The sequence below is a fragment of the Streptomyces rishiriensis genome, from assembly GCF_003112535.1.
GTDB classification, from domain to species: domain Bacteria; phylum Actinomycetota; class Actinomycetes; order Streptomycetales; family Streptomycetaceae; genus Streptomyces; species Streptomyces rishiriensis.
In genome coordinates this window covers 326,846-547,348 of the sequence record NZ_BEWA01000005.1, presented here as the reverse complement: position 1 = coordinate 547,348, position 220,503 = coordinate 326,846, and the positions used below count along the sequence as shown (strand labels likewise).

The following is a 220,503-nucleotide window of genomic DNA, read 5'->3' as shown; positions in this document are numbered from 1 at the left end:
GCCGCGTCCCGCAGCACCAGCGCGATCACCGCGGTGATCGCCAGCCCCACGACCGGGTCGGCGAGTCGCCAGCCCAGCGCCGAGCCGCCCGCGCCCACCAGTACCGCCAGCGAGGTGAACCCGTCGGTGCGCGCGTGCAGTCCGTCCGCGACCAGCGCGGCCGAACCGATCGAACGGCCCACCCGGATCCGGTGGCGCGCGACCCATTCGTTGCCCGCGAAGCCCACCAGCGCGGCCACGGCGACGGCGCCGACGTGATCGACGGGCCGCGGATTCAGCAGCCGCTCGACCGCCGCCCACCCGGCGAAGAGCGCGGACGCGGCGATCGTCAGCACGATCGCCATGCCCGCGAGGTCCTCGGCCCGTCCGAAGCCGTAGGTGAAGCGACGGGTGGCCGCTCGGCGGCCCAGCACGAAGGCGATCCCGAGCGGTACGGCCGTCAGCGCGTCGGCCGCGTTGTGCACCGTGTCGCCGAGCAGCGCGACCGACCCCGACAGCACGACCACCACCGCCTGCGCGACGGCCGTCCCGCCCAGCACCGCCAGTGACACCCACAGCGCGCGCATGCCCCGGGCCGACGACTCCAGGGCCGGATCCAGCTTGTCGGCGCTCTCGTGGGAGTGCGGGGTGAGGGCATGGGAGAGGCGGTGACGGAGGCGCCCCGGGACGGGGGAGAGGGGGAGGGGGGAACGTGGGTGTGGGTGCGGGTGTGGGTGCGGGTGCTCGGTCCGGGCGGGGGAGTGGGATTGAGCCGGGGTGCAGCCGTGGCCGTCGGCGTCGGTGTCGGCGTGGGTGTCGGCGTGGGTGTCGGCGTGGACGTGGGGGTGACCGTGCGGCTGTCCTTGGTGGCGCCCGCGCGCGTGGTCGTGTCCGTGGTCGTGGTGGTGGTCGTGCCGGTCGCTCACGTCGGTCCCCTTCCGGTGCGGCCAGGTGGACGCGGCCGCGCCCACTCGGCCATTATGTGCGTATGAGCGCACGCATGCACCTGTCACCTGCACACCATGCGCATCCGCGCACCCCCGGCGAGGAGCAGTTCGCCCTCGCCGCCGAGCTGCTCGCCCTGCTCGGCGACCGCACCCGGCTCACCCTGCTGCACGCTCTCGCCTCCGGCGAGGCCGACGTGACGACCCTGACGGAACGCTGCGGCGCGGCCCGTCCGGCGGTGAGTCAGCATCTGGCGAGGCTGCGGCTGGCCGGGCTCGTGAACACCCGCAAGGAGGGCCGCCGGGTGATCTACTCGCTCTCCGACGGCCATCTGCGCCGCCTGGTCGACGAGGCGCTGAGCGTGGCGGACCACCGGCTCGGGGACCAGCCGGTGCACGACTGAGCCGGTCGCGTCGGCGTCAGTAGCGCTCCGAGGCGCCGAGGTACTGTTCCGCGAAGGCGGCAGCGGCGGCGGGGGACGTGAACAGGCGGCGCAGTCGCGCGAACGTCGTGCCCGCGCGGAAGGGGTCCCCCGACGCGGCCCCGTGGAAGACCTCGGACAGCCACTGCGAGAACTCCTGGTAGTCCCACGCCCGGCGCAGACAGGCCTCCGAGTAGCCGTCCAGGCCGGTCCCGTCGTCGCCGTCCAGGTAGGCGACCAGGGCGTCGCCCAGCAGGAACGCGTCGTGCAGGGCGAGGTTCATGCCCTTCGCCGCGATGGGCGCCACGAGGTGGGCCGAGTCGCCGGCCAGGAAGAGCCGCCCGTACGTCATCGGCTCGACCACGTAGTCGTGCATGTCGAGCACGCGCTTCTCGGTCAGCGGGCCCTCGGTGAGCGCCGGCGCGTCCGCCCCCTCCAGGCGCTGGTGCAGCTCGGACCAGACGCGGTCGGGGGACCAGTTCTCCGGGTCGTCGCCGGGCGGGCACTGCAGGTAGTAGCGGGTCACCCCGGGGCTGCGCGCCATGTGCCCGGCGAAGCCGTTCGGATGGACGCCGAACAGCACGCAGTCGGAGGACGGCGGCGCCTCGGCGAGCAGCGCCAGCCAGCCTATGCCGTAGTCGTGCCGGGCGATCCGTGCGTGCGCGGTCGGCAGCGCGGCCCGGGCCGCCCCGCGCGGGCCGTCCGCGCCGACGACGAAGTCGCAGGTCAGCGACCGGAGTTCACCGGTGTCGGGGCAGGTGTACGTCACGGACGGCCGAGCGGTGTCGAGGTCGTGCAGGGCGACGTCGCGCACCGAGAAGCGGGCGTCGCCGCCGCGCACGTCGACGTACTCGTGGGCGAGGTCCGCCACCAGCAACGGCTGCGGATACACCCAGTGGTGACGGCCGGTCAGGTCGGTGTAGGGGAAGCGGTAGCGTTCGCCGCCGAAGCGGAACTCGCACGACGAGTGCCGCTGGGCGCGCTTGGACAGGTTGTCCGCCAGACCGCGGCGCTGCAGTGAGCGCACGGCCCCCTCCTCGATGACGCCGGCCCGCGGCCGCCGCTCGATGAACTCACGGCTCTCCGCCTCCAGTACGACACAGTCGACGGACGCGGCCCGCAGGATGTTGCCGACGGTGAGGCCCGCCGGGCCCGCGCCCACGACGACGACCGGAACATGGCGGGGGGAAGGGGAGTCGGTGGTCACCCGCACATTATGGGCAGCCGGTACGGCCCGTACGTCGCGGCCGGCGGGCCGGCGCCCCGCCCTCGGCGGGGGCGCGGCGCTTCCCCGGCCCCCGTAGCGGGTCGCCGGGGAACAGGGGCGTCAGGGCAGGCGGGGGATCTCGATCGCCGGGCAGCGGTCCATGACCATCTCCACGCCTGCGGCCCGGGTGCGGTCGTAGGCCGCCTCGTCGACGACGCCGAGCTGGAACCACACCGCCCGCGCGCCCTTGGCCACGGCCTCGTCGGCGACGGCTCCCGCGAGCTCGCTGTTGACGAAGACGTCGACGACGTCCACTGCGAAGGGGATGTCCGCGAGGGAGGCGTACCCCTGCTCGCCGTGCACGGTCTCCGCCTTCGGATGGACGGGCACGACCCGCTTGCCGAAGCGCCGGAGCACCTCGGCGACGCCGTAGGCCGCACGGCCGCGGTTCGTCGACAGGCCCACCACGGCCCAGGTGTCACCCGCTCCGGTGAGGATCTTGCGGATCGTCGCCTCGTCGCCGTACACCGGCGGCCTCCTTAACGGTCAGAAACAATCAGAAACGGTCGGACGGTGTTCTCGTGTCGTGCAGGATCCGACCAAAGGGTCAACAGCTTGTCGCGGATCCTGATTCCGGGCCTCGCCTTTCCGGCCCTGCCTGCGAACCCGCCGCCGTCCGCCTAGGCTCGGCACGTGCTGCGCATCATCGACGCCCGAACCGGCGAACCCGCCCTCGCCGCCCCCGTCCGGCGGGGGCTGACCCGTGTCGAGGCGCATGCCTCGGGGTACGGGGCCGCGTCGCTCAGGGTGCTGCTCGTCGCCGACCTCCTCGTGCGCGCGCTGGAACTGGGCGGCACGCCAGCCTGGCTCCTGCTCACCGGCGACCGCGACCAGGCGGAGCTGCGGGCCGGCGCCACCGCCCTCGGCATGCACCCTTTCGAGGACGGCCGGGACCTCGGGGCCGGCGTGGGCGAGGCGCAGGTCCTGCACGTGGCGGGCCAGGACGTCCCGAGTCCTGAAGGCGGGGTGCGGATCGCCGTCGCGCCGGCCGAGGGCGCCCTGCCCGGGGCGCAGACGCGGGGCGCCGTGCCGGACGCCGACCCGGCCGTTCTGCGTCTCGCCCTGCTGTCCGCGCCCCGTACGGAGCCCCTCCGGCTCGACGCGACGGCACTGGCCGAGGCCCACGACCGCCTTGCGCGCTGGCGGCGGGCCGTCGCCGACTGGGCGCGGCAGCCCTCGCGACCGGTTCCCGAAGAACTGCGCGGGCGGCTGCGCACCGCCTGGGAGGACGATCTCGACGTGCCCGAGGTGCTGCGCGTGCTGCGGTGGGTGGCCGACGCCGGCCCCGAACTCCCCGCGGGCGCCCGCTTCGAGACGTACGCCTACGCCGACCGTCTGCTCGGCCTGGAACTCACCCGCGACCTCGGAGCCCCGGCGTGACCGCGCCCGACGCCGGGGGACCGGGCGTCGGAGCGGCAGGCGCCGGTGCGCCGCGCCGGCTGGTCGTGCTGCGGCACGCCAAGTCGGCCTGGCCGCACGGCGTCCCCGACCACGACAGGCCGCTCGCCCCGCGCGGCCTCAGGGACGCGCCGGCGGCGGGCCGCGCCCTCGCCGAGGCCGGCTGCCGGCCGGATCTCGCCCTGTGCTCCACCGCCGTCCGTGCCCGTCGTACCTGGGAGCTGGCGTGCGCCGAGTGGGACGCGCCGCCCCCGGTGCGCTTCGACCCGCGGCTCTACGGGGCGGACGTGCCCGAGCTTGTGGAGGTCGTCCGCGAGACGCCCGACGGGGTCGGCGCCCTGCTGCTGGTCGGGCACAACCCCGGTCTGGAGGAACTCGTCCTCGCCCTGGCCGGGGAGGGCCTCGGCGACGCCCTCGACCGGGTGCGGCTGAAGTTCCCGACATCGGCGATCGCCGTCCTGACCTGGCACGGGCCCGGCTGGCGGGCGCTGGCGCCCGGCGCGGCCGTGCTCACCTCGGCGACCGTGCCGAGGGGAGGCTAGGGCCTGCCGTTCGGATCACCCCGCAGACGCGGGGGCCGGCACGCGCATCTGCGGCGTTGTCGTCGGTTGCCGGCATCGACAGACCCCGCAGATGCCCTGCGACCTGATCCGAACGACAGGCCCTCTAGCCGACGTGCACGCGCGGTCGCCGGTCGGGGTCCGGCTCCGCGCGGCGCAGCACCTCGCGGGTGACGGGGGCGACCTCGCCGTCGCCGAAGACGAGGAAGCGGATCAGATGGCTCACCGGATTGCCCTCGGTCCAGCTGAAGTACGCGTGCGGGACCCGGCCCGTGCGGTCGCGCAGCGCCAGCAGCACCGCGGCGATGCTGTTGGGGACCGTGGGACCGGACACCCGCAGCCGGCGCACCCCGTGCTTCTCGTCGCCGCGCACGTCGATGTCCGCGGTGAAGTCGGAGGAGTCCCGTACGAACACCTCCAGGAACAGCGGCCGGCCCGCACCGGGGATCGGCGTGTGCGCGCGCTGCTCCCCCTCCTTGGCGCGGTACGCGCGCGTGCTGTGTTCCTGCGGTTCGTTCGCGATGAGCTGTACGGGCCCGTGCCGCGCGGCCTCGTCCGCGAACCGGGCCGCGGTCTCGTCCAGCGTCACCTCGGCCGCGCGCAGCTCGAAGGCCCGGCCCACCCGTGACCCGAACGACGTGACCAGGATGGCGAAGATGAAGATCGCCGCGATCTTGATGCCGTCGGGCCGTTCGATGACGTTCGTGACGAGGGTGTACGCGAAGACCGCCGTGATCGCGCCGAAGCCGAGCGTGGCCCGCAACCGGCCGTGGCGGTGCACCGCCACGGTGGAAGCGAACGCCGCCGACAGCATCAGCACCAGCACGCCCGTCGCGTAGGCGCCGCTCTGGTCGTCGACGTTCGCGTTGAACCACAGGGTGATGAAGACGGCGGCCGCCATGAACACCATGACCAGCGGCCGTACCGCGCGCGTCCATTCGGGGGCCATGCCGTAACGGGGGAGGTAGCGCGGGACGAGGTTGAGCAGCCCGGCTAGGGCCGAGGCGCCCGCGAACCACAGGATGGCGATCGTGGAGACGTCGTAGACGGTGCCGAAGGCCTCGCCCAGGTGCTCGTGCGCGAGGTAGGCGAGCGCCCGCCCGTTCGCGGGCCCGCCGCTCTTGAAGTCCTGCTGCGGGATGAGGATCGTCGTCGCGAGACTGGACAGCAGCAGAAAGCAGCTCATGATCAGCGCGGCCGTGGTGAGCAGCTTGCGGGTGTCGCGCACCCGTCCCGCGGGCTTCTCGTAGGTGTCCGTCGGATCGCCCTTGACCTGGGGCATCACCGCCACCCCGGTCTCGAAGCCGGACATCCCGAGCGCCAGCTTCGGGAAGACCAGCAGGGCCACCCCGATCATGATCCACGGGGAGGAGTGCTCGGCGCTCGCGGCGTCGGTCCAGTCGGCGATCCGCACCGGGTGGGTGAGGATCTCCCAGGCGGAGACGCCCAGCACCACCACGTTGAGCGCGAGATAGACCGCCACCAGCGGCACCGCGATGCCGATGGCCTCCCGGAAGCCCTTGAGGAACACCGCGCCCAGCGCGCCGACCAGCACCAGGGTGATCCACTCGTTGCCGTCGGACATCCAGTGCGGCGCGAACGGGTTCTCCACGACGTGCGCGGCGGCGTCCGCGGAGGACAGGGTGATCGTGATCATGAAGTCGGTGGCCGCGAAGCCCAGCAGCACCAGCACCAGGATCTTCCCCGACCACCAGGGCAGCAGCCGCTCCAGCATGGCGATGGAGCCCTCGCCGTGCGGGCTCTCGTGCGCCACCCGGCGGTACACCGGCAGCGCGCCGAGCAGCGTCAGCGCGATCAGCACCAGCGTCGCGAGCGGGGAGAGCAGCCCGGCGGCGAGGGCGGCGATGCCGGGCTGGTAGCCGAGCGTGGAGAAGTAGTCGACTCCGGTGAGGCACATCACCCGCCACCAGCGATGACCCTCCTGCTCCGCGCGCGGGGTGGCGTGCGGGCCCGGATGGCGGGCCGTCTGCTCGCTCAGTCCCTCCAGGAGCCAGGCGCGCCACCGGGCGGACGTCGAACCCGCGCCGGTCTCCTCTGCCCGCGTGCCGGTCATGCTGCGTGCTCCCTGCGGTCGGTCGGGGCCATGGTCATGGTCACCACCGTTGGATACCCCGCACGTCGTGGCCCGCACCCGGGCCGTGGGCGAGTCGGCCGTCCGATCACCGCATAGGCTGACCGGATGCAGGACGAGTACCGCACCGTCGCCCGCGCGGGCGTGCACGAGACCGAGGTCAACCGGTCCCGCTTCCTGTGCGCCCTCGCCCCGGCGGCCACCGAGCGGGAGGCGCAGGACTTCCTCGCCTCCGTCCGCAAGGAGCACGCCGACGCCACCCACAACTGCTGGGCGTACGTCATCGGCGCGGACGCCGCCGTGCAGAAGGCGAGCGACGACGGCGAGCCGGGCGGCACCGCGGGCGTCCCGATGCTCCAGATGCTGCTGCGCCGCGACATGCGATACGTCGTCGCCGTCGTCACCCGCTACTACGGCGGCGTCAAGCTCGGCGCGGGGGGCCTGATCCGGGCGTACGGCGGCGCGGTCGGCGAGGCGATCGACTCCCTCGGCGTCCTCACCCGCCGCCGCTTCCGGCTGGCCACGGTGACCGTCGACCACCAGCGGGCCGGCAAGGTGCACAACGACCTGCTCGCGACCGGACGCCAGGTGCGCGACGTCCGCTACGGCGAGGCGGTCGCCATCGAGATCGGTCTGCCGGACGCCGAGGTGGACGCCTTCCGTGCCTGGCTGGCGGACGCGACGGCGGGGACGGCCGGCTTCGCACTGGGCGACGAGGCGTACGGGGACGTGTGAGCGGCCCGGGTGGGACGGGTGAGCCGCAGGCCGCGGACGTGTGAGGTACGACGCGTTGGGCGAACGCCTGAGGGGAAATGTCCGTAAAGCTCCTTTATTTCGGCTGTCATGACGGTGCGATACGGGAGTAACCGCCCTTGCTGTCGGACCCGGCCGTTAGTCTCGGGGATCATGAGGCTCCTGCACACTTCCGACTGGCATCTGGGCCGGGCGTTCCACCGGGTGAACATGCTCGGCGCCCAGGCCGAGTTCATCGGTCACCTCGTCGCGACCGTGCGTGAGCGCGCGGTCGACGCGGTGGTCGTGTCGGGGGACGTGTACGACCGCGCGGTGCCGCCGCTCGCCGCGGTCGAGCTCTTCGACGACGCCCTGCACCGGCTGGCCGACCTCGGCGTGCCCACGGTGATGATCTCCGGCAACCACGACTCGGCCCGCCGGCTCGGCGTGGGCGCCGGCCTCATCGGGCGCGCGGGCATCCACCTGCGGACGGATCCGGCGGCGGCCGGCACTCCGGTCATCCTGCGGGACGGCTTCGGCGAGGTCGCCTTCTACGGCCTGCCCTATCTCGAACCCGCCCTGGTGAAGGACGAGTTCGGCGTGGACAAGGCCGCCCACGAGGCCGTGCTCGCCGCCGCGATGGACCGGGTCCGCGCCGACCTCGCCGCACGCGCGCGGGGAACGCGCTCCGTCGTCCTCGCCCATGCCTTCGTCACCGGCGGCGAGCCCAGCGACAGCGAACGCGACATCACCGTGGGCGGGGTCGCCTCCGTGCCGGCCGGAGTCTTCGCCGGCGTCGACTACACGGCGCTCGGTCATCTCCACGGCTGCCAGACCATCACCGAGCGGGTGCGCTACTCGGGCTCCCCGCTGCCCTACTCGTTCTCCGAGAGCGGGCACCGCAAGACCATGTGGCTGGTCGATCTCGGAGCGGGCGGGGAGATCGCCGCCGAGCGCGTCGACTGCCCGGTGCCCCGCCCGCTCGCCCGCATCCGGGGAACGCTGGGGGAACTGCTCGCCGACCCCGCGCTCGTCCGCCACGAGCAGGCGTGGGTCGAGGCCACGCTCACCGACGCCGTCCGCCCCGCCGACCCCATGGCCCGGCTCGCCGAGCGCTTCCCGCACACCCTGAGCCTCGTCTTCGCTCCCGAGCGCGCGCCCGACGACCCCGACGTGTCCTACGCCCGCCGCCTCGCCGACCGCAGCGACCAGGAGATCGCCGAGGACTTCGTGGCGCATGTGCGCGGAGCGGCGCCCGACGCCCGCGAGCGGGGCGTGCTGCGCGACGCCTTCGACGCGGTCCGCGCGGACGACATGGTGGGGGAGGTGGCGCGGTGAGGCTGCACCGGCTCGACCTGACGGCCTTCGGCCCCTTCGGCGGCGCCCAGAGCGTCGACTTCGACGAACTCTCCGCCGCCGGCCTCTTCCTGCTGCACGGGCCGACGGGCGCGGGCAAGACCTCGGTCCTGGACGCCGTGTGCTACGCCCTCTACGGCTCCGTGCCGGGCGCCCGCCAGAGCGGCCAGGGCGCGACCCTGCGCAGCGACCACGCCGCTCCCGGCACGCGCACCGAGGTCACCCTCGAACTCACCGTCGCGGGACGCCGGTTGGAGATCACCCGGCAGCCGCCCTGGGAGCGGCCCAAGAAGGGGAAGAGGCCAGGCACCACGGTCGACAAGGCCCAGAGCCTGCTGCGCGAGTACGACACGACCGCGGGCGCCTGGAAGGACCTCAGCCGCTCCCACCAGGAGATCGGCGAGGAGATCACCCAGCTGCTCGGCATGAGCCGCGAGCAGTTCTGCCAGGTCGTGCTGCTGCCCCAGGGCGACTTCGCCCGCTTCCTGCGCGCCGACGCCGAGGCGCGGGGCCGGCTGCTGGGCCGCCTCTTCGACACCCGGCGGTTCGCCGAGGTCGAGAAGCGCCTCGCCGAACGCCGGCGCGTCACCGAGGCACGCGTGCGCGAGGGCGACTCCGCGCTGCTCGCCGACGCGCACCGGATGCAGCAGGCGGCCGGGGACGCCATGGAGCTGCCCGAGCTCGCCCCGGGGGAGCCCGGCCTGGCCGAGGCGGTGCTGGGCGCGGCCGCCGTCGCCCGCAGCACCGCGCGCGAGCTGCTGACGACCGCGCACTGCGGCCGTCTCGCCGCCGAGTCCGCGCAGGCCGCGGCCGAGCGGGCGCTGGCCGAGGTCCGTGAACGCGACCGGCTGCAGCGGCGGTTCGCCGAGGCGCGGGAGCGGGCCGCGGCGCTGCAGGAGCGGGCCGGCGCCCACCGGGAGGCGCAGGCGCGCATGGAGCGGGCGCGCAAGGCGGAGGCGGTGGCGCCGGCGCTGGAGCTGCGCGAGGCCGCCGAGGCCGAGCACGAGGGGGCGGCCGCCCGCGCGGCCCGCGCGCGTGCCTTGCTCCCGGAGCGGTTCGCCGACTCCGGGGCCGCCGGGCTCGCCGCCGCCGCACGCCGGGCCGCCGAGGAGCTGGGCGGTCTGGAGTCCGCCCGCCGGGGCGAGCGACGGCTGGCCGACCTCGCCGTCGAGCGGGCCGACCTGGACCGGCGCGAACGCGACGACGAGGACATCCTGACCGAGGCCGAGGCCTGGCTCGCGGGCTGGGACGCCGTCCGCACCGAACTGCGGGCCCGTGTCGAAGGCGCCCAGGAGGCAGCCACCCGCGCCGAGCAGCTCGACGGCCGGCGTGAGCCCGCACAGCGCCGTCTGGAGGCCGCCCGGCGGCGCGACGCGCTGACCGACGACCTGGAGGCCGCCCGGCGCACCGCCCTCGCCGCGCGCGAACGCACGCAGTCGGCCCGCGAGCACTGGCTCGACGTCAGGGAACAGCGCCTGAACGGCATCGCCGCCGAACTGGCCGCCACCCTCGCCGAGGGCGAACCCTGCACGGTCTGCGGCGCCACCGAGCACCCCGCGCCCGCCCGCAAGGTCGCCGGGCACGTCGACCGCGAGGCCGAGGAGCAGGCGCTCGTCGCCTACCAGCACGCCGAGGAACGTCAGGCCGGGGAGGAGCGCGCCCACGGTCTCCTGAGGGAGGCGCTCGCCGCCGCCACGGCCGAGGCGGGCGACGCCCCGACGGACCGCCTGGCCGCCGAGGCGCTGGAGGCGGAGCAGACCTACGCCCAGGCCCGCCGGGAGGCCTCGGCGCTGCACCCCGCGCGCGAGGAACTGCGCCAGGCCGAGCAGGAGCACGAGCGCCGGACGCAAGCGCAGCGTGAGGCCGCCGTCAGGGTCGCCGCCCGGGTGGGCCACCGCGAGCGCCTGGAGCGCGAACGGCTCACCCTGGAGGAGGAGTTGACGCACGCCCGGGGAACGGCGGACAGCGTCTCCGCGCGGGCCGCCCAGCTGGAGCGCCGGGCGGCGCTGCTCACCGAGGCGGCCGAGACCGCCCGCGCCGCCGAGGAGAGCGCCGAGCGCCTCAAGGCCGCCGACGGGCGCCTGGACGAAGCCGCGTTCCGGGCCGGCTTCGACACCCCCCAGGCCGCAGCCGACGCCCTCCTCGACGACACCGCCCACCGCGAGCTGCAACGACGCCTGGACGCCTGGCAGTCGGAGGAGGCCGCCGTACGGGCCGCCCTCGCCGAACCCGACACCGTGGCCGCGGCCGGGCAGCCTCCCGCGGACCTCGCGACCGCCGAACGCGCCGCCGCCGAGGCGGCCGAACGGCTGCGCGCGGCCGCCTCCGCGCAGGACGCGGCGGGCCGCCGCTGCGCCCAACTCGACGAGCTCTCCGCGCGCGCGGAGAGCGGTGTTCGCCGGCTCGCCCCGCTGCGCGAGGAGTACGACCGGGTGGCCCGCCTGGCCGGCCTCACCGCGGGCACCTCCGCCGACAACGAGCGCAAGATGCGCCTGGAGGCGTACGTCCTGGCCGCCCGCCTCGAACAGGTGGCCGCCGCCGCGACCGCCCGGCTGCAACGCATGTCGTCCGGGCGTTACACGCTGGTCCACTCCGACGACCGCGCCGGCCGCGGCCGCAGCGGGCTCGGGCTGCACGTCGTCGACGCCTGGACCGGCCGCGAGCGGGACACGGCCACGCTCTCGGGGGGCGAGACCTTCTTCGCCTCGCTCGCGCTGGCCCTCGGCCTCGCCGACGTCGTCACCGACGAGGCCGGCGGCGTCCGGCTCGACACCCTCTTCATCGACGAGGGGTTCGGCAGCCTCGACGACCAGACGCTCGACGAGGTCCTCGACGTCCTGGACTCCCTGCGCGAACGTGACCGCAGCGTCGGCATCGTCAGCCATGTGGGCGACCTGCGGCGCCGCATCCACGCCCAGCTGGAGGTCGTCAAGGGCCGGTCGGGGTCCACGGTGCGGCTGCGCGGCTACCGGCCGAGCGGGCGGCGGGGGAGCGGCGAGGAGTAGACCACGCTGGTGGTGACCGATCCGAGCGCGCCGATCTTTCCTGACACCTCCTCCAGGTGGCGCATCGACCGGGCCGTGACCTTGATCACGAAGCAGTCGTCGCCCGTCACATGGTGCGCCTCCAGGATCTCGGGCGTGACGGCCACCAGGTCGTGGAACGGCTTGTAGTTCCCGTTGGGATAGCGCAGCCGCACGAACGCCAGGATCGGCAGCCCCAGCCGCTCGGGGTCCACGACGGCCGCGTACCCCTGGATGACGCCCGCCTCCTCCAGCCGTCGCACCCGCTCGGTGACGGCGCTCGCCGACATCGCCACGGCACGCGCAAGATCGGCGAAACTGGCCCGCCCCTCGCGTTGGAGGACCTCGAGAATGCGCCAGTCGGTGGCGTCCGGGGAATACACGGTCATCCCCGATGAGTAGCAGGGAAATCCCCGGTCCGGCAAGGCTCACGCCGTGGAACGCCCCTTCAGGCGGATCGTCGTCGGCCGTAGATTTCTGGTCGTCGACCACCATCAGGGAGAGGCCCCGCGATGACCGCCGCCCACAGCGTGACCGAAGTGAACCCCGTCCTGCGCGTCGCCCCCGCGTCCCCCGCCCGGGCCGCGGCCCACTTCCGGGCGAGCCTCGCCTTTCACGCCGACGTCTCCGACGTGGCCGCGGCCCTGGCGGCCGGCGGCGACCCCGGTTTCGTCGTCCTGGACTCGCGCTCCACCGAGGCGTGGGACCAAGGGCACGTCCCGGGCGCCGTGCACCTGCCCACCGCGCTCATCCCCGAGCAGGCGGCACAGCTCCTCGACAAGGGCGTCCCGGTGGTGACGTACTGCTGGGGCCCGGGCTGCAACGGGGCCACCCGGGCCGCCCTCGCGCTCGCCGAACTGGGCTACCGGGTCAAGGAGATGCTCGGCGGCTTCGAGTACTGGGCGCGGGAGGGCTTCGCCTACGAGACCTGGCAGGGCCGTGAGCGGCGCGACGCCGACCCGCTCACGGCCCCCGCTGACGCGGCCGACTGCGGCTGCTGACCGCGGGCCCGCCGCGGGCCGGGCCGCTCCGTCAGTCCCGCACCACCGCCGGGGTGTGCCGCAGGAAGCGGCGGTCCGCCGTTCCGAACTCGCCCTCGGGGCGTGCCGCGTGCAGGACGACGTCCAGCGCGGTGTCCGCGTCGCACGCGTAATGACCGCTCGCCCAGGCCGCGTTGGCCTCCACGACGGCCCACCCGGCTTCCTCGATCAGCCCGACGTCCACGACGACCGCGCTCGGCAGTCCCGTCCCGGCCAGCCGCTCGGCGAAGGCGAGCACCTCGGAGCGCCGCGCGTCCCGCTCCAGCGGGACGACGTCCAGGTCGCCCCCGGTCGCGTAACGGCTGCCGGTGCGCACCTCGCCGTCCCGCACGAACAGCCGGTACTCGGCGGCGAACGTCACGATGTCGCTGACCAGCACCGGTTCCGTGCCGTCGACCGCGTCCGACCCGGGCAGCCCGCTGCCGTCCCGGTACACCCGGGCCGGGAAGCTCTTGTCGTTCGGCGGCTTCACGAACGCGGGCCGGCGCAGCGCACGGGCCTGCGCGATCGTGGTGAACTCGACCTTGCGCAGGGTGAGTTCGTACGGCAGCCGGGCCAGCCAGTCCTGCGGCGCCTCCAGCAGGCCGAGGCCCAGCTCCCGCGCGACGGCGTCCGCGAACAGGGGCCCGGAGTAGAGCGAGGCGGCCGGGGCCGCGCGCCACTGCGGTGGCACCCGCCAGTCGCGCAGCGTCTCCACGCGCGCCCCGCGCCGCCGCGCCGCGCCCGCGAGGGCGTGGCCCGTCGCGGTGACGCGCGGGGAGAGGAACAGGGTTCGCAAGGTGCTCATGGGAGGAGCGTGGCGCACGGACGGCCCGCGGGACAGCGGATTTCCGCCGCCCAGCGGGCCGGACCGCAGCCGGTCAGAGCCGGGCGAGTTCGTCCACCAGGTCGTCGAGGCCCAGCGAACCCTGCGAAAGGGCCGCCATGTGCCAGGACTTGAGGTCGAAGGCGTCGCCATGGCGCTCGCGGGCCTTCTCCCGGCCCAGCAGCCAGGCCCGTTCGCCGAGCTTGTAGCCGATCGCCTGACCGGGGATGGACAGATAGCGGGTCAGCTCGCTCTCGACGAAGTCCGCCGGACGGCTGCTGTGCCCGCCGAAGAACTCCTGGGCCAGCTCCGGGGTCCAGCGCTCACCCGGGTGGAACGGCGAGCCGGCCGGGATCTCCAGCTCCAGGTGCATGCCGATGTCGACGATGACCCGCACCGCGCGCATCATCTGCGCGTCCAGGTAGCCCAGCCGCTGCTCGGCGTCCGTGAGGAAGCCGAGCTCGTCCATCAGGCGCTCCGCGTACAGCGCCCAGCCCTCGGCGTTGGCGCTGACGATGCCGACGGTGGCCTGGTAGCGGGAGAGGTCACCGGCGACGTGCGCCCACTGCGCCAGCTGGAGGTGGTGGCCGGGGACGCCCTCGTGGTACCAGGTGGAGACGAGGTCGTACACGGGGAAGCGGGTCTCGCCCATCGTCGGCAGCCAGGTGCGGCCCGGCCGGGAGAAGTCCTCCGAGGGACCCGTGTAGTAGGGGGCGGCCGCACTGCCCGCCGGGGCGATCTTCGACTCCACCTTCCGTACCCGCTCGGCGAGTTCGAAGTGGGTGCCGTCGAGCGACTCGATCGCCCGGTCCATCAGGCCCTGCAGCCAGTCCCGGACCTCGTCGACGCCCTCGATGTGCCGGCCGTGCTCGTCGAGGTGCGCCAGCGCCACCCAGGGCGTCCGGGCTCCCGGCAGGATCTTCTCGGCCTCCTTCTCCATCTCGCCGAGCAGCCGGTGGTACTCCGCCCAGCCGTACGCGTACGCCTCGTCCAGGTCGAGGTCGGTGCCGTTGTAGAAGCGCGCCCAGCGGGCGTACCGCTCCCGGCCCACGGTGTCCGGCGCGCCCCCGGCGGTCGGCGCGTACACGTCGCGCAGCCAGTCCCGCAGCTCCACGATTGCCGCGGTGGCGGCCCGCGCCGCCTCGTCGAGTTCCGATCGACGTGCGTCGGGGCCCGGCGCCACGAAGCCCTCGAACCAGGGGCGGCCCTCGTCGTCCGGGTCCGACCACTGGGTGAGCTGCTCGACGAACGTGGCGGTCGGCCGCGGCGCCGCGTACAGCTTGCGCTCCAGGCCGAGCGCCAGGGACTCCCGGTAACCCGCGAGCGCCGCGGGCACCGCGCGCAGCCGTTCGGCGATCGCCGCCCAGTCCTCGTCGGTCTGCGTGGGCGTCACCGTGAACACCTCGCGCACGTGGTGCGCCGGCGTGGACATGTTGCCGACGGCGCGCAGCCCCTCGTCGGCCTCGTGCACCGCGAGTTCCGCGGTCAGGCGCTCCCGCAGCAGGCGGGCGCACCGGCGCTCGATGTCACTGTCCGCGCCGGGCCTGCGCTCCGCCTCGTCGAGATCCGTCAGGGTGTCCCGCGCGAGCCGCGCGAGCGCCTCCTGCCCCCTGGGCGAGTAGTCGGGCAGACGGCTGGAACTCTCCTGCACGCCGAGGTAGGTGCCGGTCACCGGGTCGAGGGCGATGAGGTCGTCGACATACGCGTCGGCGACCTCGCGGGGCAGCGGGTTGCTGGTCTGTGACATGCGCCCCATCCTCGTACGGGCCGGCGGCGCACGTCACGGCGTTTGTCCTGAAGCCGTCGGCGGCGCACCTCACGGCGTCGGTCCGGGGGCCGTGGACGGCAGCAGCGGACCGCAGTCCCACTGCTGGAATATCAGCCGGGTCTCGACACGGGCCACCTCCCGCCGCGACGTGAACTCGTCGAGGACGAGCCGCTGCAGATCGGCCATGTCCGCGACGGCGACATGGACCAGATAGTCGTCGGGCCCGGTGAGATGGAAGACCGTCAGAGCCTCCGGCAGCGCCCGGATCCGCTCCACGAACGGCCCCACCAGCTCCCGGCGATGCGGCCTGACCTGCACGGACAGCAGCGCCTGCAGACCGCGCCCCAGCTTGGCCGGATCGAGCCGCAGCTGATGCCCGAGGATCACCCCGCTGCGGCGCAGCCGCGTCACCCGGTCCAGGCACGTCGAGGGCGCGACCCCGACCTGCGCGGCGAGGTCGCGGTAGGTGGTCCGGGCGTCGTTCTGCAGCAGCCGCAGCAACTGGAGATCGACCGGGTCCAGTACGACGGATTCGGCCATCGGCCGAACGTAGCACGGCGCTCGTGCCACAGAGCCCGTGCGATGTTCACCCTGCGGTCCATGGACTCATCCGCTGCGAGCACGCACGCGTACGACGGCGTACGCACGTCTGGAGCGCCCCGCGCACTGGCCACCGAGGCCGTGCACGCGGGCCGGGACGATCTGGCCCGCCAGGGCCTGCACGCCCCGCCGATCGACCTGTCCACCACCTACCCCTCGTACGACAGCCGCGCCGAGGCGGCCCGCATCGACGCGTTCGCCGCGACCGGCGCGGAGCCGGACGGACCGCCCGTCTACGGCCGGCTGGGCAATCCGACGGTGGCCCGGTTCGAGACGGCGCTGGCCCGTCTGGAAGGCGCCGAGAGCGCGGTCGCGTTCGCCAGCGGCATGGCGGCGCTCACCGCGGTGCTGCTGGCGCGCGCCTCGACGGGGCTGCGGCACGTGGTCGCCGTGCGTCCCCTCTACGGCTGCAGCGACCATCTGCTGACCGCGGGACTGCTCGGTTCGGAGGTCACCTGGACCGATCCCGCCGGGATCGCGGACGCGCTGCGCCCGGACACCGGGCTGGTCATGGTCGAGACGCCGGCCAACCCGACGCTCGCCGAGGTCGACCTGCGGGCCGTCGCGCACGCCTGCGGCTCGGTCCCGCTGCTCGCCGACAACACCTTCGCCACGCCCGTGCTGCAACGCCCCGTCGAGCAGGGCGCGCGGCTCGTCCTGCACAGCGCCACCAAGTACCTCGGCGGCCACGGGGACGTGCTGGGCGGCGTGGTCGCCTGCGACGAGGAGTTCGCCGGGGTGCTGCGGCAGATACGTTTCGCCACCGGCGGCGTGCTTCATCCGCTGGCCGGCTACCTGCTGCTGCGCGGCCTGTCGACGCTGCCGGTGCGGGTGCGCGCCGCCTCCGCGACGGCCGCCGAACTGGCCCGTCGGCTGACCGCGGACCCCCGGGTCGCGCGGGTCCACTATCCGCGCATCGGCGGCGCGATGATCGCCTTCGAGGTGCACGGCGATCCGCACGAGGTGATCGCGGGCGTCCGCCTGATCACCCCGGCCGTCAGCCTCGGCAGCGTCGACTCGCTCATCCAGCACCCGGCGTCCATCAGCCACCGCATCGTGGACGCGGGGGAACGCAGGGGCGCGGGGGTGAGCGACCGGCTGCTGCGGCTGTCGGTCGGGCTCGAGGACGTCGAGGACCTGTGGCGGGACCTGCGAGAGGCGCTCGGCACGGCGACCGACGCGAACGCGGGCGCGGGTGCCGCCGAGCCCGTTTCCGCGGCGACGATTCCCTCGCCGGTGCGCGGAACCGCCTCCGTCTGACCGCGGGGAGCGGGTGTCGGAAGGGCGGAGGAGCGCGGGGACGGGGGGCGGAGGTAGCCAGGAGGGAGGGCCCGGCGATGTCGCATCGCCGGGCCCTCCTGGCCTCCGCCGGTCACCGTGCCCGCCACCGTCGTCTCAGCTGTCTCAGCTGTCTCAGCTAGCTCAGCTGTCTCGGCCGGCTCAGCCGGTTCGTTCGCTCAGTCGCGCGTGACGCGTTCGTCGTGGCGCCCGGACACCGGCTGCGCCCCGGCGGGCTCCAGGCGGGCGGTGATGACCAGGGTGCCCTCCTCGATCTGGTAGTCGAGCGGGAGGCCGAGGCCGCGCATGGCGGCGACCATGCCGGTGTTGGAGGCCTGCGTCACGGCGTACACGCTCTCGCACCTCGCCTCGACGGCCATCGCCACCAGCCGGCCGAGCAGCTCGGCGCCGATCCCGCGCCGCTGCCACTGGTCCTCGACCAGCAACGCGACCTCGGTCTCGTCGCCGTCCCAGAGCAGATGGCCGAGGCCGACGATGCGGCCGGACGCCGTCTGCACGGCGAGGGTCCGGCCGAAGCGCGGGCTGAGCAGGTGGTTGAGGTAGCGGTCCGCGTCGCGGACCGGCCCGTGGTAGCGCATCCCGAGCGTGCGCGCCGAGCACCGGTCGTGCATCGCCTTCGCCGCTTCCAGATCGCCGGTGTCGGCCCGGCGCACGGTGATGTCGCCGCCCTCGGGCAGCGTCAGCATGTCCTGTCCGCGCGGGATGCGCGGTCCGAGCCGGGCGTCGAGCTCCACCAGCGCCCGCGCGCGGGCGAACTCGGTCGGTGTGAAGGGCAGATGGGGCCGCTCCACGGTGATCACTCCGCCTTCCGGCGCCCGCAGCCGCATCACGGTGTCCTCCAGCGCGCCCTCCACGGGCACGCTCTGCGGCCCACGGCCCCTGACGTCGGACGCGGCGGGCAGTGAACGGATCGTGCACCGGCCGAGCAACTGCCGTAGGGTCAGGGGGAGTTCGGCCGCGTCCAGCGCGGTGCGGGTGGCCAGGCCGAGGACCCGGGTGGGCGCGTCCACCAGATCGTGGGCGTCGGCGCGCTCGATCCAGGTGCCGTTGCCGCCCGCGAGGGAGACGGCCCGGCTGATCTCGCCGGCCGCGAGGGCGCCCGGGGCCCGCAGCAGGAACTCGTCCACCGTGTCCTCGCCCAGCGGATGCGTCTGCAGGCTCAGGATGTCCACCCGGTGAGCGGCGAGCGCGGCGCAGAGCGCGGCCAGTGATCCGGGGGCGTCCTTCACCGTCGTCCGCATCCGCCACAGGGCGCTGCCTTCGTCCGCCCCCGAGGGCAGCTCCGACGGCCCGGCCTGCGGCTCCTCGGAGGGCGGCCGGGCGTCGGTATCCCCGGCGGGCGGCGCGTGACCGTGGCGCCGTGCCCACCAGGTGTGGAACCCGGCCGTGGCGACCAGCAGGGCCGCGGAGACGCCGAGCAGCACCGGGCCGTCGGGTCCGTGCCCCACCAGGTTCGCCACGCCGTCGGCCACCGCGACGGCCGTGAACAGCGCGGCGAGCTCCACCACGTCCCGCCGCCAGTGGTGCACCGGACGGCCGTTCTTCGCGCGCGTCACGTCAGGGATGTCTCGAGTCATGCAGCCACTGTGGAGGAACCGTGTTGCGTGATCACGAACGGCTTGTGACTGATGGGTAAAGGCTACGAATGCCCGCTTTGTTAATCCTTCTACGACGTTACCCGCCCGGCGGCACGACAGCGCCGCGCACCGGGGATTGACGCCGGTGCGCGGCGCTGTGCCGAGGGTACGGGACGCCGGACTACTGCCCGACCCGTCCCGGCTGGAGCACCTTGGTGAACAGCACGGTCCCGTCCTGCTCACGCAGCCGCACCGTCAACTCGCCACTGTCGCCGTCGATGTCGACCTCGCCGAAGAACTGGTAGCCGCCGGCGGGCGACACGTTCGCCGCGGTCGGCGCCTTCACGAACACCCGCTCCGGACCGAAGGTGCCGTCCAGCGCGCTGGCCGGGAAGGCGCCCGCGTTGAGCGGACCGGAGACGAACTCCCAGAACGGCTCGAAGTCGGTGAACGCGGCCCGTGAGGGCTGGTAGTGCTGCGCCGAGGTGTGGTGGACGTCCGCCGTCAGCCACACGGTGCCGGTGATCCGCCGGTGCTTGACGTACCGCAGCAGTTCGGCGATCTGCAGCTCACGGCCCAGCGGGACGCCCGGGTCGCCCTGCGCGACGGCCTCGAAGTTCGGCCTGCCCTCGGTGGCGTCCGGCACGACCAGCCCGAGCGGCATGTCGGCGGCGATCACCTTCCACACCGCGCGCGAACGCGACAGCTCCCGCTTCAGCCACTCCAACTGCTCGGCGCCCAGGATGCCCTGCGGATCCGTCCGCTGGTCGTCCGGCGAGTTGGCGTTGCGGTACGTGCGCATGTCCAGCACGAACACGTCCAGCAGCGGGCCGTGGCGCACGACCCGGTGGACGCGGCCCTCCTTGGCGCCCGGACGCAGGGTGGAGATCGGGAAGTACTCGCTGAACGCCCGCCGGGCGCGCCCCGCGAGCACGTCGACGCTCTTCTCCGTGTAACGGGCGTCGGAGTCGGCGATCACCTCGCCCGGGTACCAGTTGTTGCGGACCTCGTGGTCGTCCCACTGGATGACGGACGGCACCTGGGCGTTGAACCTGCGCAGGTTGTCGTCGAGCAGGTTGTAGCGGAAGTTGCCGCGGAACTCCGCGAGGGTCTCGGCGACCTTCGCCTTCTCCTCGGTGACGACGTTGCGCCACAGGCTGCCGTCGGGCAGCGCCTGGGTCGCCGTGATCGGGCCGTCGGCGTAGATGTTGTCGCCGCTGCAGAGGAAGAAGTCGGGGTCGAGCTTCGCCATCGCGTCGTAGATGCGGTAGCCGCCCAACTCGGGGTTGATGCCCCAGCCCTGGCCGGCGAGGTCCCCGGACCACAGGAAGCGCACCCCGCGCCGGCGTCCGAGGGGCGTGGTGCGGAAGGTCCCGGCCACCGGCTCGCCGGTGCGGTGCGGGTCGTCCGGGTCGGCGAGCAGCACCCGGTAGTGGATCTGCTCACCGGCCGGCAGGCCGTGCAGACGGGTCGTGCCGGTGAAGTCCGTGCCGGCGCCGAGCAGCGGTCCCTGCCAACGGCGGGCGCCGCGGAAGGACTCGGTGGCCGAGGTCTCGACGATCATCCGGGCCGGGCGGTCGGAGCGCACCCACACCAGTCCGGAGTCGCAGGTCACGTCCCCGGCCTGGACGCCCCATCCCGCCTTGGGACGCCCGGACAGTGCGAAGGCGGGGGCCGCGCCGAGGGCGGCGGGCAGGGTCAGGGCCGCGGACGCGGCGAGCGAGCCGCGCAGGACGCCGCGGCGCCCGGGGAACGGACGGTGGGACATGGAAGGGCCTCCAGGGGCGGGAACCGGCCGGTGTGCACAGCCACAACTACTGGTGCGCCGCAGCGGGCGCGGAAACCACAGGTGAACAACCGCCGCGCGTCCGCCCGAGTGCGCGGCCGTCACACTCCGGCGGCCTCCCTCATCAGCCGTACGCCGTCCCGGATGCGCGCGGGCGACAGCTGCGCGTAGCCGAGCACGAGACGTGGTGTCCCCTCTTCGCCCTCCTCTCGTCCGGCACGCGCGTGTGCGTACGCGGCCAGCGCGCGCACGTCGACGCCGGCCGCGGCCACCCGCTCCAGAAAGCGCCGCTGCGGCCCGTACCGGAGCGGGAGTTCGGCGATGACGTGGAGCCCGGCGGCGATCCCCGACACCCGCGCACCGGGGAAGTGCTCCCGCAGGGCCGCCACGAGGGCGTCACGCCGCTCGCGGTAGGCGCGCTGGCAGCGGCGCAGCTGGCGGTCGTAGTCGCCGCGCTCCACGAACCGGGCGAACAGCGCCTGGTCGAGGACGGCATGGCCGAGGTCGCTCGTCCGCTTGCGCTCGACGACCTCCTCGGCCAGCGCCTCGGGGACGAGCAGCCAGCCGAGCCGCAGCCCCGGCGCGAGGGACTTGCTGACCGACCCGGCGTAGGCCACGCGTTCCGGGTCCAGGCCCTGGAGCGCGCCCACGGGAGCGCGGTCGTAGCGGAAGTCGCCGTCGTAGTCGTCCTCGATCACGAAGCCGTCCACGGACCGCGCCCAGTCCAGCAGTTCGGCGCGCCGTCGCGCGGAGTACGCGATGCCGGTGGGGAACTGGTGGGCCGGCGTGGTCGTCACGGCCCGTACGCCGGACGACCGCAGCGCCGCAAGGTCGGTCCCCTCGTCGTCCAGGGGCAGCGGGACGGCCGTGACGCCGGCCGCCGCGTAGAGGGCGCCGTGCTGGGGGCTCCCGGGGTCCTCGACGCCCACGGCGTCCGTCCCGCGCGCGTGCAGCGCGAGAGCGAGCAGCGCCGTCGCCTGGGCCACGCCGGAGACGATCACGAGGCGCTCCGGGTCCGGCGACCACGCCCCGGCGGCGGGCGAGGAGGTCGGCGAGCGCGGTGCGTAAACGGGGCAGCCCGCGCGGATCGGGGTAGCCGAGCTCGTGGTGGGGCAGCTCGGCGAGCACCCCCCGCTGCGCCGCCGCCCAGGCCGCGCGCGGGAACAGCGAGAGGTCCGGCGTCCCCGGCACGAAGTCGGCCCGGGCGCCCGGCGGGCGGGGAGCGAGGTCGCGCGCGGGTGGCCGGGCCGCCCGCGCGGCGCCGCCCACCCAGGTCCCGGCGCCACGGCCGCTGCGCAGATAGCCCTCGGCCGTCAGCTGCTCGTACGCCTCCGTCACCAGCCCGCGCGACACCCCCAGATCGGCGGCCAGGTCCCGGCTCGACGGCAGCCGGGCGCCCCGCGCGAGCCGCCCCGAGCGCACCGCGTCGCGCAGCGCGGCCTGCAGCGCGCGGCCCCGCGCGCGCGGCGGAGCGGCGGCCGCCGGCAGCAGCACCTCCCAGGCCGCCGAGGCGGACGGCCGCTCAGGATCGGTCCCCGATGACGTCATGGAAGTGGACCTTAAACCGGGCTGCCGCCGCTCCTGGCGTCGCTGTCATGAACCCCACCGTCCTGCGCGGATCCCTGCTCTGCGCGTTCGCCTGCGTCCTCGTCGGCGGATCCTTCACCGCCAACAGCGTCCTCGGCTCCTACCCGTACGCCGGCGGCCAGGCCCTGCGCTACGGCCTGGCCTGTCTGCTGCTCGTCCCCCTGGCGGGGACCGGCGCCAAAGCCCGGCTGCGCGCGCTGACCTGGCGCCGGTGGGCGCGTCTGGCGCTGCTCGCGGCGGTCGGGATGGTCGGCTTCAACCTGGCCGTACTGGCCGCCGAGCGCTCCGCGGAACCCGCCGTCCCCGGCGTCCTCGTGGGCTGCGCGCCCGTCGTGGTGGCGGTCGTGGTCCCGCTCGTCGAGGGACGGCGGCCCCGGCGCGCGGTGCTGTACGGAGCCTCGCTGGTCGCCGTCGGGGCGTTCACCGTGCAGGGGTGGGGCCGGGCGGACGGCGCGGGCGTCGCCTGGTCGGTCTGTGCGCTGGCCGGGGAGGTCGGCTTCGCCGTGCTGGCCGTGCCCGTCCTGCCGCCGCTCGGCCCGCGGCTGCTCTCCGCCACGGTGTGCGGCCTCGCCGCCGCCGAGTCCGCGGCGATCGGCCTGCTGTCGGCCGGCGGCGGGTGGCTGCGCCGGCCCGACGGCGCGGAGGCCGCCGCGCTGCTGTGGCAGGCGGCGGTCGTCACCGTCGTCGGCTTCGTGTCCTGGTACATGGGCATGCAGCGGATCGGCGCGGAGCGGGCCACGCTCTTCTCCGGCCTCATTCCCGTCGCGGCCGCCTGCACCGCGCCGCTCGTGGGAACGGGCTCCTACGGTCCCGCCCAGGCCGCCGGCAGCGCCCTCGTCGGGGCCGGGGTCGCCCTGGGAGCGGGGGCGCTGAACCGTGCCGCGGCCTCAGCGGCTGCCGTCGAGGATCACGCGGGCGACGAGCGCGGGGTCGTCGTTCATCGGGCAGTGGCCGCAGCCGGGGAGCCGCACCAGGCGCGCGGCCGGGATGATCTGCTTGACGCGGACGCCCTGGCGGCGCACCAGCAGCCAGTCGCGGGTGCCCCAGCCGACGGTGACCGGCAGGCCGGGCAGGTCGTCGGTGAACTGGACCGTGATGCCGGCCTTCAGGGTCTGGTCGAACCCGGTGGCCTGGGCCAGGGCCAGCGTCTCGGCGACCACGGCCTCGGGTGAACGGCGGGCCGGGCGGGCGTAGATGGTGCTGGTCAGGGCGGTGCGGCCGGCCGCCGTGCTCGCCAGCTTCTCGACCAGGGGCAGCGGCAGCCGGCGGGAGATACCCCGCATGGTGGTGAGAACGCCGAAGGCGTAGCGCCGCTCCGCCTCGGACCAGAACCCGGCCGGGGACAGCGCGGTGACGGTCCGCACCAGCTTCTCGCGCCCGAGCTCCAGGGCGAGCAGGCCGCCCAGGGAGTTGCCCGCCACGTGAGGGCGGTCCAGCTCCATGGCCTCGCAGAAGGACCCGAACACGGCGGCCGTCGAGGGCAGGTCGTAGGCGAGGCCGTCCGGCAGGGCGGGGGACGCGCCGAAGCCCGGCAGGTCCACCGCGATCACGTCGCGTTCGGCGGCCAGGATGTCCACCACCGGGTCCCAGGCCTGCCGGTGGTGGCCGATGCCGTGCAGCAGGAGCAGCGGCTCGCCCTCGCCCGCGCGCCGGTAGGACACGGTGACCGGCAGCGGGCCGCTGGGGGAGGGGACCGTGAAGGAGACGGTGGCGGACATGGGAGCTCCTCGTCTGAACTGGCCGGTGGACGCCGTAGACAGCTTGTCAGCAATTACTACCGGCGGGTAGCCCCCGGCCGAGTGAACTCCCGGCCCGCCCGCGCCCTGCCCTCCCGCCGTGTCCGTCCGGCTCAACGAGCCCTGCGCAGCTCCAGGTTGAAATCGGCATGACCGAAACGGCGCATGAGGTCGAGCCACAGAGGCAGCCACATCTCCACGCTCCGCGCCGCCCTGATCCCGCCCAGATCGATCACCCGGTCGGCGGGCCAGCCGAACTCCCCGAGCAGCGCCGTGACCCGGCTCTTGGCGTCCTCGTCGTCCCCGCACACGAAGACCTGGTGCTCGCCCGGCACCCGCGCGGGGTCCACCATCACCTGGGAGTTGACGGTGTTGAGGGACTTCACCACGCGCGCCCGCGGAAACGCCCGCTGGATCTGCTCGCCCACGCTGTCCGACTCCACCGGCGACAACCGCGCCTCGCCGTCCTCGAAGGCCAGCGGGTTGGAGACGTCCAGCACGATCTTGCCGTCGAGGTGGGCCGCCCCGGCCGCCTGGAGCGCCGCCACGGACGCCCGCCCGGTCACGGCGTTCACGATCACCTCGGAGGCCGCCGCCGCCTCCGCGAACGTCCCCGTGCTCGCCCCGGCCCCCGCCCGTCGCGCCCATTCCAGAGCCGCCGGATTGTCCTTCGTGCGCGAACCGAGGACCACCGAGTGCCCCAGGCGCACCAGCTCGCCGCCCAGCGTGCGCCCGACCTCGCCCGTACCCAGCACCCCGTACCGCACAGCCGACCTCCCGTGTCCTCGGACCGGTCGGAGCGCCGGACCTGGCGCCACCGTAATTCGCGCGGGGCGGCTCGGGCCGCCTTGACGGCGGGAGCGTTGCCGGAGTGTCACGGGAGCACCCCCGCGCCACCATCCCGTAAACGCTTTCCCCCAGGAGCCCCTTGGGGCCGACAGGGTTCGAGGATTGGTCTTGACCAAGGGTGGGGGGCGTCCTATGGTCGCAGATAAGTGCAACAACCTTTAATAAACAAGGGCGCGAAAAAACACTGCCGACCACGGCGATTGCGGAGGACAGGGTGGGGACCACGCAACTGGAATCGGTACCGGAACCGAAGTACTGGCATCTGAGGACGGTGCTCAGCGAAGCGCTCGACTCCGAGTTCACCGTGGGGGAGATCCTGCCCAACGAGCGCGAGCTGGCCGCCCGCTTCGGCGTGGCCCGCGCGACGCTGCGCCAGGCGCTGGAGCAGCTCGAACTGGAAGGCAGGCTGCAGCGCCGCCGCGGTGTCGGCACCACCGTGGCGCCGCCGCGGATGGGCGTGGCCGTCGGCACCGAGCAGCAGCTGTGGCCCGGCACGGGAGACGACGCCTGGCAGCCCGTCGACAGCACCCTCGCCCCTGCGCCCGCGGCCGTCGCCACCGCCCTGGAGACCGCGCGCGACCAGGCCGTGCACATCGTGCGCCGCTCACGCGTCTCGGACGGTCAGCCCGTCGCCGCGGAACTGCTCTACGTCCCCCTGACGTCGGTGCCCGAGGCGACCGGTGTCGACGCTCCCTCCGACGCGGCACGCGCGCGTGCGGTGCTCGGCGCGCTGGAGCGCCTCGAACTGCAGGGGCAGGACCGCGCGGTGGAGCTCGGCTCGGCCCGCGCGGACGACGCCAGGGAACTCGACCGGCTCCCCGGAGCGCCCGTCCTCGTGGTCACCACCCGCTTCTTCGCCGAGGGCCGCACGGCGGCGCTCTCCGTCGCGACCTACCGCGCGGACACCTGCCGGCTGACGTTCGGCGCGTCGGGCGGCGTGGAGATACACCACGGCCCGCAGCGGCGGGCCTCCTGAACGCACCGCCCGTGCCCGGTCGCGACGGGCGGGCTCCCTGAACGGCGCCCCCGCCGCCGGCGGACGTCCCGCACCGCGCCCCGGAACTCCTCCGGGGCGCGACGCGTTCCCCCGGTGACCGTGCTCACCGCCGCGCCGTGACCGTGCCCTCCACCGCGAACAGCTCCTCCTCCACATGGTCGAGGGCCAGCCGCAGCGCCCCCGTCGCCACCGCCGCCTCACCGAGCAGCGACAGGGCCACCCTCGGCGGCCGCAGACAGTAGCGCGCCAACTCGTCCCGCAACGGCTCCAGCACACCGTCCAGGCCCGCCGCCCAGCCGCCGACCACGACCAGCTCCGGGTCGAGGGCCAGCACCAGCGCGGCCACATCGTGGACGAGCCGCTGGATGAACCGGTCCACCGCGGCCCGGGCCCGCTGGTTGCCCTTCCGGGCCTGTGCGAACACCTCCGCGACCGCCTGCTCGTCCAGCGGATGCAGCGGCTCGTCCGTGGTCGACAGCAGCGTCTCCGGAGTCACCTCACGCCCCAGCAGGTGCAGGGCGCCGATCTCCCCGGCCGCCCCGCCGTACCCCCGGTGCAGGCGACCGCCGATCAGCGAGCCCGCGCCCGGACTCAGCCCGGCCAGCACGAAGACGACGTCGTCGGACTCGGTGGCGGCGCCCTTCCAGTGCTCGGCCACGGCCGCCGCGTTGGCGTCGTTCTCCACCAGGACCGGGCACTTGAAGGAGCGGCTCAGCCGCTCGCCCAGCCGCAGTCCCGTCCACTCCGGCAGCGCGGTGCCCAGCCGCACCGTGCCGTCCGCCTCGACGATCCCCGGCGTGCCGACCCCCACCGCCCGCAGCGAACTGCGCGGGACGCCGGCCCGGCGCAGCAGCTCCGCCACCGCGCCCCGCAGTCGCTCCAGCCGCTCGTCCGCCGGCGCCGACTCGTCCACCTCCCTGGACTGTGCGCCCAGCACCCGCCCGTCCAGGTCGGCCAGCAGCGCGGCCACCCGGTGCGAGCCGATCTCCAGGCCCAGCAGATGCCCGGCCTCGGCCCGGAACCTGAACCGCCGCGCGGGCCGCCCCTGCCGTCGGGCGACGCTCTCGTCGGCCGCCTTCTCGACGACGAGCCCCGCTCCGATGAGGTCCTCGACGACTCCCTCCACGGTCGGCCGGGACAGGCCCGTCACGCGGGTGATCTCCGTGAGCGTCGCGCAGTCCGCCGCACGCAGCGCGTGCAGCACGACCGCGGAATTGATCCTTCGCAGCAGCGAGGGATCCCCGCCCGTCAACCGCCCCAAGGTGCGTCCTTCCAGCTCGAGCCCGTGTTGGGGCGGATCGTACTCGGCGGGGAGGACCCGGGCGAGTGCCCGCTTCGTACCGAACCCGTCACGCACCGCTCAACCCGGGGCCACGAATCCCGCCTCGTACGCCGTGATCACCGCCTGGGTGCGGTCCCGCGCCCCCAGCTTCGCCAGCACCGCGCTCACATGCGATTTCACGGTCTCCGCGCCCACGAAGAGCCGGGCGGCGATCTCCGCGTTGGACAGCCCCCGCGCCATCAGCCGCAGCACCTCCGCCTCCCGGCCGGTCAGCCGGGCCCGCTCCAGCGCGTCCCGCGCCGCCCGGCTCGCGGCGCCGTCCCCGCCGCCGTGCTCGGCGGCCAGTCGCCGCACCGAGGCGGGGAAGAGCAGCGAATCGCCCTCGGCGACCAGGCGCACCGCGTGCACGATCTCGGCGGGCCGGGCCCGCTTCAGCAGGAATCCGTCCGCGCCCGCACGCAGCGCCTCGTACACGTACTCGTCGTTCTCGAAGGTCGTCACGACCAGGATCTTCGGCGGGCGGTCCACCGTGCGCAGCACCGCGCGGGTGGCCTCGATGCCGTCCATCAAAGGCATGCGCACGTCCATGGCGACGACGTCGGGCCGCAACCGCCGCACCAGCGGGATCACCGCCGCCCCGTCCGCCGCCTCTCCGACCACCTCGATGTCGGACTGCGCTTCGAGAACCGCCCGCAGGCCCGCGCGGACCAGGGGTTCGTCGTCGACGAGGAGCACGGTCACCGGCATCCGCCCAGCGTAGATCAATTCAGCGGCAACTCTGCGTGTACCTGCCAGTCGCCTGCGTCCGGCCCGGTCGAGGCCCGTCCGCCAAGCAGGGCCGCACGCTCCCGTATCCCCCGCAGCCCGCTGCCCCGCCCGGGGCCGGGCACACGACCGGAGAGAAGCCGGTTGCGCACCTCCAGGCTGAGGACGTCGTCGTGGACCCCGACGCGCACCCGGACCGGAACGGCTCCCGCGTGCCGCAGCACGTTCGTCAGCGACTCCTGGAGGATGCGGTAACCCTCGCGTGACACCGGCCCCGGCACGTTCTCCAGAGGGCCCGTCACCTCGGCGTCGATCTCCGCGCCCGACGCGCGCGCCGACTGCAGCAGCCGGCCGGCCTCCGCGAGCGTCGGCCGGCTGCCCGACGGCCGCTCGGCCTCCCGCAGCACGCCGAGCACCCGCTCCAGGTCCTCCAGGGCGGCCCGGCCGGTCTCTTCGATCGCCCCGAGCGCCCGGTCGGTGAAGACCGGGTCGCCCGCCGCCCGGGCCGCCCCCGCCTGCACCACCGCCACGGTGAGCGCGTGACCGATCGAGTCATGCAGCTCCCGGGCGATCCGGTTGCGCTCCAGGAGCTGCTCGGTGCGCGCCTCCAGGGCGGCGAGCCGCTCCGCGGCCGACGGGCCCAGGAGCCGCCGCGCGACGGCGGTCGTCAACTCGCCCAGCGCGACGACCAGTACGCCCAGGACGAGCACGGGAAGCGGCGCCAGGAGGGCTGACCACCAGTGCGCCCCCACCTGGGGGAGGCCCGGGATGCCGGAGCCCACACCGCCGCGTGCGCTCCGGACCAGCTCGACCGTGGCGATCGGCAGCCAGACGCACCCGAACATGGTCACCGCACCGAGTGCCATGCGCGCTTCCAGCCACAGCACCGTGCGGAGCCGGTCCCGCCAGGTCGCCGACGCGACCACGGAGAATCCCGGCTCCTGCTCGTCGGGCGTGAGCAGCAGCTGCGCCTGGACTCCCTCGCCCCTGCGCACCGCCGGGACGAGCCCGACCGGGATCAGCGCGAGGGCGGGCACCCACGGACGCCGGGGGTCGATGAACATCCAGACGCTCACGACCAGCATCGGCACCCACAGGTGCAGCAGTCGTGTGTACGTCTTCCCCCGCAGCAGCGGGCTCAGCAGGCGCCCCATGCGGACATGGTGGCAGGAGCCACCGACAACGGGCCTCCCCCGGGCGGGGGAGAGGAACTCCCCGCGCGGGGGAGGCCCGCGCCCCGGGCCGACGGCCAGGGTGGTCGCCATGACCAGCATCGACGTCCACGAACTCACCAAGGAGTACGGCCCCCGGCGGGCCGTGGACCGGATCACCTTCCAGGTCCTGCCCGGCCGCGTCACCGGATTCCTCGGCCCCAACGGCGCGGGCAAGTCCACCACCTTGCGTCTCCTCCTCGGCCTCGACCGGCCGACCTCCGGCGCCGCCACCCTGGCCGGCCGCCCCTACGTCACCCTCACCGACCCGCTCCGCCACGTCGGCGCCCTCCTCGACGCGCAGGCCGCGCACGGCTCCCGGACGGGACGCGACCACCTGCTCGCCCTCGCCGCGAGCAACCGCCTGCCCGTCCGGCGGGTCGACCAGGTGCTGGAGGAGGCCGGACTGGCCCCGGCCGCGCGACGCCGGGTGAGGACGTACTCCCTCGGCATGCGCCAGCGGCTCGGCATCGCCGCCGCCCTGCTCGGCGACCCCGCCGTCGTCCTGCTCGACGAACCGGCCAACGGCCTCGACCCCGAAGGCATCGTCTGGATCCGGGGGTTGCTGCGCCGGCTCGCCGGGGAGGGCCGCACCGTGCTGGTCTCCAGCCACCTGATGAACGAGACCGCGTCGTTCGCGGACCACCTCGTCGTCCTCGGCCGGGGCCGCCTGCTGGCCGACACGGCGCTGCGCGACTTCATCGACGCGCGGGTGCACCCGGGCGTGCGCATCCGCACGACGGACCCGACCGCCCTGAAGAACGTCCTCGCCCGGCACGGCCACGACCCGGTGCACCATCCCGACGGGCACTGGACCGTGCGCCACACGCGCGTGGACGACATCGGTCCGCTCGTCTCCGCCGCGGGTGTCCCGCTGCTCGAACTCTCCGCGCAGGAAGGCACGCTCGAGCAGGCCTACCTCGCGCTCACCGCCGCCGACGCCGAGTTCGCGTCCCGACCGCACGAGGAGGTCTGACCATGGGTCCCCTGACGTTCGCGCCCGCACTTCACGCCGAGTGGATCAAGATCCGCACGCTGCGCTCACAGATCGGCGCCCTGGCAGCCGTACCGCTCGCCACGGTCGCGTTCTCCGCACTGGCGGGACTCGGAAACGGCGACGACGACGCCCTGTTCTCCGCGTTCTTCGGCGTGACCTTCGGGCAGATCGCGGCGATCGCCTTCGGCACGACGGCCGTCTCCGCCGAGTTCCAGACGGGCGCTCTGCGCCTGTCGCTGGCCGCGGTGCCCCGCCGGGGCCGCTGGTTCGCCGCCAAGCTGACGGCGATCGGCCTGCCGGTGTTCGCCGTCGGCCTGGTCACCGGGCTGACGGCCCTGACGGCGGGAGCGGCGACGTCAGGGCCGCACGCGCACCGGGCGCCCCCGGCGGAGTGGCTGCGCGGGACGACCGGCTGCGCCGTCTATCTGACGCTGATGGCTCTGCTGGCCGCCGGCCTCACCGCGGTCCTGCGCAGCGGGGTGGGGGCCCTGAGCATCCTCGTGCCCTTCCTCCTGCTCGTCTCCTTCGTCGTCGGCGACGTGAACGGCGGCGCTGCCGGCCTCCTGCCCGACCGGGCAGGCCAAGTCGTCCTGCACAGCACGTGGGACGGCGTTCCGGGGCCGTGGACCGGGCTCGCGGTGACCGCCCTGTGGACGGCCGCCGCGGTAGCCGCGGGGGCCTGGCGGGTGCGGGTCCGGGACGCCTGACCGGGGCGCCGCGCTGACGGGCCGCCAATTGTCAGTGGCGGCCGCTTTACTGGATCTCATGGACATCGCGCACGGTCTGGCCACCGTCGACCTGCTGAGCGTCCGCGAACTCCCCGCGGAGGGGTACCTCGTGGCGGAACTGCAGACCAGCGGCGACTTCCACGGCGAGGGCCGCGGCGCGTGGGAGGAGACGGAGGAGCAGTACGAGGCCGACCGGGACGGGCTCTCGGAGCGGCTGACCGGCCGCTGGGGGCTGCCGCACCTCGTCAGTCTGGCGAGCACGCTGGAGCGCTCCATGGCCGGAGAGGACATACCCGAACCCTGGGCCTCGCTCAGCGGTCACGTTCCGGACCTGCACCTGTGGCAACTGCCCGGCACGCCGCGCTGGATAGCCCTCGGCGTCTCCCAGTGGGACGCGGAACTGCCCTTCCAGCTCCTGCTGGTGGTGACGGAGACCGACCCGCCCTGAGGGCCGTCAGTCCTCCTCCGCCGCCGTCCGCAGCCGGGCGAACTCCTGCGCCATCGTCGCCGTGGTCCAGTGCGCGTTCAGGCCGCTCGGGTTCGGCAGCACCCACACGCGGGTGTCCCCGACGAGCCGCTCCTGCGGCCCCACCGCGGCCTTGCGGTCGTCGAACGCGGCCCGGTAGGCGGTCACGCCCACCACCGCCAGCCACCGCGGCCCGAGCGCCCCCACCTTCGCCGCCAGCAGCCGGCCGCCCTCGCGGTACTCCTCGGTGCTCAGCTCGTCCGCCCGGGCTGTCGCCCGCGCCACCACGTTGGTGATGCCGAGCCCGTAGGACAGCAGCTCCCGCTGCTCGGCCGGCTTCATCAGCCTCGGCGTGAAGCCGGACAGGTGCAGCACGGGCCAGAAGCGGTTGCCGGGGCGGGCGAAGTGATGGCCGGTGGCCGCCGTCATCAGACCCGGGTTGATGCCGCAGAACAACACGCGCAGGCCACCCGCGACGACGTCCGGCACGAGACGGTCGCGGGCGGCCTCGAGCTCCGCCTGGGTGAAGCGCGTCAGAGGATGGCTCCCGGGGTGTAACCGGCGGCCTCGGGCCGCTGCTTGACGATCTCCTCGACCCGGCCGACCACCATGGCGACCTGCGCGGACGCGGCGCCCGTGAAGGACAGCTTGTCGGCCATCAGCGCGTCGAGCTGCGCCCGGTCGAGCGGCAGGCGCTGGTCCGCCGCCAGCTTGTCCAGCAGCTCGTTGCGCTCGGCGCCCTGCTCGCGCATCGCCAGCGCCGAGGCCACGGCGTTCTCCTTGATGGCCTCGTGCGCGACCTCACGGCCGACGCCCGCGCGCACCGCGCCCATCAGCACCTTGGTGGTGGCGAGGAACGGCAGGTAGCGGTCGAGCTCGCGGGCCACGACGGCCGGGAAGGCGCCGAACTCGTCGAGCACCGTCAGGAACGTCTCCAGCAGACCGTCCAGCGCGAAGAACGCGTCCGGCAGCGCGACCCGGCGCACCACCGAGCAGGACACGTCGCCCTCGTTCCACTGGTCGCCCGCCAGCTCGCCGGTCATCGACGCGTAGCCGCGCAGGATGACCATCAGGCCGTTGACGCGCTCGCAGGAGCGGGTGTTCATCTTGTGCGGCATGGCGGACGAGCCGACCTGGCCGGGCTTGAAGCCCTCGGTCACCAGCTCGTGCCCGGCCATCAGCCGGATCGTCTTCGCCAGCGAGGAGGGGGCCGCCGCGAGCTGCACCAGCGCCGTCACGACCTCGTAGTCCAGCGAGCGCGGGTAGACCTGCCCGACCGACGTGAACGCCTGGGAGAAGCCCAGGTGACCGGCGATCCGGTCCTCCAGCTCGGCGAGCTTCGCGGCGTCCCCGCCCAGCAGGTCCAGCATGTCCTGGGCGGTGCCCACCGGACCCTTGATGCCGCGCAGCGGGTACCGGCCGAGCAGTTCCTCGACCCGGCCGTAGGCGACGAGGAGCTCGTCGGCGGCGGTCGCGAACCGCTTGCCCAGGGTGGTGGCCTGCGCGGCCACGTTGTGCGAGCGGCCGGCCATGACCAGCTCGCCGTACTCGCCGGCCAGCTTGCCCAGGCGTGCCAGCACGGCGACCGTGCGGTCGCGGACCAGCTCCAGGGACAGGCGGATCTGCAACTGCTCGACGTTCTCCGTCAGGTCGCGGGACGTCATGCCCTTGTGGACCTGCTCGTGCCCGGCGAGGTCGTTGAACTCCTCGATGCGGGCCTTGACGTCGTGCCGGGTGACCTTCTCGCGCTCGGCGATCGAGGTCAGGTCCACGGTGTCGAGGACGCGCTCGTAGTCGGCGATCGCCGCGTCCGGCACCTCGATCCCGAGGTCCTTCTGAGCCCGCAGCACGGCGAGCCAGAGCTGACGCTCCAGCTTCACCTTGTGCTCGGGCGACCAGAGCGTGGCGAGCTCGGTGGAGGCGTAGCGTCCGGCGAGGACGTTGGGGATGCGGGGCTTGGCGGCAGCGGAAGTCACGTGGACGGATTCTACTGGCGATTCGTGCAGGTCGGCGCACGGTCTCGTTCGGTGGAACCTACGAGACCGGGGTCACGCGCCTCGGCCGTCGGCGCCCCGCGGCCCCCGGCCGGGCCGCGCGGAGCCCGTCATACCGTGGGTCCCTCGTACGGCAGCAGGTCGGGCCGCTTGGGCGGCAGGCCGTCCCCGGAGGAGCGGCCCGTGAGGCGGCGGGCGATCCACGGCAGCAGGTGCTGCCGGGCGAACCGCGCGTCGGCGACCCGGCGGGCGGTCCACCCCGGGGGCGGCGTCGCCGCCATCGGCGCGTGCCACTCCAGGTCCTCGGGGTCGTGCCCGAGGGTCTGCCAGACGGCCTCGGCGACCCTGCGGTGGCCCTCCGCCGTCAGGTGCAGCCGGTCGACGTCCCACATTCGCGGGTCGCTCAGCGACGGGGCGTCGTACAGGTCGACGACGAGTGCGCCATGCCGCGCGGCCAGCTCCTCGACGCACACGAAGAGCTCTTCCATACGCGGCCGAAACCGCTCCAGGACGGGACCCCGCCGCCCCGGGCTGCGCATGAGCACCAGCTGCTTGCAGGACGGCGCCAGCTGCTCCACGGCCTCCGTGAGCAGGCCCTTGACCCGGCCCATGTCGCACTTGGGCCGCAGTGTGTCGTTGAGGCCGCCGACCAGGGTGATGACGTCCGCGCCCATGGCGGCCGCCACCGGCACCTGCTCCTCGACGATCTGTCCGATCAGCTTGCCGCGCACGGCCAGGTTGGCGTACCGGAAGCCGGGGGCGCGGGCGGCCATCCGGGCGGCGAGGAGGTCCGCCCAGCCCCGGTAGGTGCCGTCGGGCAGCAGGTCGGACATGCCCTCGGTGAAGGAGTCGCCGACGGCGACCAGGCTGGTGTGAGTGGGGTTCGTCTGCATGGCGGAACAGATGGTAGCCCGAGTCGCATACCCGGCGGTCGGTCGCCTCCGCCTTCCGGCGGCCGGCCACCGCACCCGCGCGCGGGCGTCAGGCCCGCTGCCCGAACAGCTCCCGCAGCACGTCCTCCATGGTCACCAGGCCGGCCAGCCGCCCGTCGGAGCCCAGCACGGCCGCCAGATGCGTCCGGCTGCCGCGCATGGCGGTCAGGACGTCGTCCAGCGGCGTCGCCTCCCGCACGCGCGCGATGGGCCGCATGTCCCGCAGCCGGAACGGCGCGTCCCGGGGCGAGGCGTCCAGCGCGTCCTTCACATGCAGATAGCCGACGATCCGCCGGCCCTCGTCCACCACCGGGAACCGGGAGAACCCGGATTCGGCGGCCAGCCGCTCCAGCCCCTCCGGAGTGATGCCCACGCGCGCCTGGACGACCCGTTCCAGCGGCAGGACGACGTCCCGCACCGGGCGGCGGCCCAGCTCCAGCGCGTCGTGCAGCCGCTCCTGGGCACGGTCGTCGATCAGCCCGGCCTCGCCCGCGTCCCTGACGATCTGCGCCAGCTCCGCGTCCGAGAAGGTCGCCGTGACCTCGTCCTTCGTCTCGATCCGCATCAGCTTCAGCAGCGCGTTCGCGAAGGCGTTGATCGCGAAGATCACCGGTCGCAGCCCCCGGGCGACGGCGACCAGCGGCGGGCCCAGCAACAGCGCGCTGCGCACCGGCTCGGCGAGCGTGATGTTCTTCGGGACCATCTCGCCGAGCAGCATGTGCAGATAGGTGGCGAGGACGAGCGCGATCACGAAGGACACCGCGTGGCCGGCGCTCTCGGGCACCCCCACCGCGTGGAACACCGGCTCCAGCAGGTGCGCGATGGCGGGTTCGGCCACCACGCCGAGGAGCAGCGTGCACAGGGTGATGCCGAGCTGTGCGGCCGCCAGCAGGGCCGACACGTGCTGCAGTCCCCACAGCACGCTCCTGGCGCGCCGGTCGCCCTGCTCGGCGTACGGCTCGATCTGGGAGCGGCGTACGGAGATCAGCGCGAACTCGGCGCCGACGAAGAACGCGTTGACGACGAGGGTCGCCAGGGCGATGAGCAACTGGACGGCGATCACGTGTCCGCCCCTTCCGCGGGGGTGTCGGCGAGGGGTGCGTGCAGCAGCACCCGGGCGGCCCGGCGGCCGGAGGCGTCGACGACGTCCAGGCGCCAGCCGGTGACCTCCAGGGTGTCGCCGACGGCCGGTATCCGGCCCAGCTCGGCGGCGACCAGACCGGCCAGCGTCTCGTAGGGGCCCTCCGGGGCCCGCAGGCCGACGCGGGCGAGCTGGTCGATGCGGGCGGAGCCGTCGGCCGAGTACAGGACGCGGCCGTCGTCGTCCGAGCCCGCGGGGGCGAGGTCGGGCGTCTCGTGCGGGTCGTGTTCGTCGTGGACCTCGCCGACGACCTCCTCGACGATGTCCTCCAGCGTCGCCACGCCCGCCGTCCCGCCGTACTCGTCGATGACCACGGCCATCGTCCGCTTGCCGGACAACCGGTCCAGCAGCCGGTCCACGGTGAGCGACTCGGGCACCAGGAGGGGTTCGCGCATGATCTCCGAGACCGGCACGCGCGGGCGCCGCGCGGCCGGGATCGCCAGCGCGTCCTTGATGTGCGCGATGCCGACCACCGCGTCGAGGCTGCCGCGGTACACCGGGAAGCGGGAAAGCCCCGTGGCCCGGGTGGCGTTGGCGACGTCCTCGCAGGTCGCCGACGCTTCCAGCGCGATGACCTGCACGCGCGGGGTCATCACGTTCTCCGCCGTGAGGTCGGCCAGGTTCAGGGTGCGCACGAAGAGCTCTGCGGTGTCCGCCTCCAGGGCTCCCTCCCTGGCGGAGTGCCGGGCCAGGGCCGCGAGTTCCTGGGGGCCGCGCGCGGCGGCCAGTTCCTCGGTGGGCTCCACGCCGAAGAGGCGCACGATCCGGTTCGCGGTCTCGTTGAGATGGCTGATGAAGGGCCGGAAGGCGGCGCTGAACCAGCGCTGGGCGTTGCCCACGCCCTTGGCGACCGAAAGCGGGGACGAGATCGCCCAGTTCTTGGGCACGAGTTCGCCGACGACCATCAGGAACACGGTCGACAGGGCCGTGCCCAGCACCAGCGCCACCGAGCTCGCGGCGGTGCTCGACAGGCCGAGCGACTCCAGCGGCCCGGAGATCAGCTTGGCGATCGACGGCTCGGACAGCATGCCGACCACCAGGTTGGTGACCGTGATGCCCAGTTGCGCGCCCGAGAGCTGGAAGGTGAGGTTGCGGACGGCCTTCAGCGCCCCGGCCGCGCCGCGCTCGCCGCGCTCCACGGCCCGTTCGAGTTCGCTGCGCTCGACGGTGGTCAGGGAGAACTCGGCGGCCACGAAGGCGCCGCACGCGAGCGACAGCAGGATCGCCACCAGGAGCAGCAGCACTTCGGTCATCGGGTCACCTCCGTCCCAGGATCGGGCAGGGCGGGCGGCAGCGCGCGATGTCGCGTACAGGTACGCGTGCGGGTACGGGGAGGCTCGCCCATGGGCGGACGCTCACACCTTTCATGACGTCGTCGGGGGCCGCGCGGTGGTCCACACAGCCCCCCAAGGGTAAAGGATCGGCAAAGGGGATCTGGTGGGCCCCCGATCAGTCGGCGAGCGGCTTCACCCAGCGCCGCCACTTCTCCTCGGGCGCGTACCCCGCCGCGCGCCAGGCATGATGCGCCGTCTCGTTGCGGGTGAGCACCATCGCGTCCCCGCGACGGCCGCCCAGCCGCACGAACCGCTCCTCCGCGGCCGCCAGCAGCGCCGAGCCGACGCCCCGGCGGCGCCGCCGCGGGTGCACCGCCAGCCGGTACAGATGGCACCGCCACCCGTCGAACCCGGCGATCACCGTGCCGACCAGCTCACCGCCCTGCTCGGCCAGGATCAGCGCCTGCGGGTCGCGGGCGACCAGCCGCTCCACCCCGCTGCGGTCGTCGCTGATGCTCGTGCCCTCGGCGGCCGTCTTCCAGAAGGCCAGCACGGTGTCCAGGTCCTCGGGTGTCGCGGCCCGTATCCGCAGATCAGACATGCGCCGATCCCATCACGGGCGGGCCGCCCGGACACGGAATTCCGCCATCCGGACAGCCCCCGGCCACGGGCGGGGCTCCTCCTCAGTCGTGCGCGATCGCGGCCAGCACGTTCAGCCGGGACGCGCGCAGCGCGGGCAGCAGCGCCGCGACGACGCCGACGACCGCCGACCCCACCACGACCGCCACGATGGTTCCCCACGGGACGGCCAGGGCCTTCATGCCCTGCAACGCCAGCACCTGCTGGATGCACACGCCCCACACCAGGCCGAGCGCCAGCCCCAGCACCGCGCCGAACACGGCGATCACCACCGACTCCAGGCGGATCATCCGGCGCAACTGCCGCCGGCCCAGCCCGATGGCGCGCAGCAGCCCGATCTCCCGGGTCCGCTCCACCACCGACAGGGCCAGCGTGTTGACGACGCCGAGCACCGCGATGACGATCGCCAGCCCGAGCAGCGCGTACACCAGGTAGAGCAGCACGGCGATCTGGTCGTGGACGAGCTTCTTGTAGTCGGCCTGGTCACGGACCTGCACCTGCGGGTACGCGTCGAGGGTCCTCTCCAGCCGCGGACGCAGCCCGCCTACATCGGCGCCGGAGCGCGCGTTGACGTAGAGCGCGGTGTCCTGCCCGCCGGGCACGTACTTCTCGACGGTGGCGATCCCGAAGAACAGCCCGCCCTGGGTGCCGAACCCGTCGGCCGCGTCCTGGTCGGTGAGCGCGCCCACCTTCAGCGACGCCGTCCGGTCGCCGGGGAACTCCACCGGGAGCACGCTGCCGAGCCGCACCCCGTGGTCGCGGGCGAAGTTCACGTCCATGCCCATGGCGCCGTCGGCCAGGGCGGCCGCGGTGCCGCCCTCGGCGTAGGTGACGTGCGCGACGTCGTCGACCCGGTCGTCGTAGCCGGTGGCGGTCGTCTCCACACGCCTGCCGTCCGGCAGCCGCACCGCGATCGGCGCGAACCGCTGCCGTACGACCAGGCCGACGCCCTCGGTGTGCCGCACCGCGTCGGTGACCTCCGCGGAGAACGGGGTGAAGTTGGCGTTCTGGACGACGTAGTCGGCGCCCAGGGTCTTGTCGATCTGCTGGTCGAACGACTTGGACATGGAGGCGCTCGCCACCGACATCCCGCCCACCAGGGCGAGGCCCACCATCAGCGCGGCCGCCGTGGCGCCCGTCCGGCGCGGGTTGCGCAGGGCGTTGCGCTGGCTCATCCGGCCGACGGACCCGAACAGCGCGGGGAAGGCGCCGCCCAGGACCCTGATCACCGGCCGCACCAGGAGCGGTCCCGCGATGACGGTGGCGATCAGGGTGAGCACCACGCCCAGGCCCAGCAGGGACGCCGCCGACGCCGTCCTCGAGGAGGTCGCGCAGCCGACGAGCGCCGCCGTGCCGAGCGCCCCGACGACCGCGCCCACCACGGCGCGCACCTTCAGCGGCCGGCCCACTCCCGCGACGTCGGCGTCGGCGAGGGCCGCCATCGGCGACACGGTCGCCGCGCGCCGGGCGGGCAGGTACGCCGCCACGAAGGTGACGCCGACGCCGACGACGTACGACGACACCGGGGTCGGCCAGCCGACGACCATCTCCGTGGCCTTCAGGTTCATGCCGAAGGCGGTCATCAGCTTGATCAGCCCGACCGCGAGGCCGATGCCGGCGGCCAGCCCCAGCGTGGAGCCGACCAGGCCCAGCAGCACCGCCTCGGTGAGCACCGAGCGGCGCACCTGGCGGCGGTCGGCGCCCAGCGCGCGCAGCAGACCCAGCTCCCGGGTGCGCTGCGCGATCAGCATCGAGAACGTGTTGACGATCAGGAACACGCCGACGAGGACCGCGATACCGGCGAAGCCGAGCATCACGTACTTGATGACGTCGAGGAAGCTGCCCAGCGCCTCCGCCGACGACTTCGCCTGCTCGTCGGCCGTCTTCACCTCGTAGGGTCCCGCGCCGACCGCGGCGGCGACGCGCTTCTTGAGCACCGCGTCGTCCACCCCCGGGGCCGCGTCGACGGAGATGCTCGTGGCCTTGTCCGCCGCGCCCAGAAGCTTCGCGGCGGCCGTCTCGGGGGCCAGGTAGACCAGGGCCGCGCCGGGGTTGGTGGTGGTGAAGGTGGCGATGCCGACGACCTCGACCCTGAACGAGCCCGGCTGGGCCATCACGGTGAGCGTGTCGCCGATCGCCACGTGCTTGCGGTCGGCGGTGCCCGCGTCCAGCATGGCCTGGCCCGCGCCCCGCGGGGCGTGCCCCGAGGTCAGCTTCACCGGGCTGCGGTGGGTGACGAACCAGTCCGTGGCGATGGTCGGCGCGCCCGTGGTCGGTCCCACGGACTTGTTCCGGGCGTCGACGACCGTGATGTTCTGCACGCTCACGTCCGCGTGGGCGGAGGCGACTCCGGGCACGCCGGCCAGCCGTTTCGCGAGCGAGGCCGGCACGGTCTGCACCGCGCCGGTCGGCACGGAGGACGTCAGGTCCTCCTTCGGCTGCACCGTGACGTCCGCGGACGTCGACGCGAAGAGCCGGTCGAAGGTGCGGGTCACCGTGTCGGAGAAGATCAGGCTGCCCGCGACGAACGCCACCGACAGGACGACGGCCAGCGCGGACAGCAGCAGCCGTCCCTTGTGCGCGAGGAAGCTCCTGAGCGTGGCCTTCAGCACCGGATCACTTCTCCCCGGAGCCGGCGCCGACGGTGCTGGGCCCGCCGTCCCCGCCCTCGCCGGCGAACTGCGCGCGGATCACGTCGAACCGTTTCATCCGCTCGAGGACCGCCTCGGCCGTGGGCCGCTGCATCTCGTCCACGATCCGCCCGTCGGCGAGGAAGAGCACGAGGTCGGAGTGGGCCGCGGCGCCCGGGTCGTGGGTGACCATGACGACGGTCTGGCCCAGGGTGTCGACGGCCTCGCGCAGGAAGGAGAGGACCTCCAGCCCGGCCCGCGAGTCCAGGTTGCCGGTCGGTTCGTCGGCGAAGATCAGCTCGGGGCGGGAGGCGAGCGCGCGGGCGCAGGCCACGCGCTGCTGCTGACCGCCCGACAGCTGCGAGGGCCGGTGCTTCAGCCGGTCCCGCAGGCCCAGCGTGTCGATGACCTGGTCCAGCCACTTCTGGTCGGGCTTCTGGCCCGCGATGTCCATCGGCAGGGTGATGTTCTCCGCCGCGTTCAGCGTCGGGATCAGGTTGAAGGACTGGAACATGAACCCGATCCGGTCCCGTCGCAGCCGGGTCAGCTCCCGGTCCTTCAGACCCGTGATCTCGGTGTCGCCCAGCCACACCTGACCGGCCGAGACGGTGTCCAGCCCCGCCAGGCAGTGCATCAGCGTGGACTTCCCGGACCCGGACGGCCCCATGACCGCGGTGAAGCGGCCGCGCGCGATGTCCACGTCGACGGCGTCCAGCGCGAGCACCGTGGTCTCGCCGGAGCCGTACGCCTTGGTCAGAGCACGGGCGCGGGCCGCGATCCCGTCGGCCGCGGCCAGGCCGGGGACGTGCTCCGCAGCAGGTGTGGACAAGGCTGCCTCCTCGCTCGGTGGACGTGCCGACTACGAAACGACGACTGTGCCTGGCCGAGCGTAGTGTGACCCGGCGCACAGCCGGAATCCCTTTTCGACCACCGGCCGCCCTTGCCGCTGCTAGCACATCGGCGCTAGCTTCGAGGTATGGCGAAGACCCAGCTGAACGTACGCGTGGACGAGGGCACGGCCCAGGTCGCCCGCGAGCGCGCCACGGCTCGCGGCATGAGCGTCAACCGCTACATAGAAGAGCTGGTCAGACAGGACGCCGGGGAGATCGGCCACACGTTCGTCGAGGCCGCCAGCGACTTCATGAAGCAGTACGAGACACTCTTCGCCGAGGAGTTCGGCGCGGAACGCGAGGGCGAGACACGCGAGGCCGCCACGCGCGAAGGTCGCCGCTGATCCCTTGAGCGATCTCCGTATCGACCTCGCCTGGCTCCTCATGCTCGCCGAACAGAAGACGCCGGGCGACCCCCAGGTCACCGACTGGGGCGCGCTGGTCGCGGCCGTGGCACGCCATCAGGCCGAGATATTCGACGTCCCCGTCTACGACGACGCGCACGCGCGCGCCGCCGCCCTGCTGCAACTCCTCATCCATGTACCGGCGTTGGAGCGCTCCAACGCCCTGTTCGCGTGCGCGGTCGCCTACGCCTACCTCGTGGCCAGCGGGCTGAAGGTCGCGACGTCGCCCGAACAGGTCCGCGACCTCGCCCGCTTGGTCAAGAGCGGAGAGGCGTCGGTGACCGAGATCGCGGGCGAGCTGCGCCGATGGAGCCTGTAGCTCCCTCTCCCGTTCGCCTCCCGCCTCACCCCGGCTCCGGAGGGCGCCAGGCGGCGCCCGTCACGCAGTAGGAGAACGGCAGCCGCGGACCGCGCTCCGGCAGCGTCGTGCGGCGGTACGGGCCCAGTTCGAACCCGGCGTCGCGCAGCGCGCCGACGGTGTCACGGGTGAGCCGGCAGCCGCCGGCCAGGTGCGGCCACACCGTGCGGTCCAGTGCCCGTTGGGCGAAAAGCATCGTCGGACCGCCGCCGGGCCCGTGCTCGAGGAACCGCACCTCGCCGCCGGGCCGCAGCACCCGCCGCAGCTCGGCCAGGGCGCGCCCCACGTCCCGCACGCTGCACAGCACCAACGAGAGCACCGCCGCGTCGAACGCCTCGCTCTTGACCGGCAGCGCCTCCGCGACCCCCGGCACCACGTCCACGGGCACCTCGGCCCGCAGCGCGGCCTCCAGCGCCCACCGGCGCAACCGCCGCTCGGGTTCGATCGCCACGACCTCGCAGACGGCGGCCGGATAGTGCGCGAAGTTCAGCCCGCTGCCCGCGCCGATCTCGACGACCCGGCCGGACAGCCCGGCGAGCAGCCGGTCGCGCACGCCGGCGAGGCCCGCCCGGGTCTCCGCGGCCGCGCCCAGCCGGGCGTAGCAACGGGAGAACAACGGATGGCGGACGACGTCGCCGCGCGCCCTGCCGGATCCGGATCCGCGTCCCGGACCGAGGCCGGAGCCGGAGCCGGAGCCGAAACCGGAGCCGGAGCCGGAGCCGGAGCCGGAGTCGGAGCCGGAGCTGGAGTCGTGGGGTCGTGACGGCATGGCGACCTCCGGGGCGGGGCGGCGAAGGGCCTACCGGGATTCTCCCCCGTACGGGCCCGTCGCACCCCCCCGGTGCGAGCGGCCGTGCCGGTGCGCCGCTCGCACCGGGGGATGCGCCTCACCGGATGAAGTCGCGCACCTTCTCGTACACGCCGTGGTCGTTGTTCATGGCGTCGTGCGAGATGCACCCGACGCCGACATTGGTCGCTCCGCTCAGCAGCGCCGAGGAGTCCGGATCGATCGCCGCGTCGCAGTTCGACCAGTACGCCGCGTAGTTCACGCTGCCCGGCGTCTCGTCACCGGAGTTGAGCGCCGTGAGGAACGAGCTGCCGGTCACCATCTGGGCGCAGGAGGTGTACAGCCAGCTGCACAACGAGGCCACCGAGGTGCCGTGGTTGGTGCCCGCGACGGAGACGAAGTCGTCCACGAACGCCGTCCCGCCGAGGTTCTTGAGGTAGTAGCGGGAGCTCAGCGCCCCCATCGAGTGCACGACGAGGTCGACCTTGCTCGCGCCGGTCCGTGCCAGCACCTTCTTGATCTCGGTGTTCAGCTGGGCGGCGGTGGTGGCGTTGGACTGGGTCCAGGTGTACGTCCACGCGTCCAGCTCGGCGGCCGTGTAGCCGTCGGCCTCGAAGTCGGCGACCCAGTCGTCCCAGCTGCTGGAGTCGCTGCTGAGACCGTGGACGAAGACGATCGGGTCGTGGGCCGCCGCGTGGGCTGTGGGGGCGGAGAACGACAGTGACAGAAGGAGCGAAGAGGCCGCGGCCGTGAGGACCGCGGCGATGCGACGCTTGTGGCGCTGCATGGTGCCTCCTGAAACGGGTGGGGTTGCCAGGAGTGTCCGTGGGGGTCTACGCGCGCCGCATCGGTGAAGTCGCCGGTCTTTACGGTTCAAGTAACTCGCCAGTAACGTCAGTTGGGTGGTGACCCCGGTGAACCCCCCACCTCTCGGCGGCACTTCGTCACCGGCGCTCGCGGGCGCCGGTCCGCGCCCGGTCGCCGCGCTGCCCGAAGGCGTCCGGGTCCGTGTGCTGCGCCTGGTGCACGGCGACCCGCGGGCCGCCGTCGAAGCGGCGGGCCGGCTGACCGAGCGGCAGGCGGCCGGCCTCGACCCGCTGCCGGCCGAACCCGTCGACCTCGCCCCCGAGCGGCTGGCCGCCCACCGCCGGGAGGTGCGGGCGCTGCCCGACGACACCCGCCTGGTGCTGCTGCTGGCCGCGGCCGACCAGTACCCGGTGGCCACCCACGCCTTCCTGCGGGCCGTCGCGGCCGTGCGCCTCGACACCCGCCCGCTGGAGGCCGCCGAGGCGGCGGGCGTCGCGTACGCCACGGCCGGCGGGGTCGGCTTCCGTGACGCCTGGACCCGGATCGCCGCCTACGAGACGGCCTCCCCGGCCGACCGGCGTGACGTCCACCGGCTGCTCGCCCGCGTCCTGCACGGGCCGGCCGAGGCGCCCCGGCGCGCCTGGCACCGGGGCGCGGGCGCGCTCGGCCCGAGCGGTCGGCTCGCCGCGGAACTGGCGGCGGGCGCCGCCCGGGCCCGGTCCGCCGGTGACCCGGCGCTCGCCTGCGCCCTCGCCGAACGCGCCGCCGCGCTCTGCACCGACCCCCGCGAACGGCCCCGTCTGCTCGCCCGCGCGGCGCACGATGCCTGGCTCGCCGGCGAGAGCGACCGGGCCCGCACCCTGGCCGCCCGCACGGACGCCGACGCCGTCACCGGCGTCCTCGCCCTGCGCACGGGCCACGCGGGGGAGGCCTTCGACGCCCTGCTGGCCGGAGCCTCCCGAGCCGCCGGCCCCCGCCCCGCACCGGCCGCCCCCCACCCGGCCCTCGCCGCCCCGACGGTGAACGAGCCCCAGCCCGCGCCGCGCACAGAGGACGCGGCGAGTGGCCCGGAAGGGGCAGAGAGCGCGGAGAGCCTGGCGAGCGGGGGCGTCGGGGCCGCCGGGTCGGGGGTGGCGGATGGCGGGGGCGTCGTCGGCGGGACGACCGCTTTCGACGGGGCGCGGGGAGCGGCCGGCCCCCGGGACGGGCGAGCGGGCTCGGGCGGCCGGGTGGAGCCGGGAGTTCGGGCGTCCGGGCCGCGGGTCCCGGCGCGGATCGTCGAGGACGGCGGGAGGCGAGCCGACGGCGGTGGTCCCGCCGTCCGGGCCGCCGTCGCTCCGGGCGAGTCCGCCGTACATCTCCTGGCGCGGGCCGCCGAGGCCGCCGTCTACACGGGTGATCTGCGTCGATGCCGCGAAGCGGTGCTGGCGGCGCGGGAGTCGGGCATCGACCCGCCCGGTGTGCTGGGCGGGCTCGCGGCGGCCGTCGACGGGCGGTACGAGGACGCGCGCGACCTGCTGGAGGCGACCGCCGGCCGGTGCGGGCCGGGCGGCGATCCCACTCTGCTCGTCCACGCGGGCATCGCCGCCCTGATGCTCGGCGACCACACCCGGGCCGCCACCGCCGCCGTCCGGGCGGCGGCCGCCGCCCGCGCCCGGGGCGTCACCGTCCACGTGTCCCAGGCCATGGAGTTCCGTGCCTACGCCGACTTCTGGACCGGCCGCCCGCACGCCGCCGAGGCCGCCGCGCTGGACGCCCTGCGTCAGGCGTACGCCACCGGACAGGACAACGGCGCCTGTCATCTGCAGGCGGCTCTCGCGATGTTCGCCGCCCTCACCGGCGACGCCGAGCTGTGCCGGGAGCGGGCCGCGGCCGCCCGCTCGTACGCCCTCGCGCACGGTCTGGGCCTGCCCGCCGGGCTGGCGCAGTGGGCCCTCGCCTTCCTCGACCTCGCCAACGGCCGCTACGACGCCACCGCCGCCCGGCTGCGTGCCCTCGCCGCCTCCGGCCCCGGCCACGGTCACCGGGCCGTCCGCCACCTCGCCACCCCGCACTACGTGGAGGCGGCCGCCCGCACCGGCGACACCCGCGTCGCGCGCGCCGCGCACGCCGACTACGACCGCTGGGCCCGCGCCGTGGGCAGCCCCGACGACCTGGCCCTCAGCGCCAGGTGCCGGGCCCTGCTCACCCCCGGCGCGGACGCCCTCCCGCACTACGCCACGGCCCTCGACCTGCACGCGGACGGCGACCGCGCCTTCGAACGCGCCCGCACGGAACTGCTGTTCGGCAGCGCGCTTCGCAGACTGCGTCGCCGCACGGAGGCGCGCGACCGGCTGCACAGCGCCCTGCAGGCGTTCGAGTCCTTCCACGCCCCGCACTGCGCGGAGGGCGCCCGCGCCGAACTGCGCGCCCTGGGCGCCCCTGCCGCCTCGACGCGCGCGGGCGCCCGCGAGACCCACCTGACCGCGCAGCAACTGCTCATCGCCCGCATGGCCGCCGACGGCGCCACCAACCGCGAGATCGCCGCCCGGCTGGCCCTCAGCCCACGCACCATCGACCATCATCTGCGCGGCGTCTTCACCCGGCTGGGCATCCGGTCCCGCATCGACCTGGTGCGCCTGCTGGCGGACTCGGACGACGGCTAGGAGCCTCGCAAGGCCGACCCCGCGGGGGGGAAACCCGGGGAAACCCCGGCTCCGCACCAGGCCGACGATCTGACGAAGCGGGGCCCGTCGCGACGGGCCCCGCTCGCCGTCGTTCGCGTGGGTGCGGCGACCGACGCGCCGAGTTCACGCGACAGGCCGTCCCCGCGGCAGGACGCCGACGTTCAGACCGGCTTTCAGACCGCCGGACCTGAGGGCGGACGCGGCCCTTCGCGCGCCTTCCTCCGGACCGGCCGGGCGGCGCCCGTGCGTCCTTCTAGGACGCCGAGCCCGTCCGCTTCCGGAAGGCCTCCGCCTCCCACGTCCCGTCCAGCCGCGGCGCCAGCCAACCGCGCGCCGCGCCGCGGAAGTCGGCGGGAGCCAGCGCGCCGGACCCCGCGGGCAGCGCCCCCAGCAGCGGGGCGCCGGCCACCTCCGGCAGGTCCGTGACGTTGCAACGAGTCGCCAGATCAGGGGCGTCGGGCCAGCTGCCGATGACCACCCCCAGCAACTCCAGCTCCCGGGAACGTAGTTCACGGGCCGTCAGTTCCGTCGTGTTCAGCGTGCCCAGGCCGGCCGAGGCCACGACCAGCACCGGAGCCCGCAGCGACTGCGCCGCGTCGGCCAGCGTGCCGCCCGCCTCGTCGAACCGCACGAGCAGCCCGCCCGCTCCCTCGACGAGCACCAGGTCGTGCTCCGCGGCCAGCTTCTGCGCCGCCTCCGCCACGTCCTGCGGCCGCACCGGCGGCAGTCCCGCCCGCCGCGCCGCCGTGCCCGGCGCCAACGGCTCGGGGTAGCGGGCGATTTCGGCCGTGGTGAGCGGTCCCACGAGCCGCGCGACCTCGTCGGCGTCCCCGCGCTCGTCGGGCCGTACACCGGTCTGGGCGGCCTTCAGCACGGCCACCGACCGGCCCGCCGCCAGCGCGCAGGCGGCGACCGCGGCGGTCGTGACGGTCTTTCCGACCTCCGTGCCCGTCCCCGTGATCACCAGGATCGGCATGTTCATCCCTCCCGCGCCGCGGCGCACACCGCGCGCGCGATCCGTGCCACGTCCACGTCACCGGTGACGTACGGGGGCATCGTGTAGATCAGGTCGCGGAACGGCCGCAGCCAGACGCCCTCGCGCACGGCGGCGTCCGTGGCGGCCTTCATGTCCACGGCGTGATCGAGCTGGACGACGCCGACGGCGCCGAGGACCCGTACGTCGCTCACCCCCGCGAGCTCCCGCGCCGGCGCGAGCCCGTCGCGCAGCCCGGTCTCGATCCGCTTGACCTCCGCGAGCCAGTCCTGGCCGAGCAGCAGCTCGATCGAGGCGCAGGCGACGGCCGCGGCCAGCGGATTTCCCATGAACGTCGGCCCGTGCGCCAGCACCGGCACCTCGCCCCGCGAGATCCCCTCGGCCACCCGGGAGGTGCACAGGGCCGCAGCCATCGTCAGATAGCCGCCGGTCAGGGCCTTGCCGACACACATCACGTCCGGCGTCACGGCGGCGTGCCCCGCCGCGAACAGCGCGCCCGTGCGGCCGAAGCCGGTGGCGATCTCGTCGAACACCAGCAGCACGCCGTGCGCGTCGCACGCCTCGCGCAGGACCCGCAGATACCCGGGGGAGTGGAAGCGCATCCCGCCCGCGCCCTGCACGACCGGCTCCACGACGACCGCGGCCAGTTCGTCGGCGTGCCGCTCGATCGCCGCGCGCAGGGTCTCGGCGTACGCCTCGCCGTACTCGGCCGGCGGCGCGTCGACGAAGACCTGCCGGGGGAGCAGGCCGGTCCACAGGTCGTGCATCCCCCCGTCGGGGTCGCACACGGACATCGGCTGCCAGGTGTCGCCGTGATAGCCGCCGCGCCAGGTCAGCAGCCGCTGCTTGCCCGGCCGGCCCAGCGAACGCCAGTACTGCAGGCACATCTTCACCGCGACCTCGACCGACACCGAGCCCGAGTCGGCGAGGAAGACGTGCTCCAGACCGTCGGGCGACATGTCGACAAGGAGTTTCGCCAGCCGCACGGCGGGCTCATGGGTGAGCCCGCCGAACATCACATGACTCATCCGCCCCAGCTGCTCGCGCACGGCCTCGTTGAGCACCGGGTGGTTGTAGCCGTGGATCGCCGACCACCAGGACGCCATGCCGTCGACCAGTTCGCCGGAGCCGTCCGCCATCCGCAGCCGGACCCCGCTCGCCGACTCGACGACGAGCGGATCGACCCGACCGGGCATCGGACCGTACGGGTGCCACACATGCCGCCGGTCGAGGTCCAGCAGCTCGGGCACGCCGAGCGGCGACCGCTCAGGCATTGGGCGCGAGATCGGTGCCGGCGCCTCGGCGGCGCACGGCGACCAGATCGGTACGAGCCTCGCCCGCCGCCGACGCGGCGAGAGGCGCGGCGGAGGCAGCCGCGGCGGCCGGAGCCGAGCCGCAGACGCCGCCGCCCTCGTGCGAGCCGCACCCGGAGCCCTCGTGCGCGCCGCACCCGGCGGACTCCTGCGCGCCGCAGCCGCCGTCGTGGGATCCGCAGCCCGCGCCCGCCGTCGCCGCCCGGTGCTCGGGCAGCGTGACCTGCTCCGCTCCCTCCACCTCGAACCCGGCGTCCGCGATCATCTCCAGGTCGGCCCTGCCGGCCTGGCCTTCGGTGGTGAGGTAGTCGCCGAGGAAGATCGAGTTGGCCAGGTTCAGGGCGAGCGGCTGCATGGTGCGCAGGTGCACCTCGCGGCCGCCCGCGATGCGCACCTCGACGTCCGGGCACACGAACCGGACCATGGCCAGGATCCGCAGACAGCGCTGCGGGGTGAGGTTCCACTCCTTGGCCAGCGGGGTGCCCTCCACCGGGATGAGGAAGTTGACCGGGACCGAGTCCGGGTCCAGCTCCCGCAGCGAGTAGACGACGTCCACGAGGTCCTCGTCCGACTCGCCCATGCCGGCGATCAGACCCGAGCAGGCCGACAGGCCGGCCGCGTGGGCCTTGGTGACCGTGTCCACCCGGTCGGCGTAGGTGTGGGTGGTCGTGATGTCCCCGTACGTCGACTCGGACGTGTTGAGGTTGTGGTTGTAGGCGTCGGCGCCCGCCTCGCGCAGCCGCTCGGCCTGGCCGTCGGAGAGCAGACCCAGACAGGCGCACACCTCGACGCCCTCGTTCTGCTCCTTGATGGCCTTGATGGTGCCGGCCACCCGGTCGACGTCGCGGTCGGTCGGGCCGCGTCCGGACGCCACCAGGCAGACGCGCTTGGCGCCGCCCGCGAGGCCGGCCGCCGCGGCCTTGGAGGCCTCGTCGGGCTTGAGCCAGGTGTACTTCAGGATCCCGGCGGTGGAGCCGAGCCGCTGCGAACAGTAGGAGCAGTCCTCGGGGCACAGGCCCGACTTCAGGTTGACCAGGTAGTTGAGCTTCACGCGACGCCCGAACCAGTGGCGGCGCACCTTCCCGGCCGCGGCCACCACGTCCAGCACGTCGTCGTCGGAGGTGGCCAGGACGGCCAGAGCTTCCTCGCGGGTCGGCAGCTCGCGCCGAAGCCCCTTGTCCACCAGCGTGTTCAGCAGGTCCATGAGAGCCGATCCTGTCCTACGGACCCGCTCCGGGCCAAGGTAGGGATCGCACAACACACCCGGTTCGACGTGTGGGTATTGCCACACCGAAGTCGGCGATCGCTGCCGCTAGTGTCTGTCCGCTACCTACAAAAGCCCCGGAGGACCCATGGCGTTCGGCTGGATCGACGAACAGGCGGAGCTGCGCCGCCGGGCCGGACTCGTGCGGACCCTGCGGGCCCGCCCGGCCGACTCGCCGCTCGTGGACCTCGCGAGCAACGACTACCTGGGTCTGGCCCGTCATCCCGAGGTCGTGGCGGGCGCCGCGGCGGCGGCCCGGACCTGGGGCGGCGGCGCCACCGGCTCCCGGCTCGTCACCGGCACCACCGAGCTGCACGCCGAACTGGAGCGGGAGCTCGCGGAGCACTGCGGCTTCGAGGCGGCCCTCGTCTTCTCCTCCGGGTACGCGGCCAACCTCGCCGCGGTGACCGCGCTGGCGCCGCACGGCTCGCTGATCGTCTCCGACGCGGGCAACCACGCCTCGCTCATCGACGGCTGCCGGCTGGCCCGCGGCGCCGTCCAGGTCGTCGCGCACGCCGACCCGGAGGCCGTCCGCAAGGCCCTCGGCACCCACGACGGGCCGGCCGTGGCCGTCTCCGACACGGTCTTCTCGGTCGACGGCGACGCCGCCCCGCTGGCCGCTCTGGCGGCCGCCTGCCGCGAGCACGGCGCGGGACTGGTGGTGGACGACGCCCATGGGCTCGGCGTGCTCGGGGACGGCGGACAGGGCGCGCCGTTCGCGGCGGGTCTGGCGGGCGCGGACGACGTGGTCGTCACGGTCACGCTGTCCAAGTCCCTCGGCAGCCAGGGAGGCGCCGTGCTGGGGCCCGCGCGGGTGATCGAGCACCTGGTGAACGCGGCCCGCACGTTCATCTTCGACACGGGCCTGGCCCCGGCCGCGGCGGGCGCGGCGCTGGCCGCCCTGCGACTGCTGCGGCGGGAGCCGGAGCGCGCCGGGCGTGCACGTGCGGTGGCGGGCGAGCTGTACGCACGCCTGACGGCCGCGGGTCTGGAGGCGGTACGCCCCGACGCCGCGGTCGTCTCCGTGCGTGCGCCGTCCCCGGAGCAGGCCCTGCGGTGGGCGGCGGACTGCCGGTCGGCAGGTCTGGCCGTCGGGTGCTTCCGTCCTCCCTCCGTGCCCGACGGCATCTCACGCATCAGGCTGACCGCCCGGGCGGACCTCTCCGGGGCGGAGCTGGAACACGCTGTCCGGGTGATCGGCGAGACACGGCCATGAGCCGGCGTGACACGGCCGTGGGTCGGCGTGACACGGCCGTGGGTCGCCGCCGACGGGTGGCCGACTACGTTGTCGCGTTCAGCGCAAAGCAGTCGTGAAGCCCGTCCAGCTCTCGGGGGAGAAGAGCAGGGCGGGTCCGGCCGGGTCCTTGGAGTCGCGTACGGCGAGCAGCCCGGCCCAGGGGCCGCTGGCCGGCCGGGCCGTCTCCACGCAGTTGTTGGCTCCCGTGCTGTAGCTGCTGCGCAGCCACCGCACCTTCGGGAGGAGGTCGGAATCGGTACTGGAAGGTACGTTCCGCGGAACTGCGGACATGGTGCCTCCTTACGCGCCGTCGGCTATCGCGGCGATGTAATCAGATGAGTCCTCGGGCGAAAGGGCGTGCGTCCCAAGGGCGTTGAAGGCCTCGGTGTAGGCCTGGAGGTCTTCTTTCCGTTCGAGATAGAGGCTACTCGTCAAGTGGTCGAGAACGACCACATCCAGATCAGAAGTGCGCGAAAATGAGAAGATAACGAAAGGGCCGGTTACCCCGATATGCGCTCCGGCCGAGAACGGCAGAACCTGCAACCGCACCTGGGGCAGCCGGGCGGCCTCCACGAGCCGGCCGAGCTGGCGGGCCATCACCTCTGGGCCGCCGACCTCCCGCCGCAGCACCGCCTCGTCCAGCACCGCGTCGAGCTCCAGCGGCGGCTGCGCCCGCAGCACGTCCTGTCGGGCCATCCGCACCTCCACCAGGGTGTCGAGCTGCTCCTCCTCGGCCCCCTCCACGGCCGCGCTGGTCACCGCACGCGCGTACTCGGGCGTCTGCAGCAGACCCGGCACCACGCTCGTCTCCAGCGTGCGCATCGCGCTCGCCTGCGCCTCCAGGCTGATGAAGTCCCGGTACGCGGGCGGCAGCACCCCGCGGTAGGCGTGCCACCAGTGGTCCCGGCCACCGCCGTCGCCCGCGCCCGCGAGGGCCAGCATCAGATCCCGCAGGCGCTGATCGGTCACGCCGTAGACGTCGAGGAGTAACCGCACATCGGCCGGTTTTGATCCGCTGATGCCGGTCTCGATGCGGCTCACCTTGGACTGGTGCCAGCCCACGAGGCGGGCAGCCTCACCACTGGTGAGGCCGGCCTGGGCGCGTAGGGTGCGCAGTTCCGCGCCCAGTTTCCGGCGGCGCACTGCGGGTCCGTGCTGCACAGGCTCCTCCTTACTCCTCACGGGCCGACCGAATACGCCCTGCCGTCGCAGAGTTCACCGCATCGGGCGACAGATATATGCATATCTTGATGGATCGCCACCCGTGACCGACGCGGTAATGGCAGTCTGGCGACGAGCACCAGTCCGGGACCGTACTCGAACCACACGCACCGTGTCGGACTCCGGTCCCGTGGGAAAGGGACGACGTCGCCATGGCAGATCACCTGGAAGCATCCGTCACTCTGCCGAGCGATCCCGCCTCGGTCTCCACGGCCCGCGGATTCGTCGTCGACACCCTCGCCGAATGGGGTCTGCCGGCGGACACGGAGGCGGCCGACACCGTCCGGCTGATCGTCTCGGAACTCGCCACCAACGCCGTACAGCACACCTTCGGGCAGTCACCCACCTTCACGGTGGGTCTCGTCCTCGACCGTGACGAACACCTGCGCATCGGTGTCACCGACAGTCATCCGCGCTTCCCCAAACGACTGCCGGCCGCCGTCCAGCAGGACAACGGCCGAGGCATGGTGATCATTCGCTGGCTGACCGCGGAGTGCGGCGGCAAGCTCGCAGTGCGGCCCACCCGGGAGGGCGGCAAGACGGTCACCGTCGAGCTGCCGTGGGCCGTTCCGGCGGCGGAGCCGGTGGCCGGAGCGCTGGCGGCCCCGGCGGAGGGCGAGATCCCGGGGCGATGACGGCGCGTGAGGACGTCGTGCGCCGCCCCGGGAGGCTCGGTGGACCGGCGGCTCAGCGCACCCGGCCGTACCAGACGCTCTTGGTCCAGATCTTCTGCAGCTTCACCACGTCGCCGGTCTTCGGCGAGTGCCAGATCTTGCCCGCACCCGCGTAGATCCCGACGTGGTACACGTTCGACCCCGAGTGGAAGAAGACCAGGTCGCCCGCCTTGCGGCTGGACGCCGAGACGTGCTTGGTCTTGTTGTACTGCTGGGCCGCCGTACGCGGCAGGCTCTTGCCGGCCTTCTTGTACGAGTACAGCGTGAGCCCCGAGCAGTCGAACCTCTTCGGCCCGGTGGCCCCGTACCGGTACGGGGCGCCCTTCTTGGAGGCCGCGATCTGGAGCGCCTTCGCCGCCGGTGTGGCGGCCGCGGCGTCGGAGGCGAGCCCCGGGACCACGATCGAGCCGCCCACGGCGGCGATGGCGAACGCCGAGGCCGTACCGGCTCGGGCCATGAGCGACGGGACACGATTGAGCGCAGTCATGCGCAACCCTTCGTCAGCCGCCTGTGAAGGATGACCTGTCGGATTCGGGCTGGCGAAGTTGCCCGGCCGCGGATGCGGCTTCACCCCAAGGGCTGCTCGGCCCGACGGCTCCTCGCGGAGCCGACCGTGCCGGCGACCCGTCGTGCTTGGGTCCTCCACTCCTGCCGATGCACTTCTGTCGACCGGTCATCCGAGCGGCGGCAGGACTCGGCGTCCGCCCGGACCGCCCCGCCTCTTGTGGCGGGGGCTTGTCGTCAGTCAGGGATCTTGGCTCACCGATGTCCGAAAATCCCAATGGAACCGGGGATTTGTGGGGTTACTCACCACTCACCCGTTCGGGTGAACACTCTGATGGGTGATCAGGTGTCGGGCCGCCTCAGAGCCTCCCACCAGCCACGACGCCCCCCGTTCCGCTCGCTGAGCGTCCTTTTGCGCAACTTTTCGGTGTCCGGGGGAACGGTAGACGCTCTGCCGAACGGGGGTACGCCTTCTGGGCCGTTTCGTCTCCGGTCCGGTCGTCACGCACACACCACGAGCCGTCCGGACCGGAGGTGCCTCGGAGTCAACTCTCGGCGAGCGGGGGCAGCGTGACGCGCGCCGTGCGGCGCTCCCCGTCCAGGACGCGCAGCGCCCGCGCGAGCGTCGGCGCGTGCAGTTCGCTCTCGCCCCGCTGGTGCATCAGCGTCAGCGCGTCGCGCAGCGCCGTCGCCTTGGCCACCAGCGCCTGCGCGGCGCGCAGTCCGCGATAGGTGTCGCCGTGGTGGGCGGGGTTGATGCGGCCGAGCAGATCCACGACGTCCAGGTAACCGTCGATCAACTCGGCCTCGGCGCGTGTCAGGGCGGGCAGCGGAGGCAGCTCGGGCACCATCGGCGGCTCACCCCCGGCCCTGGGAGCCGGCGGACGCCTTGCGGCTGGGGACGATCCCGTCCACCAGGCCGTATCCCACGGCCTCCTGGGCGGTCAGGAACAGATCCCGCTCGATGTCCGCGGCGACCTGCTCCGGCGCCCGTCCGGTGTGCCGCACGAGCATCCCCTCCAGAGCGGCCCGGGTGCGCGCCAGCTCCTCGGCCTGGACGGCGAGGTCGCTCGCCTGTCCCTCGACGGGCCCGGGCAGCGCCGGCTGGCGGACGGTCATCCGCGCCCCCGGCAGGGCGAACCGCTTGCCCGGCGCGCCCGCCGCCAGCAGCACCGCGGCGGTCGAGTCCGCCCGGCCCAGGCAGGTCGTGGAGACGTCGCAGGTGACGAAGCGGATCGTGTCGTAGAGGGCCGTCATCGCGCTGAACGAGCCGCCGGGGGAGTTGATGTACAGCGCGATGTCCCGGTCCGGGTCCTTGTGCTCCAGGTACATGAACTGCGCTGTCACGTCGTTGGCCGAGACGTCGTCGATCGGCGTCCCCAGGAAGACGATCCGTTCCTCCAGCAGCTTCGCGTACGGATCCAGCGTCCGGGGACCGGCGCTCGTGCGTTCGGTGAACTCGGGCAGGACGTGACGAGCGGACGGTCGGGCGGACGGTCGGTGCATGGTGCCCCTCCTTGTGCGTCTGGCGCATCTGTAAAAAATGTACAGGACGTACGTGACGTTAGAATGGAGGTATGGCCTACGAGATTCCGGTGACGCAAGCCAGGGCTGAACTCGCCGACCTGATCAACCGCGTGGTGTACGGCGGAGAGCGCGTGGTCGTGACCCGGCACGGCAAACCCCTCGTCGCCCTCGTCTCCGCCGCCGACCTGGAGCGACTCGACGAACTCGACCAGCCGGCGGAGCAGCCGGTGATCAGTTCGGTCACCGCCGTGCGCGAGGTCGCCTCCGCTCCCCGCGAACAGCACCGGTTCGGCGTCACGGCGGAGTACCGGGGACCGGGCCCGTCATGACCGAGCCCTCCTGACCGCGCCCCGGCCCGCCGTATACCGGGGGACGGACGATCACAGCTTGGTTAACTTGCTCGAAATGCGGTCCCACTAGCCTGCCGATCCACGCCACCAGGGGCTTTCTCCCCGTGGCCGCGGCAACCGGGCCCCGCACGGTCCGGAGCGAGGATGAGGTGGGACGTGCAACTGACCCCGCACGAGCAGGAGAGGCTGCTGATCCACGTGGCGGCCGACGTCGCCGGGAAACGGCGTGACCGCGGTCTGAGGCTCAACCACCCCGAGGCGGTGGCCCTGATCACGTCGCACATCCTGGAGGGCGCGCGCGACGGCCGCACCGTCGCCGAGCTCATGTCCTCCGGTCGCAAGCTGCTGACCCGCGACGACGTCATGGAGGGCATCCCCGAGATGATCCACGACGTCCAGGTCGAGGCCACGTTCCCGGACGGCACCAAGCTCGTCACCGTCCACGACCCGATCGTCTGACGGGGGAGGCCGCCGTGATTCCCGGAGAGATCCTCTTCGCCGAGGACGCGATCGTCTACAACGAGGGCCGGGAGGTCACCCGGCTCACCGTCCTCAACGCCGCCGACCGGCCGGTCCAGGTCGGCTCCCACTACCACTTCGCCGAGGCCAACCCCGGTCTGGAGTTCGACCGTGCGGCCGCCCGCGGCAAGCGGCTGAACGTCGCCGCCGGCACCGCCGTGCGCTTCGAGCCCGGGATCCCCGTCGACGTCGAACTCGTCGCCCTCGGCGGGGCCCGTGTCGTGCCCGGGCTGCGCGGGGAGACCGGAGGCGCACTCGATGCCTGAGATCTCACGTCCCGCCTACGCCGACCTGTTCGGCCCCACGACCGGCGACCGCATCCGGCTCGCCGACACCGACCTGCTGATCGAGATCGAGGAGGACCGCTGCGGCGGCCCCGGGCTCGCCGGCGAGGAGGCGGTGTTCGGCGGCGGCAAGGTCGTCCGCGAGTCGATGGGCCAGTCCCGCGCCACGCGCGCGGAGGGCACGCCCGACACCGTCGTCACGGGAGCGGTCGTCGTCGACCACTGGGGAGTGGTGAAGGCCGACGTCGGCATCCGCGACGGGCGGATCACCGGCATCGGCAAGGCCGGCAACCCCGACACGATGGACGGGGTCCACCCGGACCTGGTGATCGGTCCGGAGACCGAGATCATCGCCGGCAACGGACGGATCCTGACGGCCGGCGCGGTCGACGCGCACGTCCACTTCATCTGCCCCCAGATCGCCGACGAGGCGCTGTCCTCCGGCGTCACCACCCTGGTCGGCGGCGGCACCGGACCCGCCGAGGGTTCGAAGGCGACCACCGTGACCCCCGGTCCGTGGCACCTCGCCCGGATGCTGGAGGCGATGGAGCAGTACCCGCTGAACATCGGCTTCCTCGGCAAGGGCAACACCGTCTCGCAGGACGCCATGCTGTCCCAGATCCGGGGCGGGGCGCTGGGCCTGAAGCTGCACGAGGACTGGGGCTCGACCCCGGCCGTCATCGACGCCTCGCTGACCGTCGCCGACCGGACCGGCATCCAGGTGGCCATCCACACGGACACCCTCAACGAGGCCGGGTTCGTGGGCGACACGCTCGCCGCGATCGCCGGACGCGGCATCCACGCCTACCACACGGAGGGCGCCGGGGGCGGGCACGCGCCCGACATCATGACCGTCGTCTCCGAGTCGTACGTGCTGCCCAGCTCGACGAATCCGACGCGCCCCTACACGGTGAACACCGCCGAGGAACACCTCGACATGCTGATGGTGTGTCATCACCTCAACCCGGCGGTCCCCGAGGACCTGGCGTTCGCCGAGTCCCGGATCCGGCCCTCCACGATCGGGGCCGAGGACGTCCTGCACGACCTCGGGGCCATCTCGATCATCTCCTCCGACGCCCAGGCCATGGGCCGGGTCGGCGAGGTGATACTGCGGACCTGGCAGACGGCGCACGTGATGAAGCGCCGCAGGGGCGCGCTGCCGGGCGACGGCCGCGCCGACAACCACCGCGTTCGGCGCTATGTCGCCAAGTACACGATCAACCCGGCGCTCGCCCAGGGCCTGGCCCGCGAGATCGGCTCCGTCGAGAGCGGCAAGCTCGCCGACCTGGTGCTGTGGGAGCCGGCGTTCTTCGGCGTCAAGCCGCAGCTGGTCCTCAAGGGCGGCCAGATCGCCTACGCGCAGATGGGCGACGCCAACGCCTCCATCCCGACCCCGCAGCCGATCCTGCCGCGTCCGATGTTCGGCGCGATCGGCCGGGCCCCGGCGTCGAACTCGTTCAACTTCGTGGCGCCTCTGGCGATCGAGGACGGCCTGCCGGAACGGCTGCAGCTCGGCAAGAAGTTCGTCGCCATCGACTCCACGCGCGGGGTGACCAAGGCGGACATGCGGGAGAACGACGCCCGCCCGCGCGTCCGGGTCGACCCCGACAGCTTCGCCGTGCACATCGACGGCGAGCTCGTCGAGGCGACTCCGGCCGCCGAACTTCCCATGGCCCAGCGTTACTTCCTGTTCTGACCTCCCGGCCTCGCGAGGACATCGACGTGACAAGGACAGCACTTCTCGTCCTGGCCGACGGCCGCTTCCCCGCCGGAGGGCACGCGCACTCCGGCGGGGCGGAGGCGGCGGTGAAGGCCGGCCGGATCACCGGCGCACAGAGCCTGGAGGCCTTCTGCCGCGGGCGGTTGCACACGGCGGGACTGGTCGCCGCGGCGCTGGCAGCCGCGGCGGCCGGCGGCGTGGACCCGGCCGGGCTCGACGCGGCGGCCGACGCCCGCACGCCGTCCCCCGCCCTGCGGGCCACGGCCCGCAGACTGGGCCGGCAGCTGATGCGGGCCGCCCGAGCCACCTGGCCGAGCGACGAACTGGACGCCGTGGCACGGCAGTTCCCCAAGGGCGCGCATCAGCCGGTGGTGCTGGGGCTGACGGCGCGCGCGGCCGGTCTCGGACCGGCGGACGCGGCGTACTGCGCGGTGTACGAGAGCGTGAGCGGACCGGCCACCGCCGTGGTGCGGTTGCTGAGCCTCGATCCCTTCGAGGCGACGGCGGTGCTGGCCCGGCTGGCGCCGGAACTGGACCGGGTCGCCGACCGGGCGGTGACGTCCGCGTCGGCGGTGCCGGCCGAGGGCCTCGACGTGCTGCCCGCCGCGTCCGCGCCGCTGCTGGAGATCGGGGCGGAGGTGCATGCGGCGTGGCCGGTACGGCTGTTCGCCTCGTGACTCTCCCCCCCACCCCCGCAAAAAGCCCCGTTCCCACCCCGGGCTTCGCCCCACCCCGGCCGACTAGGAGCCGTTGTGCATCTTGACCACTTCCCGCACGGTCCCGCCGCCGTCGGCGCCGACGCCCGTCGCCCCGACGGCTCGCGCCGCGCCCTGCGCATCGGACTCGGCGGGCCCGTCGGCTCCGGCAAGACGGCCACCGTCGCCGCCCTCTGCCGGGCCCTGCGCGACCGGCTGTCCCTGGCCGTCGTCACCAACGACATCTACACCCGCGAGGACGCCGAGTTCCTGCTCCGGGAAGCCGTGCTGCCGCCCGAGCGGATCACGGCCGTGGAGACGGGCGCCTGCCCGCACACCGCCATCCGCGACGACATCTCCGCCAACCTCGAAGCCGTGGAGGACCTGGAGGACGAGGTCGGGCCGCTGGACCTGATCCTCGTCGAGTCCGGCGGGGACAACCTCACCGCGACCTTCTCCAAGGGTCTCGTGGACGCGCAGATCTTCGTCATCGACGTCGCCGGCGGGGACGACATCCCGCGCAAGGGCGGCCCCGGCGTCACCACCGCCGACCTGCTGGTCGTCAACAAGACCGACCTCGCACCCCATGTGGGCTCCGACCTCGCCCGGATGGCGGCCGACGCGAAGGCCCAGCGGGCCGAACTGCCGGTCGTCTTCCAGTCGTTGAGGAGCGAGCACGGTGTCGCCGACGTCGCCGCCTGGGTGCGGGCGCGGCTCGCCGCCTGGACCGCCTGACATGGGCGGTGTGCACGCCACCGCCCGGATCGAAGCGCGCGCGGACGGGCGCGGGGGGACCGCGCTGCCCGTCCTTGCGAGCGACGGGCCGCTCGCCCTGCGGCGCACCCGGGGGACCGCCGCCGAGGCGCGCGTCGTCCTCGTCGGGGCGATGAGCGGCCCCCTCGGCGGTGACCGCTTCGCCGTCGAGGCCGACGTGGGCGGGGGCGCCCGGCTGCGGGTGGGGTCGGCCGCCGCGACCATCGCGCTCCCCGGACAGACGAAGGACGACGCCCGCTACGAGGTGCGCCTCACCGTCGCCGACGACGGTGAACTTGACTGGCTGCCCGAGCCGTTGATCTCGGCGAAGGGCAGCGACCTGTCCGTCGTCACCCGCGTCGACCTCGGCGCCGGGGCCCGGCTCGTGCTGCGTGAGGAGCAGGTGCTCGGACGGGTGGGGGAGGAGCCCGGCCTGCTCCGCAGCAGACTGGTCGCGCGGATCGCCGGCCGGGTCGTCCTGGACCAGGAACTGGCCTGCGGGCCCGGCGCGCCCGGCGGCTGGGACGGCCCCGCCGTGCTCGCCGGGCAGCGCGCGATCGGCCAACTGGTCCTGGCGCGGCCGGAGTTCGCGGAGCGGCCGGCGGAGGCCAGGATCCTCGCGGAACACGCCTGTGTCATGCCGCTGGCCGGGCCCGCGGCCCTGGTCACCGCCGTCGCGCCCGACGGACTGCGGCTGCGGCGCGTGCTGGACGAGGCGCTCGCCGAGCTGGACATCCGGTGAGCGGTACTTCTCTTTCCGGTTATCGGATTGGCAAAGAAGGTCAACGACACCTTTTCTCAGGCGCCCCACAGCCGCAAGGATCCTCCTGCCGCCATAAACCAGGGGAGTTTGCACTTGAAGGACATACGACCGAACAAGCGCATCGCAGCGCTGGGCTCGGCGGGCGCACTCGTCACCGCGACCCTGATCGCCGGTGCCGTCGCGGCGCCCACGGCCGGCGCGGCCAGCGGCCGTCCGGGCCAGGACCGCGAGGCCCGGGGCGCCGCCGTCGCCGCCGAGCGCGCCGCCAAGGCCGGCATCGACTGGCAGGCCTGCCCGGCTGACTGGGGCCTGGAGAAGCCGATCCAGTGCGGCTGGGTCACCGTCCCGCTGGACTACGCGAGGCCGAACGGCAAGAAGATCAAGCTGGCCGTCGACCGCATCGGCAACACGGGCACGGCCAAGGAGCGCCAGGGCGCGCTCGTGTACAACCCCGGCGGCCCCGGCGGCTCCGGGATGCGCTTCCCGCGCCGCGTCACCACCAAGGCGCCCGTGTGGGCCAACGTGGCCAAGGCCTACGACTTCGTGGGCTTCGACCCGCGCGGCGTCGGCCACTCGGCGCCCATCTCCTGCATCGACCCGCAGGAGTTCGTCAAGGCGCCCAAAGCCGACCCGGTCCCGGGCAGCGAGGCCGACAAGCTCGCCCAGATCAAGCTCGCCCGCGAGTACGCCGACGGCTGCTACGAGCGCAGCGGCGAGATGCTGCCGTACATGACCACGCCGAACACCGTGCGCGACCTGGACGTCATCAGGGCCGCCCTCGGCGAGAAGAAGCTCAACTACCTGGGCGTCTCCTACGGCACCTACATCGGCGCCGTCTACGGCACCCTCTTCCCGGGCCACGTGCGCCGGATGGTCGTCGACAGCGTCGTCAACCCGTCCCGCGAGAAGATCTGGTACGAGGCCAACCTCGACCAGGACGTGGCCTTCGAGGGCCGCTGGAAGGACTGGGAGGACTGGGTCGCCAAGAACGACGCCACCTTCCACCTCGGCGCGACCCGCGCCGCCGTCCAGAGCAAGTGGCTCCAGCTGCGCGCCACGGCGAAGAAGACCCCCATCGGCGGCCTGGTCGGTCCGGCGGAGCTGATCTCCTTCTTCCAGAGCGCCCCGTACTACGACTCCTCGTGGGTCCCGGTCGCCACCGTCTTCGGCAAGTACTTCGCGGGAGACACCCAGGCGCTGGTCGACGCGGCCGCGCCGGACATGACCGACACGGCCGGCAACATCACCTCGGAGAACGGCAACGCCGTCTACACGGCCGTGGAGTGCACCGACGCCAAGTGGCCCACCAGCTGGCGGAAGTGGAACGACGACAACACCCGGCTCAACAAGGACTACCCGTTCATGACCTGGGCCAACGCGTGGATGAACCTCCCGTGCGCCTACTGGCCGGTCAAGCAGCAGACCCCGGTGAACGTCACCACCCACAAGGGCCTGCCGCCGGTCATGATCGTGCAGTCCACCAATGACGCCGCCACCCCGTACGACGGCGCCGTCAGCCTGCACCAGCGCTTCAAGGGTTCGCGCCTGATCACCGAGAAGGACGCGGGCTCCCACGGCGTGACCGGGCTGGTCAACGCCTGCATCAACCCCCGGGTGGACGCCTACCTCCTCACCGGGAAGCTGGACCGGGCGGACGTGACCTGCACGCCGCACGCCACGCCCACGCCGTAAGCACCCCCGGCAGGCAGTGAGGGGCGGCCGGATCGATCCGGCCGCCCCTCTGGCGTCACCGCCCGCTCCATATGACGTCTCGTCAATCCTGGGGCGTGCGACGGAACCTGCGGGACTTCTCCGCCTTCTCGGCCTTGCGGGCCTTCGCCTCGGCCTGCTCCGCCTTGGCGACCCCGGCGTACTGGTCCACGTACTCCTGCTCCGACAACCGCAGGATCGCGTACATGATCTCGTCGGTGATCGCCCGCAGCACCGCCTTCTCGTCCTCCATGCCGAGGTAGCGGGAGAATTCGAGCGGCTCGCCGAAGCGGATCGCCACCGGGTGCAGGGTCGGGATCTTCCTGCCGGGCGGCTGCGCCTCGAAGGTGCCGATCATCGCGCAGGGGATCACCGGGGCGCGGGACTTCAGGGCCATCACCGCGACGCCGACCTTGCCCTTGTAGAGGCGGCCGTCGTGCGAGCGGGTGCCCTCCGGGTAGATGCCGAGCAACTCGTCCTTGGCGAGCACCCCCAGACCCTCGCGGATCGCCGCCTGGCCGGCCTCCTTGCCGGAGCGGTCCACCGGGATCTGGCCGGCGCTGCGGAAGAAGGCCGCGGTCAGCCGACCCTTGAGGCCCGGACCCGTGAAGTACTCGGCCTTGGCGAGGAAGGTGATGCGGCGCCCGAGGATCGCCGGCATCAGGAAATGGTCCGAGAACGACAGGTGGTTGCCCGCGATGATGGCCGCGCCCGAGTCCGGCACATGCTCCAGGCCCTCTATCCGCGGCCGGAAGAGCAGTTTCAGCAGCGGCCCCAACACCACGTATTTCAGAAGGTAGTAGAACAAAGGGAGTCGCTCCTCGTGTCCGGCGGATCGGCTCGCCGCCGTGTTCCAGCAGGTCAACCGGCATGGCGTGGGGTGTCAGTGTAGGGGCAGGCGGCGACCGCCGGAACCGTGCCGATCCGGCCCCGTCGGGCTCCTCCCGTCACAGCCGCACGACGACCAGAGCGGTGTCGTCGGTGGCGCCGCCGGTCGGCAGGAGCTCCCACAGGACCGCGTCGGCAAGGGCCTCGGGGTCGGCGGCGCGATGCCGGGCCAGGGCGTCGGCGAGGCGCTTCAGGCCGGTGTCGATGTCCTCGTGCCGCCGTTCCACCAGTCCGTCGGTGTACAGGACGAGGGTGGCGCCGTCGTCGTACGCGGTGCTCGCCTCGGTCCGCGGGACCGGGTCGGGGAGGGCGTCGAGCGGCGGGTCGGTGGCCCGGTCGAGGAACTCCACCCGGCCGTCGGCGTGGACGAGCACCGGCGGCGGGTGCCCGGCGCTGCTGTAGGCGACGGTGTGACGGTCGAAGTCGATGAACGTGGTGACCGCGGTGGCCGACTCGGCGCCGTCCACGACGTGCGCGTACCGGCCGAGGACGTTCAGGGCCTCGGCCGGGCCCTCCGCCACCCGGGAGGCGGCGCTGAGCGCGCTGCGCAGCTGGCCCATCACCCCGGCGGCCTCCAGGCCGTGTCCGACGACGTCGCCGACGGACACCCCCATGCGGTGGCCGCCGACCAGGTCGACCAGGTCGTACCAGTCCCCGCACACGTTGAGCGCGCCCACCGCCGGCCGGTAGCGCACGGCCGCCCGGTGGTGACCGACCTGACGGCGGGCCGGCAGCATCGCCTCCTGCAGGGCGAGCGCGACCTCGCGCTCACGGGCGTGCGCCAGCCGCAACCGCTCGTTGAGCTCCTGCAGCTCACGGGCCCGGGTGTACAGCTCGGCCTCCAGGACCCGTCCCCGGCTGCCGGCCCCCGCCCTGCTCCCGTGCCCGTCCGTCGCGCGTCCGCCGCGCGCCCGGATCAGCTCGGTGACGTCCTCGACGCGGTGCACCAGCAGCACCACCGACCCGTCCGGGCCGTGCACCGGCGCGTTGACCGGGCTCCAGTAGCGCTCGTCCCACTCGCCGGGACGCTCGGCCGACTCCACGTCGTAGCGCTGCAGCGCCATGGCGTCCCGCTCGCCGGTGGCCAGCACCCGGCGCAGCGAGGCCTCCAGGTTGCGCATGCCGCTCGCGCCGGCGTCGTGGGGGTTGTCGGGGAAGACCTCGAAGAGGTGCCGGCCGACCATCTGCTCGCGGTTGCGGCCCGTCGCCCGCAGGAACTCGGCGTTGACGTCCGCGTACACCAGCTCGGGCGTCAGCAGGGCAACCATGCCGGGCAGGGCCTGGAACACCGCCGCGTAGTCGATCGCCGTGTCGTTCATGGCTCGCGCCCCATCCGCCGGTTTCGCGTAATTTTCTCACGCGTTGCGGTGTATCGGCTCGCCGTTCACCTGCCGGGGGCATGCGCCGGGATCACGGCCGAGTTCACGCGCCGGGATCCGTGAGCGACTGCTCGGCCCAGATGACCTTGCCCTCGGGGACGAACCGGGTGCCCCACCGCCGGCTCAGCTGGGAGACCAGCAGCAGGCCCCGGCCGCCCTCGTCGGTGGCGCGCGGATGGCGCAGGTGGGGTGAGGTGGCGCCGCCGTCGAAGACCTCGCAGATCAGGGTGCGCTCACGGATCAGCCGCAGCCGGATCGGCCCGGTCGCGTACCGGATGGCGTTGGTGACCAGCTCGCTGACGACCAGCTCGGTGGTGAACGACAGCTCCGGGAGCCCCCACTCGGCCAGCCGGCGGCTCGCGGTCTTGCGGGCCTCGGCGACCGCCGCCGGCTCGGCGGGCAGCTCCCAGTCGGCGACCCGGTCCGCGCTCAGCCGGCGGGTGCGGGCCATGAGCAGGGCGACGTCGTCGTGCGGGCGGGCCGGCACGAGGGCGTCGATCACGGTCCGGCAGCGCAGGTCGAGGGCGCCCGCGGACCGCTCCAGCGCCCGCCGCAGCCGCTCCCGGTCGCTGTCCGGCGTCCACTCGTCGCCGCGGGCCAGCAGCCCGTCCGTGTGCAGCGCCAGGGTGCTGCCCTCCGGCAGGATCACCTCGGTCGACTCGAACGGCGGCCCGCCCGCGCCGAGCGGCGGCCCCTGGGGCAGCTCGACGAACGTGACGGCGCCGTCGGGCCCGACGACGGCCGGGGCGGGATGTCCCGCCGCGGCCATCACGCACCGCCCGTCGACGGGGTCGTAGACGGCGTACACGCACGCGGTCCCCGCCGCCTGGGCGCCCTCGGTCCCAGGCCGGCCCTCGGCCGTCACGTCCTCCTCGAGGTCCATGCGGGCGACCTGGTCGTCGAGGTGGGCGAGGATCTCCTCGGGCCGCAGATCCAGGGCGGCGAGGGTGCGTACGGCGGTGCGCACCCGGCCCATCGCCGCGGCGGCGTCGATGCCGTGTCCGGGCACCTCGCCGACCACCAGGGCGACCCGGGCCCCGGACAGCGGGATCAGGTCGTACCAGTCGCCGCCGAGGCCGGTCAGCTCGTCGGCCGGCCGGTAGCAGGCGGACACCTCGACCGCGTCCTGCTCCGGCAGCCGGCGCGGGAGCAGGTTGCGCTGGAGCACCAGGGCCGCGTCCCGCTCGCGCGTGTAGCGGCGCGCGTTGTCCACGCACACGGCCGCCCGCGAGACGAGGTCCTCGGCCAGGGCCACGTCGTCCTCGTCGAACGGCTCACGCCGGCCGTCCCGCAGGAAGGTGGAGACGCCCAGGATCGTGCCGCGGGCCCGGACCGGCACGATCAGGGCGCTGAGCCGTTCGGACCCGGCGGGCAAGGCGGGCAGCCACTCCTCGACGGCCCGGTCCAGCCGGTCGGCCCGCCAGGGCCGCCCGCCGACCAGACAGCGCACCGGGGGCGCGTCACCCCCATAGACGACCAAGGGCGGCCCGCCCCGCTCCTCGTCCCCGCCCCGCTCCTGTTCCCCGCCGGTGTCCCGGTCTCCGTCCCGGCGCCCGTCCCCGTGGCCGCCCCCGCCGGCCCCGGGGTCGCCGGCCGTCCGGTGGCCTGCCCTGCGCAGCCGGACGTGGCCGCGCGCCTCGTCCGCCGTCAGACCGGGCGTGGGCTCGGCGCCCCGCAGCACCCGCTCCGGCAGGTCGACGGCGACGACGTCGGCGAACCCCGGCACGGCCACGTCGGCGAGCTCCTGCGCGGTCCGGGCGATGTCCAGACTGCTGCCGATGCGCCGTCCGGCGCCGTCGAGCATCGCGAGCCGCCGCCGGGCGCGATGACGGTCGGTGATGTCGACGACCGTGTAGTAGACGCCCACCGGACGGCCGTGGTCGTCGTCCAGCCGGGTGAAGGACAGCATGTGCGCGGTCTCCCGGTGCGGTGCGGCCCGGACATGCCCCAGGAGCTCGTAGCCGACGACCGGCTCCCCGCTCTCCAGCACCCGTCGCATCTGCGCCTCGACGGCCTCGGAGTCCAGGCCGGGCTGGACGTCGGCCATCCGCAGCCCCAGCCGTTGCTCCGGCGGACCGCCGCCGAACCTGGCGAGGGCCGCGTTGGACCACACGTAACGCAGGTCGGTGTCCACGATCGCCATGCCGATCGGTGCGCCGCCGACCATCTGCTCCAGGACCGAGCGGCTCATGTTCCAGCCGGGCGCGTCGTCCATCTCGTTCAGCATCACCAGCCAGCGCGCCCGGCCGCCGGGCTCGTGCGCCGAGGTGATCCGGGCCATGACCGGGACCGGCCGGCCGTCCCTGCGGCGGGCGGACAGCAGCCCGGCCCATCCGTCCTCCCGGCGGCACCGCTCCAGGATGCCGGGGACCCGCCGGGCGTCGCCGTGCGCGAGCAGACCGGACATGTCCTTGCCCACCGCCTCGGCGGCCCGGTAGCCCAGCAGGCGCTCGGCGTCCCTGGTCCAGCTGGTGACCACTCCCCGCGTGTCCAGGAGCAGGGGGGCGGTGTCCGCCACGTCGAACCGCCGACGGGCAACGTCGTCCTCATCGTGTGTGCCCACGGTCGACCTCTCTGTCGCTGTGAGTGGTCTACCACCTCCTGACTCAATCCTCACCCTGCCCGCACGGCAGCGGCCGGGCCACCCGGGCGCCGGCCGCGCCACGCGGTCCCTCAGACCCGCTGCGTCAGCACCCTCTCCAACGAGGCCAGCGCCGACGTCAGTTCGTCGGCGGTGATCGTCAGCGGCGGCGCCAGCCGGATGGTCGAGCCGTGGGTGTCCTTGACCAGCACGCCCTCGCGCAGGAGGCGCTCGCTCACCTCGCGGCCCGTGCCGAGCGCCGGGTCGACGTCGACGCCCGCCCACAGTCCCCTGGCCCGGAAGCCGACGACGCCCTTGCCGACCAGAGCGGACAGCCCGTCCCGCAGGACGACGCCCAGCTCGGCCGCCCGGCGCTGGAACTCGCCCGTCTCCAGCAGCTCCACCACCGCCGTGCCGACGGCAGCGGCCAGCGGGTTGCCGCCGAAGGTCGAGCCGTGCTCCCCGGGCCGCAGCACCGACAGCACCTCCCGCCGCGCCACCACCGCCGACACCGGCACGATGCCGCCGCCCAGCGCCTTGCCGAGCAGCAGCACGTCGGGCGTCACCCCCTCGTGCTCCACGGCCAGCGTCCGGCCGGTGCGTCCGAGGCCGGACTGGATCTCGTCCGCCACGAAGAGGCAGTTCGTCCGCCTGGTCAGCTCCCGCACCCCGGCCAGGTAACCGTCGTCGGGCACGACCACGCCCGCCTCGCCCTGGATGGGCTCGATCAGCACCGCCGCCGTCGTCTCGTCGACCGCCGCCTCCAGCGCGGCCAGGTCGTTGTACGGGACGACGCGGAAACCCGGCGTGAACGGTCCGAAGCCCGCCCGCGCCGTCTCGTCCGTGGAGAAGCTCACGATGGTCGTGGTGCGGCCGTGGAAGTTGTCCGCGGCGACCACGATCGTCGCGGCGTCGGCGGGCACGCCCTTCACCTCGTACGCCCACTTGCGCACCACCTTGACGGCGCTCTCGACCGCCTCCGCGCCCGTGTTCATCGGCAGGACCATGTCCAGGCCGGTCAGCTTCGCCAGCCGCTCGGCGAACCCGGCCAGGCGGTCGTTGTGGAAGGCGCGGGAGGTGAGCGTGAGCCGGTCCAGCTGACGGTGGGCCGCCTCGATCAGCGCCGGATGGCGGTGGCCGAAGTTGAGGGCCGAGTAACCGGCCAGCATGTCGAGGTAGCGGCGGCCCTCGACGTCCTCCACCCACGCGCCCTCGGCGCTCGCGACGACCACGGGCAGCGGATGGTAGTTGTGCGCGAGCACGGGCTCCTCGGCGCGGATCAGATCGCCGGAGGAACGGGCGGGGACGACGGGTGCGGTCATGAACGGATCTCCTGGGTGCAGCACTTGATGCCGCCGCCGGCCTTCCGGAACTCCGAGAGGTCGACGGGGACGGGGACATAGCCGCGCTCGCCGAGCCGCGCGGCGAGGGCTTCGGCCTGCGGCGCGATGAAGACATGGCGACCGTCGGAGACCGAGTTCAGACCGAACGCCATGGCGTCGTCGCGGGTGGCGAGCACCGCGTCCGGATACAGCCGGGCGAGCACCGCCCGGCTGCCGGGGGAGAACGCCTGCGGGTAGTAGGCGATGTTTCCGTCGTGTCCGTCGTCCAGGACGAACAGGGCGGTGTCCAGGTGGTAGAAGTGCGGGTCCACCAGGGTCAGGCTGATCACCGGATGGCCGAAGAACTCCTGCACCTCCCGGTGCGCCTCACGGGTCGTGCGGAACCCGGTGCCGGCCAGCATGTGGCGGCCGGTCCACACCAGGTCGCCCTCGCCCTCGCAGACCGACTCGGGCCGGTGGACGTCGTAGCCCGCCGTCCGGAACCAGCTGTCGTAGTGGTCGGACTCGGGCCGCCGCTCGGGCGCGTGGAAGAGGGAGCCGAAGACCCGGCCCGCCACCACGACCGCCGAGTTGGCGGCGAAGACCATGTCGGGCAGACCGGGGGCCGGCTCCACGGTGTCCACGGCGTGGCCGTGCGCCCGGTAGGCGCGGATCAGCGTCTGCCACTGCTCCTGGGCGAGATCGACGTCGACGGGGCTGTCGGGATGCATCCAGGGATTGATCGCGTACTGGACGGCGAAGTGCCGCGGTTCGCAGACGAGGAAGCGCCGGGGGCGCCGCACACGGCTTTCGGACACAGAGGGATTCCTCCGTTTCCCTGCGGGTGTCGACTGAGGGTTGACACCACGGTAGGAACTGACAGGCACGCACGACAAGGAACGAGCATTGCGTGTCCGTGCAGTAATGCTGCGTGATGATCCCGCTGCGCGCAGGCTTGCTGCGTGCGCGCAGGTTTATTCGGGAGCGGGCTGGGTCGCGCCCGCCTCCGGGCTGTCCGGCAGCAGGTGGGACAGCACCATCACACTGATCGTCTTGCGGATGAACGGCTCGGCCCGGATCCGTTCCAGCACGTTCTCGAAGTGCTCCACGTCCCGCGCCCGCACGTGCAGCAGCGCGTCCGCCCCGCCCGTCACCGTCATCGCCGCGGTGATCTCCGGGTGGTTGCGCACCACCTCCGCCAGACGCCGGGGCGGAGCCGCGCCCTCGCAGTACACCTCCACGTACGCCTCGGTGCGCCAGCCCAGCGCCGACGGCTCCACGGTGGCCGTGAACCCCGTGATCACCCCGGTGTCCCGCAGCCGGTCCACCCGGCGCTTGACGGCCGTCGAGGACAGGCCGATCGCCGTGCCGATCTCGGCGAAGCTCGTCCTGGCGTTCGCCATCAGAGCGGTGATGATCTTCCGGTCGAGCTCGTCGAACGAGGCGGGCGCGCTGTTCATGCGGGCACTGTAGGACAGCACACGCGCCTGCACCCCCGTACGTGTCCCGCCGTGCGGATCGCCCCTACACTCCACCCTCATGCTGCGCGCCCTCGCCGTCGACGACGAACGCCCCTCGCTGGAAGAGCTGCTCTACCTGCTCACCGCGGATCCCCGCATCGGCAGCGTGGAAGGCGCCGGCGACGCGACCGAGGCGCTGCGCCGCATCAACCGGGCCCTCGAGTCCGGACCGCACGGCCCCGAGGCCATCGACGTCGTCTTCCTCGACATCCAGATGCCCGGCCTCGACGGTCTCGACCTCGCCCGCCTCCTCACCGGCTTCGCCCGGCCGCCCCTGGTCGTGTTCGTCACCGCCCACGAGGACTTCGCCGTCCAGGCCTTCGACCTCAAGGCCGTCGACTACGTCCTCAAGCCGGTGCGCACGGAACGCCTCGCCGAGGCGGTCCGTCGCGTCGTCGAACGCCGAGCCGCCCCACTGCGCGGCGCCGCCCCGCCCATCCCCGTGCACGAGCCCGACCCCGACCACGTCCCCGTCGAACTCGGCGGCGTCACCCGCTTCGTCGCCGTCGACGACATCACCCACGTCGAGGCCCGGGGCGACTACGCCCGCCTGCACACCGGCCGCGGCAGCCACCTCGTACGGATCCCGCTGTCCACCCTGGAGGAGCGCTGGCGGGCCCGCGGCTTCGTCCGCATCCACCGCCGCCACCTCGTCGCCCTGCGCCACATAGGCGAACTGCGCCTGGACGCGGGCACGGTGAGCGTCCTGGTCGGCGGCGAGGAACTCCAGGTCAGCCGTCGTCATGCCCGCGAACTGCGCGACCTGCTGATGAGGAGGCCCTAGCCGTGCCCAGCCAGGACCCGGCGGAACGACGCGTCGTCGTCACCGGTCCCGTCCGCCGCACCCTCCCGCACGCGCGGCTGCGCTCACGCGGCCGGTACCCCCACGCCTCCGGCTCCTACCGCCCACGCACCGAGATCGACGAGCAGACCACCCTCGGCCACACCTACGTCCGCTCCCTCATGCGCTCCCAACTGCGCGCCGCCCTCGCGGTGTTCGCCGTCCTCACGCTCCTCATGGGCCCGCTGCCCCTGCTGTTCGCGGCGATGCCCGACGCCCACCGCCTGGAATGGGCGGTCCTCGGCTTCTGCCTCTACGCCCCCCTCGTCCTGCTCGCCCGCTGGTACGTGCGCCGCGCCGAGCGCAACGAGCGGGACTTCGTGCGGCTGGTCGAGGACCGGTGAACCCGACGTTCGCCGTCCCGGCCGTCGCCCTCGTCGTGGTCGCGACCGTGCTCGTCGGCGCGTTCGGCCTGCGCATCTCCCGCACCACCTCCGACTTCTACGTCGCCTCCCGCACCGTCGGCCCCCGCCTCAACGCGGCCGCCATCAGCGGCGAGTACCTCTCCGCCGCCTCCTTCCTCGGCATCGCCGGCCTCGTCCTGGTCCAGGGGCCGGACATGCTCTGGTACCCGGTCGGCTACACCGCCGGGTATCTGGTGCTGCTGCTGTTCGTCGCCGCCCCGCTGCGCCGCTCGGGCGCCTACACCCTCCCGGACTTCGCCGAGGCCCGTCTCGCCTCACAGGCGGTCAGACGGCTCGCGGGCGCCTTCGTCGTCGGCGTGGGCTGGCTCTACCTCATCCCCCAGCTCCAGGGCGCGGGGCTGACGCTGACCGTGCTGACGGGCGCCCCCGACTCGCTCGGCGGTCTCATCGTCGCCGTCGTCGTGACGGCGACCGTCGCCGCGGGCGGCATGCGCAGCATCACCTTCGTGCAGGCCTTCCAGTACTGGCTCAAGCTCACCGCGCTCCTCGTCCCCGCCCTGTTCCTGGCGCTCGCCTGGCAGGGCGACGGCGCTCCCCGCGACGCCTTCGAGGAACCGCCCGCCTTCCGCGACCAGCGGGTCGTCCGGGTCGACGCCACTGTCGACCTCGTACTGGAACGCCCGCTGACCGTCACGGTGGACGGCGCGGTCGACGGCCTCCGGCACGAGGGCGCCGTCCTGCGGCTGGCCGCCGGCTCCCACCACGTCGAGCGGGGCGCCCGCCTCACCTTCGCCCGCGGCGCGGCGGTCCCCACCGCCGAGCGCGGCGGCAACGGCGGCATGTCGACCTCCCTGGCCGCGGGCCGCGAGGAACGCCCGCTGTACGCCACCTACGGGCTGATCCTCGCCACGTTCCTCGGCACCATGGGCCTGCCGCACGTGGTCGTCCGCTTCTACACCAGCCCGCACGGGGTGGCCGCGCGCCGCACGACGGTCGCCGTCCTCGCGCTGATCGGCGCCTTCTATCTCCTGCCGCCCCTCTACGGCGCACTCGGCCGCCTCTACACCCCCGAGCTCGCCCTCAGCGGCGACGCCGACGCCGCCGTCCTGCTGCTGCCCGACCGGGTGATCGGCGGCCTCGGCGGCGACCTGCTGGGCGCGCTGGTCGCCGGGGGCGCGTTCGCCGCGTTCCTGTCCACGGCGTCCGGGCTGACGATGGCGGTGGCCGGCGTCCTCACCCAGGACGTGCTGCCGAGCCGGGGCGTACGGCACTTCCGCCTGGGCACCGGGCTCGCCATGGCCGCGCCCCTCGCGGCGAGCTTCCTGGTCGGCGGCCTGCCGGTGGCCGACGCGGTCGGACTGGCCTTCGCGGTGTCGGCGTCCTCCTTCTGCCCGCTGCTGGTCCTCGGCATCTGGTGGCGGCGGCTGACCCCGCCCGGCGCGGCCGCCGGGATGCTGGTGGGCGGCGGGTCGGCCTTCGTCGCCGTCGCGGCGACCATGGCGGGTCTGCCCGGCACGGGCGCCGTGCACGCCCTGCTCGCCTGGCCCGCGCTGTGGTCCGTGCCGCTCGGCTTCCTCACGATGATCCTGGTGTCCCTGGCCACCCCCGGGCGCGTCCCGGCCGGCACGGCGGCGATCCTGGCCCGCTTCCACCTGCCGGAGGAGCTGCGCACGGAAGAGCTGCGGACCGCGGAGGCGAGGGCGTGAGCGGCTTCCTCGCGGGCGTGTGCATCGCGATCCTGCCGTTCCTCGCCGCCGGCTTCTGGCTGGGCCGCCGTATGGCCCGCCCGCAGAGCCTGGGCGGCCTGGGCACCCCCGTCGAGCACGCCACCTTCCAGACCCTGCACACCGCCTCCCTCGCCACGCCCCCGCTGCGGGCCGGCCTCACGGAGGAGACGGCCCGCAGATCCGCCCGGAGGCTGCGCACCCTGCTCGGCACGGACGCCCTGTGCCTGACCGACCACAAGGAGGTGCTGGCCTGGGACGGAGTGGGCTCGCATCACCGCGCCGAGATCATGGAGCGACTGCCCGGTCCTCTGGAGAGCGGCCGGGGCGAGGCCTTCCGCCTCACCTGCGAGCACGCCGACTGTCCCGTCCGCTGGGCCGTCGTCGCCCCGCTCACCGTCGACGACCGGGTGCACGGCGCCCTCGTCGCGTGCGCGCCCCGCGAGTCCGCCGTCCTGGTCAGGGCGGCGGGGGAGGTGGCCCGCTGGGTGAGCGTGCAGCTGGAGCTGGCCGACCTCGACCGGTCCCGCACCAGACTCATCGAGGCCGAGATCAAGGCCCTGCGCGCCCAGATCTCCCCGCACTTCGTGTTCAACTCGCTCGCCGTGATCGCCTCGTTCGTGCGCACCGACCCCGAGCGCGCCCGTGAACTGCTCCTGGAGTTCGCCGACTTCACCCGCTACTCGTTCCGCCGGCACGGCGACTTCACCACTCTCGCCGACGAGCTGCACGCCATCGACCACTACCTGGCCCTGGTCCGGGCCCGCTTCGGCGACCGCCTCGCCGTCACCCTCCAGATAGCCCCCGAGGTCCTGCCGGTGGCCCTGCCCTTCCTCTGCCTGCAGCCGCTCGTGGAGAACGCGGTCAAACACGGGCTGGAGGGCAAGGCCGGCACATGCCATATCCGGATCACCGCGCAGGACGCGGGCGCCGAGGCCCTCGTCGTCATCGAGGACGACGGCGCGGGCATGGACCCGGTCGCGCTGCGCCGCATCCTGGCCGGCGAGGTCAGCCCGTCCGGCGGCATCGGCCTGTCCAACGTGGACGACCGGCTGCGCCAGGTCTACGGCGACGACCACGGCCTCGTGATCGAGACCGCGATCGGGGCGGGCATGAAGATCACCGCCCGGCTGCCGAAGTACCAGCCGGGCGTGCACTCGGCGGGACGGCTCGATCCCGGCTGATCAGCCGGTCCGCATCAGGATCAGGGCGAGCGTGATCAGGCCCAGCACGACCCAGCCGAACCACAGCCAGCCGTTGCTGCCGAGCGCCACCGTGTAGGCGGTCACCATGACCAGACCGCCGACGGTGAGCACCCCCATGGTCTTCGTGGAACTGTCCGTGGTACCGGCCATCGCGACACCCTCCTCGGGGCCGCCCTGCGCAGGGCGCGTCCCCCTCCATGGTGCCCCGGGTTCAGCGCCCGCGTGCGTCGAGTGACGCAAGATAGGCGTTGTACGCCTCCAGCTCCTGGTCCCCGTCGCGGTCGGCGGCCCGGTCCTTGCGCTTGGCCTGCCGCTGTTCGGAGCCGTACCACTGGAACAGCAGCGCGATCAGCACCAGTACGGACGGGACCTCGCTGAACGCCCAGGCGATGCCGCCCGCCGCGTTCTGGTCGGTCAGCGCGTCGATGCCGAGGGAGGCGGGCGGGTTCTTGAACGTCTCCACCATGGGCTGCGAGGCCATCATCAGCGCGATGCCGAAGAACGCGTGGAACGGCATGCCCGCGAACAGTTCCAGCATCCGCATCAGGTAGCCCGGCCGGTTCGGCCCCGGATCCACGCCGATGATCGGCCAGAAGAACACTACGCCGACGGCCAGGAAGTGCACCATCATCGCGAGATGCCCCGTCTTGGACCCCATCAGGAAGTCGAACAGGGGCGTGAAGTACAGCGCGTAGAGACTCGCGATGAACAGCGGGATGGTGAACGCGGGATGGGTGACGATCCGCATGTACCGGCTGTGGAGGAACATCAGCAGCAGCTCGCGCGGCCCCGTGCGGCCCCGGCCGGCCGCCGGCAGCGCGCGCAGCGCGAGCGTCATGGGCGCGCCGAGCAGGATCAGGATCGGCGACAGCATGCTGATCACCATGTGCTGCACCATGTGCACGCTGAACATGACCATGCCGTAGTCGTTCAGCCCGGTGCACATCACCAGCGCGACCGTCAGCACGCCGACGACGAACGACACCGTCCGCCCGGCCGACCACGTGTCGCCGCGCCGCCGCAGCCGCAGCACGCCCCAGGCGTACAGGCCGAGTCCCACCGCACAGGCGACGAGGAAGAACGGGTCCGCCGACCACTGAAGACCGCGTCCCAGCGTGAACGGCGGCAGATCCATGGTCATGCCGTGCCCGCCGTGATCCATTGCGCCGGCTCCTGATTCGTGGGGGGTTGTACGTTTCCTGCCGCCCACAAGAGTAGAGAAGTCCCCCGCGGCCTCGGGCACCGGGGGCCGCCGGGGCTTCCCGTTCGGCACGGCCCGCGCCCCTTTCCCAGCCGGGTTCACCCGGGCGGTCCCGACTCGCGGGGGTGAACCGCGGGGACCATGTCCCATGTCTGTCATCTTCTTCGACATCGGGGCGACCCTGGCGGATCCCCAGCCGGAACCCGGTGGCTCGCTCTCGCTGCGGCCCCGCCCGCGGGTCCTCGCCGTGCTCGATGCCCTGAGCGAGGTACGCGAGGGCATCATCTCCCACCCCGGGTCGGCCGAGGCCGCCGTCGCACGGGCGCTGGCGGAGGCGATTCCCGGCCGCTTCACGGACGTGGCCCTGGTGCACTGGGGAGTGAAGGACAGCCGCGCGATCTTCGACCGGGCGGTCGCCGGCTGCGGGGGGAGCGGCCGACGACTGCGTCTTCGTCGGCGAGGACGCCCAGGAGCGCGGCTTCGCACAGGAGGCGGGGATGCGTACCGCGGCCCACCCGGTGTTCGCCCTCGCGGCGACGGAGAACCGTCCCGTGCTCCGGGCCCGGATCGCGTTGCGCATCGGCCAGGACCTGCGGTCGTTGACCGCGGCCATGGACCGGACCGAGGCCGTGGCCGCCGAGGTCGTCACCGAGCGGCTCGTGCTCGCCATGGTGACCGAGCGGGGCGTCGAAACGCTGGAGAGCGCCGGATTCACGGTGGACGTGCGGGGGCCGACGGAGGATCTGGTGCGCGAGGGCGGGGAGCAGGACGACGCCGAGCGCTGGGCGACCGAGAAATTCGTCAGCGACCTGCTGGCGCGCGGCGAGGCGGTCTACGAGGGCGAGAAGCCGACCCCCCCGGACGACCCATGTGATCGAGCGCACGGACGACGGACGGCTCTCCGTCCGTCGTCTGCGCTTTCTGTACGGATTCCGTACTGACCGCTGACGTCCGGGATCACTGACCTCCCGGGTCACCGGCTGTTCAGTCGAAGCACCGCCGGACCAGGGCGAGGCCCTCGCCGGTCGCGCTCGGCGCGATCTCGTGGGTCCAGAGCCGGGAGGCGCTGTCGTCGACGAACGCCGTGGCGGAGCGGTGTCCTTCGGGCACATGGACCCGGCCGCGCCGGAACAGGGGGGGTGGGAGGTCACGAAGGCAACTCTCTTCACAGGAGTTCCTCGTGCTCAGTTCCTCGCGTTCAGTACGAGGCCCCAGGAGCCGGGCGTCAACGCGAACAGCGGCGGGCGGGTACGCCCGAGGTGGCCCGCGCCCAGTGAGCACGGGCCACCGAGGGGGCGACGGGCCGACGGCCGGCCGGGTGACGGTGAGCGCGTCGGACGACTACAGCACGCACTCCGCTTCCGCGTACCGCTCCTCCGGAACGGTCTTCAGCGTCTCGACCGCCTCGGCGAGGGGAACCATCACGATGTCCGTGCCGCGCAGGGCCGTCATCCGGCCGAACTCGCCCCGGTGCACGGCCTCCACCGCGTGCCAGCCGAACCGGGTGGCCAGCACCCGGTCGTAGGCGGTCGGCGTGCCGCCGCGCTGCACATGGCCCAGGATGACCGGCCGGGCCTCCTTGCCGAGCCGGGACTCCAGCTCGATGGAGAGCTGGCGGGCGATCCCGGCGAACCGCTCGTGCCCGTAGACGTCCTTGGCGCCCTCGTCGAAGGCCATGCCGCCGGGCGCGGGCTTCGCGCCCTCCGCCGCGACGACGATCGCGAACCGCTTGCCCGCCTCGAACCGCGCGCCGACCCGGCGGGCCAGCTCCTCGATGTCGAAGGGCCGCTCCGGCACGACGATGGCGTGCGCGCCCGCCGCCATGCCGGAGTGCAGCGCTATCCAGCCGGTGTGGCGCCCCATGACCTCGACGACCAGCACCCGCTGGTGCGACTCGGCGGTCGTCTTCAGCCGGTCGAGGGCCTCGGTCGCCACACCGACGGCCGTGTCGAAGCCGAAGGTGACGTCGGTGACGGCGATGTCGTTGTCGATGGTCTTGGGCACCCCCACGATGGGCAGCCCGCTGTCGGACATCAGCCGGGCGGCCTTGAGGGTGCCCTCACCGCCGATCGGGATGATCGCGTCGAGGCCGAGCTCCTCGACATGGCTCCGGGCGCGCTCCACCCCGTCCCGCAGATGCGAGGGCTGGACGCGGGAGGAGCCGAGGATCGTGCCGCCGCGGGCGAGGATGCCGTTCACCGCGTCGAGGTCGAGCTTGAGGTAGTCGCACTCCAGGAGGCCCTTCCAGCCGTCCCGGAAGCCGATGACCTCGTCGCCGTGGTCGGCGACGGCGCGGTGCACGACGGACCGGATGACGGCGTTCAGGCCGGGGCAGTCGCCGCCGGACGTGAGGACACCAATGCGCATAGCCCGAAACAACCTTCTTCACGAGGGCCGGTCCGGACCACGCTGTCCGGCTCGAATCCCCGCCACCCTAGCGTCAGGAGGGGGCGGGGCCGAAGCACGCGTCCGCCTGCTGGACGTGCCTGCTCACCTGTGCGGACGCAGCGTCATACGGGCTGTTGACGGCGTCCTGAAGATCCGGTGAACATACAGGTCACGCAGGCTGCTGGGCGGCCGCGATGCGCTCGCCGCGGAGCGCCTCGTACCAGTGGTCGTCGATCGGCGGCAGCGCGTTGACGTCGAGCGCCAGCTTCAGCAGCAGGTCGGCGATCAGCGGGTTGCGCGCCAGCACCGGGCCGTGCATGTACGTGCCGAACACGGTGTCGTTGTACGCGCCCTCGGTGCCGTCGCCGGTGCCGTTGCCCTTGCCGAGCGAGACGCGGGCGAGGGGGCGGGCGGTCGGGCCGAGGTGGGTGATGCCCTGGTGGTTCTCGAACCCGGTCAGCGGGGGCAGACCGAGCCGCGGGTCGATGTCCCCGAGGACGTCGCCGACGCAGCGCTCGCCCTCGCCGCGCGTCGTCGTCACGTCGAGCAGGCCGAGACCCGGCTCGCGCTGGCCGAGGTCGTTGACGAACTCGTGGCCCAGGATCTGGTAGCCGGCGCAGACCGCGAACACGATCGCGCCGTTGTTCACCGCCTGGTACAGGTGCCCGTCACGGCGCAGCCGTTCCGCCGCGAGCCGCTGCGGCCGGTCCTCGCCGCCGCCGATGAGGTAGATGTCGCCGGAGGTGGGGATCGGCTGGTCGCTGCGCACGTCGAGCCGGGCCACGTCCAGCCCGCGCTGCCGGGCGCGCCGTTCGACGACGAGGGCGTTGCCCTGGTCGCCGTAGGTGCTCAGCAGGTCCGGGTAGATCCACACCAGCCGCAGTTGGTTGTCGCTCATGGGAATGGGATCGTCCTTAGGGTCAGTTGCCGACGCGGCGGCGGAGGTCCTGGAACGCCGTGTAGTTCGCGATGACCTCGATCCGGCCCGGCGGCGCCTGCTGCACGGCCTGGTCGAGGTTCTCGCACACCTGGAAGTGCTGGTTGGCGACCTCCAGGCGCACGGCCAGGTCCAGCTTGCGGTCGCCGACGACGAAGATCGGGTGGCCGGTCAGCCGGGTGTAGTCGACGTCCCACAGCCAGGAGGTGTCGGTGCCGTCGGCGCCGCGCGCGTTCACCGAGAGGATCACCGGCGTGGGCGGCGGATCGATCAGGCTGAACGTCTCGAGCCAGCCCGCGGGGTTCTTCGCCAGCAGCAGTCTGAGGTCGCGGCCCTGGAACTGGACGACGTCGTAGCGGCCGGCGACGGCCTGCACCGCGTACATCCGCTCCAGCGCCACCTGCGGCGGCACCCCGAAGACGGCGGCCACGGCGGCGGAGGAGGCGGCGTTGGCCTTGTTGGCGCGGCCCGGCAGCTGCAGGTGGATGGGCCAGGCGGACCCGTGCGGGTCGAGGACGTGGTCGCCGCTGAGCGCCCAGCTCGGCGTCGGCCGCCGGAAGCCGCACTCGCCGCAGAACCAGTCGTCCCCGGGGCGCTGCATGACGCCGCCGCAGGACGGGCACGACCAGGCGTCGTCCTTCCACATCTGCCCGGCGGCGACCCAGACGACGTTGGGGGAGGAGGAGGCCGCCCACACCACCAGCGGGTCGTCGGCGTTGGCGACGACGACCGCCTTGGAACCGGCGAGCCCCTCGCGCCAGTTCTCCGCGAGCATGCGGGTCTCGGCGGCGCGGTCCAGCTGGTCGCGGGAGAGGTTGAGCAGCGCGATGCACTTGGGGGCGGTGTCCCGGGCCACGCCCGCGAGGTACTTCTCGTCGACCTCGATGACGCCGTAGCGGGCCTCGGAGCCGCCCGCGAGGGCGGAGGTGATGCCGGCCGGCATGTTGGCGCCGAGCGCGTTGGACACGACCGGCCCGGCGGCCCGCAGCGCCTCGGCGATCAGCCGGGTGGTGGTGGTCTTGCCGTTGGTCGCCGAGACGAGGACGACGTCCAGGTTCTGGGCGAGCCGGGCGAGGAGGTCGGGGTCGAGCTTGAGCGCCACCCGGCCGCCGATCACCGAACCGCTGCCGCGCCCCGCCGCGCGCGACGCCGCCGCGACCGCCTTGCCGGCGGTCACGGCGATCTTGGCCCGCGGCGTGAGCGGGTCCGAGTTGCCTGCCATCAGTTCTCGATCCTCCTTGCGTACGCGCCGCGCCTCTGCCGTACGGCAACGTGGTAGGTGGTCAGCCTATCGAGATCCCCCCGCACTCCCGAATCCCGGGACCGCCTCCCGCCCGTGGACGGCATGCGCGTGTCACGAAGGACCGTACCCTTGCCGGCATGCGACACCGCTCCATCCCGGGCGCCCACGGGCGCGTCCGGCCCCTCACCCTGCTCGGCGACCCCGTGCTGCACGCCCGTTGCGAGGACGTCACCGACTTCGGCCCCGAACTCGCCCGACTCGTCGAGGACATGTTCGCGACGATGTACGCGGCCCGGGGGGTCGGGCTGGCGGCCAACCAGGTCGGCGAGCCCCTGCGGGTGTTCGTCTACGACTGCCCGGACGACGACGACGTCCGCCACCTGGGCCATGTGGTGAACCCGAGGCTGGTCGGGACGGACGGCATCGTGCTGCGTGGCCCGGAGGGCTGTCTGTCCCTGCCGGGCCTGGAGGCGGGGACGGAGCGTTACGACGAGGCGGTGGTCGAGGGCTTCACGACGGAGGGGCAGCCGGTCACCGTGCGCGGCACCGGATTCTTCGCGCGGTGCCTGCAGCACGAGGCCGACCACCTCGACGGCCGGGTCTACGCGGACCGGGTGACGGGCCTGCGCGGGCGCAGACTGGCCCGTCAGGTGCGCAGGGCCGCCTGGAGCGGTTCTCGTTGAGTCCGCGCGCGGCGCGGGGCGCCGGCCCCTCAGAAGCCGGGACCGCCGACCTTGTCGCCGGCCGCCGCGAGGCGACCCCACAGCAGGTCGGCCAGGCTGCGCACCAGCTCCGCCCGGGAACAGGGCCGTTCGCCCAGCCACCAGTCGCCCGCCGCGTGCATCATCCCGACGATCCCGTGGCCCCAGACCCGCGCGAGCTGCTGGCTCCCGGGCCCGAGGTCCAGCCGGTCCTCGATGACCTGGGCGAGCTCCTCGCCCATCCGGCGCAGCAGAGGAGCCGAGTGTTTGCCGACGTCGAACCCCTGCTCGCCGGCCGACCCGTCGGACGGGTGCATCAGGAACCGGTACACCTGCGGCCGGGCCTCGATGGCGGCCAGGTAGGTGTCGAGGGTCGCCTCGACCCGCTCCCGCCGTTCCGCCGGCGCGTCCAGCGCGGCGCGCAGGGAGTCGAGCAGCGCGTCGGTGTGCCGCTTGGCGAGGGCGGCGTAGAGGCCTCCCTTGTCGCCGAAGTGGCGGTAGAGGATGGGCTTGGTGATGCCGGCCTCCGCCGCGATGGCGTTCATCGACGCCTGTGGGCCGTCGCGCAGCACCACCCGGTCGGCGGCCTCCAGCAGTTCGCGCCGTCGGCGGTCGGCGGACCGCTGTTGCTCGGTCCGCTGCGTGGTGTCCATGTGCTCTCCCCACCCGTGCTTGTTCGGTGACGCCTGGGCAAACTAACACCTGACAGCACCCTGACATCGAACGGACCGCAGGGCTCCGGCCCGTCAGCAGGAGTTGACTTTTCCTACCGACCGGTAACAGACTCTGGTGTTACCGCTAGTAACATACGTTCCGCCGCTGGAGGGGACATGGCCGAGTTCACCATGGAGCTCAACGACGAACAGAAGGAGGTCCGGGACTGGCTGCACGGCTTCGCCGCCGACGTCATCCGCCCCGCGGCCGCCGAATGGGACGAGCGTGAGGAGACTCCCTGGCCGGTCATCCAGGAGGCGGCGAAGGTCGGCATCTACTCCCTCGACTTCTACGCGCAGCAGTACTTCGACCCCACCGGTCTCGGCATCCCGATGGCCATGGAGGAGCTCTTCTGGGGCGACGCGGGCATCGCCCTGTCCATTGTGGGCACCGGGCTGGCCGCCGTGGGCGTTCTCGCCAACGGGACCGAGGAGCAGATCGGCACCTGGATCCCGCAGATGTACGGCGACGCGAGCGACGTCAAGGTGGCGGCCTTCTGCTCCTCCGAGCCCGACGCCGGCTCCGACGTCGCCTCCCTGCGCACCCGTGCCGTCTACGACGAGGCCAAGGACGAGTGGGTGCTCAACGGCACCAAGACCTGGGCGACCAACGGCGGCATCGCCAACGTCCACGTCGTCGTCGCGGCGGTGGACACCGAGCTGGGCTCCAAGGGGCACGCCTCCTTCATCGTCCCGCCGGGCACGCCGGGCCTGGCCCAGGGCCAGAAGTTCAAGAAGCACGGCATCCGCGCCTCGCACACCGCCGAGGTCATCCTCGACAACGTGCGCGTCCCCGGTTCGTGCCTCCTCGGCGGCAAGGAGAAGCTGGACGAGCGCCTGGCGCGGGCGCGGGAGCGGGCGAAGTCGGGCGGCGAGCGCGTGAAGAACGCGGCGATGGCCACGTTCGAGGCGTCCCGCCCCGCCGTCGGCGCGATGGCCGTCGGCACGGCCCGCGCCGCCTACGAGGTGGCCCTCGACTACGCCAAGACCCGTGAGCAGTTCGGCCGCCCGATCATCGACAACCAGGGCGTCGCCTTCCAGCTCGCGGACATGCGCACGCAGATCGACGCCGCTCGGCTGCTGGTCTGGCGCGCCTCGTGGATGGCGGTCAACGGCAAGCCCTTCACGGCGGCCGAGGGCTCGATGTCGAAGCTGTACGCCAGCGAGACCGCCAAGAAGGTCACCGCGCAGGCGATCCAGATCCTCGGCGGCAACGGCTACACCCGCGAGTACCCGGTGGAGCGCATGCACCGCGACGCCGCGATCTACACCATCTTCGAGGGCACCAGCGAGATCCAGCGCCTGGTGATCGCCCGGACGCTGTCCGGGATGCCCATCCGGTAGCACCATCTCTCCAGTAGGACGCGCGTAGATCATCGCCATGAAAGCGGCCCTCCTGCCAGCGCAGGAGGGCCGCTTTCGTGTGTCGAGTTGGAGATCAAATCGAGTTTGGGAGACGCTTGGGAGATCGTTTGCGCCTGGGCGCTTCGAACGGGGGATAGGGACCGAACTCGCGACGGTCGACGACGACCCTCAGCGACTCCTCCCACAGCCGTTGCAGATGGGCGGCGATCGCCAGCTCCATCGACAACGTCACGTGCGAGTACGTGCCCTCGACGCCCGGGAGCTCATGCCCCATCCGCGCCTCGACAGCAACCTTAGGGTGATTCCCCTCGTCCAGCCAGACCTTCTGCGAGTGCCGCAGGCCGTGCGGAGTCAGGCCCTCGACGCCCAGCACGGGCCGGATGCCGGTGCGCGCCCTGGCTCCCCGGACGACACCGCGAGGCGCTCGCCCCGCGACGATCGGCTTCCACGTCTCCGCATACCAGTCCCCGCCGCGCAGCAGCCGGCCGCCCTTCGGCGCCGTGAACACCCACTCGCTGCCCGGCCGGGAGTCGAGCAGCTGCTGAAGGAGGACTGCAAGGAAGGGGGGCAGGATCAACCCGCGGCCGGAGTCGTACTTGTTGTCGATCTCCGTGAAGACGCCGCCCACGTACTGGCTCTGTTGCACCGAGTGCAGCCGCGCTCCGCGTTCGGTGTCCTTCAGCGTCAACTGGTCGCGGTGCACGCCGGCCAGCTCGCCGATGCGCAGCCCCGTGTAGGCGGAGGTGAGGACGATGGCGTACTCGTTCAGGCCCCGCATCTCCAGGGCGTTGCGGGCGATGAGCAACACCTGTCGCGGCGTCGCGATGGCCTTCTCGTCCTTCGGCTTCGGCTTGTACTTCCCGCGGCGGCCCGACTTGCGCGCGCTCACCGGGTTGTCGCCGCGCAGTTTCTCGGCGACCGCGTCGTCCATCATCGTGCGGAAGGTGGACATGACGGCGTCCGCGTAGTTCTTCGAGAGGGTGCCGCGCAGCTTCTTCTCCCAGGCGGCGATCGCTGTGGGGGACAGCTCTCCGATCGCCACGCCTCCCCACTGGGGGAGGATCTGGTTCTTCAGCCTGAGCCGGTATTCCTTCTCGGTGAGCGGCGCCACCTCGATCGAAGGGAGCCAGGTCTCAGCCCACGCCCCGACCGTGGTCCGGCCGTCGCGCGGATTGATGAACTGCTTGCGGCGCACGTCGACTTCGAGTCCGTGGGCGTACTGCTCGGCCGCCCGCTCGGTGTAGAAGGGCTGGCCGTTGTCGTCCCTGGAGACTGAGCCCCACTTACCGTCGGGGAGCTTGTACCGGCCTCGGTACCGCCACTTGCGCGCTCGCTTGTCGTAGCCGCGCTTCTCTCCGTGGGCCATGGATCACCTCGGGGTTCAGCCGGTGACCGCGCGGAGGGCGGTGCGGACCATCGGTCCGTCGAGCCGTTTCCAGCAGGTGATCGTTCTGTTGAAGATCTCCTGCAGCGCGAGTGCACCGTCTTCTTTGAGCAGGGACTCGTCGACGTAGACGTTGAAGTCTCCATCGTCGCAGTCCTCGACCCAGACCTGGACGCCACACGGCATCCCCGAGACTGACTCAACCCGCACAGGCATAGGTCCCCCAAGACCACTACGGGCGGCCCTCCATTGTGGTCCCGACATGAGATCACACTTGCGGACGAAGGGGGGAGGGGACGAACGCATTCAGTGGGGAAGTAGTTACGAACCGTTCGCTGCGTGCGCCGGATCCTCGGTGTCGTCGTCAGGCTGCCGGTGCAGCTTGCGCTCCGCCTTGCGCCAGGCGAGGAGGGCTTCCTGAATCTCCTCGGGCGTCGCGTCCGGTCGGCCATGGACGACGACCGTCATGCGGGCCCCGCCCGTCCCGGGCAGCTGGATGACCTGAGAGTCGATCAGGGGATCGTCGCTCTCCAGCTCGTCGACGACGCGCAGGGGAAGTTTGCTGCGCAGCCTGTCCGTGGCGGCCGGGCCGGCTGACCCGCCTCCGGGGACGGCGGCGGGGATCGGCTCGCCTCCGTCGAGGATGGCGCGCGCCGATCCTGCGCCCCAGCCGAGGTATGGCTCAATCTTGGCCACGGTCTGCGGCATGCGGCTGCGCGGTTTGCCGCTTTCGAGGTTCTGGACGCTGCCTTCGCTGACGCCGGCCAGCTCTGCGAGCTTGCCCTGTGAGAGGCCGCGCGCCTCACGTGCAGCCCTGGCAGTGGCGGCGAGCTTCGCCCACTCCAGGTTGGTCCGGTCCTCTGTCATGGCGGCCATCATGCCGCACGGTTTGGCAACACGCACCCAGGGGCTCCCCTAATTGACCAGGATTGATCGGTCTTTGGGGAGCTTTTTTGTTGCCTCGTTAGCGCCTCGTTGCGCTTGCGCCCCGTGAGTGCGCCGCCGCACGCCGTACACCACTGGCCAGAGATCACGGGTGCGGTCCCAGGGGTACACCCAAGGAATCCGGAATAACACCGAAGGAACCCGGACCAAGGCTCTTGCCATTGGCGCTCCGTTGGGTCTACGTTGTGTCTCGTGAGACCGAACGGAGCCGCAATGAAGGCCATCCGAGAGGCTCGGGGGATCAGCCTTCAGCAGCTCGCCAAGGCCATCGGCAGAGACCCCGGATACCTCTCCCGAGTCGAAAACGGCCAACAGGGAGCAGGCGACGGAACCCTCCACCTCTACGCCAAACAACTCGACGTCCCTCTGGACGCCATAACCCACAAGGAGGCCCCACGTGCCCAGGAATGACCTGGATCCCCCCACCGAGGTGACCCTCACGCTTCGGCTGGCGGAACTGACCGCAGCTCTTGAGCGCCTCGCCACCGCCCCCACCGCGGCTGAGCTGGAGCTGAAGTGCTTCACCCCCGAGGAAGCCGCCGCGATCCTCGGCAAGACCACGAACTGGGTTGTCGAAGCGATCCAGTACGGACGCGTCCCGCACACCTACGTCGGCAAGTCGCCGCGCATGACGGCCGCTCACATCCGCTGGGTGCAGGCCCAGGGAGAGCGCGTTCCCAACCGGTACGCCAAGCCCGTCGCCGCCTAGAGCGGCCAAGACCCCAACCGCCGGTTCGCACGCCGGCAGCCGGGGCCCCGCGGCCAAGCCGCGCGATCCACCCCTCACGAACCGTTGAAACGAAAGGGGCTTCACGTGAAGCCAGTATCCACGAAGCCGCAGCGGGCGACCGGACCGGTCGTCTGGGTTCTCTCTACCGGCGAAGACCACGAGGGCGGCACCGTCCTCGGCGTCTACGCCAGCAAGGAGGCCGCGAAGGGCCCGTTCTCCGAGGCCGCCCGCAGCATCCCGTTCGACCTGGATGCGGCATGGCAGGACGAGGATGGCGCGGTCCACGCCCACGGCGGCTGCGACTGGGTGTCCCTTGAGCCGCACATGGTCACCAGCCAGCTTGCCGTCGAGGCGGGGGGCTCTCGGTGAAGGCCTTCCAGTCCCCCGCACCACCCATCACGGCGGCCGACACCCCGCTGCCGGTCCTGGAGGCGGAGCTCGCCGCGGTCGCGTTCGAGCGGGCCGCCGCCCGTACCGCGTCCCCGTCGGAGCAGATCGCCTACCACCTCGACGCCTGGCTCGTCACCCACCCGGACGCCTGCGCCACGAGCGCGGACTACCCCGAATGGGCCGCCCAGTTCGCCGCCATCAAAGCCGCCCACAGCTCGACCCCGCAGGAGACCCGGTGACCGACTACCAGGAGATGGACCCGTTCTGGGTCGAGTCCCGCGCGAAGTTCCTCGCGACGAAGAGCACGAGCGCCGACCCGTCTGCGTGCGGCACCTGCCGTAGCAACGTCGCCGCTGGTGAGCCGGTCGAGCACGACGAGTGCGCCCAGCGGGCCACGCTCCTGCACGCCCCAGACCACCCGCACTACGAGATCCTCGCGGGCTTCTCCCTGGAGGAGAACGAGAAGCTTCCGGCCCGGTTCCACGTCCCGGTATTCGACGACTGCGGTGTGCCGAACGCGTGGCTGTGCGCGGTCTGCCAGGAGGAGGGGCAGGTCGTCGGCTGGCCCTGCGCCACGGCCGTCAAGTACGGCACGAAGGTGTTCACGCCGCTGCACGAGGCGGAGACGGCGCAGGAGAAGCAGGCCGCCGAGCTGGCCGCATACCGGGCCCTCGACCTCGGAGACCCTGACGGCCGCGTCTCCGCATCCTGCGACAACCCCGAGCACCCCACCTGGCTTCGCGCCCCGGACGACAACCGTGGCTGCCCCTGGTGCCGTACCGCCGAGCTGGAGAACGCCCTGACGGCCACCGGCCGGTCGCTGTCGAGCTTCATCTTCGACTCCGACGATCCCGGCGCTGACGCCTTGGGTGCCCAGTGGCTCTACCACCAGGCGATGCCGCAGGCGGACGACCCGTTCGCTCAGCCCCGCGCCTTCCGCTCCAGCGTCTTCTCCGAGGCGTCGAAGGCGGCCGAGGCGCTGGACACGCTCGGCCCCGAATTGGCTGGGCGCCCATCGGCGTATTGCGAGGGGTACTCGGACGGCGTGCGGGCCGCGGCCGAACGTCTGGAGATGCTCGCCGACCAGGCGGCCGAGGGATCCGAGGTGGCGGCATGAGCAGCTACCGAGCCAAGGTCGAAGCGGACAAGAAGGCCGGCCGGCAGGAGGCCGACACCTTCAACGCCCGCTACCCGATCGGCACTCCGGTCGTCGCGTATCCCGGCATCCGCCCGGAGCACCCGGTGGCGGTTGCCTACCGCAAGCGCGTCGAGGAAGGGCGCACCTTCGGTGACGCCGACCCGTGCACGCGGCTGGAGACCGTCACTCGCACCCCGGCCTGGATCCTCGGTCACGGCGACCCGGTCGTCTCGGTCGAGGGCTACGCGGGCGGCATCTGCCTCAGCCACGTGGACATCGCCCCCCGCACGAACACGCCTGACCGGACGAGCGTCAACGACGAGGGCCGCACGGTCACCACGATCAAGCTCAAGCGGTGCTGCAACGGCTGCGGCCAGTACCTCGGCGACGCCGACAACCGCGACGTCGACGCCCACGGCAACCTCACCGACGTCCGCCACGAGTGCCCCAACTGCCGCGACCTCGCCGAGCGGGAGGCCGCCTCGTGACCACGTTCCTCGACGGCACGGTCATCGACCTGGACCGCGTCCAGACCGCCGCCGACCGCACCGAATGGCTGTGGACCTGCGAGATCGGCGAGTCCGGCCAGCCCCTCATGCAGCGCCTCGACCAGCCCGGCCAGCCCGGAGAGACCCTGCCGCTCGACTACCTGACCCGCTGGCACGGCCCCCTCACCCCCCGCCCCCAGGCCACCACCGCCGCCCTCTACCGGCAGGTGCTCATCGGGGAGGCGGCGTGATGGCCGGCTTCTGGATCCGCATCAACCCGCAGGGCTGCGTCGACGGCTCCGTCCACGAGGAGTACGTGGGCCCGCTCGCCGAGGACGCCCACAAGGAGTTCACGCCCCGGGTGGCCGACCGACGGCGTGAGGCCGCGCAGGGATGGCGGCACGAACTCGTCGGCCGCGACGAGTGGGACCGCCGCGCCAAGCCGTGCCTGCTCAACCAGTGCAGCCACCGGAGCTACAGCGGCCGCCCGGTCGAAGACGTGCAGCTGCGCGAGGCTCCCCGGTGACCGCCCCGCCCGCGCGCCTGTCGCCGACCGCCGGGCTCCTCAACGCCCTCGCCCGCCTCTACATCCGCCGCGCCCGCCCCGTCATCGCCGCCCACCAACGCGCCCTCGACGAGGCCTGCAACCTCAACCACCGGCTCCGCACTGCCCGCGACTTCGCCGACACCGAAGCCGCCGGCTACATCGACCGCACCGGACTGGAGACGTAGATGACCCTCGGCGAACTGCTGCCCGTCCGGCTCGGCCACTTCGCCCGGACCCCGCGCACCCGGCACCGCGCCATCGACGAGGTCGACCGGCAGAAGGGCCTTCGAGCCGGCGCCGACATCCTCATCATGGGCCTCCGCGTCCAGCTCGACGACGCGGAAGCCGTCCGCGCCTGGACCGCCGCCCAGCTCGCCGAGGCGGAGGAGCTCGTCGTCAAGCTGCAGGCCGACGTGGACGACCTCACGGCCGAACGCGACTGCCTCGACGAGGAAGTCGCCGCTCTCAAGGCACGGTTCGCCGCCCAGCTGGCCGCCGAGGCCAACGCCCACCGCATCGCCGTCCCCTGCGGCTACCGCGACACCAGTGCGCTCGAGGACCAGGCCACCAGGCCGATCGACGTCAAGACGCTGTGGGACGCCCTCGGCATCCAGCCCGTCACCGACCCGGGCCGCATCCACTGACCCGCCCGGCCGGCGGATGACCGCAGGCCGTCGACCGGGCGCACAACTTCACAGACCGCCGCGTCGAGCGCCACCCCCAATGCTCCGCGGCACCCCAGGGCAGCCGCCCCACCTCCCCCCGGGGCGGCTGCCCGCCAATCACCACACCCAGAGACGGGGCCCCATGTACCTCACCCGCACCATCGGCCGCTGGCAGATCGAGTACGAGCAGCGCGCCGTCCACCTCACCCGACAACCCAAGCCCGACCCCAACTGCCGCGCCTGCCGCGGGAACGGCGGCCACGGATACGTCACCCCCGGCGGCGACGGCGACTGGATCGACTGCCACTGCCTCGACCAGCTCCGCACCTGGAGCCTCCGCCTCTGGCCCCGCCGCAACGACCACGCAGAGAGGTACCCGTTCTGATGAGCCCCCTCGCCTGCCGCCAGTGCGGCGACACCGACGGACCGTTCACCCGGGACGGCCGCTGCGAGGACTGCGAGAGCGGCGCCGCCGGATGGGTCGACGGGCTCTCCGCCGACGACTACCACGCCGACCGCACCTCGATCTCTTCCTCCGGCCTGCGCGCCCTCCTGCCGCCCGGCTGTCCCGCCCAGTTCCATTACGACCGCGACAACCCGCCCGCCCCCACCAAGACGTTCGACTTCGGACACGCCGCCCACCGCGAGATCCTCGGCGACGGCCCGGACATCGACGTCCTCGACTTCGACAACTACCTGACCAAGGACGCCAAGGAAGCCCGCGACGAGTCCCGCGCCATGGGTGCCGTCCCACTGCTCCGCCACGAGTACGAGCAGATCCAGGCCATGGCCGACGCCATCCGCCAGCACCCCATCGCCGGACCCCTGTTCGCACCCGGCACCGGCGTCGCCGAACGCTCGATGTACTGGACCGACCCAGCGACCGGCGTGCGCTGCCGCATCCGGCCCGACTGGCTGCGCCACCGCGAGGAGAACGGCCGCCTCATCGTCGTCGACGTCAAGACCGCACGGGCCGTCGACCCCGCCGCCCTCCAGCGAGCCGTCTACGAGCACGGCTACCACGCCCAAGCCGCCTTCTACCTGGCCGGCGCCAAAGCCCTCGGCCTGACCGGCGACCAGGAGCCCGCGTTCATCTTCGTCTTCCAGTCGAAGGCCCCGCCCTACCTGGTGCACCTGGTCGAACTCGACTTCCCCGCCCTCACCCTCGGCGCCGCCCGCAACGAGCGCGCCCTGCGGATCTACGCCGACTGCCAGCGCACCGGCGTCTGGCCCGGCTTCAACGACCGCATCACCTACCTGCCCCTGCCGCCCTACGCCGAGAAGCGCGACCACGAGGAGTACCTGTGAACCAGCCCGTCCCCAGCCCGTCCACCACGACGCCGGCCCGCATCGGGCAGGGCACCGCGGTCGAGCAGTCCCGCGCCGCCGCCGAAGTGCAGGCCGCGGTCGTCGTCGCCCAGCAGTGCCCCCGCAACATCCAGGCCGCCGTCGCCGAGATGCGCGAGTCCTGCAAGCAGCAGGGCCTCGCCGAGCGCGCGTTCTTCCGCTACAGCCGCGGCGGCTCCACCGTCACCGGCGCATCCGTCCACCTGGCCCGTGAACTCGCGCGGGTCTGGGGCAACGTCCAGTACGGACTCGTCGAGATGCGCCGCGACGACGACTACGGCCAGTCCGAGATGCAGGCCTTCGCCTGGGACGTGCAGACCAACTCGCGTAACTCCTCCACGTTCATCGTCCCGCACCGCCGCGACACGAAGAACGGCACGAAGCAGCTCACCGACATGCGGGACATCTACGAGAACAACGCCAACAACGGCGCCCGCCGCGTCCGTGAGTCGATCTTCGCGATCCTCCCGCCCTGGTTCGTCGAGGAGGCGAAGGAGCTGTGCAACCAGACGCTGCGGGACGGCGGCGGCAAGCCGCTCGCCCAGCGCGTCGCCGACGCCATCAAGACGTTCGAGGGCATCGGCATCACCGCGGACCGTATCGAGGGCCGCCTCGACCGGCCGTCGGCGAAGTGGACCGAGCACGACGTCGCCCAGCTGATCGTCATCTACAAGTCGATCCAGCGCGGCGAGGTCACGGCCGAGGAGGAGTTCCCGGCGCCCCGCGTCACCGCGGACGAACTGACCGGCGGTAAGCCCGCCACCCCCACCGAGTAGCAGCCCAGGGTGCCGCCCGCACCCGTAATGCGGGCGGCCTCCTGAACTCACCGAGGAGACCACGATGACACAGCTCCAGTTCCCCGAGCCCGTCCCGGGCGCGATTAGCCCGGCCGCGGGCGAGACCGCCAAGGCCGACGGCATAGCCCGCGCCGCCGCGAACACCCCGCCCGACTGGGCGACCGCCTGCCGCGCCGCCATCGAACTGATGGCCCGCCGCGGCACCCCGTTCCAGGCCGCCGACCTCATCGCCGAAGGCCTCGTCGACGAACCCGACAGCCCCGCCCGGTGGGGCGCCGCGTTCATGGCCGCCGCGAAAGCGGGCGTGATCGAGCACGCCGGAGTCGTCCAGTCCACCCGCGCCACCGTCCACCGCAGCCTCTGCCGCCAGTGGACCGGCACCGCAGCACACCGCGGAGCCGCCGCGTGATCACCCACCTCGCCCTCGGCTGGATCGCCGTCACCGTGATCGTCGCCCCGACCGCCGCCGTCCTCGTCGCCGCGGCCCTGTGGACCTACCGGCGGATCCGCGTCCGCCTCGCCGTTCGCCGCCTCATCCGCGACGTGCAGCTGTACGTCCACCGGCCCATGCTCCGCCCCCTCTTCGACACCCACGACCAGCCCCGGAAGGAGACGCCGTGACCCACCGCCCATCTCCGCCCCACGGCAGCGAAGCCCGCTACCAGGGCAGTAAGACCCGCCGCCCCTGCCGGTGCCGCAAGTGCATCGACGGATGGACCCGCGCCGGCCAGAAGCGACTCCTCGCCCGGCTCGCAGGCCGACCCGCCACCGTTCCCGCCGCCCCCATCACCCGCCACATCAACCAGCTGTACGCCGACAACATGACGACCGGCCAGATCGCCGCCGCCGCCGGAGTCGACTCCTCCACCATCCGCAACCACGGCACAGGACAGTTCCCCACCATCCGGCGCACCACCGCCGAAAAGATCCTCGCCGTCCAAGCCGGCCACGCCCCCACCGAAGGCCGGGTTTCCGTCCTTGGCGCGACCCGGCGGTGCCGAGCCCTCTACACCCTCGGCCACACCCCCCAGGCCATCGCCGACGCCTCGCCCGGCCTTCACCTGCGCACCGTCGAATACATCGTCCGCGGCGCCCGGCAGAACATCACCGTCGCGACCCACAACGCCGTCCGCGACGCCTACAAGGTGCTCTCCCAGAAGGCCGGCACTAGCGCCACCGCCAAGGCCCGGGCGAAGAAGGAACGCTGGCCGGGGCCACTCGCCTGGGCAGACATCGACGACCCCCACTGCCAGCCGGAGACAGAGCGTAAGCGCGACGACAAGCCCGGCAGTCGGCGCAAGGTCTACGCCGACCCGGCCCGCGTCGCCGCCCTCACTGCTGCAGGCCGGACCGCAGAGCAGATCGCCAACGAACTCGGCTGCCACAAGCGGACCGTCGTCCGCGCCCGCAGCCGGGCCGAGATGGCGGTGGCCGCGTGACCGCCACCCAGAGGCGCAACCTGATCGCCGAACTCGACCAGCAGGGCCTGTCTGCCGCGGCCATCGCCTCGCAGCTCGGCTGCTCCCAGCGCACCGTCCACCGCGCGCGCAGCAAGAGGCGGGCCGCGGGCGACACCTGGACGTGGACGGCGCCCGAGCCCGACGAAGCGGCCATCGAACGGGCCGCCGCCGGAGACCCGCCCGCAGAACTCACCTGGGTCGAGCGGCGGGCCGCGATCGAGCAGTGCGAACGGTGGGGCCTGCCCGTCCGGGTCATCGCAGCCCGGGTCGGGTGCACCACCGAAACCGTCTACTACGCCCGCCGCCGGGCCGCCGCATGAACGGCCACCGCATCGGTGCCGGACAGCGCGAGCGCCTCTACGTCTCCACCACCGCCACCTACGACGAGACCGCCGACCTCGACTACATCGCCATCGAGTACGCCCTCAATGGCGAGCCGGTGAAGCTCACCCCCGCCGAGAAGATCCACACGGCGCGCATCCTCGACGGCCGCGGCTTCAGCCTGACGGCCATCGGCGAACGCATCGGTTCGGACACTTCCACCATCCAGGGCTGGAAGGACAACGGCTGGAAGCCCGGCGGGAAGCACCCCAAGACCCGCGCGCGAACACCCCGGCCCGAGCCTGTCTGCGGCGAGCCCCGCATGTACCGACGCCACCTCAAGGCCGGCGAGACCTGCGACGTCTGCCGGGCCGCCAACGCGGCCGCCGACCGCCGCTACCGCCTTACCGGCAGCCGAGCCGCCGCGTGACCGCCTGCTGCCGGCCGCGCGCCGGACCCTGACCCGCCGGCCCCGACCCATCCACCCACACCACGCCAGTCGAAAGAAGACGAACCCATGGCACGTGGCCACGGCCGGATCCTCACCAGCATCTGGGAGGACTCCGACTTCCTGACGCTCGACGAGAGGGAACAGCGCCTCTACCTGTTCCTGATCTCGCAGCCCAACCTGAATCACGCCGGGCTGCTGCCGCTCACCCTTCGACGCTGGTCCCGCAAGGCGAACGGGCTGACCTCGGCCGAACTGGAGAAGAGGCTCCAGGCCCTCGAGGAGACCCGCTTCATCGTCGTCGACGACGACACCGAGGAACTCCTCATCCGCTCCTTCGTCCGCAACGACGGCGTGTGGCGCATGCCCAAGGTCATGGGCGCGATGGTGTCCGGCGCGCTGGAGATCTCCTCGCGCCGGCTCCAGGCCGCCCTACTCGCCGAGATGGACCGCATCCCCCTCGACGAACTCAGCAGTGACCCGACCAAGATGAAGGGGCAGGACGGTCCCTCGATCCGGCAGCAAGTCGCCGCCCACATCGCGACCCTCCGCAAGGCCTTCGGCACCCCCGAACCCGACCCTTCCCGAGGGGGTTCGGGAACCCCCTCGGGAACCCCCTCCGATACCCCTGACGAAGGGGATGCCGAAGGACCTCCGAAACCCTCTACGCGCGGGCGTGCGGGCGCATCACGCGCGCATTCCCCTGCCCCTGCCCCTACCCCTGCCCCTATCCCCTGCCCCATACAAGACGGGGTGGCTGAGGCAGACGGCCAAGCCGAGCTGATCGTCATCGAGGATTCCGACTTCGTCGGCGCGACAGAAGAAGCACCCGAAGAGCCCCGGTTCATCGGAGCCGACACGATCGTCGGCGAGTGGCTCGAGCGCTGCGCCAAGCGACCCCCGGGCACCGTCATCGGCCGCGTCGGCAAGCAGATCAAGAAACTCATCGACGACGAGATCGAAGCCGACGACATTCGCCGCGGCCTCGCCCGCTGGATGGCCAAGGGCGCCGACCCCTCCTCGATCCCCAGCTTCGTCAACGAAGCCATGAACGCCGCCCCCGGCGGGAGCAACGTCATCGCCCTCGCTTCAGGCCAACCACTGCCCGGCACCGACACCACGGTGTCCGGCTGGGCCGCCGTCGCCGCCGCCCTCGACACCGGAGACACCGCATGAACCCGAAGGAAGCCGCCGAACTCCTCGGCCACTGCTCGGCGTTCGACAACCGCAAGCCGTCCACCGCCGCAGCCATGGCCTGGGCCGCCGCCCTGCACGACGTGCCGCTGGACACCGACGCCAAGGCCGCCGTCGCCGCCTACTACACGACACCGCCGAAGGACCCGGACGGGAAGCTGTGGATCCTGCCCCACCACGTCCGCACCCTCCGCAGCAAGATCCGGTCCGCGCGGTTGGAGAACTTCCAGTACGAGCCCGTCGGCGACGAGACCCCCGAAGAGTTCATCGCCCGCTACCGCGGACAAGTCCAAGCCATCGCCTCTGGCCGTGTCCCGGCGCCGTCCGGCCGGCTCGCGCTGGAAGGCGGCCCGAAGAAGCAGTTCATGGAGGAGCTGGAGGCCCGCGGTTGGGAAGGCAACCGGAGGGTCCCGGACTCCGACGAGGAAGCCGCCGCTGCCGAGTTGATCGACACGGTGCGCCGTACCGGCCCGCTCGGCGTCGAATGCCCCGCATGTCACGCCGCCCTGGGGCGTCCCTGCAAGACGCCTGGCGGCAACGACCGGCAGCCGCTCGGCAAACCCCGCCTCAAGCCGCACAGCGCCCGTCTGCGGGCCGCTGAGGGCGTACCGGAAGCCACGGCCGAGGAGCTCGCCGCGCAGGAGCAGCGGATCCGGCAGATGTCCGCCGCACACCTCGCCCGCGAAACCGCCGACGTTCCCGACGCCGAGATCGTCGAGGACACCCCGTGAACGGCAACCCGCCCGCCTGGCAGGTCCGCTGCCCGTGGTGTGGCGCCCCGCCCGGATCCCGCTGCACCAGCCCCCGCGGCCGACGCCTCCACATCGACACCCACGACGCACGCACCACCGCCTGGAACACCCGCACCAAGGAGCCCGAGTGACCGCCCCCGCCACCTGCGCCTGCGGCCGGCCCCTCCGTGACCCCGTCTCGGTCGCCCGCGGACTCGGCCCCGTCTGCCACCGCCGCCTCAACGGACCACCCCCGACCGTCCGCACACCGGCCGCCGAGATCAGTCCCGGACAAACCGCACTCGAACTCCAACCCCTGCAACCCACCCTCTGGAGCGTCTGATGCCCACACGAATCCAACGCCGCCGAACCGCAGGCTGGCGGTCACCCGAAGGCGCCGTCTACGTCGGCCGCCCCACCCGCTTCGGCAACCCGGCCCGCATCATCCCCGCCGGCGACCACCGCAACGGCCTCCTCGTCCAGTGGGGCACCAACGGCGGCGTCATCGGCACCTGGCCCGCCGACGGCCACGACGCCCGCCGATACGCCACCGAGCTCTACCAGTCGTGGATCAACCAGCCCGAACAGGCCGCCACCCGGACCCTGTTCCGCGCCCTCCTCCACGGCCGCGACCTCACCTGCTGGTGCCCCCTCCCCGAACCCGGCCAGCCCGACCACTGCCACGCCGCCGTCCTCCTGAAGATCGCCAACGAGGAGACCCAACCGTGAAGATCCGCGCCGACATCGCCGCCCTCATCCGCGAAGGCCACACCAACCAGTCCATCGCTCACCGCCTGCACTGCCACCCGGACACCGTGGCGAAGGCCCGCCGCGCCCTGCGCTACCCACCCGCCGACCGCCTCCAACGGCTGTACGCCGAAGCCGTCCCCACCGGCCGCGTCAAGGACTACCGACCCCAACGCATGCCCACCAGCCCCGCACAAGCCGCCGCCAACAGAGCCCGCCTCGACGCCGCCCTCCGCGAAACCACCACCCCCGCCACCTGACCCCACCACCCGAAGGACACCACCGTGAACACCGACCGCCCCTACACCGACGACGACCTCCGCACCGAAGCCGCCCGCCAACTCTCCGCACACCGTGGCCGCCAGCACCCCAACGCCACCTTCGCCGCGATGCTCGACGCCCACATCGACAGCACACGTGCCGAGGAGGGCGACGGCGGACTCACGTGGGACGAGGCGCTCGAATGCCGCGACCTCGATGCGCCGGCTACGGCGATCCATGCGCTGATCGAGGGCGCGGCCGACGTGTCCGAGTGGGCCGTCAATCTCGGCGCCGACGGACTGGAGCCCGACGGACACACCTTCCAGCTCGGCGCGCAGGGCACCGGCGACGACGACCCCGAGATGCCGTTCGTGCGCATGCACTTCGCCTTCCACCCCGACGCGACCGCGGACGAGCGGGACCGCTTCGTCATGCAACTCACGAAGATCATCGCGGCCAACCTCTGACGCCTGCCGCCACCACCCCAACCAGCCCCCAGCCAAATCACTACTTACCCGGGAGTCAGTAATGACCGACCAGCACACACCCCTCACCACCCAGCAGCTCGACGAGATCGAAGCCCGCGCCGCGCGCCTGTACGAGCGCACTGCCACCATCGACCCCAACGCGCATCCCGACTTCGGTCAGCTCACCGACACCGACGTGCCCGCGCTCGTCGCCGACCTCCGCCGCTCCCGCGCCGAGCTGGCTGCGGGCCGCGCGCTCGCCGCCGACGCCACCGAATACCGCATCCACGTCCCCGAGGACGGCGGCACGACCCTCCTGGTCCGCCGTCAGGCATCCGCCCACGGCGCGGGATGGGCCGTCTCCACCATGGCGCCCGGCGGTGGCCGCGCGTGGACCACCGAGGGATGGCAGGAGTCCATCAGCGCTCTCAGCGTCGACCGCCTCTTCTGCTGGCCCGACCCGGCTGTCGCGGCAGCCGAAGCGCGCCAGGCCCTCGCCGCCGCTTCTGCCGTGTCTGGTGCGGCCGACAGCAGGCAGGCATGAACGACCGCGCCCGCCGCCGCACCATCATCTGCGCCTGCTGCGGCCAGACCGCCGCCCACCGAGGCCGCGGATACTGCGTCGCCTGCTACACCCGCTGGGTCTACCACGGCCGCCCCGCCACCGGAGCACCCAAGCCCGGCGAGATCGCGCCCAAGCCGCGCGCCAAAGCCGACCGGGTCATCCCCGCCTTCTGCACCCACGGCCACCGCCTCAACACCGAAAACCTGCGCTTCACCCCCGACGGCGTCCGCTACTGCCGCGCCTGCCGGTACGTCAACGAAAAGACGTACAACGAAAAGCAGTTCACGTACCGGCACAACGGCCACGACGTCATCCCCACCGTCGACGGCCGCCGCTACTGCCGCACCTGCAACCGCGGCGAGCACGACATCGACGAGATGGCCATCGAGCGCACCGCCTCCGGCGACCGGCCCAGACGAGTCAGGGCTGCCGAGCTGGAAGCGGCCGTGATCCAGCTCCGCTTGTACGGGCTGACCTACGAGCTGATAGCTGCCCGCGCCAAGTGCAGCCTTCGGCATGCGTGGTGGATCTGCGAACGGAACGGGCTGACGAAGTCGCGGAAGGAGCGTGTCTCGTGAGCCGGCATGAGCAGATGTGCCCGCACTGCCGCGGCAAGCAGGCCGGGGCCGGGGCCGGGGCCGGGCCCGCGGTGGTGGAGGAGCAGGTGATCGTCCTGCCCGACCAGCCGACTCCGATCCGCGTGCACCAGCCGGGCCGGCCGCCGTTCGACTGCACGCTCCACCCCGACGGCCGACTGACGTGGACCCGGCCGAGCGGCGAGGTGCTGACCAACCTGTTCACGCTCGCCGACATGCGGGAGCAGGGCTGGGCGACTGCGCACATCGAGTTCGACCCGCCGCGGCTCGTCGAGGATCCGCAGTCGGAACCGGCTGCCGAGGCCGTGCAGGAAGCCCTCATCGCATGACCACCCACGCAGGACCGACCGGCCGCGGGCTATGCGGCCGGCCGGCCGGCCCACCTTACGGAGGACCCGTGAACCACACCACCAACCCGACCGCCGTCATCTACGACGCCCTCGAAGGGCTGCAGGGCACTACGTACCATCTGCCGCCGGGGACGCGGCAGGCCGTCGCCGAGCACCTGGCCCGCGTGCTGCCCGCGGTCTCGCCGTCTGCTGTCGTGTCCGCCGACCGGGCCACGCTGCTGCTGTGGGCCGCCGACCAGATCGACGCCGAGACCCGGCAGGCGAAGGCCTATGGCGTGCTGGAGCCGGACAAGTTCCGCCCGTGCCGCGACGCCTCGGCGCAGCTGCGCGCCCTGGCTGGCTGCGCCTCGTGCGAGGTCGGCATCGAGCACGACGTGCACTGCCCGACGCCCGAGTCCCACGGCTGGGGCTGCGGCTGTCTGACGGACGGAAGCCATGTGGCCGCCGAGGAACAGCCCGCCGAGACGCAGGCGGAACACGTCTGCAAGCCGGGCGCGGGAATGTACTTCTGCCCGACCAGCGGCAAGACCGAGTCCACCTGCCACGGCGGCTTCGACGTCTGCTGCGACCGGCCCGAGCTCCACAAGCCCGCCGAGACGCCGGCCTCCACCGCGCCGCTCGCCGCCGGGCTCCCGCTCGTCAAGGGCCGCTGCCCTGCCTGCGGGCGGGCGAGCTTGTTCCTCGGGAATGGCGGCTACGTCACGTGCTCGGTGATCGAGTGCGCGGAGCCGGATGCGGCCAGCACGCTGCTGGAGCCCGCCGAGCCGTGGCTGACCGACTCGGCGCGGATCGGCCGGGCGCTGATCTGGTCGTGGTCCGACGTCGGCAAGGGCGCGTTCGGTGAGGGCTACCGGGCAGCGCAGGCGGAAGCGCGGGCGCTTCTTGGGGGTGGGCGCGGCACGGAGCAGCAGCGGCCCGCCGTCAGGGAGCAGCCCGACACCCAGACACGGGAGGCGCGGCTCGTCGAACTCTTCGTCCGCTACCGCGTCCAGCTCCGCGACAACGACACCGCCGACTGGAAGCCGAGCCACCCCAGCCTCGACTTCGAGGACCGCGAGGACGCAGACGAGAGCGCCGCCATGGGCCGCGAGTACTTCCCCAGCCGCGAGTACCGGGTCGTCACCCGCACCACCACGATCACCGAACAGCCGTGACCGTCCTGCCTGTCTGCCTCCCGGCCGGGATCGCCGCCTGCATGGTCGCGGCCGGGGTGGGGCGGAACAGGCCCGAGAAAGCCCCTGACGGCCCCTAGGAGCCACGAACACGGTTCGCGGGTCCCGAGGAGCCGGAAGACGCAGAACGGCGCTCAGAGCCTCAACCCTGAAAGGAAGCCCCATGGGAATGTCCACAGACGCGATCCTCGCCTACGGCTACGACCTCGGCGGCGGAGACGGTTGGAAGATCAACGGCCTCGGCGAGTACGGCGAACTGCCCACCCTCGACTGGTACGACCCCGAGAGCGACGAAGACTTCGAGGAAGCCATCGAACGCCGCCTCCTCGCCCAGATCGCGAACTTCACCGAAACCGACTGGCGTGTCGACGGCTACCGCGCCCGCAAGAACGCAGCCGAAGCGCAGCTCGGCGTGAAGCTCGTCAGCCACTGCTCCTCCGAGTACCCGATGTGGGTACTGGCCGCCCACTCCACGACCGCCTGGCGCGGCAGCCCGCACCTCTTCGACCCCGCCGAACTCGGCACCGTCCCGCCCGACTGGGACGACAAGCTCCGCGCCGCTCTCGCTGCTCTTGGTGTCACGCCCACTCAGGAGCGCCCGCAGTGGGTCCTCTGCTCCGACTGGGGCTGACCCCCGCCTGACCCTGCCCCACGGCCGCCCCCACCCGGGGCGGCCCCCAACCAGGAGACCACTGTGACCGTCAGCCCGCTGATCATCCTCCTCGCCGGATCCCGCGAACTCCCCGAACCCGGCATCGTCCCCGGCACCCTCGCCGACATCGCCCTCAACATCGCCGAAGGGCCCGTCATCGTCCGCCACGGCGCATGCCCCGGCGAACGCTCCGCCGACCAGGCCGCCGCCGACTGGATCCGCGAGTACGGCACCCGCTACGGCATCACCGAAGACCCCATGCCGGCCGACTGGGACCACTGCGCACCCGACTGCCCGCCCGCACCAGGCCACCGGCGACGCAAAGCCTCCGGCGACACCGCACACCCGGGCCTGCTGCCCGACTACTGCCCGACCGCCGGGCCCCGCCGCAACGGCCTCATGGTCGCCAAGCTGCCACGTCCCGACTGGATGGTCGCCTTCCCCGCCCCGACTGGCCCGTCCTACGGCACCCGCAACTGCATGCGTCAAGCCAGCGACGCGGGCCTCGCGATCTACGTCATTACCGCCTGAGCCGCACGCCCGACCCGAAAGGCCAGCCGTGACACCCGCCGACGAACTCCGAGCAGCAGCGAAGAAGATCCGCGACCTGACCGCCGAGACCACCGGAGCGCCTTGGGCTACCTCCTGGAGCGAGCAGCAGTACGAGGTCAAGAGCCCATCCGGTATCGACCCGATCGCTGAGTGGACTTACGCCATCGCCACATGGGAGCCGGAGGCCAGCGAGCAGCGCGCCGAATGCGACACCGCCGACGCCGACTGGATCGCCACCATGCACCCCGGCATCGGAACCGCCCTCGCCGACTGGCTTGAGTCCGCCGCCCGCGACGCCCGCGAGATCGGCCCCGACCCCCACGCCCTCGTTGTCGCCCGCGCGGTCCTCGGCACCCCGGACGGCCAGCCGTGACCGCCGAGCACTGGGCCACCGAGGAAATCCCCGGCTGGGCCTGGGACGACGAACCCCCCAACGAACCCGACGAACCCCGCATCCACACCGTCGACGTACCCCCGGAGTACCTGTGACCCGCCGCCCCACCGCCCGAGAACTCCTCACCCCCGAATCGGAGCGCCTTCTCGCCGGCCCGTTCGCCGGCCAAGTCCGGGCCGCCGTCATCGAACGCGCCCTGCGCCGCCTCGCCGCCGCTGACGAGAAAGCAACCAGGCAAGCCGGGAGGCGGCCGTGAGGAGCCCCAGTCAGCCCGGCCAGCCCCTCAGCGACGGCCAGCTCGCAGCGCTCCGCCTCGCCGCATCCGGCTACACCAGCCGCCAGATCGCCCACCGCCTCGGCACCACCGAGCAGGGCGTCCACCTGCGGCTCAAGGAAGTCTGCGTCCGCCTCGAAGCACGGTCCCGCACCCACGCCGTCGCCATCGCACTCCACCGGCGCCTCATCCGCTTCGACGAACTCGAACTCGACCAGCCAGCCCGCGCCGCCTGACCCACCGCCCCGCCCGCACGCCCGCACCAAGGAGCCCCGCCGTGAACGCCTGCACCGTCTGCCACAGCGACTTCTACGAGGACGAACTCGGCCACCAGGCTTGCCGACCCTGCACCGAGCGCGTCGATGCCGCTCTCCGGGCGCTCGCCGGCGCCGACGGCCTCTACTCGCGCCTCTCCGACAGCCTCCGCCCCGGCAGCAGCAGCGGCGGGCCCGTCGTCTCCGGCAGCCGTGAAGCACCCACGCCGGTGCGGATGGGCCCGCTGTCGCTCGCGGCCCGCGGCGGCGTCGTCACCATCCTGCAGACGTGGCTCGTCGACTGGCACGAGGCGCTCGCCTACCGGCACCCCCGCTGGAGCGGCGACCTTCAGCAGCAGTGCGACCAGGTCGTCAACCGGCTGCGGGTCCTGCTGCCCTGGGCGGCCGAAGCGCACCCCGCGTTCGAAGAGTTCGCGCTCGAGGTCTACCAGCTGCGCCGGCAGTGCGAGGCGGCCACCGGCGGCGAGCGGCCGGCCCGACGGTTCGGCGTCATCTGCGAATGCGGCACCATCCTGCGGATCACGCTGGAGAGCCCCGGCAAGAAGTGCGACGCCTGCGGAGCCCAGTACGCGCTGCAGGAACTGCGCAAGCTGCCCATGGCGGAGAGGCGGGCCGCATGACCGAGCACGCCACCAGCCGCCTCCCCATCGCCACCTCCACCGACGGGCAGGCCTACCTCGCCGCCGACGCCGTCGTCGAACTGCTGCGGGCCATCGCCGCATCCTGCCGGATGCTCGCCGACGACCCGGACTACAGCCTCGACGCCGTCGCCATCGCCATCGAGATGGAAGCCGACAACCTGGACTGCCGGGCCATCGAACGGACGAGATGACCACAGCCGCTCGCGAACAGGAGGGCGCGTAGGACGTCGGACAGGGCCATCCCGGTACTCGGATCGCCGATATCGAATCTGCAATAGCGGTACCGGACCGATACCGCTGAAGCGATAGTCTCGGGAGGGTAGTACTACCCTCCGGGAGGCCGGGATGAGCGAGCAGCCGTGGACCATCGAGTCGATCCGTGACGCCCTCGGCAACCCTGACCTCGCCCAACGCTTCCTCGGCGAGATCAACCGTGCGCCGGCGCACGAACTCCTACAGGTCTTCACCAAATGGCAGGGCATCGCGCAGCGCACCCTCGATGCCGTGCGGCGCGGTCAAGAGATCGCTGCAGCCGAAGCCCGAGGCGAAGAACCGCCCGGCCAATGGATCGACGTCACCGAGCGCGTTCTTGCGGAAGCTGCGCGAAACCGCGCCCAAGGCGCCGCCTGACCTGGCAGGGTGAGAGCCGTGTACCGGCTCCTCTGCGACGAACCGCTCCTGGCCATCTGGGACAGCCTCCCCAATGACGCCAGCACGCAGCTCACCGCCGCACTCTCCGACGTCTGCCACGAGCCCTACATCGAGACCGAGCCCTACGGCATCGACGACGGCATCCACCGCATCCTCGTCCGACCACTCGTGACAGCCATCCTCACCGTGAACGACGATCAGCGGACCGTGCGGATCTACAGCATCGAATACCGGCACTGAACGCACGGAAGGGCCCCTCGACCGACGCGGTCGAGGGGCCCTTCGCTTCGTTCAGGTGGCGGGCTGGTTGGAGCCCGGGCAGGTGCGGCCATCCGGCCCCTGATGGATCGTTGTCGGCTGACCCTTCGCTGAGCCCACGATCGCACCACACGACGGACAGTTTCCGGCCATCAGGCCCGGATCGAAGCGGGCGCCACGGCGAGCTGGTAAACACTCCATGCGAGACCTCCAGTAGCGGTGCCGCCAGAGTGCTCCGCGCAACGGGGTACGCAAAGGGCGCGACCGGTCAAACGTGGCGCACGAACGCGCGCTCCCCGTTGTGGAAGAACACCGTCAGGCCCGGATCGCTCTTGCCGCGGGCCGTCCACACGTCGATCTGCTTCGTGTCCGGAGCCTCAGCCGAGCCGATCACACCGCCCAGCCAGGCATCCGGCGCAGCCGTCACCGGAGCGCTGGTCCAGGCTGCCGGCTGGCCGTGCACAGGAGGCGTGGGCGTATCGTGCTTGGCCCCCTCAGCCAGCTGCCCGATCACCTGCCAACGGTGCTCCTTGCCCGCCACCGTCGCAGCCAGCGCGTAGGGGTACGGACCACCGTCCAAGATCTCCACCCGCTGGACATCCGGGGTGTTTTTCAGCAGGTCAACGAGGTGATCGCGGAAATCCGCGGGGCGCATGGGTGGATCCTTTCGGTGGTGGCGAGGCCAGTCTACGAGGGCTGAGGTGAGAGGGAAGAGAAAGCGCAGGAGGGAACGGCGAGGCGGCCGGGGCGGCCCCCAGCCGGGATGGTCGGGGGCCGCTAGAGAGCACCGTCAGGCGCTGAGCTGGGTCTGGCCTCCGGGGCTAGTGGTTTGCCTTTACGGAGCCGACCCAGGCTGCAGAGACGTCGCGCCCGGCCGAGTCGAAGATCCGCAGGTTCCCGTGAGCGATCTCATGGAGCAGTGCCAGGGCACTGAGAGGCCTCGCGTCGACCACGGCGCATGCAGGGCACTCAGTCTCGACCGCTGGCTTCTCGATCGGCGGTTCGAACTGCAGCGTCTGCGCGAACTCGCGCACGTCGTCCAGGTTGAGCGATGCGAAGTACTCACCCTGCTTGGCACCTGTCGTGCGCTCGCTCCGCTCAGAACAGAACTTGATCAGCCGTCGCTCGTTCATACGCGCGTTGACGTGGGGCTCAGACGTCCAAAACCGAGTTGCCTCCATACCCAGTTGACGCGCTGAGCGGATGTGGGCCTGGAGGCGGCGCCGTGGCTGGCTCGTGTAGCCGACCTTCACGGCATCGAAGCTGTACTCGACGATGTAGATGACTTCACCCGATTCGGGCAGTTCGGCCAATTCGTCCCGCATGCGATGCTCCCTGCTCAGTGTGTGGTCAGATCTCGGTTGTGGTGAACGGCGGGGGCAACTCCGGGAGGTCCACGTCGAAGGCCTGCGCGATCAGGTAGCGCGCCATCGTGTCGTGCTCCAGCTGGCTGCGTCCGGCGGGCATCGCCAGGTACGTCTCGCCACTCTTGCGCTGGACGACGGCGCCGAAGAACGAGCGGTCGGCGATCGAGGAGTCGAAGATTTCGACACCCGCTTCAGCGAGGAGGGCCTCGAGAGGCGAGTCGAGGACTTGGGCAGCGGAGAGTGCAGGCGGTACGCTCATGGGCAGAGCTCCAATCTCACAGGATTGAGTTGCTGATCGGCGGGTGGCGACCCGCTGGTTCTTCGGCCGGACGGTGGCAACCGTCCGGCCGTTTTCGCGCGGCCCCGGGCATACGTGACCCGGCTTCGATGTGCGCACTGTCACATCGCGACTACGAAGAACCGTAGCGCTCTAGAGCAATCAAAGCCACCCCCTGTCCAAATCCCCCTCGGAACACTCATTGACCAGCGCAGATGTAGAGCGGGTAGCGTTGCTCTAGATGACCCGTCCCGAAGGAGAGCCTGTGTCACCCAAGTCCGGCGAGCCGCACAAGTACCGAGGGATCGCCAGCGACCTGCGTGATCGCATCAAGGCGGGCGAGTTCGAGAGCGAGAAGCGGCAACTGCCGTCCGAGCGCAAACTGGCCGATCGGTACACCGCCTCGCAAATGACCGTTCGCCAGGCCCTCGGCGTGCTGCGCGATGAGGGGCTGATCGAGTCGCGCGTCGGCTCCGGCTGGTTTGTCGCTGAGTGGCGACCGATCGTGCGAAACGCTCTTGAGCGCCTCTCTGCCACGCAGTGGGGTGAGGGGCGCTCGATGTGGGATGTCGACATCGACGACCGGCGCCTCGAAGTGGTCGGGCGGACCGAGGTCGAGCTGATCAATTCTCCCGAGGATGTTGCTCGCGCCCTCGACATGGACGTGGCTGCCCGCGTGTGGAAGCGAAACCGGCGCTACGCCGTCGACGGTGAGATCGTCATGCGGGCGACCTCGTACATCCCTGACGACCTGGCGCACGACACGCGGATCACTGAGAGCGACTCGGGGCCCGGTGGCACGTATGCACGGCTGCGCGAGGCTGGCCATGGGCCGGTGCGGTTCCGTGAGCAGCTGCGCTGCCGACTGGCGACGCCGGCTGAGGTGGATGACCTCCGTCTTGCTGCTGGCGCTCCGGTGATCGAGCAGCATCGGTCTGCGATGCGCGCCGACGGGCGCGTCGTCGAGGTCAACCGAATGGTTCTGGACGCGTCGAGGTTCCTTCTGGTGTACGACTTCCCTGCCTGACCTGCCGACTTCCTGCCCTCACCCCTCGGGGTGGGGGCTTTTCGCTGTCTTGGATTCGACCACTCTGCTCTAGAGCTATTGATTGCTCTGTAGCACTCTGCTTCTATGGAGTCGTCCACCCCAGTCGACCGCAGGGGAGCACCTAGTGACGCCTGTCTCCGTCGCCCCTACGGGCGACTTCCTCGCCACCGGAGAGGTCGCCATCCGTATCGGCAGCACTCCGCAGCACGTGCGTGAGCTGATCAAGTCCGGCCGCCTCGAAGCGATCGACATCGCCAAGGGCAGCGGCCGACCCCGGTTCCGCGTTTCCGAGGCCGCGCTCGCCGTCTTCCTCGACAGCGCCGCCGTCCGCACCGTCGCCATGCCTGCCACGGAGGTGGCTTGAGATGACCACCGCGACCCCGACCTCCTTCCGCCCCGCGGCGACGCAGCCGGGCCTGTCGGCCGCCGACCGCACGGCTCACGACCTCGCCACGTTCGTCCGGCGTCCGCTGGCCGTCGACGACCACGGCAAGACGAAGGAGCCGTTGCCTCAGCGGCCCCGCGGCCCGCACCCGTACCGGACGGCGGTGGCGTCGTGAACGAGCGGGAGCGCGTGCAGCTGCTGCAGGCGAAGGCGCAGCAGCTGGTGGCCGATCTTCCCGCGTGGGACGGCGAGTCCCCGGCGGTGCTGGTCACGGTCACCGACCCGGTGACACGGCGTCGCCTGGGCCACTGGTTCGTGCCGGCCGCCACTGCGCCTCAGCCCCGTCCCCGCCTGCGTCTGGTGGAGGCGTCGTGACCGATCAGACGTACCTCCGACGCTGGCAGCGTGCCGCCTACCAGGCGCTCGGCGAGTTCCTGATGGCCGACGGTTTGCCCGCCGTCACGTGGACGATCCCCATCTCCGGGGCGCTGGTCGCCGACGTCGACTCGCTGACGTCGACGCCGGACGAGCAGCGGGCCGCGTTCGCCGCCTGGGCCCGCCACCTGAACGCCGACGTCATGCCGGAGCGGACCGCCTCCGGCGGCACGGTCCACCTGTACGCGAAGTTCTCGTGGCGCGGCGAGCGCGTCCGCACCACGGTTCGCGGCGCCATCCGCGCCTCCATCTACCCGCCGATGGAGGACGAACGGTGACCGACGACCAGCGCGCCGAGCTGCTGCGCAAGGTCCGCGAGGCCAATAAGCGGTCCGAGGACCGCCCGAAGTAACCCAAAGCCGCCGGGCTGGCAGTCCGACAATCCCCCCGTCCTGCCAGCCCGGCACCCAACCTCCCACCACGCCTGAAAGGCACCGCCATGTCCCTGACCCTGATCACCTCCGCGCCGTCGTCGGACGCCGCCTACCGCACCAGCCTGATCCGTCAGTACCTGGCCGCGGCCGACTGGACGGTCGAGCTGCACCTCCTCGCGGAGGCCTCCGACTACGACCGGGCCAACCCGGGCGCGCCGTCGCTGACGGACGAGCTCGTCGGCTCCCGTCTCCCGGCCGCCGCCTGATGGGCGCCGAGTTCACGCCCGAGGCCCGCGCCCACGCCGACCAGGCGGTGGCCGCGATCGAGGCGGGGGACTGGGCGGCGGCCGAGGAGCACCTGAACGCCGTCGCCGACAGCTCCCCGGCCGACCGGATCGTCCTCGGGGCCGTCATCCACGAGACCCGCCAGCAGACCCGCTGACCCCACAGACCGCCGGGCGCGGAACCCCAACCACCCCGTCACCGCGCCCGGCCCCCCCCGGAAGGAACCCCGCCATGCGGCTCCCCGCCTGGATGAAGGGCCACCACGGCCCGCACCGGATCCGTGACCGCCAGCCCGACATGTGGAACGGCAAGCCCCTTCCGCAGCGGGAAATCACCCACACCAACCTCAACTACCGGCTCTACGACGGCCGCACCGGCGAGCTCCTCAGCTTCAACTCCACCAACAGCCTCGACTCCCTCGTCACCGACGTCCTGCGCACCCAGCAGGAGCACCCGGGCGCCCGCATCGTCGCCGTCGAGTACGACGGCCCCGCCTTCCCCACCGGAGCTGACCAGCTGCCCGATCCGCCGGTCACGCACCGGCGGTGAGGGGAACCGCGCCAGCGCTTCCACCACCCACCGAAGGGAGCCCGCCATGGGCCTGTTCAAGAGCCTCCACACCAGCACCGAGGACCTCCGCGCCGAAGCCGAGGGGGTGAAGAAGTGCATCGCCGCCGAGGAGAAGCTCGACGCCGTTCGGCCGCCGAGCTCCCACATGTACGCCGACACCAACATGGCCAGCTACCAGCACAGGCTCAAGGAGATCAACGAGGAGCTGAAGAACCGCTCCTGACGCCCGCGCTGACCAGCTGCCCGCCGGGCCCGTCTCGCACGGGCCCGGTTGAGGGGAGCCGGGACAGCCCCGGCCATCCGAATCGAGGAGAGCACATGGCATTCAGCCCCGCAGCAAAGCGCCACATCGACGCCGCCACCGAGGCCAAGGCTCGCGGTGACCGTCGAGAGATGTTCAGCCAGCTCTCGAAGCTCGTCCTGACCGGCACCGATGAGGACGCAGCACGAGTGGCGATCGCGGCCGTCACCGCCGCGAACAAGCGCAGCTGACCGGCTGTCCGCGGCGCCCGGCCCGCCCGGGCGCCAAGGAGAACTGGCGCAGCACCACCCCACCATCCCGCCTCGACCCGAGTGAGGTCGTCATGATCCGCAAGCTCCGTTGGCCGCTCGTTGTCCTCTTCCTGCTGATCGTCGGCACCTGGCCGGCCGCCGCCACCCCCGTCGTGCTCGTCGGCGTCGGCGCGGCCACGCTCCTGACCGCGATCCCCGGCCCCGCCCTGCTCCTGCTCGCCGCCATCGCTGTCTGGCGGACGCACCGGCCCGCCCCCGCCCGCACCGCCTGACACCCCGAGAGGACTGATCACCCGTGAGCAGCTGGTTCGAGGAGCGTCGCGCCGACAAGGTCGCCGACGCCCAGCAGCGGCGCGAGGACCGCGCGTTCGAGTCCGAGCTGCGCCGCAAGGAAGCGCGCGAGGCGAAGAAGGAACGCCGCGAGGACGAGGCGCAGCAGCGCCGCGACCGCGCGGCCCGCCGCCAGGCCCGCGCCGCCCGCCGGGAGAAGACCTTCACCCCCGGCAACGTGTACCGCAAGGGCACGCTCGCGCTCGTCGCCGCGTCCGCCCTGGCGTCGCTGCCGGCGCAGGTCGCGCACTTCGTGAAGATCAGCGTGATGCTGCTGCCGCTGCCGTTCGCCCTCGAAGGCGCCGCCTGGGTGATGGCCGCCGGCGTCGCCTACGCCGACGAGCGGAAGCTGCCCGCCTGGGTGCGGTGGCTCCTGCGGGCCCTGTCCATGGGCGCGGCCGGCTACGCGGCCAGCATCAACTACACCTACGGCGCCGAGACCAACGCGTCCGTCGCGTGGGGGCTGGCCGGCGTCACCGTGATGGGCCCGGCTGTCTTCGAAATCCGGCAATGGGTGTCCACCCTGTCCGCGTCCGTCGTCGATCCGAAGAAGCGGGCCGAGGAGAAGGCGCGCGCCCGGCACGAGAAGAGGCGCCGCAAGGACCACGGGGACGTCGTCGGCCTGGCGAAGCAACTGGTGTCCGCGGCCCCCTACGGCACGCTGTCGTTCGAGAACGCTTTCGCGGCCGCGTGGGAAATCAAGTACGGCACCCGGACGCCCGGCATGACCCCGGCCCTGCACGGCGAGAAGCTCGCGTCGAGCAAGGCCTACGCCGCCGCGATGGACGCCGCGAACGGTTCCCCAGTGAGCACTCGCGGCCGCCTCTTGGAGCTGCTCCACCCGGCTCCCGTGCAGCGGTTCGAGACGCCGAAAAAATCGCAGGTCGTAAGCGATCTATCCCCCTCCGTGAACAAGGCGCCGGAGAAGGCCTCGAAGGGGCCCCGGAAGCCGCCTCCGCCGCACCGCCGCACCAAGGGCGACAGCGTCCCCTTCGGCGACGTCGCGAAGAAGCAGCACAGCCACGAAGCCCGGACCCGCCTCGCCGTCAACGGCCACCACCACTAAGGACCCGTCATGGCCACCCCGCTGACCGACGATGAGCGCCCGATGCTGTCGCTCGTCCCGCCGCCCGCCGTGACGCCCGTCTTCAAGGACGAGGCGGCCACCCGGAAGCCGGCCGCCTCCATCCGCGTGATCGCCGAACGCACCAACCGGGTCGCCCAGCTGGCCCTGCTGCCGCACACTGTCCGCGGCTACCGGGAGCTCGGCCGCCGCTGGCTCACCCGCTTCTACGACGACTACCCGCAGATGATCGCCTCGACCGACCGGGCCATCCGCGACGCCGCCGGCGACGTCGACCGGGAAGCCCGCCTCAAGGCCCAGCGCGCCGGGCTGCGGGCCGAGTACAAGCGGCACCGCCTCACCTTCACCGGCAAGTCCGCCGGCGTGGCCGCGGCCGTCACCGGGGGCGGCATGTTCGGACTCGCCACCGGCAGCCTGTGGCTCGACCTGGCCGCCGCCGCGAGCGCCTGGGGACTCGGCGCCTTCCATGGCCGCGACCGCAGCCAGCCCGGCGCGGACAAGGTGCTCGGCCTGGTCGCCGACGAGACGGTCCGCAGCCACGGATCCGTCACGCTCGACGACCTTCCCGAAGGTGCGAAGCCGTTCCCGATCCGCCGCGCCGAGACGCCGCAGCAGGCTGCGATGTGCGTGCTCCTCGCGATGGTCGCCGAGAACGTACCGGTCGTCGAAGTGTGGGACGTGGAGCGGCAGCCGTGGGGCTGGCAGTGCAAGGTCCGCGTCTCCGAAGGCACCCCAGAGGTGATCATTGCCAAGGCTGGCGGCCTGGAGACCCGGTTTGACCTGCCCACCAACGGCGTCCGGCCGCAGCCCATGGTCGAGCGCCGGGCCTGCGCCATCCTCCGCCTCGTCGAGGGCGACCCGTTCGCCACCGCCCCAGGCATGCCCTACCGGGCGCCGAAGTCCCTGTCGATCACCGACCGATTCCGCATCGGGACCTCGGTCGGCGGTGACCCGCTGGACATCTCGCTGGCCGGCGTCATGGGCCTGTGGGTTGCCGCGTCCGGCGGCGGCAAGACCGGCATCTTGCAAGCACTCGCCGAGGGCACCACCGCATGCCGCGACAACATCACCATCGATCTCGACCCGCACGGCGACGGGCTCGAAGACCTCGGCGAGTGCGTCCGCCTCACCGCCCGCACCAACGAGCAGATCGAAGCCGTCCTGCTGTTCTTCCTCGTCATGTCCAAGGCTCGGGCCCGACTCCGTAAGAAGCTCGGCATGGGCAAGAAGTGGATCGCCAGCGCCGAACACCCGGCCGTCACGATCTTCTTCGACGAGTTCCCCAAGGCGACCGAGCTGGCGAAGAGGCTGGCGTTCGACCTGCTGCTGGTGGGTCGCAAGGAGCTGATCGAGCTCGAGATCGCGTCCCAGGGTGGCCAGAAGGCCTACCTGGGGGAGAACTTCGCCCAGATGGTCGCCCTCAAGGCCGTCGGCCCGTGCAAGGTTGGCGACACCCGCGCCTTGTTCGGCGACGGAGCCGTCGCGGAGGGCTGGCTGCCGCACAAGCTGTCCCCGGCCACCGACACCGACCCCAAGGATGCCGGCCACATCTTCATCCAGGGCGTTCCCGGCATGGCGGACGAGCCGATCGAGTACAAGGTGCACGAGACGCCCGCCGCGGCACTGCGGAAGCTCGCCAAGGAGCGCAGGGACGCCGGCTTCGTCGAGCCCGACCAGATCAGCCTCGAAGCGATGCGCGGCGTCGACCTGCCCGAGTACGTCGAGGCGGAGTACGACAAGGACGGCGACATCAAGAAGCCGGCCCCGGTCGAGCTGCTCACGTGGGACCAGCTGCTGAAGCTGTGTGACGCCGCGCCGACGGTGCGCGCGCAGCTGGCCGCCGGGCCTGCGCGCGCGGTCGTCGAGGACGCGGTCGCTGTCATGGAGAAGGCGGGCGTCGACCGGATGAAGACCGAGGCGCTCCTGCTGGCCCTGCGCGACTTCGAGACCGCCTATATGGGGTGGACCGTCGACGAGGTGAAGGCCCGTCTGAAGGAGGGCGGCGCCGGATCCCCGGAGACGCTCGGCCGGATCGGTGACGAGCAGAACCCGCGGGGCTACAAGCTCGCCAAGCTGACCGCCCTGTTGTGACCGTTACGCGAAGAATGCACCCCTGATCAGGACCTGCTCAGCCCTGATCAGGCCGCAAAACCGCAGGTCACAGCCGCTCACGCTACTGCTCACGACCTGCTCACCGACTGCTCTGAGCGCCCCCTGATCAGACTCTAGAGCAGCCCTGACCTGCGCAAACGCCCGCTGAGCAGACCTGATCAGCGGGAACAAATCACCGCAAACCAGAAACGGAGCCTCACCCATGCCCAAGTCCTGGAAGCCCGGCGACGCGAAGCGGTTCGCCCGCGAGGTCAAGCTCGGCAAGCCCTACTACGTCGTCCTGAAGGTCGCCCGCAACATCGCCCCCTACGAGGACCCCTACCTCGCCTCCACCCACGTCTTCACCAGCCGGCTGCCCTTCACCGGCAGCCCGTGCACCGAGTCCGGCTACAGCGCCGTCGACCTCTGCCGCCTCGCCGGGCCCGTCTATGACGCGCCGCCCGCCGGTGTCCGCAACGTCGCCGCCCCCGCCCCGCAGGTCGCCGGCCCGCTCCCGAAGGGCTACGAGGCCGTCCTCGACGAGGCGGAGATCCGCGGCCTGGAGAAGCAGGTCCGCGACAGCTCCGACCCGAAGACCCGCCGTCGCCTCGGCGGCTGGCGCGTCTGACCCCGTCCGAACCAGATCGAACAGGAGATCATCCGATGGCCGCAGCACAGTACAAGCACCAGTCCGTGAAGGACTACGTCGCCGCGAAGAGGCGGGGCGACCGCGCCACCACCGACCGCATCGTCCGCGAGGTCACCGCCCGCTTCGACACCCGCACCACCGATGGAAGCGAAGCCGCCGAGCTCCTCGACGCCACCATGGCCGTCCGCTTCGGCGAAGACCTGTAGCTCCGCCGGGGCGCCCCTCGAATGCCTGGAAGCGACCAGGGGCGCCCCGCCCACCCTGCCCGAACCAGACCGAACAGGAGATCACCATCATGGCATCACGCATGACGGACCAGCAGTGGGAGGCCCGGAACGGCGCCCTCTCCCCGGGCGAAGCGACCGCCAAGGGACTGTGCTGGCAGTGCACCGGCAACGGCGTCCTCTACACCGCGTTCGGCGGCGTCCAGCGGGTCGTGCCCTGCAAGGAGTGCCGCGGGAACGGCGAGGCCAGCCGGTGACCACCGCAGTCCTGTCCCCCGCCGCGGCGCCAGCCCTCGACTTCGAGACCCGGCTCGCCCTCGCCGAGGCCGCCATGAACGTGCGCCTCGCCAACGCCTCCGCCGCCATCGAGGTCAACGCCGCCCATATCCCCATCGACCCCATCCCGCACGTCGACGCCGCCCCCCTTCGCACCCCTGCCATCGCGCCGTGCCCCTACCCGACGCCCGTAGCCGCCACCCTGTGGCGGGCCCGCAACCACCTGCAGAACAACGGCTGGTGCGCCGGAGCGCTCCGCGACGAACAGGGCGCCGTCTGCCTCATGGGAGCCATCCGGGCCGCCGCCAGCGCCGGGGCTGCCGACGACGCCGTCACCGTCCTCTTCGAAGCGATTCGCCGCGACTTCCCGGACGCGACCTCCGTGCCCGCATGGAACGACCAGCGCGCCACCCTCCACCTCGCCGACCGATACCTCGACCGCGCCGCCGAACTCGCCCACGCCCGCAACCTCTAAGGAGACCCATGCCCAAGCCCACCCCCGAACAGATCCGCGAAGCCGGCCGCCAGCTCCAGCGCGGCGGAATCCTCGGCCGCGGCAGCAAGAAGGCCGCCGACAAGCTCGTCGAGCAGGCCAAGAAAGCCGGATTCGACGAACAGGAGATCGCCTTTCAGATCCTCGGTGCCGCCGCCGAATGCGAGCCCCGCCGCTGGGCGCGGTGAAGACCTACCACTGGTCGGCAGTTGTCGGCGACGGCAAGCACAATGATGGCGAAGCCGCCGGAACCGTCCGCGCCTCATCCGAGGCCGAAGCCCGCACCCTCATCGCCGACTGGGTCCGCCAGGACAGCGCCCGCAAGGGGCGCGACTGGTTTGCCACCACCGATGACACCGTCACTGACCATGAGGTCGAGGAGGAACCGTGCGGCGAGGGCATGTGCCAGTGCTCCTGCGTGGGCCTTCTGCGCCCGTGCGGCTGCGACTGCTGGCGCTGTCCGTACTGCCAACAGCTCCCCGAGGACTGCGGGTGCGAGGACGACTGCTAGCACCTACTTGCTAGTTGATCGCTCAAACTGTAACCTCCGGAATCGATGGTGGAACACCCGTCGCAAGCGCATCCCGAACCCCCGCCGTGAGCATCCCGGCGAGGGTTCTCGCATACCGGGAGGTGGCATGCCGACCTTCCCCAACCCCGAGCTGCACGCGCTGTATCAGCGCGACCTCGGCGACATCTGGGAAGCCGCGCGGGCGGCCGGCGTGAAACCCGGCACCATCCGCGTCTGGGAGAGCAGAGGGAAGATCGAGCGCGTCCGCCTCGAAGGCGGTCAGCCGCTCTACCACCTGCCGACTGTCGAGGCCGCCGCACAGGTCAAGCCCGGTCGTCCATCCCGCGCCGCCTGATCGTCCCGTCGTCCCTGCCACCCCGTCGTGGACGGCGGGACTCCCCGTCTGGAGGCTGCGATGCCCGATGAGTACGTGCTGCGGCTGGAGGCCTCCGGCGAGGTAACCCCGGCCCAGCCCGAACCCGACGCCATCGACCCGGAGCCTGAGGAGGCTGAGCAGTGACCGCAGGACTCGCCCCCAGCCTGGTGTCCGGCTGGCTCAACACGCTCCGCACGACCGGCAACGGCGGCGCCGCTTACAGCGCGGTCGCCGGGACGTTCGTCCAGCTGCACACCGGCGACCCGGGCGCGGCCGGTACCGCCAACGTCAGCGTCGGTTCGACGACCCGCAACAGCTTCGTCTTCTCGTCCTCGTCGTCGGGATCGGCGCTGTCGCTGGGCACGCCGCCGTCGGCGTGGACGAACGGCGGCACGTCGGAGACGCTCACTCATATCTCCGTGTGGACGGCGTCGAGCGCTGGGACGTTTCTGTTCTCGGTCGCCCTGACCGCGTCGAAGGCCTGGGCGTCCGCGGACACCTTCACCCTGTCCACGCTCGGGGTAGCGCTCACTCCGCAATCCGCGTAGCGGCCTGGAGGCGTCGCCATGACGACCTTCACCGACGACTTCAACCGGGCCAACTCCACCAGCCTCGGTGCCAGCTGGGTCGAGGTCTCCGGCGACTGGTCGATCGTCTCCAGCCAGTTGAGCCCCGGCTCGGCGGGCGGCACGATCATCCTGCGCGCTGCCGGGGCGATGGCCACCAACGACCACTACGCGCAGGTCACGATCGCCGCCACGGGGGCGGTCAGCCACGGCGTGTGGTGCCGCGGCAACTCGAACATCAGCCAGGGCTACCTGTGGAGGAATGACGGGTCGAACTGGACCCTGTTCAGCGTCGTCGGTGGCAGCTTCACCAGCATCGGCAGCTACGCCGTGGCCGCCGCGCCGGGCGACGTCGCGAAGATTCAGGCCGTCGGCAGCACCATCAAAGGCTTCGTCAACGGCATCCAGAGAGTCTCGGTCACCGACACCAATGTGCCCACTGGGACCAGCGTCGGCCTGCGCTCCGAGTCGTCATCTGCGATCAAGTTCGACGACTTCGCCGCGGGGGACGTCACCTCCGGCACCACGGGCGACGCGGCCCTCTCGGGCAGCGCCACGCTGTCCGCGGCCGGTGCGCGCAGTACTGCGGGAGCCTCTGCGCTCACCGCGACCGCCAGCCTGGCCACCTCCGGCCAGCGAGCCGCAGCAGGTGCCGCAGCGCTGACTGTTACGGCCGGCCTCACTGCAGACGGAGTCCGGGCCGCCAGCGGCGACACGAGCCTGACCGCCACCGCCGCCCTCACGGCAGGCGGCACCCGCACCACAACCGGGACTGCCGCACTGGCCGCGTCGGCGAGCCTCGCCGCAGACGGCGTCCGGAGCGCGTCGAGCGACGCAGGCCTCGCCGCCTCAGCCGACCTGGCCGCCGCAGGCGCGGTCGGCGCCAGCGCGGGCGTAGCGCTCGCCGCCGAAGCAGACCTCACAGCCACCGGGCAGAGGGCCGCATCCGCCGACGGGGCGCTCGCGGCCGAAGCGAGCCTCGCAGCGACCGGACTGCGCGGCGCCTCGACCACCGCCGGCCTGGACGCGACCGCCAGCCTGACCGCGCAAGGGCAGGCCGGCTACAGCGGGACCGCCGCCCTGACCGCGACGGCCACGCTCACCGCCGAAGGGACGACCGGCGCGCCGCCCGTGCTCGGCACCGCCACCCTCACTGCCAGGGCGGGACTCGCCGCCGCCGGTGTCCGGACGGCGGCGGTAGGGGTCACGCTGGACGCTGCTGCGGTGCTCGCGGCGGCAGGGACGGCAGCGACCGCAGGATCTGCGGCGTTCGCCGCCACGGCCGCGCTCACCGCCAGCGGCGCCGTACTCGGATCCCACGACGACGTTGACGTCACCATCGGCGCCCCCTACAGCCCGTGGAGGGCAGGGCAGCCGCACGCGGCCGCCTGGACCGTGCAGGCCCCGCACCCGAGCGGCTGGGAGGTGGGTGCACCGTGCTGATCCCCGCCTCCTCGACGGAGTACCTGCACATCCCCGTCACCGCCCCGGCCGGGGTCGACCTCACCGGCGCGCCCGTACAGATCGCCATCGTGCTCCACGCCGACAACCCGACCGACGCCGAGTGGCACGACGCCGAATGGGCCGACGGCGAAGCCCGGTTGCTCGTCGGGCCCGACGGCGGAGCGCTCGCCCTCACCCGCGGCACCTACCGGGTGTGGATCGCCGTCGACCCGCCCGGAGCCGAGAACATCACCCGCCAAGCCGGCACGTTGAGAATCACCTAGGAGAGCCCGCGCCATGGACGATCTCCTCGTCATCATCCCGACCCGCGGACGGCCCGACAGCGTCCCCGCCATCCTCGACTGCTGGCGGAACACCGGAGCCACCGCCGACCTCCTGTTCGCCGTCGACGACGACGACCCGATGCTCGCCGGCTACCGCGAGCACATGGAGCAGATCAACCAGCCGGGGATCCACTGGGTGACCGGGCCGCGGCTCCGACTGTGCGGCACGCTCAACGAGGCCGCCGTCGCCATGGCTGCCTGCTATCGGTTCCTCGCCTTCATGGGAGACGACCACCGGCCCCGCACGGCCGGCTGGGACGAGCGCTTCCGCGTCTGCCTCTCCGGCGGGCCCGGCGTCGTCTACGGCAACGACCTCCTCATGGGCGAGCAGATGCCCACCGCGGCCGCCATGACGAGCGACATCGTGCAGACCCTCGGCTACATGGCGCCGCCGTCCCTCGTGCACCTCTGCCTCGACCTGGTCTGGCTCGACTGGGGCCGCGGTATGGAGCGGATCACCTACCTCGGCGACGTGGTCATCGAGCACATGCACCCGGCGAACGGCAAAGCCGCCATGGACGCCGGCTATCAGGAGTGCAACAGCTCCGAGCAGGCCACGGCCGACGCCACCGCCTACTACGCCTACCGCGACGAAGGCGGTCTCGAAGCCGACCTCGCCAAGCTGCGAGCCCTGGTGGAGGAGGTGGCATGAGCGCCGACGACGTCATCTCAGCCTGGGACCAGGCCGACCCCGACGCCATCCACCCCACCCGCAGCGTCTCCGAAGAGGCCTACTGGGCGTCCGGCGAAGCACAGGCCAAGCTGCTGGCGGCTGTCATTCCCGCCGGGGCGAAGCTGATCGACTTCGGGTGCGGTGACGGGCGCGTCGCCATCCCCATGGCCGATCTCGGCTACGAGGTGACCGCCGTCGACGCGTCTCAGCGGATGCTCGACCGGCTTGCCGACTGCGCCCCGGCCATGACCACCGTGCACGCCGCAGCCGACGGGCTCGCCGCTCACCTGGGCCGGCGCCGCATGGACGCCGTGTACAGCCTGGCCGTCCTCATCCACCACAGCTACGACGACTGCCTCACGATCGTCGGCAAGCTGCGGGCCGCGACCAAGCTCGGCGGGATCCTCGTCCTCGACTGGCCCGTCTCCGACCGGCCGGCCGAAGCGGCCAGCTGGATCGGCGTCACCACCTGGTCCGCCGAGCAGCAGACCGAAGCCTGCAAGCGGATCGGCCTGGAGCCCGTCGACAGCGGGCTGCCGTGGGGCGTCTACCGGGCCGTGAAGGCGAGCAGCTGATGCGCGTCCTCCTCACGGGCGCGTCCGGCTTCGTCGGCCGCCACCTGCACCGTGCACTCCTCGACCGGGGCGACGACGTCCTCGGGCTCGACCTAGCGGGGACGGTGTTCGTCCGGCAAGGCGATGCCCTCGACTTCTTCCGCACCGATGACACCCGCTACGACCTCGCGATCCACTGCGCGGCCATCGTCGGCGGTCGGGCCAGCATCGACGGATCCCCGCTCGGCGTCGCCACCAACCTGGCACTCGACGCCTGGTACATGCGCTGGCTGGTCCGCACTGGCACCCCGCGAGCCGTGTACTTCTCCAGCTCCGCTGCCTACCCGGTCGCCCTCCAGCAGCCCGGCGACGTGCGCAAGCTGTACGAAGAGGACATCGACCCCCGGTTCCCGGAAGAGCCCGACGCCACCTACGGCTGGGCCAAGCTGACGGGGGAGAAGCTCGCCGCCTATGCGGCCGCTGAGGGCTGCCGGATCCTGATCCCGCGGCCGTTCTCCGGATACGGCGAGGACCAGGACGAGGCGTACCCGTTCCCGGCGTTCGTCGCCCGGGCCAAGCGGCGCGACGACCCCTTCGAGATATGGGGGAGCGGCGACTCCACGCGGGACTGGATCCACATCGACGACCTCGTCGGCGCGGTCCTGGCCGGCCTGGACGCTGACGTGACCGGCCCGGTCAACCTCGGCTGGGGCAGGGCCACCTCGTTCGACGACCTCGCCCGCATCGTCTGCGCCGGAGCCGGATACCGGCCTCAGCTCAAGCACCGCACCGACGCGCCCCGCGGCGTACACCACCGGGTGTGCGACCCGGGACGGATGCTCGGCTTCTACGCTCCACAGGTCACCCTCGAAGAGGGCGTCAGGCGGGCTCTCGCGTCGTGAGCGGCGGCTGGCAGGGCTCGGATCGCAAGGCCCGGCTGCCATCGAACTGGCGGCAGATCCGGGCCCGGATCCTCGCCCGTGATCCGGTCTGCAAGGTCTGCGGGGTGCGGCCGTCGACGCACTGCGACCACATCGAAGCCAAGACCGACGCTCATGTGGACGACAGGCTGCAAGGCGTGTGCGGCCCCTGCCACGACCAGAAGAGCAGCCGGGAAGGGAACGACGCCCGGCGCGCCAACCCCCGGCCCGGACGGGCCCGGCCGCCCGAACAGCACCCCGGACTGAGGTGACCGTGCCCGCCTACCTCATCGTCCACCCCCGCGATCAGAAGCGGGACGACGTCCTCATCGAAGACTCAGCCCTCGCCCTCCACTTCGAGGCAGGCTGGGCGATCCTCTCCGATGCGGACGGCGTATGCGTGGCCATCCCCTGCGGGCAAGGGGCGTCCATCCAGCGGGTAGACGACACCCAGGAGCCCGCGCCGCAGGAAGGGTGATCACTGTGGCAGCACGAGGACGAGGAAGCCGCAGCCAGCGAGGCAACGCCGCAACGCTGCGCAGGTACTGGAGTACCGGAGCCGGCGGAGCCAAGATCAGGTGGAACACGCCAGGCGACTGGACCAGGTGTACACGCCAGCTGCACAAGTACATGGGAGCCAGGGCCAAGGGCTACTGCCAGCTCCTCCACATCCGCAACACCGGGGTGGGCACGGGCAGCAGGGCCAACGTGGGCAGGCGGAGCAGGTAGGCAGCCGGACGCGGCACCCAGGAGGCAGGCATGGCAGGCACCTGCACGCTGCACGTCCAGTGTCCCGAGTGCGACGTCGTCGTACCGATCGCGGTGCGAGCTGAGCTTGCACGCGTGAGCGATCACCAGCAGACGATCAGCCTCGAACCCGACCTGACCGAGCTGTGGGCTCACGCTTGGACCCACGAAGCTCAGGTTGATCAAGGTTAGATGATCAGGAAATCCATGATCATCATGACCATGATCACCTGGGGGGGTTACCTTGATCATGATCTTTTTGGGATCGGGACCGTATAGCACCTGAAAATCTGTACGGGTTCCCTAGGCCTCCGGCCTGCAATAACGCGCCGCGCGATCAAGGTCCGCCCTGGTGGCGGGCCCGGCCGGCGCATCTCACCTGCCCCCCGCGCCCTGGTGGCGCGCCTGACCCTGGAGGTCGACATGGGCGCACACGGACCTATCCCGAAGCGCAGCGAGGAGCGCCGGCGCCGCAACAAGGACGACGGGCCGAAGCTGACCCAGGCCCCGGCCGGCCCGCCGACTGACCTGCCGGACCTGCCCGAGCCTGATCCGCTGTGGCATCCGATCGCCGCCGACTGGTACCTGTCGCTGCAGGAGTCCGGCCAGGCCGTCTTCTATCAGCCGTCGGACTGGGCGATGGCCCGGTACGCGGCGGAGCTGATGTCCCGGGGCCTGTCCTCGGACCGGCCGCCGAACGGCCAGTACGTCAGCGCCCTCGACAGCGTCATGGCCCGCCTCCTCACCACCGAGGGGGACCGGCGCCGGGCGCGGATCGAGCTCGAGCGCAAGCCGTCCAGTCCGCAGCTTGCTTCGGTGAGGCCGCTGGACGCCTACCGTGACCTCGCGGGTGGCTGACGAAGAAGTCCCCGCCGTCATCGAGCCGTTCACGATCGGGCCGACGTGGAAGCGCGGCCCGGACGGCCGGTTCGTTCTGCCGGAGTACACCCTCGGCTGGCAGTGCCTGGCGTGGACGGCGACGTATCTGCAGCACTACGCCGGTAAGCCGTGGCAGTACACCCCGGAGCAGGCTCGGCTGACGCTGTGGTGGTACGCGATGGACCCGGCGACGAACCGGTTCCTGTGGCGGGACGGCGTGATCCAGCGCTTGAAGGGCTGGGGCAAGGATCCGTTGATCGCGACGTGGTCGGCGTTCGAGTTCGTCGGCCCGTGCCGCTTCTTCGGAGTCGCCGACGACGGTAACCCCTGGGGCGTCCCGGCCGGCCAGCCCCTCGGGGCGCAGCATCCAGCGGCGTGGGTGCAGATCGCCGCGGTATCGCAGGACCAGACGCGGAACACGATGACGCTGTTCCCGTCGATCCTGTCGAAGCGGGCGATCGAGGAGTTCCGCATCGACCTCGGCAAGGAGATCATCTACGCCGACAAGGGTCGGGCCCGCATCGAGGCCGTCACCTCGTCGCCGCGCGCTCTCGAAGGCGGGCGGCCGACAGCCGTCAACCTGGGGGAGACCCACCACTGGGTGGAGTCGAACCAGGGCCACGAGATGGCAGCCGTCATCGAGCGGAACGCCACCAAGTCGGCTGACGGGCAGGCCCGGACGCTGGCGAACACGAACGCCTTCGAGCCCGGCGAGGACTCGGTGGCGGAGCGGACGCGGGAGGCGTTCGAGTCGGCGGCGGCCGGCCGGGCGGCCGACACGGGCTTGTTCTACGACAGCCTGGAGGCTCCGGCCGAGGCGAAGCTGGTCGAGGAGTGGATCGAGCCGACGCTGCGCGCCGTGCGCGGGGATTCGACGTGGCTGGACATCGAGCGGCTGAAGGCGTCGATCCTCGACGTGCGCAACCCCCCCAGCCGTAGCCGCCGGTTCTGGTTCAACCAGATCGTGGCCGCCGAGGATGCTTTCCTGGCCCCCTATGAGTGGGACGCCTGCCATCAGGGCATCGACTTGGCCGACGGCGACGAGCTGGTGCTGTTCTTCGACGGCTCGAAGTCCGACGACGCGACGGGCCTGGTGGGCTGCCGCCTCTCGGACGGGTTCGTGAAGACGCTCGGGGTGTGGCAGAAGCCGGCGAACTGGCCCGAGGGCACGCCGTGGCGGGTGCCGCGCGAGGAAGTCGACGGCGTCGTGGAGCGCGTGTTCGCGCTGTACAAGCCGCTGGCGTTCTTCGCCGACCCGGGCGCCGGCCACGATGACGCGGACGGCGAGCGCTACTGGGACGGCTACATCGACGCGTGGGCCCAGCGCTACGGCAAGCGGCTGAAGCTCAAGGCTGTGAGCTCGGGTCACGGGCAGCACGCGGTGATGTGGGACATGCGTGACCGGCGCCGCCAGCAGACGTTCACGGAGGCCGTGGACCGCTTCTACCGGGACGTACTGGAGCGGCAGCTCACGCACGACGGCCACAAGCTGCTGCGGCAGCACGTGGCGAACGCCCGGCGTCGCACGAACGCCTGGGGCTACACGATCGGCAAGGAGCATCGTGAGTCGGCCCGGAAAGTCGACTTGGCGGTGTGCGCGATCGGGGCGCGGATGCTGCGCCGCATGGTCATGAACTCTCCGGCGTGGGTGAAGCGGTCGACGGTCCGCGGCAAGGGAAGGGTGGTGGTCCTCCGGTGAGCATGACCATTCCCGAGCTGCCTCTGTTGACGTTGTCGGACGACGAGGTGCAGCTGCTGACGGCACTGCGGTCGGATCTGCTGACGCAGCGGTTCAAGCTGGAGCTTCTGGACGCCTACTTCAACGGCGAGCAGATCGTCCGGGATCTCGGCATCAGCATTCCGCCGCAGCTCAAGGGCCTGCACACGGTGATCGGCTGGCCGCGGATCGGCGTGGAGGCGCTGGAGCAGCGTCTGGATCTGGAGGCGTTCCGCTGGGCGGACGGCTCTGACGCCACCGCGCTGACGGAGATCGCCGAGGCCAACGACTGGTTCGACGAGGCCAGCCTGGCACACCTCGACGCCCTGACCTACGGGCGCGAGTACGTCTCGGTGGGCTCCGGCGAGGGCGATGACCCGCCGCTGGTGACGTTCGAGTCGCCGCTGGACATGACCCTGTTCTGGGATGCCCGGCTGCGGATGGCGACGTCGGCGCTGCGGGAGTGCCAGGGCGACCGCCTGGATTACGGGCTGGCGCCGGAGGACCGGCTGGCGACGCTGTATCTGCCGGATCAGACGGTGTTCGCGGTGGAGGTCGACGGCGGCTGGGAGGTCATCGACCGGGACGTTCACAATCTGGGGATGCCGCCGGTGCTGCGGATGGCGAACCGGCAGCGCACGGCGGACCGTGTCGGCCGGTCGGAGATCACGCCCGAGGTCATGAGCATCACGGATGCGGCGTGCCGGCGGCTGATGGGCATCGAGGTGCAGGCGGAGTTCTTCGGCGCGCCGCAGCGCTACATTCTCGGCGCCTCCGAGTCCGCGTTCCAGGACGCGGAGGGCAACGCCAAGTCGGCGTGGGAGACGTACATCGGTCGCGTTCTGGCGCTGGAGCGGGATGAGGATGGCCAGGTGCCGACGGTGGGTGCCTTCGCCGCGCACGACCCGTCCGGGATGACGAAGATCATCGACTTGTACGCGCGGATCATGTCGTCGCAGTTGTCGGTGCCGCCCCACATGCTCGGCTACACCAGCGACAACCCGGCCAGTGCGGACGCGATCCGCTCCGCTGAGGGCGCGCTGGTGAAGAAGGCCGAGCGGCGCGTCCGCCGCTTCTCGGCGACGCACCGGGACGCGATGCGGCTCGCTCTGTGGTTCCGCGACGGTGAGCCGCCGCCGAAGGAGCGGCGCATCGAGTGCGTGTTCCGCAACCCGGCCACGCCGACGATCGCCGCGCAGACCGACGCCGCGGTGAAGATGGTCCAGGCGGGCATCCTGCCGGCCGACGGCGATGTCGTCCTGGAGATGGCGGGGCTGTCGGAGGATCAGCGACGCCGGGTGGCCGCCGAGCGGCGCCGTAGCGCGGCAGCCGCGTCCGGCGGCCAGTTGATGGATCGGTTGGCCGCGCTGGGCGCGACGCAGGCGGTGCCCGCTGTGGCGGAGGTGACCGGTGGCGGCAGCGGTCTCGGATAGCGGCGGCGACGCCGACCGGTATCGCGCGGCGCGCATCGGGCTGACCCGCATCCTGATCCGGGAGGTGCGAGGTCTGCGGCGTCTGATCCTGCCGTCCAGGTTGCGGGAATCGGTCCCGGACTGGATTACGGCGATGGACACGGTCATCGCCCAGTACTCGCGGACGTCGTCAGCGCTGGCGGCGGATTTCTACGACGCCCAGCGGGAGGCGGCCGGCGTTCCGGGCCCGTTTACGGTGCCGGTCGCTGATCCGCCACCGGGTGAGCAGACGGAGGCGTCGCTGCGCTGGGCGACGAAGGATCTATGGCCGCGTGACCCGGAGGATCCGGCGACGACGGCAGCGCAGTTGGAGCCGATCGATGTGCGGCTGGCGCAGGCCGAGAAGAAGGCCGAGCAGGTGGCGCAGAAATTGGTCACGGACACGGGCCGCGGCACCGTCCAGGAGGCGGTGCGGCAGGACCGGCAGGCGACAGCGTGGGCGCGATCCGCGGCTCGCGGCGCGTGCGCGTTCTGCAAACTCTTGGCCTCTCGCGGCGCGGTCTACAAGCGGGAGACGGCAGATTTCCGGGCTCACGACGGCTGTCACTGCGGCGTGATCCCGGTGTTCAAGGGGCAGCGGTTCGAGCTGTCCGACCACGCCCGGGAGTGGGAGCGCATCTATCGCGAGTTCGCGGCGCCTCACCCGGGAGACCAGCTCCGCCGGTTCCGGCTGGCGCTGGCGGAGCACGACAGCAATCCGCTGCCGGGCTCGTACTGACCGACCCCTACGGCCGCCCTGGTGGCGGCCTCTCTCAGCCCCTGGAGGGCGACTTCACCATGCCCGAAAACGAGGAGACCGAGCAGGTCGAGACGGAGCCGCAGGAGCCCACCACCGCCCTGGAGGCGGAGCAGGCGAAGACGGACCCGTGGGCCGATCCGGATGCAGCGCGCAAGGAGATCGAGAAGCTGCGCCGGGAGGCGGCCAAGTACCGCACGAAGGCCGGCGAGCTGGAACCCTTGGCCAGGAAGGCGCAGGAACTCGAGGACGCGCAGAAGTCGGAGCAGGAGCGGCTCACCGAGCAGCTCACCGCCGTTCAGGAGCGCGTGAAGGCAGCCCAAGCGCGCGCCGTGCGCTCGGAGGTGCGGGCTCTGGCGGCCGCCGGGTTCGCCGACCCGGACGACGCGCACGCCTTCCTCGACCTTGACTCCTTCGTCGACGCCGACGGCGAGATCGACGCCGACGGTATCCGCGCCAGCCTTGACGACCTGCTCAAGCGCAAGCCGCACCTCGCGAAGCCTGCCGACAACTCCCCGCGGCGTCCGGCTCCGGACCGCACGCAGGGGTCCTCGGGCAACGGCAACCGAACCCCCAACAGTCGCGGCGAAGTGTTCGCCGGGCTCATGCAGAAGGCCCTTGAGGGCCGCTGAGAGAGGTAGCCCCCGATGGCTCACACGAACCCGATCAAGACTTCCGACCTGAACTCCGTCTTCCTGCCGCCCGAGCTCATTGGGCCGATCTTCGCCAAGTCCACCGAGCAGTCGGCGGTCATGGCGCTGTCGAACCGGGTCCCGTTGTCCATGACCGCCAACACGGCGATCCCGGTGCCGCTCGACGTGCCGACCGCCGACTGGGTCGAGCAGGCCGGACGCAAGCCGCTGGGCACCGGCGGCGTGGACGTCAAGACGATGAGCGGCAAGAAGATCGCCGTCTTGATCCCCGCCGCCATGGAGGTCGTGCGCTCCAATGCCGCCGGTCTCTGGGCGCAGCTGGAGCGCGATCTGCCGACCGCGTTCGCCCGAGCCTTCGACCGGGCCACGATCCACGGCAAGACCATGAAGGGCGCCACCGGCCCCTTCCCGGACTACCTGGCCGCCACGAGCAAGAGCGTCGCCATTGGCGGGACCACGCAGGCCAACGGCGGCATCTGGGGAGACCTGGTCAAGGGTCAGAAGGAGATCATCGACGACGACTGGGACTACACCGGGACCGTCCTCGACTACCGGATGAAGCCCAGCCTGCTCGGCGCCACGGACACCACCGGGCGGCCGATCCTGGTCGACACCACCCAGCCCGGTACCGGAGCAGCCCTCGCCGGCTCGCTCATCGGCGAGCCTGTCGCCTACTCGCGTGCCGTGTCCGGGAAGCTGCGCCGCCAGTCCGGCACCGTCGACACCGGCCTTCGAGGAATTGGCGGTGACTGGTCCCAGACGGCGTATGGCGTCGGAATGGAGATCAACATCCGCGTCAGCAACGAGGCCACGTACATCGACGAGGACGGCGGCGTCCACTCCGCGTTCCAGGAGAACCTGGTGCTCCTCCTGGCGGAGGCGTACTACGGGTTCGTCCTCGGCGACGAGGAGGCGTTCGTCAAGTACCTGGCGGCGGGCGGCAGCTCGTGACGTCGGGCGGGGAGGGCGGTCGGGCGCCGATGCGGGTCGTCGCCCGGCTGCACGGCTACCCGCCCCGCCACAACGCCGGCGCCGAGTGGATGGTCCACAGCATGTTGCGGGCCCTCGTCGAGCGCGGTCACGACGTGTCGGTGTGGCTGTCCCGCTACACCGACGACCGTGCCGAGTACGACCTCGACGGCGTTCAAGTGGTGCCGCTGCAGACCCGGCTGGACGCCGCCACCGCGATCCGCAAGGCGGACGTGGTCGTCTCCCACCTGGAGAACGTCCCGTCGGCCGGCGCGCTGGCCCGCGGATACGGCAAGCCGCTGGCGGTCGTCTGCCACAACACGCACCTCCCGTCGTTCCGGCAGATGGCGGCCGGGGACACGGCACTCGCGGTCTACAACTCGCAGTGGATGGCGAGGGAGGCCGAGCTGTTCTTCGCCGAGTACCCCAGGGGCGTCCGGCCCGGGCGGGAGGTCATCGTCCGGCCGCCGGTCTTCGCCGACGAGTACCGGACGAAGCCCGGCAACAAGGTGACGCTGATCAACCTGAATGCGGAGAAGGGCGGCGAGCTCTTCGGGAAGCTGGCCCGCCGCATGCCCGACGTCGAGTTCCTGGCGGTCGTCGGCGCCTACGGCGAGCAGATCGTCCCGGACCTGCCCAACGTCGAGGTCATCGACCACATGTGCGGCCACGAGATGCGGGACGCGGTGTACAGCCGCACGAAGGTGCTGCTGATGCCGTCCTCCTACGAGTCGTGGGGCCGGGCCGGGGTGGAGGCGCTCGCCTCGGGCATTCCGGTGATCGCGCACCCCACCCCGGGGCTGTGCGAGGCCCTTTCCGAGGCGGGGGTGTTCGTCGACCTGCACGACGTCGACGGCTACGAGACCGTGATCCGCAGGTTGCTGACAGACCGTGCCGAGTACCGGCTGGCCGCGAAGCGGGCGAGGTCGCGGTCTGCCGAGCTGGATCCCGCGCCTGATCTGGCTGCTTGGTGCGACGCGGTGGAGTCTCTGGCCTGAGGAGGCGCAGATGGTGTTCGTGCCCCCGACTGCCGCGGAGCTCGGCCTCTTCCTGGACCTCTCCGAGATCAACGGGGACCGGGCCGACCTTCTGCTGACCCAGGCGGTCGCCCTGTGCGAGACCGTGATCAAGCCGCTGCCGGATCAGGCGACCGCGGTCGTCCTGTCCGTCGCCGGCCGCGGCTACGTCAACCCGCAGCAGGTGTCCTACGAGACGATCGGCCCCATGTCGGTGCAGCGCCCGCAAGGCTCGGGCGGCCTGTATCTGACGAAGGCCGACAAGACGGCCCTGAAATCGCTGGCCGGCCGCGGCGGCGCCTTCACCGTCGACCCGACGCCGGCCACGGCGGACCCGTCGCCGACCTGGCCGGTCGACGAGGGCTACGGGCCGCCGCTGGAGTACGAGCCGGGCTGGGGGTGGGTGTAGGTGCCTGCCCCGTACCCGTTCGGGGAAACGGTGCGGATCCTGCGCACCGGCGCCTCGCCCGGCCGTGACAACCGCGGGCAGCCGCTACCCGGCCCGGACGAGTCCTTCGATCTGAAGGGCTGCGTCGTCACCCCGCGGGCCGAGACACCGCAGGTGGGCGGGGACCAGCAGCAAGCCCGCGACACGGTCATCGTCGGCTGGACCGTGTACGCGCCCGCAGGTGCGCAGCTGCGGACCACCGACCGGGCCCGCATCAGGGGAGTCGACTGCAACATCACGGGCGAGCCCGGCGACTGGGGCCGAAGTCCCTTCACCGGCACGCGCGGCCCGATCCAGTTCGCCGCCGACCGGGTCACGGGCTGAGGCGGACCCGGGCCTCTTCGATCGCAGCGACGATCTTCTTGGCCTCGTCGTTGCGCTTGTGCGAGATGCTCAGGCTGTTGCGGTCCGACCGCGGAGGCCTGCCGCCGAAGAAGCCCCTCGTCTCGCAAGCCGGTAGAGAGCCAGCCACGAGGAGCTGAATGTAGCCGTGGAAGAGCCAGCTGCCCGGCTTGAAGGTGGTGCCCGTGATGTCCCGGACGCTGATCCTGTGGTGCCGGTCTTGCTGCCCGAGCTCCTTCTTCGTGATGGTGACCCAGTCGCCGTCGAAGCTGATCGCGGCCATGACGCCCTTGACGTCCATACGTCCCCCTTAGTGCCGTGAGGAGTTGAGGGTATGGCAGCGCGTTTCAAGATGAAGCGCAAAGGAGTGGGCCAGATGCTCCGGATGCCGTCCATGGAGGCGGAGATGCGGCGCCGCGCCGAGATCATCAGAGGTGTCGCACAGGCCATCTCGCCGGTGGACGACCGCGGACCGCACCCGGGCCACTACAAGGCATCCTGGGAAGTCGACAGCACTTCGCGCGGCGGCCGGCACCGCGACCGGGCCACCGCCACAGTCCGCAACACCGCCTACTACGCACGCTGGGTGGAGTACGGCACCGAGAAGGTCCACGCGCATCACGTCCTGCTGCGCGCCGCCCAGATCGGCGGGACGAACCAGTGACCGCGATCATCGACATCGAGGCAGAGCTCATCCCTCGCGCCCAGCAGCGGTGGCCGGACGCGGTGGTGCGCGACGAACTCGACAACGACCTGCTGAGCGAACTGCCGACGATCCAGTTCGAGCAGCTTCCCGCTGGGGGCGACGACGGCGTCCGGCTCGCCCGCTTCCTCGTCGACATGGACGTGTACGCGGCCAGCCGGGCCGAAGCCTTCACCCTGGCCCGCGAGGTCCATGCCTGGATCACCGGCCAGCTACGGGGGTCGTCGAGCCCAACAGCCGTCATCGGGCGGACGGGATGCCTGACGCTCCCGGCTGTACGCCCCTACGAGAACACTGGCCTCCGCCGAGTCGGTGCCACTTACGAGATCTTCTGTCACCCGGCCTGACCGGGAACCCGGGCCCGCGCCGGACCCTCACCACCCGCCCGTGCGCGGGCTCTTCCATGTCTGGAGTCATCTCATGGTCAACATCACCCGCGCCGCGGACCTGGCGCTTGTCGGAGCGAACGGCGGGGGGTGGGTCGCGCCCGTCGGAACGCCCGCGGTGAACTCGCCGCTCACCCAGCCCCTCGCCCCGTGGGCCCCGCTCGGCGCCATCTCCGACAACGGCCTCACCTACGGCTTCGACGAGAACTCCCAGGAGTTCACCCCGTGGGGCCTCAGCAGCCCGTTCCGCACGCAGATCACCAAGTCGGTGAGGACGTTCAAGCTCACGGTGTGGGAGACGTCCAGGGTCGCGGTGCAGTCCCTGCACTACCGCCTGGATCAGGCCGATCTGGTGCCCGATGGCACGGGTCTCACCAAGTACGCCGAGACCGCTTCGCCCGTTCCCGACCGCCGCGCGTTCTGGTTCCTCGTCATCGACGGCGACGCCTACAAGGGCTTCTACGTCCCGCAGGGCGAGATCAACGACCGCTCCGATGTCTCCTTCAAGCAGGACGAGATGTCCGGCTACGAGTGGACGATCACGACCTATCCCGACGAGGCCGGCAACACCGTCTACCACGTCGACAAGATCCCCGCCACGCCCGCCTACACGGGTTCCTGAGCGGGTGGGCGGGCTGGTTTAGCCAGCCGGCGCGGGCCCGGCCCGCCCACCTCTGCACGTTGCCCGCGCCGTCACAGAAGGAGTCCCGCGCCATGGCCGCAAATCCCCGTCCGGCCGCCCGTAAGGCGGCCGCCCGCCCCCAGTCCCGCCGGCCCGTCGAGGAACCGGAGGTTACAGCCGCCGAAGCACAGGAGATCGAGGCCGAAAACTACGTCACGGCCACCCTGTGCGGCGACGACGTACAGATCATCCCGCCGTCGGCGTGGCGCATCTCGTGGCAGCGCCTGCTCAACGCGGGCAATCTTGACGCCTTCGCCCAGAAGGTCTTCCACCCCGACGACTACGAGCTGTACCTGGAGATGGATCCGACGATCGTCGAGTTCCTGGAGTTCACCCAGGATGCCGCAGAGCAGTCCGGCGAGAGCCTGGGGAAATCGCGTGGACCCGCTCCGTCGTCGAGGCGCACGCGGAGGCGATAGAGGCAGACCTGCTGCGCTACTACCAGGGCGTCGACCTCCTTGACGTGCACCGCGGCGCCATGTCCTGGCGGCGTCTGCGCATCCTCATTCAGCACCTGCCGCCCGAGTCGGCGACGTGGACCGCCCTACGGAACGGAATGTCGGATGAAGAGCTGGCCGAGCAGTCCGAGAAGGGTGAACCCGAGAAGGGGCGCTGGTCGCAAGCCGAGCAGCTCCTCGCCGTGATCGCGGACCGGGTGTCGCGGCTGGAGTACGTGCTGATCAGCGTCAACACCGAACACAAGTCGCAGCGGCCCAAGGCTCCCGAGCCGATCCGCAGACCGGGCGCGAAGCCGGCCGAGGTCCGGCAGCGCATGTCTGACAACCAGGCCAACACCTTGTTCGAGCTGCTCAACAGAGGCGCCACGTAGGGCGCTGGGAGGAGGCTCCCGGTGCCCGCTATCTCCGTAGGCTCGGTCGAGGTCGACGTCATCCCCAACACGCGGGGGATCTACGATCGGCTGAAGAGCGCGCTGGTACCGGCCGCGACGCGCGCTGGCCAGGATGCGGGCAACGCTGCGGGGCGGGCTTTCGGTCCGGCCATGACGTCGTCGATCTCGGACACGATCGGTCAGCGGATCGGCCAGCGGCTAGGACAGCAGATCGCCGCTCGCATCACGGCGTCGATCCGCAGTTCCATTACGAGCGGTATCACGCAGGGTGGGCAGCAGGCTCGGCCGGCGGCCGCCAAGCAGGGCGAGCAGGCCGGCGGGGCCTTCGCCCGCTCGCTGAGGGCGAAGCTCACCGAAGCGTTCCGCAGCATGCCCAAGCTGGACGTCAAGCTCGGCGACACGGGCGTGGACGCCGACCTGGCCCGACTGCGGGCCAAGCTGGAATCTCTGGCCGACAAAACGGTCGGCATCGACATCGATGCGGCGACGGCGCGTGCTCAGGCTGCAGACATTGAGGAGCGGTTGCGCCGTATCGGCGCCGCGCACCCCAATGTCGCGGTGCGGGCGGACACGGCCCGGGCGATCGCCCAGTTGCAGGCGCTTCAGGTTCAGATCGACGAGGTCTCAGCAGATCCGCTGCGGATCCGCATGGAGACGGACGGGCAGCTCGGGACTCGGCTGCGCGCCGCGGTGGCGCAGGCCGAGGCGTCCTTGCCGAACATCAACATCGGTGCGGACACGACACCCGCAGAGGTGGAGATCGCTCGTCTTCGGGCGCAGCTGACGTCGCTGCGCGACGCCCGCATCGGTGTCGATCTTGACGCTGGCGCGGCCCTGGCCCGGATCACCGAGATTCAGGCCCGGCTGGCACGTCTGTCGTCGCAGGACGCAAACGTGGCCGTGCGGGTCGACGCAGGTGCAGCATCTGCGCAGCTTGTCGCGTTCCAGGCCGCGGTGAACCGGCTGGACGGACAGCACATCGACGTGGACACCTCGTCGTCGACATCCGGCTTTCGAGCACTCACCACGGCCGCGATCCTGTTCGGTCCGGCGATCCTGCCGGTCCTGCCTGTGGTGGCGGCCGGCCTGGGTGCCATCGCCGCCGCAGGTGTGGCCGCAGCCGCCGGCTTGGGCGGCATCGCCCTGGTAGCGATTCCGGCGTTCAAGGGCATTGCGTCGACGCTACAGGCCCAGAAGGCCGCCCAGGACGCGGCGACGAACGCCACTTACAAGGGCGGCCAGACAGCGGCGCAGGGAGCCTCAAAGGCACTGCAGCTGGCGGGTGCGCAGCAGTCGTTGGCGACGGCCGAGCGTAACGGCGCCCGGCAGATTGCTCAGGCACAGCAGCAGGTGGCGCAGGCGAAGCGGTCGGCCGCGGAGGCAGTGGTGCAGGCCGCGCAGCGTAATGCGCAGGCCGCGCGGCAGGTGCAGGATGCGGAGCGGTCTCTCGGTGACGCCCAGGTGGCGGCGAAGAAGGCCCAGCTGGACTTGACGGCGGCCCGCAAGCAGGCCGTCCAGGAGTTGCAGGACCTCAACAACCAGTTGACGGATTCGGTGCTGTCGCAGCGGGATGCCGAGATCCAGCTGAAGGAGGCTACGGCCCAGCGCGATGCGGTTCTGAAGAACGCGAATGCTACGGCCCTCGACAAGCAGAAGGCGATCCTGGCCTACGACCAGGCGGTACAGCGGCTCAAGGAGCAGCGCCTGGAGACGCAGCGCCTCCAGGCGGACACCGCGAAGGCGAACAAGGCGGGTGTTGAGGGTTCAGCGACGGTTGTGACTGCGCAGGATCGTGTAGCGCAGTCTCAGCGGGCGGTCGCCGACCAGGCGCAGGCCGTGCGGGACGCGCAGGCTGAGGCGGCCCGCACGCAGGTGGAGACTGCCCAGCAAGTCGCCGACGCGCAGCAGAAGGTCAGCGACGCGACCGCGAATGTGGCGGTGGCGCAGCAGAACGCCGCGGACGCGGTGGCGTCGGCGCAGCGACAGATCCAGGCGGCGTCCCAGTCGGCGGCCGGTGGGGTGGATCAGGCGGCGATCGCGCAGGCCAAGTATCAGGCGGAGTTGGCGAAGCTGTCTCCGTCCGCGCGGGCGACGATGACCGCGTACCTCGGATTGCGGGATGCGTTTTCGGCGTGGTCGAGGTCCCTGCAGCCTGCCGTGATGCCGATCTTCACGCGGGCCCTGAACGGATTGAAGGCCAGCCTGCCCGGGCTGACGCCGTTCGTTCTCGCGGCCGCGAAAGCGATCGGCGACTTGCAGGACCGGGCCTCGCGCGGCTTCAAGTCTCCGTGGTGGCACGCCTTCAAGGCCGACCTGGCCAGCGCGGTGGGCCCGGCGGTCAAGGGGCTCGGAATCGGCTTCGCGAACGTGTTCAAGGGCATGGCCGGCGTGGTCGACGCCTTCCTGCCCCACATGGATTCGATCTCGTCCCGCATGCAGACGATCACGGGCCGGTTCGCCAAGTGGGGCACGTCCTTGAAGGGCAGCCCGGAGTTCGAACGGTTCCTCGGGTACGCCTCCGAGAAAGGTCCGCTGCTTAGTGACGCCCTGAGGAAGATCGCGAGCGCGTTCCTGAACGTCGGGCAAGCGCTCTCGCCGATCCAGGGGCCTCTACTGAAGCTCCTCGGCGGTGCGGCGCAGTTCATCGGCATCATCGCCGATAAGGCGCCGTGGATGATCGAGGGAATCTACGGAATCATCGTCGCGACGAAACTGTGGACGCTTGCCCAATGGGCCTGGAACGCCGCCCAAGAAGCAAACCCGCTCACTCTAATCGTCCTCGGGATCATCTCTCTGGTCTCGATCCTGGTGTACGCCTACAACAAGTTCGGTTGGTTCCGGGCCGGCGTGGACGCCGTGTGGGCGTGGATGAAGAGCGCGGCCGCGGGGCTCGTCGACTGGTTCAAGGGCCCGTTCCTCGGGTTCTTCACCAAGACGATTCCGGCCGGTTTCCAGGTCGTCCTGGATTGGGTGAAGCGCTACTGGCCGTACCTGGTGGGCGCCTTGGGCGGCCCCATGGGTCTGGCCGTCGTCTACATCATCCGCCATTGGGATGACATCAAGGCGGGTTTCGCATCCGCCTGGGACTGGATCAAACGCTGGGTCCTCTCCCCGATCGGGACGTTCTTCACGAAGACGATCCCAGGCTGGGCGACCACGCTTGCAGACAAGACGGTTGCAGCCTTCAACTCGGCGAAGTCCGGCATCAAGACCGCCTGGGACGGCCTGAAGGCCATCGCACGGGCACCCATCCAGTACGTCGTGGACGTCGTGTACAACAACGGCGTTCGTGGCGTATGGAACGCCGTGGCCGGCGCGTTCGGTGCCTCTAAGCTGCCCGTGTTCAGATTCGCATCCGGCGGCATCATGCCCGGCTACACCCCGGGGCGGGACACGCACCGCTTCGTCTCCCCGACGGGCGGCGCGCTGGAACTCAGCGGCGGCGAGTCCATCATGCGGCCGGAGTTCACCCGCGCAGTCGGCGCGGGCTTCGTGAACACGATGAATGCGATCGCGCGCAACCGCGGCGCACAGGGCATCAAGGCGGCCCTGGCCCCCGCATTCGGCGGCAACCCGCCCATGTCCACGGACACGTCGCTGCGGTACGCGGGCGGCGGCGTCGTGCAGTCGTTCGCCGACGGCGGCATCTTCGGATGGATCAAGTCGGCCGGCGCCGCGGTAGCGGGAGCCGGATCGGCCGCCTGGAACAAGGTCAAGGAGGGCGCCTCCTGGCTGAAGGACACGCTCGAGGCGTCCGCCCGGGCAGGCGTCACGCGGGTCGTAGACCCACTGCTCGCCAGCTTCCCGGGCATGGATACCGGCTTCGGGCAGCTCATCCGCCATATCCCCGACAAGATCGTCGACGCTCTGTTCGGGTACACGAAGGAGGCCGACAAGAAGGGCGGCGGCGGACTCGGCGGTCCCCGCATCCAGGCGGGCCTGAAATGGGCCCGCACCCAGGCCGGCCTGCCCTACCAGTGGGCCGGGAACGGCGACCCCAGCTGGGACTGCTCCGGCTTCATGTCGGCGATCGAGTCCGTCATCCGAGGCCAGAAACCTCACCGCCGCTGGGCGACCATGGCGTTCTCCGGTGAGACGGCCCCGCCCGGGTGGGTCTATCACGGCAACAGCCCGTTCCGCATCGGTATCACGAACGCTGGCGTCGGCCACACCGCAGGCACCATCGGCGGCGTCAACGTCGAGAGCCGCGGAGGCGACGGTGTCGTCGTCGGGTCAAGGGCGCGCGGCTACAACAACTCGCTGTTCGGCTCCTGGTACGGCTTCAAGCCGGGCAGCTACGACAGCGGGGGCTACCTGCAGCCCGGGATGAACCTCGCGTTCAATGGCACCGGGCGGCCGGAGCCGGTCTTCACCCGCCAGCAGGCGAGCGCGCTGGGTTCCCTGGCGCTGGGCGCACCGTCCGGGCCTGCGAAATTCGAAGGTGCTCTCTACCTCGAAGGCGGCGAATTCCTCGGCAAGGTCCGGGGCGAAGCGACAGCCGTGGTGCGCCAGGAACATCAGCGGCTGATCTCCGTCATCGACGCGAGCTGAGGAGGTCCCCTTGTCGATCCCCGGGAACCTCCTCAGCTCGTCGACGGAGAGCATGGATCCGTCCATCTCCGGGTGGACGGCCAAGCTGAACTGCACGCTCAGCAAGGGCACGGGCGGCCGCAACGGGGACGGCGTCCTGACGGTCAAGTCCGCCGCCTCGGGCGAGATGCAGGCGCGCACCGTCTCCTCGTATCCGGTGGTCGCGGGCACGCTGTACGAGGCGTTCGCCGACGCCAGCGGGGCGACGGTGCCGGAGCGGATCGGTATCCGCTGGCTGACCGCGGCGGGCGCCGAGGTGTCCATCACGTGGGCGTTGACGACGCTGACGGCGTCGGCGACGTGGCATCGGATCAGCGTGGCGGGGACGGCGCCGGTGGGGGCGACGCGGGCGCAGGTGCTGCTGTCGTCGACGCCGGCCGCGAGCAACGTCTCCAGCTTCTACGAGAACGTCTACCTGGGCCTGCCGATCCGCAGCTCGGGCAACCTGTTCACCTACAACGCCGAGTCGTCCGAGGTGGACGCCTCGGCCTGGGTGGCGGAGCTGAACTGCACGCTGGCCCGCCAGGTCCCGATGATCACCTGGGCCTATGACTGGTACTGGGCCGGCGGCCACACGATGGCGATGACCGCCACCGCGGGCGGCAACGCGGCGATGCGCATGGTCGAGCGGCCCACGGTGACGCCCGGCGCCGAGTACCTGGGCTACATCTACCTCAACCCGCCAACGTCGGGCAGCACGGTCTGGGTCGAGCTGCGGTTCTACGACTCGGGCGGCACCCAGGTCCAGGCGACCCGCTCGACGCTGGCCCCGCCCGGGACGGGCTTCTACCGGCAGTACGTGTCGGATGTCGCGCCCGCGGGTGCGGCGTCGTGCTCGCTGGCGGTGGGCCTGGACTCGGCGACGGCCGGTCAGATTCTGCGGGTCGACACCGCGGTGGTCCGCGCGGTGGTCCCGGTCGTGGCGGGCACCGTCATCCCTTACGCCAACGGGTCGTTCGAGCAGTCCGCGGGCGGCTGGACGGTGACGTCCGGGGTGGCGACGGCGGCCCGGTCCACGCCGTGGGGGGCGGCCGCCGTTCTCGGCAACTACAGCCTGGCGGTCGCATCGGCGACGGCGACGTCGTCGACGTGGCGGTCCGGGCAGTTCACGGTGCCGTCCCCGGTGGGCCTGAACTTCCGGGCGCAGATCGTCTGCAAGCTCAACGCCGGCAGCTGGACCACGATCACGGTGAAGGTCCGCTGGTACACGGCCGCCGGCGCGGACCTCGGCGCGTCGACGGGCACCGCCTACTCGCTGCCCGCGGGCGGCTGGTACCTGATGACCACCGACTCGGTCGCCCCGGCCACGGCGGCGAAAGCCGCGGTCGAGGTGGTGGGCGTCGCCGCGGCGGTGTCGTCGTCGCTATGGATGGACGCCGTCGCACTGTGGCAAGTGCTGCCGCTGACCGCGGTCACCGACCACGACGACGGCGCCTACGTCACCCTCACGCTGCGCGAGCTGACGGTCGACTACCTGATCACCGTGTACCGGGTGACGGCCGACGGCACGCGTACACCGGTGCGCGGCCCGACCGGCCTGTACGACCAGGACCCGATCACCTCCGACCTGCTGGTCATCGAGGACCATGAGGCGCCGCTCGACGTCCCCGTCTACTACTACGTCGAGGTGTACTCGCCTGCCGGCGTCCTCACCTACACCCGTTCGTCGGCGACGATCACCCTCGACGTCGACGACGCCAACTTCGCCTGGCTGAAAGACCCGGGCAACCCGCAACGGAACATGCAGGTCCTCGTGAAGGCGGCACCGGACTGGGCGGATCCGATCGAGCAGGCCGTCCATCGGGTGCGCGGCCGGCAGAACGCGGTCGTCCTCTCCGACGTCCGCGGCGGGCAGGAGGGCAGCCTCGTCGTCTGGACCCGCTCCGACGAGGAGCGCAAGGCCCTGCGCTGGCTACTCAGCTCCGGCAACACATTGCTGTGGCAGGCGGCGCCGGGGATGGGCGAGGATGACGTGTACGTCAACGTCGCGGCGGTCGCGCGGCCGCGCGTGAGCGCGGTGGCGACCGAGGAGTGGCGTGAGTGGACGCTGCCCCTGACGGAGGCCGATATGCCGGTCACCGTCGGCGTCAACGGATCCGCAGACCGCACCTGGCAGGACGTGCTGTCCGGCTTCGCCACCTGGGGGGACGTGCTGACCGCGTATGCGACGTGGGAAGACGTCCTCCTCGACAAGCGGAAGTAGGGGGTGACGTGTACCCCACCACCGCCCGATTCCTGCCGCGCCTCGCCGAGTCGCACCAGGTAGCCACCGAGGTGCGGCTGTTCACGACCGACGGCCGCGTGCTGCCGCTGGAGCACACGGGCGGCAGCGTGACGGTGGACCGCTCGCAGGCCATCCGCCGCACCTGCACGGTCACAGTGGCCGACCCCACCCTGATCCCGCGTGCCGCCGCCGACCAGCTGGCGGTCTACGGGGCCCGGCTGCGCATCAGCCGCGGCGTCTACTACGGCGACGGCAGCAGCGAGCTGGTGCCGCTCGGCGTGTTCCGGCTCGACGACGTGGCGGGCGACGTCAACGACGGGCCCGTCACCCTGTCCGGCAAAGACCTCGGCGTCGTCGTGCAGGACGACAAACTCACCGCCCCCTACACGGCGTCGGGCACGGTGGTCAGCGCGGTCACCGCGTTGGTCCAGCGGTCCATCAGCGACGCCGAGATCGTCTCCACGATCAGCGACATGGCGATCGGCCGCCGCGTCTACGACGTCGAGGCAGATCCGTGGGCGGCCTGCCAGGAGATCGCCGCCGCGGCCGGCGCGGTCGTCTACTGCAGCCCCGATGGGGTGTTCACCATCGCCACCCTGCCCGACCTTTCCGCAGCGACCCCGGTGTGGGATGTGGCGGCGGGGGAGGGCGGCGTCTACGTCCGGGCGTCGCGCGGCATGTCCAGCAGCGGCGTCTACAACGGTGTCTTGGCGCGCGGCGAGAACACCGCCGACAACGTGGCCCCGGTCTCCGCGCTGGTCGTCGACACCGACCCCAGCTCACCCACCTACTGGTCGGGCCCCTACGGGCACCGGCCCACGTTCTACTCGTCGCCGACGCTCATCACGACGGCGGCCTGCACGAACGCCGCCACCCTGAAGCTCGCTGCGGCCCGGGCGCCGAACGCCAGCGGGGACTTCTCCAGCCTGCCCAACCCGGCGCTCGAAGTCGGCGACGTCGTCCGGCTGATCCACCCGGACGGCAGCCGGGAGCTGCATCAGGTCGCCGGGTTCTCTGTACCGCTCAGCACGGACGGCGACTTCCCCGTCACGACGATCTCCGCGAAGGAGGACGCGTGACGGAATCCCAGTTCGGCGTCCACCGCGACCTGTCGGCGGCACTGCGGCGCCAGGCCCGGCGAACGGGGGAGCGGACTCCGTCAGTGCGGGGTTCGGACTGGCGCCTCGCCACCGTCGCCACCGTCAACAGCGACGGCACGATCGTCACCTCGGACGGCGTCATCGCCCGTCGCCTGCAGTCCTATCAGGCTCCCGCAGTGAACGACGTCATCAAGATCTCGCAGTCGAGCAGCGGGAACTGGCTCGCCGAGGGACGGACTGCGGCGACCGGCGTCGGCCCGGTCATGCAGAACGGCGCGGCCGCCATCTCCTTCACCAGCCTCGACACCTACAGCGGGACGACGGTCACGTTCCCGGTCGCCTTCACCGCCGTGCCGCGCGTCTTCGTGAACATCGACTCCGGCGGCGCGAGCACGGCGCGCTGGCAGGCCCGCGCCATCAACGTCACCACCACCGGCTTCGTGCCGTTCGTCTTCTCCTCGACCGCGGGCGCGACCGCGACCTGGTCGGCCGTCAACGTCAACTGGTTCGCGATCCACCCCTCAGCCTAGGAGGCCCTGTGGCCACGACTGACGACTACGGGCAGGGCGTGTCGATCGCAGCCCTCACCGACGCGCCGGACGCAAGCGCGCTGGCCCGCAACATCGCCAACGCGATCGTCTCCCGCAGCGTCATGCGGTTCGCGTCCGCCTCCGCCCGCACCGCGGCCCTGTCCGGCGCATCGGCGCCCGTCGAGGGCATGGTGACCTGGCTGCAGGACGTCGACCGGCTGTACCGCTACAACGGGTCGACGTGGGACCCGGTCGCCCCTCAGGCCCAGTCCGGCACGTTCAACGTCTCGTTCAGCGGCCTGGACACCTACACCGGGTCGGCGGTCACCTTCCCGACCGCGTTCTCGGCGACGCCCCGGGTCGTCCTGAACATCAACTCGGTGGCCGGCGGCACCGCCCGGTGGACGGCCCGCGCCACCTCGGTGACGACGAGCCAGTTCGTGCCGTTCTTCCAGTCCAGCGCGTCCGGCGCAACCGCCGTCTGGTCCACCGTGCAGATCGACTGGATCGCCCTCGCGCCGTAGTCCAGACGCCTCCCTGCCCACGCCCCTGACCGGGGCTTTTTTCATGCCCTGAGGAGATCTGTGACCGACCCCGTACCCGCCCCGACCGGCCGCCGCCTGTACGTGTACAGCCCCCACCAGGACGACGAGACGCTGTGGTCCGGGCAGATCATCGCCCACCACGCCCTCGTCGGCCGCGAGGTGCACATCGTCCTCGGCACCGACGGATCCACGTCGGCGATGCGCGACGCCCTCAACGGGCTCGACGCGAACGGCTGGTGGGGCGGCTACCACTACCCGACCAGGGAGGGCATACCCGCGCCGCTGTCGCCGGCCGACTTCGCCGCGGCCCGGGACCGGGAACTCGTGCAGGCCGCCCGCCAGCTCGGCGTCACACCCGACCGCGTCCACCTCCGCACCGACACCCGCACCCCGAACATCACCGTCGACCAGGCGAAGACCCTGATCCTGGAGAACGAGGCCCTGACGCCAGGCGCCGGCCACTACACCACCTGGTGGGGCGACACGGACCCCAACCATTCCGCGCTGGGCACCGCGCTGCGGCAGCTCGCCCTCGCCGGCCAGGTCACCGACGCCCGCTGGGTCGTGCGCCGAACGCAGACCGGCACCGCCCCGGGCGCGACCGAGTACGTCGTCCCGACCGCCTACGCCACACAGGCTCGCTTCATGGCGAAGAACGCCACCCGCTGCTACTCGTCATGGGCCCCGCCCGAGGCCTACGCAATCGGCTACCACTCCGTCCACACCGACATGGACTGGGCGGCCTCCGGCGCCAACAACTGGATCGTCAAGACCCCCTAGGAGGCCCCCGTGCCTGAGCTGTGGATGCCGGGCGCGACCCGGATGGACATCGGCGACCACCAGCCGACCGACGGGGGTCCCGCCAAGGCGATCGGACACATCACCTGGGATCGCAACGCCAGCGCCGCGAAGCCAGCCGCGCTCGTCTCCTACGAGACGTTGGCCAGCTACTTCGGGAAGAACTCGGCCGGTCAGGCAGTCGCCCCGCACCTGCTGTGGAACCCGTTCACCGGCCGGGTCACCCAGTTCGTCCCGGCGAACTGCCGCAGTAAGTCGCTGGTCGACAGCCCCGGCGGGACCCGCACCAATCGCGCGGGCAGCGTGGTGCTCCAGGTCGAAGCGCTCTTCTTCCCTTACTGCACGGTCGACGGGACGGTCTACCCCCGGCTCGTCGACACCCCGTGCAAGGGCTGGCCTGAGCTGAACGCGTGGGTGCGCTCATGGGGCGTCCCCGACACGTGGCCGATGGGCCGGCCGGTCGACTTCACCTCGCACCGCAGCGAGACCGTCTGGGAGAAGCAGGCCGGCTGGTACGCCCATGCCCACGTTCCCGAGAACGACCACCAGGACCCCGGCTCGTGGCCGGCCTTCACCACGCAGCAGCAGGAGGACGACATGACCCCCGAGCAGGCCACCCAGCTCAAGACGGTGTACGACCGCCTGGCCGTCGCGCCGTGGACGTACAAGGGCGCCCAGACCGACCGGGACGCCTATAACTACTTGGTCAACACCGACAAGAACGCGAAGGCCGCCGTCGACAGCGTGGCCAGCCTCGCCACGAAGGTGGCCGCCCTCGAGGCCGCCAGCCTCAGCGACGCCCAGCTGGCTGCACTCGCCGACAAGGTCGCCGCCGCCCCTGCTCTCGCCGAGGCCATCGCCGAGAAGGTCGCCGCCAAGCTCGCCGCCCGGCTCGCCGAGTAGTTCCGCCCCCGTCCCCGTTCACAGAGAAGAGACCACCGTGAAGTTCTTCGGCAGAGAGCCGGTCTACATCCTCGGCTTCATCGCAGCCTTCCTCCAGGCGCTCTCCGCGTTCGGCGTCGACATCTCCGACGGCACCCAGACCGCCATCAACGCCATCTCCGCCACCGCCGTCGGCATCGTCACCGCCATCGTCCTCAAGAACGGCGCGCTCGCCGCCGCCATCGTCCAGTTCGCCCAGGCCGTCATGGCGCTCTGCGTCGGCCTCGGCCTCGACTGGTCCGCCGCCGACCAGTCCAAGATCATGGCCGCGATCGGCGCCTTCGTCACCCTGTGGCTGCGCCAGCAGGTCACCGCCCCCGTTGCGGAGGTCGCACTCGAGCGGTCCAGTCCGGTCAAGACCGGGCCCGTGGGGGTCTGAGTGCCCTGCCGGGCGGCCCGCCGGCTACGTGCGATGCTGGGCCGCCGCGGCGTCTTCCTGCTCATCCTCGGCGTCGGCAAGACCTGCTGGGGTGTCGGCTTCGTCGCCGTCCCGCAACCCGACCCTCCCGGGCTGGAGCTCCTCACCGACTACGCCCCACTGCACTGCTGGGGCTGGCTATGGATCCTGGCCGGCCTCGCCACCACCTGTTCGGCATTCCTGCGAGTCGGCCGCGACGGCTTCGGCTTCGCAGTCGCCCTCGTTCCCCCCACCGTCTGGGCGACGGCCTACGTAGCAGCCGCCATCTCGGGCACCTTCCCCCGCGGCGCGTTCGCCGCGGTCTTCTACCTCACCTCGCACGTCGGGGTCATCATGTGGGCGGCGACGGTGCCCGAGCATTCGGTCCCCCACGTGCCGCGGCCTGCCCGGAAAGGCAAGGCGCGATGAGCTGGTGGGCGGGGATCGTCGCCGTACTCGGAACGGTGGGCGCCGTCGTGGCCGGGTTGTTCGCGGCCCGGGCGACGACGCGGGCGGCCGCGGCGACTGCGGAGGCGACGAGGGCGGCGGCGCTGGCCCAGGCGGAGCCCAACCAGCGGGCCGAGGACCGGGCCGCATTCGACGCCATCAAGAAGGAACTCCGCGACGACCTCACGGCGACGAAGCAGGAGATCGTGCGCGTCCGCGGCGTCCTCTACTCGCTGTCGCGGTGGGCGCTCACGCTGCGGGACCAGGTTCTCGAGCTCGGCGGCACCCCACGGCAGACGCCGGACGACGTGGAGGACTACTACCGAACTGGAGTGTGATCCATGCCTGTACGTGATCCGCGGCCGTTGGAGCCGCGCGCCCGGGACGGGGCGGCCGACCTCGCCACCCTCGTCGCCATGGGCGTCGAGGAGCCACCGCCGATCCCGGCCCCGGCCACGAACCCGTTCCTCGCGCCCGACTGGCCGCCCGCCGAGGAAGACTGACAACGCCCCTGCACCTCTGCCAACCGGCAGGGGAGCGGGGGCGCTTCGCTGTGCTGTCACTTCTCCAGGAGCCGCGTGAGCATCCACGCTCCGCCCGGCGCGATGACGAGGAATGCCGCGGCGGCGATGGCGAAGCGCACGCCGTCCATCTCGCCGGGCAGGACGATGGCGGCGAACACGCCGAGGCCGACGATGACTGGGACGAAGAGGCTGACGTTTGCGCGAGTCGAGCTGTCCATGAGGCTTCTCCCTTTGGTCCGTTACTTGCCGAGCCACTTGCGGACGGTCATGCGGTCGACTCCGGCCAGCCGGGCGAACCCGGCCTCGGTGGCGTCACCTCGGCCGATGAGCACGATGGCGGACTGGCGAAGCCCGGCGAGGGCGTTGGCCTCGGCGACGATGGCTTCGATTCGCCGCTCGGCGAGTTCGGCCACGACGACATTCGGCTCCTCGCGCATGAGCCGGTAGGCGGTGACGAGTTCCTCGCGCATCTCGTCGGGGTCTGCGTCGCAGCGCTCTTCGATGTCGTCGGCCTTGGCGAGGAGTTCGGCGATCTGGTCCTCGTCGAGCCCGTGGTCGTCTCCGAGGAAGGCGTCGAGTTCGTAGCGCTGCATGATGGTCCCCTCCTGGAGCGCCCTCCGCTCCATCTGTAGACCACTCTACAGATGCACTGTAGAGCTGTCTACAGATGGAGCGTTCATCAATCGGTCGATAGATGAAACAGCCCACCGCGAGACGTAGTTCAGACGTAGATGCCGCCAAGCCTTTCATCAAAGGGTTCATCAACCGCTAGCGTTCAACTAGCCACCCACACCCCTTAGATGAAGCGAGGCTGTATGCCGCTGGTCGGGCTCGTCCGCGTATCCACCGACAAACAGAACGTCGACCGCCAGCACGACGCGCTCGGCCCGATCTGCGTCAAGGTCTTCGAAGAGAAAGTCTCCGGCAAACTCGCCGTCGCCGAGCGCCCCGGCCTGAGCGCCGCCCTCGACTACCTGCGCGAGGGAGACATGCTGTGCGTGCAGGAAGTCGACCGCCTCGGCCGCGACACCCTCACCGGCCTGATGACCCTCGCTGAACTCTTCGAGCGCAACATCGCGGTCAAGGTGCTCGAGGGCGTCGGAGCCGGCGAACACAAGGAGATGAACCTCCTCCTCGAGCTGGCCTTGGTGCTGGCCTCGGAGCGGCGCCGCGACATCGTCAAGAAGACCAAGAACGGCCTCGAATCTGCCCGGGCCCGAGGGCGAGTGGGTGGACGCCGCCCTGTCATGACCGAACCCCTGATCGTCCAGGCCGTCGCCCTGCGCACCAAGGGATACAGCCTCAAGCAGATCCAGCCGCACCTTCGGATCGCCGAGGGCAAGAACAAGGGCAAGAACCCCAGCGTCGGCGCCATCTCCCAGGCGCTCCAGGCTCACGACGCGCAAGTGCTCCAGCAAGACGGAGCCTGAGCACATGAACGCCCCCGCAGCTGGCTGCGGGGGCGTTGTGCTGTGCAGGGTCTAGCCCCAGTACGTGTCGCTCATCGCGCCTCCCCAGGTTCAGGTGCGGCCACCGAGCGCCCCGGAGGGCTCCACCCGGAGGTGGTTGCGAACTGCGGTGGCCGCCCGAACACGGTAGACGGAAGCGGCCCGCCCTGTCAGGAGTTCGCGACGGTCGGCGACTACTTCCGGCCGCGATCTATCCCGCTGGCCGGATTGTGGTGCATGGTGGTGCGACGGGATCCCGCTCCACCCCCGGGTGGGAGTCCTCCTGGCTGGGCCCTGCCGTGCTGCGATCGGCAGGGCCCGCCGCGCCTCCCGGCTCCCCACGGGAGGCATGCGGCTGCCTGAACGTGGGAAGCCCGCCCCTTGTTCCAGAGGCGGGTTGTCACGAGTGCGGCTCAGCTGGCGGCCTGGTGCTCGTGGAGTTCATGGACGCTGGCGGTGAGGGTGCCGTCCTGCTGCTCGTAGTGAGAGAGGGCGAGGCCGAGGCCGAAGAAGGTGGGCGCCCATTCGCCGACGAAGATGCCCCATCGGTCGGCGCGGGCGAGGTCTGCGTGGGCCCCGGGCTCTGCTTTGAGGCTGGTGGCCCAGGTGAAGACGGACAGGCCGATGGACGCCAGGCCGGCCGTGTAGGCGTGCTCGCTGCGGATGCCCATGTCGTGCATTCTCTTGATGATCACGGCGTGCTCCGTTCTGTGGGGGATGTACAGCGAGTACCCCCACCCGGATAGTCTTAATAGTGCCGATTTGTCTCCGTGGTTCGCTACCCGTCCAGATAGCCGAGTTCACTGTCGGGCCGGCAGTGCGTACAGGCCGGGATACCTTCGGCGAGCCACCGCAGCGCGTCCGTGCGGCTGATCCCGCGCGACCGCTTGCCCGCCATGTGGCAGTGGCCCTCGTGGACATACACGGGCGGCACCTCCCGGTTGAGTCCGAGTTCCAGAAGCCAGTCGGGTACGGGCGGCCGGGCTTGCTCGCCGCGCTGACGTTCCGCCGCCTTCCGTTCCTCGTCGGCGATCCACCGGCGGGTGCGGTCGAGGTCGGCCTGCTGGACGCGTTCGAGGAAGCGGAGCAGGTCGAGACGAGACGGCGGAAGGTCGTGCATGTGTTCGATTCTAGGATGGTGGGGTGAACGAGCAAGCCAGCGGTCCCCGCTACCACCTCACCTTGACCTCCGGCGGCCGGCCGATGATGCACGGCTGGTGGGAGAGCGAGGTCGTCGCCCGCGCGCAGGTCTCCGTCTGGATCGGATCGTGGGGCGAGCTCCCCGGCGCGCGCGTCACCCTCGACGACGAGGAGACCGGCGAGACGTTGACGACCTGGCCGTAGGGCGGCGAGCGTCTGCCATCCTGGCGCGATGAACGACGATACCCCTGAGCCGGACGACGACTTCGACGACGTGCTCGGCGACCTGGACGACGCCCCGCCCGTCGACGAGTACCGCCTGTCGACGCGCCCCGGCGTTGTCAGCGGCGAGCAGTAGCCTGAGCTCATTCTGTTCGCGTCTGTAGGCGCGTGCAGCCACTCAGAACCGCCCCGTCCGGAACAGCGCCCGGCGGGGCGGACGGCTGTTACGCCGCCGTCGTCACATCCCCCTGCTCGACCTGGCGCAGCTCGGCCAGCAGCCGCCGGTACTCCTCCCGCTGCTCGTCCGTCAGCCGCGCAGCCGGATGCGACCACAGCGCGCAGATCGCCGCGTTCAGCTCCGCAGCAGACCGCACCGGACCCGGCGACGGGGGAGTGGGGGACATGCCGATCAGTCTAGATCCGGGGTCTGACACCGGGCTATGAACTCGGCGGCCGGGCCGGCTGCTTCACGAAGCTCCCCAGCCCCGGCTCCGTGTAGATGAGCCCCTCCTCGCGAAGCCCGCGGTGGACCTTCTGTGCGGTCGCCTGCGCGATCCCGAACTCGGTGGCCAACTGGATGACCGAGGGCACACGTGTGCGGGGCGGGTACGTGCCGTCGGCGATCCGATCCCGGATCACCTCTGCCACCTGCTTCCACCTGGGCACATCAGCCTCGAATTCGATCACCGGGTCAACGTGACACGCCAGGGCGTACCACGCGAGCGGTCGCATACGTGGCACGCCATAGCATGCTATGTCTAAGCTGCTGTAACGCAGCCCCGCGACCACGCACGGCCGGGGAGGCCGGCCGGCGAGCGGAGCGTCGCATGACTCAGCCTACGGACCAGACAGCACCAGCACACCAGCGCTACGCGGCGCTCATCGACGAGGCCGAGGCCGCCGCGGGCATGCTGCCCACCATCGACGCCTGCCGGCGCCTCGAGGACGAGCTGCGCGCCGCCATCACCGACCTCGCCGACCGCGTCCGCCGCGAGCAGGGCCGCCTGGCGCGCGACACCATCGACTGGAACGTCCGCGAGCAGGCCCTCCTCGGCGCGCAGGCGGCCCTCTGCGGCGGGCCCGGGCTCGGACTGCGCTCCGCAGCCCTGCACGTCGCCACCCTCGGCGCCGCGGCCCGCTCGCTCGCCGACTGCATAGCTGGGTGACCGGCCCCCGGGCCGCACACGGTAGAGAGCGGTTACCGGCAGGAACGTTTGGCCAAGGCTCGACCTGCGGTTACGTAAACGTTCCCACTGCATACATCCGGTCAGATATATGCGGCGATGACCTTGCGGTGATCGGCGTGGGCGTGTTGTCTGTTGACAACTTTTTCAATGGAGGAGGTCGGTGACGTGCACTCTCAGCGCGCTGGCGAGCAACAGCAGGTCGGCATACCGGGGGTCCGTGACCGCGTTCTCGTACCTCTGGATCGTCCGCCGCTCGACGCCCATCCGGTCGGCTAACTGATCCTGGGACATGTCGGCGGCGCGCCTGAGGTCTCCGATGCGGCGGCCGAGGGCGATCTGTCTACTGCGTACCCAGTCGGGGCGCGGGTGTCGGCGGGCTGGCACCCGGCAACGCTCCGACCTAGGTGATCTTGCGTCAGTACCAAAACTGTCGCTTTGCTCGTTGAGCAACCGTCTGGCCCTGCGATCGGCTGGCATATGCCGCAGGGCTCGCTGTAGTGTCCACTTATCGAACGAGTGTTCGCCCGAAAGGGTGAACTGCGGCTTGACCTGCATCCTTCGGGATACGCGAAAGGTCGAAGCATCCAGACGTGCCGACGGCCACGAGTGGACGGCCCTCCATTGTGGCCCGTCGGCGCGAGCCCGCCCCCAGTCGATGACTGGGGGCGGGTGCTCGTTTTTGGGAGACGAAATGGGAGACGATCATGCAGCAGCAACCCGGATCAACGCCCATGGAACCCGGAGCAACGCCCGAGCAATGCCGCTGAACTCCTAGGCTGCGGGCCTATCGTGCAGGCCATGCACCGCGACGCCGCGATCTACACCATCTTCGAGGGCACCAGCGAGATCCAGCGCCTGGTGATCGCCCGGACACTGTCGGGGATGCCCATCCGGTAGCACGGCGGCCGCGGGTGCGCGGGGACGAGCCGGGCTCCTACGGCGCGCCCCCGCTGCTGTGCGCGATGCACGCCACGTCGATGCGGTCGGCCAGCTTGGCCAGTTCGATGGTCAGAGCGGCCACCGTGTCCTCGTCGAGCCCGTCCGCGCCGGCCTCGACGAGGTGCAGCCACCGCCCTCCCAGAGTGCGGAGCAGCTTGCTCACGTCGGCCGCGGCCACCTGCAAGGTCCCGCGGTCGTCGACGATCAGAGGCAGAGTCACTTCGCGGTTCACACCGGGATCGTAGCCGCGCGGCGCTCACGCACCGTGCCAAACCGTGGTGATGTTGCAGAACTCCCGGATTCCGTGCCCCGACAGCTCACGGCCGTACCCGGACCGCTTCACCCCGCCGAACGGGAAGCCCGGATGGGACGCCGTCATCCCGTTGACGAACACCCCGCCGGCCTCCAGATCCCGGACGAAACGGTCGACCTCGGCCTCGTCGCGCGTCCACACGTTGGAACTCAGTCCGAACGGCGAGTCGTTGGCGATGAGGACCGCCTCGTCCAGGTCGGCCGCCCGGTACAGCGTCGCGACCGGCCCGAACGCCTCCTCCCGGTGGATGCGCATCTCGCGCGTGACGCCCGCCAGGACCGTCGGCGGGTAGTACCAGCCGGGCCCGTCGGGGCGCTCGCCCCCGCACAGCACGGCGGCCCCGCTGCGCCGGGCGTCGTCCACCAGCTCCTCCAGGTCCGCCCGGCCCTGTTCGCTCGCCAGCGGCCCGACCTCCGTGTCCTCCGCCAGCGGGTCGCCGACCTTCAGGGCCGCCATGCCCGCCACGAACCGCTCGGCGAACGCGTCGTACACGTCCGTGTGAACGATGAACCGTTTGGCGGCGATGCACGACTGTCCGTTGTTCTGCACGCGCGCGGTCACCGCGACCTGCGCGGCCCGGTCGACGTCCGCCGACGGCATGACCACGTACGGATCGCTGCCGCCCAGCTCCAGCACCGTCTTCTTGATCATCTCGCCGGCGGTGGAGGCGACCGCCCGCCCGGCCGGCTCGCTGCCCGTCAGCGTCGCCGCCTTCACCCGCTCGTCGCGCAGGACGGCGTCGACCGCGCCGGAGCCGACCAGCAGCGTCTGGAAGCAGCCCTCGGTGAAGCCCGCCCGGTGGAACAGGTCCTCCAGGTACAAGGCGGTCTGCGGGACGTTCGAGGCGTGCTTGAGCAGGCCCACGTTGCCCGCCATCAGCGCCGGCGCGGCGAACCGCACCACCTGCCACAGCGGGAAGTTCCACGGCATCACCGCGAGCACCGGCCCCAGCGGCCGGTAGCGGACCAGGGCGCGCGAGCCCCCGGAGTCCTTCACGTCGGCGGCGGCCGGCTCCTCGTCGGCCAGCAGCTCCTGCGCGTGCTCGGCGTACCAGCGCATCGCCTTGGCGCACTTCGCGGCCTCCGCGCGCGCCTGCTTCACCGGCTTGCCCATCTCGGTGGTCATGATCTTGCCGATGTCGTCCTGGTCGTCGTCGAGCAGGTCGGCGGCCCGGTTCAGCAGCCGGGCGCGTTCGGCGAACTTCGTCGTCCGGTACGTGCGGAACGTGGCCTGCGCGAGCTGGAGCCGGCGTTCCAGCTCCTGCTCGTCCATGGCCTCGTACGTCTTGAGCGTCTCGCCGTTCGCCGGGTTCACCGTCGCGATGGGCATGACCGACCTCCAAAAGAGCTGGCTGTGCTTCGACCTTCCCGCGCCGGGCCCGGGGCCGCAACGCGTGCGCGTCCGCTCAGACCGAGTGCTCCGCCAGCCGGTCGAGAAACGCGGCCTGCGCCGTGACGATCACCTCGCGCGCCCGGTCCAGCCCGAACCAGGCCACCCGGTCCAGTTCCGGGAACTCCTGGACGCGTCCCGATCTCGGCGGCCACTCCATGGAGAACGTGCCGGGGTCGACGGACGCCGGGTCGAGGTCCGCCTCGACGGCCCACGCCGTGACGATCTTGCCGTTGGTCTGGCGGACCTCGCCCAGCGCGATCGCCTCGCCGTCGGGCGGCGGCAGCCCGAGCTCCTCCCGGAACTCGCGGCGGGCCGCCTCCCAGGCCGGTTCGTCGGGTGTGTACTCGCCCTTGGGGACGGTCCAGGCCCCGGCGTCCTTCTTCGCGAAGTACGGGCCGCCCATGTGGCCCAACAGCACCTGTACCCGGGGTCCGTCGTCGGCGCGGCGGAACAGCAGCAGGCCCGCGCTGCGCCGGGGTGTCGCCGGGGTCACGGGCGCACCTCCGGGTGGGCGGCGAGCAGGGTCTGCACCGTGTCCGCCTCCTCGGGGGGCTTGTCCTCGCGGTAGCGCAGCACGCGGGCGAAGCGGAGGGTGACGCCGGCCGGGTAGCGGGTGGAGCGCTGCAGACCGTCGTAGGCGATCTCGACGACCAGTTCGGGCCGCACGGTCACGACGTACCCGTTCTCCTCCAGGGCCAGCTCCCGCAGGCGCTCCGTCTGCCAGGACAGCATCGCGTCGGTCATGCCCTTGAACGTCTTGCCGAGCATCACGAAGCCGCCGTCCGCCGTGCGCGCGCCGAGGTGCAGATTGGAGAGCTTGCCGGTGCGCCGCCCGTGGCCCCACTCGGCGGCCAGCACCACCAGGTCGAGGGTGTGCACGGGCTTCACCTTCAGCCAGGACGCGCCCCGCCGCCCCGCGCTGTAGGGCGCGTCCAGGGCCTTGACGACCACTCCCTCGTGACCGCGCAGCAGGGTCTGCCGGGAGAACTCCTCAGCCGTCTCGACGTCGTCGGGACCGGACACGAGCGTCCGGCGCACCCGCAGCGGCTCGGGCGTCAGCCGGGCCAGCTCCGCGTGCCGGTCGGCGAAGGGCAGGTCGAGCAGGTCGCGGCCGTCCACGGACAGCGCGTCGAAGAACACGGGGGAGACGGGCACCGCCTCGGCGGCCGCCGCCACGTCCACCCGGGAGCCGACGCGGCCGGCCGTCTCCTGGAAGGAGCGGGGGCGTCCCGCCTCGTCGAAGGCGATGACCTCCCCGTCCAGGACGAAGCGCGAGCCCGTCAGCCGCCGTGCCGCCTCGGTCACCTCCGGCAGCCGGTCGGTGATGTCGTCGAGCGTGCGGGTGTACAGGCGGACCTCGTCCCCGTCGCGGTGCACCTGGACACGGATGCCGTCCAGTTTCTCCTCCACCGCGCAGACGCCGAGCCTGCCGACCGCCTCCGCGACGGAGGAGGCGGTGTGGGCGAGCATCGGCAGCACCGGACGGCCTACGGTGAGCCGGAACGCCTCCAGCGCCCCCGGCCCCTCGCCGAGCAGCGCCTGGGCCACCGACTGCAGCGACCCGGCCAGCATCACCGCCCGCCGCACGTCGCTCGCGGGCGCGCCGGTGGCCTGCGCCAGACCCTCCACGGCGACGGCGTCCAGCGCGCCCTGGCGGACCTCGCCGGTGAGCAGCCCGAGCAGGAAGCGCTGTTCCTCGGCGGTGGCGGCCCCCATCAGCTCCTCGACCAGCCGCACCCGTTCGGCCTGCGAGCCGGGTCCGGCCACCTTGCCGAGCCGGCCGAGGAGGGCGTCCACCTCGCGCACCGTCAGGGCCGGGGTCGCGGCCGGGGCGACCGGACGGCCCAGCACCTTCCAGCCGACGCCCAGGCGGCCCTGGGGCAGCCGTCCGGCCAGGTAGGGGATCACCAGGGGCACGTCGTCCGGCTCCGCGTCCCGGAAGAGTTCGGCGAGCAGGGCGATCTTGCGGGAGCGCGCCGAGGCGGCGGCGACCTCCCGGGACACGTCGGCGAGCCGGGTCAACAACATGCAGCCATGGTGCAACGGGCCACTGACAACGACACCCGGACACCCGGACACCCGGACCCTCGAGGAGACCGGCGAGACCGGCGAGACCGGCGAGACCGGCGAGGCATACAGGCCGCGGTCAGGGTGGGGGCCGGGGTCCGCCGTCCGGCCCGGGGGTCTGCCGTGGCCCCGGCCCGGGGTGCGGGATTGACAAACGTCTTTGCCGGTTCCGCAAATGGGGTGCATGACTACGGATGAGGTGCTCGCGGAGGTCGGACCGAGGCTCCGGCGGCTGAGGAAGGAGCGGGAGGTGACGCTCGCGGCGCTGTCGGAGTCGACCGGCATCTCGGTCAGCACCCTCTCCCGGCTGGAGTCCGGGCTGCGCAAGCCCAGCCTGGAGCTGCTCCTGCCGATCGCCCGGGCCCACGAGGTCCCGTTGGACGAGCTGGTCGGGGCGCCGCCGGTGGGCGACCCCCGGGTGCGGGCCAGGCCGATGGTGCGGCACGGCCGCACCTTCTGGCCGCTGTCCCGGCAGCCCGGCGGGCTGCAGGCCTTCAAGGTGCTGGTGCCGCAGAGCGACGAGCAGCCGGAGCCGCGCACCCACGAGGGCTACGAGTGGCTGTACGTGATGTCCGGGCGGCTGCGGGTGGTGCTCGCGGAGCACGACGTGGTGATGACGGCGGGCGAGGCCGCCGAGTTCGACACGCGTGTGCCCCACTGGTTCGGGTCGACGGGGGAGGGGCCGGCCGAGTTCCTCAGCCTCTTCGGGCCCCAGGGCGAGCGGATGCACGTGCGGGCGCGGCCGTCGCAGAGGTGACGCGCGCAACGGTTCCCTCCAGGGCAAGCGACCGCTTAGTATGCACTCGACCAGGGTTCGACGACGCAGTCCCGTGGAGGCTCCGCATGCAGGCATGGCAGGTGCACGAGAACGGCGAGCCGGGCGAGGTGATGCGGCTCGCGGAGGTGGAGCGGCCCACGCCCGGCGACGGCCAGGTCCTGCTCAGGGTGCGAGCCGCCAACGTCAACTTCCCGGACGCGCTGATGGTCCGGGGCCACTACCAGGTGCGGCCCCCGCTGCCGTTCACTCCGGGCGTGGAGATCTGCGGCGAGACCGAGGACGGCCGCCGGGTCATCGCCAACCCGGCCCTGCCGCACGGCGGCTTCGCCGAGTACGCCGTCGCGGACGCCACCGCCCTGCTCCCCGCGCCCGGGTCGCTGGACGACGCCGAGGCCGCCGCGCTGCACATCGGCTACCAGACCGGGTGGTTCGCGCTGCACCGCAGGGCGCGCCTGGAGGCCGGCGAGACGCTCCTCGTGCACGCGGCCGCGGGAGGCGTCGGCAGCGCTGCCGTCCAGCTCGGCAAGGCGGCGGGCGCGACCGTGATCGGCGTCGTGGGCGGCGCGGAGAAGGCCGCCGTCGCCCGGGAACTGGGCTGCGACGCGGTGATCGACCGGCGGGCCGAGGACGTCGTCGCCGCCGTGAAGGAGGCCACCGGCGGCCGGGGGGCCGACGTGATCTTCGACCCCGTCGGCGGCGAGGCCTACACCCAGTCCGCCAAGACGGTCGCCTTCGAGGGCCGCATCGTGGTCGTCGGCTTCGCGAGCGGGACCATCCCGAGTCCCGCGCTCAACCACGCCCTCGTCAAGAACTACTCGATCCTCGGCCTGCACTGGGGCCTGTACGGCGCCAAGAACCCGAAGCTGGTCCAGCACTGCCACGAACAGCTCACCGAGCTGGCCGACCGGGGCGCGATCCGGCCGCTGGTCAGCGAGCGCGTACCGCTGGACGGGGCCGCGGCCGCCGTGCAGCGGGTCGCCGACGGAGTCACCACGGGCCGGGTCGCCGTCGTACCGCAGAACGGAGCCGCCGCATGACCGACGCAGCCGAACTCAAGCGCCGCACCGCGCAGTTGCTGGCCGACCACCCGCCCGCCACGACCGCGCGGCAGGACTTCCTCCAGGCCCGCTTCGACGCGGGACTCGCCTGGGTGCACTACCCGGAGGGCCTCGGCGGCCTCGGCGCGCCCCGCTCCCTGCAGGCCGTCGTGGACGCCGGCCTGGAGGCCGCGGGCGCCCCCGACAACGACCCGCGGCGCATCGGCATCGGCCTCGGCATGGCCGCGCCGACGATCCTGAAGTACGGCACCGAGGAGCAGAAGCAGCGTTTCCTGCGGCCCCTGTGGACGGGCGAGGAGGTCTGGTGCCAGCTGTTCAGCGAGCCCGGCGCCGGCTCCGACCTGGCCGCCCTCGGCACCCGTGCCGTCCGGCAGGACGACGGGGACTGGGTCGTCAACGGCCAGAAGGTGTGGACGTCCAGCGCCCATGTGGCCCGCTGGGCCATCCTGATCGCCCGCACCGACCCGGACGTGCCCAAGCACGCGGGCATCACCTACTTCCTCTGCGACATGACCGACCCCGGCGTCGAGGTCCGGCCGCTGCGCCAGATCACCGGCGAGGCCGAGTTCAACGAGGTCTTCCTCACCGACGTCCGCATCCCCGACGCACGCCGGCTCGGCGGGATCGGCGACGGCTGGCGGGTCGCGCAGACCACGCTGAACAACGAGCGCGTCGCCATCGGCGGCATGCGACTGCCCCGTGAGGGCGGCATGATCGGCCCGGTCGCGAAGACCTGGCGCGAGCGGCCCGAACTGCGCACCCACGACCTGCACCAGCGCCTGCTGAAGCTGTGGGTCGAGGCCGAGGTCGCCCGGCTCACCGGCGAACGCCTGCGCCAGCAGCTCGCCCAGGGCCAGCCCGGCCCCGAGGGCGCCGGCATGAAGCTCGCCTTCGCCCGCCTCAACCAGGAGATCAGCGGCCTGGAGGTGGAACTGCGCGGCGAGGAGGGCCTGTTGTACGACGACTGGACGATGCGCCGCCCGGAGCTCGTGGACTTCACGGGCCGGGACGCCGGGTACCGCTACCTGCGCTCCAAGGGCAACAGCATCGAGGGCGGGACCAGCGAGGTCCTGCTGAACATCGTCGCCGAGCGCGTCCTGGGCCTGCCCTCCGAGCCGCGCACCGACAAGGACGTCGCATGGAAGGACCTGGCCCGGTGAACACACAGCCCGACCTGCTGTACTCGGAGGAGGAAGAGGCGCTGCGCGCCGCCGTCCGGGATCTGCTCGCCGACCACTGCGACGCCCCCGGCGTCATCGCCCGCACGGAGTCCGGCGCCCCGCACGACCTGTCGGCCTGGAAGGCGCTCGCCGACGGCATGGGCCTCGCCGGCCTGCTGGTGCCCGAGGCGCAGGGCGGTCAGGGCGCCACCCACCGCGAGGCCGCCGTCGTCCTGGAGGAGCTGGGCCGGGCGGTCGCCCCGGTGCCCTATCTGACCAGTGCCGTCGTCGCCACCGAAGCGCTGCTGGCCTGCGGGGACGACGAACTGCTCGGCCGGCTGGCGTCCGGGCGGACGATCGGTGCGCTGGCCGTCGGCCTGCACCTGGCGCCGGGCGCCGCCCACCAGGTCGCGCGGGTCGAGAACTGCGTCCTGCGCGGGGAGCTGACCGGTGTCGCGGACGCGGCCGTCGCCGACGTGCTGCTCGTGCCCGGCGACGACGGCGCCCTGTACGCCGTGCAGGCGCAGGACGCGACCGTGACCCCGCAGACCTCCTTCGACCTCACCCGGCCCCTCGCCACGGTCACCCTGACCGACGCGCCCGGCCGCCGCCTCGGCGACGCCGGACCCGCCGTGCGCCGCGCCCTGCGGGCCGGCGCCGGACTGCTCGCCTCCGAACAACTCGGGCTCGCGGACTGGGCGTTGACCGAGACCGTGCGCTACCTGAAGGAGCGCAAGCAGTTCAACCGGCCCGTCGGCGGCTTCCAGGCGCTCAAGCACCGACTGGCCCAGCTCTGGCTGGAGGTCGTCAGCCTCCGCGCCGCCGCCCGGGGCGCGGCCGACGCGCTCGCCGCCGGTGAGTCCTCCGACGAGGCGTCCGTGGCGGTCGCCGTCGCCCAGGCCTACGCGGCGCCCGTGGCCGTCCGGGCCGCCGAGGAGGCCCTGCAGCTGCACGCCGGCATCGGCATGACCTGGGAACACCCCGTCCACCTGTACTTGAAGCGGGCCAAGGCCGACTCGATCGCCTACGGCACAGCCGGCGCCCATCGTGCGGCGCTGGCCGAGCTCGTCGACCTGCGGGCCCCCTGACCGACCCCCGGCGCAGTCCGCCCCGGTGAAGCCCGCCCCACCCGGGGCGGGCTTCACCGTGCGCCCGCGCCGACCGGGTGAACGGGCAGCGGCGGCCCGGCCAACTCCTCGCGGGCGCAGGTTCGTTCGCGCCGGTCCGCCGCATACTCCCTGTGGTCCGCACCCGCCCGCAGGGAGGCAGAACATGGCCCTCGTCACCCGCCGCAGCGCCCTCACCGCGTTCGGCGCCACACTCGCGACCGTCGTCGCTCCGACCGCCGGCAGCGCCTTCGCCGGCGAACGCGGCCATCCGGCGCGCCCGTTGTGGCGCGCCCACGCCCACAACGACTACGAGCACCCCCGCCCCCTCCTCGACGCGCTCGACCACCGCTTCGGCAGCGTCGAGGCCGACGTCTTCCTCGTCGACGGCAGACTCCTCGTCGCCCACGACCCGGTCGACCTCGACCCCTCCCGCACCCTGGAGTCCCTCTACCTCGCCCCGCTCGCCGCCCGGGTGCGGGCGGGCCGCGGCTCGGTGTACCGCGGTCGCCGGCGGCCGCTGCAGTTGCTGGTCGACATCAAGACCGAGGGCGCCGCCGCGTATCTCGAGCTCGACCGCGAACTCCGCCGTTACGCGCCTTTGTTCACGACCTACGCGCACGGTCGCGTCCACGCGGGCCCGGTCACCGCCGTCGTCTCCGGCGACCGCGCGGCCCGCGTCCCGATGGAGGCCCAGAGCGTCCGCCGGGCCTTCTACGACGGCAGGCTCGCCGACCTCGGCGACTCGGAGGCCTCGTTCGCCTCCCTGATCAGCGACAACTGGACGCTCCACTTCACCTGGCTCGGCGTCGGGGACTTCCCCGAAGCGGAACGGCAGCGGCTGCGCGGCATCGTGCGGGCGGCCCACGCGCGCGGGCAGAAGGTGCGGTTCTGGGCCACCCCCGACCTCGCCGGCCCCGCCCGGGACGCCCTGTGGACCGAACTCCTCGCCGCCGGCGTGGACTTCCTCAACACCGACGACCTGGCCGGCCTGGAGGCCTTCCTCGACGCCCGCCGGACGGCGTAGCGCCCCTCTGACACCACTCGTTCGGCGGACAGGTCCGCAGCACGGAGAAACCCTCCTTTACGCCACACTTACGCCCGAACGCCGTGAAAGCGGACGTGGCGGAGGAGGATGACGGTGGCCGTTTCGATTTCCGCAGTGCTGTTGCTGGCGGTCCTGGCGATGATCTTCACGCGCAACGGCGGCCTGAAGGTCTCCCACGCGCTGGTCTGTCTGCTGCTCGGATTCCTGCTGGCCGGCACCAGCATGGCGCCCACCATCCACAGCGGCCTCACGGCGACGGCCGACATCGTCGGCAGCCTGCGACCGTGAGGCCCTGCGGGGGCGCCGGCGTCATCGGCTGAAGACGCCGATGCCGTTCGGCACCGGGCGCTCCGCCCCGTCGGACGGATGGTTGCGCACCGTGACCCGGCTCGCGCCCGGCTGGCGGGCCACCAGGGTCGACGACCCCCCGCCGTCCAGGCTGAAGCCCTCGTCGGCGCCGAGGTTCCGCAACGCGGCGGCGACCTCGGCGACGGTCAGGCCCCTGCGGTACACGGCGGCTCCGTCGAGCGCCAGCAGGAACACCCGCCGCCCGTCGGCGGCGATGCCCACGGCCGTGCGCACGGCCGATCTGGTGGTGTCCAGACCGGGCAGCGGCTCACCGTGCGACAGGACCGGGTAGCCGCCGACGGCGAAGCGGTACTCCGTCCCCGACGCGGACGTCAGGCCATAACGGACCGTCACCCGTTCGCCCTCGAGGAGTGTCTTCAGACGCTGCGCGCCCGCCTCCCGCCCGACGAGGACCGTGGTGCCGGCCGCGACGGTCCCGCTGCCGGGCGTGGCCGACGCGGAGACGACCCTGCCCCTCCTGAGAGTCACCTCGTAGGTGCGCGCGCTGCACGCGCCCGCCCGGTCGGAGTCCGTGCCGCAGGTGGCCCGACGGCGCGAGACGCCGCCCCAGTCCGAGGTGTAGGCGCCGACGGAGTTCTCCGGCAGCGCGTACTGGTTGACGCCGCCCAGCGCCAGCCGCCGACCCCCGGCGGTGTACGACCCGTGGAGGGTCAGGCTGTCCGTCCGGGCCCTGCCGTCGGTCCCCACTCCGACCACGGCCCTGGTGTGCGTGCCCGGCGGCAGTGGGGGTCCGAACCGCTGAGCGTCGGGGACCGCCCCCTTGAGCGCCCTGCCGTTCGCGACGGCCGGGCCCACGCTCGAACCGGTCACCGCGACGCCCGGGTGCTGCGCCTCGGAGATGTCGAAGAAGTCGCCGTTGACGCCGGCGACCGCCTGCTGCCGGTCGGCGAGTGCGGAGACCGGAGCACGGGCCGCGACCGCCCCCCGGTACAACAGCCCCAGGCGCACCCGGGGGTTGGCGAGATCGACGTCGAGCACATGCGCGTGCGTCGTCCCGGCGGCCGCCCGCAGGTCGTACTGCCGGTACGACACTCCCGTCGCCACGGGGACCCCGGCCCCGGCCCCGGTCCCGGTGCCGGCCCTGGTCCCGGCCCCGGTCGCGGCGTCGGCCGGGGCCGTTGCCACGAGCGCCGCACCGGCCGTGGCGCCCAGCGCGACGAGCAGGATCAGAGACCTTCCACGCACCCTGGACCGTTTGTGACGTCGCGTCATGGACCCCCCTGGCTAGACCGGGGCGCAACTCTCTCATCGCCTGCGGGAACGACCGGCGGGGAGTCGGCGTGAAGACCACGGATCGGGTGAGGAAACACACGATTCCGGGTGGCGTGCTCCGCCGTTCGGCCGCGCCGCGCGGCAGGGTGTGCTACTCCGTCCGTGAGCGGGGCGCGGCTCGGCGGCGGCGGGCCTCAGCGCACGGTCGGCCGGTCAGGGGGCGGCGCCGCGAAGCAGTTCAGGAGCACGCTGCGCGCCGGCCCCCACTGCTGGACGGCGGTGCCGAGGCTGCGCCAGCCCAGTCGCTCGTAGAACGCCGAGGCCGGGTCCGCGGCGACCACGTCCAGGACCGGGTGCAGACCGCGGGCCCGCGCCGTCCCCACGGCCCGGTCCAGGAGAGCCGCGCCGACCCCGTGGCCGCGGGCGGCGGGGGAGACGTAGAGCCGGCTGATCACCGCGGGCGCCGGCCGGCCCGGACGGGCGCTCCACAACGCCGCCGCCGCGTCCCCCTCTCCGGGGGCGCACAGCGCGACGTGCCCCACGACCTGTCCGTCCAGCTCGGCCGCCCAGCCCGCGAGCAGCGCGTCAGGAGTCAGCCAGGCGGCGGGCTGCTCGGGCCAGTCCACCGGATAGCCGCTGTGCGCGTGCACGAGGGCCAGCGCGGCCACGCAGCCGTCGAGGTCGGCCGGGCGGCGGGGCCGGACGAAGGCGGGCCGGGGGCCCGCGGGTTCAGTCGTCATCGCCGCCCGCCCCGGGAGCGAAGGGCGCGAAAGGGGCCGGGGCGTGGTCGATCGGCAGGTCGGGACGCCACGCGGTAAGGGACTGGGCGCTGCACACGAACAGCGACGGCGGCAGCCGGTCCAGCGGGTACCAGCGCCAGTCGCCGACGCTCTCGTCCGGCTGGTCGGCCGGCTCGCCCTCCCAGGCCGTGACGACGGCGCCGACCGTCATCCGCACGACGCCGTCGACCTGGTCGAGGAGCGTGCCCAGCAGGCGTACGTCCGACGGCGCGGCGCGCAGGCCGGTCTCCTCGCGCAACTCGCGCACGACCGTCTCCCGGAGCGACTCGCCGGGCTCCACCGTGCCGCCCGGCAGCTCCCAGGTGCCGCCGCGGTGCCGGCCCAGGAGCAGTCCGCGGGGGCCGTGCAGGATGGCGCCGACGCCGAGGGCCGCGTGCGCGGCGGGCGGGCGGCCGGCGCGGGGGCGGGCACGGACGCGCACCGGCCGCCGTGCCCGGAAGACGCGGTGGGCGGCCGCGTTGCCGGGGTCGGGCGACGACACCGTCACCACGTCCTCGACCAGCAGCCCGTGGTCGGCGAGCAGCGCCTCCCACACCTCGGGGGCGGGCGCCCACATGTGGACCGTCGTCTCCCCGCCGCCCGCGAACCGCAGGGTCTCGGGCCGTGCGGCCAGGTCCGGACTCGGCCCCTCTCCCCGGGAGTCGGTGTGCAGCGCGGAGAAGCAGAGCGTCCCGCCGGGGGCGAGCGCGGTCGCCAGGGCGGGGAACAGCCGGCGCGGGTCGACGAAGGGCACGGCGTTCACGGAGTAGATCACGTCGTACGGTCGTGCCGCCCGCAGGTGCGCCACCGCGTCGGCGTGGACCAGACGCAGCCCGGGCAGGGAGCCGTAACGGGCCCGGGCCCGCTCGATCTGACCGGCCGCCGAGTCGACGGCGTCCACGACCGCGCCGTGGGCGCGCACCAGGCGGGCGGCGTGCCGGGCCGTGCCGCACCCGAGGTCCAGGACGCGCCGGCCCCTCAGCTCGCCGAGGAAGGCGTCGTCGGGCCCGGCGCCGGGGAACCCCCAGTCGATCCGCTCCGCCTCGTCCACAACGGTGCCGCGCCGCAGATGATGCGTGGCATAGGCCTGCCAGGCCGCGGCGTTGGCCGACTCGGGTCCGTCGGGCGCGAGGGGACGGGACATGGGCGGGGGCCTCCAGGGGGCGGACACGACCGGGCGGACGGTCTGGACGGTGCTCGTCGGGCCGGCGCCTCACACCCGGCCCGGACGATTCTTACCGCAGCGGACGGACCCGCGTCGGCTCAGCGCACGGGATGCCTGCTGAGGATGGACACCCGGTTGAAGGCGTTGATGGTGACGGCCACCCAGATCACGGCCGATATCTGGTCCTCGGTCAGCGTCCGGCGGGCGTCGGCGTACGCGGCCTCCTGCGCGGCCGCGTCGCAGGGCAGGGTGGTCGCCTCCGCCAGCGCCAGGGCGGCCCGCTCCAGCGGGGTGAAGAGCTCGGTGTCCCGCCAGGCCGCGAGGACGCCCAGCCGCCGGGTGTCCTCGCCGGCCCGCAGGGCGGCCCTGGTGTGCACGTCCAGGCAGTACGCGCATCCATTGAGCTGCGAGACACGCAGGTTGACCAGTTCCACCACGGTGCGCTCCAGCCCGGCCTCGGCCGCGGTCGCGCGCACGGCCTCGGACGTCTGGACCAACGCGTCGTAGGCCTTGGGGCTCTGCTTGTCCAGGTAGATCCGTCGGGTCATGGGTCGACATCCAACCAGAGGCCTGACCACGACGGACGTGCGGGGCAGGTCACTTGCCGAGCCAGAGGTCGGGACCGAACACCTCGTAGTGGACGGCGGCGGGACTCAGTCCCCGGGCGAGGAGGCCGCCGCGGACGGCCCGCATGAACGGCAGGGGCCCGCAGAGGTAGGCGGTGGTGTCCCGGGGCAGGTCCAGACCGCTGACGTCGGCGCGCCCCTCGCGCACCTGCACGCGCGGTCCCCCGACGTCCCGCGCCCCGGCCTCGTACCACAGGTGCACGGTGGAGTGCGGGAGCCGGGCGGCCAGTTCGGCCTGCTCCGCGCGGTGCGCGTGATGGGCGGGGGAGCGGTCGGCGTGGACGACGGTGACCCGACGGTGCGGGGAGACGTCGCCGAGGTGGTCCAGCATGGACAGCAGGGGCGTGACGCCGATCCCCGCGGACGCCAGCAGGAGGGGGCTGTCGTCCTGCGGCAGGACCAGGTCGCCGAACGCCGGGGAGACGCGCAGGAGATGGCCGGGCCGGGCGTGGGCGTGCAGCCAGGTCGAGACCTCGCCCTCGGGGCGGCGGCCGTCGGCGGAGCGTTCGCGCTTGACGGTGATGCGCCAGGTCTGGCGGCCGGGGGCGGCCGAGAGGCTGTACTGGCGTATCTGCCGTGCCCCGTCGGGCAGTTCGACCTGGACGCTGACGTACTGTCCCGGTGTGAACGGCTCGGCGGGCAGGCCGTCGGGGCGGCGCAGCACGAAGGACGCGGCGTCCACCGACTCCTCGGTGCGCTCCGCGATCTCCATCTCGCGCCAGACCTGGCCGTCGTCGACCTGCGCGCCGGCGTACAGACGTGCCTCCGCGGCGATGAGGGCGTTGGCCATCAGCCAGTACACCTCGTCCCAGGCGGCCGCCACCTCGGGGGTCACGGCGTCCCCGAGGACCTCCGCGACGGCGCCCGTCAGATGGCGTCCTACGACGGTGTACTGGTCGGCGGTCACGCCGAGTGAGGCGTGCTTGTGGGCGATGCGGCCGAGGATCGCGTCGGGACGCTCGCCCGGTCGCTCCACCAGCACGGTGGCGAAGGCGGCCACGGCGCCGGCGAGGGCCTCGCGCTGTGTGCCGTTGGCCTGGTTCGCGCGGTTGAACAGGTTGTGCAGCAGGGCCGGGTGCTCCTCGAACAGACGGCGGTAGAACAACTCGGTGATCGCCCCGAGAGAGGCTCCCACGGCCGGAAGCGTGGCTCGGACGATCGGGACGGAAGACGCGGAGAGCATCGCGGACCTCTCGGTATCAGGATGCACAGCGCGAGCTGTGCGCGGCGGCGGGCTGACCTGGCTGCATCCTAGATAACTTGCATATGAGATACCAATTTAAAAGCAGGTCGCAGGCGTGTGCCGTACGTCACCGGGTGGATCCCCGGGGGAGGGCGTCGCATGCCGCCGCGGGCCGACGGGTTCGGTCGGCTCAGGCGGCTCAGGTGGCGGTCGTCGCAGGCGGGGCGAGCGTTGGTAGCGTCCGCCTGTGCCGTGCCGACCGGCGCGGTCCGCCGCACGACCGAGGGAGACGTGATGTCCCCGACGATCCGCAGGGCCGTGATTCCCGCCGCCGGGCTCGGCTCCCGGCTGCTTCCCCTGACGAAGGCGACGCCGAAGGAGATGCTCCCGGTCGGCGACAAGCCGGTCATCGAGCACACCGTGCGCGAGCTGGTGGACTCCGGCATCACGGACATCACCATCGTCGTTTCCGGCGGCAAGTCCCTGATCCAGGATCACTTCCGGCCCAACCCCGCCCTGGTCGAGCAGTTGCGCGCCGACGGCAAGGCGCACTACGCGGACGCGGTGGAGGAGGTCGCCGAGCTGGCCCGCCGGGGTCACATCACCTACCTCGACCAGTACGGCCCGTACGGCAACGGCACCCCGGTGCTGAACGCGGCCCGGGGCTTCGGCGACGAACCGGTGCTGGTGCTGTGGCCCGACGACGTCTTCGTGGCCGAGGTCCCCCGGGCCCAGCAGCTGATCCGCGCCTACGAGCAGACCGGCTGCCCGGTGCTGGCCCTGCTGCCGATGGACCCGGCCGAGTCCCGTCGCTACGGCGTGCCCCTCGTCAAGGAGGACCTCGGCGGCGGCCGGCTGCGCATCACCGGTCTGGTGGAGAAGCCCGAGCCGGCCGCGGCCCCGTCGGCGTACGCGGCCGTCGGCGGCTACGTCGTCACCCCCGGCATCATCGACGAACTGCGTGAGCAGACCCGCCGCTGGTACGAGCACCGGACCGGCGAGATCTACCTGACCGACGCCATCAACGCCTACGCCGCCACCCGCGCGGTGTACGGGCAGGTCATCGAGGGCCGCTGGTACGACACCGGGAACCCGGCCGACTATCTGGTCGCCCAGATGGCGTCCGCCCTCGCCCATCCCGAGTACGGCCCGGTGCTGCGCGGCCTGGTCGCCGAGCTCGACGCCGACCCCGCCGCCGCCCGCCGCGACCGGCGGAACTGACGGCCCGACAGACGGGCGTTGCGCGGCCGGTGGGAGAATGCGGCCGAGGTCCACGCCGCCGTGGCGGCCGGCAGCCCGTGCGCACGGGGGACCGGGAGGAGGCGTCGCACATGATCGAGTGGGTGTCCCTGAGGACCGGCGCGAGACCCGTGCCCCAGCCCGTCGCCACCCCTGTGGTGTGGGCCTCCGCCTTCTGCGGTGCGTTGATCCTGGTGGCGGTGTACAACATGCTGGTGGGCTCGGACCGCCCCGGATGGGCGCTGGCGGCGGTGTCGCTGCTGGCGGCCCTGCTGGGCCTGTGCGCCCGCTTCACGGCGGCGCCCGGCACGGCCGTGCTGTGCTGGCTCACCCTCAACGGCTTCGCCGTCCCGCCGGCCGGCGCGCTCACCTGGACCGGGCGCCGCGACACCTTCTGGCTCACCTGCCTGTGCTCCGCCGCCCTGGTCGGCACGGTGCTGGCCCGGATCGTCCAGGCCCGGGCCGCGTACCGCAGGATCGCGGGGGATCCGGCCCCTTCGCCGCCGGATCCGGACGACGGCCGCTTCGGCCTCTGACCGACGCGTCGTCGACGGCGACGACGTCACCGTGTACGGCCTGCTTCGTGGAGCACCTCCAGAAGCACCCGACCGTCTGGAACGGCAACGGCGGCCGGACGTGCTTCGGCCCCCACCCGACGCCTCACCGCTGAGGCGTCGCCGCCTCGGCCGGGCGGCGACGGACCCAGTCGAACAGCAGCACCGACCACAACGCCGCGAACGCGCACCAGGTCGACACGAACTCCAGGCGCCACAGCGTGAAACAGACCACCGCGCCCGCGGCGACCACCACCCCCAGGACCGTCAGCCGCCGGTCCGCGGAGAGCAGCAGCGAGCCGACGGTGGCCACCAGGTAGCCCGCCACGAGCACCGGCGGGTGCGGCACGTCCAGGCGGTAGCCGACGGTGTGGGCGCGGAGCTCGGCCGTCACCGGCCCGGTGGCGATCCCGTACGCGAGCACCGCGGCGGTGGCCAGGCCGACCGCGAGCGCGCACCCCGGCCCGCGCCGCGCCGACGCAGGGGCGGCCGCCCACACGCCCGCGGGCACCCACACCGCCAGCAGCGGCAGCGCGACGACCGCCCAGGCGACCGTGGCGGCTCCGCCGCCCCCGCCCGCGTCCCACACCGCGGCCTCCACGAGCTGGTGCGCGCCGAGCAGCAGCGGCAGCGCGGCGAGGGGAAGGTCCCGGCTGTCGCGCACCCGCGTCACACAGGCCACCCCGACGGCTGTCACCCCCACGCCCGCCACCAGGTCGGCCGTCGCACTCCAGCACATCACGTCACCCCGGGTTCGCCCGTCTCGCCGTGCGGGTCACGCTACTTCGCGGGCCGGGCGTCTGCCCGGCGCGCGGGCGAACGCCGAACGGAGCCGAACCGGGTCGAACACAGTCGAACGGACTCTTCGGACTGCGCGGCAGGGGCGGCGAAGGCCGCGTTAGGCTGCAGGCAGCGGGCAGTGGCCGTCCGGGCTGGTTCTGCGGGGCGGCGGGGGTGACCCGCGGACACGAAGGAGGACGCGGGTGGTGGACCCCACGCAGGCAGTCGACCGGTGGGAGCCGGTGCGCGGCGGAGCCGTGCTGGAGGTGAGCCCGTTGACCGGTCGGCCCGGCATTCGCGCCAGGGGCGAGATCAGCGAGGTCACGCGGTCCCCGTGGGAAGCCGCTCTGGCGGGCCTGGCGCGGCAGCACGCCGACGTGTCCTATGTGGAGCTGTCGGAAGTGGGGTTCGTCGACGTGGCCGGAGTCGCGGCGCTCGCCGTCACCGCGTTGGGTCTGGCCCGCGGCCGCATGGTGGTCGAGCATCCGCCGCCGCAGGTGCCCCGGGTTCTGGGCCTGTTCTGGCCGGGCCTGCGCCGGATCGAGGTGGCGCCGCGATGAGCACGGTGGCGACCCACGAGGCGTTCGAGCATCCCGCGCTGTTCTACCGCGGCGAGCAGGAGTACGTGGACCGGACGGTGTCCTTCGTCCAGGAGGGCCTGGACCTCGGCGAGCCGGTGGCGGTCGCGGTGCCCGGCCCCAACCTGGAGCTGATCAGGACCGCGCTGGGCGCCGATGCCGAGGGCGTCCTGCTGCTCGACATGCGGCAGGCCGGCCGCAATCCGGGCCGCATCATCCCCGGAGTGCTCCGCTCGTTCGCCGACGCCCATCCCGGGAGTCGCGCGCGGATCATCGGCGAGCCGATCTGGGCGGGCCGCAGCGCGGTGGAGTACCCGGCGTGCGCGCAGCACGAGGCGCTGATCAACGCGGCCTTCGAGGGCCGGGCGGTCACCATCCTGTGCCCGTACGACGAGGCGAACCTGGACGAGGCGGTCCTCGCCGACGCGAGGATCACCCACCCGACCATCGTGTCCCGCGACGAGCGTCGGCCCAGCGACGTCTACGACTGGCGCTCCGTCGTGGACCGCTACAACGAGGCGCTGGCGCCCGCGGCGGACGCCGCCGTGTTCTCCTTCGACGCCGACAGCCTGTTCATGGCCCGTGCCTTCGTCGTCGAGCAGGCGGGTCGGCTCGGCCTCGCGGGCCGGCGGCTGCAGGACGCCGAACTCGCGGTGGCGGAGCTGACCACCAACAGCGTGGTGCACGGCGGCGGACACGGAACCCTCGCGGTCTGGGCCGAGGCGGACGACCTCGTGTGCGAGGTGCGGGACGCGGGCCGGCTGACCGATCCGCTGGCCGGCCGCAGGCCGCCCGCCCGGGGTCAGCTCGGCGGCCGCGGCCTGATGCTGGTGCACTACGTGGCGGACCTGGTGCGTCTGCACACCGGCGACGAGGGCACGACGGTCCGGTTCTACCTCGCCTGTTGAGGGGCCGCGGCCCTGAAGGCCGCGGTTCCCGGGAGGCCGCCGTCGCCGGGCGCCCGAGGCGGCCGGCGGCGGCCCCGGCCGTCAGTCGTCCGCGCGCAGCGCCGCCCAGGTGGCCTTCGTCACGACGCCGTTGGCCTTCAGCCCCCGGTCGCTCTGGAAGCCGCGGACGGCCGTCTCGGTGTCCGCGTCGAACGTGCCGTCGACCCCGGACGCTCCGACGCCGTAGCCGCGTTCGGCGAGCATGCACTGCGCCTGCCGCACCCGCTTGCCGGTGTCGCCGAGGCTGGTGCGGCCGCTGCCCGCGTAGTACGTGCAGTTGCTGAGCCAGGGCGGGGAGCCGGGCTCGACCGGCGTGGCGTCGGGGGAGGGGCTCGGGGAGGCGGAGACGTCGGCGGCGGGGGCGGAGGGCGTGCTCCCGGCGCCGGCGGTGGCGGAGCGCGGGGCCGAGGGGAGCGACGGCGTGGTCTCCTCCTCGGCCGTGACGACGTCGGCGCGTCTGCTGGACGAGCCCGCGGCGGAGGCCCGGTCCGGGGCGCCGGGCGAAGCCGCGCCCTCGCCGGCGCCGGCGCCGGGAACGCCGCCCGGCCTGCTGCCGTACGCCGACTCGGAGGCGCGTGGGGAGGCGGTCGCGGGGCCGTCCTCGCGCATGAGGGAGAAGGCGCCCGCGGCGACGGTGCACAGGGCGGCCACGGAGGCGAGGGCCGCCACCCGCTTCCGCCGTGCCCGGGGCCGGGCCGCGGACACGGGAGACACGGGCCCGGAGACGGGCCCCGACGCGGGCGACGCCGTTACGGCGGCGGCCACCGCGGCCGCCGGCGCCGGGTCCCGTTCCCGGGAACCCCGGCCGGACGGCGTCGCCGGGGACGCTTCCTCGAGGCGACGCCCCGCCGGGGGATCCGTGACCTCGTCCGCCCGGCCCGCCCCCTGGGCCCGGCCGGCCCGGCCCGCCCGGTTGTCCAAGGGGCGCAGCCACGCCGTGTGTTCGACGGGAAGCCGGTGCAGCGTCTCGTAGGCGCGCTGCCGGGCCAGCACCGCGCTCCGCAGCGGCTCCGGCCAGCCGGTGGCCAGGGCGCGGCCGCCGACCGCGTCGATCAGGTCCCGCGGGGCGGGGCGGCGCTCGGGCTCCTTGGCCAGGCACGCGGTGAGCAGCGCGCCCAGCTCGGGATCGGCCGCCGCGACCGCGGCCGTCACCTCGGTGTTCGGCTCCTCGAACGCGACCCGGTGCATCACGTCGACCCCGGTGCCGTCGCCGAACGGGGCCCGTCCGGTGGCCGCGTAGAGCAGGGTCCCGGCCAGCGAGAACACGTCGGAGGCCGTGTCGCAGTGACCCGTCCTCAGATACTCCGGGGACATGTAGGCCGCGGTGCCCACCCGGTTGCCCGTGCCCGTGATGGCGCTGGCGTCCAGGGCCTTGGAAATGCCGAAGTCGATCACGTACGCGCCCTGGGGCGAGACCAGCACGTTGGACGGCTTCAGGTCCCGGTGCACCACCTCCACCGCGGCGAGCGCGGTGAGGGACCGGGCCAGCTCGGCGGTCAGCCGCCACACGGCGGCCGTCGGCAGGGCCCCGCCCCCGCGCACCGCGTCGGCGAGATCGAGGCCCGGGATGTACTCGGTGGCCATCCACAGCAGCCGGTCGTCCCAGCCGGTTCCGCGTAAACCAGGGGCGTGCGGCGGACCGAGCCGGCCGTGCACCGCGGCCTCGCGTTCGAACCGGCGCTGGAAGCGGACGTCCTCGGCGTACTCCGGCCGGATCACCTTCACCGCGAACAGCCCGGGCGAGTCGTCGGCGGCCCGGGCCAGATAGACGCGTCCCATCCCGCCGCTGCCGAGCAGCGCCACCGGGACGAAGGGCCCGACGCGGTCCGGATCGCCGGTCCGCAGAGGTGAGGCCCCGGTCTGCCGGAGCGCGGCGGCCTCTTCCGCCGCGGAGTTCGGTGGGGGCGGCAGCTGGTCGGACACGGAACTCCCGAAGTGATGTTCGTCGTAACTCAGTTCGCACACGGTGGGAGTTCGAGGCTAGCCGAGCCGGGCCCGGTGCTCAGCGTTTCTCGCGGTTCCGTCCGACCGGCACCGCCGCCCCGGGGGCCCGCCGGAGCCCGCCGGGGCTCGGCGCAGGCGGGTGAAGCCTGAAGCGCCGTCAGCTCCACGGGGCATGCATGAGGATCTCCGCCGTATCCGGCCGGGTCGGCGGAATCGACGCGCTGGAGGCGAGAGTGATGAACGAACGAGACGAACCGACCGGCCCCCGTACCCTCAGGGTCCCGGTCCTCATCGTCGGCGGGTCCCTGGTCGGGCTGGCGACCTCGTTGTTCCTGGGCCGGCTCGGGGTGCCGCACCTGCTGGTGGAGCGCCACTCCGGCACCTCCATCCATCCCCGGGGCCGTGGGAACAACGTCCGCACGATGGAGCTGTTCCGGGTGGCCGGCGTCGAGCGGGCCATCCAGGAAGCGGCGGCCACCCTCGCCGACAACCACGGCATCCTGCAGACCCCCACCCTGGTCGGCGACGCGGGCGAGTGGCTGTTCCGCGACATCGACCCGGGCGGCGGCCTGGCCCGCTTCAGCCCCAGCTCCTGGTGCCTGTGCAGCCAGAACGACCTGGAGCCGGTGCTGCTCGACCACGCCCGGCGGCTCGGCGGCGACCTGCGGTTCTCCACCGAGCTGATGTCGTTCGAGACCGACCCCGACGGCGTCACCGCCGTGGCGAAGAGCCGCGAGACCGGTGAGCACATCACCGTCCGCGCGGACTACCTCGTCGCCGCCGACGGCCCGCGCAGCCCCGTCCGCGAGCAGCTCGGCATCGGCCAGAGCGGTCCGGGCGACCTGTTCCACAACGTCAGCCTGACCTTCCGGTCCCGCCGCCTCGCCGACGTCGTGGGCGACCGCCACTTCATCGTCTGCTACCTGACCAGCCCGGAGGCCGACGGCGCGCTGCTGCCGGTGGACAACCGCGAGAACTGGGTCTTCCACGCCCCCTGGCACCCCGAACACGGGGAAACCCTGGAGGAGTTCACCGAGGAGCGGTGCGTCGAGCACATCCGGCGGGCGGTCGGCGTCGCGGACCTCGACGTGGAGATCACCGGCAAGGCGCCCTGGCACGCCGCGCAGCGGGTCGCCCGCAGCTACCGGGCCGGGAGGGTGTTCCTGGCCGGGGACTCGGCCCACGAGATGTCCCCGACCGGGGCCTTCGGCTCCAACACCGGCATCCAGGACGCCCACAACCTCGCGTGGAAGCTCGCCGCGGTGCTCGACGGCTGGGCGGGGGAGGGGCTGCTGGACACCTACGACGCCGAGCGCCGACCCGTGGCGGAGGCCACCAGCGCCCGCGCCGCCGCCCGGTCCGCCGAGCACAGCCACCCGGGGTTCGCCCCGCCGCCCGGATCCGGCGGCGGAGGCCCGCAGCGAGGCATCCTCAACGTGGCCCTCGGCTACCGCTACCCGAAGGGCGCCGTCGTCGGCGCCGACCTCGCCGTGCCGGTCGTCCCCGAGGGCCTCGACCTGAGCGGCGGTCCCGGCAGCCGGGCGCCTCACCTGTGGGTGCTGCGCGGTGACGAGCGGATCTCCACCCTCGACCTGTACGAGCGGTCCCTGGTCCTGCTCAGCGACGCCGACGAGCCGGCCGGCTGGCACGAGGCCGCCGGCCGCCTCGCCGCGGAGCTCGCCCTTCCGCTCAGGTCGTACCGGGTGGGGAACGGGCCCGGCGCCGACCTGGTGCCGCAGGACGGCGCCGACTGGGCGGAGCGCCACGGCACGACCCGCGGCGGCGCCGTGCTCGTCCGGCCCGACGGGTTCGTCGCCTGGCGGTCGCCGGGCCCGGACCGGGACGCCGGGGCGACGCTGCGTCAGGTCCTGACCGCCGCGCTGTCGCTTTCCTGACGGCGTGGGCTTCACCCGTGTGATCGTCCCGAGTGGTGCGGCCACGGCCGCTGACTGACGGTGGATCACGTCCCGAACGGGTTCCACGAGCTGACGAGGTGTCGGCTGCCCGGTCGTGACGGAAGGACCATCAGATGCGTTCTGCTCGCATGATCCTGGCCACCGCGGCCGCGACGGCCGCTCTCGCGGTGGGCGCTCCCGGCGCCCACGCGGCCGACGGGGGCCGGGACCACGACGGCTCGTCCCACAGCAGGGAGGACCACTCCTCCACCGGCAAGGGCGACGACGCCTGGGCCGGCAAGCACGACAAGGAGGACCACGACGCACCCCACGGCGGCATGCACACCGGCGGCGGCGCGCTGACCGCGCTCGGCCAGGGCGGCGACCGCGACGGCTCCGCCGCCAAGGACCCCCGCTTCGACCCCGAGACCTACAAGGACCAGGACTGGCAGAAGGAGCAGGACGGCGGCGGCGAACACGGCCAGGAGGACCACGGCCGCCAGGACGCCTCCGCCGGCCAGGACGACAACTCCTGGAACGGCGGACACCAGGAGGACGCCGACGGCTGGAAGGGCGAGCACGACAAGCCCAACGGCGGCATGCACACCGGCGGCGGCGCCCTCGCCGGGCCCTCCCTCACCGCCGGCGGACTCGGCATCCTCGCCGTCGCCGGCACCGGCCTCTACGCCCTGCGCCGCAAGAAGACCGCGGCAAGCGAGGTCTGACCCGTGCCGGTCGCCGTAGCGAAGCCGCGGCCGCCGCGCGCGCCCGCGCGGCAGCCCGGCTCGCCACCCGCGCCCCGCCCCGCACCCGCTGCCGCGCCCGAATGAGGTAATCCCCGATGGCAGTCCCCCCTCCTTCCTCCCCTTCCCCCTCCGATCCCTCCGGCGGTGAGCCGGGGTCCGCCGAAGAGGGGACCTCCCGCACCGGCCTGATGATGATCTGCGCCTCGGTCGCCGTGGTCGTGGCGCTCGGCCTGGCCGGCGGCAACGACGCCCCGGCCGGCACGGCCAGCCCGCCGCACGCCCCGCCCGCCGCCCTCTCGGTCCCGGCGACCCCCGCACCGGACGCGCCGGACGCGCAGGCCCCGCCGGCGCCCGACGGCCGACCGGTGGGAAAGCACCTGCCGCGTTCACGGCCCGTGCGGCTGCTCATCCCCAAGATCGCGGTCGACGCCCCCTTCACCGACCTCTCCATCGGCCCCAGCGGGCGGCTGAACCCCCCTCCGGCGAGCGACGTCAACCTCGTCGGCTGGCACGCCAAGGGCGCTTCCCCCGGGGAGACGGGCACCGCGATCATCGCCGGCCACGTCGACACCAAGACGTCCCCGGCCGTCTTCGCGCGGCTCAGCGAACTGACGAAGGGCGATCTGTTCCACGTCCTGCGGGCCGACGGAACCCGGGCGTCCTTCCGCGTCGACAGCGTGGAGACCTTCGCCAAGGACGCCTTTCCCAGCGAACGGGTGTACGGCGACACCGCACAGGCCCAGGCCCGTCTGATCACCTGCGCGGGCGACTACGACCGGCAGGTCAAGGACTACACGGACAACCTGGTCGTCTTCGCCCATCTCGTGTGACGTTCACCCGGCCGGTCACCCGCGTAGTTCATCCGACTCGCGCGCTCGCGGGGACGGGCACAGGATCGAGGAACGCTGACGTCGCATCACCGCGGCCGACGTTCACTTCCCCCTCCGTGAAGGAGATGTGCGCAGGATGACCACCACGTCCGAACGTGTTGCAGGCTCGCGGGCGCGACAGGCGTCGCAACGCGTCTCCCAGTCCGTGTTCGACGGCTCCCGGCTTCGCGTCGTCCTCCTGGTCGACGTCTACGACGGGGCCCAGCAGCAGTTCCTGGAGGCCTACGAGCAGCTCTGCAACCAGGTCGCGTCCGTCCCCGGGCATGTCAGCGACCAGCTGTGCCAGTCCATCGAGAACCCCTCCCAGTGGCTCATCACCAGCGAGTGGGAGAGCGCCCCGCCCTTCCTCGCCTGGGTCAACAGCGAGGAGCACGTGCGGATGGTGGAGCCGCTGCACAGCTGCGTGCGCGACACCAGGTCGCTGCGCTTCCACGTCGTCCGCGAGACGGGCGGCCCGGCGGACGGCGGGCAGGGCAAGCGCCGGCTCCAGTCGTCGCCCCGGATCGGCGACGGCATGATCCGGCACGCGCTCACCTTCACCGTCAAGCCGGGCAGCGAAGACATCGTTGCCAAGATCCTCGCCGACTACGCCTCACCCGAGCCGAAGGTCGACGACACCACCCGGCTGTGCCGCACCTCGCTGTTCATGCACGGCAACCGCGTGGTCCGGGCCATCGAGGTGCGCGGCGACCTGCTGTCCGCGCTGCGCCACGTCTCCCGGCAGCCCGAGGTGCGGGCCGTCGAGGAGGCCATCAACCCCCATCTGGAGCAGGACCGGGACCTCAACGACCCCGAGTCCGCGCGGGTGTTCTTCACCCGGGCCGCGCTGCCCGCCGTCCACCACGTGACGGCGGACCGGCAGGACGCGAAGGCCGAGCGGTACGCCCTGTGCTACCCGACCCGGCCCGACCGCGGCATGAAGCTGGCCGAGCTGCTCGCCCGGCAGGACGAGACCGCCGCGGACGACCCGCGCAACCCGGTCCTGCGCAGCACGATCTTCCAGCGCGACGACGTCGTCGTCCGGCTGATCGACGTGCGCGGCGGACTCGACGCCGCCGACCCGGTGCAGGCCCTGGGCCTGGCCGACCCCGACCAGATGGCCGAGCTGACCACTCTCGAGGACGTCCCGGGCTCATCCGACCGGTCCGCCGCGAAGGACGTCCGGCTCGCGCGCTTCCTGGAGCTCGCGCGCATGGACCTCGTCACCGACCGCCGGTCGCCCGAGGCCTGATCCCCCATCACGTGGGAGGGGCGGGCCCCCCGCCCCTCCCACGCCGGCGCAGTACATCATCGGAGGAACGTCGTGATCACATCCCGTCCCAGAGTCGTGGATCTCCGCGAGGTCGAGCCCAACACCCGGCGCGGCGGCGATCTGCGCGCCATGCTCACGCCCGTCACGGTCGGTTCGACCAGCGGTTTCATGGGCGTCGCGCTCATCAAGCCGGGCGACCGCATCGCCGAGCACTACCACCCGTACTCCGAGGAGTTCGTGTACGTCGTGTGCGGGCAGCTGGAGGTGGACCTCGACGGCGAGGCGCAGGCCCTGCAGCCCGAGCAGGGACTGATGATCCCCGTCGGCATGCGGCACCGCTTCCGCAACGTCGGCAACGTCGAGGCCCGCATGGTCTTCCACCTCGGCCCGCTGGCGCCGACCCCGCCGCTCGGCCACGTCGACACCGAGGAGACCGACGCCGAGCCCGTGGTGATCGGATCCGAGGCGGCCGCACGACGTCAGGTCCGGTCATGACCAGACGTGTCGCGGTCACCGGCATAGGCGTCGTCGCCCCGGGCGGCATAGGCGTGCCGGCGTTCTGGAAGCTCCTGGCCGAGGGGCGCACGGCGACGCGCGGCATCACGTTCTTCGACCCGGCGGGTCTGCGCTCGCGGATCGCCGCCGAGTGCGACTTCGACCCGGCGGCCCACGGGCTGGACGCCCGTGACGTCGAACGGTGCGACCGGTACATCCAGTTCGCGATGGCCGCCGGCGACGAGGCCGTACAGGACGCCGGTCTGGACCTCGGCGTCGAGAACCCCTGGCGGGTCGGTGTCTCCCTGGGCACCGCGGTCGGCGGTACCACCCGGCTGGAGCAGGACTACGTCCTGGTCAGCCACGGCGGGCAGCGCTGGGACGTGGACCACCGCGAGGCGGCCCCGCAGCTGCACCGCGCGTTCACCCCCAGCACGCTGGCCTCGACGGTGGCGGAACGGTTCGGGGCGCGCGGGCCGGTGCAGACCGTCTCGACGGGCTGCACCTCCGGACTCGACGCGGTCGGATACGCCTTCCACACGGTGCAGGAGGGGCGGGCCGACATCTGCATCGCCGGCGCCTCGGACTCGCCGATCTCCCCGATCACCATGGCCTGCTTCGACGCGATCAAGGCGACCTCCTGCAACAACGACGACCCCGCCCACGCCTCGCGGCCCTTCGACGCGGACCGCGACGGGTTCGTGATGGGCGAGGGCGGCGCCGTGCTCGTCCTGGAGGAGCTGGAGCACGCCCGGGCCCGCGGCGCGCACGTGTACTGCGAGCTCGGCGGATACGCCACCTTCGGCAACGCCTACCACATGACCGGTCTGACCAGCGAGGGCCTGGAGATGGCTCGGGCCATCGAGGACGCACTCGATCACGCGCGGATCGATCCCGGCGCGATCGACTACGTCAACGCGCACGGGTCGGGCACCAAGCAGAACGACCGTCATGAGACCGCCGCGGTGAAGCAGGTCCTCGGCGCTCACGCCTACGACACCCCGATGAGCTCCATCAAGTCCATGGTGGGCCACTCCCTGGGCGCGATCGGGGCGATCGAACTCGTCGCCTGCGTCCTGGCGCTGGCCCACCAGGTCGTGCCGCCGACCGCGAACTACGAGACGCCCGACCCCGAGTGCGACCTGGACTACGTCCCGCGCGTGGCCCGTGAGCGCAAGCTGGGCAGCGTGCTCTCGGTGGGCAGCGGGTTCGGCGGATTCCAGTCCGCGGTGGTCATGAACCGGCCGAGGGAGAAGACACGATGAGCGAACCCCTTCAACGGCGCGCGGTCGTCACGGGAATCGGCGTGGTCGCGCCCAACGGAGCCAGCACGGAGACCTTCTGGAAGTCCACCAAGGAAGGCATCAGCGTCCTGGACCGGGTCACCCGCGAGGGCTGTGAGCACCTGCCGCTGCGGGTGGCGGGCCAGGTCCGCGACTTCGACCCGTCGGCCGCGATCGAGGAGCGCTACCTCGTCCAGACCGACCGGTTCACCCACTTCGCGATGGCCGCCGCCGACCTCGCGCTGGACGACGCCGGCCTCGGCCGCACCGAGACCGACGCCGCGCCCTTCTCCGTCGGCGTGGTCACCGCGGCCGGTTCCGGCGGCGGCGAGTTCGGCCAGCGCGAACTGCAGCAGCTGTGGGGAAAGGGCAGCCGCTATGTCGGCCCGTACCAGTCCATCGCCTGGTTCTACGCCGCCAGCACCGGCCAGATCTCCATCCGCCGCGGCTTCAAGGGCCCCTGCTCGGTCGTCGCCGCCGACGAGGCGGGCGGCCTGGACGCCCTCGCCCACGCGGCGCGGGCCGTGCGCCGCGGCACCGACGTGATCGTGGCCGGGGCGACCGAGGCGCCGATCGCGCCGTACTCGGTCGTGTGCCAGCTCGGCTACGAGGAGCTCAGCACGGTCGACGACCCGGCCCGCGCCTACCGCCCGTTCACCTCAGCGGCCTGCGGGTTCGTGCCGGCCGAGGGCGGCGCCATGATGGTCGTGGAGGCGGCGGAGCCGGCCCGTGCGCGCGGCGCGCGGGTGCGGGCCGTCCTCGCCGGACACGCGGCGACCTTCACCGGCGCCTCCCGCTGGGCGGAGTCCCGGGAAGGCCTCGCCCAGGCCGTCCGGGGAGCCCTGGAGGAGGCCGACTGCGCCCCGGAGGAGATCGACGTGGTCTTCGCCGACGCGCTCGGCGTCCCGGAGGCGGACCGCGCCGAGGCGCTGGCCATCGTCGACGCGCTCGGCCCGCACGGCGCCCGGGTGCCCGTCACGGCGCCGAAGACCGGCATCGGGCGGGGGTACTGCGCGGCGCCGCTGATGGACGCCGCGGCGGCGGTGCTCGCGATGGAGCACGGCCTGATCCCCCCGACCCCGAACGTCTTCGACGTCTGCCATGACCTCGACCTCGTGACCGGCCGCGCCCGCACCGCCGAGGTGCGCACGGCACTGGTCCTCAGCCGGGGACTCATGGGGTCGAACTCGGCGCTGGTGCTCCGGCACGGCGTCGCCGACGTCTCGTAGCGAGGCGCCGCTCAGCAGGAGAGAAGAGGAACCGATGACTGACCGCATCACCGTGGAAGAGCTGGCCGAACTCATGAAGAAGTCCGCCGGCGTCACCGTCGCCCCGGACCGCCTCCGGGAGCCGAAGACCGGCTTCGACACCCTGGGCGTCGACTCGCTGGGTCTGCTGGGCATCGTGGGCGAGCTGGAGAACCGTTACGGCACGCCGATGCCGCCCGACGCCGAACGCTCCAAGACGCCCCGCGAGTTCCTCGACCTCGTCAACAGCGCCCTCATGACAGGAGCCTGAGATGACCGGACACACACAGAACGAGATCACCATCGCGGCGCCTCTGGACCTCGTCTGGGAGATCACCAACGATCTGGAGAACTGGCCGCGGCTGTTCACCGAGTACGCCTCCGTCGAGATCCTCTCCCGGGAGGGACGCAGGACGACCTTCCGGCTGACCATGCACCCGGACGAGAACGGGACCGTGTGGAGCTGGGTCTCGGAGCGCGAGCCGGACCGCGAGACGCGCACGGTCAAGGCCCGCCGGGTGGAGACCGGCCCCTTCGACCACATGAACATCCACTGGCGGTACGAGGAGGTCCCGGCCGGTACGCGGATGGTGTGGACGCAGGACTTCGCGATGAAGCCGGAGGCGCCGGTCGACGACGACTGGATGACCGACAACATCAACCGGAACTCCAAGGTCCAGATGGCCCTGATCCGGGATCGCATCGAGAAGGCCGCCGCCGAACGCGGCGCCACTGCCGGACTGACCGACTGAGCCGGACGGAGAACGGTTTCATGCACCAGGCCCTGATCGTCGCCCGGATGGCCCCCGGATCGGCCCCCGACATCGCCAAGGTGTTCGAGGAGTCCGACCGGGGGGAGCTGCCGCACCTCGTCGGCGTCGTCCGGCGCAGCCTCTTCCAGTTCGGCGATGTGTACATGCACATGATCGAGTCGGAGCGCGAGCCCGGCCCCGCCATCGCCAGGATCACCGGGCACCCCGAGTTCCGGGAGGTGAGCGAACGGCTGTCCGCCTACGTCAGCGCGTACGACCCCGAGACCTGGCGGTCCCCCAAGGACGCCATGGCGCAGCGCTTCTACCTCTGGGAGCGCGAGCCGGCCGGCTGACCCCCGCCGACCGTCACCGGTCGCCGGGCCCGCGGCGCTGCGGGCCCGGCGACCGGTGGTCTGCGGGGGAGGGAAGCGGCGGACGGGGAGTGAAGGGGAGTGAAGGGCAGGGGCGAACGCGGTCGGATCAGCCGACGACGTGGCAGTCGAACGCGTGCAGATACGGGTTGACCGGGCTGATGTCGTCGATGACCAGCCCCGCGTCGGTCAGCCGGGAGACCATGCTCTCGGTGGTGTGCTTCGCGCCGCCGACGTTGAGGAGCAGCATCAGGTCCATGGCGGTGCTGAACCGCATGGACGGCGTGTCGTCGACGAGGTTCTCGATCACCACGACCCGTGTTCCCGGCCCGCCCGCCTCGCGCACGTTGCGCAGCGTGCGGGCGGTGCTCTCGTCGTCCCACTCCAGGATGTTCTTGATGACGTAGACGTCGGCCTGCACCGGGACGGCCTCGCGGACGTCGCCCGGCACGACGCGCGCCCGGTCGGCGAGGTCGCCGCCCGCGAGCAGCCTCGGCACCGCGTTCTCCACCACCCGGGGCAGGTCGAGCAGGGCCCCGCGCATCGTCGGGTACTTGTCCAGCAGGCTCGCCACCACGTGCCCCTGGCCGCCGCCGAGGTCGGCGACCGAGGCGCACCCCGACAGGTCGAGGAACTCCGCCACGTCCCGCGCCGACTGCACGCTGGACGTCGTCATGGCGCGGTTGAAGACGTCCGCCGACTCCGGGGCGTCCTCGTTGAGGTAGGGGAAGAACTCCTTGCCGTACAGGTCCTGCACGACGTTGCGGCCGGTGCGCACGGCCTCGTCCAGCAGCGGCCAGGCGTCCCAGGTCCAGGGCTCGGTGCACCACAGGGTGATGGCGCGCAGGCTCTCGGGGTCGTCCTCGCGCAGCAGCCGGGAGACGTCGGTGTGCGCGAACGACCCGTCGGCCTGTTCGGCGAAGACGCCGTAGCAGGACAGGCCCCGCAGCAGCCGTCGCAGCGGCTTGGGCTCGGCCTTCACCGCGGCCGCGAGGTCCGCCACGGGCAGCGGGCTGTCGCCGAGGGCGTCGGCGACGCCGAGCCGGGCGGCCGCGCGCAGGGCGGCGGCGCACGCCGCCCCGAACGCGAGCTCCCTCAGCCGCATGGACGGGGGCGGGGGCGGAGCCGGGGGCGCCCCCTGTGCCGGCGGGTCCGAGAGCTTGGGAGGCTGAACGGTCGTCATCTGCCGCCTACTTTCCTACGTGGGTTCCTGACGTTCCTGGAGTGCCTGGAGTGCCTGGGGTTCATGAAGTGCCCGGAGTTCCTGGGCGGGTCCGGAGAGCACGGGGGTCGCGGGGTTCACGGGGATCACGGGGTTCACGCGGTTCCCGGGACGCATGGCGTTCCCGGGAACCGCGGGCCACTGCACCACTGTGGTCGGCGGCCGCTCAGCACAGACCGGCGGGCTGCGACGCCCGGCACGAGTTGCCCTCGAAGACGTTGCCCTTGCCCGCGGTGTCCGTGTTCACCAGGTCCGCGGGGGAGTTGCCGCTCAGCTCGTTGTCGCTGATGCGGTTGCGGTCGCTGGTGGTGCCCACGAAGCTCTTGAACAGGACGATGCCGCCCGAGAGCGGGGACTTGCCGACGTTGTCCTCGATCACGTTGCGGGTGATCAGGCTGTCCTCGGCCCCGGTCAGCACGATCCCGGAGCCCTGCAGGGCGTCCAGCCGGGCGGTCTTCGGGCAGGACTTGTTGTTGCGCACGATGCGGTTCTCGCGCACGGTCACGAGCCCGGCCTTGGGCTTGTTCTCGTCGCCGACGACGAAGACCGCGGCGCAGTTGCCGGTCATGTGGTTGTGCGCGACCGTCAGGTTGCGCAGCCGGCGCACGGTGACGCCGATCCGGTTGCCCTCCAGCCGGTTGCGCTCGACCACCGTTCCGTTCGTGTTCGTGGCCCCCTGCTCCTCCTTGATGCTGTTGGCGAGGAACAGACCCGCGTCGCCGTTGTCCTGGGCGGTGTTGCCGCGGAACACGCCGCGCACGGAGCCTTCCTGGGCGATGCCCCACACCCCGTTCTTCACGGCGGTCACGTTGCGCACGGTCAGGTGGTCGGTCGCCGTGGCGTAGACGCCGTTCTTGGTGAAGCCGGAGACCGTCAGGGCGGTGACGGTGACGTCCTCGACGCGGTGGTCCTTCGTGCCGACGACGCAGATGCCGTTGCCGTCCGCGGCGCAGGCGCCCGCGGCCTTCGCGGCGCCCGCCGGCTTCGCGGCGCCCGCGGCCGGTTCGAGTACCGTGCGGCGGCCCATGCCGCGCAGGGTCAGTCCGGGCGTGCTCAGGGTGACGCTCTCGTGGTAGACGCCGAGGGCCAGCAGGACCGTGTCGCCGGGCTCGGCGGCGTCCACCGCCTTCTGGATCGATTCCCCCGGCTTGACCAGGTGGACCGTGTGCCCGGCGACGGTCGGGGCGGCGCCGAGTCCTGTTCCGAGGAGCGCGGCCGTGCAGGCCAGATATGCGATATGGCATTTCTTCATATTGCTGACGTTATGACCGGAAGGGCCCTGGGGCGGCGGGATGGGCCATCCGGCGGCGTGTCCCGCCGCCGGGCCATCCGGCGGCGGGAGGGGCGGCGGGAGGGGCGGCCGCGGGTCAGGGAGAGCGGCGGCCGCGGCTGCCGGAGGCGCGCCGGGGGAGGGGCCGGGGGCGGGCCGTGGCGGGCGGGGGCTCCTCGGCGGGCCGTGTCCCCGCCGGGTCGTCCTGCCATGCCTCGTAGTCGCTGAACGCGTCCCCGGAGTCCGGGCCGCCGCCCAGGGAGGCCATGACGTCCGCGTGGCGCGACTCGGGGACGTTCTTGACCATGGCCAGCGTCAGCGTGTCGGAGTCCGGCTGGGCGTCGGGCGAGCGATGGGCGAGCGTGTCGGGCAGCATGACGAGGGACGTCGTCCCCGACCGCTCGCCGGACGGGCGCAACTGCACGCGGATGCCGTGCCGTTCGGCGAGCCGGCCGACGACGAACAGCCCCATGTGCTGGGAGATGTCGACGTCGACGGTCGGCGGATTGGCCAGCTTGTGGTTGATCGTCGCGAAGTCGTCCGCCGCCAGACCGATGCCCTCGTCGTGGATCTCGATCATGATCCGGCCGTCCGGCAGCCGGGCCGCGGTCACCCGCACCTCCGAGCGGGGGGACGAGAACGCCGTGGCGTTCTCCAGCAGTTCCGCCAGCAGATGCACGAGGTCGGTCACGGCGCCGCCCTGGATCTGCACCTCCGGCAGGCCGGAGAACTGGATGCGCTCGTACTGCTCCACCTCCGAGGAGGCCGCGCGGATGACGTCGACCAGCGGCAGCGGCCGGTCCCACGCCTGCGCGGGCTTCTCGCCGCCGAGCACCAGCAGGTTCTCGCCGTTGCGGCGCACGCGGGTGGCCAGATGGTCCAGCCGGAAGAGGTTCTCCAGCTGTTCCGGATCGGTCTCGTTGTCCTCCAGGCTGGTGATCAGGGCGAGTTGACGCTCGATCAGGGACTGGCTGCGACGCGATAGGTTGGTGAAGATCGCGTTGATGTTGCCGCGCAGCAGGGCCTGCTCGGCGGCCAGCCGGACGGCCTCGCGGTGGACGTGGTCGAAGGCCCGGGCGACCTCGCCGATCTCGTCGGTGGTGTCGATCGGGATCGGCGTCACCCGGGTGTCCACCGGGCCGGCGTCGGGCTGCGACATCTGGTCGATCAGGCCCGGCAGGCGCTTTCCGGCGATCTCGATGGCGGAGGCGCTCAGGCGGCGCATGCCGGTGCTCATCGTGCGCGCCACCCAGGAGGCGAGGAGGAAGGCGGCGAGCACCGCGGCGAGCACCAGCGCGGCGTTGGTGATCGCGTCGCGCCGCGCGTCGTCGGCGATGTCCTGGGCGCTGGCCAGCGCAGCGTCCGTGAGGTTCACCTGGATGCTCCGGTAGGCGTCGAAACCCAGGGTGGACGCGGCGAAGAACGACTCGGGGGTGACGCCCTGCGCGGCGAGCTCGTCGGCCGGCTTCCCGGTGGCGATCTCGGTGATCATCTCCGCGATGGGGGGCGGGCTCACATAGGTGCGCCCGGCCGCGGCCGCCTTCGCGGCGGCGTCGGCGTTCTGCCGCTCGCCGCGCGCCTCGGCGGCGGCCAGCGCCTGCTGGAGCCTCGCCATGTCCTGCGCGGTGCCGGCGCCGGCGAACTCCTGGAGCCCCACCTGCTCGAGATAGGCGTACGAGCGGAACGAGGCGAGCTGGGCCCCCAGTTCCCCCGCGGCGAGACCCCCGCGGTCCTCCACCAGCAGGTGGGTGCCGATGGACCGGATCAGGGACTCGGCCGCCTGCGTCAGGGACACGGCGTACAGCGTCCGGCCGAAGCTGGTCTGGTTGCTGCTGCCGTAGCCCAGCTCGTTCGAGAGCTCCATCAGGGGGTGCTGGACGGTGTGATAGCTCTCCTCCGTCTGCACACCGGACATCCGGGAGGTGAACGCGTTGGCCCGCACGACGCCGAGCTGCCGCTCGCCGTTGCGGACCAGCTGCACACGTCGCAGCAGGCCGCTGGTCTTCGGTATCCGGGAGACCGCGCGGTCGAAGGCCGCGGCGTCCGCGTCGGTCGTCCTGCGGGCCTGGACGACCGCCTCCGACGCCTTCTTCTCCGTCAGCAGGGGGATGACCGACACATCGCGTTCGTTGATCGCGTCGCTGGCGTACTTGTTCGCCGCCTGGACGAGCTCGGCCACGCGGACCGCGTCATCGGCGTCCTGCCAGGTGTCCACCGAGCGTTTCACCCGTATGCCCCCGAGCACGAGGGCGACGAGCACCGGGATGAGCAGGACGGCCCGCAGCCGTCGGCCCACCGGCCAGTTGCTGGTGAGGGACCTTCTTCGTCCCTCCGCTGTGGGTGAGTTGTTCGGCAAGGTCGTCCTATCGCCTGGAACGCGTCGCGCGTGACGCGCCGTTCTCCCCTCATTACGGTGCGACGGCGGCGCTGCGTTCAAAAGTGGTGCAAGTTTCATCAAAGTCGGAACGGCACCACCGTAGACCGGACGGCCGCCGAGCACAGGCGAACGGCGACACATGTCCGCACAAAGGTGCGCCGGCTCCTCAGGCCCGGCCGTGCGCCTCCTGGGAGCGCCGCGACAGCGAGTCGATGACCACCGCGGCGAACAGCACCCCGCCCGTGATCACGAACTGGAGCGCGGGGGGAGTGTCCGTGATCGCCATGCCCGAGGCGATCGACTGGATGACCAGCATGCCGAGCACCGCCGACCAGGTCGTGCCGCGCCCGCCGAACAGGCTGGTGCCGCCGATGACGGCCGCCGCGATGGCGTTGACCAGCAGCACGCCCGACCCCGAGGCCTGGCTCACCGAGGTGATCCGCGAGGCCAGGAACAGCCCGCCGAGCGCGGCCATGGTGCCCGAGGTCGCGAGCACCGCCGTCTGCACCCACGTCACGTCGATGCTGGCGCGCCGGGACGCCTCGATGCTGCCGCCGAGCGCGTAGACCTGCCGTCCGTAGTGCGTGCGGCGCAGCACGACGTCGAGGGCCGCGACCAGCACCAGGAAGATCAACAGCGCCAGCGGCAGCCCCTGGAACCGGTTGAGCAGATACGCGACGGCGAACGCGAGCACCGCGAGCCCTGCGGTGCGCACCAGGATGCCGCGCAGCGAGCGGTGCGGCATGCCGAGGGCCCTGCGGCGGCGCCGGTCCCGGTCGGACACGAGGAAGACCACCCCCGCGGCGACCGCCGCCAGGCCGTAGGCCACGGCGTCGTGGGTGAAGTAGTAGCTGGTCAGCCGGGCCACCAGCCCGTCCTCGTCGAGGTTGACGGTGCCGCTGTCGCCGAGCACGGACAGCATCAGGCCGTTCCAGGTGAGCAGCCCGGCGAGCGTGACCACGAACGCCGGCACCCGGGTTCTGGCGATGGAGTAGCCCTGGACCGTCCCCGCCACCGTCCCCACGAGCACCGCGACGACGAGCGCGAGCCACTCCGGCACCCCGTTGTTCACGTTCAGCACGGCGAAGACCGCCGCCGCCAGGCCGCTGATCGACCCGACGGACAGGTCGAGCTGACCGAGCAGCAGCACGAACACGATGCCGACCGCGATCAGCCCCGTCCCCACGATGTCCACGCTGAGGTTGGACAGGTTGCGCGGCGAGAGGAAGTTCTGGTTGAGGCACTGGAAGGTGATCCAGACCACGGCCAGGACGAGGACGACGGGGAGCGACCCCAGTTCGCCGGCGCGCAGCTTGCGCCGGACGGTCGCGACCGCGCTCCACGCGCCGCGGGCGACGGCCCGCATGCTCTTCACCACCCCGCCTCCCGGCCGGCCGGCCGGCGGGGCACGTTCTCCGTGGCGCCGGTGATGGACGAGACGATCTGCTCCTGGGACGCGGTGTTCACATCGAAGAAGCCGTTGTTGCGACCCAGCCGCAGGACCACGGCGCGGTCCGCGAGTGCTTTCACGTCGCCCATGTTGTGGCTGATGAGCAGAACGCCGAGACCGCGGTCCCGCAACCGGTCTACCAGGTCGAGGACCTCGGTGGTCTGCTCGAAGCCCAGCGCGGCCGTCGGTTCGTCCAGGAGGAGCACCCGGGGGTCACCCAGGAGCGAGCGCGCGATGGCGACCGTCTGCCGCTGGCCGCTGGAGAGCGACACGACGGGGCCGCGCAGATCGGGCAGCCCCCGGGTCAGCCGTTCCAGCAGCTGCCGGGTGCGGCGCTCCATCTCCACCTCGTCCAGGAACCCGAACCGGCGGATCTCCCGGCCCAGGAACAGGTTCCCGACGACGTCGAGGTTCCCGCACAGGGCGAGGTCCTGGTAGACGGCGGCGATGCCCAGGTCCCGGGCGTCGTGCGGACGCCGGATGTGGACCGGCCGGCCCCGCCACTCGATGACGCCCCGCTCGGCCGGGGCGACCCCGGAGATCGCCTTGACCAGGGTGGACTTGCCGGCCCCGTTGTCCCCGAGGAGAGCGACGACCTGCCCGGAGTGGATCTCCAGCTCGATGTCCGTGAGGACCTCGACGACGCCGAAGCGCTTGCACACCCCGCGCAGTGCCAGCAAGGGGGGGTCCGGCACGGAAACCAACTCCTCGGTCCGCGGGTCGGGTCAGGTCAGCCCCGCCCTGGCGCAGGCGGCGCGCAGCCGGGGCACGCAGATCTGCCCCACCGTGTGCAGACCGTCCTTGACGACCGTGTCCCCGATGTTGTCGGCCGTCACGGACACCGGGGCGAGCAGCACCGAGGCCACCGCCTGCCCGCCGCGCGTCGGCACCTCGCCGGTGGCCACGGGCCCGAGGCTCTTCCCGCGGGCCGCCGCCACGGCCATGGCGCCCCCCGCGGCGGCCTCCGGCCCGAACGGCTTGAACACGGTCATGTACTGCTCGCCGTCGACGATGCGCCGCAGGGCCGCGAGTTCGGCGTCCTGCCCGGTGACCGGCGGCAGCGGATCGACCTTGTTCGCCTTGAGGGCCGAGATGCTCCCGCCGGCGAGGCCGTCGTTGGCGGCGTAGACGCCGTCGATGGCGCCGTCGCCGAGCGCCGCGAGCGCGCCGGACATGTTCATGTGGGCGGTCTCCGCCCGCCACTGCGGGGTGTCGTAGGCCTTGCCGATCTTCACCTTCCCGTCGAGCACGGACAGCGCGCCCCGCCGGAACGCGACGGCGTTGGGGTCGCCGGGATCGCCGTTCATCATCACGATCTGGGCGCCCGGCACCTTGTCGCCCATCGCCTTGAGCAGCGCGCGGCCCTGGAGGCGCCCGACCTCCATGCCGTCGAAGGAGACGTAACCCGAGATCGGGCCCTCGGCGAGACGGTCGTAGGCGATGACGGGGATGCCGGCGGCATGGGCCTCGGAGACGGTGGGGGCCATCGCGCGGGCGTCCACGGCGACGAGCACGACGGCGTCCACACCCTTGGTGATCATCGAGTCCATCTGTTCCTGCTGGAGGGCCACGTCGCCCTTGGCGTTGGCGTGTTCGACGGTGCAGGTCGCGCACAGCTCCCGGATCCGCTTCTCCAGCAGGGGCCTGTCCTGCGTCTCCCAGCGCGCCGTCGTGGCGTCGGGCAGCAGCAGACCGATGCGCGGTCCGCTCTCCCGGGCGGGCGCGCCGCCCGTGTCCGACCCGCAGGCCGCCAGCACGATCGCGGTGGAGACGGCCGTCACCACGGCGGCGGTGTCCCGTATGCAGGCCTTCATGGGCGATACCTGCCGTAGACGACGATGACGACAATAAGGTGGATATGTTCGGTTGATCCGTATATGCGATTCTGGTGGGTGGGTGCCCCGATCTCAACCTGTCGGCACCTGCGGCAGGACGGGAGGTACGGTGCGCAGATGCCTCGACCGGGCCCTGACCTTCGCCGGAGCGGCACAGGCCGCGGTCTACGCGCCCGCCCCCGGCGACGGGGAGCTCCGGCTGATGGACGCGTCCGGAGACGCGCCCGCCGAGCACGGGCCGCCGGACCGCCTGGCGCTGACCGGTGACTCGCCCGCCGCGCGCGCCTACCGGACCGACCGGCCCCTGTGGCTCACCGCCGGCACCCCGCTCGGCGCGCTGCCCCTCGACGCGGACGGCAGGCGGCTGGGCTGCCTCGTCGTCCAGGGCGCCTCGGCCGACGGCTTCGACGTCGAACAGCGCCGGTTCCTGGAACGCTACGCCGACGCGCTCGCCGTCCTCCTGCGAACGGGCGCGGACGCGCCCGCGCCGGCCCCGCTGCTCGCGCCCGCCCTGCGCAGCCTGCGCGTCGGCTCCTTCGTCCTCTTCCCGGACACCGGCCTGATCGAGGCCGACGAGACGCTCCTGGACCTGGTCGGCATCACGCCGGACGACTTCGACGGCAAGGTCGACACCCTCCTCGCCCACGCCCTGCCCGAGGACATGCACGCCCTGATGTCGGTCCTGGAGCCGACCGCCGAGGCCTCCGTCCGACGGGACCTGGAGTTCCGGGTGCGCGGTCCCACCGGCGAGATGCGCTGGCTGAGCCTGAGCTGCCGCGTCGAGGCCGGCGCCCCCGACGGGCCCGGAGAGGTCCTGGGCGTGGTGACCGCCACCCCGGTCCTGCGCCGCGGCAGCGACGACGTCGCCCGCATCCAGTGGCTGACCGCCGCCCTCGACGACGCCGCCACCGTCCGCGACGTCGGCCGCGTCGTGGTCGCCGCCCTGCGCGAGCCCCTGGGCGCCGACCGGGTGGCCCTCGCCGCGCTCCAGGACGACCGGCTCATGGTCACCGTCCTCGACCCGCCCCAGCCCACCGCCTGGCCGGAGGTGTGGCGATCCGAGTGGCGCACGGAGTGGCCCGACGCGCCGCTGCGCGCCCTGCCCACTCTGCGAGCCGCCCTGCGCGACGGCCGGATGGACCTGTGGCCCGCCGGCACCGACTTCGAACCCGGACTGACCGGCGTCGGCGCCGGCGGACTGGCCGTGCTGCCCCTGCCCGCCAAGGGCCAGGTGGCCGGCGTGTGCCTGGTCGGCTGGGAGCGCCGCCACGAGTTCGTCCCCGAGGAACGCTCCCTGCTCACGGCCACCGCGGCCCTCGTGGGCCAGGCCCTCAAAAGGGCCCACGCCCACGACGCCGAGCAGGAGCTCGCCACGATGCTCCAGCGCAGTCTGCTGCCCCGGCGACTGCCCGAACTCCCCGGCGGCACCGCCGTCGCCCGCTATCTGCCCGCCAAGCGGGGCCTGCAGGTGGGCGGTGACTGGTACGACGTCATCGCCCTCTCCGAGGACCGGGTGGCCCTGGTCATCGGCGACGTCCAGGGACACAGTGCCGGCGCCGCCACGATCATGGGCCAGATGCGCACCGCGGTCCGGGCCTACGCCATGGAGGGCCACCCGCCCGACGTGGTCGTCTCGCACGCCAACCGGCTCCTCGTCGCCATGGAGACCGACCTCTTCGCCACCTGCTGCTACGCCGAACTCGACATGGAGGAGGGCAACACCCTCTTCGTCCGGGCCGGTCACCTGGCCCCCCTGGTCCGCCGCCCCGACGGCGTCACCGAGGAGATCGACGTCGCGGGCGGGCCCCCGCTGGGCATCCTCGCCGAGGCGGACTTCCCCATGACGGCCGTCGAACTGGCCCCCGGCACGGTCCTCGCCCTGGTCACCGACGGCCTCGTCGAGGCCGCCGACCTGCCCCTGGACGAGGGCATGCGCCGTACCCGCGCCGCACTGGCCGCGGCCGACCCCGCGGACCCGGGCGCCATGGCCGACGCGCTGCTCGGCGACGCCGGCCGCCGCGAGGACGACGTGGCGCTGCTCCTCCTGCGCTACGACGGCATGAAGACCCGTCCGATCCGGGCCGGCTGGATGGTGTGGCGGCTGCCCGACGCCGTCATGCACGCCCGCCGCTTCACCGCCCGCACCCTGCGCCGCTGGAAGGTCCGGGAGGCGGCCGACGCCGTGCTGCTGGTCGTCTCCGAACTCGTCACCAACGCCCTGGTGCACACCCAGGGACCGGTCCGGCTCGACCTGATCCTGCGCGGCGACCGGGTGCGCGTCTGCGTGAGCGACTCCTCGCCGCGCGCGCCCGCCAAGCCCGTCATCGTCGACTGGGAGTCGACCGGCGGCCGTGGCCTGCTGCTCGTCGAGGCCATGTCGGAGTCGTTCGGCTCGGTGCCGGTGGCCGGCGGCAAACAGGTGTGGAGCGAGATCGCCGTGCCGGAGGGAGTGACGTGATGATCCGCCGGCAGCACGTCGTCGCGGTGCTCGCCGCGGCGCTCATGACGATGCCCCTGGCCGCCTGCGGCGGTGAGCAGAAGCCGGCCCGGGAGGGCTTCACCGTGGGGCTTCTGCTGCCGAGCCGCACGGTCCCGCGCTGGGAGCACTCGGACCGGCCGCTGATCGAGGCCCAGGTGAAGAAGCTGTGCCCCGGCTGCAAGGTCGAGTACGCCAACGCCGAGAACGACGTGACCAGGCAACGGGAGCAGATGGTCTCCATGGTCACCAAGGGGGCCAAGGTCCTCATCCTCGACGCCGCCGACACCCGGGCGGTCCGCTCCTCGGTGCAGGAGGCGCACCGGGCGGGGGTGAAGGTCATCGCCTACGACCGCCTCGCCGAAGGCCCGGTCACCGGCTACGTCGGCTTCGACGCCCTGCACATCGGCCGGCTCCAGGGCGAGGCGCTGCTCAAGGGCATGAAACAGCGGGCCGGGGGAGCCGACGTCGTCATGATGAACGGCGACCCGGCCAGCCCCAACGCGGCCCAGTACAAGAAGGGCGCCCTGTCCGTCCTCAGCGGCCAGGTGAAGATCGCCAGGTCCTACGACACCCTCGACTGGAGCACCCAGAACGCCCAGGCCAACATGTCCGCCGCCATCGCGGCCCTCGGCCCGAACCGGATCGGCGGGGTCCTCGCGGCCAACGACTCCATCGCGGCCGGCGTCGTCGCCGCCCTCAAGAGCGCCGGCGTCACGAACTTCCCGCCCGTCACCGGCCAGGACGCCGACCTCGACGCCGTGCGGCGCATCGTCAAGGGCGAGCAGTTCATGACGGTGTACAAGCCGTTCAAGGACGAGGCGGCCGCCGTGGCCGCCATGGCGGTCTCCGTCGGCAAGGGCGAGGATCCCGGCGACAGGGCCACCACGACCACCGACAGTCCCACCACCGCCCGCATCCCCTCGGTCCTGCTCACCGCGGACGCGGTGACGGTCGACGACATCGCGCGCGTCCTGGTCGACCACGGCGCCTACACGGTCGCCCGTATCTGCACCCCTCAGCTCCGGGCCGCCTGCGACCGGGCCGGACTCCCCGGGTGAGGGGCGTCCCCCGTGTCCTCCGTCAGTGCTGGTACGGCTGCTGCTGCGGCTGGCCGTACGGCTGGCCCGCGCCCGCACCCTGCGCCAGCAGCTGATCCGCCTGCTCCTTGGTCACCTTCTGCTCCGCGCCGCAGAAGGTGCACTGCGTGGCGTACTTCGTCGAGATCGGGAACAGCGGCACGAAGAACAGCGTGAACTTCGTGACCCGCTTCCTGAGGGTGTGGGCGGCGGGGTTGCCGCAACGGCCGCACACCAGTGTCAGTATCGCCAGCTGGTAGAGGTATCCCTTGGTGCCGAAGATGATCACGCTGTGCTTCCTTCTGGAGGGGTGTCGGTCTCACGGCACAGTCTGCTGCATGCCTCTCACCCACGTGAGCGGCAGGCGGGTCCATGCCCTGGGCCACGCGGGCGATCTCCCGGCCACGACTGCCGCCGCCGCGGCCGGTGCGACGAGATGGTCGTCCGACCGCCGCACAGCGGCGATTCCGACTTCCCCACAAGGAAGGCTCCCATGCCCCGAGTCCACCGTCCGGCGGTCGTCACCGCCGTCGCCGTCGCCGCCGGCCTGCTCGCCGCGGCGCCCGCCACAGGAGGCGAGGCGACCGTCTCGGATCCTCACGTCGTCGCTCACCTCCAGTTCGCCCGGGGAGAGTCACCGGAGAACATCGCGCTGGAACCGGACGGCTCCGCCGACCTGACGTTGTCCAACGCCCGGCAGGTCCTCAACGTCACCCGGCAGGGCCGGACCAGGGTCCTCGCGACGCTGCCCGAGGTGGCGAACCCGCACACGCCCGTCGTCGGCTCGGCCGTGGTCCTCGGCATCGCCCGGGCGCAGGACGGCACCCTCTTCGTCAACTACGCCACGGGCACCGCCGCGACCGGCGTCTGGCGCGTCCCCGCCCACGGCGGCACGCCCCGGCAGATCGCCCAGCTACCGCCGACCGGCTTCCCCAACGGTCTCGCCCTCGACGAGCGGCGGGGCGTGCTCTACGCCGCCGACTCGGTGCTGGGCACCGTCTGGCGCGTCCCACGCGCCGGGGGCGCACCCACTGCGTGGGCCACGGGAGCCGCGCTGGAGCCGCGCAACCCGAGGCCCGCGGCCAAGGTCGGCGCCAACGGGCTCCGGTTCCACCGCGGCGCCGTGTGGGTGTCCAACACCAACGCCGGGACGCTGCTGCGCGTCCCCGTGCGCGAGAACGGGTCCGCCGGCGCGATCGAGACCCGGGCGACCGGTCTCTACGCGCTCGACGACTTCGACTTCGTCGAGCGGCACCGCGACACCGCGCTCGCCGCCATGACCGGCGGCAGCGAGGTCGCGCTGGTCCGCCCGGACGGCACCCACCGTGTCGTTCTCACCCCCGGCGACGGGCTGTCCAACCCCACCTCCGTGGCCGTCCGCGGCCGGACCGTGTACGTGACCAGCGCGGCGTACTTCACCCGGAAGGACCCGAACCTGCTGCTCGCCCGCGTCCACCAGCGCGCTCGCGACTAGCGGGCGCGCCCCAGCGACACGACCCCGCCCGCGAGGCGCGGGGCCGTGTCGTGGCAGGACGGCGTCGCTCTCAGGCCGCCGGGTGCACCAGGCCGTACTCGTAGGCGAAGGCGACCGCCTGGACCCGCGCGCGGGCGCCGATCTTGGCCAGGATGTGGCTGACGTGGGACTTGACGGTGGTCGGGGCGATGGACAGGCGGGCGGCGATCTCGGCGTTGGACCAGCCCGAGGCGACGGCCACCAGGACGTCGCGTTCGCGCTGGGTGAAGGCGCCGGGTCCGATCGCCCGCTCGCCGGGCCGGGGGGTGCGGTCGTGGCGGACGGTGTCGATGAGCACGCGGGTCAGCTCGGGGGTGATGGCGGCGTCTCCGACGGCCACGACCCGGACGGCCGCGGTCAGTTCGGCGGAGGTGGCGGTCTCCAGGAGGAATCCGCCGGCGCCCGCGCGCAGGGCCGCGTAGGCGTATCCCTGGTCGCCGGTGGAGGTCAGGACCAGCACCCGCGGCGGGGGTCCGGCCGCCGCCGCGGCGGGTCGGCCGACCGCCGTGAGGTGCGAGGGCCGGGCGATGCGGCGGATGGTCCCGACGTCCTCGTGCCGGGGACGGCGGCCTCCCATCAGGACGACGTCGGGCCGCAGCGCGGCGCTCAGGCGGACCGCTTCGGCTGCGTCGGCGGTGTCGCCCAGGACGGTCAGATCGGGCTCGGCGGCCAGCAGCATGCGCAGGCCGAGGCGTTGGAGGGGCTGGTCGTTCACGATGAGTACGGAGGCCATGGCTGTCGTTCTCCATGCGGTGGGGGCGGACGCCTCTTAGGAACGAAACGGTTTCGTTCACTTCATGGCCAGCGTAGCCCTCGACGTCATCGAAACGGCACCGTTCCCTTGTGGTATGGGTCACAGTGGCGTGGAGTGGCGTGGAGTGGCGTGGAGTGGCGTGGAGTGAAGTGGACCGCGGACGCCGACGGGCCGGCTCCGCTGGAGCCGGCCCGTCCGCGTACTGCCGCTGCCCTGTGCGCCCGGCCGGTCTCAGGCCCAGCAGCCGTTGACGGTCGCCGCGAGGCCGTCCATGGCGTCCTTGATGGCGTTCGCGTCGGCCGTGGAGCCGTTCTCGACGAACGAGAAGACCTTCCACTTGCCGTCCTTGCCCTGCGTCAGACCGCTCAGGGCGATGGCCCCGGTGAGGGTGCCGGTCTTCGCGCGCACCTTGCCGACGGCGCACTTGGAGTTCACGTCGTCGAACCGGCCCCACTCCGGGCCGAGGGTACTGCCCGCCTCGCCGGCGACGGGCAGCCCGTCGAGGATGGAGCCGAGGGTGCGGGCGTAGCGGGGCTCCGTCAGCAGTTCGAGAATCTCCGCGAGGGTGGCGGCCGGAATGCGGTTCGCGCGCGAGAGGCCGCTGCCGTCGTAGATCTCGAAGTGGTCGAGGGACACCCCGTACCGCAGGCTCAGCACCTCGCGCACGACCTCCGTGCCGCCCTCGAAGGTTGCCGGGCGGCCCGCGCCCAGAGCGGTCGCCCGCAGCAGGGTCTCGGCGATGTCGTTGTCGCTGACCTTGATCATCTTGTGGACGATGTCCGACAGCGCGGCCGACCAGTGCTGTGCCACGGGTGCGTCGCCGGGGCTCGCCGTCGCGCGGGTGACGGCGCCGTCGACGCCCACCCCGGCCGCGGTCAGCTTCTGCGCGAAGAGCTGCCCGGCGTCGAGCGACGTGTCCTCCACGTGACGTCCGTCGACGACGAGCGCGCGCACCGGGGCCACCGAGTCGGGGTAGTAGCCGGTGTTCCACCCGTTGGCCAGGCTCGGCTCGGGGAACAGGCTGTCGTCCACGGCCACCTTCACCGAGGTCAGCCCCGCCGCCTTCAGGCCCGCGACCGCGGTGCTCGCCATCTCGGCGAGGTCGGCGCTCGTCAGCGTCCGGTCGCCGCCTCCGACGAGGGTCAGCGTGCCGTCGCCGTAGACGACCTTCGTGGTGAACCGGTGCTCCGGACCCAGCACCGTCAGGGCGGCGGTCGCGGTGGCGAGCTTGGTGTTGGACGCCGGCATCAGCGCGGTCGCGCCGTTGTGGTCCCACAGCGTCCGGTCGGACGCGGAGTCGAGGACCACGCCGCTGACGTTCCCGCCCAGCCGCTGGTCCAACACCCGGGTTTCCAGGTTCGTGACCATCTGCTGGTCGTCGGCGTCGAGGCCCTGACCCGGCGCGGTGTCCTTGGCCGTCGTCCCGACGCCCTTGCCCGCGGCGAACGCCGAGGGGGCGGCCAGGGCCGCCGAGGTGAGGGGGACGGCGAGTGCGAGCACGATCGCCCGGCGCAGACCGGCGCCGCTCCGGCCGGGTCTGCGGTGCCGGCGGCTGCCGCCCGGGACGAAGGAATCGAGGGAGGCGTCCGCCATTATGTCGTTCATTTCGTTGTCTCAAGGCTTTCGTGTGGGGCGTGCACAAGAGAATTCCGGCGCACCTTATCACCCGTCAGGTGCGCCCCACGGAGCATGCATTCACGGGGTGACGGTTTTTCAGCAGCCGTAATTCCCCGTTTTTTCACCCCTTGTTCAGAGACCCGATCCCAGGCGCTGCGTGGTGTAGGCGCATTCCGTGTAGACATAGCCCGACTGCAGCTCGGCGGTGTCCGAGGCAGGCGTGGCCAGGCTGTCGCCCATCGGCTTGTGCAGGAAGTACGTGGTGCCGACCGGCAGGCTGATCGTGCGCTGCGGATAGTTCTTCCCACTGTCGCCGCACGGCTTGAAACCCGGGTTGAGGGTGCTGCCCAGGGAGTACCCCCTGCAACTGCCGCATGCCTTGAGGGTGAAACTCCCGGTGACCGGGCCCGTGTAAAGGACGGTGATCTCGTCGGGGCTGTCGTTCTGCACCGTCACCGAGATGCTGCCGCCCGAGCGGGTGGTCGGCAGGGTCTTGCCGGCGGCCGGCACGGTCTGGGCGATCTCCGCCGCTATCGCGATCTTCGTCGCCACGGGCGTGTTCTTGGCGGTCTTGTGGGCGGAGGCGTAGTCCGTCAGGGTCTTCTGCGCCGCGTCGAAGTCGCCGTCCCGGTACTGGTCCACGCCGCAGGTGTAGGCACCCGCGTCGGCGCTCCCCGCGGCCCGCCCGGAGTCCTTGGCGAGGGCGTCGCCGACGCCCTCGCGTCCGGCCGTCAAGCCGTCGATCTGGGTTCCCAGCGTGCGCAGCCGCTCGACCGCCGAGCAGGGGTCCGCCCCGCTCAGGCCCTTCTCCGTGCGGACGACGGCGGCGGCCACGGCCGGCTCGACCTTCCCGGCCTGCGCGGACCCGGGGAACGTGGCGAGCAGATCCCCGAACTGCGACGCCCAGGTGGCCTCGCCGGCCGTGAGCGCCGCCGACGCGCACGCGTACAGCGAAGTGGCCAGCCGGTCGTCGGGCCAGGACGTCAGCTCCCCGAGCTCCGTCCCCGGCAGGCTCTTGGGGACCGTGCGCAGATACTTCAGAGGCGCCGCCGCCGCGCAGTAGTCGCCCCGCGCGAAGGGTGCGCCGACCGTCGTGTAGAAGGTCTTCATCCGGGCCGGCACCCGCTGTGCCGCCCGCGAGCCCGGGTGGTCCGACCGCAGACCGGAGTAGACCGACAGCGCTCTGTCGTAGTCGGACCGGGCCGTGTCGAACGGCTTCGCGCCCGCGGTTTCCACCAGACGGTCGGCCTCGTCGAGCCGGTCGAGGAGCATCTGCTGCGTCGCCTCGTCCCGCGCGCCGTCGTACAGCACGACGCCGCCGGCCGGCGCCATGAGCAGGAGCAGCCCGAGCCCGAGCGCGAGCGGTGCGCGGCGAAGCCCCGAGAGCCGGGTGCGCAGGCCCACGCGCGCGCCGTGCGCCGCCGCCGCGGCGAGGAACGCGACGTACAGGACGAGCGCGAGGGCCGGGACGCCGTCCGGATCGGCCGGCAGCGCCACGACGAGCAGCGCGGCGGTGGCCACCAGGCACAGCGCCGTCAGGACCCACTGGCGCACCAGCGCGTACCCCAGGCCCAGCCCGCTGAGGTTGAGCACGGCCACCGCGACGGCCCGTACTCCGTCCGCCGGAGCCGGCGGCGGCGCCGTCGGCATCGGCGGGGCCTGGACGGTGTGGTCGTATCTGTCGTACTGGTCCCCCGACATGGCGGCTCCCCCCGGTCAACTGCGCCCGCACATCTACGATTTGTCAGTGTACGGGCGCAGAGGGGGGCGCCGACAGAGGCGGCGGGGACCCGCCCGGCGACCCGTCCGGGAGCGGCTCGCGCACGGAGCGCGCCGGGCGACCGGAGGGGCCGGGCGGGCCGAGAGCCGGCCGGGCCGCCACGCGGAGGTGCGTGACGGCCGCGGCGGCTATCGCGTCAGGCATGGTCAGGCCACACCCCCCACCGTCTTCTTGCGGCGCAGGGCGTAGAGGCCGGTGCCGGCGACGGCGAGGATGCCGAGTCCGCCGGCGGTGAGGGAGGGCCCGGCGAGGGCGCCGCCGCCGGTGTGCATGCCGCCGTTGGGCTTGTCGTGCTCGCCCTTCCAGCCGTCGGCGTCCTCCTGGTGTCCGCCGTTCCAGGAGTTGTCGTCCTGGCCGGCGGAGGCGTCCTGGCGGCCGTGGTCCTCCTGGCCGTGTTCGCCGCCGCCGTCCTGCTCCTTCTGCCAGTCCTGGTCCTTGTAGGTCTCGGGGTCGAAGCGGGGGTCCTTGGCGGCGGAGCCGTCGCGGTCGCCGCCCTGGCCGAGCGCGGTCAGCGCGCCGCCGCCGGTGTGCATCCCGCCGTGGGGTGCGTCGTGGTCCTCCTTGTCGTGCTTGCCGGCCCAGGCGTCGTCGCCCTTGCCGGTGGAGGAGTGGTCCTCCCTGCTGTGGGACGAGCCGTCGTGGTCCCGGCCCCCGTCGGCCGCGTGGGCGCCGGGAGCGCCCACCGCGAGAGCGGCCGTCGCGGCCGCGGTGGCCAGGATCATGCGAGCAGAACGCATCTGATGGTCCTTCCGTCACGACCGGGCAGCCGACACCTCGTCAGCTCACCTGACCCGGCCTGACGTGATCCACCGTCAGTCAGGCCGCGCCCCGCCACCACTCGGGGCGGTCAGCCGGGTGAACCCGGCCGCCTTGCCCAGGGGGAGGGCCGTCGACTCCCCGCCGCGAAGAGGATCACTCCGACGGCGTAGCAGAGAAACGTTTCGCGGAGTGAGGGGGGCGTGACGTCCGGTCAGCTCGGCGGGCCCGCGACGATCCTGGTGCAGGCAACCCGCCGACCGGCGGACCCGGACCTTTCCGGTCCCGGGCCCGGCCCAGGTCCCCCATCCCCATGCCCATCCGGCAAGGAGTTCCGCTGTGCGTGTTCGTCGTACGGTGCTCGGCATCATCGGTTCCGCCGCCCTCGTGTTCGCCTCCCTGGGCGCGGTGACCGCGACAGCGGGCCCCGCGGCCGCCAATCCCTGCGGTTTCTACGAGACCGGTTCCGACGCCTTCTACAACCACTGCACGTCCGACGGCTCACGGGTGGTCGTCAAGGTCGAGGTGGCCCACGCGCCCGACTACGAGTGGTGCGTCGGACCGGGCAGGACCTGGCTGGGCTCCGCCGCCAGGATCCAGGGCGCCCACTACACCGGCCGCCTCTGCTGACACCCGCCGGGCCGCGCTGCCCGGAGTCCGGGAGAGAGCCGTCCCGGACCCCGGGCAGCCGTCCGGCGCACGGCGGGCGCGGGCGGGCTCCGCCACGGCACGGCGCTGAACAGTGGGAACCCCGCGGCCGTAACTCTGGGTAATCCATCCTCTGGCGTAGGGTCGAGGGCGGGGAGGACGAGCCGAAGGGGAGGACGACGTGCCGCTGGAGCCGGTGCGGTTCGCTGTCCTGGGGGACGTACGGGTGCGCCGGGGGGACGCCCTACTGGACCTCGCGGGGCCGCAGGAGCGCGCGTTCGTGGCCCTGCTGCTGGTCGGGGCGGGGCAGCCGATCGCCGTGAGCGAGATCGTCGAGGTCCTCTGGGGGGCGGATCCGCCGCGCAGCGCGGTCAACGTCGTCCGGCGCCATGTCGGTTCGCTGCGCCGGATGCTGGAGCCCGGCCTCGCCGCCCGCGCGGAGGGCCGCTGGCTGGTGCGGGACGCCGGCGGCTACCGGTTGGTGACGGACGGTGACTCCTCGGATCTGCTGAGGTTCCGCGCGCTGCGCGACGAAGCGAACCGGATATCCCGGCGGGCGCCCGAGGAGGCGCTGCAACTCCTCACCGAGGCGCTCGCGTTGTGGCGTGGCCCGGTCGCCGTGGGCATCCCCGAGCGGATCCGCGCGCACGCGGTCTTCGCCTCGGTGGACCGTGAGCGGCTCGCCGCGGTGCGGGAAGCGGCCGACGCCGCGTCGCGTGCCGGGACGCCGGAGGCCGTCCTGCCCGAACTGCGGCAGGCCGCCGCCCGGCATCCGCTGGACGAACCCCTGCAGGCCGGACTGGTCCTCGCGCTGGGGGCGGCGGGGCGCCGGTCGGAGGCGCTCAGGGCGTACGAGTCCGTACGGGCGCGGTTGGCCGAGGGGCTGGGGATCGACCCGGGCGCGGAACTGCGCGAGGCACGCGACGCCGTCCTGCGCGACCCCTCGCCGGCGCCGGCCGACGACCCGCAGAACTCGCAGAACTCGCAGAACCCGCAGAACCCGCAGTTCACGGCCGGCGGGACGGGCACGAAGGGTTCACAGGACGCGAAGGGCCCGCAGGACGCGACGGGCCTGAAGGAAACGATGGGACCACAGGGCCCCGTCGTCCTTCCGGACGCCTCGGACGCCTCGGACGCCTCGGACGCCTCGGACGCTCCCGACGCCTCGGACGCACCTCCGCGCGTCCTCGCCGTGCCCTCCCAACTGCCCCACGACATACCGGCGTTCACCGGGCGGCGGACGGAACTCGACGAGGTTCTCGGGCTGCTCGACGCGGGCGCGTCCCGGCCCGGGACCGTGGTGATCAGCGCCATCGGCGGCATGGCGGGCGTCGGGAAGACCTCCCTGGCCGTGCACTGGGCGCACCGGATCGCCGACCGCTTCCCGGACGGCCGGCTCTACGTCAACCTGCGCGGCTTCGACCCGTCCGGCGCCGTCATGGAACCCGGCGAGGCGGTCCGGGGGTTCCTGGACGCGCTCGGAGTGCCGCCCGAACGCGTCCCGCACGGAGTGGACGCGCAGAGCGCCCTCTACCGCAGTGTGCTGACCGGCCGGAAGGTCCTCGTCGTGCTGGACAACGCGCGCGACACCGACCAGGTGGAGCCGCTGCTGCCCGGCTCGCCGGGCTGTCTCGCCATCGTCACGAGCCGCGACGAACTGTCGGGGCTCGTCGCCGCACACGGTGCCCACTCCCTGACCCTGCGTCCCTTCGACGCCGGCCAGGCGCGGGCCTTCCTGGTCCGCCGGCTGGGAGCCGAGCGGGTGGCCGCCGAACCGGAAGCGGCCGACGAGATCAGCGAACTGTGCGCCGGGCTGCCCCTCGCCCTCGCCTGTGTCGCCGCCCGCGCCGCCGTCCACCCCCACTTCTCGCTCTCCGCCGTCGCCGCCGAACTGCACGAGGCCCACGGCAGCCTCGACGCCTTCGCCCGCGGCGACGCCACCGTGGACGTCGGCACCGTCTTCTCCTGGTCCTCGCGCGCGGTCTCGGCCGAGGCGGCCCGGCTGTTCCGGCTGCTCGCGCTGCATCCCGGCCCCGACTTCACCCTCCCGGCCGCCGCCGCCCTGGCAGGCCTGGCCGTCCGGCGGACCCGTCCGCTGCTGGCCGAACTCACCGCTCTGCACCTCGTCGCCGAACCCACGCCCGCCCGCTACGCCCTCCACGACCTGTTGCGCGCCCACGCCGGCGAACTCGTCCACGAACAGCACACAGGGGCCGACCGGCGCGCGGCGCTCGACCGCCTCTACCACCACTACCTGCACACCGCCCACGCAGCCGACCGGCTCCTCGCCCCCAACGCCGACCCGCTGCCCCCGCCCCCCGCGCCCGACGGCGTGCACCCCGAGCCCCTCGCCGACGACGACCGGGCCCTGGCCTGGCTCACCGCCGAACACACGGTGCTGCTCGCCGTCGTCGACGCGGCCGCCGCGTCCGGGCACCCCGCGCAGGAACGTCTCGCCTGCCAACTGGCCTGGTCCCTGGAGCCGTTCTTCGACCGGCGCGGGCACTGGCACGACGGACTGGCCGTGCAGCGCACCGCGCTCGACGCCGCCCGGCGCATCGCCGACCCCGTGCTGGAGGCCCGAGGCCTGCGCGGGCTGGCCCGGGTGGAAGGCCGGCTCGGACTGCACACACGGTCCGTCCCCCGCCTGGAACAGGCCCTGTCCCTCTTCACCGACCTGGGCGACGACGCCGGCCGCGCCCATACGCACCGCAGCCTCGGCTGGCAGTGCGAGCAACGCGGGGACCTGCCCGGCGCCCTGCGCCACAACCAGCTCGCCCTCGGCCTGTTCCGGGCCCGGGGCGACCGCGCCGCGCAGGCCAGCGTCCTGAACTCCGTCGGCTGGTACCACGCCCTGCTCGGTGAGTACCGGCAGGCCCTGGAGCACTGCTTCGAGGCGCTCGCCATGCTCCAGGAACTCGGCGACCGCTACGGCCAGGCCGCCACCTGGGACAGCATCGCCTACGCCCACCACCGCCTCGGCCGCCATCCGCACGCCCTCCTCGGCTATCGCAACGCCCTCGCCCTGCTGCATGACCTGGGCGTGCCCTACCTGGAGGCGGACATCCTCGTCCGGGTCGGCGAGACCCACGTCGCCACCGGCGACCACGAGGGCGCGCGCGTCGCCTGGCAGGAGGCGCTCATCCTCCTGAGGAGCCTCGGGCACCCCGACGCCGAGCGGGTCGAGGCCCTGCTGACCGCACGGGACGGCCACGCCGGTGCCGGCTGACACCACGCCCCGGCAGGCCGGGGACACGGACGAGGCGACGCGGTTCGCGGTGCTGGGGCCCGTACGGGTGTGGCGGGGCGAACGGGAGCTCGACCCCGGCTTTCCCCAGCAACGTGCCCTGCTCGCGCTGCTCTTGGCGCAGTCGGGTCGCCCCGTGCCGCCCGGCGAGATCCTCGACGTGCTGTGGGGCGAGCGGCCGCCCGTCAGCGCGCCGAACGTGGTGCGGCGTTACGTCGGCGCACTGCGACGGCTGCTGGAACCCGGGCTGGCGCCCCGCGCCCCCGGCCGGCGCCTGCTGCGGCGCACCGGCGGCTACCTGCTGAAGGCGGACACCGACGAGGTCGATCTGCTGCGCTTCCGCGATCTGACCCGGCGCGGCAAGCGGGCGGCGGCCACCGGACGCGCCGAGACGGCGGCCCGACATCTCGTCCTGGCGCTGGGGGAGTGGCGTGGGCCGGTGGCGATGGGGATCCCCGAGTCGGTGCGCGCCCACGTCCACTTCACGGCGCTGCGACGAGAACTCCTGGACACCACGCGGCTGGCGGCCGACGCGGCCCTGCTGTGCGGCCGCGCCGAGCAGGTGCTGCCCGCTCTGCGCCGGGCCGCCGCACACGACCCGCTCGACGAGCCGCTGCACGCCCGGCTCGTGCTGGCCCTGGCCGCCTGCGGCCTGCAGGCGGAGGCACTCGGAGCCTACGACGACGTCCGCCGGCGCCTCACCCGCGACCTGAACGTCGCCCCCGGCCCCGAGCTGACGGCCGCGCACACCCGGGTGCTGCGCCAGGAGGTGGGCCCACTGAGGTCCGGCCCCACGGTGACCCTGGGCCGGCCGGCCGAGATCGTGGAACGGCGCGATCCCGGGCCCGCCGGGGCGAGAACGGCTGCCACGCCAGAAGGCGACGACCGTTGCGCCAACGCCAACGCCAACGCCAACGCCAACGCCAACGGCTACGGCAACAGCGACGGCCCGGGACCGGGACCGGGACCGGAACCGGAACCGGAACGTGAGGCTGCCGGACCTGGGTACGGAGCCCGCTCCGAGCCCGAGCTCGAGCCCGAGCCCGGGCAGGGGGACGGGGTCGGTCGCACGGCCACGGTGGCCGGGGACGCCGATCGCGGGATCGACGGTTCGGGCGGCCCAGGGGGCCGCGAGGCCGGGATCCCGCGACTCGCCGCCTCGCGCCCCGCGGCTTCTTCCCCGGCTTTCCCGGCCTCCCCGACTTTCCCGGCTTCCGGGGCCGCCGCCCTGGGCCCCGTCGCCTTCGGCCGCTCTTCCCGGCCGGGAGGCGACGACGGGCGGGGTGCCGCCGTGCCGGACGACGCCGACCCCCGAGTCGCGCACGCCCGCCGCGCCCACCCGGACGTCACCCACCGCGCCGTCACCCACCGCGACTTCGCCCACGCCGACCAGATCCAGCCGGGCCCCACGCGTCCCCGCTTGGCGTCGGCGCCTGCCGCTGCGCCCGCCTCCCCTCTCGCGCCCCCCGTTCCCCTCGGCCCCCGCGCGCCTGCCGCAGGTGTCGTCGGCCATGCCGGCTCCGGCCCCTCGGTCTCCGCGCCCGCCCGCCCGGCCGTCCCCTGTCCCGCGGTCGCCGGGTTCGGCGGGGCCGCCGGTGCGGAGGGAGGCGTCGGTGGCCTTGCCGTGGGGCTCGCGGGCTCGGTACGGCCCGCCCAGTTGCCTCCGGCGCTCGCCTCGTTCGTGGGGCGAGCGGCCGAGTCGGAGTGGCTGGACGGCGTCGTCGGTTCGGGCGCGGCGGTCGTGTCGGTGGGCGGCATGGCCGGCGTCGGCAAGAGCGCCCTCGTCCTGAGGTGGGCGCACAGGATCGCCGATCGTTTCCCGGACGGGCAGCTGTACGTCCCGTTGCGCGGCTTCGATCGGGCTGGGCCCGCCGTGGATCCCGCCGAGGCGCTGCGCGCGCTGCTGGCGGCGCTCGGGGTCCCCCCGTCGCGCATGCCGTACGGCGTGGACGGCCTGGCCGGCCTGTACCGCACGCTGCTCGTGGGCCGACGCGTCCTCGTGGTCCTGGACGACGCCGCCGACACCGAGCAGGCGCGTGCGCTGCTCCCGGCCGCACCGGGCTGTCTGGCGCTGGTCACCAGCCGTCGGGCCCTTCCGGGGCTGGTCGCCTCCGGGGCACGGGCGCTGTCCCTGGCACCGCTCTGCACCGAGGACGCGCGCGCGTCGCTCGTCGCGCGGATCGGCGTGCAGCGGTCGCAAACCGAGCCCGGAGCCGTCGACGAGATCGTCGCCCGGTGCGGCCGGCTCCCCCTGGCGCTGGCCGCCGTCGCCGCGCGTGCCGCCGGCCGACGGGACTTCCCGCTCGCCGCCCTCGCCGGCGAACTGCGCGCGGCGCACGGCACCTTGGACGCCCTTCCCGTCGTTCGCGCGGCCTTCCTGGACTCCTACCGGCCGCTGGCGCCCGACGCCGCACGGCTGTTGCGTCTGCTGCCGCGACACGGCGACGGGGACCTCACCCCGGCGGCGGGCGCGGCGCTCGCCGGGCTGCCGGTGCGCCGAACCAGGCTGCTCCTCGCGGCCCTCGCCGACGCGTACTTCCTCACCGAGCACGCCCCGGGCCGGTACGCCCTCCACGAGCTCGTGCGGGCGTTCGCCGCGGAGCTCGCCGGCACGGGGGACCTGCCCGACGGTGTGTGAAACGCTTTCACTTCGTTGTCACTCTTTTTGCACACCCGCCGACCTACGGTCCGAACGACATGAGCGACGGTCCCCCGGAGGCAACGGCGGAAGATGCCCACCATCAGTTCCAGCACCTGTGACACTCCCAGCGCCTTCGACCGGCGCACGAGCCGGACGCCCCTCGGCGTCGACATCGTGCGGGACGAGGAGTCGCCCGCCCGGCTGCCCGGCGAGGGGACGCCGGACGCGGCGCACCGGCTGCTCGCCCGTGAGGGCGGCGAGTACCTCTTCGTCGGTCTGCGCGGAGTCGGAGCCGTCGGCCGACCCGCCCTGCGCGCCCCGAGACCGGCCGAATTCACCGAGCCCGTCAGATCCGTCGACCCCGGCCAGTCCGCCGAGTCCGCCGGCCTGTGGCTGGCGCCCGGGGACGTCTGTTTCTACGACGTCCGTCGGGCCCCCGCCCTCGCGTTCCGCGAGCCGTTCCGCGCGACGGTCTTCCTCGTCCCGGCCGCGCTGCTGGACCTGGCGGAGCCCGACGTGCGCAGGATCGTCCGCACGCCCGTCGCCCGCGCGTCCCGGCTCGGCGCCCTGCTGTCGCCGCTGCTGTCGGACCTCGCCAGGGCGGCGGCCGAGGCCCGGCCGCCGGTCGGCGAGATGCTCGCCTGGAACGCGGTGAACCTGCTGTCGACGCTCGCCGCCGAGCAGTTGGGCACGGGTGCGCCGGAGACTCCGGGCGCGCAGCCGCCGGTGCTGGCCAGGATCCTGGAGTACGTCGAACTGCACCTGACGGAGCCGGACCTGTGCCCGGAGGGCATCGCGCGGGCCCACCACATCTCCGTGCGCTATCTGCACAAGCTGTTCAAGGACGAGGGCGCCACCGTGAGCCGGTGGATCCTGCGCCGCCGTCTGGAGGAATGCCGGCGCGACCTGAGGCGGCACGGCCGGGGAAGCAGGACCATCGCGGCGGTGGCCGGCCGGTGGGGGTTCCTGAGCGCCACGCACTTCAGCCGGGTCTTCCGGGCCGCCTACGGCATGTCCCCGCGCGAATGGCGGGACACCGCGGGGCGCGCCACGCGTCCCGTGCCGGGCTGAGCCGCCGCCCCGCGTCCGCGGCCCGCCCGCGCTGGCAGCCGCCGGCCGGGGTTTTCAGCCGTGTCCCGGAAGCGGAAAGCCGCAATCTCCGGCCGTTCTCGATGGGGGGCGGCCGGACCGTGCGGACCGTGCGGAGTTTCCGGATCGCGTCGATGATCGGCGTTTTGCGGGCGCGGCCGCGTGATGCGATCGAAATCCCCGGCGGCTTCTTTCCCGTCGCCGTCCGAGAAGCGTGTTCTCAGGGGGCGCCGGGAAGTCCGCGCACTTCGGAGGGTGCTCCGAGAGGTGACGACGTTCCGGCCACCTGATGGACGGAACGTGAAGAGTCATGTCCGGAGATGCGCCCCGTGATCTTCGCGTGATCTCATCCGATCGCGTCTGATCTCATCTGATCCCCATCTGTGCACTGTCGGAACACCGACCGTGCACGGGTGGACAAAATCAGGTGGCGTGGCAGATTTAGCGTGGCGGGGCAAGACAGCGCACACCGAGAACAGCTGGAGATGCCATGTCCGACGTCGTCGAGCCGGTCACGCCGGTGCTCGAACCGGAGGCCGCGGCGTTCGCCGAGGCGACCGCCAACCCGCCGTACCTCTTCGACCTGCCTCCGGCGGAGGGTCGCAAGGCCGTCGACGAGGTCCAGTCCGGCGAGGTCCACAAGCCCGAGGTCGACGAGGAGTGGATCACCGTCTCCGGGGGTCCCACGGGCAGTGTCCGCGCCCGGATCGTCAAGCCGGCCGGCGCCGAGGGCGTCCTGCCGGTGATCCTGTACATCCACGGCGCGGGCTGGGTGTTCGGCAACGCCCACACCCACGACCGGCTGGTGCGCGAGCTCGCCGTCGGCGCGGACGCCGCGGTCGTCTTCCCCGAGTACGACCTCTCGCCCGAGGCGCGCTACCCGGTCGCCATCGAGCAGAACTTCACGGTCGCCCGGTGGATCGTCGAGCAGGGCGCCTCCAAGGGACTCGACGGGGGCCGGCTGGCCGTGGCCGGCGACTCCGTCGGCGGAAACATGGCAGCCGCCCTCACCCTGATGGCCAAGGAGCGCGGCGGCGTCCCGCTGGTCCAGCAGGTGCTGTTCTACCCGGTGACCGACGCGAGCTTCGACACCGGCTCCTACCGCCAGTTCGCGGAGGGCTACTTCCTGCGCCGCGACGGCATGCAGTGGTTCTGGGACCAGTACACGACCGACGAGGCCGAGCGCGCCCAGATCACCGCCTCCCCGCTGCGCGCCACCGCCGAGCAGCTCGAGGACCTCCCGCCGGCGCTGGTCATCACCGGTGAGGCCGACGTGCTGCGCGACGAGGGCGAGGCGTACGCGAACAAGCTGCGTGCGGCCGGCGTCCCGGTCACCGCGGTGCGGTTCCAGGGGATCATCCACGACTTCGTGATGCTGAACGCCCTGCGCCCGACCTATGCCGCCGAGGCCGCCATCACCCTGGCCGTCGGCACCCTGCGCGACGCCCTGCACGTCTGAGACTCCAGGAGAGAGCACCCTCATGACCACCACCCCCACCGTCGTCCTGGTCCACGGCGCGTTCGCCGACGCGGGCAGCTGGGCCGGCGTCATGGCCGAGCTGCAGGGCCAGGGCGTTCCCGTGATCGCCCCGCCCAACCCGCTGCGCGGTCTCGCCTCGGACGCCGCCTACGTCGCCTCGGTCGCCGCGCAGATCGACGGCCCGGTGATCCTCGTCGGCCACTCCTACGGCGGCGCCCTCATCACCGTGGCCGGCGCCACGGAGAACGTCGTCGGCCTCGTCTACGTCGCCGCCTACGTGCTGGAGGAGGGCGAGAGCCTCGGCGAGCTGCAGGGCCGCTTCCCGCTCTCGCCGCTGGTCAGCAGTCTCAAGGAGTGGACGTACCCGGTGCCGGGCGGCGAGCCGGCCGTCGAGGTCACCATCGCCGAGGACGCCTTCCCGTCGGTGTTCGCAGCCGACGTGCCCGCGGGCGTCACGAAGATCCTCGCCGCGGCGCAGCGCCCGCTGGCCGCCGCCGCGTTCGAGGAGACCGCCGCCGCGGCCGCCTGGAAGACCAAGCCGTCCTGGGCGCTGGTCGCCGGTGCGGACGAGGCGATCAACCCCGAGGTGGAGCGCTTCGGCGCCAAGCGCGCCGGGGCGACGACCGTCGAGCTCGACGGCGCTTCGCACGCCGTGGCCGTGTCGCAGCCGAAGGCCGTCGCCGACCTGATCCTCGACGCGGTGCGCGCGACGAGCTGACGCGTCGCGGCACGACCGCGCGGACGTGACCCCTGTGCACGTCCGCGCGGCCCCGACCGGCCGCCGGGTCACCGGCAGCGTGCGGCCCGTGAGCGCCGTCCGCGATCCCGCCGTCCTCGCACCCGCCCGCGGACGGCGCGGTCCCGGTCCCGCGCGGCCCGTCGTCAGCGTGCGCGCACCCGCCGTACGAGCTCGGCGGCGGCCTGCGGCCATTCGGGGTGCTCGAAGGCGAAGCCGGCGTCGAGCAGCCGGCCCGGGACGACGCGCCGGCTCTTGAGCAGCAACTCGGTGTCCGAGCGCAGGGCGAAAGCGCCGAGCCCGGCCATCCACCTCGTCGCGGGCAGTCCTGCCGGGACGCCCCACGCGCCCCGCAGGGCACGCATGAAGGCGCGGTGCGGCAGGGGCGAGGGGGCGGCGAGGTTCACCGGTCCGTCGAGGTCGTCCCGGGCGATGAGGAACTCGACCGCGCGGACGAAGTCGTGGTCGTGGATCCACGACACGTACTGCGCGCCGCCCGCGACCGGGCCGCCGAGACCGAGCCGCGCCAGCCGCGACAGGACGTCGAACACCCCGCCCCGGTCCGGGCTCATCACCATCGCCGAGCGCAGGGCCGCCTTGCGGGTGAGGGGAGTGTCGGCCCGCTCCTGTTCCCGCTCCCAGGCCCGCGCGATGTCGACGCTGTAACCCCAGTACGCCGGGACGCCGGGCTCCGCGCCGCCGATCACACCGGTGGCCTCGTCGTTGGGGGCGTCGAAGCGGTGCGCGTAGACGGTGGCGGTGCTCATCTGCAGCCAGAGCCTCGGCGGCCGTGCGGCCGCGGCGATCGCCTCGCCCACGACCCGTGCCGAGTCCACCCGCGAGTCCATCATCTCCTTGAGGTTGGCCGGCGTGTAGCGGCAACTGACGCTGCGGCCCGCCAGGTTGACGACGACATCGCTGCCGTCGACCGCCTCGGTCCAGGGCCCGGGCGTCCTGCCGTCCCACGCGATCTCGCCGCGGCCCGCGGGCCGCCTGCTCAGCACCACGACCTCGTGTCCGGCCGCGGTCAGCGCACGGCGCAGCACGGTTCCCACCTGCCCGGTCCCACCGGGCAACACGATCTTCACGAGAAGGTCCCCTCCCTGTCGGAAGTGGACCCTACTCCTTTCTTGAACGTGTTCAAAACTGCTCGCGGACATTGCTCACGTCCGGTGCGCCTCCGTCGCGGCCCGCGCGCCCGGCGCCGGAGCGCCCGGCCGGAACCGGGCAACCGGCAGGCGGGTGAGGGGGTTTGGCCCCCGCCCCGCAGTTATCAGGTCAAGCGTCCCGGACTCTTGACTCGGATCGGGTCTGTCGCGATCCTCGTCCCACTATCTTGCGCCGGTCATGACAACCGTAGGGGCGGTCGGAACGCTCCCGTCGACCGCGCCTTCACCCCGACCGAAGGACGTGGGACGTGACCGTGACCGCACGCCCGTACCGCAGACGCCGAGATGTCACCGTCGTCTCGCTCCTCCTCCTCGTGCTCGCGGCGGTCCTCGGCCCCACGCCGAGCTCGGCGGCCGGTTCGGACTGGTGGACGCCGACGGCCAGGCCGAACCCCGACTCGCAGATCGGCGTCACCGGCGAACCGTTCACCGGGACCGACTCCGCGGGGGACGTACGCGGGTTCGTCGACGCCCACAACCACCTGTTCTCCAACGAGGCCTTCGGCGGGCGGCTGATCTGCGGCAAGGTCTTCTCCGAGGCCGGCGTCGCCGACGCGCTCAAGGACTGTCCCGAGCACTACCCCGACGGCACCCTGGCGATCTTCGACTACATCACCCACGGCGGCGACGGCAAGCACGACCCGGTCGGCTGGCCGACGTTCAAGGACTGGCCGGCCTACGACTCCATGACCCACCAGGCGAACTACTACGCCTGGGTCGAGCGGGCCTGGCGCGGCGGACAGCGGGTGCTCGTCAACGACCTGGTCACCAACGGCATGATCTGCTCCGTCTACCCCTTCAAGGACCGCAGTTGTGACGAGATGACCTCGATCCGGCTGCAGGCGAAGCTGGCCTACGACCTGCAGGCCTATGTCGACAAGCAGTACGGCGGCGCCGGAAAGGGCTGGTTCCGCATCGTCCTCGACAGCGCACAGGCCCGTGACGTCATCAAGCAGGGCAAGCTGGCCGTCGTCCTGGGCGTCGAGACCTCCGAGCCGTTCGGCTGCAAGCAGATCCTCGACATCGCGCAGTGCAGCAAGGCCGACATCGACAAGGGACTGGACGAGCTGTACGCGCTCGGCGTGCGCAGCATGTTCCTCTGCCACAAGTTCGACAACGCGCTGTGCGGCGTCCGCTTCGACGAGGGCGGCCTCGGAACGGCCATCAACGTCGGCCAGTTCCTGTCGACGGGCACCTTCTGGCAGACCGAGAAGTGTACCGGCCCGCAGCACGACAACCCCATCGGCACCGCCGCGTCCGCGGCGGAGTCGGACCTGCCCGCCGGCACCCGCGTCCCGTCCTACGACGCGAACGCGCAGTGCAACACCCGCGGTCTCACCGCGCTCGGCGAGTACGCGGCGCGCGGCATGATGCAACGCAAGATGATGCTGGAGATCGACCACATGAGCGTCAAGGCCGTCGGCCGGGTGCTCGACATCCTCCAGGCCGCGTCCTACCCCGGGGTGATCTCCTCGCACAGCTGGATGGACCTCGACTGGACCGAGCGGGTCTACGGCCTCGGCGGCTTCGTCGCCCAGTACATGCACGGCTCGCAGGGGTTCGTCGCGGAGGCGCAGCGCACCAAGGCGCTGCGGGACAAGTACGGCGTGGGCTACGGCTACGGCACCGACTTCAACGGCATCGGCGACCACCCCGCCCCGCGCGGCGCCGACGCCGCCGACAAGGTGACCTACCCGTTCCGCAGCGCCGACGGCGGCTCGGTGATCGACCGGCTGACGACCGGCACGCGCACCTTCGACATCAACACCGACGGCGCCGCCCACGTCGGCATGATCCCGGACTGGATCGAGGACATCCGCCGCGTCGGCGGCCAGGACGTGGTGAAGGACCTCCTGCGGGGCGCCGAGTCCTACCTCGACACCTGGGGCGCCTCCGAGCGGCACCAGGCAGGGACGAATCTCGCCAAGGGGGCCGCGGCGACGGCCAGTTCGTCGGAGTCCAACCCGTTCACCAGCTACCAGCCGGGCCGGGCGGTGGACGGCGACACGGGCACCCGCTGGGCCAGCGACTGGAGCGACGACCAGTGGCTGAGCGTCGACCTGGGCGGTACCGACCTCGTCAAGCGCGTCACCCTCGACTGGGAGCGCGCGTACGGCAAGGCGTACCGCATCGAGCTCTCCACCGACGGGACGAACTGGCAGACCGTCTGGTCCACCTCGTCGGGCGACGGCGGCCTGGACACGGCCTCCTTCACCGGCACGCCGGCCCGCTACGTCCGGGTGCACGGTCTGAGCCGCGGCACCGACTGGGGATACTCGCTCCACGAGGTGGGCGTCTACAGCAGCTGACGGCCGCCGCCGGACGAACGCGAAGGACACGCTCATGGCACGGATGCCGTCGGCCGAACGGCGCCGGCAGCTGACCGAAGCGGCGATCAGGGCCATGGCCCGGGACGGCGTCGCCAAGACGACGACCCGGGCGATCGCCGCCGAGGCGGGCGTGTCCCTCAGCGTCTTCCACTACTGCTTCGACTCCAAGCAGGCACTGGTGGAGTCCGTCATCACGACCATCACCGACCACTACGTGACGCTGGTCAAGGAGGCGCTGCGGCCCAGGGCGACCCTGGAGGACACCGTCCGGGCCGGCTTCCAGGCGTACTGGGACCATGTGCGCACGCATCCCGACGAGCACATGCTGACCTACGAACTCACCCAGTACGCCCTGCGCCAGCCGGGATTCGAGCACCTGGCGCGCCGTCAGCACGAGATGTACGGCGAGGCCTACACCCACCTCATCGAACAGCTCCGCGCCGGCAGGGATCTCAGACTGCGGGTTCCCGTCACCGTCCTCGCCCGCTACCTGGCGGCCATGACCGACGGTCTGACCCTCAACTACCTCGTGCTCGGCGACGAGGCGGCCTGGACCGGCGTCCTGGACACGGTCACCGCCCACATCGCCTCCCTCGTCATGGCGGACGGCCCGGACGCCGCACCGGGCCCGCCGCCGGACCGGGCCCCCGGGTGAGGGGCCCGCTCCCGTTCCCTCAGGGAACCGTGGCCCGGGCCACGAGCAGGGCGACGTCGTCGTGGTCCTCGGGGTGGCGCAGCCCGTACAGCAGGAGGTCGCAGATCTCCTCCAGCGGACGGTCCGGCTCGTCCAGGAAGCTCAGCAGGACCTCCAACCGGTCGTCGATGGAATGGTGCCGGGTCTCCACGAGGCCGTCCGTGTAGAGGACGAGCAGGTCACCGGGGGAGAGCTCCATCGTGGTGGCCTCGAAGGGCACGCCGCCGACGCCGAGCGGCGCCCCGGAGGGCAGTTCGAGCAGTCTGGGCCGGCGGCCGGGGCGGGCCAGCGCCGGGGGCATGTGCCCGGCGTTGGCCACGAGGCACCGCCCGGACCCGGGGTCGAACACGGCGTACAGACACGTGACGATGTAGTGCTCCAGATCGCAGGTGATCTTGTCCAGGTGCTGGAGCACGGCGGCGGGCTCCAGATCGAGATCGGCGTAGGCGCAGGTGGCCGTCCGCAGCCGGCCCATGGTGGCGGCCGCGTCGATGCCGTTGCCCATCACGTCCCCGACGACCAGCGCCGTCTTGTCGTCGGTCAGGGGGATGACGTCGTACCAGTCGCCGCCGACCTCGCTGGTGGCCTGGGCGGGCTGGTAGCGGGAGGCCAGTTCGAGACCGGTGTGCCGGGGCGCGTGGTCGGGCAGCAGACTGCGCTGGAGGGTGAGCGCGGTGTTGCGCACGCTCTGGAACCAGCGGGCGTTGTCGATGGCCACGGCGGCCCGGCCGGCCAGCTCGGCGGCCAGGATGACGTCGTCCTCGTCGAACGGCAGCGGGTTGCGGGTGCGTTTGAGGTCGAGCGCGCCGAGCACCTCGCCGTGCGCGATCAACGGCACCGCGAGATACGAGTGGACGCCGGCGCGGGCCAGCAGCGCGCCGGCCTCCGCGTCGCGGGCGATCCGGGGCAGGTCGCGGTCGCCGACGTGCTGCACCAGGACCGGGCGGCCGGTGTGCACGCACAGGGTGACCAGCCGGTCCCCCTCGTAGGCCGCGAGGTCGCCCGGGGCGTCGGCGGCCCGCAGCGCCACCGTGGGATGGCCCGCCTTGAGGGCGAGCGCGCGGAACAGCTCCGGACCGTTGTCCGGGCGGCGTGCACGACGGCAGGCCAGAGCGGAGTCCAGGACGTCGACGGCGACCACGTCGGCGAGCTGGGAGACGGCGATCTCGGCCAGTTCGAGAGCGGTCCGCTTCACCTCCAGCGTGGTGCCGACCCTCGTGGAGGCCTCCGCGATGAGGGCCAGGCGGCGGCGGGCCCGGTCGGCCTCGGCGGCCGCGCGGTGCCGTTCGGTGACGTCGACCACCGAGGCCGCCGCGCCCAGCACCCGCCCGCCGGGGTCCTCCAGCCGGTAGAACGACAGGGACCAGGCGTGCTCGTGGCCGGGGTCCGACGGCGGACGGCCCACGTGGTACTGGTCGAGCAGCGGAGTGCCGGTGGTGAGCACCTGACGCAGCGCGGACTCGATGGTGTCGACGTCGGGCAGCAACAGGGTGTCCCTGAGGAGGCGGCCGACGTGGTCCTCGGCGGGAACGCCGTCGATCGTCGCGAGAGCCGGGTTCACCAGGAGGTAGCGCAGGTCGGGGTCGAGCAGGGCCAGCCCGATCGGAGACTGGTTGATCAGCCGCTCGCACAGGGCCAGATCGGTCTCCACGCGCTGCAGCAGGGTGTGGTCGGCGGCGATGCCCAGGGCGTAGACGTCCCCGAGATCGTCCTGCAGCCGCATGTTGCGGAACTCCATCAGGCGGGTGCTGCCGTCCTTGTGCCGGATGGGGAAGGCGCCGGCCCAGCTCCGGCCGGTCTCCAGCACCTCCGCGAACAGCTTCGCCACGGCCTTGAGGTGCTCGGGATGGATGAACAGCCGCGCCGCGTACTTTCCCAGCGCCTCCTGGGCGCTGTAGCCGATGAGGTCCTCGGCCTGCGGGGTCCAGAACACGATGCGCCCGTCGGCGTCGACGACCATCGCGGAGACGCTCAGCACGTCGAGCAGCCCGGTGGGCGGGGGCGTCCGGGGACGGTACACGTCACCGTCGGAGTGAACGGGCTCGGATGTCATCGGATCCTCCTCCCGCCCTTCCATGCTGCTCCCCGTCCGGCGCGGGCGGAAGCCGGGCTGTCCGGCCCGGCCCGCGCCCGCCCGGCGCCGTGCGCATCGGACGGACTGGCAGGACCATGGTCGTGTGGAGGACGGCACCCATGGAATCTGCGCGAGAAGCTTCCGAGGCCCCGACGCCCGCAGGTCCGGGCGATCTCCTGGACGCGTCCACCGACGCAGCGGCGATCCTCTCCGAGGACGGGGTCGTGATCGGCTGGACGCGGCAGGCCGAGGCGCTCCTCGGCCGGGCGGCGCCGGACGTGGTCGGCCGCTCGGCCGCGGAGCTCGTGGCGATGCCCCGCGACCCGGCCCGGGTGGCCGCCGTCGCCGAGCGCTGCCGGGCCGGCATGGGGTGGAGCGGCGTCGTCTCCCTGCGGCACGGCGACCGCCGCGCCCTCGACGCCGACCTGCGGGTGTCCGCGTCCTTCCGGGTCGGCGAGACGGAGTGCTTCCTGGTCTCGGCGCGTGAGCGGAGCCACCGGCGGGCGGTCGGCCAGTCCGTCCTCGACGGGTTCCTGACCCGCTCCCCGGTGGGGATGGCGGTGATGGACCTGGAGCTGCGGTACGTGTGGCTGAACGACACCCTGGAACGCCTCGGCGGCGTGCCCCGCGAACAGCGGCTGGGCCGCCGGCTGAGCGAGCTGCTGCCCGGTCTGCAGGCGGTCGCCCTCGAGAAGCTCATGCGCAAGGTCCTGAAGACCGGCGTCCCGGTCACCGACCACGAGTACCTCGGGTGGAGTTGGGCGGATCCCCACCGCCGGCGCGCCTACTCCACGTCCTTCTTCCCGCTGGAGGGCGCCGACGGCTCCGTCACCGGGGTCTGCTACATGGTCCAGGACGTCACCGAACGCTGGACCGCCCGTCAGCTGTTGTCACTGGTCAACGAGGCGGGCACCCGCGTCGGCACCACGTTGGACGTGATGCGGACGGCGCAGGAACTCGCCGACTTCTGCGTCCCGCGCTTCGCGGACTTCGTCATCGTCGACCTCCTGGAGCCCGTCCTCAGCACGGAGGGGCACGGCACCTGGCTGACCGACGCCGGGCCGCCCCCCGACCGGCCGGTGATGCGCCGGGCCGGGATGACCTCGGTGCGCGAGGGCTGCCCGGAGGCCGTCGCACGGGTCGGGGACACCGTGGACTTCGTCCCCCCGCCGTACGGCGCGAACCTGCTCATCGACGGCGAGCCGATCCTCATCCCGGTGCTCGACGGGGCCGACGAGCTGTGGACCTCCGAACAGCCCGAGAGAGCGGCGAACATCGAGGCGTTCGGTCTGCACTCCCTCATCTCCGTGCCGCTGCGGGCCCGCAACACCGCCCTGGGCCTCGCCACGTTCGTCCGGTCGCTCAATCCCGTCTCGTTCCAGCCCGACGACGTGCTGCTGGCCCGCGAGCTGGTGGCGCGGGCGGCGCTGTGCGTCGACAACGCCCGCCGGTACACCAGGGAGCACACCGCGGCCGTCACCCTGCAGCGCAGTCTGCTCCCGCACGCCCTGGTCGGCGGCACGGCGCTGGAGGTGGCCTCCTCCTACCTCCCGGCCGACCCCACGGACGGGGTGGGCGGCGACTGGTTCGACGTGATCCCGCTGTCCGGGGCGCGCGTGGGTCTCGTCGTCGGCGACGTGGTGGGGCACGGGATCGCCGCCGCGGCCAGCATGGGACGGCTGCGCACCGCGGTGCAGACCCTCGCCGACATGGAGATGCCCCCGGACGAGCTGCTCGCCCACCTCGACGATCTGGTCCTGCGGCTGAGCGCGGAGCGCACCGACGACACCGCCGCCCCGCAGGGCTCGACCGGCTTCCTCGGGGCGACCTGCCTGTACGCCGTCTACGACCCGGTCACCCGGAGGTGCACGATGGCCCGCGCCGGGCATCCGCCCCCGGTCGTCGTCTCCCCCGACGGGCGCGTGTCCTACCCCGAGCCGCCCGCCGGACCGCCCCTCGGACTCGGCGGCATGGCCTTCGAGGCCGCCGAGATCGAACTCCCCGAGAAGAGTCTGATCGGCCTCTACACCAACGGCCTCATCGGCGGCGCCGACCAGGACATGGAACACGGCATGGCCCTGCTCGGCGAGGCGCTCGCCGGATCCCACGCCGACCTGGACGTCCTGTGCGCCTCCGCGGTGCGCCGGCTGGTGCCCGTGCCCCAGTCCGACGACATCGCCCTGCTGCTGGCCCGCACGCACGCCCTGGGCCCCGACCGCGTCGTCTCCTGGGACGTGCCCGCCGACCCTGCCGCCGTCGCCGACGTCCGGGCCCGCGCGACCCGGCAGGTGGAGGCCTGGGGGCTGGCCGACCTGGCCACGACGTCCGAACTCATCGTGAGCGAGCTGGTGACCAACGCGGTCCGCTACGCCACCCCGCCGATCCGTCTGCGCCTGCTCTGCGACGCGCGTCTGACCTGCGAGGTCGCCGACGCCAGCAGCACGGCTCCCCGGCTGCGCCACGCCCGGATCACCGACGAGGGGGGCCGCGGCCTCTTCCTGGTGGCCCAGCTCGCCCACCGGTGGGGAGCCCGCTACACCGCCGACGGAAAGATCATCTGGGCCGAGCAGGAGATCCCCTGAGCCAACGGGGACCGGGAACCCGGAACCGCCGGAAGGAGTTGCCGTGCCCGGGTGAGGGACCGAGACTGGTGACGGAGGCCTCCTCGACCCACGTCGCACGCCGCCCGCCGTCGGCGCAACACCACGGAGGACCAGTTGGCGTCTGCGCCCCGGTTGCGGTTGCTCGGCGGGTTCCGGCTGGAACTCGCCGGCGAGACCGTCGAACCGTGCCGCAACGGCCAGCGTCTCCTGGCCTTCACGGGACTGCGCCGGAGGGCCACCCGCACCGTCCTCGCCGGCACACTGTGGCCCGAGGTCACCGAGGAGCACGCCCGGGGCAGTCTGCGCACCGCCCTGTGGAAGCTGCCGCGCGCGGAGCCGCCCCTGATCGCCTGCCGCGGAGACTCGCTCCAGATCGCCCCGGACCTGCTGGTGGACGTCCACCTCCTCACCCGCACGGCGCTCGCCGTGGTGCGGGGCTGCGGTCCGGCGCACGACGCCCTGTCCCCGCCGGACCCGCTGCTCGGCGACGACCTGCTGCCGGGCTGGGACGAGGAGTGGGTCCTCGTGGAGCGCGAACGCCTGCGGCAGCTGCGGCTGCACGCGCTCGACACGCTGGCCGAGGCGCTGATCCGGCAGGACAGACCCGCCCTGGCCCTGGAAGCGGCCTGGGTGAGCGTGCGCGCCGAGCCGCTGCGGGAGAGCGCCCACCGGGCCGTCGTCTCGGCGCATCTCGCGGAGGGCAACCCCAGCGAGGCGATACGCCACTACTGCGCGTTCCGCCGTCTGCTGCACGAGGAGCTGGGCGTCGAGCCCTCGCCCCGGTTCACCGGCATGCTGCCCGAACGGCTGCCCACGCGGCACATGGCGCCCGGCGCCGCCCGTGACGCGTTCCTCACCGGTCCTTCGTGCGGGGGAGTGGACCCGCCACCTCGCCCGGGCCGATCGTGGACGCCATGAACGATCACCGCACGCCCCCCGCAGACCCCGCATCCGAGCGCTCCGCCGGTGAGGAGGCGGCCGAGGTCCGCCGGTTCTGGGGCCGGCTCGGCCTGCCCGGCCTGGTCGACGTCCACACGCACTTCATGCCCGAACGCGTCCTGCGCAAGGTGTGGGAGTACTTCGACGCGCTGGGACCGCTGACCGGCGGCCTCTCCTGGCCGATCACCTACCGCCAGGAGGAGGCGGAACGGGCCGGTCTGCTGGGCGAGTTCGGTGTGCGGGCGTTCACCTCGATGCTCTACCCGCACAAGCCGGGCATGGCCCGCTGGCTCAACGGCTGGGCGGCCGACTTCGCCCGCCGCACCCCCGGCTGCCTGCACACCGCCACCCTCTACCCCGAGCCGGGCGTCGAGACCTACGTCCGCGAGGCCGTCGAGGCGGGCGCGCGCGTCTTCAAGGCGCATGTGCAGGTGGGCGCGTACGACCCGGCCGGCGAACTCCTCGACCCGGCCTGGGGGTTGCTGGCCGAGGCGGGGATCCCCGTCGTGATCCACTGCGGCTCCGGCCCCGCGCCCGGCAAGCACACCGGCCCGGAGCCGATCGCACAGGTGCTGGCGCGGCACCCCCGACTGCGCCTGATCGTCGCCCACATGGGGATGCCCGAGTACGAGGAGTTCCTCGATCTCGCCGAGCGGTACGCGGAGGTGCGTCTGGACACGACCATGACCTTCACCGACTTCGCCGAGAGGCTCTCGCCGTTCCCCACCGGGGCGCTGCCCAGGCTGACCGCGCTCGGCGACCGCATCCTGCTCGGATCCGACTTCCCCAACATCCCCTACCCGTACGTCCGGCAGCTCCAGGCCCTGGAGCGGCTGGACCTCGGACAGGAGTGGCTGCGGGCGGTGTGCCACGACAACGGGGCCCGGCTCTTCGGCCTGTGAGCGGCCGGCCCCCGGAACCCGCCGTCGTGAACCGGCTTCCCCGCCGGACCTGCGGCGTCCGACCCACAAGGAACCAGACCCCATGACGAGTGCGAACACCTCTGCCGCCGAACGGCGCGAGCGCATCCTGCGGGCCGCCGTACGGCAGGGTCTCCTCGACCCCGACGGCGCCGTCCTGGCCGCGTTCGTCGACCTCGACGGCGTCGCCGCGAGCGTGAGGGCGCTGCGCGCGGCGTTCCCCGACACCCTGAGCGTCCTGCACGCCTTCGCGGCGAAGGCGAACTGCCTGGTCCCCGTGCTGAGGGAGCTGCGCGCCCTCGGCACGGGGTGCGAGGTGGCCGGCGCCGGCGAACTCGCCCAGGCCCTGGCCGCCGGATTCACGCCGGACCGGATCGTCTTCGACTCCCCGGCCAAGACCCGCTCGGATCTGGCGCGGGCTCTCGCACTGGGCGTCGCGGTGAACGCCGACAGCTTCCAGGAACTGGACCGCATCGACGAGATCCTCGCGCAGCGCCCGTCCGCCTCGCCCCTCGGCGTCCGTCTCAACCCCCAGGTCGGAGGCGGCGACATCGCGGAGACGAGCACGGCGACCGCCACGTCCAAGTTCGGCGTCGCGCTGGACGACGACGGAAACCGCCGCCGCCTCCTCGACGCCTACCGCGCCCGCCCCTGGCTGACCTGGGTCCACGCGCACGTCGGCTCGCAGGGCTGCCCGCTGGAACTGATGGCCGAGGGCGTCGCGCGGGCCGTGGCCTTCGCCGACGAGGTCGACGCGGGGCTCGGCCGCCGCCAGGTGAGCGGCATCGACATCGGCGGCGGGCTCCCCGTCAACTTCCGCGACGACGAGACGGCTCCCGGCTTCGACGCCTATGTGCGGTGCCTCCAGGACCGCGTGCCGCGCCTGTTCAGCGGCGACTACCGGATCGTCACCGAATTCGGCCGGTCCCTGCTGGCCAAGAACGGGTTCACCGCCGCCCGCGTGGAATACACGAAGACCTCCGGCGGACGTCCCGTCGCCATCACCCACGCCGGCGCCCAGGTGGCGGCCCGCACCGTGTTCCTGCCGTCGTCCTGGCCCCTGCGGATCACCGCCCACGGCCCCGACGGCAGCCGCAAAGCGGGCGAACCGGTACCCCAGGACATCGCCGGCCCCTGCTGCTTCTCCGGCGACCTGGTCGCCCGGGCTCGCCCCCTCCCGTTGCTCGCGCCCGGCGACATCGTCTCCCTCCTCGACACCGGCGCGTACTACTCCTCCACCCCCTTCCACTACAACAGCCTTCCCGACCCCGCCGTCCACGGCGTGCGCGTCGGTCCCCGGGGCGACGTCACGTTCGAGCCGCTGCGCCGTGCGGAGTCCCTCGAGGACGTCCTCGCACGAACGGGAGGCTGACCACCGGGACGGGCGGACGGTCACCAGCCGGTCAGCAGCAGGTGATTGAGGAGGAGGGCGACCGTGGCCTGCGCGGCGAGCCAGCCGCGGGGACGGCTCAGGAACGCGCACGAGGCGAGGAGCCACATGGCGAACGGCAGCCAGATGCGCTCGGTCTCGGCCTTGCTCATCCCGGACAGGTCCGCCAGGAGCAGGGCGGTCAGCGCGGCGGTCGCGAGGAGGGCGAGACGCAGGTCGGGGGAGGCGCCGGGCGCGCTCGTCAGGGACCGGACACGCGAGTGCGGGGCGGGCGCGACGCGTACGGACGCGCCGTGGCCGTCGGGTGTCCGGACGGGCGGGAGAGCGTCGCCGGGCGGGAGAGCGTCGCCGGGCGGGAGAGCGGCGGCGGGCGGGAGAGCGGCGGCGGGCGGCGGAGCGTCCGGGGAGGGACGCCTCCCGAGCCGTCCCGCGTGCCCGAGGAGCGTGGCCACGGCGCGCCGCAGGCCCGCCACCGTCGCCGGGCCCACGATCAGGACCGTGCAGGCGAGGTTGGCCCACACCCAGTAGCCGTAGGGCCGGATGCCGCCGGCCCCCTGGTAGTAGCGCACGACCAGGAGACGGTAGGCCTCCCACCAGTCGAAGCCCGCGAGGGTGAACACGAACGGGACGACGGTGACTCCGGCGAGGGCGTAGGGCAGGGGCCGGATCCGGCGCGGACCGCCGAGCAGGAGGACGGCGCCGGCGATCACGACGAAGAGGGTGAGCCCGTAGGAGAGATAGCAGGTGAGACCGAAGAGAAGCCCGGCGGCGAAGCCGGTGAGCGGCGGCCGGTGTCCGGTGACGGCGAGGGCGAAGAGGGCGATCGTCCAGGCGGCGACCGCCGCGAAGTACCCGTCCGCGGAGGTACCCGTCCACACCGCGGCCGGCGCCATCACCAGGAACGGCGCCGCCCGGCGCGCGAGCGCCTCGTCCGCGAGCGCCCGCACGGCGACCAGCACCGCCGCACACGCCGACGCCCCGACGGTGATGCACCAGACCCCGGCCCAGCCCCCGCCGCCGAGGCCGACCCGGTCGAGCAGGACGAACGTGACCGTCGCCGCCGGAGGGTGGCCCGCCACATGCGCGGGCCAGTTGCCGGGAGAGTGCAGCAGGATGTGGTGGGTGAAGTCCCGCAGCGTCGCCGGGATGTCCTGGAAGCGGTCGATGACCTGCAGGTACTCGTACTTGGTGGTGAGCCGTACCGCGATCCCGCGCTGCCAGCCGTCGATCAGCGCCAGGGACCACGTCCACGCCATGGACGCGCCCCAGGCGGCGACGGGCAGCGCGCGCCACGGCAGCCGGGCGGCCAGCCGAGGGCCGTAGGCCACGACGGCGACGGCGACGACGAGGGCCGCCGGGGTGCCGGGGCCGACATGCGCATCCGCATGGGCGTACAGGGGCGGCCAGCTCACGTGCAGGGTGCCGTGCTCCCGCTCGATCGCGGTGCCGACCAGCACGGCCGTCGCGACGAGCAGCGCTGCGGCCGCGGTCGCGTACAGGTCTCGGAGAAGATCACGGGTCACGGGGGGAAGGTTAGGCCGACCGGACGGCGCAGAGGCCGCTGCGCGCGCGGACGTCAGTGTTTCGTCATGTGTCGCCGACCCGGGGCGGGTGCAGCGCCCTACGGTCGGCGCATGCCACGGTTGCCCGCCTCGCACCCTTCATCTGCTTCGTCCGCATGGCCCACGTCTCCCGGCTTCTGGCGCAGTCCCGTCCGCGGCCCCTGGTTCACCTCCGTGCTCGGTCTCGTGCTGCTCGGCGGCATCACCGTGCTGTTCGTGACGGGACTGCTGTCGTACGCCGCCTACAACCCGGACCTCGCGTCGGTGAACGACAAGACCCCGGACAAGGGCCTCCTCGGCTTCTACCTGTTCGCCTGGCCGACGCATCCGTACTGGCTGTACCGGCTCACCCAGGGCGTCCATGTGACGCTCGGGATCACGCTCGTCCCGGTCCTGCTGGCCAAGCTGTGGTCGGTGGCGCCGAAGCTGTTCGCGCTGCCGCCGGCCCGGTCGCTCGCGCACGCCCTGGAGCGGGTCTCCCTGCTGCTCCTCGTCGGCGGGGCGCTCTTCGAGTTCGTGACGGGAGTGCTCGACGTCCAGCTGGACTACGTCTTCCCCGGTTCCTTCTATCCGCTGCACTTCTACGGCGCCTGGGTGTTCTTCGCCGCGTTCGTGGTGCACGTGGTGCTCCGCGCCCCGGCCGCCGTACGCAACGCGCGCCGCATGCGGGCCGGGAAGGGCCGTGAGGAGGAGGCGGGAGGGGCGCCGGACTTCCCGCTGGTCGCGCCGCGGCCCGCCGCGGCCACGGTGTCCCGGCGAGGGGCGCTGTGGCTGGTCGGCGGCGGCTCACTGCTGTTGTTCGGGACCACCGCCGGGCAGTGCTTCGACGGCCCGCTGCGCCGCACGGCCCTCTTGGCCCCGCACGGCGGAGCCGACCCGGGCAGCGGTCCCGGCGGTTTCCAGATCAACAAGACGGCCGCGTCCCGGGGGATCGGCGCACGGGAGACGAGCGAGGCGGTATGGCGGGTGGTCGTCGCCGGACCGACCGGGACCGTCCGGCTGAGCCGCGCCGAACTGCTCCGACTGCCGTTGCACAGTGCGGCGTTGCCCATCGCCTGTGTGGAGGGGTGGTCCACCGGCGACCAGTGGTGGCGGGGCGTGCGGCTGCGGGACCTTGCCGCGCTGGTCGGGTACGACGCGGACGCGGCGCCCGACGTCCTGGTGGAGTCCCTCCAGCGGCGAGGCGCCTTCCGCGAGGCCGCCCTGCGCGCCGACCAGGTGCGTGACCCGCGTTCGCTGCTCGCCCTGGAGGTCAACGGTGAACCGCTGACCCCCGACCACGGCTACCCGGCCCGGGTCATCGCGCCCGCCGTGCCCGGTGTGCTCAACACCAAGTGGGTGGCCCGGATGACGTTCGGAGACCTGTGATGCGCGCAGTGCTCCCGCCGCTGGGAAGCCCGTTGCAGATTCTGCTCCTGGCCTGCTCGTTCGCGCTCGCCGGCTATGCGGGACTGCGCCTGCTGTCCGGGGACCGGCTCGGGGTGGCGCTGTGGTTCGTGGGCGCGGCCGTGCTGCACGACCTGGTGTTCCTGCCGCTGTACGCGGCCGTGGACCGGGCCGTCACCGGCGGGCTCGGCGCCGTCGGCCGCCGGGAGCGGACCCTGTACGTCCGGGTCCCCGCCACCCTGTCCGGACTTCTGCTGCTGGTGTGGTTCCCGCTGATCAGCGGCCGGGTCGCGACCCGCTACGAGTCCTTCACCGGCCTGTCCGCGGACGGGTTCGCCGCCCGCTGGCTGCTGGTCACCGCCGTGCTGTTCGGCGGCTCCGCGCTGCTGCTGGCGCTGCGGTCGCGCAGGGAGGGGAGGCACGGGCCACCGGCCGGCCGCTGAGCCCCGGCGCGCGGGACCCGGGCGGCCGTACCCGACGGCCTCCGCTTCGAGGTGGTGCCGCCCGCGGCAGCTTCATGACACGGGCAGCACCACCGGTCCGGTACGGTCCCCCGAGCCGCGCACCCGGCCGACGCGACTCCCGCATGCTCGCGTGACATGGCACAGGGGACCCGATGAACCCGGCGCCGCCGGTGACCAGTGCACGCCTGCGCCCACGGTAAGGCGGTTCACCCGCGGTTGCGGGGACCGGCCCCGCCGCGTCACGACTTCGTAAGACTCCGTGCGGCTTTCGGGGACTGCGCGCGGCCCGGTTTCCCCGGCGAGCGGCTCACCAGCGGATTCCCGCCCGCTGGTGTACACGCCTTGCATGAGGCTGACCTGTGCAAATAGCCTCTGCTGAAGCCGGTGGAGGGTTGCCGGCCCGGGAAGGTCCGGATCATGGTCGGAGACGCGCTCCGGCCGGCGTCCGCAGTCCGCTTGGGTACGAGGCCCCAGTCCGGATCCTCCATCGATTTCCGGAGCGGTTCAGTGCATGATGTCGGCCTCCTGGCGCTGGCGCTGTCAGCGAGTTGCGCGGTACGCGCGGCGTGGTTCACCGCCCACGCTGCCGCAGCGGGCGGGGGACGAACCGACAGGGGCCGGCCGCGTGACGAACCCGGCCTGAAGCGCCGCGAGGGCGAGCGGGTGCGACGGACGGGGGATGCCCGGCTGTGACGCCCGCGACGGTCCGCGCGTTCCAGGAGGCCCAGGGCCACGCATTCCTCGGCGGACCCGTCCAGCGTCCGTACCGCACCGGGAAAGTCGATATGTCCCTACAGTCCTCCACCCTGTCGGCCCCCGCCGCGCGGCAGCCACAGCCCTCGCCACCGGCGCTGCGCCGGCCGCGCCGGTCTCTCGCGCCGACGAGGTACCGCGTCCCGCTCTTCGCCCTCGCCGCGGTCCTCCCGCTGTACTGGGGGTGGGACGCCTTTCTCGCGACGGGCGGCGGTGACCTCGCCGCGCAGTACGCGTGGGCGGGGTTCGTGGGCAGGCACCCGGACACGCCGTACGGGCTCTTCTGGTTCGGCGGGACCCACACCGTCAACTACAGCGTCATTTCACCGCACTTGATGGCCCTGATCGGTGTCCGTGCCGTCTCCGTGCTGTCCGGCGTCAGTGCCACCTGGATGCTGGCGGTGCTCCTGGAGCGCACCGTCGCGCGGGTGTCGCTGTGGCCCGCGCTGGTCGGGGCGCTGGCCCTCTGG

General features: G+C 72.6%; 250 protein-coding genes and 2 pseudogenes (2 of these 252 only partly in view). 166 read left to right on the top strand and 86 right to left on the bottom strand.

Going from position 1 to position 220,503, the window contains the following annotated elements; all coding sequences use genetic code 11:
• Positions 1–905, bottom strand: the 5' portion of a protein-coding gene (locus Sri02f_RS11050) for a cation diffusion facilitator family transporter (RefSeq protein ID WP_245970589.1). It extends 337 nt beyond the left edge of the window; the window shows 905 of its 1,242 coding nt (coding positions 1–905); it begins with the start codon at positions 903–905; its stop codon lies beyond the left edge, outside the window.
• 62 nt (positions 906–967) lie between these two features.
• Here Sri02f_RS11050 and Sri02f_RS11040 point away from each other — a divergent pair, with 62 nt between their 5' ends.
• Positions 968–1,327, top strand: coding sequence for an ArsR/SmtB family transcription factor (locus tag Sri02f_RS11040; RefSeq protein WP_167467522.1), 360 nt, complete (start codon positions 968–970; stop codon positions 1,325–1,327).
• A 16-nt stretch (positions 1,328–1,343) separates the two neighbouring features.
• Here Sri02f_RS11040 and Sri02f_RS11035 read toward each other — a convergent pair whose 3' ends face one another.
• Together Sri02f_RS11035 and Sri02f_RS11030 are read right to left on the bottom strand one after the other, a co-directional pair.
• A complete protein-coding gene (locus Sri02f_RS11035) occupies positions 1,344–2,552 on the bottom strand; it encodes a 4-hydroxybenzoate 3-monooxygenase (protein WP_373865085.1) in 1,209 nt (402 codons plus the stop codon).
• Between the two features lie 120 nt (positions 2,553–2,672).
• Positions 2,673–3,080, bottom strand: a complete 408-nt coding sequence (locus Sri02f_RS11030) for a CoA-binding protein (RefSeq protein WP_109000907.1) — start codon at positions 3,078–3,080, stop codon at positions 2,673–2,675.
• Between the two features lie 165 nt (positions 3,081–3,245).
• Here Sri02f_RS11030 and Sri02f_RS11025 point away from each other — a divergent pair, with 165 nt between their 5' ends.
• Positions 3,246–3,992 (top strand): hypothetical protein, encoded by a 747-nt coding sequence (locus Sri02f_RS11025; protein WP_109000906.1) that lies wholly within the window; start codon positions 3,246–3,248, stop codon positions 3,990–3,992.
• The gene (locus Sri02f_RS11020; RefSeq protein ID WP_109000905.1) at positions 3,989–4,552 is read left to right on the top strand and encodes a SixA phosphatase family protein; all 564 of its coding nucleotides are present in this window, start codon (positions 3,989–3,991) and stop codon (positions 4,550–4,552) included. The genes Sri02f_RS11025 and Sri02f_RS11020 overlap by 4 nt, the downstream gene beginning before the upstream one ends.
• Positions 4,553–4,676: 124 nt before the next feature.
• Here Sri02f_RS11020 and Sri02f_RS11015 read toward each other — a convergent pair whose 3' ends face one another.
• A complete protein-coding gene (locus Sri02f_RS11015; protein ID WP_109000904.1) occupies positions 4,677–6,644 on the bottom strand; it encodes an APC family permease in 1,968 nt (655 codons plus the stop codon).
• Positions 6,645–6,770: 126 nt separating this feature from the next.
• On the opposite strand from Sri02f_RS11015, the gene Sri02f_RS11010 reads away from it, so the two are divergent.
• The 3 genes from Sri02f_RS11010 to Sri02f_RS11000 all read left to right on the top strand — a co-directional run bounded on the left by Sri02f_RS11010 (position 6,771) and on the right by Sri02f_RS11000 (position 11,755).
• Positions 6,771–7,397, top strand: coding sequence for a YigZ family protein (locus Sri02f_RS11010; protein WP_109000903.1), 627 nt, complete (start codon positions 6,771–6,773; stop codon positions 7,395–7,397).
• 171 nt (positions 7,398–7,568) lie between these two features.
• On the top strand, positions 7,569–8,732 hold the full coding sequence (locus Sri02f_RS11005; protein ID WP_109000902.1) for an exonuclease SbcCD subunit D: 1,164 nt from the start codon (positions 7,569–7,571) through the stop codon (positions 8,730–8,732).
• A complete protein-coding gene (locus Sri02f_RS11000) occupies positions 8,729–11,755 on the top strand; it encodes an AAA family ATPase (protein WP_109000901.1) in 3,027 nt (1,008 codons plus the stop codon). The genes Sri02f_RS11005 and Sri02f_RS11000 overlap by 4 nt, the downstream gene beginning before the upstream one ends.
• Here the strand turns inward: Sri02f_RS11000 and Sri02f_RS10995 are convergent.
• Positions 11,716–12,162 carry an Lrp/AsnC family transcriptional regulator gene (locus Sri02f_RS10995; protein WP_109000900.1) on the bottom strand — a complete coding sequence of 149 codons (447 nt, stop codon included), beginning with the start codon at positions 12,160–12,162 and terminating at the stop codon, positions 11,716–11,718. The two genes, Sri02f_RS11000 and Sri02f_RS10995, sit on opposite strands and share 40 nt — an antisense overlap.
• Positions 12,163–12,285: 123 nt before the next feature.
• Between Sri02f_RS10995 and Sri02f_RS10990 the strand changes: the two genes are divergently transcribed.
• A complete protein-coding gene (locus tag Sri02f_RS10990; RefSeq protein ID WP_109000899.1) occupies positions 12,286–12,774 on the top strand; it encodes a rhodanese-like domain-containing protein in 489 nt (162 codons plus the stop codon).
• A gap of 31 nt (positions 12,775–12,805) precedes the next feature.
• Here Sri02f_RS10990 and Sri02f_RS10985 read toward each other — a convergent pair whose 3' ends face one another.
• The 3 genes from Sri02f_RS10985 to Sri02f_RS10975 all read right to left on the bottom strand — a co-directional run bounded on the left by Sri02f_RS10985 (position 12,806) and on the right by Sri02f_RS10975 (position 15,926).
• Positions 12,806–13,600 (bottom strand): ATP-grasp domain-containing protein, encoded by a 795-nt coding sequence (locus Sri02f_RS10985; RefSeq protein WP_109000898.1) that lies wholly within the window; start codon positions 13,598–13,600, stop codon positions 12,806–12,808.
• A gap of 73 nt (positions 13,601–13,673) precedes the next feature.
• Entirely contained in the window at positions 13,674–15,365 is a 1,692-nt protein-coding gene (locus tag Sri02f_RS10980; protein ID WP_109000897.1) for a DUF885 domain-containing protein, read from the bottom strand.
• Positions 15,366–15,434: 69 nt separating this feature from the next.
• Complete coding sequence (locus Sri02f_RS10975) at positions 15,435–15,926, bottom strand: Lrp/AsnC family transcriptional regulator (protein WP_109000896.1); 492 nt, start codon at positions 15,924–15,926, stop codon at positions 15,435–15,437.
• Positions 15,927–15,986: 60 nt separating this feature from the next.
• Here Sri02f_RS10975 and Sri02f_RS10970 point away from each other — a divergent pair, with 60 nt between their 5' ends.
• The gene (locus Sri02f_RS10970) at positions 15,987–17,246 is read left to right on the top strand and encodes a trans-sulfuration enzyme family protein (RefSeq protein ID WP_109001032.1); all 1,260 of its coding nucleotides are present in this window, start codon (positions 15,987–15,989) and stop codon (positions 17,244–17,246) included.
• 197 nt (positions 17,247–17,443) lie between these two features.
• Here the strand turns inward: Sri02f_RS10970 and Sri02f_RS10965 are convergent, their stop codons facing one another.
• The 5 genes and pseudogenes from Sri02f_RS10965 to Sri02f_RS10940 form a co-directional block, all read right to left on the bottom strand.
• Positions 17,444–18,862 carry a GNAT family N-acetyltransferase gene (locus Sri02f_RS10965; RefSeq protein WP_245970588.1) on the bottom strand — a complete coding sequence of 473 codons (1,419 nt, stop codon included), beginning with the start codon at positions 18,860–18,862 and terminating at the stop codon, positions 17,444–17,446.
• 181 nt (positions 18,863–19,043) lie between these two features.
• On the bottom strand, positions 19,044–20,630 hold the full coding sequence (locus Sri02f_RS10960) for an alkaline phosphatase D family protein (protein WP_109000895.1): 1,587 nt from the start codon (positions 20,628–20,630) through the stop codon (positions 19,044–19,046).
• Between the two features lie 119 nt (positions 20,631–20,749).
• Positions 20,750–22,196: pseudogene (gene pdxR / locus Sri02f_RS10955) on the bottom strand (MocR-like pyridoxine biosynthesis transcription factor PdxR).
• 926 nt (positions 22,197–23,122) lie between these two features.
• Positions 23,123–23,953, bottom strand: a complete 831-nt coding sequence (locus Sri02f_RS10945) for an alpha/beta fold hydrolase (protein WP_109000894.1) — start codon at positions 23,951–23,953, stop codon at positions 23,123–23,125.
• Positions 23,954–24,084: 131 nt separating this feature from the next.
• Positions 24,085–24,738: an NADPH-dependent F420 reductase gene (locus tag Sri02f_RS10940; protein ID WP_109000893.1), complete on the bottom strand. Its 654-nt coding sequence runs from the start codon at positions 24,736–24,738 to the stop codon at positions 24,085–24,087.
• Positions 24,739–25,034: 296 nt separating this feature from the next.
• On the opposite strand from Sri02f_RS10940, the gene Sri02f_RS10935 reads away from it, so the two are divergent.
• The gene (locus Sri02f_RS10935; RefSeq protein WP_109000892.1) at positions 25,035–25,796 is read left to right on the top strand and encodes a GntR family transcriptional regulator; all 762 of its coding nucleotides are present in this window, start codon (positions 25,035–25,037) and stop codon (positions 25,794–25,796) included.
• A gap of 124 nt (positions 25,797–25,920) precedes the next feature.
• Here Sri02f_RS10935 and Sri02f_RS10930 read toward each other — a convergent pair whose 3' ends face one another.
• The 3 genes from Sri02f_RS10930 to Sri02f_RS10920 all read right to left on the bottom strand — a co-directional run bounded on the left by Sri02f_RS10930 (position 25,921) and on the right by Sri02f_RS10920 (position 29,018).
• On the bottom strand, positions 25,921–27,078 hold the full coding sequence (locus tag Sri02f_RS10930) for an ROK family transcriptional regulator (protein ID WP_109001030.1): 1,158 nt from the start codon (positions 27,076–27,078) through the stop codon (positions 25,921–25,923).
• Positions 27,079–27,177: 99 nt separating this feature from the next.
• Positions 27,178–27,846 carry a response regulator transcription factor gene (locus Sri02f_RS10925; protein WP_109000891.1) on the bottom strand — a complete coding sequence of 223 codons (669 nt, stop codon included), beginning with the start codon at positions 27,844–27,846 and terminating at the stop codon, positions 27,178–27,180.
• 14 nt (positions 27,847–27,860) lie between these two features.
• Entirely contained in the window at positions 27,861–29,018 is a 1,158-nt protein-coding gene (locus Sri02f_RS10920) for a sensor histidine kinase (protein ID WP_109000890.1), read from the bottom strand.
• 109 nt (positions 29,019–29,127) lie between these two features.
• On the opposite strand from Sri02f_RS10920, the gene Sri02f_RS10915 reads away from it, so the two are divergent.
• From Sri02f_RS10915 to Sri02f_RS10905, 3 genes are read left to right on the top strand one after another with little or no spacing between them, the layout of a single operon-like run.
• On the top strand, positions 29,128–30,051 hold the full coding sequence (locus Sri02f_RS10915; RefSeq protein WP_109001029.1) for an ATP-binding cassette domain-containing protein: 924 nt from the start codon (positions 29,128–29,130) through the stop codon (positions 30,049–30,051).
• A gap of 11 nt (positions 30,052–30,062) precedes the next feature.
• Positions 30,063–30,779, top strand: coding sequence for an ABC transporter permease (locus Sri02f_RS10910; protein WP_109001028.1), 717 nt, complete (start codon positions 30,063–30,065; stop codon positions 30,777–30,779).
• A 58-nt stretch (positions 30,780–30,837) separates the two neighbouring features.
• Positions 30,838–31,248 (top strand): hypothetical protein, encoded by a 411-nt coding sequence (locus Sri02f_RS10905; RefSeq protein WP_109000889.1) that lies wholly within the window; start codon positions 30,838–30,840, stop codon positions 31,246–31,248.
• Between the two features lie 6 nt (positions 31,249–31,254).
• Here the strand turns inward: Sri02f_RS10905 and mug are convergent, their stop codons facing one another.
• From mug to Sri02f_RS10865, 8 genes are all read right to left on the bottom strand, one after another.
• Positions 31,255–31,755, bottom strand: coding sequence for a G/U mismatch-specific DNA glycosylase (gene mug / locus Sri02f_RS10900; RefSeq protein ID WP_245970587.1), 501 nt, complete (start codon positions 31,753–31,755; stop codon positions 31,255–31,257).
• Between the two features lie 44 nt (positions 31,756–31,799).
• The gene (gene purB, locus Sri02f_RS10895) at positions 31,800–33,242 is read right to left on the bottom strand and encodes an adenylosuccinate lyase (protein WP_109000887.1); all 1,443 of its coding nucleotides are present in this window, start codon (positions 33,240–33,242) and stop codon (positions 31,800–31,802) included.
• A gap of 128 nt (positions 33,243–33,370) precedes the next feature.
• Positions 33,371–34,153, bottom strand: a complete 783-nt coding sequence (locus tag Sri02f_RS10890; RefSeq protein ID WP_109000886.1) for an SGNH/GDSL hydrolase family protein — start codon at positions 34,151–34,153, stop codon at positions 33,371–33,373.
• 88 nt (positions 34,154–34,241) lie between these two features.
• Positions 34,242–35,255, bottom strand: coding sequence for a hemolysin family protein (locus tag Sri02f_RS10885; RefSeq protein WP_109000885.1), 1,014 nt, complete (start codon positions 35,253–35,255; stop codon positions 34,242–34,244).
• A complete protein-coding gene (locus Sri02f_RS10880; protein WP_109000884.1) occupies positions 35,252–36,586 on the bottom strand; it encodes a hemolysin family protein in 1,335 nt (444 codons plus the stop codon). Before Sri02f_RS10880 ends, Sri02f_RS10885 begins: the two co-directional genes overlap by 4 nt.
• 196 nt (positions 36,587–36,782) lie before the next feature.
• A complete protein-coding gene (locus Sri02f_RS10875) occupies positions 36,783–37,208 on the bottom strand; it encodes a GNAT family N-acetyltransferase (RefSeq protein WP_109000883.1) in 426 nt (141 codons plus the stop codon).
• An 82-nt stretch (positions 37,209–37,290) separates the two neighbouring features.
• Positions 37,291–39,858: an ABC transporter permease gene (locus Sri02f_RS10870; RefSeq protein WP_109000882.1), complete on the bottom strand. Its 2,568-nt coding sequence runs from the start codon at positions 39,856–39,858 to the stop codon at positions 37,291–37,293.
• 4 nt (positions 39,859–39,862) lie between these two features.
• The gene (locus tag Sri02f_RS10865; protein WP_109000881.1) at positions 39,863–40,705 is read right to left on the bottom strand and encodes an ABC transporter ATP-binding protein; all 843 of its coding nucleotides are present in this window, start codon (positions 40,703–40,705) and stop codon (positions 39,863–39,865) included.
• A gap of 147 nt (positions 40,706–40,852) precedes the next feature.
• On the opposite strand from Sri02f_RS10865, the gene Sri02f_RS10860 reads away from it, so the two are divergent.
• Together Sri02f_RS10860 and Sri02f_RS10855 are read left to right on the top strand one after the other, a co-directional pair.
• On the top strand, positions 40,853–41,110 hold the full coding sequence (locus tag Sri02f_RS10860; protein WP_109000880.1) for a toxin-antitoxin system HicB family antitoxin: 258 nt from the start codon (positions 40,853–40,855) through the stop codon (positions 41,108–41,110).
• A gap of 4 nt (positions 41,111–41,114) precedes the next feature.
• A complete protein-coding gene (locus tag Sri02f_RS10855; RefSeq protein WP_109000879.1) occupies positions 41,115–41,489 on the top strand; it encodes a fic family toxin-antitoxin system, toxin component in 375 nt (124 codons plus the stop codon).
• Positions 41,490–41,514: 25 nt separating this feature from the next.
• On the opposite strand, the gene Sri02f_RS10850 is transcribed toward Sri02f_RS10855, so the two are convergent.
• Both Sri02f_RS10850 and Sri02f_RS10845 read right to left on the bottom strand, forming a co-directional pair.
• Entirely contained in the window at positions 41,515–42,297 is a 783-nt protein-coding gene (locus Sri02f_RS10850) for a class I SAM-dependent methyltransferase (protein ID WP_109000878.1), read from the bottom strand.
• A 118-nt stretch (positions 42,298–42,415) separates the two neighbouring features.
• A complete protein-coding gene (locus tag Sri02f_RS10845; RefSeq protein ID WP_109000877.1) occupies positions 42,416–43,102 on the bottom strand; it encodes an esterase/lipase family protein in 687 nt (228 codons plus the stop codon).
• Positions 43,103–43,220: 118 nt separating this feature from the next.
• Between Sri02f_RS10845 and Sri02f_RS10840 the strand changes: the two genes are divergently transcribed.
• The gene (locus tag Sri02f_RS10840) at positions 43,221–45,767 is read left to right on the top strand and encodes a helix-turn-helix transcriptional regulator (protein WP_245970597.1); all 2,547 of its coding nucleotides are present in this window, start codon (positions 43,221–43,223) and stop codon (positions 45,765–45,767) included.
• Between the two features lie 274 nt (positions 45,768–46,041).
• Here Sri02f_RS10840 and bioD read toward each other — a convergent pair whose 3' ends face one another.
• From bioD to bioB, 3 genes are read right to left on the bottom strand one after another with little or no spacing between them, the layout of a single operon-like run.
• The gene (gene bioD / locus Sri02f_RS10835; RefSeq protein ID WP_109001026.1) at positions 46,042–46,764 is read right to left on the bottom strand and encodes a dethiobiotin synthase; all 723 of its coding nucleotides are present in this window, start codon (positions 46,762–46,764) and stop codon (positions 46,042–46,044) included.
• A gap of 2 nt (positions 46,765–46,766) precedes the next feature.
• Entirely contained in the window at positions 46,767–48,056 is a 1,290-nt protein-coding gene (locus tag Sri02f_RS10830; protein ID WP_109000876.1) for an adenosylmethionine--8-amino-7-oxononanoate transaminase, read from the bottom strand.
• Positions 48,049–49,299, bottom strand: a complete 1,251-nt coding sequence (gene bioB / locus Sri02f_RS10825) for a biotin synthase BioB (protein ID WP_109000875.1) — start codon at positions 49,297–49,299, stop codon at positions 48,049–48,051. The genes Sri02f_RS10830 and bioB overlap by 8 nt, the downstream gene beginning before the upstream one ends.
• Before the next feature lie 148 nt (positions 49,300–49,447).
• Between bioB and Sri02f_RS10820 the strand changes: the two genes are divergently transcribed.
• Positions 49,448–50,575, top strand: coding sequence for an 8-amino-7-oxononanoate synthase (locus Sri02f_RS10820; RefSeq protein WP_109000874.1), 1,128 nt, complete (start codon positions 49,448–49,450; stop codon positions 50,573–50,575).
• Between the two features lie 78 nt (positions 50,576–50,653).
• Here the strand turns inward: Sri02f_RS10820 and Sri02f_RS10815 are convergent, their stop codons facing one another.
• Both Sri02f_RS10815 and Sri02f_RS10810 read right to left on the bottom strand, forming a co-directional pair.
• Positions 50,654–50,887 carry a DUF397 domain-containing protein gene (locus Sri02f_RS10815; protein WP_109000873.1) on the bottom strand — a complete coding sequence of 78 codons (234 nt, stop codon included), beginning with the start codon at positions 50,885–50,887 and terminating at the stop codon, positions 50,654–50,656.
• Positions 50,888–50,896: 9 nt separating this feature from the next.
• On the bottom strand, positions 50,897–51,757 hold the full coding sequence (locus Sri02f_RS10810) for a helix-turn-helix domain-containing protein (RefSeq protein ID WP_109000872.1): 861 nt from the start codon (positions 51,755–51,757) through the stop codon (positions 50,897–50,899).
• 212 nt (positions 51,758–51,969) lie between these two features.
• Here Sri02f_RS10810 and Sri02f_RS10805 point away from each other — a divergent pair, with 212 nt between their 5' ends.
• On the top strand, positions 51,970–52,452 hold the full coding sequence (locus Sri02f_RS10805; RefSeq protein WP_109000871.1) for an ATP-binding protein: 483 nt from the start codon (positions 51,970–51,972) through the stop codon (positions 52,450–52,452).
• A gap of 52 nt (positions 52,453–52,504) precedes the next feature.
• Here Sri02f_RS10805 and Sri02f_RS10800 read toward each other — a convergent pair whose 3' ends face one another.
• From Sri02f_RS10800 to Sri02f_RS10790, 3 genes are all read right to left on the bottom strand, one after another.
• A complete protein-coding gene (locus tag Sri02f_RS10800) occupies positions 52,505–52,978 on the bottom strand; it encodes a C40 family peptidase (RefSeq protein ID WP_109000870.1) in 474 nt (157 codons plus the stop codon).
• A 562-nt stretch (positions 52,979–53,540) separates the two neighbouring features.
• Positions 53,541–53,846 carry a hypothetical protein gene (locus Sri02f_RS10795; protein ID WP_109000869.1) on the bottom strand — a complete coding sequence of 102 codons (306 nt, stop codon included), beginning with the start codon at positions 53,844–53,846 and terminating at the stop codon, positions 53,541–53,543.
• Between the two features lie 7 nt (positions 53,847–53,853).
• On the bottom strand, positions 53,854–54,501 hold the full coding sequence (locus Sri02f_RS10790) for an ATP-dependent Clp protease proteolytic subunit (RefSeq protein WP_109000868.1): 648 nt from the start codon (positions 54,499–54,501) through the stop codon (positions 53,854–53,856).
• 71 nt (positions 54,502–54,572) lie between these two features.
• Here Sri02f_RS10790 and Sri02f_RS10785 point away from each other — a divergent pair, with 71 nt between their 5' ends.
• From Sri02f_RS10785 to Sri02f_RS10750, 8 genes are all read left to right on the top strand, one after another.
• The gene (locus Sri02f_RS10785) at positions 54,573–54,851 is read left to right on the top strand and encodes a type II toxin-antitoxin system Phd/YefM family antitoxin (RefSeq protein ID WP_109000867.1); all 279 of its coding nucleotides are present in this window, start codon (positions 54,573–54,575) and stop codon (positions 54,849–54,851) included.
• Between the two features lie 177 nt (positions 54,852–55,028).
• Positions 55,029–55,331, top strand: coding sequence for an urease subunit gamma (locus tag Sri02f_RS10780; protein WP_109001025.1), 303 nt, complete (start codon positions 55,029–55,031; stop codon positions 55,329–55,331).
• 14 nt (positions 55,332–55,345) lie between these two features.
• The gene (locus Sri02f_RS10775) at positions 55,346–55,657 is read left to right on the top strand and encodes an urease subunit beta (protein ID WP_109000866.1); all 312 of its coding nucleotides are present in this window, start codon (positions 55,346–55,348) and stop codon (positions 55,655–55,657) included.
• Complete coding sequence (locus Sri02f_RS10770; RefSeq protein ID WP_109000865.1) at positions 55,650–57,371, top strand: urease subunit alpha; 1,722 nt, start codon at positions 55,650–55,652, stop codon at positions 57,369–57,371. Before Sri02f_RS10775 ends, Sri02f_RS10770 begins: the two co-directional genes overlap by 8 nt.
• A 26-nt stretch (positions 57,372–57,397) precedes the next feature.
• Positions 57,398–58,072, top strand: a complete 675-nt coding sequence (locus Sri02f_RS10765) for an urease accessory protein UreF (RefSeq protein ID WP_109000864.1) — start codon at positions 57,398–57,400, stop codon at positions 58,070–58,072.
• Between the two features lie 75 nt (positions 58,073–58,147).
• The gene (ureG, locus tag Sri02f_RS10760; RefSeq protein WP_109000863.1) at positions 58,148–58,825 is read left to right on the top strand and encodes an urease accessory protein UreG; all 678 of its coding nucleotides are present in this window, start codon (positions 58,148–58,150) and stop codon (positions 58,823–58,825) included.
• A 1-nt stretch (position 58,826) separates the two neighbouring features.
• The gene (locus tag Sri02f_RS10755) at positions 58,827–59,585 is read left to right on the top strand and encodes an urease accessory protein UreD (RefSeq protein ID WP_109000862.1); all 759 of its coding nucleotides are present in this window, start codon (positions 58,827–58,829) and stop codon (positions 59,583–59,585) included.
• Between the two features lie 114 nt (positions 59,586–59,699).
• Positions 59,700–61,298, top strand: coding sequence for an alpha/beta hydrolase (locus Sri02f_RS10750; RefSeq protein ID WP_109000861.1), 1,599 nt, complete (start codon positions 59,700–59,702; stop codon positions 61,296–61,298).
• A gap of 82 nt (positions 61,299–61,380) precedes the next feature.
• On the opposite strand, the gene Sri02f_RS10745 is transcribed toward Sri02f_RS10750, so the two are convergent.
• The 6 genes from Sri02f_RS10745 to Sri02f_RS10720 all read right to left on the bottom strand — a co-directional run bounded on the left by Sri02f_RS10745 (position 61,381) and on the right by Sri02f_RS10720 (position 68,946).
• A complete protein-coding gene (locus tag Sri02f_RS10745) occupies positions 61,381–62,124 on the bottom strand; it encodes a lysophospholipid acyltransferase family protein (RefSeq protein ID WP_109000860.1) in 744 nt (247 codons plus the stop codon).
• Positions 62,125–62,263: 139 nt separating this feature from the next.
• Positions 62,264–63,523 carry a PP2C family protein-serine/threonine phosphatase gene (locus tag Sri02f_RS10740; protein WP_109000859.1) on the bottom strand — a complete coding sequence of 420 codons (1,260 nt, stop codon included), beginning with the start codon at positions 63,521–63,523 and terminating at the stop codon, positions 62,264–62,266.
• Between the two features lie 103 nt (positions 63,524–63,626).
• Positions 63,627–66,146 carry a SpoIIE family protein phosphatase gene (locus Sri02f_RS10735; protein ID WP_109000858.1) on the bottom strand — a complete coding sequence of 840 codons (2,520 nt, stop codon included), beginning with the start codon at positions 66,144–66,146 and terminating at the stop codon, positions 63,627–63,629.
• 110 nt (positions 66,147–66,256) lie between these two features.
• Positions 66,257–67,486 carry an ornithine--oxo-acid transaminase gene (gene rocD, locus Sri02f_RS10730; protein ID WP_109000857.1) on the bottom strand — a complete coding sequence of 410 codons (1,230 nt, stop codon included), beginning with the start codon at positions 67,484–67,486 and terminating at the stop codon, positions 66,257–66,259.
• Positions 67,483–68,304, bottom strand: a complete 822-nt coding sequence (gene ddaH / locus Sri02f_RS10725) for a dimethylargininase (RefSeq protein WP_109000856.1) — start codon at positions 68,302–68,304, stop codon at positions 67,483–67,485. Before ddaH ends, rocD begins: the two co-directional genes overlap by 4 nt.
• A 156-nt stretch (positions 68,305–68,460) precedes the next feature.
• The gene (locus tag Sri02f_RS10720) at positions 68,461–68,946 is read right to left on the bottom strand and encodes an Lrp/AsnC family transcriptional regulator (RefSeq protein ID WP_109001024.1); all 486 of its coding nucleotides are present in this window, start codon (positions 68,944–68,946) and stop codon (positions 68,461–68,463) included.
• 79 nt (positions 68,947–69,025) lie between these two features.
• Here Sri02f_RS10720 and Sri02f_RS10715 point away from each other — a divergent pair, with 79 nt between their 5' ends.
• From Sri02f_RS10715 to Sri02f_RS10700, 4 genes are read left to right on the top strand one after another with little or no spacing between them, the layout of a single operon-like run.
• The gene (locus tag Sri02f_RS10715) at positions 69,026–69,790 is read left to right on the top strand and encodes a LytR/AlgR family response regulator transcription factor (protein ID WP_109000855.1); all 765 of its coding nucleotides are present in this window, start codon (positions 69,026–69,028) and stop codon (positions 69,788–69,790) included.
• A gap of 2 nt (positions 69,791–69,792) precedes the next feature.
• On the top strand, positions 69,793–70,191 hold the full coding sequence (locus Sri02f_RS10710; protein ID WP_109000854.1) for a hypothetical protein: 399 nt from the start codon (positions 69,793–69,795) through the stop codon (positions 70,189–70,191).
• Positions 70,188–71,918: a sodium/solute symporter gene (locus Sri02f_RS10705; RefSeq protein WP_109000853.1), complete on the top strand. Its 1,731-nt coding sequence runs from the start codon at positions 70,188–70,190 to the stop codon at positions 71,916–71,918. Before Sri02f_RS10710 ends, Sri02f_RS10705 begins: the two co-directional genes overlap by 4 nt.
• Positions 71,915–73,120 (top strand): sensor histidine kinase, encoded by a 1,206-nt coding sequence (locus Sri02f_RS10700; protein ID WP_109000852.1) that lies wholly within the window; start codon positions 71,915–71,917, stop codon positions 73,118–73,120. The genes Sri02f_RS10705 and Sri02f_RS10700 overlap by 4 nt, the downstream gene beginning before the upstream one ends.
• Here Sri02f_RS10700 and Sri02f_RS10695 read toward each other — a convergent pair whose 3' ends face one another.
• Positions 73,121–73,291, bottom strand: coding sequence for a hypothetical protein (locus Sri02f_RS10695; protein ID WP_109000851.1), 171 nt, complete (start codon positions 73,289–73,291; stop codon positions 73,121–73,123).
• A gap of 61 nt (positions 73,292–73,352) precedes the next feature.
• Positions 73,353–74,303 carry a cytochrome c oxidase assembly protein gene (locus Sri02f_RS10690; protein WP_109000850.1) on the bottom strand — a complete coding sequence of 317 codons (951 nt, stop codon included), beginning with the start codon at positions 74,301–74,303 and terminating at the stop codon, positions 73,353–73,355.
• A 536-nt stretch (positions 74,304–74,839) separates the two neighbouring features.
• Here Sri02f_RS10690 and Sri02f_RS42665 point away from each other — a divergent pair.
• On the top strand, positions 74,840–75,283 hold the full coding sequence (locus Sri02f_RS42665; RefSeq protein WP_245970586.1) for a hypothetical protein: 444 nt from the start codon (positions 74,840–74,842) through the stop codon (positions 75,281–75,283).
• A 43-nt stretch (positions 75,284–75,326) separates the two neighbouring features.
• Here the strand turns inward: Sri02f_RS42665 and Sri02f_RS43610 are convergent, their stop codons facing one another.
• The 4 genes from Sri02f_RS43610 to Sri02f_RS10665 form a co-directional block, all read right to left on the bottom strand.
• Entirely contained in the window at positions 75,327–75,452 is a 126-nt protein-coding gene (locus tag Sri02f_RS43610; RefSeq protein ID WP_281261888.1) for a hypothetical protein, read from the bottom strand.
• Between the two features lie 231 nt (positions 75,453–75,683).
• Positions 75,684–76,709: a 6-phosphofructokinase gene (locus Sri02f_RS10675; RefSeq protein ID WP_109000848.1), complete on the bottom strand. Its 1,026-nt coding sequence runs from the start codon at positions 76,707–76,709 to the stop codon at positions 75,684–75,686.
• Positions 76,710–76,899: 190 nt separating this feature from the next.
• Positions 76,900–77,628 (bottom strand): type 1 glutamine amidotransferase, encoded by a 729-nt coding sequence (locus Sri02f_RS10670; protein ID WP_109000847.1) that lies wholly within the window; start codon positions 77,626–77,628, stop codon positions 76,900–76,902.
• Between the two features lie 22 nt (positions 77,629–77,650).
• A complete protein-coding gene (locus Sri02f_RS10665; protein WP_069772720.1) occupies positions 77,651–78,889 on the bottom strand; it encodes a MurT ligase domain-containing protein in 1,239 nt (412 codons plus the stop codon).
• Between the two features lie 158 nt (positions 78,890–79,047).
• Here Sri02f_RS10665 and def point away from each other — a divergent pair, with 158 nt between their 5' ends.
• The gene (gene def, locus Sri02f_RS10660; RefSeq protein WP_109000846.1) at positions 79,048–79,593 is read left to right on the top strand and encodes a peptide deformylase; all 546 of its coding nucleotides are present in this window, start codon (positions 79,048–79,050) and stop codon (positions 79,591–79,593) included.
• Positions 79,594–79,622: 29 nt separating this feature from the next.
• Here the strand turns inward: def and Sri02f_RS10655 are convergent, their stop codons facing one another.
• Entirely contained in the window at positions 79,623–80,264 is a 642-nt protein-coding gene (locus Sri02f_RS10655; RefSeq protein WP_109000845.1) for a TetR/AcrR family transcriptional regulator, read from the bottom strand.
• Positions 80,265–80,441: 177 nt separating this feature from the next.
• Here Sri02f_RS10655 and Sri02f_RS10650 point away from each other — a divergent pair, with 177 nt between their 5' ends.
• Positions 80,442–81,668 carry an acyl-CoA dehydrogenase family protein gene (locus tag Sri02f_RS10650; RefSeq protein ID WP_109000844.1) on the top strand — a complete coding sequence of 409 codons (1,227 nt, stop codon included), beginning with the start codon at positions 80,442–80,444 and terminating at the stop codon, positions 81,666–81,668.
• A gap of 94 nt (positions 81,669–81,762) precedes the next feature.
• On the opposite strand, the gene Sri02f_RS10645 is transcribed toward Sri02f_RS10650, so the two are convergent.
• The 3 genes from Sri02f_RS10645 to Sri02f_RS10635 form a co-directional block, all read right to left on the bottom strand.
• On the bottom strand, positions 81,763–83,055 hold the full coding sequence (locus Sri02f_RS10645; protein ID WP_109000843.1) for a tyrosine-type recombinase/integrase: 1,293 nt from the start codon (positions 83,053–83,055) through the stop codon (positions 81,763–81,765).
• 15 nt (positions 83,056–83,070) lie between these two features.
• Positions 83,071–83,259: a hypothetical protein gene (locus Sri02f_RS10640; RefSeq protein WP_109000842.1), complete on the bottom strand. Its 189-nt coding sequence runs from the start codon at positions 83,257–83,259 to the stop codon at positions 83,071–83,073.
• A gap of 135 nt (positions 83,260–83,394) precedes the next feature.
• Entirely contained in the window at positions 83,395–83,940 is a 546-nt protein-coding gene (locus Sri02f_RS10635; RefSeq protein ID WP_218029862.1) for a helix-turn-helix domain-containing protein, read from the bottom strand.
• 291 nt (positions 83,941–84,231) lie between these two features.
• Between Sri02f_RS10635 and Sri02f_RS10630 the strand changes: the two genes are divergently transcribed.
• The 37 genes from Sri02f_RS10630 (at position 84,232) to Sri02f_RS10455 (ending at position 102,111) form a co-directional block, all read left to right on the top strand.
• Entirely contained in the window at positions 84,232–84,429 is a 198-nt protein-coding gene (locus Sri02f_RS10630) for a helix-turn-helix domain-containing protein (RefSeq protein WP_109000840.1), read from the top strand.
• Positions 84,416–84,727, top strand: a complete 312-nt coding sequence (locus Sri02f_RS10625; protein WP_109000839.1) for a hypothetical protein — start codon at positions 84,416–84,418, stop codon at positions 84,725–84,727. Before Sri02f_RS10630 ends, Sri02f_RS10625 begins: the two co-directional genes overlap by 14 nt.
• Before the next feature lie 105 nt (positions 84,728–84,832).
• The gene (locus tag Sri02f_RS10620) at positions 84,833–85,117 is read left to right on the top strand and encodes a hypothetical protein (protein WP_109000838.1); all 285 of its coding nucleotides are present in this window, start codon (positions 84,833–84,835) and stop codon (positions 85,115–85,117) included.
• A complete protein-coding gene (locus Sri02f_RS10615) occupies positions 85,114–85,377 on the top strand; it encodes a hypothetical protein (protein WP_109000837.1) in 264 nt (87 codons plus the stop codon). Before Sri02f_RS10620 ends, Sri02f_RS10615 begins: the two co-directional genes overlap by 4 nt.
• Complete coding sequence (locus Sri02f_RS10610; protein ID WP_109000836.1) at positions 85,374–86,255, top strand: hypothetical protein; 882 nt, start codon at positions 85,374–85,376, stop codon at positions 86,253–86,255. Before Sri02f_RS10615 ends, Sri02f_RS10610 begins: the two co-directional genes overlap by 4 nt.
• Entirely contained in the window at positions 86,252–86,764 is a 513-nt protein-coding gene (locus Sri02f_RS10605; RefSeq protein ID WP_109000835.1) for a hypothetical protein, read from the top strand. The genes Sri02f_RS10610 and Sri02f_RS10605 overlap by 4 nt, the downstream gene beginning before the upstream one ends.
• Positions 86,761–87,015, top strand: a complete 255-nt coding sequence (locus Sri02f_RS10600; RefSeq protein WP_109000834.1) for a phiSA1p31-related protein — start codon at positions 86,761–86,763, stop codon at positions 87,013–87,015. The genes Sri02f_RS10605 and Sri02f_RS10600 overlap by 4 nt, the downstream gene beginning before the upstream one ends.
• The gene (locus Sri02f_RS10595) at positions 87,015–87,290 is read left to right on the top strand and encodes a hypothetical protein (RefSeq protein WP_109000833.1); all 276 of its coding nucleotides are present in this window, start codon (positions 87,015–87,017) and stop codon (positions 87,288–87,290) included. The genes Sri02f_RS10600 and Sri02f_RS10595 overlap by 1 nt, the downstream gene beginning before the upstream one ends.
• Positions 87,287–87,496, top strand: a complete 210-nt coding sequence (locus Sri02f_RS10590) for a hypothetical protein (RefSeq protein WP_109000832.1) — start codon at positions 87,287–87,289, stop codon at positions 87,494–87,496. The genes Sri02f_RS10595 and Sri02f_RS10590 overlap by 4 nt, the downstream gene beginning before the upstream one ends.
• Positions 87,497–87,955 (top strand): hypothetical protein, encoded by a 459-nt coding sequence (locus tag Sri02f_RS10585; RefSeq protein WP_109000831.1) that lies wholly within the window; start codon positions 87,497–87,499, stop codon positions 87,953–87,955. It abuts the gene before it with no gap.
• A 163-nt stretch (positions 87,956–88,118) separates the two neighbouring features.
• A complete protein-coding gene (locus Sri02f_RS10580; RefSeq protein WP_109000830.1) occupies positions 88,119–88,361 on the top strand; it encodes a hypothetical protein in 243 nt (80 codons plus the stop codon).
• Positions 88,361–89,284, top strand: a complete 924-nt coding sequence (locus tag Sri02f_RS10575) for a PD-(D/E)XK nuclease-like domain-containing protein (protein WP_109000829.1) — start codon at positions 88,361–88,363, stop codon at positions 89,282–89,284. The genes Sri02f_RS10580 and Sri02f_RS10575 overlap by 1 nt, the downstream gene beginning before the upstream one ends.
• Positions 89,281–90,099, top strand: a complete 819-nt coding sequence (locus tag Sri02f_RS10570; RefSeq protein WP_109000828.1) for a hypothetical protein — start codon at positions 89,281–89,283, stop codon at positions 90,097–90,099. Before Sri02f_RS10575 ends, Sri02f_RS10570 begins: the two co-directional genes overlap by 4 nt.
• A 64-nt stretch (positions 90,100–90,163) precedes the next feature.
• Complete coding sequence (locus Sri02f_RS10565; RefSeq protein WP_109000827.1) at positions 90,164–90,529, top strand: hypothetical protein; 366 nt, start codon at positions 90,164–90,166, stop codon at positions 90,527–90,529.
• On the top strand, positions 90,526–90,741 hold the full coding sequence (locus tag Sri02f_RS10560; protein WP_109000826.1) for a hypothetical protein: 216 nt from the start codon (positions 90,526–90,528) through the stop codon (positions 90,739–90,741). Before Sri02f_RS10565 ends, Sri02f_RS10560 begins: the two co-directional genes overlap by 4 nt.
• A complete protein-coding gene (locus tag Sri02f_RS10555) occupies positions 90,738–91,559 on the top strand; it encodes a helix-turn-helix domain-containing protein (protein ID WP_109000825.1) in 822 nt (273 codons plus the stop codon). Before Sri02f_RS10560 ends, Sri02f_RS10555 begins: the two co-directional genes overlap by 4 nt.
• Entirely contained in the window at positions 91,556–91,900 is a 345-nt protein-coding gene (locus Sri02f_RS10550) for a helix-turn-helix domain-containing protein (RefSeq protein WP_159106697.1), read from the top strand. The genes Sri02f_RS10555 and Sri02f_RS10550 overlap by 4 nt, the downstream gene beginning before the upstream one ends.
• Positions 91,897–92,331 carry a hypothetical protein gene (locus Sri02f_RS10545; RefSeq protein WP_109000823.1) on the top strand — a complete coding sequence of 145 codons (435 nt, stop codon included), beginning with the start codon at positions 91,897–91,899 and terminating at the stop codon, positions 92,329–92,331. Before Sri02f_RS10550 ends, Sri02f_RS10545 begins: the two co-directional genes overlap by 4 nt.
• Positions 92,332–92,418: 87 nt before the next feature.
• Positions 92,419–93,525: a hypothetical protein gene (locus tag Sri02f_RS10540; protein ID WP_109000822.1), complete on the top strand. Its 1,107-nt coding sequence runs from the start codon at positions 92,419–92,421 to the stop codon at positions 93,523–93,525.
• The gene (locus Sri02f_RS10535; protein WP_109000821.1) at positions 93,522–94,274 is read left to right on the top strand and encodes a zinc finger domain-containing protein; all 753 of its coding nucleotides are present in this window, start codon (positions 93,522–93,524) and stop codon (positions 94,272–94,274) included. The genes Sri02f_RS10540 and Sri02f_RS10535 overlap by 4 nt, the downstream gene beginning before the upstream one ends.
• Positions 94,271–94,426, top strand: coding sequence for a zinc finger domain-containing protein (locus tag Sri02f_RS41165; protein ID WP_159106696.1), 156 nt, complete (start codon positions 94,271–94,273; stop codon positions 94,424–94,426). The genes Sri02f_RS10535 and Sri02f_RS41165 overlap by 4 nt, the downstream gene beginning before the upstream one ends.
• Positions 94,423–94,617: a DUF6011 domain-containing protein gene (locus Sri02f_RS44040; RefSeq protein ID WP_109000820.1), complete on the top strand. Its 195-nt coding sequence runs from the start codon at positions 94,423–94,425 to the stop codon at positions 94,615–94,617. Before Sri02f_RS41165 ends, Sri02f_RS44040 begins: the two co-directional genes overlap by 4 nt.
• Complete coding sequence (locus tag Sri02f_RS10525) at positions 94,617–95,003, top strand: DUF4326 domain-containing protein (protein ID WP_109000819.1); 387 nt, start codon at positions 94,617–94,619, stop codon at positions 95,001–95,003. The genes Sri02f_RS44040 and Sri02f_RS10525 overlap by 1 nt, the downstream gene beginning before the upstream one ends.
• Positions 95,000–95,281, top strand: coding sequence for a helix-turn-helix domain-containing protein (locus tag Sri02f_RS10520; RefSeq protein WP_109000818.1), 282 nt, complete (start codon positions 95,000–95,002; stop codon positions 95,279–95,281). The genes Sri02f_RS10525 and Sri02f_RS10520 overlap by 4 nt, the downstream gene beginning before the upstream one ends.
• 24 nt (positions 95,282–95,305) lie before the next feature.
• Complete coding sequence (locus Sri02f_RS10515; RefSeq protein ID WP_109000817.1) at positions 95,306–95,749, top strand: hypothetical protein; 444 nt, start codon at positions 95,306–95,308, stop codon at positions 95,747–95,749.
• A gap of 61 nt (positions 95,750–95,810) precedes the next feature.
• Positions 95,811–96,293 (top strand): hypothetical protein, encoded by a 483-nt coding sequence (locus Sri02f_RS10510; RefSeq protein WP_109000816.1) that lies wholly within the window; start codon positions 95,811–95,813, stop codon positions 96,291–96,293.
• Positions 96,290–96,892 (top strand): hypothetical protein, encoded by a 603-nt coding sequence (locus Sri02f_RS10505; protein ID WP_109000815.1) that lies wholly within the window; start codon positions 96,290–96,292, stop codon positions 96,890–96,892. Before Sri02f_RS10510 ends, Sri02f_RS10505 begins: the two co-directional genes overlap by 4 nt.
• Positions 96,889–97,239: a hypothetical protein gene (locus tag Sri02f_RS10500; RefSeq protein ID WP_109000814.1), complete on the top strand. Its 351-nt coding sequence runs from the start codon at positions 96,889–96,891 to the stop codon at positions 97,237–97,239. The genes Sri02f_RS10505 and Sri02f_RS10500 overlap by 4 nt, the downstream gene beginning before the upstream one ends.
• Before the next feature lie 68 nt (positions 97,240–97,307).
• Positions 97,308–98,414 (top strand): hypothetical protein, encoded by a 1,107-nt coding sequence (locus Sri02f_RS10495; RefSeq protein WP_109000813.1) that lies wholly within the window; start codon positions 97,308–97,310, stop codon positions 98,412–98,414.
• 181 nt (positions 98,415–98,595) lie between these two features.
• Positions 98,596–99,063, top strand: a complete 468-nt coding sequence (locus Sri02f_RS10490) for a hypothetical protein (protein WP_109000812.1) — start codon at positions 98,596–98,598, stop codon at positions 99,061–99,063.
• A 63-nt stretch (positions 99,064–99,126) separates the two neighbouring features.
• Entirely contained in the window at positions 99,127–99,615 is a 489-nt protein-coding gene (locus Sri02f_RS10485; protein ID WP_109000811.1) for a hypothetical protein, read from the top strand.
• Between the two features lie 28 nt (positions 99,616–99,643).
• A complete protein-coding gene (locus tag Sri02f_RS10480; RefSeq protein WP_109000810.1) occupies positions 99,644–100,009 on the top strand; it encodes a hypothetical protein in 366 nt (121 codons plus the stop codon).
• Between the two features lie 273 nt (positions 100,010–100,282).
• On the top strand, positions 100,283–100,540 hold the full coding sequence (locus Sri02f_RS10475) for a LuxR C-terminal-related transcriptional regulator (protein ID WP_109000809.1): 258 nt from the start codon (positions 100,283–100,285) through the stop codon (positions 100,538–100,540).
• A 41-nt stretch (positions 100,541–100,581) separates the two neighbouring features.
• Positions 100,582–101,199 carry a hypothetical protein gene (locus tag Sri02f_RS10470; protein WP_109000808.1) on the top strand — a complete coding sequence of 206 codons (618 nt, stop codon included), beginning with the start codon at positions 100,582–100,584 and terminating at the stop codon, positions 101,197–101,199.
• Positions 101,196–101,411: a hypothetical protein gene (locus Sri02f_RS10465; protein WP_109000807.1), complete on the top strand. Its 216-nt coding sequence runs from the start codon at positions 101,196–101,198 to the stop codon at positions 101,409–101,411. The genes Sri02f_RS10470 and Sri02f_RS10465 overlap by 4 nt, the downstream gene beginning before the upstream one ends.
• 154 nt (positions 101,412–101,565) lie before the next feature.
• On the top strand, positions 101,566–101,850 hold the full coding sequence (locus Sri02f_RS10460) for a hypothetical protein (RefSeq protein WP_109000806.1): 285 nt from the start codon (positions 101,566–101,568) through the stop codon (positions 101,848–101,850).
• Positions 101,851–101,868: 18 nt separating this feature from the next.
• Positions 101,869–102,111, top strand: a complete 243-nt coding sequence (locus Sri02f_RS10455) for a hypothetical protein (protein ID WP_109000805.1) — start codon at positions 101,869–101,871, stop codon at positions 102,109–102,111.
• A 286-nt stretch (positions 102,112–102,397) separates the two neighbouring features.
• On the opposite strand, the gene Sri02f_RS10450 is transcribed toward Sri02f_RS10455, so the two are convergent.
• The 3 genes from Sri02f_RS10450 to Sri02f_RS10440 form a co-directional block, all read right to left on the bottom strand.
• On the bottom strand, positions 102,398–102,784 hold the full coding sequence (locus Sri02f_RS10450; protein WP_109000804.1) for a hypothetical protein: 387 nt from the start codon (positions 102,782–102,784) through the stop codon (positions 102,398–102,400).
• Between the two features lie 166 nt (positions 102,785–102,950).
• Positions 102,951–103,454, bottom strand: a complete 504-nt coding sequence (locus tag Sri02f_RS10445) for a GIY-YIG nuclease family protein (RefSeq protein ID WP_109000803.1) — start codon at positions 103,452–103,454, stop codon at positions 102,951–102,953.
• Positions 103,455–103,479: 25 nt separating this feature from the next.
• The gene (locus Sri02f_RS10440; RefSeq protein ID WP_109000802.1) at positions 103,480–103,755 is read right to left on the bottom strand and encodes a hypothetical protein; all 276 of its coding nucleotides are present in this window, start codon (positions 103,753–103,755) and stop codon (positions 103,480–103,482) included.
• Positions 103,756–104,038: 283 nt separating this feature from the next.
• Between Sri02f_RS10440 and Sri02f_RS10435 the strand changes: the two genes are divergently transcribed.
• The 38 genes from Sri02f_RS10435 (at position 104,039) to Sri02f_RS10260 (ending at position 126,878) form a co-directional block, all read left to right on the top strand.
• On the top strand, positions 104,039–104,800 hold the full coding sequence (locus tag Sri02f_RS10435) for a GntR family transcriptional regulator (protein ID WP_159106695.1): 762 nt from the start codon (positions 104,039–104,041) through the stop codon (positions 104,798–104,800).
• Positions 104,801–104,945: 145 nt separating this feature from the next.
• Positions 104,946–105,185 (top strand): hypothetical protein, encoded by a 240-nt coding sequence (locus tag Sri02f_RS10430; RefSeq protein WP_109000800.1) that lies wholly within the window; start codon positions 104,946–104,948, stop codon positions 105,183–105,185.
• Position 105,186: 1 nt separating this feature from the next.
• On the top strand, positions 105,187–105,381 hold the full coding sequence (locus Sri02f_RS10425) for a hypothetical protein (protein WP_109000799.1): 195 nt from the start codon (positions 105,187–105,189) through the stop codon (positions 105,379–105,381).
• Positions 105,378–105,581: a hypothetical protein gene (locus Sri02f_RS10420; protein ID WP_109000798.1), complete on the top strand. Its 204-nt coding sequence runs from the start codon at positions 105,378–105,380 to the stop codon at positions 105,579–105,581. Before Sri02f_RS10425 ends, Sri02f_RS10420 begins: the two co-directional genes overlap by 4 nt.
• Positions 105,578–105,919, top strand: a complete 342-nt coding sequence (locus Sri02f_RS10415) for a hypothetical protein (RefSeq protein ID WP_109000797.1) — start codon at positions 105,578–105,580, stop codon at positions 105,917–105,919. The genes Sri02f_RS10420 and Sri02f_RS10415 overlap by 4 nt, the downstream gene beginning before the upstream one ends.
• Positions 105,920–106,080: 161 nt before the next feature.
• A complete protein-coding gene (locus tag Sri02f_RS10410; RefSeq protein ID WP_109000796.1) occupies positions 106,081–106,281 on the top strand; it encodes a hypothetical protein in 201 nt (66 codons plus the stop codon).
• Complete coding sequence (locus Sri02f_RS41160) at positions 106,281–106,457, top strand: hypothetical protein (protein WP_159106694.1); 177 nt, start codon at positions 106,281–106,283, stop codon at positions 106,455–106,457. Before Sri02f_RS10410 ends, Sri02f_RS41160 begins: the two co-directional genes overlap by 1 nt.
• Positions 106,458–106,531: 74 nt before the next feature.
• A complete protein-coding gene (locus Sri02f_RS10405; RefSeq protein WP_109000795.1) occupies positions 106,532–106,849 on the top strand; it encodes a hypothetical protein in 318 nt (105 codons plus the stop codon).
• 46 nt (positions 106,850–106,895) lie between these two features.
• Complete coding sequence (locus Sri02f_RS10400) at positions 106,896–107,093, top strand: hypothetical protein (protein WP_109000794.1); 198 nt, start codon at positions 106,896–106,898, stop codon at positions 107,091–107,093.
• Positions 107,094–107,188: 95 nt separating this feature from the next.
• Positions 107,189–107,362, top strand: coding sequence for a hypothetical protein (locus Sri02f_RS41155; protein ID WP_159106693.1), 174 nt, complete (start codon positions 107,189–107,191; stop codon positions 107,360–107,362).
• Positions 107,363–107,454: 92 nt separating this feature from the next.
• The gene (locus Sri02f_RS10395; protein WP_109000793.1) at positions 107,455–107,655 is read left to right on the top strand and encodes a hypothetical protein; all 201 of its coding nucleotides are present in this window, start codon (positions 107,455–107,457) and stop codon (positions 107,653–107,655) included.
• Between the two features lie 23 nt (positions 107,656–107,678).
• The gene (locus tag Sri02f_RS10390; protein WP_109000792.1) at positions 107,679–108,779 is read left to right on the top strand and encodes a hypothetical protein; all 1,101 of its coding nucleotides are present in this window, start codon (positions 107,679–107,681) and stop codon (positions 108,777–108,779) included.
• 9 nt (positions 108,780–108,788) lie between these two features.
• Positions 108,789–110,888: a hypothetical protein gene (locus Sri02f_RS41150; RefSeq protein ID WP_159106692.1), complete on the top strand. Its 2,100-nt coding sequence runs from the start codon at positions 108,789–108,791 to the stop codon at positions 110,886–110,888.
• 223 nt (positions 110,889–111,111) lie between these two features.
• Complete coding sequence (locus Sri02f_RS10375) at positions 111,112–111,516, top strand: hypothetical protein (RefSeq protein ID WP_109000790.1); 405 nt, start codon at positions 111,112–111,114, stop codon at positions 111,514–111,516.
• A 35-nt stretch (positions 111,517–111,551) separates the two neighbouring features.
• The gene (locus Sri02f_RS10370; protein WP_109000789.1) at positions 111,552–111,743 is read left to right on the top strand and encodes a hypothetical protein; all 192 of its coding nucleotides are present in this window, start codon (positions 111,552–111,554) and stop codon (positions 111,741–111,743) included.
• Positions 111,744–111,832: 89 nt separating this feature from the next.
• Positions 111,833–112,018 (top strand): hypothetical protein, encoded by a 186-nt coding sequence (locus Sri02f_RS41145; protein WP_159106691.1) that lies wholly within the window; start codon positions 111,833–111,835, stop codon positions 112,016–112,018.
• Positions 112,015–112,512: a DUF6197 family protein gene (locus Sri02f_RS10365; protein WP_245970585.1), complete on the top strand. Its 498-nt coding sequence runs from the start codon at positions 112,015–112,017 to the stop codon at positions 112,510–112,512. Before Sri02f_RS41145 ends, Sri02f_RS10365 begins: the two co-directional genes overlap by 4 nt.
• 8 nt (positions 112,513–112,520) lie before the next feature.
• On the top strand, positions 112,521–112,718 hold the full coding sequence (locus Sri02f_RS10360) for a hypothetical protein (protein WP_109000787.1): 198 nt from the start codon (positions 112,521–112,523) through the stop codon (positions 112,716–112,718).
• A complete protein-coding gene (locus Sri02f_RS41140; RefSeq protein WP_159106690.1) occupies positions 112,715–113,041 on the top strand; it encodes a hypothetical protein in 327 nt (108 codons plus the stop codon). The genes Sri02f_RS10360 and Sri02f_RS41140 overlap by 4 nt, the downstream gene beginning before the upstream one ends.
• Before the next feature lie 127 nt (positions 113,042–113,168).
• Positions 113,169–113,396, top strand: a complete 228-nt coding sequence (locus Sri02f_RS41135; RefSeq protein ID WP_159106689.1) for a MerR family DNA-binding transcriptional regulator — start codon at positions 113,169–113,171, stop codon at positions 113,394–113,396.
• 161 nt (positions 113,397–113,557) lie between these two features.
• Entirely contained in the window at positions 113,558–113,965 is a 408-nt protein-coding gene (locus tag Sri02f_RS10350) for a phage tail fiber protein (protein WP_109000785.1), read from the top strand.
• Between the two features lie 18 nt (positions 113,966–113,983).
• Positions 113,984–115,426, top strand: coding sequence for a hypothetical protein (locus Sri02f_RS42040; protein ID WP_174855622.1), 1,443 nt, complete (start codon positions 113,984–113,986; stop codon positions 115,424–115,426).
• Positions 115,420–115,710, top strand: a complete 291-nt coding sequence (locus tag Sri02f_RS10340; RefSeq protein WP_109000784.1) for a hypothetical protein — start codon at positions 115,420–115,422, stop codon at positions 115,708–115,710. Before Sri02f_RS42040 ends, Sri02f_RS10340 begins: the two co-directional genes overlap by 7 nt.
• 13 nt (positions 115,711–115,723) lie before the next feature.
• Positions 115,724–116,422 (top strand): glycosyltransferase family 2 protein, encoded by a 699-nt coding sequence (locus Sri02f_RS10335; RefSeq protein ID WP_109000783.1) that lies wholly within the window; start codon positions 115,724–115,726, stop codon positions 116,420–116,422.
• Positions 116,419–117,018, top strand: coding sequence for a class I SAM-dependent methyltransferase (locus Sri02f_RS10330; RefSeq protein ID WP_109000782.1), 600 nt, complete (start codon positions 116,419–116,421; stop codon positions 117,016–117,018). The genes Sri02f_RS10335 and Sri02f_RS10330 overlap by 4 nt, the downstream gene beginning before the upstream one ends.
• Positions 117,018–117,899: an NAD-dependent epimerase/dehydratase family protein gene (locus Sri02f_RS10325; RefSeq protein WP_109000781.1), complete on the top strand. Its 882-nt coding sequence runs from the start codon at positions 117,018–117,020 to the stop codon at positions 117,897–117,899. Before Sri02f_RS10330 ends, Sri02f_RS10325 begins: the two co-directional genes overlap by 1 nt.
• The gene (locus Sri02f_RS10320) at positions 117,896–118,189 is read left to right on the top strand and encodes an HNH endonuclease signature motif containing protein (protein WP_109000780.1); all 294 of its coding nucleotides are present in this window, start codon (positions 117,896–117,898) and stop codon (positions 118,187–118,189) included. Before Sri02f_RS10325 ends, Sri02f_RS10320 begins: the two co-directional genes overlap by 4 nt.
• 2 nt (positions 118,190–118,191) lie before the next feature.
• Complete coding sequence (locus tag Sri02f_RS10315) at positions 118,192–118,395, top strand: hypothetical protein (RefSeq protein ID WP_109000779.1); 204 nt, start codon at positions 118,192–118,194, stop codon at positions 118,393–118,395.
• A gap of 281 nt (positions 118,396–118,676) precedes the next feature.
• On the top strand, positions 118,677–118,856 hold the full coding sequence (locus tag Sri02f_RS10305) for a hypothetical protein (RefSeq protein WP_109000777.1): 180 nt from the start codon (positions 118,677–118,679) through the stop codon (positions 118,854–118,856).
• Between the two features lie 231 nt (positions 118,857–119,087).
• Positions 119,088–119,522, top strand: coding sequence for a phage terminase small subunit (locus tag Sri02f_RS10300; RefSeq protein ID WP_109000776.1), 435 nt, complete (start codon positions 119,088–119,090; stop codon positions 119,520–119,522).
• Positions 119,515–121,242, top strand: coding sequence for a terminase large subunit domain-containing protein (locus Sri02f_RS10295; protein ID WP_109001023.1), 1,728 nt, complete (start codon positions 119,515–119,517; stop codon positions 121,240–121,242). The genes Sri02f_RS10300 and Sri02f_RS10295 overlap by 8 nt, the downstream gene beginning before the upstream one ends.
• A gap of 2 nt (positions 121,243–121,244) precedes the next feature.
• Entirely contained in the window at positions 121,245–122,693 is a 1,449-nt protein-coding gene (locus tag Sri02f_RS10290; protein WP_109000775.1) for a phage portal protein, read from the top strand.
• The gene (locus tag Sri02f_RS10285) at positions 122,671–123,450 is read left to right on the top strand and encodes a VG15 protein (protein ID WP_109000774.1); all 780 of its coding nucleotides are present in this window, start codon (positions 122,671–122,673) and stop codon (positions 123,448–123,450) included. The genes Sri02f_RS10290 and Sri02f_RS10285 overlap by 23 nt, the downstream gene beginning before the upstream one ends.
• Before the next feature lie 59 nt (positions 123,451–123,509).
• Positions 123,510–124,100 (top strand): phage scaffolding protein, encoded by a 591-nt coding sequence (locus Sri02f_RS10280; RefSeq protein ID WP_109000773.1) that lies wholly within the window; start codon positions 123,510–123,512, stop codon positions 124,098–124,100.
• Between the two features lie 15 nt (positions 124,101–124,115).
• Positions 124,116–125,072, top strand: a complete 957-nt coding sequence (locus Sri02f_RS10275) for a phage major capsid protein (RefSeq protein WP_109000772.1) — start codon at positions 124,116–124,118, stop codon at positions 125,070–125,072.
• Positions 125,073–125,101: 29 nt separating this feature from the next.
• Positions 125,102–126,088, top strand: a complete 987-nt coding sequence (locus Sri02f_RS10270) for a glycosyltransferase family 4 protein (protein ID WP_109000771.1) — start codon at positions 125,102–125,104, stop codon at positions 126,086–126,088.
• 10 nt (positions 126,089–126,098) lie between these two features.
• Positions 126,099–126,515: a hypothetical protein gene (locus Sri02f_RS10265; protein ID WP_109000770.1), complete on the top strand. Its 417-nt coding sequence runs from the start codon at positions 126,099–126,101 to the stop codon at positions 126,513–126,515.
• Positions 126,516–126,878: a hypothetical protein gene (locus tag Sri02f_RS10260; RefSeq protein ID WP_109000769.1), complete on the top strand. Its 363-nt coding sequence runs from the start codon at positions 126,516–126,518 to the stop codon at positions 126,876–126,878.
• Here Sri02f_RS10260 and Sri02f_RS10255 read toward each other — a convergent pair.
• A complete protein-coding gene (locus Sri02f_RS10255; RefSeq protein WP_109000768.1) occupies positions 126,868–127,197 on the bottom strand; it encodes a DUF4429 domain-containing protein in 330 nt (109 codons plus the stop codon). The two genes, Sri02f_RS10260 and Sri02f_RS10255, sit on opposite strands and share 11 nt — an antisense overlap.
• 33 nt (positions 127,198–127,230) lie before the next feature.
• Between Sri02f_RS10255 and Sri02f_RS10250 the strand changes: the two genes are divergently transcribed.
• The 16 genes from Sri02f_RS10250 to Sri02f_RS41130 all read left to right on the top strand — a co-directional run bounded on the left by Sri02f_RS10250 (position 127,231) and on the right by Sri02f_RS41130 (position 141,593).
• A complete protein-coding gene (locus Sri02f_RS10250; RefSeq protein ID WP_109000767.1) occupies positions 127,231–127,560 on the top strand; it encodes an HK97 gp10 family phage protein in 330 nt (109 codons plus the stop codon).
• Positions 127,557–127,946, top strand: a complete 390-nt coding sequence (locus Sri02f_RS10245; RefSeq protein ID WP_109000766.1) for a hypothetical protein — start codon at positions 127,557–127,559, stop codon at positions 127,944–127,946. The genes Sri02f_RS10250 and Sri02f_RS10245 overlap by 4 nt, the downstream gene beginning before the upstream one ends.
• Positions 127,947–128,019: 73 nt before the next feature.
• Positions 128,020–128,607: a phage tail tube protein gene (locus Sri02f_RS10240; protein ID WP_109000765.1), complete on the top strand. Its 588-nt coding sequence runs from the start codon at positions 128,020–128,022 to the stop codon at positions 128,605–128,607.
• A gap of 92 nt (positions 128,608–128,699) precedes the next feature.
• Entirely contained in the window at positions 128,700–129,086 is a 387-nt protein-coding gene (locus Sri02f_RS10235) for a hypothetical protein (RefSeq protein WP_109000764.1), read from the top strand.
• Between the two features lie 137 nt (positions 129,087–129,223).
• Positions 129,224–129,496 carry a hypothetical protein gene (locus tag Sri02f_RS10230; RefSeq protein ID WP_245970584.1) on the top strand — a complete coding sequence of 91 codons (273 nt, stop codon included), beginning with the start codon at positions 129,224–129,226 and terminating at the stop codon, positions 129,494–129,496.
• A gap of 21 nt (positions 129,497–129,517) precedes the next feature.
• On the top strand, positions 129,518–134,068 hold the full coding sequence (locus tag Sri02f_RS10225; RefSeq protein ID WP_109000763.1) for a coiled-coil domain-containing protein: 4,551 nt from the start codon (positions 129,518–129,520) through the stop codon (positions 134,066–134,068).
• Between the two features lie 10 nt (positions 134,069–134,078).
• Entirely contained in the window at positions 134,079–136,310 is a 2,232-nt protein-coding gene (locus Sri02f_RS10220) for a hypothetical protein (RefSeq protein WP_109000762.1), read from the top strand.
• 8 nt (positions 136,311–136,318) lie between these two features.
• The gene (locus tag Sri02f_RS10215; protein ID WP_109000761.1) at positions 136,319–137,410 is read left to right on the top strand and encodes a DUF5047 domain-containing protein; all 1,092 of its coding nucleotides are present in this window, start codon (positions 136,319–136,321) and stop codon (positions 137,408–137,410) included.
• Positions 137,407–137,961, top strand: coding sequence for an H-type lectin domain-containing protein (locus tag Sri02f_RS10210; protein ID WP_109000760.1), 555 nt, complete (start codon positions 137,407–137,409; stop codon positions 137,959–137,961). Before Sri02f_RS10215 ends, Sri02f_RS10210 begins: the two co-directional genes overlap by 4 nt.
• 8 nt (positions 137,962–137,969) lie before the next feature.
• Positions 137,970–138,485, top strand: coding sequence for an H-type lectin domain-containing protein (locus Sri02f_RS10205; RefSeq protein ID WP_109000759.1), 516 nt, complete (start codon positions 137,970–137,972; stop codon positions 138,483–138,485).
• Between the two features lie 60 nt (positions 138,486–138,545).
• Positions 138,546–139,286, top strand: coding sequence for a PIG-L family deacetylase (locus Sri02f_RS10200; protein WP_159106688.1), 741 nt, complete (start codon positions 138,546–138,548; stop codon positions 139,284–139,286).
• A 9-nt stretch (positions 139,287–139,295) separates the two neighbouring features.
• Positions 139,296–140,207: a hypothetical protein gene (locus Sri02f_RS42660; protein WP_109000757.1), complete on the top strand. Its 912-nt coding sequence runs from the start codon at positions 139,296–139,298 to the stop codon at positions 140,205–140,207.
• A gap of 37 nt (positions 140,208–140,244) precedes the next feature.
• A complete protein-coding gene (locus Sri02f_RS10190) occupies positions 140,245–140,625 on the top strand; it encodes a hypothetical protein (protein WP_109000756.1) in 381 nt (126 codons plus the stop codon).
• Between the two features lie 33 nt (positions 140,626–140,658).
• Positions 140,659–141,072 carry a hypothetical protein gene (locus Sri02f_RS10185; RefSeq protein ID WP_109000755.1) on the top strand — a complete coding sequence of 138 codons (414 nt, stop codon included), beginning with the start codon at positions 140,659–140,661 and terminating at the stop codon, positions 141,070–141,072.
• The gene (locus tag Sri02f_RS10180; protein ID WP_109000754.1) at positions 141,069–141,428 is read left to right on the top strand and encodes a hypothetical protein; all 360 of its coding nucleotides are present in this window, start codon (positions 141,069–141,071) and stop codon (positions 141,426–141,428) included. Before Sri02f_RS10185 ends, Sri02f_RS10180 begins: the two co-directional genes overlap by 4 nt.
• 3 nt (positions 141,429–141,431) lie before the next feature.
• A complete protein-coding gene (locus tag Sri02f_RS41130) occupies positions 141,432–141,593 on the top strand; it encodes a hypothetical protein (RefSeq protein WP_159106687.1) in 162 nt (53 codons plus the stop codon).
• A gap of 56 nt (positions 141,594–141,649) precedes the next feature.
• On the opposite strand, the gene Sri02f_RS10175 is transcribed toward Sri02f_RS41130, so the two are convergent.
• Complete coding sequence (locus Sri02f_RS10175) at positions 141,650–141,832, bottom strand: hypothetical protein (RefSeq protein ID WP_109000753.1); 183 nt, start codon at positions 141,830–141,832, stop codon at positions 141,650–141,652.
• A gap of 21 nt (positions 141,833–141,853) precedes the next feature.
• Positions 141,854–142,207, bottom strand: coding sequence for a hypothetical protein (locus tag Sri02f_RS10170; protein WP_109000752.1), 354 nt, complete (start codon positions 142,205–142,207; stop codon positions 141,854–141,856).
• A 222-nt stretch (positions 142,208–142,429) separates the two neighbouring features.
• On the opposite strand from Sri02f_RS10170, the gene Sri02f_RS10165 reads away from it, so the two are divergent.
• Positions 142,430–143,044 (top strand): recombinase family protein, encoded by a 615-nt coding sequence (locus tag Sri02f_RS10165; protein WP_109000751.1) that lies wholly within the window; start codon positions 142,430–142,432, stop codon positions 143,042–143,044.
• 431 nt (positions 143,045–143,475) lie between these two features.
• Here the strand turns inward: Sri02f_RS10165 and Sri02f_RS10160 are convergent, their stop codons facing one another.
• On the bottom strand, positions 143,476–143,757 hold the full coding sequence (locus Sri02f_RS10160; RefSeq protein ID WP_174855621.1) for a hypothetical protein: 282 nt from the start codon (positions 143,755–143,757) through the stop codon (positions 143,476–143,478).
• Positions 143,758–143,840: 83 nt separating this feature from the next.
• The gene (locus tag Sri02f_RS10155; RefSeq protein ID WP_109000750.1) at positions 143,841–144,182 is read right to left on the bottom strand and encodes a DUF6233 domain-containing protein; all 342 of its coding nucleotides are present in this window, start codon (positions 144,180–144,182) and stop codon (positions 143,841–143,843) included.
• A gap of 23 nt (positions 144,183–144,205) precedes the next feature.
• On the opposite strand from Sri02f_RS10155, the gene Sri02f_RS10150 reads away from it, so the two are divergent.
• On the top strand, positions 144,206–144,406 hold the full coding sequence (locus Sri02f_RS10150) for a hypothetical protein (protein WP_109000749.1): 201 nt from the start codon (positions 144,206–144,208) through the stop codon (positions 144,404–144,406).
• A 28-nt stretch (positions 144,407–144,434) separates the two neighbouring features.
• Positions 144,435–144,560, top strand: coding sequence for a hypothetical protein (locus Sri02f_RS43605; protein WP_281261887.1), 126 nt, complete (start codon positions 144,435–144,437; stop codon positions 144,558–144,560).
• An 88-nt stretch (positions 144,561–144,648) separates the two neighbouring features.
• Here Sri02f_RS43605 and Sri02f_RS10145 read toward each other — a convergent pair whose 3' ends face one another.
• Both Sri02f_RS10145 and Sri02f_RS10140 read right to left on the bottom strand, forming a co-directional pair.
• Entirely contained in the window at positions 144,649–144,828 is a 180-nt protein-coding gene (locus Sri02f_RS10145) for a hypothetical protein (protein WP_109000748.1), read from the bottom strand.
• Positions 144,829–144,862: 34 nt separating this feature from the next.
• Positions 144,863–145,072, bottom strand: a complete 210-nt coding sequence (locus tag Sri02f_RS10140) for a GntR family transcriptional regulator (protein WP_245970583.1) — start codon at positions 145,070–145,072, stop codon at positions 144,863–144,865.
• 179 nt (positions 145,073–145,251) lie between these two features.
• Here Sri02f_RS10140 and Sri02f_RS10135 point away from each other — a divergent pair, with 179 nt between their 5' ends.
• Entirely contained in the window at positions 145,252–145,590 is a 339-nt protein-coding gene (locus Sri02f_RS10135) for a DUF6415 family natural product biosynthesis protein (protein ID WP_109000747.1), read from the top strand.
• Between the two features lie 165 nt (positions 145,591–145,755).
• Here the strand turns inward: Sri02f_RS10135 and Sri02f_RS10130 are convergent, their stop codons facing one another.
• Positions 145,756–145,995, bottom strand: a complete 240-nt coding sequence (locus Sri02f_RS10130) for a helix-turn-helix transcriptional regulator (protein ID WP_109000746.1) — start codon at positions 145,993–145,995, stop codon at positions 145,756–145,758.
• Positions 145,996–146,400: 405 nt separating this feature from the next.
• Here Sri02f_RS10130 and Sri02f_RS10125 point away from each other — a divergent pair.
• Positions 146,401–146,508 (top strand): annotated as a pseudogene (locus Sri02f_RS10125) (acyl-CoA dehydrogenase family protein); the annotation flags it as partial.
• 37 nt (positions 146,509–146,545) lie between these two features.
• On the opposite strand, the gene Sri02f_RS10120 reads toward Sri02f_RS10125, so the two are convergent.
• The 4 genes from Sri02f_RS10120 to Sri02f_RS10105 all read right to left on the bottom strand — a co-directional run bounded on the left by Sri02f_RS10120 (position 146,546) and on the right by Sri02f_RS10105 (position 150,283).
• Positions 146,546–146,782, bottom strand: a complete 237-nt coding sequence (locus tag Sri02f_RS10120) for a DUF6213 family protein (RefSeq protein WP_028807142.1) — start codon at positions 146,780–146,782, stop codon at positions 146,546–146,548.
• 24 nt (positions 146,783–146,806) lie between these two features.
• Positions 146,807–148,192, bottom strand: a complete 1,386-nt coding sequence (locus Sri02f_RS10115) for an NADP-dependent succinic semialdehyde dehydrogenase (protein ID WP_109000745.1) — start codon at positions 148,190–148,192, stop codon at positions 146,807–146,809.
• 76 nt (positions 148,193–148,268) lie between these two features.
• Positions 148,269–148,748 carry an NUDIX hydrolase gene (locus tag Sri02f_RS10110; protein ID WP_109000744.1) on the bottom strand — a complete coding sequence of 160 codons (480 nt, stop codon included), beginning with the start codon at positions 148,746–148,748 and terminating at the stop codon, positions 148,269–148,271.
• Positions 148,745–150,283: an ATP-dependent DNA ligase gene (locus tag Sri02f_RS10105; protein WP_109000743.1), complete on the bottom strand. Its 1,539-nt coding sequence runs from the start codon at positions 150,281–150,283 to the stop codon at positions 148,745–148,747. Before Sri02f_RS10105 ends, Sri02f_RS10110 begins: the two co-directional genes overlap by 4 nt.
• A 223-nt stretch (positions 150,284–150,506) precedes the next feature.
• On the opposite strand from Sri02f_RS10105, the gene Sri02f_RS10100 reads away from it, so the two are divergent.
• The 6 genes from Sri02f_RS10100 (at position 150,507) to Sri02f_RS10075 (ending at position 155,760) form a co-directional block, all read left to right on the top strand.
• A complete protein-coding gene (locus Sri02f_RS10100; RefSeq protein WP_109000742.1) occupies positions 150,507–151,079 on the top strand; it encodes a helix-turn-helix domain-containing protein in 573 nt (190 codons plus the stop codon).
• Between the two features lie 86 nt (positions 151,080–151,165).
• Positions 151,166–152,137, top strand: a complete 972-nt coding sequence (locus Sri02f_RS10095) for an NADPH:quinone oxidoreductase family protein (protein WP_109000741.1) — start codon at positions 151,166–151,168, stop codon at positions 152,135–152,137.
• Positions 152,134–153,318: an acyl-CoA dehydrogenase family protein gene (locus Sri02f_RS10090; RefSeq protein ID WP_109000740.1), complete on the top strand. Its 1,185-nt coding sequence runs from the start codon at positions 152,134–152,136 to the stop codon at positions 153,316–153,318. The genes Sri02f_RS10095 and Sri02f_RS10090 overlap by 4 nt, the downstream gene beginning before the upstream one ends.
• A complete protein-coding gene (locus Sri02f_RS10085) occupies positions 153,315–154,406 on the top strand; it encodes an acyl-CoA dehydrogenase family protein (protein ID WP_109000739.1) in 1,092 nt (363 codons plus the stop codon). Before Sri02f_RS10090 ends, Sri02f_RS10085 begins: the two co-directional genes overlap by 4 nt.
• 184 nt (positions 154,407–154,590) lie before the next feature.
• Positions 154,591–155,451 (top strand): phosphatidylinositol-specific phospholipase C/glycerophosphodiester phosphodiesterase family protein, encoded by an 861-nt coding sequence (locus Sri02f_RS10080; RefSeq protein ID WP_109000738.1) that lies wholly within the window; start codon positions 154,591–154,593, stop codon positions 155,449–155,451.
• Between the two features lie 114 nt (positions 155,452–155,565).
• Positions 155,566–155,760 (top strand): hypothetical protein, encoded by a 195-nt coding sequence (locus Sri02f_RS10075; protein ID WP_109001019.1) that lies wholly within the window; start codon positions 155,566–155,568, stop codon positions 155,758–155,760.
• Positions 155,761–155,781: 21 nt separating this feature from the next.
• Here the strand turns inward: Sri02f_RS10075 and Sri02f_RS10070 are convergent, their stop codons facing one another.
• The 5 genes from Sri02f_RS10070 to Sri02f_RS10050 all read right to left on the bottom strand — a co-directional run bounded on the left by Sri02f_RS10070 (position 155,782) and on the right by Sri02f_RS10050 (position 160,806).
• The gene (locus Sri02f_RS10070) at positions 155,782–157,053 is read right to left on the bottom strand and encodes a phosphodiester glycosidase family protein (RefSeq protein WP_109000737.1); all 1,272 of its coding nucleotides are present in this window, start codon (positions 157,051–157,053) and stop codon (positions 155,782–155,784) included.
• Positions 157,054–157,247: 194 nt separating this feature from the next.
• A complete protein-coding gene (locus Sri02f_RS10065) occupies positions 157,248–157,793 on the bottom strand; it encodes a GNAT family N-acetyltransferase (RefSeq protein ID WP_109000736.1) in 546 nt (181 codons plus the stop codon).
• Complete coding sequence (locus tag Sri02f_RS10060; RefSeq protein WP_109000735.1) at positions 157,783–158,976, bottom strand: bifunctional class I SAM-dependent methyltransferase/NUDIX hydrolase; 1,194 nt, start codon at positions 158,974–158,976, stop codon at positions 157,783–157,785. The genes Sri02f_RS10065 and Sri02f_RS10060 overlap by 11 nt, the downstream gene beginning before the upstream one ends.
• 119 nt (positions 158,977–159,095) lie before the next feature.
• Entirely contained in the window at positions 159,096–159,545 is a 450-nt protein-coding gene (locus Sri02f_RS10055; RefSeq protein ID WP_109000734.1) for a carboxymuconolactone decarboxylase family protein, read from the bottom strand.
• Positions 159,546–159,594: 49 nt separating this feature from the next.
• Complete coding sequence (locus Sri02f_RS10050; RefSeq protein WP_109000733.1) at positions 159,595–160,806, bottom strand: globin domain-containing protein; 1,212 nt, start codon at positions 160,804–160,806, stop codon at positions 159,595–159,597.
• Between the two features lie 294 nt (positions 160,807–161,100).
• Here Sri02f_RS10050 and Sri02f_RS10045 point away from each other — a divergent pair, with 294 nt between their 5' ends.
• Together Sri02f_RS10045 and Sri02f_RS10040 are read left to right on the top strand one after the other, a co-directional pair.
• Positions 161,101–162,027: a UTP--glucose-1-phosphate uridylyltransferase gene (locus tag Sri02f_RS10045; protein ID WP_109001018.1), complete on the top strand. Its 927-nt coding sequence runs from the start codon at positions 161,101–161,103 to the stop codon at positions 162,025–162,027.
• A 110-nt stretch (positions 162,028–162,137) separates the two neighbouring features.
• Positions 162,138–162,581: a hypothetical protein gene (locus Sri02f_RS10040; RefSeq protein ID WP_109000732.1), complete on the top strand. Its 444-nt coding sequence runs from the start codon at positions 162,138–162,140 to the stop codon at positions 162,579–162,581.
• A 124-nt stretch (positions 162,582–162,705) separates the two neighbouring features.
• Here Sri02f_RS10040 and Sri02f_RS10035 read toward each other — a convergent pair whose 3' ends face one another.
• Positions 162,706–163,338: a DUF6629 family protein gene (locus tag Sri02f_RS10035; protein WP_109000731.1), complete on the bottom strand. Its 633-nt coding sequence runs from the start codon at positions 163,336–163,338 to the stop codon at positions 162,706–162,708.
• 247 nt (positions 163,339–163,585) lie between these two features.
• Between Sri02f_RS10035 and Sri02f_RS10030 the strand changes: the two genes are divergently transcribed.
• Together Sri02f_RS10030 and Sri02f_RS10025 are read left to right on the top strand one after the other, a co-directional pair.
• The gene (locus tag Sri02f_RS10030) at positions 163,586–163,939 is read left to right on the top strand and encodes an STAS domain-containing protein (RefSeq protein WP_109001017.1); all 354 of its coding nucleotides are present in this window, start codon (positions 163,586–163,588) and stop codon (positions 163,937–163,939) included.
• Complete coding sequence (locus Sri02f_RS10025) at positions 163,936–164,865, top strand: anti-sigma factor RsbA family regulatory protein (RefSeq protein ID WP_109000730.1); 930 nt, start codon at positions 163,936–163,938, stop codon at positions 164,863–164,865. Before Sri02f_RS10030 ends, Sri02f_RS10025 begins: the two co-directional genes overlap by 4 nt.
• Positions 164,866–164,946: 81 nt before the next feature.
• Here Sri02f_RS10025 and Sri02f_RS10020 read toward each other — a convergent pair whose 3' ends face one another.
• Positions 164,947–166,827 (bottom strand): serine/threonine-protein kinase, encoded by a 1,881-nt coding sequence (locus Sri02f_RS10020; RefSeq protein WP_245970582.1) that lies wholly within the window; start codon positions 166,825–166,827, stop codon positions 164,947–164,949.
• 257 nt (positions 166,828–167,084) lie between these two features.
• Between Sri02f_RS10020 and Sri02f_RS10015 the strand changes: the two genes are divergently transcribed.
• The 10 genes from Sri02f_RS10015 (at position 167,085) to Sri02f_RS09970 (ending at position 175,761) form a co-directional block, all read left to right on the top strand.
• Positions 167,085–168,743, top strand: a complete 1,659-nt coding sequence (locus Sri02f_RS10015; protein WP_174855618.1) for an FAD-dependent oxidoreductase — start codon at positions 167,085–167,087, stop codon at positions 168,741–168,743.
• A 134-nt stretch (positions 168,744–168,877) separates the two neighbouring features.
• Positions 168,878–169,468: a hypothetical protein gene (locus Sri02f_RS10010; RefSeq protein WP_109000729.1), complete on the top strand. Its 591-nt coding sequence runs from the start codon at positions 168,878–168,880 to the stop codon at positions 169,466–169,468.
• Positions 169,469–169,584: 116 nt separating this feature from the next.
• Positions 169,585–170,319: a class F sortase gene (locus Sri02f_RS10005; RefSeq protein WP_373865084.1), complete on the top strand. Its 735-nt coding sequence runs from the start codon at positions 169,585–169,587 to the stop codon at positions 170,317–170,319.
• Positions 170,320–170,455: 136 nt separating this feature from the next.
• The gene (locus Sri02f_RS10000; protein ID WP_109000728.1) at positions 170,456–171,610 is read left to right on the top strand and encodes a SchA/CurD-like domain-containing protein; all 1,155 of its coding nucleotides are present in this window, start codon (positions 170,456–170,458) and stop codon (positions 171,608–171,610) included.
• Between the two features lie 72 nt (positions 171,611–171,682).
• On the top strand, positions 171,683–172,126 hold the full coding sequence (locus tag Sri02f_RS09995; protein WP_245970581.1) for a cupin domain-containing protein: 444 nt from the start codon (positions 171,683–171,685) through the stop codon (positions 172,124–172,126).
• A complete protein-coding gene (locus Sri02f_RS09990) occupies positions 172,123–173,391 on the top strand; it encodes a beta-ketoacyl-[acyl-carrier-protein] synthase family protein (RefSeq protein ID WP_109000726.1) in 1,269 nt (422 codons plus the stop codon). The genes Sri02f_RS09995 and Sri02f_RS09990 overlap by 4 nt, the downstream gene beginning before the upstream one ends.
• Positions 173,388–174,638: a beta-ketoacyl synthase N-terminal-like domain-containing protein gene (locus Sri02f_RS09985; RefSeq protein WP_109000725.1), complete on the top strand. Its 1,251-nt coding sequence runs from the start codon at positions 173,388–173,390 to the stop codon at positions 174,636–174,638. The genes Sri02f_RS09990 and Sri02f_RS09985 overlap by 4 nt, the downstream gene beginning before the upstream one ends.
• Before the next feature lie 34 nt (positions 174,639–174,672).
• A complete protein-coding gene (locus Sri02f_RS09980) occupies positions 174,673–174,927 on the top strand; it encodes an acyl carrier protein (RefSeq protein ID WP_109000724.1) in 255 nt (84 codons plus the stop codon).
• A gap of 1 nt (position 174,928) precedes the next feature.
• Positions 174,929–175,408, top strand: a complete 480-nt coding sequence (locus Sri02f_RS09975) for an SRPBCC family protein (RefSeq protein ID WP_109000723.1) — start codon at positions 174,929–174,931, stop codon at positions 175,406–175,408.
• A 20-nt stretch (positions 175,409–175,428) separates the two neighbouring features.
• Positions 175,429–175,761 (top strand): TcmI family type II polyketide cyclase, encoded by a 333-nt coding sequence (locus Sri02f_RS09970; RefSeq protein WP_109000722.1) that lies wholly within the window; start codon positions 175,429–175,431, stop codon positions 175,759–175,761.
• Positions 175,762–175,888: 127 nt separating this feature from the next.
• Here the strand turns inward: Sri02f_RS09970 and Sri02f_RS09965 are convergent, their stop codons facing one another.
• The 6 genes from Sri02f_RS09965 to Sri02f_RS09940 all read right to left on the bottom strand — a co-directional run bounded on the left by Sri02f_RS09965 (position 175,889) and on the right by Sri02f_RS09940 (position 183,912).
• On the bottom strand, positions 175,889–176,962 hold the full coding sequence (locus Sri02f_RS09965; protein WP_373865083.1) for a methyltransferase: 1,074 nt from the start codon (positions 176,960–176,962) through the stop codon (positions 175,889–175,891).
• Between the two features lie 205 nt (positions 176,963–177,167).
• Positions 177,168–178,253: a right-handed parallel beta-helix repeat-containing protein gene (locus Sri02f_RS09960; RefSeq protein ID WP_109000721.1), complete on the bottom strand. Its 1,086-nt coding sequence runs from the start codon at positions 178,251–178,253 to the stop codon at positions 177,168–177,170.
• Positions 178,254–178,368: 115 nt separating this feature from the next.
• Positions 178,369–180,567 carry a sensor histidine kinase gene (locus Sri02f_RS09955; RefSeq protein ID WP_109000720.1) on the bottom strand — a complete coding sequence of 733 codons (2,199 nt, stop codon included), beginning with the start codon at positions 180,565–180,567 and terminating at the stop codon, positions 178,369–178,371.
• A gap of 247 nt (positions 180,568–180,814) precedes the next feature.
• Positions 180,815–182,014 (bottom strand): sugar ABC transporter permease, encoded by a 1,200-nt coding sequence (locus tag Sri02f_RS09950; RefSeq protein ID WP_109001012.1) that lies wholly within the window; start codon positions 182,012–182,014, stop codon positions 180,815–180,817.
• 5 nt (positions 182,015–182,019) lie between these two features.
• Positions 182,020–182,802, bottom strand: coding sequence for an ATP-binding cassette domain-containing protein (locus Sri02f_RS09945; protein WP_373865082.1), 783 nt, complete (start codon positions 182,800–182,802; stop codon positions 182,020–182,022).
• 21 nt (positions 182,803–182,823) lie between these two features.
• Complete coding sequence (locus Sri02f_RS09940) at positions 182,824–183,912, bottom strand: sugar ABC transporter substrate-binding protein (protein WP_109000718.1); 1,089 nt, start codon at positions 183,910–183,912, stop codon at positions 182,824–182,826.
• Positions 183,913–184,042: 130 nt separating this feature from the next.
• Here Sri02f_RS09940 and Sri02f_RS09935 point away from each other — a divergent pair, with 130 nt between their 5' ends.
• Positions 184,043–186,391, top strand: a complete 2,349-nt coding sequence (locus Sri02f_RS09935; protein ID WP_109000717.1) for a SpoIIE family protein phosphatase — start codon at positions 184,043–184,045, stop codon at positions 186,389–186,391.
• A complete protein-coding gene (locus Sri02f_RS09930) occupies positions 186,391–187,470 on the top strand; it encodes a sugar ABC transporter substrate-binding protein (RefSeq protein WP_167467518.1) in 1,080 nt (359 codons plus the stop codon). Before Sri02f_RS09935 ends, Sri02f_RS09930 begins: the two co-directional genes overlap by 1 nt.
• A gap of 22 nt (positions 187,471–187,492) precedes the next feature.
• Here the strand turns inward: Sri02f_RS09930 and Sri02f_RS09925 are convergent, their stop codons facing one another.
• Positions 187,493–187,777: a zinc-ribbon domain-containing protein gene (locus Sri02f_RS09925; RefSeq protein WP_109000715.1), complete on the bottom strand. Its 285-nt coding sequence runs from the start codon at positions 187,775–187,777 to the stop codon at positions 187,493–187,495.
• A 204-nt stretch (positions 187,778–187,981) separates the two neighbouring features.
• Between Sri02f_RS09925 and Sri02f_RS09920 the strand changes: the two genes are divergently transcribed.
• On the top strand, positions 187,982–188,962 hold the full coding sequence (locus Sri02f_RS09920; protein ID WP_109000714.1) for an SMP-30/gluconolactonase/LRE family protein: 981 nt from the start codon (positions 187,982–187,984) through the stop codon (positions 188,960–188,962).
• Between the two features lie 70 nt (positions 188,963–189,032).
• Here the strand turns inward: Sri02f_RS09920 and Sri02f_RS09915 are convergent, their stop codons facing one another.
• The 4 genes from Sri02f_RS09915 to Sri02f_RS09900 form a co-directional block, all read right to left on the bottom strand.
• Complete coding sequence (locus Sri02f_RS09915; RefSeq protein WP_109000713.1) at positions 189,033–189,734, bottom strand: LuxR C-terminal-related transcriptional regulator; 702 nt, start codon at positions 189,732–189,734, stop codon at positions 189,033–189,035.
• Between the two features lie 252 nt (positions 189,735–189,986).
• Positions 189,987–191,360: a D-alanyl-D-alanine carboxypeptidase/D-alanyl-D-alanine endopeptidase gene (gene dacB / locus Sri02f_RS09910; RefSeq protein WP_109000712.1), complete on the bottom strand. Its 1,374-nt coding sequence runs from the start codon at positions 191,358–191,360 to the stop codon at positions 189,987–189,989.
• Positions 191,361–191,504: 144 nt separating this feature from the next.
• Positions 191,505–193,073, bottom strand: coding sequence for a hypothetical protein (locus Sri02f_RS09905; RefSeq protein ID WP_109000711.1), 1,569 nt, complete (start codon positions 193,071–193,073; stop codon positions 191,505–191,507).
• Between the two features lie 225 nt (positions 193,074–193,298).
• Positions 193,299–193,889, bottom strand: coding sequence for a hypothetical protein (locus Sri02f_RS09900; RefSeq protein WP_109000710.1), 591 nt, complete (start codon positions 193,887–193,889; stop codon positions 193,299–193,301).
• Positions 193,890–194,247: 358 nt separating this feature from the next.
• Between Sri02f_RS09900 and Sri02f_RS09895 the strand changes: the two genes are divergently transcribed.
• The 6 genes from Sri02f_RS09895 (at position 194,248) to Sri02f_RS09865 (ending at position 203,731) form a co-directional block, all read left to right on the top strand.
• The gene (locus Sri02f_RS09895) at positions 194,248–194,538 is read left to right on the top strand and encodes a DUF6355 family natural product biosynthesis protein (RefSeq protein WP_109000709.1); all 291 of its coding nucleotides are present in this window, start codon (positions 194,248–194,250) and stop codon (positions 194,536–194,538) included.
• Between the two features lie 199 nt (positions 194,539–194,737).
• Entirely contained in the window at positions 194,738–197,785 is a 3,048-nt protein-coding gene (locus Sri02f_RS09890) for an AfsR/SARP family transcriptional regulator (RefSeq protein ID WP_109000708.1), read from the top strand.
• On the top strand, positions 197,775–200,441 hold the full coding sequence (locus Sri02f_RS42655) for an AfsR/SARP family transcriptional regulator (protein WP_245970579.1): 2,667 nt from the start codon (positions 197,775–197,777) through the stop codon (positions 200,439–200,441). The genes Sri02f_RS09890 and Sri02f_RS42655 overlap by 11 nt, the downstream gene beginning before the upstream one ends.
• A 93-nt stretch (positions 200,442–200,534) precedes the next feature.
• Complete coding sequence (locus Sri02f_RS09875) at positions 200,535–201,515, top strand: helix-turn-helix domain-containing protein (RefSeq protein ID WP_109000707.1); 981 nt, start codon at positions 200,535–200,537, stop codon at positions 201,513–201,515.
• Between the two features lie 508 nt (positions 201,516–202,023).
• On the top strand, positions 202,024–202,992 hold the full coding sequence (locus tag Sri02f_RS09870) for an alpha/beta hydrolase (protein ID WP_109000706.1): 969 nt from the start codon (positions 202,024–202,026) through the stop codon (positions 202,990–202,992).
• A gap of 22 nt (positions 202,993–203,014) precedes the next feature.
• Positions 203,015–203,731 (top strand): alpha/beta fold hydrolase, encoded by a 717-nt coding sequence (locus Sri02f_RS09865; protein ID WP_109000705.1) that lies wholly within the window; start codon positions 203,015–203,017, stop codon positions 203,729–203,731.
• 164 nt (positions 203,732–203,895) lie between these two features.
• On the opposite strand, the gene Sri02f_RS09860 is transcribed toward Sri02f_RS09865, so the two are convergent.
• Entirely contained in the window at positions 203,896–204,837 is a 942-nt protein-coding gene (locus Sri02f_RS09860; protein ID WP_109000704.1) for a DUF1731 domain-containing protein, read from the bottom strand.
• A gap of 329 nt (positions 204,838–205,166) precedes the next feature.
• Here Sri02f_RS09860 and Sri02f_RS09855 point away from each other — a divergent pair, with 329 nt between their 5' ends.
• Together Sri02f_RS09855 and Sri02f_RS09850 are read left to right on the top strand one after the other, a co-directional pair.
• Entirely contained in the window at positions 205,167–207,227 is a 2,061-nt protein-coding gene (locus Sri02f_RS09855; RefSeq protein WP_109000703.1) for a galactose-binding domain-containing protein, read from the top strand.
• Positions 207,228–207,261: 34 nt separating this feature from the next.
• Complete coding sequence (locus Sri02f_RS09850; protein WP_109000702.1) at positions 207,262–207,903, top strand: TetR/AcrR family transcriptional regulator; 642 nt, start codon at positions 207,262–207,264, stop codon at positions 207,901–207,903.
• A gap of 19 nt (positions 207,904–207,922) precedes the next feature.
• Here Sri02f_RS09850 and Sri02f_RS09845 read toward each other — a convergent pair whose 3' ends face one another.
• A complete protein-coding gene (locus Sri02f_RS09845; RefSeq protein ID WP_109000701.1) occupies positions 207,923–209,995 on the bottom strand; it encodes a SpoIIE family protein phosphatase in 2,073 nt (690 codons plus the stop codon).
• Between the two features lie 140 nt (positions 209,996–210,135).
• Between Sri02f_RS09845 and Sri02f_RS09840 the strand changes: the two genes are divergently transcribed.
• The 4 genes from Sri02f_RS09840 to Sri02f_RS09825 all read left to right on the top strand — a co-directional run bounded on the left by Sri02f_RS09840 (position 210,136) and on the right by Sri02f_RS09825 (position 215,850).
• Positions 210,136–212,598, top strand: a complete 2,463-nt coding sequence (locus Sri02f_RS09840) for a SpoIIE family protein phosphatase (protein WP_109000700.1) — start codon at positions 210,136–210,138, stop codon at positions 212,596–212,598.
• A 135-nt stretch (positions 212,599–212,733) separates the two neighbouring features.
• Complete coding sequence (locus tag Sri02f_RS09835) at positions 212,734–213,537, top strand: AfsR/SARP family transcriptional regulator (protein ID WP_245970578.1); 804 nt, start codon at positions 212,734–212,736, stop codon at positions 213,535–213,537.
• Positions 213,534–214,460, top strand: a complete 927-nt coding sequence (locus Sri02f_RS09830) for an amidohydrolase family protein (RefSeq protein ID WP_109001010.1) — start codon at positions 213,534–213,536, stop codon at positions 214,458–214,460. The genes Sri02f_RS09835 and Sri02f_RS09830 overlap by 4 nt, the downstream gene beginning before the upstream one ends.
• Before the next feature lie 82 nt (positions 214,461–214,542).
• Positions 214,543–215,850 carry a type III PLP-dependent enzyme domain-containing protein gene (locus Sri02f_RS09825; RefSeq protein ID WP_109000698.1) on the top strand — a complete coding sequence of 436 codons (1,308 nt, stop codon included), beginning with the start codon at positions 214,543–214,545 and terminating at the stop codon, positions 215,848–215,850.
• A 20-nt stretch (positions 215,851–215,870) separates the two neighbouring features.
• On the opposite strand, the gene Sri02f_RS09815 is transcribed toward Sri02f_RS09825, so the two are convergent.
• Positions 215,871–217,391 (bottom strand): hypothetical protein, encoded by a 1,521-nt coding sequence (locus tag Sri02f_RS09815; protein WP_245970577.1) that lies wholly within the window; start codon positions 217,389–217,391, stop codon positions 215,871–215,873.
• A 111-nt stretch (positions 217,392–217,502) separates the two neighbouring features.
• Between Sri02f_RS09815 and Sri02f_RS09810 the strand changes: the two genes are divergently transcribed.
• The 3 genes from Sri02f_RS09810 to Sri02f_RS09795 all read left to right on the top strand — a co-directional run.
• On the top strand, positions 217,503–218,798 hold the full coding sequence (locus Sri02f_RS09810; protein ID WP_167467517.1) for a molybdopterin-dependent oxidoreductase: 1,296 nt from the start codon (positions 217,503–217,505) through the stop codon (positions 218,796–218,798).
• Positions 218,798–219,259 (top strand): hypothetical protein, encoded by a 462-nt coding sequence (locus Sri02f_RS42025; protein ID WP_174855617.1) that lies wholly within the window; start codon positions 218,798–218,800, stop codon positions 219,257–219,259. The genes Sri02f_RS09810 and Sri02f_RS42025 overlap by 1 nt, the downstream gene beginning before the upstream one ends.
• A gap of 806 nt (positions 219,260–220,065) precedes the next feature.
• A protein-coding gene (locus Sri02f_RS09795; RefSeq protein WP_245970576.1) for a DUF8823 domain-containing protein crosses the window boundary here: on the top strand, positions 220,066–220,503 show its 5' portion. 1,248 nt of this gene lie beyond the right edge of the window; the window shows 438 of its 1,686 coding nt (coding positions 1–438); its start codon is at positions 220,066–220,068; the stop codon falls past the right edge of the window.

Bases quoted from the DNA above. Each gene is read 5' to 3' on its own strand.
- Sri02f_RS11040 (WP_167467522.1), top strand. From the start codon at position 968: ATGAGCGCACGCATGCACCTGTCACCTGCACACCATGCGCATCCGCGC.
- Sri02f_RS11015 (WP_109000904.1), bottom strand. From the start codon at position 6,644: ATGACCGGCACGCGGGCAGAGGAGACCGGCGCGGGTTCGACGTCCGCC.
- Sri02f_RS11010 (WP_109000903.1), top strand. From the start codon at position 6,771: ATGCAGGACGAGTACCGCACCGTCGCCCGCGCGGGCGTGCACGAGACC.
- Sri02f_RS11005 (WP_109000902.1), top strand. From the start codon at position 7,569: ATGAGGCTCCTGCACACTTCCGACTGGCATCTGGGCCGGGCGTTCCAC.
- Sri02f_RS10995 (WP_109000900.1), bottom strand. From the start codon at position 12,162: ATGACCGTGTATTCCCCGGACGCCACCGACTGGCGCATTCTCGAGGTC.
- Sri02f_RS10990 (WP_109000899.1), top strand. From the start codon at position 12,286: ATGACCGCCGCCCACAGCGTGACCGAAGTGAACCCCGTCCTGCGCGTC.
- Sri02f_RS10985 (WP_109000898.1), bottom strand. From the start codon at position 13,600: ATGAGCACCTTGCGAACCCTGTTCCTCTCCCCGCGCGTCACCGCGACG.
- Sri02f_RS10980 (WP_109000897.1), bottom strand. From the start codon at position 15,365: ATGTCACAGACCAGCAACCCGCTGCCCCGCGAGGTCGCCGACGCGTAT.
- Sri02f_RS10975 (WP_109000896.1), bottom strand. From the start codon at position 15,926: ATGGCCGAATCCGTCGTACTGGACCCGGTCGATCTCCAGTTGCTGCGG.
- Sri02f_RS10970 (WP_109001032.1), top strand. From the start codon at position 15,987: ATGGACTCATCCGCTGCGAGCACGCACGCGTACGACGGCGTACGCACG.
- Sri02f_RS10965 (WP_245970588.1), bottom strand. From the start codon at position 18,862: ATGACTCGAGACATCCCTGACGTGACGCGCGCGAAGAACGGCCGTCCG.
- Sri02f_RS10960 (WP_109000895.1), bottom strand. From the start codon at position 20,630: ATGTCCCACCGTCCGTTCCCCGGGCGCCGCGGCGTCCTGCGCGGCTCG.
- Sri02f_RS10945 (WP_109000894.1), bottom strand. From the start codon at position 23,953: ATGTCCGCCACCGTCTCCTTCACGGTCCCCTCCCCCAGCGGCCCGCTG.
- Sri02f_RS10925 (WP_109000891.1), bottom strand. From the start codon at position 27,846: ATGCCGGTGACCGTGCTCCTCGTCGACGACGAACCCCTGGTCCGCGCG.
- Sri02f_RS10920 (WP_109000890.1), bottom strand. From the start codon at position 29,018: ATGGGGCGCCTGCTGAGCCCGCTGCTGCGGGGGAAGACGTACACACGA.
- Sri02f_RS10915 (WP_109001029.1), top strand. From the start codon at position 29,128: ATGACCAGCATCGACGTCCACGAACTCACCAAGGAGTACGGCCCCCGG.
- Sri02f_RS10905 (WP_109000889.1), top strand. From the start codon at position 30,838: ATGGACATCGCGCACGGTCTGGCCACCGTCGACCTGCTGAGCGTCCGC.
- Sri02f_RS10890 (WP_109000886.1), bottom strand. From the start codon at position 34,153: ATGCAGACGAACCCCACTCACACCAGCCTGGTCGCCGTCGGCGACTCC.
- Sri02f_RS10880 (WP_109000884.1), bottom strand. From the start codon at position 36,586: ATGACCGAAGTGCTGCTGCTCCTGGTGGCGATCCTGCTGTCGCTCGCG.
- Sri02f_RS10875 (WP_109000883.1), bottom strand. From the start codon at position 37,208: ATGTCTGATCTGCGGATACGGGCCGCGACACCCGAGGACCTGGACACC.
- Sri02f_RS10860 (WP_109000880.1), top strand. From the start codon at position 40,853: ATGGCGAAGACCCAGCTGAACGTACGCGTGGACGAGGGCACGGCCCAG.
- Sri02f_RS10850 (WP_109000878.1), bottom strand. From the start codon at position 42,297: ATGCCGTCACGACCCCACGACTCCAGCTCCGGCTCCGACTCCGGCTCC.
- Sri02f_RS10845 (WP_109000877.1), bottom strand. From the start codon at position 43,102: ATGCAGCGCCACAAGCGTCGCATCGCCGCGGTCCTCACGGCCGCGGCC.
- bioD (WP_109001026.1), bottom strand. From the start codon at position 46,764: ATGCCGATCCTGGTGATCACGGGGACGGGCACGGAGGTCGGAAAGACC.
- Sri02f_RS10830 (WP_109000876.1), bottom strand. From the start codon at position 48,056: ATGCCTGAGCGGTCGCCGCTCGGCGTGCCCGAGCTGCTGGACCTCGAC.
- bioB (WP_109000875.1), bottom strand. From the start codon at position 49,299: ATGGACCTGCTGAACACGCTGGTGGACAAGGGGCTTCGGCGCGAGCTG.
- Sri02f_RS10820 (WP_109000874.1), top strand. From the start codon at position 49,448: ATGGCGTTCGGCTGGATCGACGAACAGGCGGAGCTGCGCCGCCGGGCC.
- Sri02f_RS10815 (WP_109000873.1), bottom strand. From the start codon at position 50,887: ATGTCCGCAGTTCCGCGGAACGTACCTTCCAGTACCGATTCCGACCTC.
- Sri02f_RS10805 (WP_109000871.1), top strand. From the start codon at position 51,970: ATGGCAGATCACCTGGAAGCATCCGTCACTCTGCCGAGCGATCCCGCC.
- Sri02f_RS10800 (WP_109000870.1), bottom strand. From the start codon at position 52,978: ATGACTGCGCTCAATCGTGTCCCGTCGCTCATGGCCCGAGCCGGTACG.
- Sri02f_RS10795 (WP_109000869.1), bottom strand. From the start codon at position 53,846: ATGGTGCCCGAGCTGCCTCCGCTGCCCGCCCTGACACGCGCCGAGGCC.
- Sri02f_RS10790 (WP_109000868.1), bottom strand. From the start codon at position 54,501: ATGCACCGACCGTCCGCCCGACCGTCCGCTCGTCACGTCCTGCCCGAG.
- Sri02f_RS10785 (WP_109000867.1), top strand. From the start codon at position 54,573: ATGGCCTACGAGATTCCGGTGACGCAAGCCAGGGCTGAACTCGCCGAC.
- Sri02f_RS10770 (WP_109000865.1), top strand. From the start codon at position 55,650: ATGCCTGAGATCTCACGTCCCGCCTACGCCGACCTGTTCGGCCCCACG.
- Sri02f_RS10755 (WP_109000862.1), top strand. From the start codon at position 58,827: ATGGGCGGTGTGCACGCCACCGCCCGGATCGAAGCGCGCGCGGACGGG.
- Sri02f_RS10740 (WP_109000859.1), bottom strand. From the start codon at position 63,523: ATGAACGACACGGCGATCGACTACGCGGCGGTGTTCCAGGCCCTGCCC.
- rocD (WP_109000857.1), bottom strand. From the start codon at position 67,486: ATGACCGCACCCGTCGTCCCCGCCCGTTCCTCCGGCGATCTGATCCGC.
- Sri02f_RS10720 (WP_109001024.1), bottom strand. From the start codon at position 68,946: ATGAACAGCGCGCCCGCCTCGTTCGACGAGCTCGACCGGAAGATCATC.
- Sri02f_RS10715 (WP_109000855.1), top strand. From the start codon at position 69,026: ATGCTGCGCGCCCTCGCCGTCGACGACGAACGCCCCTCGCTGGAAGAG.
- Sri02f_RS10695 (WP_109000851.1), bottom strand. From the start codon at position 73,291: ATGGCCGGTACCACGGACAGTTCCACGAAGACCATGGGGGTGCTCACC.
- Sri02f_RS10690 (WP_109000850.1), bottom strand. From the start codon at position 74,303: ATGGATCACGGCGGGCACGGCATGACCATGGATCTGCCGCCGTTCACG.
- Sri02f_RS42665 (WP_245970586.1), top strand. From the start codon at position 74,840: ATGCGTACCGCGGCCCACCCGGTGTTCGCCCTCGCGGCGACGGAGAAC.
- Sri02f_RS10675 (WP_109000848.1), bottom strand. From the start codon at position 76,709: ATGCGCATTGGTGTCCTCACGTCCGGCGGCGACTGCCCCGGCCTGAAC.
- Sri02f_RS10670 (WP_109000847.1), bottom strand. From the start codon at position 77,628: ATGAGCGACAACCAACTGCGGCTGGTGTGGATCTACCCGGACCTGCTG.
- Sri02f_RS10665 (WP_069772720.1), bottom strand. From the start codon at position 78,889: ATGGCAGGCAACTCGGACCCGCTCACGCCGCGGGCCAAGATCGCCGTG.
- def (WP_109000846.1), top strand. From the start codon at position 79,048: ATGCGACACCGCTCCATCCCGGGCGCCCACGGGCGCGTCCGGCCCCTC.
- Sri02f_RS10655 (WP_109000845.1), bottom strand. From the start codon at position 80,264: ATGGACACCACGCAGCGGACCGAGCAACAGCGGTCCGCCGACCGCCGA.
- Sri02f_RS10650 (WP_109000844.1), top strand. From the start codon at position 80,442: ATGGCCGAGTTCACCATGGAGCTCAACGACGAACAGAAGGAGGTCCGG.
- Sri02f_RS10645 (WP_109000843.1), bottom strand. From the start codon at position 83,055: ATGGCCCACGGAGAGAAGCGCGGCTACGACAAGCGAGCGCGCAAGTGG.
- Sri02f_RS10640 (WP_109000842.1), bottom strand. From the start codon at position 83,259: ATGCCGTGTGGCGTCCAGGTCTGGGTCGAGGACTGCGACGATGGAGAC.
- Sri02f_RS10635 (WP_218029862.1), bottom strand. From the start codon at position 83,940: ATGACAGAGGACCGGACCAACCTGGAGTGGGCGAAGCTCGCCGCCACT.
- Sri02f_RS10630 (WP_109000840.1), top strand. From the start codon at position 84,232: ATGAAGGCCATCCGAGAGGCTCGGGGGATCAGCCTTCAGCAGCTCGCC.
- Sri02f_RS10605 (WP_109000835.1), top strand. From the start codon at position 86,252: ATGAGCAGCTACCGAGCCAAGGTCGAAGCGGACAAGAAGGCCGGCCGG.
- Sri02f_RS10595 (WP_109000833.1), top strand. From the start codon at position 87,015: ATGGCCGGCTTCTGGATCCGCATCAACCCGCAGGGCTGCGTCGACGGC.
- Sri02f_RS10585 (WP_109000831.1), top strand. From the start codon at position 87,497: ATGACCCTCGGCGAACTGCTGCCCGTCCGGCTCGGCCACTTCGCCCGG.
- Sri02f_RS10580 (WP_109000830.1), top strand. From the start codon at position 88,119: ATGTACCTCACCCGCACCATCGGCCGCTGGCAGATCGAGTACGAGCAG.
- Sri02f_RS10575 (WP_109000829.1), top strand. From the start codon at position 88,361: ATGAGCCCCCTCGCCTGCCGCCAGTGCGGCGACACCGACGGACCGTTC.
- Sri02f_RS10565 (WP_109000827.1), top strand. From the start codon at position 90,164: ATGACACAGCTCCAGTTCCCCGAGCCCGTCCCGGGCGCGATTAGCCCG.
- Sri02f_RS10545 (WP_109000823.1), top strand. From the start codon at position 91,897: ATGAACGGCCACCGCATCGGTGCCGGACAGCGCGAGCGCCTCTACGTC.
- Sri02f_RS10540 (WP_109000822.1), top strand. From the start codon at position 92,419: ATGGCACGTGGCCACGGCCGGATCCTCACCAGCATCTGGGAGGACTCC.
- Sri02f_RS10535 (WP_109000821.1), top strand. From the start codon at position 93,522: ATGAACCCGAAGGAAGCCGCCGAACTCCTCGGCCACTGCTCGGCGTTC.
- Sri02f_RS10525 (WP_109000819.1), top strand. From the start codon at position 94,617: ATGCCCACACGAATCCAACGCCGCCGAACCGCAGGCTGGCGGTCACCC.
- Sri02f_RS10510 (WP_109000816.1), top strand. From the start codon at position 95,811: ATGACCGACCAGCACACACCCCTCACCACCCAGCAGCTCGACGAGATC.
- Sri02f_RS10505 (WP_109000815.1), top strand. From the start codon at position 96,290: ATGAACGACCGCGCCCGCCGCCGCACCATCATCTGCGCCTGCTGCGGC.
- Sri02f_RS10490 (WP_109000812.1), top strand. From the start codon at position 98,596: ATGGGAATGTCCACAGACGCGATCCTCGCCTACGGCTACGACCTCGGC.
- Sri02f_RS10465 (WP_109000807.1), top strand. From the start codon at position 101,196: ATGACCGAGCACGCCACCAGCCGCCTCCCCATCGCCACCTCCACCGAC.
- Sri02f_RS10460 (WP_109000806.1), top strand. From the start codon at position 101,566: ATGAGCGAGCAGCCGTGGACCATCGAGTCGATCCGTGACGCCCTCGGC.
- Sri02f_RS10450 (WP_109000804.1), bottom strand. From the start codon at position 102,784: ATGCGCCCCGCGGATTTCCGCGATCACCTCGTTGACCTGCTGAAAAAC.
- Sri02f_RS10445 (WP_109000803.1), bottom strand. From the start codon at position 103,454: ATGCGGGACGAATTGGCCGAACTGCCCGAATCGGGTGAAGTCATCTAC.
- Sri02f_RS10440 (WP_109000802.1), bottom strand. From the start codon at position 103,755: ATGAGCGTACCGCCTGCACTCTCCGCTGCCCAAGTCCTCGACTCGCCT.
- Sri02f_RS10425 (WP_109000799.1), top strand. From the start codon at position 105,187: ATGACCACCGCGACCCCGACCTCCTTCCGCCCCGCGGCGACGCAGCCG.
- Sri02f_RS10410 (WP_109000796.1), top strand. From the start codon at position 106,081: ATGTCCCTGACCCTGATCACCTCCGCGCCGTCGTCGGACGCCGCCTAC.
- Sri02f_RS41160 (WP_159106694.1), top strand. From the start codon at position 106,281: ATGGGCGCCGAGTTCACGCCCGAGGCCCGCGCCCACGCCGACCAGGCG.
- Sri02f_RS10405 (WP_109000795.1), top strand. From the start codon at position 106,532: ATGCGGCTCCCCGCCTGGATGAAGGGCCACCACGGCCCGCACCGGATC.
- Sri02f_RS10400 (WP_109000794.1), top strand. From the start codon at position 106,896: ATGGGCCTGTTCAAGAGCCTCCACACCAGCACCGAGGACCTCCGCGCC.
- Sri02f_RS41155 (WP_159106693.1), top strand. From the start codon at position 107,189: ATGGCATTCAGCCCCGCAGCAAAGCGCCACATCGACGCCGCCACCGAG.
- Sri02f_RS10395 (WP_109000793.1), top strand. From the start codon at position 107,455: ATGATCCGCAAGCTCCGTTGGCCGCTCGTTGTCCTCTTCCTGCTGATC.
- Sri02f_RS41150 (WP_159106692.1), top strand. From the start codon at position 108,789: ATGGCCACCCCGCTGACCGACGATGAGCGCCCGATGCTGTCGCTCGTC.
- Sri02f_RS10375 (WP_109000790.1), top strand. From the start codon at position 111,112: ATGCCCAAGTCCTGGAAGCCCGGCGACGCGAAGCGGTTCGCCCGCGAG.
- Sri02f_RS10370 (WP_109000789.1), top strand. From the start codon at position 111,552: ATGGCCGCAGCACAGTACAAGCACCAGTCCGTGAAGGACTACGTCGCC.
- Sri02f_RS41145 (WP_159106691.1), top strand. From the start codon at position 111,833: ATGGCATCACGCATGACGGACCAGCAGTGGGAGGCCCGGAACGGCGCC.
- Sri02f_RS10360 (WP_109000787.1), top strand. From the start codon at position 112,521: ATGCCCAAGCCCACCCCCGAACAGATCCGCGAAGCCGGCCGCCAGCTC.
- Sri02f_RS41135 (WP_159106689.1), top strand. From the start codon at position 113,169: ATGCCGACCTTCCCCAACCCCGAGCTGCACGCGCTGTATCAGCGCGAC.
- Sri02f_RS42040 (WP_174855622.1), top strand. From the start codon at position 113,984: ATGACGACCTTCACCGACGACTTCAACCGGGCCAACTCCACCAGCCTC.
- Sri02f_RS10335 (WP_109000783.1), top strand. From the start codon at position 115,724: ATGGACGATCTCCTCGTCATCATCCCGACCCGCGGACGGCCCGACAGC.
- Sri02f_RS10330 (WP_109000782.1), top strand. From the start codon at position 116,419: ATGAGCGCCGACGACGTCATCTCAGCCTGGGACCAGGCCGACCCCGAC.
- Sri02f_RS10325 (WP_109000781.1), top strand. From the start codon at position 117,018: ATGCGCGTCCTCCTCACGGGCGCGTCCGGCTTCGTCGGCCGCCACCTG.
- Sri02f_RS10305 (WP_109000777.1), top strand. From the start codon at position 118,677: ATGGCAGGCACCTGCACGCTGCACGTCCAGTGTCCCGAGTGCGACGTC.
- Sri02f_RS10300 (WP_109000776.1), top strand. From the start codon at position 119,088: ATGGGCGCACACGGACCTATCCCGAAGCGCAGCGAGGAGCGCCGGCGC.
- Sri02f_RS10290 (WP_109000775.1), top strand. From the start codon at position 121,245: ATGACCATTCCCGAGCTGCCTCTGTTGACGTTGTCGGACGACGAGGTG.
- Sri02f_RS10280 (WP_109000773.1), top strand. From the start codon at position 123,510: ATGCCCGAAAACGAGGAGACCGAGCAGGTCGAGACGGAGCCGCAGGAG.
- Sri02f_RS10275 (WP_109000772.1), top strand. From the start codon at position 124,116: ATGGCTCACACGAACCCGATCAAGACTTCCGACCTGAACTCCGTCTTC.
- Sri02f_RS10270 (WP_109000771.1), top strand. From the start codon at position 125,102: ATGCGGGTCGTCGCCCGGCTGCACGGCTACCCGCCCCGCCACAACGCC.
- Sri02f_RS10265 (WP_109000770.1), top strand. From the start codon at position 126,099: ATGGTGTTCGTGCCCCCGACTGCCGCGGAGCTCGGCCTCTTCCTGGAC.
- Sri02f_RS10255 (WP_109000768.1), bottom strand. From the start codon at position 127,197: ATGGACGTCAAGGGCGTCATGGCCGCGATCAGCTTCGACGGCGACTGG.
- Sri02f_RS10250 (WP_109000767.1), top strand. From the start codon at position 127,231: ATGGCAGCGCGTTTCAAGATGAAGCGCAAAGGAGTGGGCCAGATGCTC.
- Sri02f_RS10240 (WP_109000765.1), top strand. From the start codon at position 128,020: ATGGTCAACATCACCCGCGCCGCGGACCTGGCGCTTGTCGGAGCGAAC.
- Sri02f_RS10235 (WP_109000764.1), top strand. From the start codon at position 128,700: ATGGCCGCAAATCCCCGTCCGGCCGCCCGTAAGGCGGCCGCCCGCCCC.
- Sri02f_RS10230 (WP_245970584.1), top strand. From the start codon at position 129,224: ATGTCGGATGAAGAGCTGGCCGAGCAGTCCGAGAAGGGTGAACCCGAG.
- Sri02f_RS10185 (WP_109000755.1), top strand. From the start codon at position 140,659: ATGCTGGGCCGCCGCGGCGTCTTCCTGCTCATCCTCGGCGTCGGCAAG.
- Sri02f_RS10180 (WP_109000754.1), top strand. From the start codon at position 141,069: ATGAGCTGGTGGGCGGGGATCGTCGCCGTACTCGGAACGGTGGGCGCC.
- Sri02f_RS41130 (WP_159106687.1), top strand. From the start codon at position 141,432: ATGCCTGTACGTGATCCGCGGCCGTTGGAGCCGCGCGCCCGGGACGGG.
- Sri02f_RS10175 (WP_109000753.1), bottom strand. From the start codon at position 141,832: ATGGACAGCTCGACTCGCGCAAACGTCAGCCTCTTCGTCCCAGTCATC.
- Sri02f_RS10170 (WP_109000752.1), bottom strand. From the start codon at position 142,207: ATGCAGCGCTACGAACTCGACGCCTTCCTCGGAGACGACCACGGGCTC.
- Sri02f_RS10165 (WP_109000751.1), top strand. From the start codon at position 142,430: ATGCCGCTGGTCGGGCTCGTCCGCGTATCCACCGACAAACAGAACGTC.
- Sri02f_RS10155 (WP_109000750.1), bottom strand. From the start codon at position 144,182: ATGCACGACCTTCCGCCGTCTCGTCTCGACCTGCTCCGCTTCCTCGAA.
- Sri02f_RS43605 (WP_281261887.1), top strand. From the start codon at position 144,435: ATGAACGACGATACCCCTGAGCCGGACGACGACTTCGACGACGTGCTC.
- Sri02f_RS10145 (WP_109000748.1), bottom strand. From the start codon at position 144,828: ATGTCCCCCACTCCCCCGTCGCCGGGTCCGGTGCGGTCTGCTGCGGAG.
- Sri02f_RS10135 (WP_109000747.1), top strand. From the start codon at position 145,252: ATGACTCAGCCTACGGACCAGACAGCACCAGCACACCAGCGCTACGCG.
- Sri02f_RS10115 (WP_109000745.1), bottom strand. From the start codon at position 148,192: ATGCCCATCGCGACGGTGAACCCGGCGAACGGCGAGACGCTCAAGACG.
- Sri02f_RS10105 (WP_109000743.1), bottom strand. From the start codon at position 150,283: ATGTTGTTGACCCGGCTCGCCGACGTGTCCCGGGAGGTCGCCGCCGCC.
- Sri02f_RS10100 (WP_109000742.1), top strand. From the start codon at position 150,507: ATGACTACGGATGAGGTGCTCGCGGAGGTCGGACCGAGGCTCCGGCGG.
- Sri02f_RS10095 (WP_109000741.1), top strand. From the start codon at position 151,166: ATGCAGGCATGGCAGGTGCACGAGAACGGCGAGCCGGGCGAGGTGATG.
- Sri02f_RS10090 (WP_109000740.1), top strand. From the start codon at position 152,134: ATGACCGACGCAGCCGAACTCAAGCGCCGCACCGCGCAGTTGCTGGCC.
- Sri02f_RS10080 (WP_109000738.1), top strand. From the start codon at position 154,591: ATGGCCCTCGTCACCCGCCGCAGCGCCCTCACCGCGTTCGGCGCCACA.
- Sri02f_RS10070 (WP_109000737.1), bottom strand. From the start codon at position 157,053: ATGACGCGACGTCACAAACGGTCCAGGGTGCGTGGAAGGTCTCTGATC.
- Sri02f_RS10065 (WP_109000736.1), bottom strand. From the start codon at position 157,793: ATGACGACTGAACCCGCGGGCCCCCGGCCCGCCTTCGTCCGGCCCCGC.
- Sri02f_RS10060 (WP_109000735.1), bottom strand. From the start codon at position 158,976: ATGTCCCGTCCCCTCGCGCCCGACGGACCCGAGTCGGCCAACGCCGCG.
- Sri02f_RS10055 (WP_109000734.1), bottom strand. From the start codon at position 159,545: ATGACCCGACGGATCTACCTGGACAAGCAGAGCCCCAAGGCCTACGAC.
- Sri02f_RS10050 (WP_109000733.1), bottom strand. From the start codon at position 160,806: ATGCTCTCCGCGTCTTCCGTCCCGATCGTCCGAGCCACGCTTCCGGCC.
- Sri02f_RS10045 (WP_109001018.1), top strand. From the start codon at position 161,101: ATGTCCCCGACGATCCGCAGGGCCGTGATTCCCGCCGCCGGGCTCGGC.
- Sri02f_RS10040 (WP_109000732.1), top strand. From the start codon at position 162,138: ATGATCGAGTGGGTGTCCCTGAGGACCGGCGCGAGACCCGTGCCCCAG.
- Sri02f_RS10035 (WP_109000731.1), bottom strand. From the start codon at position 163,338: ATGTGCTGGAGTGCGACGGCCGACCTGGTGGCGGGCGTGGGGGTGACA.
- Sri02f_RS10025 (WP_109000730.1), top strand. From the start codon at position 163,936: ATGAGCACGGTGGCGACCCACGAGGCGTTCGAGCATCCCGCGCTGTTC.
- Sri02f_RS10015 (WP_174855618.1), top strand. From the start codon at position 167,085: ATGAACGAACGAGACGAACCGACCGGCCCCCGTACCCTCAGGGTCCCG.
- Sri02f_RS10010 (WP_109000729.1), top strand. From the start codon at position 168,878: ATGCGTTCTGCTCGCATGATCCTGGCCACCGCGGCCGCGACGGCCGCT.
- Sri02f_RS10005 (WP_373865084.1), top strand. From the start codon at position 169,585: ATGGCAGTCCCCCCTCCTTCCTCCCCTTCCCCCTCCGATCCCTCCGGC.
- Sri02f_RS10000 (WP_109000728.1), top strand. From the start codon at position 170,456: ATGACCACCACGTCCGAACGTGTTGCAGGCTCGCGGGCGCGACAGGCG.
- Sri02f_RS09990 (WP_109000726.1), top strand. From the start codon at position 172,123: ATGACCAGACGTGTCGCGGTCACCGGCATAGGCGTCGTCGCCCCGGGC.
- Sri02f_RS09985 (WP_109000725.1), top strand. From the start codon at position 173,388: ATGAGCGAACCCCTTCAACGGCGCGCGGTCGTCACGGGAATCGGCGTG.
- Sri02f_RS09980 (WP_109000724.1), top strand. From the start codon at position 174,673: ATGACTGACCGCATCACCGTGGAAGAGCTGGCCGAACTCATGAAGAAG.
- Sri02f_RS09975 (WP_109000723.1), top strand. From the start codon at position 174,929: ATGACCGGACACACACAGAACGAGATCACCATCGCGGCGCCTCTGGAC.
- Sri02f_RS09970 (WP_109000722.1), top strand. From the start codon at position 175,429: ATGCACCAGGCCCTGATCGTCGCCCGGATGGCCCCCGGATCGGCCCCC.
- Sri02f_RS09965 (WP_373865083.1), bottom strand. From the start codon at position 176,962: ATGACGACCGTTCAGCCTCCCAAGCTCTCGGACCCGCCGGCACAGGGG.
- Sri02f_RS09960 (WP_109000721.1), bottom strand. From the start codon at position 178,253: ATGAAGAAATGCCATATCGCATATCTGGCCTGCACGGCCGCGCTCCTC.
- Sri02f_RS09950 (WP_109001012.1), bottom strand. From the start codon at position 182,014: ATGCGGGCCGTCGCCCGCGGCGCGTGGAGCGCGGTCGCGACCGTCCGG.
- Sri02f_RS09940 (WP_109000718.1), bottom strand. From the start codon at position 183,912: ATGAAGGCCTGCATACGGGACACCGCCGCCGTGGTGACGGCCGTCTCC.
- Sri02f_RS09930 (WP_167467518.1), top strand. From the start codon at position 186,391: ATGATCCGCCGGCAGCACGTCGTCGCGGTGCTCGCCGCGGCGCTCATG.
- Sri02f_RS09920 (WP_109000714.1), top strand. From the start codon at position 187,982: ATGCCCCGAGTCCACCGTCCGGCGGTCGTCACCGCCGTCGCCGTCGCC.
- Sri02f_RS09915 (WP_109000713.1), bottom strand. From the start codon at position 189,734: ATGGCCTCCGTACTCATCGTGAACGACCAGCCCCTCCAACGCCTCGGC.
- dacB (WP_109000712.1), bottom strand. From the start codon at position 191,360: ATGAACGACATAATGGCGGACGCCTCCCTCGATTCCTTCGTCCCGGGC.
- Sri02f_RS09905 (WP_109000711.1), bottom strand. From the start codon at position 193,073: ATGTCGGGGGACCAGTACGACAGATACGACCACACCGTCCAGGCCCCG.
- Sri02f_RS09900 (WP_109000710.1), bottom strand. From the start codon at position 193,889: ATGCGTTCTGCTCGCATGATCCTGGCCACCGCGGCCGCGACGGCCGCT.
- Sri02f_RS09875 (WP_109000707.1), top strand. From the start codon at position 200,535: ATGCCCACCATCAGTTCCAGCACCTGTGACACTCCCAGCGCCTTCGAC.
- Sri02f_RS09870 (WP_109000706.1), top strand. From the start codon at position 202,024: ATGTCCGACGTCGTCGAGCCGGTCACGCCGGTGCTCGAACCGGAGGCC.
- Sri02f_RS09865 (WP_109000705.1), top strand. From the start codon at position 203,015: ATGACCACCACCCCCACCGTCGTCCTGGTCCACGGCGCGTTCGCCGAC.
- Sri02f_RS09850 (WP_109000702.1), top strand. From the start codon at position 207,262: ATGGCACGGATGCCGTCGGCCGAACGGCGCCGGCAGCTGACCGAAGCG.
- Sri02f_RS09845 (WP_109000701.1), bottom strand. From the start codon at position 209,995: ATGACATCCGAGCCCGTTCACTCCGACGGTGACGTGTACCGTCCCCGG.
- Sri02f_RS09840 (WP_109000700.1), top strand. From the start codon at position 210,136: ATGGAATCTGCGCGAGAAGCTTCCGAGGCCCCGACGCCCGCAGGTCCG.
- Sri02f_RS09830 (WP_109001010.1), top strand. From the start codon at position 213,534: ATGAACGATCACCGCACGCCCCCCGCAGACCCCGCATCCGAGCGCTCC.
- Sri02f_RS09825 (WP_109000698.1), top strand. From the start codon at position 214,543: ATGACGAGTGCGAACACCTCTGCCGCCGAACGGCGCGAGCGCATCCTG.
- Sri02f_RS09810 (WP_167467517.1), top strand. From the start codon at position 217,503: ATGCCACGGTTGCCCGCCTCGCACCCTTCATCTGCTTCGTCCGCATGG.
- Sri02f_RS42025 (WP_174855617.1), top strand. From the start codon at position 218,798: ATGCGCGCAGTGCTCCCGCCGCTGGGAAGCCCGTTGCAGATTCTGCTC.